The organism is Nocardia citri, from assembly GCF_054065835.1.
Map to the genome: position 1 here is coordinate 1 of NZ_JBSUQM010000005.1, position 230,686 is coordinate 230,686.

Sequence of the window (230,686 nt, forward strand, 5' to 3'; positions counted from 1 at the left end):
ATTCGCTGATGAAGGCGTGCTACGTACTGTTTCGTATCGCTGAAATGAGAGCGAAGAGACCGTGCGACTCGTCGGGTTGGACGAAGTTTCGGAGCAATCTCACGCTGAAATGAGAGCGAAGAGACCGTGCGACTCGTCGGGTTGGACGAAGTTTCGGAGCAATCTCACAGGGAACAGCCACCCTAAGCGGCGCTCCCGGCGTTCATCATGGAGAATGACTGCAAGTAGTAATCAGCGTCGGCATGCTCGATGGGAGCGGTCGATGCGCATGGAGGTGTTGATGGTCGCAGCGACGACAACCGCCGACCGCGCGCCGGTCGAACCTCTTAGGTCACTTCGCTCGCCCTGGTGGCGGCTGAGGCTCCCGGCGACGTTCGGATATCTCGCGGCTCTCGTCGCGGTTACGGCCATCTTCTCTGCGATGAGTGAGTCCGCACAGGCACGGGTGGTGCGGCACACGAGCACGAATCTGCACAATCTGCTGAATGGCCGGCTAGGCACCGTGCTCTCGAGTGCGCTGGTGATCGGCGATGTCAGTGCCGCGTGGGTGCTGATCCCGTTGCTCGGTTGTCTGCTCGCACTTGCCGAGTTGCGCTTCGGCGCGGTGCATATGGCGCGTGTATTCCTGGCCGGACATATCGGCGCCACCTTCCTTGTCGCGGCTGGCCTGTGGATCGCGATCGAGGCCGACTGGCTGCCCGCGAGCATCCGCTGGGCGCAGGACGTCGGCGTCAGCTACGGCGCCATGGCGTTGATCGGGGCGATTGTGGTCGCCATTCCGCATCGTTGGCGAATCGCCTGGGCGACGGCGTGGTTTATCGTCGCGTCCGAGGGCGTGTTGATCGAACAGACCTTCACCAATGTCGGTCACCTGCTGGCCTTCGGCATCGGAACCGCGGTCGGGTTCGGCATGCTGCGCGCACAAGCGGCGTCTACCCGCCGACTCACCCGAGTCGAATCCGCTCTGCTCGCCGTGAGCGCGTTCCTCGCGGCAATCTTGCTCATGGGCTGACAGTCGCGCGACCGGGGTGACGCCGAGCGGGACCGAGCATTCACCTACAGTGCTTGGGTGCGCCTAGTGATTGCTCGCTGTCAGGTCGACTACGTAGGGCGACTTACCGCCCATCTCGCGATGGCCCGCCGATTGCTGCTGATCAAAGCGGACGGTTCGGTCCTTGTGCACTCCGATGGCGGCTCGTATAAGCCGCTGAACTGGATGAGTCCGCCGTGCTGGCTAGAGGAGCGCGACGGTGAAGCGGTGCCCGAGGGGGCGAAGGCCTTCTGGGTGGTTATCAATAAAGCGGGCGAAGAACTGCGCATCACCATCGAGGACGTCGAGCACGACTCCTCGCATGAGCTCGGCGTGGACCCAGGTCTGGTGAAAGACGGTGTGGAAGCCCATCTTCAGGAGCTTCTTGCCGAACATGTGCAGACCCTCGGCCCCGGCTACACACTGATCCGCCGCGAGTACATGACGGCCATCGGCCCGGTGGATCTGCTCTGCCGCGACGCCGACGGGGCAACTGTGGCTGTCGAGATCAAGCGCCGCGGTGAAATCGACGGCGTCGAACAGCTCACCCGCTACCTCGAACTCCTGAACCGAGACCCGCTCCTCGCCCCCGTCGCCGGCGTCTTCGCCGCCCAACAGATCAAGCCCCAAGCCCGAACCCTCGCCGAAGACCGTGGCATCCGCTGCCTGACCCTCGATTACGACGCCTTACGCGGCACCGAAAGCAACGAATTCCGCCTCTTCTAGCAATCATTCCCCTTACCTGCGGCCCCCGACTTCGCCCGCAGCGCGTGAGTCCCTTGAATGCGAATGCCTTACCTGTTGCTTCCGGGTTCGCGCGCTGAGCATCACTTGCCCGCTGCGGATGACATGTGTTGCGCTCGGGCTTGCGGGCCGCGCATGTGCTCGCGCGTGGATGGGGGTCGGTGTGCCGCACACGACTTGCCGCTACCGATGAGTTCGCCGGTCGTGTATGGGTTCGCGCGTCGCGCGTGATTTCGTGGTGGCGCGTTGGTTTGCCTGCTGGGCAGGGATTCGTACGCTGGGCAGGGATTCGCGTGCCCTGCAAGGGTGCGCCTGTTGCGCACGAGTTGGTGTGCCCGGGCGTGGGAGCGGGGTCGGGTATGCGTCGCGCATGAGTTCGTCGGCGGTGCGTTGGTTTGCCCGCTGGGTATGGGTTCGTACGCTGAGCGCCGTTCGTCGGTTGCGCTTGGGCCTGGTGCGGCGCATAGGGTCGTTGGGTAATGACGTGCGCGGGCGGAACGAGCGGACGGCGCTCGCAGTGTGTGCTGGGGCACGACCTACGCTTGTGGCATGCCTCGACGGAAGCCTCAGACGGAACGGCAGGTGGGCCGCTCGCAGGAGGGCGTTCCGGCGATCGGCGATATCTTCGGTCGGCGGGAGGCCGGACCGGACAGCGATGATATGTACATCGTGCGAACCATTCCGGGTAGCCGGGCGATCAAAACTTATCGCTGCCCTGGGTGCGATCACGAAATCCCACCCGGCGTAGCCCATATTGTCGCCTGGTCGGTCGACGATGGCGAAGACGACCGCAGACATTGGCACCGCGGGTGCTGGAACGGCCGCCGCACCCGGCGAATCACCCGCCGCTGGTCCTGAATCCCATACGCCCCCAAATCATCCCCGCACTGCGCACCCCGCAGAGAGGTTCGCTGCAGACGTGTGTGTATCCGGCAGGAGATGCCGAGGCGGTGCGCCTATGGGCAGAAGCGTACCTGCGGGTAGCGGCGGACCTGGCTGCGCCTACGGCGGCCGTATCTGCGCGTTGGACACACTCCCGCGGGTTCATGCAGGGACAGCCGCACTTGCCTTTGTACTGGAAGACGTGTCCGACGTCGGAGTGGGCGTGGCTGCGGCAAACGGGGTGCGCGCCTGCGGCCCGAATGTGCGCCCGCAGGGCAATACGCGACTGCGGGTAGCGGATCTACTGGCCTCCGCAATTGAGCAGCGGCGCTGCTGAAACTGGATGGGTGACCGGATGCGGCCGATATGTATGACTGGCGGTCTTCCTCAGCGTCGAGTTCGGCGAGTTCGAAGCAGATTGGGCCGGCGGAGCCGCGGATGCGCGGGGTCCAATTGGAAGTGTGGGAAGTGGACTCGGTTACGCGGCAGTCGAGAAGATACGCTGCGCCGTGGATTCCCTTGGAACTGAGGTTGCCTGGGGCAGAGGGAGAACGAATGCTGGCCGAAGGTTCGGGGCGCTGGGTGCCTCAACCGGAATGTTGTTGTGGCGGTGGATGTCCCGGATACGCGATCCGTATCCGGCTCGGGACGGCCCTGGGCGCACACTGCGATGCGATCTGGTCGCGACATTGGAAAGGCCGCCCTGGTGTGGGGCGGCCTGTGGTGTGGATTCGGTTGGGGTGTTGCGTTTGTCGCCGCTCAGCCCGCCGTCGTCAGTTGCTGATTTCGGCGTTCTCGCGCTCGTCGGCGTCGATGTCGTCTTCCTCGGCCGAGGCCTCGGGGATGGCCTTGGCGCGCGAACCGGTGACCGACTTGGTGCCGCCGCCGATGGACTTGCGCTGATCCGGAACACCGTCCAGCAGTTCGCTTTCTCGGTTGACCGCCGCGAGCATGGCGGGCACCGAGTCGAGCTGGCCGCGGATACCGAGCAGTTGGGCGAGCACGCGGCCACGCAGCACGCGCATCTCCTCCGCGAGTTCCTTGGCGTGTGCGATCTTGCGCTCGGAGGTCTGGGTGGCGGAGGTGATGAGGCGGTTGGACTCGTCGGTCGCGTCCTTGATCCGCTGAGCGGCCTCGGCGCGACTGGTGGCCTCGAGCTCCTCCATTGCCCGGGTGAGCTTCGTGCGACGCTCCGCCATGGTGGCCTCGAAGTCCTGCTGGGTTGCCTTGCGCTTGGCATCGGCTTCCTTGCCGAGGCGGTCGGCCTCGGCCTGAGCGGCCTCGATGATCTTGGCGGACTCGGTACGCGCATTCGCCAGGGTCTGCTCGAATTCGATCTCGAGCGCCTCGCGCTTCTCCTTGGTCTCGGCGAGCAGCGATTCGTACTTGCCACGCATCTCGGTGGCCTGCTGCTCCGCGATCGACACCATTTCCGCCGCTTCGGCCTGCGCGAGCGCGCGGACCTCGGACGCCTCGTCGGAGGCCAGCCGCAGCATCCGGGAGATACGGTCGGACATGCCTTCCGCGGTGGTCGGCGGAACCGAAAGGCGATCGACTTCCTTGCGGAGCTCATCGATCTCGTCCCGCGCGTCCTCCAGCTGGCTGGCGAGGTTACGGGCTTGCGCCGCAGCGGCGTCCCGATCTGTGGCGGTGACTCTCAGTTCGGCATCGAAACGGTCGAAGTAATTGCGTACCTCGTCTTGCGCATAACCCTTGCGCACAACGGTGAAGGGCAGTGCAACGAAGCGATTGCGATCGGACTCGGGTGACGACATGGGTCACAAACTACAGCCTGCTTGGACCTCGTGGTGACTCGACCGCGATTGTGACCGCGCCGAGATTTTCGGGCCCGATCTTGACGCTAGTGCGTAGCATTCGAGTTGGGCTCGACCAATTCGATCAGCACACCGCCAGCATCCTTCGGGTGGATGAAATTGATGCGGGAATCGGCGGTTCCGTGACGCGGGGCGTCGTAGAGCAACCGCAGACCTCGATCACGAAGATACACGGAGACGGCCTCGATGTCGGTAACCCGATAGGCGAGTTGCTGCAGGCCCGGACCGCTGCGGTCGATGAACTTGGCGATTGTGGAGTCCGCGTTGAGCGGAGCCAGCAACTGCAGGGCAGTCGCGCCGTCCGGTGCGCCGGGCAACGACAGCATCGCCTCGTGCACACCTTGGGTCTCATTGACCTCGCGGTGGGTCTCGATCATGCCGAGATTGTCGGCATACCAGGCAATTGCGGCATCCAGGTCGGGTACGGCGATGCCCACGTGGTCGACGGCGATGATGTAGTCGCCAGGGATCAGGTTCGACGAGTCGATAACGTTGCTCACCCCTCGAACGTAGCGCCTGATCCAGATCTGGCACAGCCGGCCGGGAGGCCGTGATCAGTCCCTTGGCGCTTGGCCGCGCATTGAGGACACCACATACCTGGCAGGGGCGGTTCGAGCAGGACAAGCTACCGTTGAGTACAGAGGTTGGCGTCGCGCGTGCTCGGTGCGCGACGCTGTTCCGATCAAAGAATGCGAGGCTCGTCGTGACCACAACCGTGATCGTCTCCGGTGCGCGTACCCCGGTCGGTCGGCTGCTCGGGGGGCTGAAGGACTTCAGCGGATCCGACCTGGGCGGCTTCGCCATCAAGGCGGCGCTGGAGAAGGGCGGCGTCGCGCCGGAACAGGTCGACTACGTGATCATGGGTCAGGTGCTCACCGCGGGCGCCGGGCAGATCCCGGCCCGGCAGGCGGCCGTGGCTGCGGGCATTCCGATGAATGTGCCCGCCTTGACGGTGAACAAGGTATGTCTGTCCGGTATCAACGCGATCGCGCTCGCCGATCAGCTGATCCGTGCGGGGGAGTACGAGATCGTGGTCGCCGGCGGTCAGGAATCCATGAGTCAGGCCCCGCATCTGCTCGAAAAGAGCAGGGAGGGTTACAAATACGGCGATGTGATGCTGCGTGACAGCATGGCCTACGACGGTCTGCACGACATCTTCACCGACCAGCCGATGGGTGCGCTGACCGAACAGCGCAACGACACCGAGCCGGTCAGCCGGGAGGATCAGGACGGGTTCGCGGCGGCCTCGCATCAGCGTGCGGCGGCGGCGTGGAAAAACGGCCTCTTCGATGACGAGGTGGTTCCGGTTTCGGTGCCGCAGCGCAAGGGTGATCCGATCGTGGTGAGCACCGACGAGGGCGTTCGCGCGGACACCACCGTCGAATCGCTGGCCAAGCTGCGTCCGGCCTTCCGTAAGGACGGCACCATCACTGCGGGCACCGCCTCGCAGATCTCCGACGGCGCGGCCGCGGTGGTCGTGATGAGCAAGGAGAAGGCGCAGTCGCTGGGCCTGAGCTGGATCGCCGAGATCGGCGCCGCGGGCGTGGTCGCGGGCCCGGATTCGACGCTGCAGGATCAGCCTGCCAATGCGATCGCCAAGGCCTGTGCACGCGAAGGCATTTCGCCCGCCGAGCTGGATCTCGTGGAGATCAACGAGGCATTCGCGGCGGTCGGTATCGCGTCGACCCGCAAGCTGGGCATCGATCCCGAGAAGGTGAACGTCAACGGTGGTGCGATCGCCATCGGTCACCCGCTCGGCATGTCGGGTGCGCGCATCCTGCTGCATCTGGCGCTGGAGCTGAAGCGGCGCGGGGGCGGCATCGGTGCGGCCGCGCTCTGCGGTGGCGGCGGTCAGGGTGACGCGCTGATCATCAAGGTGTAGTTCTTGTCTCCGTCGGCCCGGCGCAGACCGGGTCGGCGGGGCTCACGGGCCGAGGTGTGACCGGTTCAACTACGGTCCGTCGTAGCGGTCCGGCACAATGGTGGACATGGGCAATTTCTTCGAGTTGAGCACCGTGGCCAAGCGGTTCCGCTTCATCGCCGTGCTGGAGGCGATCTCCTGGGTCTTCCTCATCGTCGGCATGGTGTTCAAGCGCCTCCCCGAACCGGTCCTGTGGCCGGTCAAGGTGTTCGGGATGACACACGGCATCATCTTCATCTTGTTCGTCATCACCGCGATCCTCGCGGCCCGCGAGCTGGCCTGGAACACCAAGACCACCGTACTCGCCCTGCTGTCCAGCATTCCGCCGTTCTTCACCGTGCTCTTCGAGCTGTGGGCGGTGCGCGCGGGCAAGCTCGGTGAGCTGAGCGATGTCACTTCCGTCGAATCCGGAGCCCCGGCATCGGTCACGCCGTGACACACTGGAAACCGTGACTCGACCTGCCCGCCGTCCTTCGCCAGCCGTCGCCGCCGCCATGTCCGGTGCGGTGGATCTGTCCAGCCTCAAGCAGCCCCCGGCCGGTGCGTCGGGCGCGGGAGGCGGTGATTTCGCCGTCTCCGAGGCGGATTTCGAAACAAAGGTGCTGCGCCGGTCCACCCAGGTGCCGGTGGTCGTCGTGCTGTATTCGCAGCGCAGCCCGGGCAGCGTCGAGCTGGTTCGGACGTTGGAACGGCTCGTCCGAGAAGATGCGGGCGCATGGGATCTGGCGACGGTCGAGGCCGAGGCCAATATGCGGATCGCGCAGGCCTTCAGTGTGAAGGGCATTCCCACGGTGATCGCCGTGGCCGGTGGCCGGCCGCTCGCTGATTTCGAGGGCGCCCAGCCGGAGCCGCAGGTCCGGCAGTGGTTGAGTGCGGTGGTCGAGGCGGTCGGCGGTCAGCTCGAGGGCGGCGAACAGCCGCAGGCCGCGGAGGACCCGCGTTTCACCGCCGCGGAGGCCGCGCTGGAGCATGGTGACCTGGCCGGTGCCGAGGCGGCCTATGAGGCCATCATCGCTGCGGAGCCCGGCAATGAGGAGGCGAAGAGCGCGCTGCGGCAGCTGCGCTTCCTGTCGCGTGCCCAGGGCGTTTCGGATACCGCGATCGCCACCGCCGATGCCGATCCGGCCAACGTCGACGCGGCCTTGGACGCCGCCGATGTGGAGATGCTGAGCCAGCAGCCGGAGGCCTCGTTCGACCGGTTGATCGCCGTGATCAAGAAGACGGCGGGCGATGATCGCACCAAGGCGCGCACACGGTTGCTCGAACTCTTCGAATTGTTCGACCCGGCAGAGCCTTTCGTGGTCGCTGCCCGCCGCAAGCTCGCCGCCGCGCTGTACTGAACCGGCCGCCGGGGGCACCCGTGGTATCAGTGGATAGCCCCCGCCGCTCGTCGATCGCTACTCGCCTGCGACGTATGACTCCGGCGCAAGCCAGATCGCGGTATTCGGCGCCAGCGCCACGGTCGCCGAGGCCGGTCGGCCATGCCACGGCACCTCGGTCGCCTTGACGCCGCCGAGGTTGCCGATGCCGGAGCCGCCGTATTCGACGGCGTCGGTATTGAGGATTTCGCGCCAGACGCCCGCACTCGGCAGGCCGACGCGAAATTCTGCGTGCACCGAGCCGGAGAAGTTGAAGACGCAGGCGAGCACCGAACCGTCGGAGCCGTAGCGCAGGAAGGCGATCACATTGTTTTCGCGATCGTCGGCCTGGACCCAGGAGTAGCCGCCTGGGCTGGTGTCCTGACTCCACAGCGCTGGATGGGCGCGGTAGACCGTGTTCAGATCCCGGACCGCGACGGTAATGCCCTGGTGCAGTGGGTTTTCCAGTTCGTGCCAGTCCAGGCCGCGGTCGTGTGACCACTCCCGGAACTGGCCGAAATCCTGGCCCATGAACAGCAATTGCTTACCAGGATGCGACCACATGTAGGCCAGCAGTGCGCGCACGCTCGCCGCCTTGGCGAATTCGTCACCGGGCATTCTGGTCCACAGGGTGCCCTTGCCGTGCACGACCTCGTCGTGGCTGATGGGCAGCACGTAGTTCTCGCTCCACGCGTACACCAGTGAGAAGGTGATCTCGTTGTGATGCCAGGAGCGGTGGATCGGATCGCGCCCCAGGTAGCCGAGGGTGTCGTGCATCCAGCCCATATTCCACTTCATGGTGAAACCGAGACCGCCGACATCGGTGCCGCGGGTGACACCGGGCCAGGTGGTGGATTCCTCGGCGATGGTGACGACGCCGGGATGGTAGCGGTGCACGGTTTCGTTGAGATCCTGCAGGAAGTCGACGGCCTCCAAGTTCTCCCGGCCGCCGTGCACATTGGGTTCCCATTCGCCTTCGGTGCGGGAGTAATCCAGGTACAGCATGGAGGCGACCGCATCGACGCGCAGTCCGTCGATATGGAATTCCTCGATCCAGTAGCGCGCATTGGCGACCAGGAAGTTACGCACCTCGTTGCGGCCGAAGTCGAAAATATAGGTACCCCAGTCGAGTTGTTCGCCGCGGCGCGGATCGGCGTGCTCGTAGAGCGCCGTGCCGTCGAAGCGTGCCAACGCCCATTCGTCACGGGGGAAGTGTGCGGGCACCCAGTCGAGCAATACGCCGATGCCCGCGGCGTGCATGCGGTCGACGAAGGCGCGGAAATCGTCGGGTGCGCCGAAACGGGCGGTGGGTGCGTAGTACGACGTGACCTGGTAGCCCCAGGAACCGCCGAACGGATGCTCGGCGACCGGCAGCAACTCGATATGGGTGAATCCGGCCGAGCGCACGTAATCGGCGAGCTGATCGGCCAATTCGCGGTAGCAGAGCCCGGGCCGCCAGGAACCCAGGTGCACTTCGTAGACGCTCATCGGGGCGCGGGTCGGGTCGGTGCGTTCGCGGGTCGCGAGCCAATCGCTATCGGACCACACGTAATTGCTTTCGGTTACCACCGATGCCGTCGCCGGTGGCAGTTCCGTCGCGAAGGCCAGCGGATCCGCATGATCCACGGTGCGTCCGTCCGCGCCGTGCACGCGGAACTTGTACGTGGTGCCGACGCCGACCCCTGGTAAGAAGACCTCCCAAATTCCGGAGGATCCGAGCGAACGCATCGGTGCGGTATTGCCACTCCAGCCGTCGAAATCCCCGATCACGCTGACCCCCCGGGCATTCGGTGCCCAGACGGCGAACGAGGTGCCCGCCACCTCGCCGTCGAGGGTGTGGTAACGACGCGGGTGCGCGCCGAGCACCTCCCACAGGTGTTCATGGCGGCCCTCGCCGATGAGATGCAGGTCCAGCTCACCGACGGTCGGCAGGAAGCGGTAGCCGTCCGCGCTGATGATCGTCTGCCCGCCTTGGTAATTGGTGACGATGCGGTAATCCATCAGGTCCGGATGCGGTACTACACCGGCGAAAATACCGTGCCCCAACGACGTCAGCGGTTGGTCGACGCCGCCGACACGCGCGAACACTGTATCGGCATGCGGGCGCAACACCCGGACAATCGTGCCATCAGGATGCGGGTGTGCGCCGAGCACCGTATGCGGATCGGTGTGGGTGCCCGCCGCGAGCAACATCAAATCGCGGCGCTTCATCGAAACGTCCTCCGGAAGGCCAATTCCGCGCGCGCCTGTGGCGATACCGGGGGCAGCGCGAGAATGTGGGCGACCGCGTGGGCGGGATCCAGCCGCACGTAATTGGTCTGCGCCCAGTGGTATTCCTCGCCGCTGACCTCGTCGAACACCACCGGATGGTCGTGCCATTCGCGCCCGATGGCGGGTAGGTCGAGCGAGATCATGCCCCATTCGGCGCCATAGGGGTTGAGATTCACCACGACCAGTACCGCGTCACCGCTGACCGGATCGACCTTCGAATAGGCCAGCAGCGCGTCGTTGTCGACGTGATGGAAGTGGATGCAGCGCAACTGCTGCAGTGCCGGATGTGCGCGCCGGATCTCGTTGAGCCGGGTGATCCACGGCTCCAACGATTCTCCGCGTGCGAGCGCCTCGGCGAACGGACGCGGGCGCAGCTCGTACTTTTCCGAATCCAGGTACTCCTCGCTGCCCGGACGCACCGCCTGATGTTCGAAGAGTTCGAATCCGGAGTAGACACCCCAGGTCGGAGCCATGGTCGCGGCCAGCACCGCGCGGATGGCGAACATGCCCGGTCCGCCGTGCTGCAGGCTCTCGTGCAGGATGTCGGGAGTGTTGACGAACAGGTTCGGTCTGGCCTCGTCGGCCTTGGCGGCCAGTTCGTTGCCGAATTCGGTCAGCTCCCATTTGGCGACGCGCCAGGTGAAATACGTATAGGACTGACTGAATCCGCGACGGGCCAGACCGTAGAGCCGGGCCGGTCGGGTGAACGCCTCGGACAGGAAGATCACCTCGGGATCGGTGCGCCGCACGCTCGCGATCAGCCATTCCCAGAAGTCGGCGGGTTTGGTGTGCGGGTTGTCGACACGGAAGATCTTGACGCCCAAGCCGATCCAGTGCCGGACGACTCGCAGCACCTCCGCATACAGCCCGTCCGGATCGTTGTCGAAGTTGACCGGGTAGATGTCCTGATATTTCTTCGGTGGATTCTCGGCGTAGGCGATGGTGCCGTCCGGGAGCGTCGTGAACCATTCCGGGTGCGCGGCGACCCACGGATGATCCGGCGCGCACTGCAGCGCCAGGTCGAGGGCGACCTCGAGACCGAGTTCGGTGGCGGTGGCGACGAAATCGGCGAAGTCGGCGGTGGTACCGAGCTCGGGATGGATCGCGTCGTGCCCGCCTTCGTTCGATCCGATTGCCCACGGGGAGCCGACATCACCGGGTTCAGCGGCGAGTGAATTATTGCGGCCCTTGCGGTTGATCGCGCCGATCGGGTGGATCGGCGGCAGATAGACCACATCGAAGCCCATGCCCGCGATGCGCGGCAATTCCTTTGCGGCGGTGGCGAAATTGCCGTGGATCGGATTGCCCACGGCATCGCTGCCACCGGTCGAGCGCGGGAAGAATTCGTACCACGAGCCGTACAGTGCGCGTTGTCGTTCTACCAGCACCGAGTGCTGCGGGCCGCGAGTGACCATGTCCCGCAACGGCGTATCGCGCAGGATTTCGGTGACCTCGGCGCTGAAGGCGGGGGCGACTCGGGCAGGCAACTGTTCGTCGGCGCGCAATGCCATCGCGGCGGCGCGCAGGCGCTCGAACTGCTTCTTCGGCACCGCCTGCGCGGCCCGTTCGAACAGCCGGGCGCCGAGCTCGAGGTCGTTGGCGAGGTCGGTGGCGCTCTGCCCGACCGCCAGCTTGGCCTCCACCGCCGCCCGCCAAGTCGCGATCGGATCGCTCCAGCCCTCGACGCGGTAGGTCCACACGCCGGGCAGGTTGGGTACGAAGGTGGCGTTGAACACATCCGGCTCGTAGTCCGGTGTCATCCGAATGCGGGTGAGCCGCGACGAGCCTGGGCCGCGCACCGCGAGCGTGGCGGAGACGGCGTCGTGCCCCTCACGCCAAACCACCGTGCGCACCGGAAAGACCTCGCCGACCACGGCCTTGGCCGAGCGGCCGCCGGGGATCGAAGGGGCGGTGTCATCGATGGCGATGCGGCCGGTCACGTCGACCAACCTACCGGGTGCGGGTCGGTTGGACCGGATCAGCGTGCGTCGGCCGCCAAACCGAGACCCAGTGCGACCAAGATCGCGCCGAGTGCGCGCTCCACCCGCTGACGGATTCCGGTTCGCTGCAGCCAGGTCCCGGCGCGGTCCGCCACCAGCACGATGCCGATGCACCAAGCCGTATCGATGACCAGTTGGATACCCGCCAGGATCAGCACTGTTGGTAGCACCGGACCGTTCGACGGCAGGAACTGCGGCAGGATCGTCAGGCCGAAGACGGCCGCCTTCGGATTCGCCGCGATCGAGATCAGCGAGGCGCGGAAGGCCGAACCGGGGGTACGGCCGGTGGGCAGCAGCTTGGTCATCCTGTTGCCGAACTCGTCGTCACGGCCGGCGCCGCGCCAGGCCTGTACGCCGAGCCAGATCAACACCAACGCCCCGATGACGTGCACCGCGGTATTCATGAACCGGTTCGCGAGCAGCAGCACCGACAATCCGGCGCCGCCGGCGAGCGTCCACCCGAGCACCCCGATCTCGTTCCCGGCCACCGCCGCCAGCCCGGCCGCGCGACCGTCGCGTACCGCGCGCTGGAGGAACAGGGCCGTCGCCGGTCCGGGCAGTGCGGCCAGAATGAGGCAGGCCAGCAGGAACTGGGGGAGTACATCGGTCCAGTGCGGCATCAGCCGATGCTCTCACCTGCGAGAGTTGGCCACGAGCTGTTATCGCCGCGCGGACGTCATCGCGTGACCTGGGCCGCTTAGGCGACTTGGGTAGGTCGCATTCGGTAAGGTTCTGCAGGTGAAGGCACTTCGTCGTTTCACCGTCCGTGCCCATCTGCCCGAGCGTTTGGCGGCGCTGGGTGAACTTTCCACGAATCTGCGCTGGTCGTGGCATTGGGCCACCCAGGATTTGTTCGCGGAACTCGATCCCGAGCTGTGGCGCGAGCTCGGCCATGACCCGGTGCGGATACTGGGCGAGGTGCCCGCGACGCGGCTCGACGAGCTCGCCGCCGACGCGGACTACGTCGGGCGAGTGGATGCCGCCGCCGCGGATCTGCGCGACTATCTGACGCGCCCGGGCTGGTTCCAGCGGCAGAGCGATGAGCCGGTGCGCGGCATCGCCTACTTCTCGATGGAGTTCGGCGTCACCGAGGTACTGCCGAACTATTCGGGCGGCCTCGGGATTCTCGCCGGCGACCATCTGAAGTCCGCATCGGATCTGGGGCTGCCGCTGATCGGCGTCGGATTGCTCTACCGCTCCGGCTACTTCCGGCAATCGTTGACCGCGGACGGTTGGCAGTCCGAACACTATCCGGCGCTGGATCCGCAGGGGCTGCCGTTGCGGCTGCTGACCACCGAAGGTTCGCCGGTGCTGATCCATGTGGCCATGCCCGATGCGCGGGTGCTGCGGGCGCGGGTGTGGATCGCGCAGGTCGGGCGGGTGCCATTGCTGCTGCTGGATTCCGATATCGCCGAGAACGATCCGGAACTGCGTGCGGTCACCGACCGGCTCTACGGCGGTGATCAGGACCATCGGATCAAACAGGAGATCCTGGCCGGTATCGGTGGCGTGCGGGCGGTACGCGCCTATACGCGGGCCGCCGGATTGCCGGATCCCGATGTGTTCCATATGAACGAGGGGCACGCTGGATTCCTCGGCGTCGAGCGGATCCGTGAACTCGTCTCGACCGGACTGGATTTCGATAGCGCGCTCACCGCGGTGCGAGCCGCTACCGTGTTCACCACGCATACGCCGGTGCCCGCCGGCATCGACCGGTTCCCGATGCCGTTGGTGCGCCGGTATTTCGGCGGTGGGCACGGCGAATCCGAATCCGCCATGCTGCCGGGGCTTTCCGTCGACCGGATCGTCGCGCTCGGGCGTGAAGCCGATCCGTCGGTGTTCAATATGGCGCATATGGGTCTGCGACTCGCCCAGCGCGCCAACGGTGTTTCCCAACTGCACGGCGAGGTGAGCCGCGCCATGTTCGCGCCACTGTGGCCGGGGTTCGACGCGACGGAGGTGCCGATCGGTTCGGTCACCAATGGTGTGCACGCCCCTACCTGGGCCGCGCGCGAATGGTTCGACAAGGCACGCGAATACATCGGTCCGGAACTGGTCGAGGAGGCTCGGGGCTGGGAGAAGCTGCGCGATGTCGACCTGAGGGAATTGTGGTCGACCCGCAATGCCTTGCGCGCGATTCTCGTTGCCGAGGTGCGCCGCCGGGTGCGCGCGTCCTGGCTGGAGCGCGGCGCGGCCTCGGCCGAATTGGGTTGGGTCGATAGCGTTTTCGATCCGAATGTGCTGACCGTCGGTTTCGCGCGCCGGGTGCCGACCTACAAGCGGCTCACGCTGATGCTGCGCGATCCGCAGCGCTTGCGGGCGCTGCTGCTGGATCCCGATCGGCCGGTGCAGCTGGTCGTCGCGGGGAAGAGCCACCCGGCCGACGACGGAGGCAAGGCACTGATTCAGCAGGTCGTCCGGTTCGCCGATGATCCGGAAGTGCGTCATCGCATTGTCTTCCTGCCCGACTACGACATGTCGATGGCCCGCTACCTGTACTGGGGTTGCGATGTCTGGCTGAACAATCCGCTGCGTCCGCTGGAGGCCTGCGGCACCTCCGGTATGAAGTCCGCGCTCAACGGCGGGCTCAACCTCTCCATCCGCGACGGCTGGTGGGACGAGATGTACGACGGCGAAAACGGTTGGGCCATACCGACCGCCGACGGTGTCTCCGATGAACACCGCCGCGACGACCTCGAGGCCGCCGCGCTCTACGACCTGTTCGAACGCACCGTCGCACCGCGCTTCTACGACCGTGACGGCTCCGATATGCCGGTGCGCTGGGTCGAGATGGTGCGGCACACCCTGCAGACGCTCGGTCCGAAGGTGCTGGCCTCCCGCATGGTTCGTGACTACGCAGTCGAGTACTATGCCCCCGCCGCATCCGCCGGTCGACGTGTGAGCGCCGACGAATTCGCCGGTGCCCGTGCGGTTTCGGAGTACCGTCGCCGAGTCGAGGCGGCCTGGCCCTCGGTCAAGATCATCCAGGTCGACAGCGCGGGTCTGCCCGATACTCCGATCATCGGGGCCGAACTGTCTCTCGCCGCTCGCATCGACCTCGGCGGCCTCACCCCCGCCGACGTTACCGTGCAGGCGGTACTCGGCCGAGTCTCGCCGACCGACGACCTCTCCGACACCACCACCTTCCCTATGACCCACACCGGATCCGACTACGGCGTCGAACTCTTCACCGTCGAAACCCCGGTCCCGCTCTCCGGTGCGGTCGGTTACACAGTCCGCGTCCTGCCCCACAACGAACTACTCGCCTCCGACGCCGAACTCGGCCTGGTCATCGCCCCAAGCGTCTAGCGGGTGTCGCAGCTGTCAAAAGCGCCGGATGCGGCGCTCGCCGGTACCGGCATGTCGCGAACGGGCTGGTGATGGGCATACCGTGTTATCCGATCGTCATGGTTGCGAAGGCCGCGTCGGACAGGCGCATTCCGCGATGTGGGCGCTGATGGTGACGTTCCTCGGATATTTCTTCTTCCTCTCCGAATAGGCCCGGTTATCGCGCGGTCGCGCCGCGGTGTGCGATAATCGGACCGCAGTCCGATTCATTGCCGAGGCTAAACAGCCACTGTTCATAACCGATGCACGGATGAGGACCAGCACATGACCAACAACGGCGCACTCGAACGCCCCACCGATCCCAGTACCTCCACGCTCGACAACTCCGCCGCCGATATCGGCCTGCTGCTGCTGCGCGTCGTCTTCGGCGGCCTGCTGGCGGCGCACGGCTCCCAGAAACTGTTCGGCTGGTTCAATGGCGCGGGTTGGCGCGCCAACGCCGCGACCTTCGATTCCATGGGCTACAACCCTGGCAAACTGTTCGGCACACTCGCCGGACTCAGCGAATTCACCGGCGGTCTCCTGCTGGTGCTCGGCCTGCTGACGCCGCTGGCCTCGGCCATCGTGCTCGGCACCATGATCAATGCGGTCAATGCCACCTGGGGTGGCGGCCTGCTGAGCGGTAAGGGCTACGAAATGCCCTTGTTATTCGCCGCCGCCGGCGCGGTGGTCGCATTCACCGGCCCCGGCAAGTTCTCCCTCGACCACGGCCGTCCGTGGCAGCGGCAGGGCGTTGTCTGGGGCGTGGCCGCAATCGTGGTGGCCGTGATCGCGGCCATGGTCACGTTGATCCTCAAATGGACGCTCTGATCTGATTCGCGTTTCATCGGAAGTCGAGTGCGGGACCAGCACCGTGGTCGCGCCGCGGTGAAACTCGCTGCGCCACCTGGACGGTCGAGAATGTATCCACCGAGGTCGGCTTCGGTGAGTGCGCAGATCGCGCGGTATTCGGCCAGAGATCTTGCGCGGATAGGAATTCGCCGAGACGGTCTCACGGGTGGACCGGTAGTGACAGGGATTTGTGGTGTCCCCGCGCGCAGGGCTTGGCGCGGAGACCGCCGATACACCCGGTGTGGGAATTGGGGTTACACCGAGGTATCGGTTCTCAACTTACTTCCGTCTGGAAGTACTTGAGAATTCTGGTGAGTGATCTCGCGGATCGACCGGTTCAGGCGCTCGCTGCGGTGAGCCGACGCAGTGCCTTGGTGACGACGTCGGGATCCGAGGTCTCCCAGTACGGCGGCAGTGAAGCCCGCAGATAGCCACCGTAGCGTGCGGTCGCCAAACGTGAATCCAGAATCGCGACCACTCCGCGGTCGTCGACGCTGCGCAAGAGCCTGCCGGTGCCCTGGGCCAGCAGCAGCGCGGCGTGATTGGCCGCGACGGTCATGAAGCCGTTGCCCCCACGCGACTCGACGGCGCGCTGTCGCGCGGTCAGCAGCGGATCGTCGGGGCGTGGGAACGGGATACGATCCAGGATCACCAGGCTCAGCGACGGACCCGGCACATCGACGCCCTGCCATAGCGACAGTGTGCCGAACAGGGAGGTCTGCGGGTCGTCGGCGAACTTACGCACCAGCGCGCCGGTCGAGTCGTCGCCTTGACACAGCACGGGCGTATTCAGCCGCTCGCGCAGTGCGTCGGTGGCCGCACGGGCGGCGCGCATCGAGGAGAACAGCCCGAGTGTGCGTCCGCCCGCCGCGCTGATCAGCCGTTCGATTTCCGCGAGATAGGCCGGTGCCAGACCGTCCTGGCCAGGCGCGGGCAGGTGTTTGGCGACATACAGGATGCCGGATTTGGCGTGGTCGAACGGCGAGCCGACATCGAGCGAACTCCAGCGCACGCTATCCGCGTCCGAGGGTGCCTGCGCGCCGTTGGCGGCTGCGGTATCGCTGCGGTTGGCCGATTGTGCGGGCAGGCCCCAGGTGATGGCGAGCCCGTCGAAGGAGCCGCCGATCTGTAGGGTGGCCGAGGTCAGCACGACGGTGGCGGTGCCGAAAAGCCTGCTGCGCAGTAGCCCGCCCACCGACAGCGGCGCCATCCGCAGTGTCCGCCGGGTGACGCCGCGGATCTCGTCGGCGGCGAGCCAGATGACATCGTGACGCTTGGCCGGATCGGGTTCGTCGAAGGCGGTCAACGCGCGCACCGCGCTGTCGTGCACCTCATCGATGCCGGCCAGTGCCTGGGTGCGCGCGGCCGCGCTTTCCGGATCGCCCGGTGCGGTGGTGCCGCCGGGTGGCGCGAGTGCGGTCCGGGCGTTCCAGGCGGCGTCGCGGACCAGCGCGAGCACCGGGGCGGTGCCATCCGGCAGTGTGTCCCAGCGCGCGGCGGGCAGGTCATCGAGCACCGTGTGCCAGGCCTCGGCGGCCTGCTCCAGGCGGTCCACTTCCCGCTGGTCGATGAGTTTGGCGCAGCGCCGGGCCGCGGTGCTGATCGCCGACGGGGCCAATTCGGCGGTGGCGACGCCGGTGACCCGGTCGACGAGCTCATGCGCCTCGTCGATGACGACCACATCGTGTTCGGGCAGCACTTGGATGCCGCTGATCGCATCGATGGCGAGCAGGGCGTGATTGGTCACCACCACATCGGCCTGCGCCGATTCCGCCCTGGCTCGTTCTGCGAAACAGTCCTGGCCGAACGGGCAGCGCGACTTGCCGAGGCATTCCCGCGAGGACACGCTGACCTGCCGCCAGGCCCGATCGGTGACGCCGGGGGCGAGTTCGTCCCGATCGCCGGTTTCGGTATTCGAGGCCCATTCGTTGAGCCGCTGCACCTCCCGGCCCAGCCGCGAGATGGCGAACGCGTCGAAGAGCTCCGCTTCCGCGGGTTCGTCCGGAATCGCGCTATTGATCTTGTTCAGGCACAGATAGTTATTGCGCCCCTTGAGGATCGCGAATTTCGCCTCCCGCCCCAGCGGCTTGCTCAGCGCCTCGGCCAGTCGCGGCAGATCCCGGTCGACGAGCTGACGCTGCAGCGCGATCGTCGCGGTCGAGACCACCACGGTCCGGCCGGTGCGCACCGCGTGACGCAGACTCGGTACCAGATACGCCAGCGACTTTCCGGTCCCGGTGCCCGCCTGCACCGCGAGGTGCTCGTGGGTGTCGATGGCGTGATCCACCGCCGCCGCCATCGTCACCTGCCCGACGCGCTCCTTCCCGCCGAGCGCGCGCACAGCGGTGGCCAAAAGCTCGGGGACAGGCGGCAGTTCGGGCACCCGACGAGCCTACTGCTTCGGTCCGACACAGATCACCGCCCGATCGGATCATCGGCCTGCTCCGCATACCTGCCACACGCGAACCCGGCGTGTCCTGCGGCAGGTCGGTGTGTCGGTCCGCGCTAGCGAACGACCGAACCCTCGATATCGACTCCCGCCGCGCGCATGCGATCGAGTGCGGTGGTGGTCGTATCGGGGGCGACGCCCGCGGTGAAGTCCAGCAACACCCTGGTGTCGAAACCTTCGATGCGGGCGTCCAGTGCGGTCGCGCGCACACAGTGGTCGGTGGCGATGCCGACGATATCGAGTTCATCGATGGCACGCTCGCGCAGCCAGTCCGCGAGACTGGTGCCGTCTTCGGTGGCGCCTTCGAAACCTGAATAGGCGGCGCAGTATTGGCCCTTGGAGAAGATCTCCTGGATCTGCTCGGTGTTCAGGGCGGGGTGGAAATCCGCACCGGAGGTGCCGACCCGGCAGTGCGGCGGCCAGGTGTCCACGTAATCCGGATGTTCGGAGAAGTGCCCACCGGGATCGATGTGGTAGTCGCGGGTGGCGACGACCGCACTGTAACGTGCGGAGTTCAGGTAGCCGCTGATGCGCCGGGCGACGGTGGACCCGCCGGTGACGGCCAGGGATCCGCCCTCGCAGAAATCGTTCTGCACGTCGACGATGATCAACGCTCGGTTCATGTCGACCTCACTTTCCCAGGATCTCCAGCGCCGAGGTGTAAACACTCGGGCTGCTGTCTGTGGATTACATTGTGCCGCCAGATCGATCAGGCGGGCCAGGAACGCTCGGAGGTCCATGTGAGCAGCACCGTCAGAATTTCGATCGCACTCTTCGTCGGCTACACGGCCTACCTCGCCACCGCCTTTCTGCTCGGCGAGCGACCCGACGAGGTCGGTGACCGGGTGCGGCTGCTGAGCAAGGGGTTGCTGATCGTGCTGGTCGTGATCTGCTTCGTGGAATGGCTGGCCAAGCGCAATGCCGGAGCCATCCGCGCCCGCGTCAACTCACAAATGTCGTCGGAATCGCAGGCTCCCCAGCCGACAGCTTCAGGCCCTCCCACGGCAGGCTGACCAACCCCCGCGCCACCAATTTGCGACTGTCCGCGAGCGTGGGCAGCCCGGCAACCGGTTCGCCACCGCGCACCAGCGGTGTCAACAGCTCGTGAACCTCGAAACCGCTTGTAGCGGGCGGGGTTCCGGTGGCCGGGTAGACGATCTCCTCGACCACGGTGCCGGTCCGGCGGGACAGCCGAATCGCTTTCTTGGTACCGCCGCGTGACTCCTTGCGGCTGCTGCGCTTGGCGACCGGCAGCCCGTCCACCTCGACCAGCTTGTAGACCATTCCGGCGGTGGGTGCCCCGGACCCGGTGACCAGCGACGTCCCGACCCCATAGGCGTCCACCGGTTCGGCGCGCAGCGCGGCTATCGCGTACTCGTCCAGATCACCGGAGACCACGATGTGCGTCTTGGTCGCGCCGAGTCGGTCGAGTTGCTCGCGCACTTGTCTGGCCAGTACGCCGAGATCACCGGAATCGATACGGACGCCGCCCAATTCGGGTCCGGCGACCTCGATGGCGGTCGCCACCCCTTCGGTGATGTCGAAGGTGTCGACGAGCAGTATGGTGCCGATGCCCAGCGCCTCGATCTGACCGCGGAACGCGGCCGCCTCGTGCGCGCCGTCCGCGGTACTGTGCAGCAGGGTGAACGCATGCGCGCTCGTGCCTGCGCCGGGCACGCCGAAACGGCGCACGGCCTCCAGATTGGAGGTGGCGTCGAAACCGGCCAGATACGCGGCGCGCGAGCAGGACGGTGCGGCGAGTTCGTGGGCGCGGCGTGAGCCCATCTCGATCATCCGGCGGCCGGCGGCCGCGCTCACCATGCGGGCGGCGGCCGAGGCGATCGCGCTGTCGTGGTTGAGGATCGACAGCGCGAGAGTCTCCAAGAGGACGCATTCGGCGAAGCTGCCGCGCACCGAAAGAATCGGCGAACCCGGGAAGTACAGCTCGCCCTCGGGATAGCCGTCGATATCGCCGGTGAAGCGGTAGTCGCGCAGCCAATCGATGGTCTTCGAGTCCAGGAAAGCGGCCGCGATCTCGAGCTCGGCCTCCTCGAAGCGGAAATGCGCCAGCGCGTCGACCAGTCGGCCGGTGCCCGCGACGACGCCGTAGCGGCGACCATTCGGCAAGCGCCGTGCAAACACCTCGAAGGTGCAGCGGCGGTGCGCCGAGCCGTCGCCGAGGGCGGCCGCGAGCATGGTCAGTTCGTACTGATCGGTCAGCAGTGCGGTGCTGCGTATCTCCACCCAAGCCACTGTAGACAGCGGTAGCGGGCATGATAAGCCGGTGGCGTCGGGGTGTGTGCCGATTACCGGTGTGCGGGTGTTGTGTATCCGGAGTCGAGTCGTACCCTGAGTGTTATGGGCTTGTGCGAAGCGAACGCGACACTGTCGGCGGCACAGGCGACTCCGGAGGCGGTCGAATACACCGAGATCCTGGAGGCCGAGGACCGTCCGTGGGTGACGGTCGTCTGGGATGATCCGGTCAACCTCATGCACTATGTCACGTACATCTTCCAGAAGCTGTTCGGCTACAGCAAAGCGAAGGCGACCGAATTGATGCTCAAGGTGCACAACGAGGGCAAAGCAGTGGTGTCGTCGGGTTCGCGGGACAAGATGGAGCAGGACGTGAGACGACTGCACGCCGCCGGACTCTGGGCGACCATGCAACGGGACGACTGACCGGTACGACTACCCTGACGTCAGTGCGTAAGTGGAGCCGGAAGAACTCGCTGAGCGGCCTCAAACTGCGATCCGAAATGGACGCGCGTGAGGCGAGCGTGCTGCGGTCCCTGGTCGGTGCCGTTTCCGGCCTGCTGACCGAGCGGGCCCAGTCCGCACCCGACGATGAGCTGGCCGAGCTCACCGGGCTGCGCAGCGGCAATACCACCCCGCCCGACGATCCCCGGCTGCATCGGCTGCTGCCGGACTTCCACCGAAGTGAGCCGGGTTCGCCCGATGCCGATCGTGCCGATCTCAACAGCGCGCTGCGCGGCCTGCACGAGCCGGAGATCATCGACGCCAAGTTGGCGGCTGGTTCGGTGGTGCTGAATACGGTGCCGACCGATGGCGGGAAGATCGTGCTGACACCGGAGCAGGCCGACGCCTGGTTGACCGCGCTGACCGATGTGCGGCTGGCATTGGGCACGGTGCTCGGAATCGATGCCGAGACACCGGATCATCTCGAACCCGATGATCCGCGTGGGCCGCATCTGGATGTGTACCACTGGCTGACCTGGATGCAGGATTCGCTGTTGCAGGCCCTCGCGCCCTGACGGTCGGGATGTGTCACGGTCCGAGGCTTCGCAGGTCCGCATGGAGACGGTTGTGACGAGCGGTCAGGAGCACATGCTGTGAATGGGCAAGCGGGACTCCGGAATTCGCTTACCGATGTGCCCGGTGTGCTGGTCGGGCACCATCACGTGCTCGATCCGGACGCGAGGCTGGGCTCCGGTGCGGCGACCGGCTGTACCGTCGTGCGCGCGCCCGGCGGGGCGATCGCCGCCGTCGATGTGCGCGGCGGTGGGCCGGGGACCAGGGAAACCGATCTGCTCGACCCGGGTAACACTGTGCGCCAAGTGAATTCGATCCTGCTCACCGGCGGCAGCGCCTATGGACTCGCGGCTGCCGACGGCGTAATGCGTTGGCTGGAGGAACATCATGAGGGCATACCCATGGATCCGGCCGATCCGAGGCGGGTGGTGCCCATCGTCCCCGCCGCGGTGATCTTCGATCTTCCTGTGGGAGACTGGCGAATTCGACCGACTGCCGATTTCGGCTTCCTGGCCGCCGAGGCGGCGGCAATGGAGTTCGAGCGCGGGTGTGTGGGCGCGGGCGTCGGTGCGCGGGCCGGTTCGATCAAGGGCGGCGTAGGGACCGCGAGCGTCGTGCTCGGCGCGGGCGCCGCCGCGGGTAGCACTGTGGCGGCGCTGGTCGTCGCGAACCCCGTGGGCTCGGTTTTCGACCCCCGTAGCGGGTTGCCCTGGGGTACCGGCACCGAAGGCGCCGACGCATTCGGCCTGTATCCCGCCACACCCGAGCAACTGGCCGTCGCCAACGCTCTCCCGGTCAAAGGCACCGTCCTCAACACGACCATCGGCGTTGTCGCCACCGACGCACCCCTGGACCCGACCGGCTGTCAACGCTTGGCAACCACCGCCCACGATGGGCTCGCCCGTGCCATCCGTCCCGCCCACTCACCCCTCGACGGCGACGCCCTGTTCGCCCTGTCGACCGGTACCGCCGAAACCACCGCCGCCGTATTGCCGCCCGCCTTTCCGTCCGACCTGCTGGTCCTCGACGAGGTCTGCACCGCCGCCGCGGTCTGCGTCGAGCGCGCCATCGTCGACGCCATCCTCACCGCCCACTCCGTCGCCGGCATCCCGGCCTACTCCGACCTCTTCCCGCGCTCTTAGCCGGTCCGGCAAAGCTTCGGACGACCTCGCACATCGACTCGCCGCCCGACATGCCGGGCGGAATCCACAAAACGGTGCGGGAGCGCGGGAGGGGGACCGGGGGAGGGGGTGGGAATAGAACGAATATTCTGGGTCGTTGTCGGGTGCGGTATGTCGGCATTGGATGCCGAGTGCGGAAGGGTTTGAGCTCGTGCTGGTGATCAGGACCGACCTGGTGGAGGCGATGGTGGCGCATGCGCGCGCCGATCACCCGGACGAGGCCTGCGGTGTCATCGCCGGTCCGGAGGGATCGGATCGGCCGGAGCGGTTCATCGCCATGGTCAATGCCGAGCGCTCGCCGACCTTCTACCGGTTCGATTCCGGGGAGCAGTTGAAGGTGTGGCGGGCGATGGACGACGCCGACGAGACCCCGGTGGTGATCTACCACTCGCATACCGCCACCGAGGCCTATCCGAGCCGTACCGATATCTCCTATGCGTCCGAGCCGTTCGCGCATTACGTGTTGATCTCCACCCGCGATCCCGAGCAGCACGAGCTGCGCAGCTACCGGATCGTGGACGGAGAGGTCACCGAGGAGCCGGTCCGGATCGTCGATGCGTACGAGACCGTTTAGTACCCATGTTCGTCGAATTCGAGGAGTTCCCATGCCGGTAACCGTGTCCATCCCGACCATCATGCGTGGCCTCACCGGAGGCGAGAAGCGCGTCGACGCCCAGGGCTCCACCCTGTCCGCGCTGATCGATAACCTCGAGGCCAACCATCCGGGCCTCGCGGAGCGGCTGCTCAAGGACGGCAAGCTCAACCGCTACGTCAACATCTACGTCGACGACGAGGATGTGCGCTTCGCGGGCGGCCTCGAAGCCGAGGTACCCGAGGGTGCGAGCGTCACCATCCTGCCCGCCGTCGCCGGAGGCTGATCGACCCGTGGCGCGCTATGAATCGTTGATCGCGACCCTCGGCAACACCCCGCTGGTCGGGCTGCGCAACCTGTCCCCGCAGTGGCACGGTGACCATCCGGTGCGGCTGTGGGCCAAGCTCGAGGACCGCAACCCGACCGGTTCCATCAAGGACCGGCCCGCGTTGCGGATGATCGAACAGGCCGAGGCCGACGGACTGCTGACACCCGGCTGCACGATCCTGGAGCCGACCAGCGGAAATACCGGAATCTCGCTGGCCATGGCAGCCAAACTCAAGGGCTACCGGCTGGTCTGCGTGATGCCGGAGAACACCTCGGTCGAGCGCCGTCAGCTGCTGACCATGTTCGGCGCGCAGATCATCGATTCCCCGGCCGCGGGCGGTTCGAATCAGGCGGTCGCGCTGGCCAAGCAGATCGCCGCGGAGAATCCGGACTGGGTGATGCTGTACCAGTACGGCAATCCGGCCAATGCCCTGGCGCACTACGAGACCACTGGCCCGGAAATTCTCGCTGACCTGCCCGAGATCACCCATTTCGTCGCGGGTCTCGGCACCACGGGCACGCTGATGGGGACCGGCCGCTTTCTGCGCGAGAAGGTGCCCGGCATCGAAATCGTCGCGGCCGAACCGCGCTACGGCGAACTCGTGTACGGACTGCGCAATATCGATGAGGGTTTCATTCCCGAGCTCTACGACGAATCGGTGCTGACCACTCGCTTTTCGGTCGGTCCCTTCGATGCGGTGAAGCGCACGCGCGAACTGGTGTTGGAAGAGGGCATTTTCGCGGGCATTTCGACCGGCGCGATTCTGCATGCGGCACTCGGTGTCGCGCGCAAATGCGTGCGGGCGGGTACGCGGGCGGATATCGCATTCGTGGTTGCCGATGGCGGCTGGAAGTACCTGTCCACCGGCGCTTACGACGGGACTCTCGAAGAGGCCGAGGAGCGCCTCGACGGCCAGCTCTGGGCCTGAATTTCGACCGGATTCGTGGCCGCCGGGTCCTGATATGGCCCGGTACTCTCGAAAGAGCGGGTCCTCGCGTGCCGAGGACTCGCTCCACGAGGAGGTTGCGATGACCGGCGGTTCGGGAATCGGTTCGTCGTTCGATCCGGAGCGGATCGCCGCACTGCGTGCCCAACTGGGTCAGCCGATCGGTTCGATGCCGAACGTGCCGACGCCCGAGACGCCCGCCGAACCGAATAGTTTCGCGCCGATCAAACGGCTCTGGCTGCGCGCGGGCATCATCATCACCGCATTCGTCGCCCTGCTTTACGGGATCGAAGGTGTCGACAACCTCGACCACAACAAACTCGATGACAACGGCATCGAACCGCGCGAGGCGGACGGTCTGTGGGGCATTCTCTGGGCCCCGGTCCTGCACCACGGCTGGGACCACTTATTCGCCAATACGCTTCCGATCCTCGTCCTCGGCTTCATCACCCTGCTCGCGGGCATCGGACGCGGACTCGCCGCCACCGCGATCGTCTGGATCGTGGCCGGAGTCGGCGTCTGGCTCACCGGCGCCACCGGATCGGTGCATCTCGGCGCGTCCTCGTTGATCTTCGGCTGGTTGACCTTCCTGATCTCACGCGGTTGGTTCGCCCGCAATCTCGTGCAGATCGGCATCGGGCTGGTCGTACTGGCGATTTACGGGTCGGTGCTGTGGGGTGTGCTGCCCGGGCAGCCCGGAATCTCTTGGCAGGGGCATCTTTTCGGGGCAATGGGTGGAGTGCTGGCGGGCCGGGTACTCTCCGGTGATGAACGTCGACACCGTCGGGGGGATCGAGCCGGAGTCAGTGCGTAGCCGCGGTAATCGCACGGCGCGCAGCGGAATGCGGGGATCGGTGCTCGAGTGAGCGAACAGAGCACAGCCGAGCTCTCGCTCGTGACGGCGCCGAACGTTAGCGAGGCGCTCTCATGAACGAGAATTCGTCGTGGCAGCATGGGGGAATGCGCCTTACCGTCCTCGGGTGCTCGGGCAGTGTGTCCGGCCCGGACTCCCCAGCGTCGGGGTACCTACTGACCGGGCCGGATATGTTGCCGGTGGTCATCGACTTCGGACCCGGCGTGCTGGGCGCATTGCAGCGCTACGCTGATCCCGGCGAGGTCGATATCTTCCTCACACATCTGCACGCCGATCACTGCCTGGATCTGCCCGGCCTGCTGGTCTGGCGGCGCTACCACCCGACACCCGTGGTGGGGCAGGCGATCGTGCGCGGTCCATCGGATAGTGCGGTGCGCATCGGCAATGCCTCCGCCGAGGTCGGCGGTGCGTGCGACGACTGGTCCGATGTCGTCGATCATCAGCCGTGGGTCGACGGTGCGGCGGTCGAATTCGGTCCGGGCCACACGGTGCTCGCGCGCCGGGTGTATCACCCGCCGGAGTCGTACGGTCTGCGCATCGTGACCGCGGCCGGACGGACGTTCGTCTATACCGGCGACACCGCGATGTGTGATGCGGTACTCGAACTCGCGCAGGGCGCCGACATCCTCATGTCGGAGGCGTCGTGGACGCACGATCCGGCGAATCGGCCGCCCGGCATGCATCTTTCCGGCACCGAGGCGGGCATTATCGCCGAGCGTGCGGGCGTGAAAGAACTGCTGCTCACCCACATTCCGCCGTGGACGTCCCGCGAGGACGTGATCGCCGAGGCGAAGGCGCAGTTCTCCGGACCGGTGCACGCCGTCGCACCGGGGGAAACCTTCGACATCTGACCGGTTGGCGCGGGCGGTAAGCCATGTGACTAGGCTTGGCGCGTGTCGAGACGAGCCGATGGCAGGGCGGACGATGAGCTCCGCGAGGTACGGATCACCCGTGGCTTCACCACGCATCCAGCCGGTTCGGTGCTGGTGGAGTTCGGGCAGACCCGGGTGATGTGCACCGCGAGCGTCACCGAGGGCGTGCCGCCATGGCGGCGCGATTCCGGACTCGGCTGGCTCACCGCCGAATACGCGATGCTGCCCGCGGCCACGCATACCCGCAGCGGGCGGGAATCGGTGAAGGGCAAGGTCGGCGGTCGTACCCAGGAGATCAGCCGGTTGATCGGCCGGTCGCTGCGCGCCTGCATCGACCTGGCGGCCATCGGTGAGAACACCATTGCCATCGACTGCGATGTGTTGCAGGCCGACGGTGGCACGCGGACCGCGGCCATCACCGGCGCATATGTCGCGCTCTCGGACGCGGTCACCTACCTCGGTGCGGCGGGCGGATTAGCCGACCCGCAGCCGATCTCGTGTGCGATCGCCGCGGTGAGCGTCGGCGTCGTCGACGGTCGGGTGCGGTTGGACCTGCCGTACGAAGAGGATTCGCGCGCCGAGGTCGATATGAATGTGGTCGCCACCGATACCGGCACCTTGGTGGAGATCCAGGGCACCGGTGAGGGCGCCACCTTCCCGCGCTCCACCCTGGACAAGCTGCTCGATGCCGCACTCGCCGGATGTGAGCACCTGTTCACCGTCCAGAAAGAGGCGCTCGCACTGCCGTACCCGGGCGTGCTGCCGCAGCCTGCCGAGTCGAAGAAGAAGTGATGTCGCGCCGCGTCCTGGTCGCCAGTCGCAATGCCAAGAAGTTGAACGAACTGCGCCGGATCCTCGCCGACGCGGGTATCGCGGGCATCGAAATCGTCGGACTCGGCGATGTGCCCGCCTACGACGAGGCGCCCGAGACCGGCGCGACCTTCGAGGAGAACGCGCTGGCGAAGGCGTGCGATGGTGCGGCCGCCACCGGATTGCCCTGTGTGGCAGACGATTCCGGGATCGCGGTGGACGCGTTGAATGGGATGCCCGGCGTGCTGTCCGCGCGCTGGGCTGGGGTGCACGGCGACGATGCGGCCAATAACGCGCTGCTGCTCGCGCAACTCGGTGACGTACCGGACCAGCGGCGCGGCGCGCAGTTCGTCTCCACCTGCGCGCTGGTGGTGCCCGGTGGCCCCGAGATCGTGGTGCGCGGTGAATGGCCGGGCGCGATCGGCCGGAAGCCGGTGGGCGACGGCGGATTCGGCTATGATCCGCTGTTCATTCCGGAAGGTGGCGATCTCACGGCTGCCCAGCTGACTCCCGCCGAAAAGGATGCCGTTTCCCACCGCGGACGCGCGCTCACCCAACTTCTTCCCGCGCTCGCGGCGCTCGTGGAGTCCTGAGTCAGCCGCAACCCTCCAGACGATGCTCGTCGTCGTCCGGTTGGGCCTGACATTCCGGACGCGCTGGCATGGACATCCCGAGACGCGGAACTGTGCGGCAGCTGGTGGCGTTCTGGGTCGGCTGCGGTTGTGGGGTGCTGTGCGGTGCGGTGGCTCGCCGAATCCTGGATCAGCCGCACGCCTGTGACCCCACAGTTGTGCGGCTGCCGGGGATCAGAGGTTGAAGTCTTGTTTGACCTTGTTCGCGTTGACGTGTTCGACGAAGAAGGAAAGCAAGGGGATGGTGCCTGCGATCAGGGTGCCGACGGTGCGCGCGATCGGCCAGCGCACCTTGACCGCGAGGTCGGCGGTGACCAGCAGGTAGACGAAGTAGACCCAGCCGTGCACCACCGCGATCCAGTTCGGGGTGTGCACACCGAAGCCGTACTTGGCGATCATCTCGCCGGTGAGCAGCAGCAGCCACAGACCCGTCGTCCAGGCGAGCACGCGGTAGCGCAGCAGTGCTGGCTTGATCTTCGCGATATTGGTGGCCGTCGGCTCCGGTATGAGCGTCGCGGCGGATTCGGTCGAATTCTCGCTGGTGGTCAACCGGCGCTCCTCTGTGTGTCGTGGATGAGGCCCGCATCCCGGACGTGTTGGTCGATATCTCTGGCGTGCAGTTCGGCCAGATATTTGTTGTATTCGGCGAGTACCGGATCATCGTCGCGGGCCGCTTTGGGCCGCTCGGGCAGCAGTCCGGCCGGAATCTCGCGCGGTGCATAGGCTTTCGCGCGACGGCGCGCCTTCGCGGTTGCCGATTCGGCTTTCGGCTCCGTCGCGTCCCTATCCGCCTCGGATTCGGACTCCAGCCGTACGAACCGGAAGTACGCGAAGACCGCGAATCCGGCGAACAGCGGCCACTGCAACGCATAGCCGAGATTCTGGCCGGTGCCACTCGCGGACTCGAACCGCTCCCACTGCCACCAACCCAATGCCAGGCATGCGAGGGCGGCCACGATCACCAGCACGATGAGGGCCGGGCGATTGTGTGCCGAGCGGCGGGGTGGAGCGGACACGGATACCACGGTACCCGTCTACTACACGGTACGTAGGAGCAGGTCGAGTCCGCGGGCAGACTTCAGAATTTATAGGTGATCCCGGTCATACGCTCGGATTCCTCCCACAGGCGGCGCTGCAGTTCCGGGCTGTTCGACAATTTGCTCGACGGCGAGGGCTCGACCGGGCCTCGGCTCTGGAACAACCGGTTCGGCCCCCAGTAAATGGTGGGGTCGGCATCGGGCATGGTGGCCGCGAACAGGGTGGAGTGCGCGGCCTTGGCCGGAGGATGACCAATGATGCGGATGAAGGGCTTACTGATCCGGTCCACTGGGGTTTCGGTCCTGGTGAACAGGTCGGTCGCCGAGACGCCCGGGTGCACCGCGTAGGAGCTCTTGTCGGAGTCCGCCTCGGTCAGGCGCCGTTGCAGTTCACGGGCGAACATGAGGTTGGCCAGTTTTGACTGGGCGTAGGCGAGATTGCGCTGGTAGCGGCGGTTCTCGTAATTCAGGTCGTCGATCCACAGCTGCGGGGTCTGTTTGTGCGCGATACTGGCCAGGCTCACCACCCGGTCCCGGAGGCGATCGAGCAGCAGTCCGGTCAGCGCGAAATGGCCCAGGTGGTTGACGCCGAATTGGGTCTCGAACCCGTCCTTGGTGCGGGAGAACGGAACGTTCATCAGACCGGCATTATTGATGAGCACATCGAATTCGCCGGTCCTGTCGGCGAATTCGCGCACCGATGCCAGATCCGCCAGATCCAGTCGCTCGACTCGCACGTCGCCATCGATTCGGTCGGCGATCGGCCGCGTCTTCTCGACATTGCGGCAGGCCATGATCACCGTGCCGCCCTTGCTTGCCAGCACCGTGGTGGTCTCGACGCCGAGACCACCGTTGGCCCCGGTAACGATGAACGTGCGCCCATTCTGATCGGGTATTTCTTGCGGTTTCCACGCCATGTCCCGGACCTTACTCCGGAGTAAGGTCCAGGGAAAGGGTGACACGCTCTCTGGGCTTTTGATCACTATGCGCTGGTGGCCGCAAAAGCGAGGAGAGCGGACCGCTATGAATGCATTCTCGATGATTGCTGTCTTATCGCTGGGATGGTTGGAGCATGAGCGGTGCAGTGGCTTTACCGGGTAAAACGCGCCGCCGTTGAGCCAAGGGAGGCCAATATTGCGTTTGCCATGATTGTGCTCGGAATGTTGTTGGCAGTGTTGGATCAGACGATCGTGTCGACCATGCTGGCCGGCAAGGGCGCTGCTGAACATCGCCGCCGAGTTGCTCGACGAAGAGGTCGGGAACCGGTCTGCATCTAGTGCTTGTGCCCGAATGCTCGTAGACGTATATTCGTAGACGAGTAAGGAGTGTCCATGGCCACGAAGCGCAAGGTGAACAATCTGCTGGCGCTGGCGGTGCTCGCGACCGTCATCGAACGGCCGATGCACCGCTACGAAATCGCCTCGCAGATGCGTGAGCGCGGCAAGGACCGCGATATGGACATCAAATGGGGCTCGCTGTATACCGTCGTGCAGAACATGGAGAAGGCGGGCTTCCTCGAGGTTGTCGGCAGTGAGCGCGACGGTGCTCGGCCGGAACGCACCATTTACGCGATCACTGATGCCGGTCGCGCCGAAATGGCCGACTGGACCAGGGAGCTGATTGCCGAGCCGGCGCCGGAACACCGCCGGTTCACGGCCGGACTCTCCGTCTTAGCGGCACTGCCGCCGGATGAAGTCGTCGGGTTGCTCGGCCGGCGCATCGAGGTGCTGGGTCGCATCATCGAGGCTGCGCGCCGAGAACTCGATCAATTGGCAGCCGCCCATCTGCCCAGGCTGTTCGTCGTCGAAGCCGAATACGGTGTGGCGATGCTGGAAGCCGAGGTGACATGGGCCGCGTCGCTGCGCGACGAGATCGCCACGGGGACCTTTCCCGGCGTCGATCTCTGGCGGCATATGCATGCTGTCGGCATGTCGCCGGCCGAGGCCGCAGAGATGGTGGAAAGGGGGATGACGGAATAACGTTGCGCTCTCGACCCGGCGCGCACCGGGCGGAGTGCGTAGAGACCAGGCCCGGCGGGGTGCGGCAACACCGCCGCCGAGCCCGATGTAACCGTCTCGAACCGCGTCCGCATGCGCGCACCCGGCTACAAGGCTGGCAACCACAGGATAACTGGGTGTGCGATGGGGCGGTCGGTTCGGGCTTCGAAGAAACCCGTATCGCACAGAACTGGAGTACACCCATGTCCACAACAGAAACGGCCATCATTATCGGCGGCGGTATCGCCGGACCCGTCACCGCCACCGCATTGCGCAAGGCGGGCATTGCCGCTCGCGTCTATGAGGCCTATCCCGGTCCGACCTTCGGCATCGGCAGCGGGCTGGCATTGGCGCCGAATGGTGTGGCCGCCCTCGACATTGTCGGAGCCGGTGACCTCGTTCGCGAGATAGCGAGTCCGATATCGCATACGCAGATGTCGATCGGCGGCAAGGTGTTGCAGATGCCGGAAATGCCCGGCGTGCCATCGCTGCAGATGGTCGACCGCAACGAATTGCACCGGACACTGCACGATCACGCGATCGCTGCCGGCATTGTCTTCGAGTACAACAAGCGACTTGTGCGCGTCGAGGAGGATATGGACGGCGTCACTGCGCATTTCGCCGACGGCGGTAGTGCGACTGCCGATGTGCTGATCGGGGCGGATGGTATTCGCTCCACGGTGCGCGGGCTGATCGATCCGAATAATCCGGGTCCGGAGTACACCGGGATGATCGGATTCGGCGCGATGCTCGAAAATGATTTCGAAATCCCTTCGGAGACAATGATTTTCGCGTTCGGAAAGAAGGCCTACTACCTCTACGGAACGGCTGATGACAACAAGGTCATGTGGGGTGCGAATCTGCCGCACAAGGAGTATCTGTCGCTGACCGAGGCCCGCGCGATTCCGGCCGAGCACTGGTTGGCGATTCTGCGGGAGACCTATGCCGAAGACACCCCGGGCGGCGAATTCGCCCGTCGGACCACTGCCGAAAGTCTGGAAACGACTGGGGCACTGCACATTATGCCGTCGATACCGACATGGTATCGGGGGCGGATGGTGCTGGTCGGGGATTCGGTGCACGCGCCGTCGAATAGTTCGGGTCAGGGGGCGTCGCTGGCCATCGAGAGCGCGGTGCAGTTGGCGCGTTGTCTGCGGGACCTGCCGGATCACGCCTCGGCTTTCGCCGCGTATGAAGGGCTGCGACGGCCGCGGGTGGAGGGTGTCGCGGCTCGGGCGCGCAAGATCAACCACAGCAAGACGCCGGGGCCGGTGGCGCGCCGGATGATGTCCAGGCTGATGCCGCTGCTGATCAAGGGCATGAACCCGGAGAAGACCATGGGTGTCGAGCAGCGGTATCGGATCGACTGGGATGCGCCCGTCCAGCAGGAATTGGTGACCGCGACGGCGTAGCGATGGTGCTGCCTGCCTCTTCCCGGGGCAGGCAGCACTATTTAGAGCGATTTCAGGCCTCGAAGGGCACGATATTGCCTGCCGCATCACGGATTCCGACACTGGCTTCGATGGCGGCCACCAGTTCGTCGACGCTGGTCCAGGTGCGCGGCGGCTCCGACTCGAGATTGCCGATGGTGTACCAAGTCTTGGTCTCGCGATAGCGGACCAGCCCTTTCCCCGTCGCATCGATCGTCACATCGAGCTTGCCGGAGACCGTCCCTTCCTCTTCGGTCATGACGGCGGCCTTGGCGGAAATCTCTATGATGTCGCTTATTTGAACTCTCCTCGACGGATGCAGTCGTCGACCGCGGTGCGCAGTGCGGTGTGTTCGGCGGGATCAACGTTCAACGCGTATTTTACTTTGATCTTGACGTAGTGCTCGAGATAGCCACAGCGAAATTTTCCCGGCGGCAGATAGTTCGTGACGTCCTGATCGCCCTTGGACCTGTTGGCCGAGGGATCGGAGGCGATCAAATTGACCGCGTCATTGGCGATCCGGCGGCGGGTGTCTTCATCGCGCTTATTCGCACCCGAACGCCATGCCTCGGCCAGTGGCACGATGTGTTCGGCATCGACTCCGGCTGGATCGGTAATGAACTTGTACGGCTTGAGTTTTCCGGTCTTGGAATCCAGCACGCCGTATTGGTCCTGCCAGCCACCACCGCAGCCGACCGTGAGCTTACAGGTTTTCGGGTCGAGTTCGACCGGGCCCGTCGCGTCCCTGAGCATCATTACATCGCGGCTGGTGCACTTGCTGTACTGCGTGAAATCGGGACCGAAGCCGTGCTCGGGCTTATCGGTATCCCAGTGTGGGAACTTCTCCCGGCTGTAGCCGTCCATCGACTCTTCGGGCTTGTCGACGAGCTGACCCAGCAGGTCGGTGATGTCCTTGCCGGAGACCGTCGTGGCATTCGCCGGTCCGGATTCCTTGCCGGTCTTACCGGTCCACTCGTCGATCAAGGAATAGCCAACGGCGACAACGACGGCCAACACGATGGGTGCGCAAACAGCGAATACGCGACGCGCGGTGCGGGACGACAACCACTCCACAAAGATCGAACTTCCTAGCCTCGCACCGATGAATTTGTCGGGCGCCAAGCTACCTGCGGTCGATCATTCCGTATGTGATTGTCGCGTATGACGTTCGGCACATCTAGTGGAAGAACGCACTGCGCGGCAACGGGCTCGATGGCCGACGCGGAACCACCCCTGATTCGGCGTGCCGGCGCCGCTCCAGGGGTGGTCGTGTCACGAATGAGTTCGTGCCGAGGCCGAATGAACGGGCCGGTTGTCCAGGCCGGATGATCCGTTCACACGGCGCCACGAGGCTGATGAGTGGAAGTCTCGTCGAGCCGTGCCGTACTGCGGTAACTCCTCGTGACGGGCTGTGCGAACTTCGTTGTTCTTACGTAGATAGACAGTAGATTAATAAGGATTTCTTTGCAATCGCTTTACCTAATTCTGAGAACCTCCTGAATGCTGCTTCGAATGGTTGAAACATGTACGGCTCACATACGGAAGTAGTTTTACCTGCGGTTGTGTTGACATCGACCGCCCGCGCCGGCTCCGGGTAAGTGATGAGCATCACATCAGGTGGCGGTCACGGCGGAGTCGGAACGCGTGTCGAAACCGGGTGTAGGCAGCAGAAGCCGGATCCAGGAAGGGACCACATCATGGCCACCGTCGACGTTCTCGACTCATTCATCAACTACACCGACCTCGGTGCCGGTTCGGTACCGGTCGTGTTCCTGCACGGCAACCCGACCTCATCGCACCTGTGGCGCAATGTGATTCCGCATGTCGCCGACCTGACCCGAGTGCTCGCACCGGATCTGATCGGGATGGGTGCGTCCGGAAAGCCGGACAGTGCCTACCGTCTCGTCGACCACGCCCGCTATCTGGATGCCTGGTTCGACGCAGTGGGCCTCGACCAGGTCGTCATCGTCGGCCACGACTGGGGTGGCGCGCTCGGTATGCACTGGGCGGCACGGCATCCCGAACGTATCCGGGGCATCGCACTGATCGAGACTTTCCTGCGGCCGATGCGCTCGGAGGAGCTCCCGCCGCTCGGCGCCGAACTGTTCGGCAAATTCCGGACGGACGAGGGCGAGCGAATGGTGCTGGAGGAGAATATGTTCATCGAGTTCAATCTGCCGAACGGCATTCTCGATCTGAAGCCGGAAGATCACGATGTCTATCGTGCGCCCTTTCCGACGCCGGAATCGCGCAGGCCGATATTGGCCTGGACGCGCGAATTTCCGCTGGACGGCACACCCGCCGATGTGGTCGCACTGGTGGCGGACTACGCCCGGTGGGCGGCGGAATCGCCGCAGGTGCCCAAGCTCGTCATGGGACTCGACAATGGCGTCGGCCTCGGTTCGCCGGAGGTGGTCGGCTGGGCCGCCGAGACGTTCGCCAATGCCGAGGCCGTCTCGGTCGGTGCGGGGCGACATCACGCTCCGGAGGATCAGCCCGACGCCATCGGGACCGCGGTCGCGACGTGGTTGCGCGCCCACTCGTTGACGACGGCCACCGCGAGTGCGTGAGCCGGGTGCGCCGCGCGGGTGAGGTCACCGGTGCGGCGCACATCGGGTAGGGACCCGGACTTGCGCAAGGCCGGATACCGCCGAAGGATTGTGCGGTGGAACCCGAGCTATCGCACTCTGACGAGGCCGTCCCAGCGCAAGCGCCCACGGCTGATTTCGCCGAAGACATCGCTCGGGAGCGGGCGCTGGTCGATCGGGCCGTTGCCGGTGACGGAGCCGCCGTTTCGGATGTGGTGCGCCGACTTCAGGATCCGCTGTACCGGCTGGCGCTGCGCATGGTGTGGCGGCCCGTCGAGGCCGAGGATGCGACGCAGGAAATCCTGCTGCGCGTGGTCGGCAACATCGGGACGTGGCGCGGTGAAGCCAAGCTGCTGACCTGGGCCTATCGGATCGGCGTCAACTATCTGCTGAACCTGAAACGGCAGACGCCCCAGGAGGCCGCACAGCTCAGCCTCGATGCCTACCGTGAGGGTCTGGAGGACGGGCTCGCCGCCGACGACTATCGGGGACCCGAGGCCGAGCTGCTCTCCCATGAGGTGCGGCTGAGCTGCAGTCAGGCCATGCTGCAGTGCCTGGCCCGCGACGAGCGGATTGCCTTCGTACTCGGCGAAGTTTTCGAGCTCAGCTCCGCCGATGCGGCCTGGATTCTCGGTGTCACCGCCCCCGCATTCCGAAAGCGCTTGGAACGGGCCAAGAAACGTATCGGCACATTCCTGAACGCGGCCTGCGGAGTGGCCAATCCCGAGGCATTCTGTCGTTGCTCCCGTCGGGTGGACAAGGCATTGGCGCTCGGGCGGGTCGATCCGAAGCGACCGGTGTTCGCCGGACATGCGGTGAGTCCGGGCGGCCGCACGGCCACCGAGGCCGAACGGCAGATGATCCGGCTGCACGACGCTGCGGCGGTAATCCGGCTGCACCCCGATTACGCTGCGCCGCAGGCGAAGATGGACGCGATCGCCGGACTACTGAATTCCGGCAGGTTCCCGATCTTGGACTGAACTACGCATTGGCCGGAAAACGCACATCGGTCAAGTTCTTCGGATTTGGCCCACCATGCGGCGGCCAGATCGGCATTCGCGGCGGCCGCCGAGAGCCCGCGGAAGTTCCGTGGGCTGGAGAGTCATATCGTGGGCCGCGACCAACTGGTCGTCGTGGTCGCCCCGCAGCACCGCTGGGCCCGCAACGGCTCGGTCGACCCGGGGGAACTCGCCGCCACCGCAGTGATCCAGCGCGAAACCGGTTCGGGCACCCGGACCTGGTTCGAAAATGCTGTCGCGCGCGCCATTCCGGGCTGGGCACCAACGGTCGCGCTGGAACTTTCTTCCACCACCGCGATCAAGACCGGGGTCGCCTCCGGGGTCGGCCCCGCGGTAGTCAGCTCGCTGGCCGTGGCCGCCGAAATCGCCGCGGGCGCACTGGCTTCCCCGAGCGTCAACGGCTTGGATCTGGCCCGGACCCTGCGCGCGGTCTGGCCCGCGGGTCACCGCCTCACCGGTCCGGCCCGCGACCTCTACGCCATCGCCCGCCGTACCTGCTAAACCGCGTCGGAAGTTTGGGCCGTCGGCGGAATCCCGGTGTCCAGGAAGCGGATCAGGCGATCGATGCGGATGGTGTGGTCGATACAGCGTTCGAGGTCATTGCCCACCAGGGCGATATCAATGGCGGCTTCGGTGGCGGTGCGCTCGGTCAGGGCCGAGTGCAGTCGCTGGTGTAGTTGATCCATTTCGGGGGTACCGGATTCGGGGGTGACCGGTTGGCGCCCGGTGGCGACCGATTCGCCCGCGAGGGCGGTGTAGCGGGCGGCCAGGCGGCCCATCGCGGTGAGGATATCCATGAGGGGTTGGGGTGCAAGGGGTTCCGGATGGCATTTGTAGACCTGGTCGGCGACGCGGCTGATCAATATGCCGATCCTGGACAGTTCGCCGGCGATCTGGACGGCGGTGACCACATGCCGCAGGTCACGCGCGACCGGCGCCTGCAGGGCGAGCAGCACCACGGTTCGGGCCTCGCAGGAGGAGTACATCTTCTGTAGCTGTTCGTCGAGCGCGAAGGCCTCATAGGTGGCGGCGAGATCGGCGTCGCCGAGCGCGGCCGTGACACGCTCGGCGGCATCGTGGGCGAGCCGACACATGAGCGTCAAATCATTGGTCAACGCGATGAGCTCGCGAGTGAACTGGGTCCGCACTCCGCACATTGTCTCTTATCGCCGCGCCGTCCAGAAGACGAATCCCGACTGAATCATCGCATTGACCGGAACGCGCGGGGGCGTGGGCAATCCGCTGGTGCATTACCGACCCCATGGTTGGCGTCGAATGCGATCAGCCGGTGCTAGCGTCAGGATATGGCGAACTTGCGTGATATTCAGCACCGAGTCGTGACCACGGTTCAGCGGCGGGTGGGGAATCCGATTCTGCGTAGGTTGCCGACGCAGCAGTTGCTCGAGACCGTCGGACGGGTGAGTGGACAGCCGCGTATTACGCCGATCGGGGGTCGGCGGGTCGGCACGGAGTTCTGGCTCGTCTCCGAATTCGGTGACCGGTCGCAGTACATTCGAAATATCAAGGCCGACAATCGGGTTCGAGTGCGGCTGCATGGGCATTGGCATACCGGCACGGCGCATCTGCTGCCCGATGATGATCCGCGCGCCCGGCTGCAGTCGCTGCCCAAGGCCAATAGCGCTGCCGTTCGGTTGGTCGGCACGGACTTGCTGTCCGTCCGGATCGATCTCGACGACTGATGTAGCGCTCAGGGAAATTCCTGACGTGCGTGAAGCCGCATAACTCTGATCGCACGAGATCGAGCGTGGCCGATTTGCTGACACGATGGAAGTTATGCTTGGTGCGTTGACTTCCCGCTGGACCGTATTCGTTCCACTGCTGGCCGCGATCACCCTGGCCCTCACCTGGGGACGATCGCTGCCCGCAATCGGCGTGGATGTGGTGGTCGCCGCGCTCGTCGGTGCGGTGCTGGCGGCGGTGCATCATGCCGAGGTCATCGCCCATCGGGTCGGTGAGCCGCTCGGGGCGTTGGTGCTCGCGGTGGCGGTGACGGTGATCGAGGTCGGACTGATCGTGACGCTGATGGTCACGAGCGGGGAGAAGTCGGCGACGCTGGCCCGCGACACCGTCTTCGCGGCGGTCATGATCACCTGCAACGGCATTTTCGGTCTCGCACTGCTGGTCGGGGCGGTCCGCAGACGGGTAGCGGTATTCAATGCCGAGGGCACCGGCGCGGCACTCGGCACCGTGGCGACGCTGTCCACCCTCAGTCTGGTGCTGCCGACCTTCACCACCAGCAAGCCGGGGCCGGAATTCTCCCCAGCGCAGTTGGTCTTCGCGGCGGTGGCCTCGCTCGCGCTCTATATCCTGTTCGTGATGGTGCAGACGGTGCGGCATCGGGATGACTTTCTGCCCGTCGAGGAATCCGAGGGTGCCAGCGCCGACGCGCGCGACGAGCTGCCGACGGCGCGGGCGACGCTGCTCAGCCTGGCCATGTTGGCGCTCGCGTTGGTCGCGGTCGTCGGTCTGGCCAAGGTGGTGTCGCCGTCTGTCGAATCGGCAGTCGTGTCGGCGGGGCTGCCGCAGTCCGCGGTCGGCGTGGTCATCGCAATGCTCGTCCTGCTGCCGGAAACTCTCGCCGCGGTGCGTGCCGCGCGCCGCGATCAGGTGCAGATCAGCCTCAATCTCGCGCTCGGCTCGGCCATGGCGAGTATCGGCCTGACCATTCCGGCGATCGCCGTAGCAACTATCTGGCTGGATGGTCCGCTGGTGCTCGGGCTCGGCGCGACGCAGATGGTGCTGCTCGCTTTGACGGTCGTCGTCGGCGTGCTGACGGTGGTGCCGGGCCGGGCGACGCTGCTGCAGGGCGGTGTCCATGTGGCTCTGTTCTCCGCTTTTGTATTCCTCGCCGCTAGTCCGTAGCCGGTGTGACCGGATCCATGAATCACCGTGTTGAGCGGCCGGTAAGTGGCGAGCATCATGGCGTGTCGATCGAGTCGGCATTCAAATAAGGGATTACCTGCGCAAATACGTGTCGGAAAAGTTGATCTTTCGCAGCGCGTCTTCGGTAGCCTGCCTGAAGAGCTTTTCGTGAAGGTAGTCCCTACTCGGCACGAAGGCGGTGCGATGGTGGAACCCGACGATCGCGGACCCGAGAGTGGGCGCGCCATGACCATCGCGGCCGTTATCGCCGCTTCGTCAGCACTGGTCGTCGCGATCGTGCTGCTGCTGCGCGCGAACCACGATTCGAACCACGATGCACCGACATCGATCACGTTGCCCGCCAAATCAACCACCGGCCGCCCCGCCTCTGAGCCCTCGAATCGCCCGACGACCGCGCCGGCGCAACCGGCACGCAAGCGCGGCGACGACTGCTCGCACGAGGGGGTCGTCGCCCAATGGGATATGCGCAACGGCCTGTGGGTCTGTGCGCCGCGGGAGGAGGCGCGCAGTCAGCATCAGGTCGGCGATGATTGCTCACACGACGGGATCGTCGCGCAATGGGCCCGCTCTTCCGATGGCGGCTGGAGCTGCATACCGCAAGGTCAGGGTGTCGCGGAACCGCCGCCGGTGCCACAGAACCCGGTGCCACAGAACCCGGCGCCCCGCTCGGTTCCGGCCCCGGAGAACCTGAGCCCCAACCCGGCCCCGGAGAACCCGAACCCCAACTCGGTCCCGGAGAACCCGAACCCCAACCCGGTCCCGGACAACCCGAACCCCAACCCGGTCCCGCAGAATCCGATCGTCATCCCGGGCCTGCCGCCGCTGCCGCCGCTGCCGCCGCTGCCCGGACTGCCGTAGCGGACCGACGGCGTGGTGCGGTTGCTCGACAGCGACGCCGAGTACGGCCCACTCCCGCTGGAACAGCTCGATCCGACCCGTTCATTGGACTTCGAGCCCGTCGACGAGTGCGGATCATCTCCGTCCGGCTGCGTCGAATCGGCAATCTGACGACGAAAACCGCTGCTATCCATCGGGTTCGGCTCGCGGTACTCGGCGCCAGGCAGCCCTGAGGACTCAATGTGGATGCTGTGCCGCGTATGTCGCCCGCTCCAGCGCTCGTCGCCGTGCCCGCTCTGGATTCTGTAAATCCGCTGGCAGTCCATGTTTGGCCAGGCGGTGCGCGCGATTCATCGGCATGAACGCCGTTGTGTAGAACAGTGCGAGCAGTAGCGCCAATAGCACCATCGACCCGCGCAACCACAATTCGCCTGGGAACAGCAGGAATACGGCGAACAGCGGCGTGAACGGCATCAGCCCGCGCACGATATGACGTGGCGTCGCGTATTTGCCGGTGAGGTCATTGCGCACCCACTCGCGCATCGAATCCGGCAGGCGCCGCCCGAAGGCGTAGCCGATCCACTGGATTGGGTTGGGGCGGGTCATCCGTGCACTCCTCGTGACGTGGCTGGGTCGGCCGCTCGGCGGGCGGCCTCGTTGACCCGGGTCAGTACTTCGCGCAGTTCTTCCAGATCGGCCAATGTGACGCCGAGTCGTTCCACCACGGCGGGTGGAATCTGCTCGGCCTGCTTGCGTAGCGCCCGCCCGTCCGAGGTCAGATCCACCACGAGGCTGCGCTCGTCCCGACTATCGCGGCCCCTGGTGATCAACCCGGCCGATTCCAGCCGCTTGAGCAGCGGCGACAGCGTCGGCGAATCCAATTGAATCGCCTCGGCGATCGCCTTGACCGACATCGGCGCTTCACCCCACAGCGCCAACATCACCAGATACTGCGGATGCGTGAGGCCCAGCGGCTCCAGCAGCGGCCGATACACGCCGAGCACCGACCGATTGGCCACGGCCAACGCGAAACACACCTGCCGATCCAGCCGCAGCGGATCGTCGACTTCCATGGAACCTCCTGTATCTCTCCCAAGCTTATCGCATGAATAGTTAATGCACTAACTATTTGTGCCCGATTTCACCCGCAGGCGAAAGACCCGTTGTGGCGGGCGCGAGAGAATCTCGATGGGTTGGGCGCGTTCGCCGCGCGTGCCGGTCGTCGCGGCCTGGGCTGAGCTGCGGGCTAAATGTGCATGTCCCAGGCCGGGATCGGGCGTGACTGTCGATAGCGTAAAGGTATGGATCCCGTCGGTGCGTACCCGCGCATCCACGAGCTCGATGCCCTACGTGGTTTCGCGCTGTGCGGGTTTCTGGTAGTCGATATCTGGCAGCTCACCGACATGCGGGCGACTATCGGGCCGGGCACCGTGGATCCGATGCGACATCTGCTGTCCGTGGTGTTCGAGGGACGGTTCTTCCCGATCTTCTCGTTCCTGTTCGGGCTCAGCTTTTCGCTATTGCTCGACCGCGTCGCCGACGGCAGCGACCGTCCACGACTGGTGCTCGCGCGTCGGCTTGTCGCACTTGGTGCGTTCGGCCTGATCCACCATGTATTCCAGCCGGGTGAGGCACTGCTGCCGTACGCGATCGTCGGGTTGGTGGTGCTGCTACCCGCCGCTGGGCTACCGCGCTGGGTGATATTGCTCGCCGGGCTGATCGCCACGATCGGGGTTGCGTGCACACTCGGCGGCGGACTGGGCTTGGTGCCGGGCCTGTTCTTGCTCGGCCTGGCCGCCGACCGCTTCGGCCTTGCCGATAACCTGCGCGATCACGGCTGGCGGATCGCGGTGGTCTTCGTAGCTGCCGTGCCCGCGTCGGTGGCCGCCGCGGTATGGGAATACCGCACGCCGTACAACGATCTGTGGACCGGCAGCGCGGCCCCGGTGGCCGGATTGCTCGGCGCGCTCGCCTATCTCACCGGATTCCTGCTGCTCCTGCGCACCGAATCCGGTGAGGTGTTCGCGGAAATGCTCGAGCCCATGGGGCGGATGGCGCTCACCAATTACGTCTCGGCAACCGGACTGATCCTCGCCGCCGACCCTTGGCTCGGCCTATCCGATTCCAATCGCTACGACACACTGCTCTGCGTGGGCGCCGCGATCATCGCGGTGCAGGCGCTGTGGAGTTACTACTGGTTGCGTTGGTTTCGCTACGGCCCGTTCGAATGGGTGTGGCGCTGTGTGAGTTGGTGGCAGCTGGTGCCCAATCTCCGCGCGGGACAGGAACGCCGGAAACTCAGAGTGCCGCATGGGCGCGGTCGCTAGGGGAATTCCGCACGTCACCGCGGACCGGGCTTACGGCGTGGCGAGGCGTTTTCGGGGTCGGCGAACTGGTGTGTGCTGTGTCCGACCGATGCGGGCACCGATTCGGCGATCGCGACTGCCGCCCGGTCGGCGCTGCCTTCAGGGAGATCACCGAAATGCTGATCAGCGGTTTCGCTTTCGGGTTGATCGGTCTGGAACTGGGTGTCGTACTGGACGATACGGGCGACGGTCGGCCGCGACTGCCCGGCGTCGCGGGCGTCGTTATCGCCGCGGCGGTCGGACTACGACTGGTATCGATGCTGACCACCCTTTCCCTGCGCCGACGGCGGTGGCGCGACGAGGCGAAGGTATTGGTCATCACGACCTCCTGGTAGGTGGCTGTCCTTCGGTTCGGCAGCTAACCGAATCGGCGGTTTTCAAACGCCGCGCGCCGCTGGTTTGATTTCGAAATTACCGGGCACAGCCAAGAGGTAATATCAATCAGCGCAACGGGATTGTCATGATCATTATCATCGGGCTCGTCGTTCTCATCGGCGCGGTAATTATCGGCGTTGCCGGAGTGGCGGCCAATACGGGCGATGTTCGTACCTCACCCAGCGACTTCGGGGTATTCGACTATCACTTCACCGTCTCCGCGGGCGAACTTCTCCTTTACGGGATGGCGATCGGGGCGATCGGGATGCTCGGCCTGAGCCTGCTGCTCGCCGGCGTCTGGAGCAGTTCCCGTCGCAGCAGCGCCGCACGGCGCGATCTGCGGCAATCGCGCCGGGAGCTGGCGGCCCAGGAAAAGGCGGCCAAGCAGGCCACACCGCGCGGCAGTACCATGCCGCCCGCCGAGGCGCCACCCGCGACCGAACCTGCCGCGCAGGTCACCCCGCCGCAAGGCGGTAAGCCGGCGTGGAGCTGGAATCCGTTCATGCGTCAGCCCAGCGGGTCGGCGCCGGTCGAAACATCCGGCCACACAACGGTCAAGACGACCAAGTAAAGGAAAGAACGATGATCATTCTCGGCTTGATACTTCTCATTGTCGGGTATCTACTCGGCATCGGCCTGCTTACCACGGCCGGAATCATATTGCTGATCATCGGTGCGATACTCGCCCTCGTCGGGTCGGTGGGGCGGCACCCGGTCGGCGGTCGACGGCACTACTACTGACGTCGACGCGCTGGGCGCGGGCCGAGGGGTTTCCTTCGGCCCGTTCTCATAGCCCGGCAACACCCGCCAATTGACCGATGCCATAGGTGATCGCCATTGCCAGCGCACCTCCGATCACTACCCGCAATACCGCGCGCCCGCGATTACTACCGCCGAGCCGAGCGCTGACCGACCCGGTGATCGCCAGCGCGATCAGCACCGCCGCGAAGGTCACCGGAATGCGCTCCGTGGTCGGCGGCAGGATGATCGCCAATAGCGGCAACAGCGCGCCGAGGGTGAACGCGACCGCCGAGGAGACGGCCGCGGCCCACGGATTGGTCAACTCGTGCGGGTCCAGCCCCAGTTCGGCCTCGGCGTGGGCGCGGAAGGCGTCGTGCGCGGTCAACTCCTCGGCGACCTTGCGCGCCGTCGCCGGTGTCAGTCCCTTCGACTGATAGATATCGGCCAGTTCGGCCAGCTCGTAGTCCGGTTCTTCCTTGAGTTCCGTACGTTCCTTGGCCAGTAGTGCCCGCTCCGAATCCCGCTGTGTGCTCACCGATACGTATTCGCCTGCGGCCATGGAGATCGCGCCAGCGGTGATTCCGGCAATGCCCGCGGTGAAAATAGCTGAGGCGTTGGTCGTCGCCGCGGCGACTCCGACGACCAGACCCGCGGTCGAAACGATGCCGTCGTTCGCCCCGAGTACGCCCGCGCGCAACCAATTCAGCCTCGACGCCAGACCTTCACGATGTGGTTCGTGCGGGTGCGGCGAAGGCGTCCTGTCCATAGACCGCAGACTATGCGAAAGTCCGCAAAGTATCAGCTAGCCGAACTGTGCGATGCGGCGATCGGGCTGACATGATCATCGCCATGATCGAAATGCGTAACGCGCGGTGGGCAGTGGCAATGGCGGCGGGTGCGGTCCTCGTCGCGGGCTGTAGCAGCAAAGACGACTCGACGGATCGCTGGAATTCCGCGGCACCCACCACGCCTCGCGAACAGTTGGTGCTGACCCAGGAGGAATTCCCGGCGGGCACCAAGAAGCTCGATCTGCCACCGGAGCAGTTGCAGTCGACGGTCAGTGATCTCACCGCGACCCAGCAGAATGCCACCTTCACACCGGCGGAATGCGGTGCGACGCAGCAGGATCTCGCAGCGGTGACCAAGGAATTGCTCGGGCAATCGTCCATTTCCGCGGCGACCGGTAAGTCGGGCCAGATCTTTGTGGAATTCGTCTCCGGGCGGACCGGGGATCTGCAACGGATCGCCGACGGTAATAAGCGCTGCGGTTCGGTCGAGGTGGTCGCGACCTACGACGGCCATCAGGTCACTGCGTCGGAGCAGGTCACCAATCAGCCTGTGCCCCAGGAACTGAAGGGCGCGAACGCCATCGCCTTCCACGCGACCAGCACCGCGAAGACGGATGCCAGCGCCGCCCCGCTGACGCAGAATGCGTATCTGGGTTACGCCGAGGTTCGGGGCGTCACGGTCACGGTTCGCGTTGCCGCGCTGGATGATTCGCTCGACCAGGCGGCATTCGATCAGTTCTTCGTGGCGGCGGTGCAGAAGGTGGCGAAGGCGTCCTGACCTATTTGCGGACGATCAGTTCCAACGCGATATTGTCCGGATCCCGGAACTCGAGGATATAGCTGAACCCGATGTCCTTGATATCCTCCCGCGCGACCCCGCACGCGTCGAGATGTGCTGCGGCAGCTTCCAATTCGGCCAGCGACCCGAGGGGGAACGCGAGATGATCGAGCCCGACCCGGTTTTCGTCGAAGCTGTCGGTGCCGACCGGTCGCAACCCGATCATCCCGTGCTCCATCCGATAGATCACACCACCGAAGAGAAACCCGAGCCGCTCCCGCGTCGCCTCATCCGCATCGGCGGGCACCTCCAGCGCAACCGGCCATCCGAACACCTTTTCGTAGAACGCCCGCGACCGATCGATATCGCAAACCGTCAGTCGCACATGGGCAATGGCACTAGTGATAATCGGCATATGCTCATACTCGCACCCACACCGGATTACCCGCCGGTTATGCCCTCCTACCTGCGGTTTAGGTAAGCGCCCGTCCCATGCTGTAGCGTTATCTGCACCGACGCGGGGTGGAGCAGCTCGGTAGCTCGCTGGGCTCATAACCCAGAGGTCGCAGGTTCAAATCCTGTCCCCGCTACAAGCGGCCCGGGCCAGAGAGTTTCGATCTTTCTGGCCTGGGCTATTTTTCAGCCCGCTAGACCTCAGCGCTGGACAAGCTGACCGAGGTAGCTCAGGTAGGCAAGGATGAGCGCGCCGGGCGCCTGGACGTAGAGCGCAAGGTTCGGGAGCTGGCACCCCGCACTATCGCGGCAGAGGGGTTGGAGGCTCGGAGCACCGGCCCGCGTCCTCGCGCTCGATCCGCTCGCGGATTTCACTGACGGTGCGATCGTTCGGTATCCGCTCGGGCCACGCGATCACTCCGACCATCACCGCCAGCGGTAGCCCGATCGCGACAACCCAGCCGAGCGCGATCACCGCAGGTCTCGGGGCAGTCGCAGTACCTTGGTGCAAGTCTCGGCGTCGCCAGGTTCGACTGGGCCGACGCGGTGATTCACGACGGCAGCACCCGGAACCCGTTGCGGTAGAACATGATCGGATGAAGTGCGCAACTCCGAGTACACCCCCGGACTGTCGTCTCCGTCGCCGTAGTCGGCTATTTCGAGGACGCCACCCGGGAACTCGAAAAGCCTTGCACACCTGTTCATCTCGACTCCTTTGTTCCGGTGTTGGTAGGCACCCCGTGACCGGTTGGCGTCACATGTTACGGGGGCCGGATCTAACGTTATGGACAGGCCAGGGACACCTGAACTTCGTGAGGGACATTTCTCCGGACACTTCAAAGCACCTAAACGTCCCGGTATCGTTTCGGTATGAGTCACCGCCTCCAATCGGCGATGTTGCGAGCACAGATCGACTCCGCCGCACTCGCGAAGACGGTCGAGGTAGATGTGAAGACCGTGAACCGATGGCTAGCGGGTCGGGTGCCGCACAAACGAACTCGCGCCGCCGTGGCTAGTGCGCTCGGTGAATCGGAGTCGAGTCTTTGGCCTGCTACACGTCCGGACATCAGCGCGGGAGCTCCTGCGACAGCCGAAGTCATCGGTGCCTACGCGCACCGGGCCGACGTGCCAAACGAGGTTTGGACATCGTTGCTGCTGAGCGCTACTCAGCGAATAGACATCATCGGGTACGCCTACCCGTTCGTCCTCGAGCTGCTGCCCGACGCCGCAGATCTGATCGCGGACAAATGCCGCAACGGCGCGAGCGTCCGCCTGGCCTTCGCGGATCCGGAGTCCGCACATGTAGCCGAGCGTGACGCGCTCGAACAGATGCAATCGACATTGCCCGGACGGATACGAAACGCGCTGAGCATGATCGGCCCCCTTGCCGAGACTCCCGGGTGCCCAATCGGGCTACACACAACGCACCTGTACAACTCGGTGTTCAGGTTCGATGACCTGATGTTGGTGACCCCGTACCTGGTTCGAGCGAGGGGCTATCAGCACCCTGCGCTCTACCTCCGAAAGCTCTCCCCTTACGGGCTGTTCGCATCGTTCGAAGACCAATTCGAACAGATCTGGGGAACTGTAACCCCGTACCTGCAGGAGGTGAATTCCGATGGGCTCCCGGCGTGACTACTACCGAGATCCGAACGCACCCCGCCCGAACAGCTTGGTTCCCGGCGGTTCGGCACTGGTCGTTGACGGCCAGGGGGCCGTCCTCATGCAACGCCGAAGCGACTCCGGGAACTGGTCGTTCCCCGGAGGAATTATGGAGATCGGAGAAACGCTCGAACAGTGTGTGATCCGTGAAACCAAAGAGGAATCCGGACTGGATATCGAGATCACCGGGATACTCGGTATCTATACCGACCCTGAGCACGTGATCGAATACGCGGACGGCGAGATTCGCCAAGAATTCAACATCACGTTCTATGGCACGGTGATCGGTGGCCGTATCGAGGTGAGTTCCGAGTCATCGGAAGTGAGATTCCTTCGGCTCGACGAACTCGAGACACTGCCTGTGCACCAGACGGTTCGGCTCCGGTTGCGGCACCACGTCGAACAACGCTCGACGCCGTATCTGGGGTGACAGACACGCACCCCACTTTCACCGGGTTCATATCGCCGCACCGCATCGTCGAATCAATTGTCCACGCACCGGGAGCTCAGCGATCGGAACTCCCGTCGAACGCACCACCCGATTCACACTGCTGCTGCACCTTCCCCGCATGCGCGGACACGGCAACAAACCACGAATTAAGAACGGTGCCGACGCGGTGAACAAGGCCATCACCACGGCGTTCACCGCGCTGCCGCCCTCGCTGCGCCGATCCCTGACCTGGGATCAGGGTGCAGAAATGGCCCAGCACGCCGAACTGCGTGCGCGCATCGATCTGCCCGTGTTCTTCGCCAACCACCGTAGTCCCTGGCAGCGCGGCACCAACGAGAACACCAACGGCCTTCTGCGACAGTACTTCCCCATCTCGACAGTCGATGCGTCGCGGCGTCGGCGGTTGATCACCCGTGGTTTGGCAGGGGTGGGTGACCGGCACGGACGCGATCACGGGCACCGGCAAGATTCCGCAGAACGCGCTGCCTGGAGCGATATTTCGTCCGGCTGGGGCAGCTTTTGCTTGCTGAATTCTGTTCCGGCGCAGCTCCCGTGACATCGTCGACGGAGTACGACCGAGCCGGCGAACAATCTCGCGGACCCCTCATCGTGCGCACGCAACAACGTGATGTCCCCTCGTCGGACGACCGAGAGATATCGGCCCCGAAACAGTCTGGGGCAAACGAGGATTCACGCCGCCAGCATGTCGGAAGCAGCGGAACCCGAACGGCGAGGACATCTGCCCCCGAAACTCATGAGCTGCCAGCTGCCGCCTCCCGGCCAACACGCACCTCCGAAATCAAGGTGTTGCGACGACAAGTTCAATCCAGCCCTGCGCTCTGAGGGTGAGAGCGGACCTCCTGCCAGCATTCTCTCGCAACAGCTCTCGGTGGGTGGCGTACGCCGTTGCTGGCAAGACTCCACAACGACTTTCGGTCAGTTCTATGGCAGTGACTCTCCGGCCTGTCGCTGGCGCAGCAACTCGGCGGCGATCGAGTATGGCGGTGCTGCGGCCGGGGAGCCGGTGGCATGTTCGATGATCGCGTTCTGGATAAAGCGGTCTTCGGCAGGCCGGGGATATGTGGCGTAGATCGGCTGGAGCATCGCGGCGTCGAGGTCGGGGAAGTGGCCGGCGTCGGTGAAGATACCTTTGTGGGTCAGGTAGGTCAGCAGTCCGCGACGGCTGGCAATGCCCAGGGAGGAGTGCAGGGCAATCGCTTCCCACACCCGGTCCACGTCCGCCGCGGCGATGCCGTGTTCGGTCAGTACGGACGCTGCCAGATCGGCGCCTTCTACTTCGAACCGGGCCTGGCCGGCGGCGAGTGTGCCCAATCCCAGATCGTGCATCACACAGGCGGCGAAGAGCAGGTTCTCGTCGTACGCCGCGTCGTTCAGGCAGCCTTCTTGTGTGGCCAACAGACGGGCGAACAGGAAGCTGCGGATGCTGTGGTCGGCGATCGGCGTGCTCTCCGTCTTCTGTACGAGGGTAAGGCTCGCGTCGACCAGCGGCCCAGTAGGCAAGGCAAGTATGTCGTTCACGGCCCTGAACGTATGGCCAGGGAGAAAGAACGAGAAGAGGCCCGAGTGCCATGCATCGCTCGGTTCGGGTCATTACTTCCCCGAGTTGATCAAACTAGGTAGTCGCCCTCGTCCAGCCCGCCCGTGCCGGCGATTCTTACTGACGAGTGCGTGATCGCGCCCATGGAGCGCACCTCGCCTCGTCCTCGGTGGACGATGTCTCGCGGTTCGGCACCGCTTCTGCCCACATGCAGGCAGGATTACCTCTGGTGGCTTCAGCGTGCGATGCGGTACCGGTCACGGAAGGTTGCTGGCGTGGTGCCGGTGCGCTGGGTGAAGTACTTGGTGAAGTTGCTGGTGTCGAGAAAGCCGAGGCGGGACCCGATGCCGGCGACGGGTTCTTCGCTGTGGGCGAGGAGGCGTTTGGCCTCCAGCACGACGCGACGGTCGATGAACTCCTTGGCGCCGACGCCGGCGGCGGCGAGCGCAGCTCGGGTCAAGGTGCGCGGCGAGTATCCGAGGATGCGTGCGTAGTGTCTGACGTCATGGGCCCATGCAAAGTCGATTTCGACGGCGGTGCGGAAGCGCTGGAAGGTTTCCGCGTGCTCGGCGGGCAGGGGGGTTCCCGCGGGTGTGATCGCCTGGGTGAGGCGCAGCAGGAGGACTGCCAGCAGTCGCTGGAGGATGGCCGAGCGGGTGGGGGGCGGTATGTGCCTGGTGCCGTATTCGTGGGTGAGGTGGTCGAGGGCCCGGTGTAGGGCGGGGGCGTCCTCTCCGGTGATCTGCCACAGGGTCGGTCCGAAGGGGTCGTCAAGGCGGACGTCGGTGGTGGTGGCGGGATCGAGAAAGTCGGGCCGGAACAGTACTAGGGTGCCAGTCGCCGCGCTGAGGTCGCCGAAACGCTGTACCTGACTGGGGCGGACCCATAGCCAGGTGCTGTCGGTGACGGCGTAGTCGGCGAAGTCGATCATGTGCCATAGCAGCCCCTTTTCCACGGTGAGGAGTAGGTGGAAGTCCGGGCGCTGTGCGCGGCCTGCTCCCTCGGCGTCCCGGACTCCTTCCGCCCCGCGGCGACGCATGCGGCGACGCAGTTCGGCGATCGGCATCACTTCGATGCCGGCAGCGTCGGCCGCCGGTGGAGCGTACGGGATCTCGAGGATCACTTCGTGTCCGTTTTTCACCACGATGAGTCCTCACTGTACCTGGGCAGAACTTTTCCCGGATTCTAAGTTCGAAGTCAGTCGAGAGCATGTTCGGCGATAAGACCGTCGCAGCTCCCGGCCGATAGTGATGACTGACTTCTACCAAATACCGGGAGGCTCAGAATGACAGACCGTATCCGACTGACGTACGCGTTCGACGCCTACTGCGGCTGGTGCTACGGCTTCGGCCCAACGCTGCGGCAGTTCGCTGAGGGCAACGCGGACCGTATCGATTTGCGGGTGGTCTCCGGGGGCCTGTTCTCCGGCCCGCGCGCCCTGCCCGTGGCGGCGTACCCGCACATCCCGTCCGCCACCCAGCGCATCGCCGAAGCCACCGGGGTCACCTTCGGTGACGGCTATCAGCACGCCCTGGCCGAGGGGACCTTGGTGTTGGACTCCACCGACGCCGCCATCGGCCTTGTCGCGCTGAGCCGCCAGGCTCCTGGACGCATCCTGGAACTGACAAGCGCCCTTCAGCGCGCCTGGTGTGTCGACGGCTGCAGCCTCTCCGACCTCGACGTATACAGGTCCATCGCCTCCGCGCACGGCCTCGATGCAGACGCCGTCGTCGACGCGGTCCTCGACCCGGTAACCCGCACCGAAGCTGAAGGCGGCTTCCGGGAATTGCGCCAGCTCGGTGTAGACGCCTACCCGACTCTGCTCCTGCACACCCCCACCGGCACCCACCGTCTCGGCGGACCGCTGTCCAGTGCCCACCAGCTCACTGAGGCCCTCGACCGGCACCTGGCCCCTACCTCCGACTAACCGTTCACCGAAACACGACAGACCACGAAGGAAAGCACTGCCATGACGAACATCGCTGTCTTCGGAGCCAACGGCACCATCGGCTCAGCTATCGTCCGCGAGGCCATCGGCCGTAGCCATACCGTCACCGCCGTCGTCCGCGACTCCGCCAAAGTCACCGAACGCCACGCCAACCTGACCGTCACCACCGGTGATGTGCTCGATGCCGAGTCGGTCGCCGCCGCCGCTAAGGGCCACGACGTCGTCGTCAGCGCTGTTGGCGGTGGTGACGGTCCTGGCCACATCGCCACCATCAAGCCTGCCGCAGTCGCCCTCACCGAAGGACTGCGGGCTCTCGGCCGGCAGGCGCCCCGCCTACTCACCGTCGGCGGCGCCGGCTCTCTGCGCACCGGTGATGGTCAGCAGGTGTGGGATGCCCCAGGTCTGCCCGAGTTCTTGCTTCAGATCATGCACGCCCACGGCGATGCCCTCGACTACTACAGGACCGTCACCGACCTCGATTGGACCAACATCAGCCCTGCGGCAGTGATCGAGCCCGGCACCCGTACCGGCAGTTACCGCACCGCCCTCGACAACCTCATCACCGGCGCCGATGGCAACAGCACCATCACTGTGGAGGACTACGCGGTCGCCGTCCTCGACGAGATCGAGCGGCCCAGCCACCGCCGGCAGCGCTTCACCGTCGGCTACTGAACCACAGGTGCACAGGCATGAGTCACGCAGAGCTCTCCGATGCAGGCTGAGTGTTTGTCCGCAGGGACAAGAACCGGCACTCTGGGCTTCTCCGCCCAAGACGGACGTCCTCTCGTTGCCCCGGTTTTGGTTCGTCGTCGACAACGGCGATCTCGTTCTCAACACCGCCATATCCTCAGCGAAGGGCCTGGCACTGAGTGACGCGAGGGATTCTCGCCCACTCTCCTCGCGGGCCAGTAGCTGCGTCACACGCCATGAAGGTGATTCCAATCCACGTCCCGCTCGCGCGTCAGGTGGAAGGCGAGCGCGGACGGGAGGTGCGACGGTCACAGAGCGGGCTGGCATCGACTCTATGAAGGGGCTGGCCTTGGCAAAAGCGGCACAGACGCCGTACAGCGCTAAAATCGTGCCAATATGACAAGTAGACACCGCGTTGCAGTGGTCGTAGTGCCTGGTGTGCTCCCGCTCGAGTTCGGTACCGCGACGCAGATCTTCGCAATGGAACCTCACTATCAGCTGACCGTGTGCGGTGACACCGACACTGGTCTGGTGCACGGGTGTGGTTTCGCGATCAGCGTCGCGGGCGGCCTCGACGTGCTGGACGACGCCGGCACTGTGATCATTCCGGGTTACGACGACATCGACGCGACCCCGTCAGCGGAGCTTCTGACGGCGCTACGAGTGGCTCACGCTCGGGGGGCTCGACTCGTCTCCATTTGCACCGCGGCTTTCGCCCTTGCCGCGGCTGGGTTGCTCGACGGGCGCCGCGCGACCACTCATTGGCGGTGCGCCGAGCAATTGCGTCAGCGCTATCCAGCCGTCGATGTTCTTCCGAATCAGCTCTACGTCGATGACGGCGATATTCTCACCTCCGCTGGCGTAACCGCTGGGATCGATTTATGTCTTCACCTGATCCGCACCGACCTGGGCGCCGCGGCGGCGAATATGCACGCACGTTGTCTCGTCGCGCCGCCACGGCGACGGGGAGGCCAGGCACAGTTCGTCGACCAATTCCGCCCCGAGGCGAGTGGAGATGAGCTTGCACCCCTGCGGGAATGGATGCTCGAGAATCTTGCTGAGCCCTTGACCGTCGACGGCCTGGCCGAACGTGCTCATATGTCACGGCGGACATTGATCCGCCGCTTCCGCGAGGAGACCGGCACTCCGCCCATGGCCTGGCTGACCGACGCACGCATCGACCGGGCACGCGAACTGCTGGAGGCGACCACAGTGCCCATCGAGCAGGTCGGACGCCTGTCCGGTCTCGGCGCTCCCGCTTCCTTACGTGCCGTATTCCATCGGCACCTCGGTACCTCCCCACAGGAATACCGGATCCTGTTCCGCCACAAGGAGAGATGACGGACGCATGATCATCGAACGATTGCTGTGGCAGGTCGGTGGTCGATAAGAGCCCTACGGTGGGCGTGGCCGGGCGGAACGCGAACGTGATGACCTGCGGAAACTCAAAACCTCACCGCCCGAATCAATCTGACAACGCCGAGGAGTGGCCCGGCAGCAGAAACAGCCAGGCCCAGACACGCACCCCACTTTCACCGGGTTCATATCGCCGCACCGCATCGTCGAATCAATTGTCCACGCATTCGCGCCGCCTCACTGCACTGCATCCGATGCGAGCGAATCCACACTCGGCCAATGTGTTTCGGATTCTGAGGTGAACCTGCGCGGGAGTGCGAGCACTCCCGCGGCGATGGCGACCAGCATGCCGACGGCCCACCACAGGGTTTGGGCGAAGGTGTGAGACATGTTGTGCGCGTTGGCTTCTAGTCCCGCCTTTGTGAGCGCTTGCCGCAATGGTTCGGAGAACGGTTGTCCAGGTGCGGGCTGGCAGCTGGACGGTACGGCGGTGGGATCGGTTGCTGCGGAGCGATCGTGGACGCAGGCACGGAACTGGGTGAGTATCTGGTCCTGGGCGGTGGCCGGTATGTCCAGGTTGGTGAGTTGCTGGTGGAGGGCGGGGATGGCTGCGGTGGTGCCGTTGGTGGAGGTGTTCTCGAGTTGGGCGAAGAAGAACACCCCGGCCAGCGCGACACCGAGTGCCATGCCGACCTGTTGGATGGTCGACAATTGTCCGGATGCGGACCCGGCGTCGTGGGCGGGAACATCAGACAGGATCACGTCGACGGTGGGGGCGGCGAATAGTCCGAAGCCGAATCCGCTGATCGCGAGCGGTGCGAACATCTGCGCGGAAGTGATGTCCGGGCCATAGTGCGCGGCCAGATAGAGGTACAGACCGAATCCGGCGGCGCTGATCATCGCGCCCGCGAATAGCACCAGCCGTCCGAAGCGAGGCACGAACACCTCCACACTCGTTCCCGCCCCCGCGGCAGCGGCGATCGCGAATGGTGATGCGCTCAGCCCGGCTCGCAGCGGGGTCCAGCCGAGCCCCGCTTGCAGATACAGGGTCCAGACCAGGAAAAAGCCGCCGAGGGCGATCCAGAACAACAGCCACACAGCCATGCCGGCACTGAATGAGCGCTTCCGGAACAGATCCAGCACCACAAGCGGCGATCCGACCGTCGTGCTCCGGTGCCGCTCGTAGGCGACGAATACCGCGAGGACCAGCCCGGCGGCAGCCATCAGCGCGAATGTCCACACCGGCCAGCCGAGGGTGCGTCCCTCGGTCAGCGGATAGGCCAGCAGTAGTACCGCGCCGATCGCGAGGATGGTGCCGATCGGATCCAATCGATCCGCCGTGGCCGAGCGGGACTGCCGCACCAGCACCATGGCCGCGGGAATGGCCAGCATCCCGACGGGCACATTGACGAGGAAGATCGGCCGCCATGCCCAACCGAAAAGGTTGGCCTGCACCAGGATTCCGCCCACGATCAATCCGGCGACCGAAGCGGACCCGAGCACACCGCCCCAGATGCCGAGCACCTTTCCGCGCTCGTCGGTAGGGAACGATACGTGCATGATCGCCAGGATCTGCGGGATCATCAGCCCAGCCGTCGCGCCCTGGACTATTCGTGCGGCGATCAGCCACGCCGGGCCGGGGGCGATTCCACATGCCAGCGATGCGAGCGTGAACAGGGTGAGGCCGACGAGCAGGATGGTTTTGCGACCGAGCAGGTCGCCGAGTCGGCCGCCGGTGATCAGCATGGCCGCGAATCCGAGCAGATAACCCGATACCACCCACTCCAGATCAGCGTAGGGTGCGTTCAGGTCGCTTTGGATCGTCGGCAGCGCGACATTCACGATCGTCACATCGAGTAGGTCCATGAACCCGGCCACCAGCAATACCACCAGTGCGAGCCAGCGGTGCCGATCCGGCGTCGGCGGGATGGATGTCAGGCGCGGGTCGGATGTCTTGTGCATCGGGTCGCCCTTCTGTCCTGGGTGGATCCGCGGGCGTGTCATGTCGCCGCGGTTTCGGTCGTCATAGATATGACGGAGCAGGACCTGTCGCCATGACGGGTGGATCGGATGGGAAGGAGATCGCCGATGACCGAGGAGAGCCAGTGGCTCGCGCAGCACTTCGAAGACCACCGTGCCCACCTCAGCGCTGTGGCCTATCGCATGCTCGGGTCGGCGAGTGATGCCGACGATGCCGTCCAGCAGGCATGGCTGCGGCTCGACCGTGCCGACACCGCAGGCGTGCGTAACCTGCGCAATTGGCTGACCGCCGTTGTCGCCCACATCTGCCTGGATATGCTGCGCGCCCGCAAAGCCCGCCGCGAGGATCCGGTCGGCGCGCTACCGGCCGATTTGCCCGCGGTCGCCGCGGACACCATGGATCCCGAACAGGAGGCTGTCATGGCCGATTCGGTCGGGCTCGCACTGCTGGTCGTGCTCGACACCCTGACCCCCGCCGAGCGGCTGACTTTCGTCCTACACGACCTGTTCGATCTGCCTTATGCCGAACTCGCGTCCATCCTCGGCCGCACCCCCGCCGCGGCCGCGCAACTTGCCGCCCGCGCCCGCCGCCGCGTCCGTGGCGCATCCACGACCAGTCGCAGCGCCGATGAATCCATGGTCGTCGAGGCATTCCTGCGGGCCGCCCGCGCCGGTGACTTCGACGCGCTGATAGCCGTACTCGATCCGGACGTCGAACTGCACGCGGATGCCGTCGCCGCCCCGAGCGGACGCCCGATCCGTATGCGCGGTGCCCGCCCGGTTACCTCCAGCGCCTTGATGTTCTCCACCAGGGCCCGCTACACCTGTCCCGCCCTCATTGATGGCCACATGGGACTGGTCGTCGCACCCAACGGAAATCTGGAATGTCTGCTCGCCTTCACCATCACCGACCAGCGCATAACCACCATCGACATTATCGCCGACCCGAACCGCCTCGCTCAGATCTCCCTCGCCGCCCCCGACGAGACGCAGCCGCCGGGGCGCGAAGGCTAGGAACGGCTTTCGCGGACGACCCGTCGTCCGCGCCATCAATGTATTCTCGGCGAATACAGTTACGCGCGATCCACAGATCTGCGGGCATTTCACCAGCTACCCGCGTCCCGATCTCCGCCTTGATCACCCGTGCGACAGCAGCCGCCTCCCGAGCCCGCTGCGCCAGTTCCGCCACATGCTCGTCGAGCAAGCGCCGCGCCCGCGCCCCGTCCCCGTTCAAAATCTCCGAAACAACCCCCAATGGCACTTCCCGATGCTGCGCAGCCGCCGAATCATCACCCCGCGGTCGACCTGCGCCTCGCTGTAGTACCGGTATCCGGTCACCGCATCCACCCGGACCGGGACCAACAACCCGCAATCGTCGTAAAACCGCAATGCGCTGGCTGCGAGCCCACAGGCCCGCGCCAATCCGCCGATCGTGATCAAACCGCCGCCCGCCACCCGCTCATCATGGAGTCTCAGGTGACTCGAAGGTCAAACAGCGGTGGGCGGTCAGGACCGGTGCACCGGCCCATGCGCCTCCGTGCAGTGCGCGTCGTCGGCGGACAACTGCTGATCCGACGAGTGGTCGACCTGCAAAGTCGTATGTTCCAATGCGAATTCGTCGTGCAGCACCCCCTCGATCGTCGAGCGAATCGCATGGCAGTCGGCGGCGTCGTCGACGAGGATGTGCGCCGACAGCGACGGCTGTCCGGAGGTGATCTGCCAGACGTGCAGGTCGTGGACCTCGGTGACCTGCCTGATCGCGACGATGCGCGCGCCGATGGCATCGGGATTCAGATGGGCGGGTGCGGCCTCCAGGAAGATCCGCCCGGATTCGCGAACCAGGGACCAGCCCGCCTTGATCATCAATGCCGCGACGACCAGCGCCGCGATCGCATCGGCGCGGGCGAACCCGGTCAACCACACCACTGCGCCCGCGATGGCGGTCCCGATGAAAGCGTAGAGGTCGTTGAGGATGTGCTGGAACGCGCCCTCGACATTCAGGCTGGTCCGGTTGGCGCGGCTGATGCTCCACGCGGCGGCGATATTGACAGCGATCCCGACCAACGCCGTGATCAACACCAGCGGCCCTTCGACATCCGGCGGATTGATCAGCCGATTGATGCCCTCGTAGACGAACCACGCCGCGAGCAATAGCAGAGTAATCCCGTTGGCCTGCGCCGAAAGGATCTCGACCCGCTTGAACCCGTAGGTGTATCGCCCCTGCGCCGGCCGTCGAGCCAACCGGATCGCGATCATCGCGAGCACGATCGAGGCCGCATCGGTGAGCATATGCGCGGCATCGGAGATCAGCGCGAGCGAATTCGCCAGCAGACCGACGACCACCTCGACCAGCATGAATGTGACGATCAAACCGAGCGCGATAGCCAGCCAGCGCGGATTCGAATCCGCCGACACCCCGTGGTCGTGGCTGTGGCCGTGTTTGTTCGAATGGTCGGAGTGTGCGTGGCCATGCGAGTGGTCATGAGCTATGTCCTCGGCCTCGCCGACCACCGCCGCGGACCGCTTCGGCGACACGCACTGCTCGCCCATAGTCGAACGCCCCTTTCCGTTTGACAATGCTGCCGTCCGATAGCGTAGCGGATGTTGCACTCATGCGCATGTATGAATGTGGATTGGCGCTGGAAGACTCGACCAGCAGTCGCGACTTCGTGACTATTCGGACCGACCGGCCCCGACCGCTATGCGGACTGCACCTCTCGGTGTTCAACAACGCGCGGTATCCGGCGGTGCGGGCCTGAACGGGTCGGTCCGATGGTGATGGCGGCGCGCGCGACGCGGGAAGGTCGCGGTCGCACAGTGCGCCGCCGCCGGCGCCGAATGTCGTAGTCGCCAACGGGAGGTCACGATGTTCGCGATATCTCGGTGCGGATGAGGTCGAGCCGCGTCCGCACGAACCCCGGCATAGCGCGGAGCTCACCCGCATGAGGATCCCGGCCGCATCGGACGGCGCTCGCCAGGGGTGCGGTTCGGTCTTCGTTGATACGTCCCGCAATGGTCGACGTCGGTTCTGCTCGACGCGCTGTTCGAATCGGGTTCATGTGGCGCAACACCGGGGCGCGGACCGCTTAGGGATTGGTCAACCTCGAAGTCGTGATCAGTTGTCTGCGCAGCTCCTGGATCCGCGTTGAGGTGCTGTGGCCGGATTGTTATGGCGGACAACAAATATCTTTGCGAAACGACTGTGCTTCGGGTTGCAGTGGAATATGTTGCATCAAACAACATTCGCTGCCCGGCTTGGTTGGGCGGTGGTTCGACGAAAGGCTCGCCCTCATGCGTAAGGGGATCCTCGGCATTGCGGCCGTATCGGTTGCGCTTCTCACCTCGCTCACTGCCTGCGGGGACGACAACAAGGACTCCGGTGGTGGGGGTGCCAAGATCGGTGTGATCCTGCCGGACAGCAAGACATCCGCGCGGTGGGAGACGGCGGATCGGAAGTATCTGCAGGCAGCATTCGACGCGGCGGGGATCAAGGCGGATATCCAGAACGCGCAGGGGGATAAGAACGCCTTCCAGACCATCGCGGATCAGATGATCACCAATGGTGCCTCGGTGCTGATGATCACAAATCTCGACAGTGGTACCGGCAAGGCCGTGATCCAGAAGGCGAAGTCGCAGGGTGTGACCGTAATAGATTACGACAGACTGACTCTCGGCGGCGGGGCGCCATTCTACGTGTCGTTCGACAATGTGAAGGTCGGCCAACTGATGGGCGACGGGCTGGCCAAGTGCCTCACCGATAAGAAGGCGGTCAATCCGATCGTCGCCTACCTCAATGGCGGACCCACCGATAACAACGCGACGCTGTTCAAGAACGGTTACGACAGTGTGTTGAAGCCGAAGTTCGATTCCGGTGAGTATGTGAAGGGGCCGGATCAGGCGGTGCCGGAGTGGGATAACACGAAGGCGGGCACCATCTTCGAACAAATGCTCACCGGCACACCGAATCTCGGTGGCGTGGTCGCCGCAAATGATGGGCTCGGCAATGCCGCGATCGCGGTGCTGAAGAAGCAGAAGCTGAACGGCCAGATCCCGGTGACCGGCCAGGATGCCACGGTGCAAGGGCTCCAGAACGTGCTCGCCGGTGATCAGTGCATGACTGTGTACAAGACCATCAAGTCGGAGGCCGATGCGGGTGCGAAGTTGGCGATCGCGCTGGCACGGGGTGAGAAGGGCGAGGCGAACAGTACCGTCGACGATCCCGAGGCGAATGCGAAAGTGCCCGCGGTGCTGCTGGAACCGAAGGCGATTTTCAAGGACAACGTGAACGACGTCGTCGCGGACGGCTATGTCACCAAAGCCGAGCTGTGCACCGGCGAATTCGCCAAGCTCTGTGCGGATAACGGGGTCCGCTGATCGTGTTACCCGCCTCTTCCGCGATTCGATGAGGGGATCGCGGAAGGGGCGCCGCAACCTGAGGAGCTACACCCATGCCGGATACGCCGGTCATCGAATTACGAGGGATAGAAAAGAGTTTCGGTCCCGTCCAGGTCTTGCACGAGGTCGCTTTCTCCGCGTACTCGGGTGAGGTGACGGCGCTGGTCGGCGATAACGGCGCGGGCAAATCCACCCTGGTCAAATGCATCGGCGGCACCCATCCGATCGATTCGGGGGAATTCCTGTTCGAGGGCAAACCGGTGCGCGTACATAATCCGCGCGATGCCGCCGATCTCGGTATCGAGATCGTGTACCAGGATCTCGCACTCTGCGACAACCTCGACATCGTGCAGAACATGTTCCTCGGCCGGGAAAAGAAACACGGGCTGGTCCTCGACGAGTACGGGATGGAGGAATTGGCCGGAAAGACTTTGGCGGGCCTATCGGTTCGGACGGTGAAATCGGTGCGACAGCCGGTGGCGAGTTTGTCGGGCGGTCAGCGCCAGACGGTCGCGATCGCGAAGGCCGTGCTGTGGAACAGCAAAGTGGTGATTCTGGATGAGCCGACGGCCGCGCTGGGTGTCGCGCAAACTCAGCAGGTGCTCGAGTTGGTTCGCCGACTTGCCGACAAAGGCCTTGCGGTGGTGCTGATCTCGCACAATATGAACGACGTCTTCGCGGTCTCGGATCGAATCGCCGCGCTGTATCTCGGCCGGATGGCCGCCCAGGTGCGTACCGCCGACGTGACGCACGCGCAGGTCGTCGAACTGATCACCGCCGGTCGCAGCGGAAGTCTCGGCCTCGGAAATGGAGCAAGTGTATGAGCGCCGGGGTTACGGATAAGTTCGAGGCCACGTCCTCGCCAGTCACCGAGCTGGTCAACACCTATGTCGGGCGGGTGCGTAGCGGGAATATGGGTGCGCTGCCGTCGATTATCGCGCTGGCGGTGCTGTCGGTGGTGTTCTGGGTCGCGCGGCCGGTTTTCATGACGCAGGGCAATTTCGCGAATCTGTTGACCCAGGGCGCGGCCATCGCGGTGATCGCCATGGGACTGATCTTTGTGCTGCTGCTCGGCGAGATCGATCTGTCGGCCGGATTCGCCAGCGGTGTGTGTGCGGCGGTGCTCGCGGTATTGCTCACCGATAAGGGATGGCCTTGGTACGTGGCGGTTCTCGTCTCGCTGCTCACCGGTGTCGCGATCGGACTGACCATCGGCACTATCGTGGTGAAAATCGGAATCCCCTCGTTCGTAGTGACATTGGCGGCGTTCCTGGCCTTGCAGGGCATCGCGCTGAAGATCATGGACAACGGCCGCAATATCTCGATCCACGACGAGATGATTGTCGCGATTGCCAATAAGAATGTGCCGCCGTGGCTCGGCTGGATCATGTACGTGGTGCTGCTGGTGGGATTCGCGGTGATCCAATACCGAAAACTGCGGGCACGCACCAAACTCGGGCTCACCGGTGAAACCGCGCCGGTGATCGCATTGCGGATCGCGGCGCTCGCCGTGGTGGCGGGCGCGGCGGTACTGATCCTCAATGACGAACGCAGCCGCAATCCGGCGATCAACTCGCTCGCGGGCATGCCGATCGTGGTGCCACTGATCGTCGTGCTGCTGCTGCTCTGGACATTCGTGCTCAACCGCACCTCGTTCGGCAGACATATCTACGCGGTCGGCGGTAGTGCCGAAGCGGCTCGGCGCGCGGGCATTCCGGTCGATCGAATCAGAATCAGTGCCTTCGTACTGTGTTCGACAATGGCCGCGGTGGGTGGGCTGATCGCGGCATCGCGAGCCAATTCCGTCGATCCGAATACCGGCGGCAGTGATGTGTTGCTGACCGCTGTCGGAGCGGCCGTCATCGGCGGTACGAGTCTGTTCGGCGGGCGCGGTCGGATGCTCGACGCCATACTCGGCGCGGCGGTGGTAGCGGTGATCAATAACGGAATGGGCCTGATGGGCTACAGCGCGGGCACCAAATTCGTTGTGACAGGATTCGTGCTGCTGTTGGCGGCGGGAGTGGACGCGCTGTCGCGCAAGCGTGCGTTGCCAGGAAGTTGACCGGCTGACTATTCGAGCGACCCGCAAGGTGTCGCTGACGACCGGGAGGAGGTTCGCCCGAATGAGAGCTGCACCTTCCCCGGACGAGATCCGGCGGCAGAACCTCGCCGTGCTGCTGCGCCATGTCCACTCCAGCGGACCCATGTCACGGGCGGAACTCGCCGAGCGGATGGGGCTCAATCGCAGCACCATTCTGGCGCTGACCGCCGATCTCGCCGCGGCGGGTCTGGTCAGCGAGCAGCTGCCGGGTCAGACGGGGAAGGCAGGGCGACCGTCACTGGTGGTGCGGCCCGAATCGGAGCGGGTGTACGGGTTGGCGCTCGACGTCGGGGCGGACCGGCTCGCGGTGGCACGGGTCGGCTTGGGCGGAGTGATTCTCGATCAGCGGGAAACGCGACGTCCCAGTGGCACATTCGATCCGAATGATGTGATCGGTGCGTTGACTACCCTCGCCGAGGACATGATCCGCGAGTCGGGACCCGTGACCGTATGTGTGGGTGTCGGAGTCGCGTTCTGCGGGATGGTGCGCGAACAGGACGGTGTCGTTCGGTACGGGCCGAATATCGGGTGGGTCGATGTGCCGGTCGGGACCCGGCTTTCGGAGCGTCTCGGCTTGCCCGTCGCGGTCGGTAATAATGCCAACCTCGGTGCGCTCGCCGAACGGGAGCGCGGTGTCGGCATCGGTGTCGCGGACATGATCTATCTGCACGGTGAGGTCGGGATCGGCGGCGGAATCATCATGGGCGGCAAGCTGCTCGGTGGTGAGGGCGGCTATGGCGGTGAGGTCGGGCACATGATCGTCAATCCGGGTGGGCGGGCCTGCACCTGTGGGTCATATGGCTGCCTGGAGGCCGAGGCGGGTGAACTCGCGCTGATCGCGGCGGCCGGACGGACAGATCTGACCGGGCGGGCGGCGGTGGAGGCGATCATCGATGCCGCAGCCCGCGGTGACGCCACTGCCCGAGATGCGTTGCACCAGGTAGGGGATTGGCTCGGATACGGTGTCGCGAACCTGGTGAATATCTTCAACCCGACGATGGTCGTGTTCGGTGGTGTGCTCCGCGAGGTCTACCTGGCCTCCGCCGCGCAGGTCCGCAGCAGGCTCGCGGTGAACGGACTGCTCGCGGTGCGCGAACGGGTTCGCTTGCGCACTTCCGCACTCGCCGACGACGCCCCTCTCGTCGGCGCCGCCGAACTCGCCTTCGCCGACGTCCTCACCGACCCCCTGCAAACGCTGGCCCGCATCGCCAGCCGCTGACCAAGCTCAGGTGGAATCTGTGCAGGCGTCGGCCCGACCTTGATCGCGCGGCGGCGCGGTTGGCACCAGAGCGGTCGCTTGGGTGTTTACCCGCGGTGATATTCGTGTAATGCTGTCGCGGTCGGAGTTCGGGGGTAGTAGTTGGAACTCATTTGGGGGTGCTGCATGGAAAGACATCCGTCGGGGCTTTCGTATGCGCCGAGGACCGAGCCGCCGTTGTTGCCGTACCGCCCGGCGGGCAGCCGTGCGGAATTCGAGGATCCGCCCCGTGCGTCGCCGTGCCGCACGCCGTTACCGCGGAATGATCAGACCGGACGATCTGGCCCGCTCGGTGTGCGGCGAGCGCTCAGTGCTGGACATGCCGAGCCGCCGCCGGTCGTCGAATCGGATTCGACGGCACAGCAATTCGTCGAACGCGCGCTACGGCTGGCACTCGAGATACTCGACCACCGCCGCCCCGTCGCTCAACTCACCACCATGGCCACACCCGCGGTAGTCGCCGCAGTGCGGACCATAGTCCGAGCCGACCTCGCACCAGGCCGCAACCTCGGCGTTGCCATGCTCTACCGTGCGAGCCTCAGGATGGTCGACGTTTCGACCGCGGAAGTCTTCGCCAGCTATGACCGTGGCCGCCAACACTTCGCCATCGCCGCGCGCATCACCCGGACCCGTTCAACGGATTGGCGATTGACAGTTTTCCGGGTGCGGTGAATGCGTGACAGGAGTCGGGTGTTCAGTCCGCTGCGGCGTGGGTCGGACGGCTGAAAAGCTACCATGTGCGGTGAATCCGAAGTTGCCACGGTGCGGACCTCGGGCCGCGCCGTGTCCTGGCCCGGCTGTGCGGGCTTGCGCCGGTGCCGATTGGATGCTGGCTACGCGGTTCGCTTGGCACACAGCACATGTGGTGGAACCGACGAAACCTGTCGCGGCGTCGTACCGAGATAACCGGCGATGAGGTTCGGTGCGTCACGATCGTCTACCTGGTCGAATCCCGTATTCCGCAATATATTTGCGATCTCGTCGGCCGTGAAGAAGCTCAGCCAGGGCTCACCGATGGCTGCCACCCGATCGGCTCGCGCGGTGCGCTGATCCATTTCCTCGGAGGTGGAAGCCGAAGCGGGATAAAGATAATCGAACACCAACCGCACTGGTGTCGCCTGGCCTGCGACGAAACGCAGGGTGTCCAGAATCGTGTCCCGAGTCAGATACATGACGACACCGAGCCAGATGAATACGGCCGGACGACTTCGATCGAACCCGACTGCGGCCAATCCTGCCGCGAGCGTTTGGCTTTCGAAGTCGATCGGAGCGAAGGTCAGTGACGCCGGAATTACGATGCCCGCGGCGTCGAGCCGCTGCCGCTTCCACCTTTGGGTGTCCGGATGGTCGACCTCGAATACCCGTACTTCCGGATGTGGGTTGCGGTAGGCGAAGGTATCCAGTCCGGCACCGAGAATCACCACCTGTCGGGTGCCCGCGGCCACCGCGTCGGCAACGGTGTCCTCGGCGAAGCGCGCACGGGCGGCCAGGAACAGCCGCCGTCGGCGGCGCATGTCGGTGTCGTCTTCTTGAATCGTCGCCATCGCCAGCTCGGCCAGTTGCTCGGGTGTGACGCCGGCGATTCGAACGGCCAGCGGATCGGTGAAGATGCGCGGCTCACTCGCGATCTGGTGGTAGGCGCGAGCGTAGGCGGTGGCGAGGGCGGTGCGACTTGGTTGACCGAGTTGCATACGCCGAACGTACGTCGGCGCCGCCTGTCGCGCTATTCCTCGGTGCGGATCAGCAAGGTAGCGACGGGGGCGAGCACCTCGACTCGGTCACAGCAGCACGGTATCCGAGCGGCCCTGCGGACTACTCGGTGGGGGAGGTCGGCTCGGTCAGTCCAGGACGATAGTCCCGCCCAGCGCATCCTGTGCGCCGTAGAAGAGCAAGAAGACGTAGTAGAGAACCGTCGATATCGGTTCGTTGGGAACGTGCATTTTTCCTCGGAGCTTCCTAGCAAGCTACCCGGCGCCAACCGCCCGGCTCGGTGAAAACTATGGCACCCACGGCCGCTCGGCATATCGAGTCGGCAAATCGGGCCGATATCTGCCCGTGATCGGTGCCGCGCCACCGCGATATTGCGATGCACCTGTGCGGTGGCGAGCAGGACGTCGAGATCGTTCTGATCGCGCAGTGCGAGCACATTCGCCAGCAGCGTGTGCTTATTGGGGGAGTAGTGCAACACGCCCTGCTGGCTCAACCCGACCCGATCCGCGATGATCGCGATGGTCGCACCCTGGTAGCCGCGTTCTGCGAAAACCTCCAGGGCCGCCTCCAGGATTACCCGGCGTCGACCCTCGTGACCGGCCCGGCCCGGGGGCGCCGCATGCGGTGCGCTCTTCTACTGCGTCCATTGTTCGCAGACTAGCGAATCGCTATCGGCAGCGAGGGTTTCGGCGCGTCGACTATCTATCGACGCTAGCTCCAGCGTCGATAGATATCAGAGCAATAATAGGAGACCGCGCTATCGGCCCGCACGCTACGGATATCCGCGGCGGCGGGATCTCACCGCAGTGCGGCGACAACCTGCTGTGCGATGTTCTCTTCACCAAAGGTGTTGGGGTGCAGGGGAACGAAGGAGGGCGTCGACAACGAGGGCAGTAGCCCGTTGATCCACTGCTGGTCGGGGGTAGCGCACATATCGTGTCCGATGCTGGAGGTGGCGGTGTCGACGAAGATCGCGCCGTGTGCGGCGGAGACGTTGCGCAGCAGGGTATTGAGGTCGACCAGCACGCCCTGGAGGTAGTCGGCATCGCGCGGCCAGGCGGGCTGCTGTTCCGGGCAAGCGCCTGCGCGGGTGGCGGTCGGGTACCCGACGATAACGATCCTGGCTGCGGGTGCATGCGAGCGGATTTCATCGAGCGCACTGCCGTAGACGGGTGCCAGGGCCCTGATCCGTTCGCCGAAGATGTCGACGCCGTTCGCGGTGAAGGTGTCCTCGCATGACGTGCCGTAGGGCTCCGGCAGCAGATTGCCGCACCGCAGGGCCTGTGACGCCAGGCCGATATCGTTGCCGCCCATGGTCATTGTCACCAGCGTGGTGTCCGGTGTGAGCGCATCGAACTGTGGTGCGGCGGTACCGGAGACGACGCCGCGCTGCGGGCTGGTCAGGTCGTTCAGGCTGGCCCCGCCGCAGGTGACGTCCTTGAAGGTCGCGGCGCCGAGTTCCTTCGCGACCAGCGCCGGGTAGTTGACCGCGGAGCGTGAGCACGTGGCGAGTTCGGTTTGCGGAAATACGCCCGCGCCCGCGGCGAAGGAATCGCCGAGAGCTACATAGTGGATGTCAGTGGCCGGGTCGGCGCTCGCTTGCCCGGTGACTGCGGCGACCGCCGCGAGCGTCATCGCGACCGCGGCGACCGCCGCTGTCACCTTTCTGAGCGAGTGGTTCCAGCTGCCGAAGAACTGCATTGCGTCTCCTTATGAACCCATGACCGGACGAATTCTGCTCCGAAGTCCGAGGAGTAACTCGCGCAGGCGGGATCGAACCTTGCGGTCCGCAGGACTCAGCGTGTGCGCGCCAAAAGGCTCAGTGCAGTGCGCTGCCCTGGACCCACTCGTCCCACGGCACGCTCCAATCCCCGTTCTGCCAGACCTGCAACGGTGCGCCGCCGGTATTGCGGACCTCCACCACATCGCCCGGAATCGCGAAGTTGTAGAACCACTGGGCATTCGCGCCACTCAGGTTCAGGCAGCCGTGCGAAAGGTTCTGGCTGCCCTGCGCCCAGACCGTGGAATCGAGCTGGTGTAGATAGATGCCATCGGTGCTGATGCGGGTGGCCCAGCCGATGGCTTCCTTGTAGCCGAGCCGGGAATTGACCGGCAGACCGTAGGTGGAGGAGTCCATGATGACCGGATTGCCCTTGTCCATCACCGTGTAGATGCCCGGCTGGGTCCAGAAGGTGAGGGTCTTACCCGCGATGACCTCGCTGCCGCCCATCCCCATCGAGGTGGGCATGGTGCGGATCAGGTTGCCGTTCTCGAAGACCTGCACCTGTTTGGTGTTGTCATCAGCGATGGAGACGTGCGAGGGGCCGATGGTGAAGGTGGTCTTGCTGTCCTCCTGGCCGTAGAGCCCGCCGCCGAGGTCGGCGCCATAGATGTTCGCCGCGACCGTCACCTTGGTACCCGGTGCGAAGTACTGCTGCGGCCGCCAGTGCGCGTTGCGCTTGTCGAGCCAGTACCAGGAACCCTCGACCGGCGGATTGGTTGTCACCGATAGTCGCTTCTCCGCGACGGCCTTATCCGGAACGTCCTCATCGAAGTGCGCGACAACGACAGTGCCGACACCGAAGGTGCCGCCGTCGGCCAGTGGGGTGCCGCCGGTGGTGGTCAGATACACCTTGGTCTGGTTGTTCGGCGCCAGCGTGCTGAACGTCGAGGTGGTCGGCCCGACACGGCCGGTGATGGTGAGGCTTTCGGCGCTGATCGTGTAGGTGTGCCCGTAGCCGAGCGGTTCGGTGGGCTTCCACACCGTCTTGTCCGGGGTGTAGATGCCCTCGATCGAGCGGCCCGCCTCATTGGTCAGCGACACCGAGGTCAGCATGCCGTCGTTCGCGGTCACCTCGACCGGCGCGAGCGGATCGACATTATTGCCGCCGCCCGGTGTGATGACGATCGCGGGCGGCGGCGGTCCCGCCTTGGTAGTCGGAGCTTCCGATTTCGACGAACATCCGGCGACGAGCAGCGTCATCACCAATGCAAAACCCGCAGCTGCTCTCCAATGGAAGCGGCGACTCGACATGACTCTCCTGTGTTGCGCCGTGCTTTCCCTGCGGTGCACCTGCGACGTACTGGCCCGTGCCGTAGTTTACCGGCCATTTCGGACCCACTTTGCCGCTGCGGGTCTGACCTGGGTGGATACCGGCCTCAGTTGACGCAGGGCACGCTACTGCCGATCGTGGTCGCGACCGGCTTGCCCGCATCGGGTGCGGGATTCGCGGAGGTGGTGAGGGTTGCGCTGGTGGTCAGCACCAGTTCGGTGGGCATGGCGAAATCCGTGCCGACGACGACGGTGATGTGGCCGGCTTCGATATTCGGCGATACGGTCGGCGTGAGACCGAGGAGATCGCCCAGTCGTGTGGCATCGGTCTCGGCCCCGCTGCCATAGGTGAGCGTGGAGGTCGTGCCGTCGGCGCGGGTGCCATTGGCCACGGTGCCCGCCGGATAGCCGCGTTTGGTGAGTGCGGTGGACAGCTGCGCGGCCCGGCCGGTGTATCCGCTCGCATTGTGGACATCGACGATGCTGGTGGGGTTGCGCGTCGGAGTGGTCGGGGTGGTTTCGATGCCGAAGGCGGCGCGCACTTCCTTCTTGATGGCCGCCGGATCGACGATATTGACGTCCTGTCCGTCGATATTGTCGTAGCGCAATACCGGCAGCGTCCGGAATTCGACCGAAATCGAGCCCGCCGAGCCGAGGTCGCGGGCGAAGTCGAGCAGGTTCCAGCCGTCGGACAGCACGATATCGCGGTGCGCGATGTCCATGAGCCCGGAGAGCTTGCTGAAGTTGGTCAGCGTGCCGGTGTCCTTCAGCGATTTGGCGACCGAGGTGAGGAAGGCCTGCTGGCGGTGGGTGCGGTCGAGGTCGCCGTTCTCCAATCCGTGGCGTTGGCGCACGAAGGAGAGCGCGTTGGCGGCATCGAGGTGCTGCGGGCCCGCGGGGAAGACAGCACCGGAGTAGTAGCTGTCGTCGACTGCGTGGTTGAGGCAGACCTCGACGCCGCCGAGCTGATCGGCGAGGTCGTAGAAGCCGACGAGTGAGATTTCGGCGAACCGGTCGATGGGGACGCCGACCAGGTTGCGTACCGTCTGCACGATGGATGCCCGCCCTGCCTCGCGGCCCGCGCGCTCCAAGGCCACCTTGTCCTTCATGCCCGAGTTTTCCAGCTTGGTTTCGGTGGCGGCCTTCTTCAGCCCGTAGGCCTCCTTGATCTTGGCGTGGTCGTAGCCCGGAATGCCGGAGACCGCGACATAGTCGTCGCGCGGGATGGAGAAGGCCACGATCTTATGCATATCCGCAGGAATATGCAGCAGGATAAGCGAATTCGCGTTGTAGCCGCCGTTGTCGCTATCGCCGGCGTGCAACTGGTCCAGGATCTCCTTCGGTAAATCCTTGCCGTCGAGGTCCTTGCGGGTATCCAGGCCGATCAGCAGGATATTCAGGTCGCCGCCGAGTGAATGCGGCGCGTCCTTGCCGATCGCGTCGGTGTGGGTGAAGCCGTTATCGAATTCGGTCTTGGCCGACCAGGCGAATCCGGTCCCGGACAGGACTACGAGAGCGGCCATCGATGTCAGGACGCGCATTGCGATCTCGGCTGCTTTGCGGCCGCGGCGGGGTTTGGATGCCGCTCGTCGGTGTCTGGCGCGGCCTGTTTCGGTGATCTTGGGAATCTCGACGGTGTCGTCATCCATGGCGGCGGCCTGGGTCCCGGATCATTCTCGCCGCCTCAGCTTTCGTCTCGAGTCATTCAGCGCACGTCCGGGTCATACCCCGCTACCGTCTAGTGACTGCTCGCAGGTCACACGAAAGGGCCTGCTCAACCTTTCCAGTGTTACCGACTCCGTTCTGGGCAGGCAAGAATCGGACATTGTGATCTGCGCAGTTCGACGATCTAGTCTCGTATACATGGCTGCTCCCGTATTGCTCGTCCTCGGTGCCGGTCCCGGCATCGGATTGTCCGTCGGCCGCCTTTTCGCGCGCGACGGGTACATAGTGGTGCTGGCCTGTCGCTTCGATGCCGAAGCCGAGCCGTTGGCGAAGCAGTTGCTGGGCGAAGGTTTCGATACCGAAGGCGTCGGCGTGGATCTGGCCGACCCGGCCGATATCACTCGCATTGTGACCGAGGTCGGCGAGCGGCACGGGCGTATCGATGTGCTGCACTTCAACCCGAGCGTCTTCCGGGAGGCGGATCCATTGCGGTTGACAGTCGCGGAATTGATCGAGGACTTCACGATCGGCGCGGCGGCGCTGCTGCCCGCGGTGCAGGCCGCGCGTCCGTTCTTCGCCGACGGTGCCCGCGTGCTGGTCACCGGTAGCGCGGCGGCGGACACGCCGTGGAATCAGGCGGCATCACTCGGCGTGCAGAAGGCGGCAGTGCGCAATCTCGTCACCAGCTTGGACACCACTCTGGCCCCCGAGGGCTTCCGTGCCGTCGCGGTGCAGATCAACGGGGTGCTCGGGCAGGCACCGTTCACTCGGGAGCGGGTCGCCGCGGCATTGCACGCCGCCGCCGTCCGCCCCCTCGACGACTGGACACCGCATGTGTCCTACGGCGGCTGATCCGCCCGGACATATCGACCACCGACGCACCCGCGCCGGAGTTTGCTTCGAGCCGAATGGAACCCGTGAAGGTACGGCCGCCGGGGCCGTAGCCGAGGAGGGCGGATGTGGCGGTTGAAGGTAACGACAGCTTTGGTTGCCGCACTGATGATTTCGGTGCTGGCGGGGCTCCCAGCGCCCTCGGCCCAACCGGGCCCAGTGCGCCTCTATGCGCTGCAGGCCCGGCTGGATGATCTGGTCCGTTTGGCAGCCGTTCCGGGGGCGCAACTGATCGTCACCGCCGACGGCGACGCCACCCAGGTCAACAGCGGCGTCGGCGATATCGTGACCGGCAATCCGTTTCCGGATGACGCACAGGTCCGGATCGCCAGCAATACCAAGACCTACGTGGCGACCGTGGTGCTGCAATTGGCGGGGGAGGGGCGAATTCAGCTCGACGCTCCGATCGAGAATTATCTGCCGGATGTGGTGCGCGGCCCCGGTGGCGACGGAAACCTGATCACCGTCCGCCATCTTTTGCAGCACACCAGCGGTATTCCGGATTATCTCGTTCGCTTGAACCTGCGGACCCCCGAGGCATTACAGCAGTACCAAACCGCGGATCAGCTGATCCGACTCGGTCTGGATGCGCCCGCGCAGTTCCCGCCGGGTTCGCGGTTCGGCTACTCCAATACCGATTACCTGCTGGCCGGAAAACTGATCGAGCAGGTTACGGGACGGCAGGTAGGAGCCGAGGTGACCAGCCGGATCCTGATTCCGCTGGGACTCGGCGACACCTATTGGCCCGCATTCCCACTGGAGAACGTGATCCGCGGTCCACACCCGCGCGCATATCAGATCGTCAACGGCACTCGGGTCGACATCACCGATATCGACCCGGGCTGGGGGCTGGCCGATGGCGCGCTCGTGTCTTCCGGCGCCGATCTGAACCGCTTCTTCAGTGCGCTACTCGCCGGAAAGCTCCTTCGCCCAACGGAACTCGCCGAAATGGAGCACACCATCCCGACTATGGACCCAGCAGTACCTGGCGATGTCGGCCTCGGCGTCTTCCGCCGCACCAATGCCTGCGGTATCGATATCTGGAGCCATGGCGGCGCCATGGACGGCTTCTTCGTCTTCGGCGGCTACACGCCCGCTCGCACGATAACCATCAGCCTCAACCAGCTCCCGCCCTTATTCGGTTTCGGCTACAAGCCCATCATGGACGGCCTGGTAGACACCGCCTTCTGCGGATGAGGATGTCAATTCTTGCGGGTACGCCTCGGCCGAGGCATCCGCGCCGGTCAGGACGCCGTGGCGCGGCCCCGGCTCGGCGGAGCTACTTCGGCGTGGGCTGAGTCGTCGTCTTGTCCGCGAACCGGGTGGTGCCGTCCGGAGCCAACATCGTGTTGACGTAATCCACGCCGGAGGCGATCAGGACCGGCCCGCCCACGGCTATGGTGCCGATGATCCCGCCGAGGGTCGCACCGGTGGCCAAGCCGCCGATACATCCGGCGACAATGGTGGCGACACATCCGACGACTGCGCCGATGGCGGTCCCGACGAAGCCGCCGACCGCCGTGGCCAGACCGAACTGCGTGGCGAACTCATTACGGGCGCGCTGGTTTTCGTTCATCGATGCCACCGGTTTGACGGCCAGTGGCTGGGAGATGTCGAGCCCGGCGGGCTTCTGCGGCGCCAGCTCCAGTACCGTGCCGTCCTTATCGAGCACCGGCTTCACCGGTATCTCGGTATCGGCGACGCGGAACTGCAGCGGCAGCGTCAGCACGATATGCCCGGCGGCATCGGCCAGATCGACGACATCGACCACGTCCGCGATATCGGCGGCCTCGCCGTTTTTGTCGACCAGCGTGCCGTCCTTGTCGACCAGTCGCCCGTCGCCGCCCGCCGCGAGCTCGCTTTCGGCTGCCTTGGACAGGGAGAAGGTCCCGCCGCGCACACTGGCGACGACGGTCTTGTCGACCAGTTTGACCGAGTAGATGATGTCCTCTCGCGCGGGAACGGCGACCGGCTCGGCACGCGAGAGTCCGGCGCCCAAGGTCACCGCACCGATGACAAAGATCGCCGCCGCCGCAGTGCTATCGCAACGCTTCATTCGGTATTCCACTCCGTCACCAGATTATTCGCTTCTGCAAAACGCCCGCGCGGGCTCGACTCCCGCTCGAGATACCCCTGTGCAATGTACTCGTATGCGCGGCAAGGAGGTCGGGGGGAGCCTAGCCGAGCCTGCGGTGCGAGGCGAGCGGATTCAGAACGAAGATCTATGCCAGCTATGACGCGGTTATTTCCGCTGGCGTGTCGACCTGCGGGGCGGGTCGCGTGCGCAGCAGTACCACCCCGAGGAGAGCGGCGGCGATACTGAAACCCGCACTGATCCAGGCTCCGGTCGACATGGCGTCGGTGAACGCTGCCTTGGCCGGTTCGACATATCCGAGTTGGAATGCGGCGCCGATGGATTCACGCGCGGCGTCGGGTGCGTCCTCGGGCATACGCGCAGTGAACACACCGGCCAGTACGCTGCCGAGGATCGCGATGCTGATCGCCATGCCGACCTGCTGCAGTGTGTCGTTCATGGCCGAGCCGACGCCCGCGTACTCCAGCGGAATCGCGCTCATGATCGCGGCATATGCGGCCGGGCCCGCCAGACCACCACCGATGCCCATGACCAGCATGCTGGCCAGGACCGCGAGATATCCGGTACCGACGGCCAGGATGGCGAAGGCCCCGCCCATCACGAGCAAACCGGCGACGATGAGCGTCTTATTGCTGAGCTTGTTGCCCAGCGTCGCACCGAGACCGTTGCATACCGCCGCGGCCACCGCGTACGGCAGCAGCGCCAGCCCCGCTTTCATCGGCCCGTAGCCGAGTACGAACTGCAGGTACTGGGTGAGCATCAGCATGATCGCGCCCATGCCGAACACCATCAGCAGCAGCGTGCAGCAGGTGCCGGTGAAATCGCGGTTGCCGAACAGCCCGAGCGGGAGCATCGGATGTAGCGACCGGCTCTCCCAGACCACGAATGCCAGCCCCGTGACCACGGCGAGTCCGATCATCGGGATATTCCACTCGCGCTCGATGATCACGTAGACCGTCGAGCTGAGCGCGACGATGGACAGCAGCACGCCGACCAGGTCTACCGGCCGCTGTTCACCGGTGGATTCCGGCATCAGCACCAGCGCGGCGACAATCGCGACTACCGAGACCGGAATATTGAGCAGAAATACCGAGCCCCACCAAAAGTGCTGTAGTAGAAAACCGCCCAGCGTCGGTCCGAGGACGATGCCGACCATCGAGACGGTGGACCAGCCCGCCATCGCCTTGCGCCGTTCGTCCTCGGCGAAGGTGGTCATCAGAATGGACAGAGTCGACGGCATCAGCAGTGAACCGCCGACACCCATGAGGGCGCGGGCGCCGACCACCTGCCACGGCTCGGTCGCCAAGACGGCCGCGAGGGACGCCGCGCCGAACAGTGCCAGCCCGAGCATCAGCATGCGCCGTCGACCGAACCGGTCGGACAGGCTACCCGCGGTCAGCAATAGTCCCGCGAAGACGAGGACGTAGGCGTCGAGGATCCACTGCACATCCGACGGCGTCGCGTCGAGTTCCCGGATCAGAGACGGAATGGCGATATTGAGCACGGTGCCGTCGATCATCAGCACCAGCAGCGACAGACAGAGGACCCCCAGAATCCACCAACGGCGAGGATCTCGTACAATGTTCGATTCCACTCGAACACCGTACGATGGAATCGCACAATGTGCGAGAGAATTAAGCTGACCGCGTGACAAAGCAGCAGTTCTCCTCGGTGTGGACCCGCGAGCCGCGCCGGCCCAAGGCGGCCGGACTGCGGCGGGACCAGATCGTCGCCGCCGCACTCGACGTGCTCGACGCCGAGGGGCTCGGCGCGCTGAGCATGCGCAAGCTAGGCGCCAAGCTCGATGCGGGTGCGACCAGTCTCTATTGGCATGTCGCGAATAAGGACGAGTTGCTCGAACTCGTCCTCGACGAGATCTGGGGTCTGGTCCGCATTCCGGATCCGGACCAGACCTCGTGGCGGGAAGTCGCAACGACCTTTGCCTACAACCTCCGGCGCACCTTGCTCGACCACCCGTGGGTGGTCACCTTGATGGGCTCCCTGCCCAGTGTCGGCCCGAAGGCCTTCGAACTCGGTGATCGATTGCGGCGCACCTTCATCGGCGCCGGATTCAGTGGCGTCGACGTCTACCTCGCGAGCGGCACCGTAACGAGTTACATACTGGGACAGGTCATCCCGGAGATCACCTCGGCGAAGGCATTCGGCGGCAAGGGTGTCGACACGGAGATGGTGCTCGACGCCATGGATACCCTCCTCGCCGCCGACTATCCGGAGATGCTCGCGGACTACCGCAAGACGATCCCCACCGACCCGGGGATCGTGCGCGCGATGGCCTTCGACTTCGGACTGCTCTGCATGCTGGACGGCCTGGAGTCCCGCCTGAGCGGATAACCGGGTGGCGGCGGGGGTAGCAGCTCGGGAATAGATCACCGCACCGCCCTGTTGGTTGCCATATCCACCAAATAGCAGTCAGATTTTGCGAGAGGAGGCGACGTGCAGTTCGGAATTTTCACCGTGGGCGATGTCACGGTCGACCCCACGACTGGTCGGGGTCCGACCGAGCACGAGCGCATCAAGGCGATGGTGGCGATCGCGCGCAAGGCCGAAGAGGTCGGCCTGGACGTATTCGCCACCGGCGAGCACCACAACCCGCCCTTCGTGCCGTCGTCGCCGACCACGATGCTCGGCTATATCGCGGCGCAGACCGAGCGGTTGCAGTTGTCCACCGCGACAACCCTCATCACCACCAACGATCCGGTGAAGATCGCCGAGGACTTCGCCATGCTGCAGCATCTGGCCGACGGTCGCGTCGATCTGATGCTCGGCCGCGGTAATACCGGTCCGGTTTATCCCTGGTTCGGCAAGGACATTCGTGACGGCATCCCGCTGGCCATCGAGAACTACCATCTGCTGCACCGGCTCTGGCGTGAGGATGTGGTCGACTGGGAGGGCCGGTTCCGTACTCCGTTGCAGGCGTTCACCGCAACACCGCGACCGCTGGACGGGGTACCGCCATTCGTCTGGCACGGGTCGATCCGTAGTCCGGAAATCGCCGAGCAGGCCGCCTATTACGGTGACGGCTTCTTCGCGAACAATATCTTCTGGCCGAAGGAGCACTTCCAGCGGCTGATCGAGCTGTACCGGAGCCGCTACGAGCATTACGGACACGGCTCCGCCGACCAGGCCATAGTCGGCCTCGGCGGGCAGGTCTTCATGCGCAAGAACTCGCAGGACGCCGTGCGTGAATTCCGGCCCTACTTCGACAACGCGCCGGTCTACGGCCACGGCCCATCGCTCGAGGATTTCACCGAGCAGACGCCGCTGACCGTCGGCAGTCCGCAGCAGGTCATCGAAAAGACCATGACGTTCCGGGAAAGTTTCGGCGACTATCAGCGACAGCTGTTCCTGATGGACCACGCGGGTCTACCGTTGAAAACGGTGCTGGAGCAACTCGATCTGCTCGGTGCGGAAGTAGTTCCGCAGCTGCGCAAGGAGTTCGACGCATTGCGTCCGGCCCATGTCCCGGACGCGCCGACTCATGCGTCATTGGTAGCGGCTCGGGACGAGGCTGTGGAGGTGGTGCGGTGACCGTGCTCGGCCAGCCGTCGTCGAGCCGAATGACGCCGGAATCGATTGTGCGGCAGTGCAGTTGGCTACCGTGACCTGATCGCCGGTGCGACGGCGCACCGGTCCTGCAATGCCAGAACTGAATATTCGATCCGCGAACCGAGTAATTGAGATATCAACCACGTGAGGAGACCGACTATGTCCACTGCCGCCACCAAAGACCTGACCGCAGGCACCTGGGTCATCGATCCCACCCACTCCACTCTCGGCTTCACCGTGCGCCACCTGATGGTCAGCAAGGTCCGCGGTCGCTTCACCGACTTCTCCGGCAAGCTGGTCATCAATGAAGACGGCACCGCCGCGGCCGAGGCCGAGATCCTGGTCCAATCGGTGACCACCGATAACGAGCAGCGTGACGGACACCTGCGCACCGCGGACTTCTTCCACGCCGCCGATTTCCCGGTGGCCACCTTCAAATCGACCGGATTCCGCGTCAATGGCGAGGACTTCGTCGTCGACGGTGAGTTCACCATCCGCGGCACTACCCGTCCGGTCTCCCTCGATGTCGAATTCCTCGGCGTCAACCCGGGCATGGGCCAGGGCCCGGTCGCCGGATTCGAGGCCAAGACCGTCATCAACCGCCGCGACTTCGGCATCACCGTCGATATGCCGCTCCCCGACGGCGGCGCGGTGATCGGCGACAAGATCACCCTCACCCTCGAAATCGAGGTCGGTCTCCAGGCCTGATCAGCATCGATGCAGTGTCCGCGGCGCCGCCTGGCGTATCGACCGGGAGGCTGTGCTGACCCACCGCGCCCGCTGCCGTCCCCGCGCTTACGCTGAGTCCATGTCCGCGCTATCCGACGCATCCACTGTCGAGGGGTTGTGTGCGCTGCTCGCGGGGCGGCGGGTCGCGGTGCTGACGGGCGCCGGGGTGTCGACCGACAGTGGGATTCCGGATTATCGGGGGCCAGGGTCGCCGGTGCGGACGCCGATGACGTATCAGCAGTTCGTCGGGGATGCCGCGTTTCGGCAACGGTATTGGGCGCGCAACCACATCGGGTGGCGGGCTATGGACGGGTCACGGCCGAACGCCGCGCATCGGGCGTTGGCGCGCTTGGAACGGGCGGGCATTGTGTCCGGATTGATTACCCAGAATGTCGATCTGCTGCATACGAAGGCGGGGCATCGCCGGGTCATCGATCTCCACGGGACCTATGCGCGCGTGCGGTGTCTCGGCTGCGAGGCGCTGATTTCGCGGATGAGCTTGGCCGAGCTATTGGAGGCGGCGAATCCCGGATTCGCGGCGTCGGCTACCGCCACCGGGGTGGAGGTCGCACCCGATGCCGACGCTGTGGTCGCCGATACCGCGAGCTTTCGGATGGTGGACTGTGCGCGCTGCGGCGGCATGCTCAAACCGGACATCGTGTACTTCGGGGAGAACGTGCCCAAGCAGCGCGTGGCCGCCGCGTTCGAAATCGTAGAAGCGGCGGACGCGCTGTTGGTAGCGGGATCGTCGTTGACGGTCATGTCCGGGCTGCGGTTCGTGCGATATGCGGCGAAACAGGGCAAGCCGGTCGCCATCGTGAACCGCGGCCGGACCCGAGGTGACGAACTCGCGACCCTCACCGTGCATGGCGGATGTGCGCAGGCGCTGACCACGGTAGCCGATTCCTTGGCTCCGCGCGGGCCCGAGCACTCGACGCAACGGCGTAGCCCCTGCCGAACTCAGCCGTAGTGGCACACGTAGTGCACCGTCGAAAGCACCTCGATCTCGAATGAGCTACTGCCCGGTACCTCGAACGATTCGCCGCCGCGGTAGCTCACGGCTTCGGTTTCGCCCGCCCGGGTGACCTTGCACTCGCCCTGGATCAGCTCCATGACCTCCGGTTCGACCGTATTGAACGTCAGCGCTGATGGCAGGATCACGCCGACCGACTTCGCAGTGCCATCGGCCAGTTCGATGCTGTGGCTGATGCATTTGCCGTCGAAGTACACATTGGCCTTCTTGGCCACACTGACGTTCTCGAACCGCGTCATGATCTCTTTCCCGATGCCGAAGGTGGAGCCGTCAGCGTACGTGACCACCATCGACCGCCCGGACGGGTGGCCGGTAGGTGCGTTAGCGTCGCTGTCATGCGGCTTCACGTGGGATGTGCGATGTGGACGCACGCGGCATGGCAGGACCATCAACCGATACCGGCCGAGCGGTTGCGGCACTACGCCTCGTGGTGCACTGCGGTGGAAGGCAATACGACGTTCTACGCGACGCCGACGCGCAATACGGTGGCGTCGTGGGCGAAGCAGACCGATCCCGACTTCCGCTTCGTCGTCAAACTGCCCAAGCCGATCACCCATGAGCGCAGGCTGCACGGCGCGGAGGCCGAACTGCGCACCTTCCTGGATGCGATGGAGCCGCTCGGCCCGCGCATCCATGCGCTGTGGGTGCAGCTGCCGGGGTCATTCGGTCCGACCGAACTCGGGACGCTGGCCGGATTCCTGCGTACGCTACCGGACTCGTATCGCCGCGCCGTCGAGGTCCGGCATCCGGCATTCTTCGAAAATGACAGCGCCGCAAGGCAATTGGAGCAGGTGCTCGGGCGCTTCGGCGCCGAATGGGTGCCCTTCGACACCAGTGTGCTTTTCAGCGGACCCGCGGAGAGTGCCGCGGAGGCCGAGGCGCGGGCGAAGAAGCCGCGGGTGCCGCGTCGCACGCGAGCGCTCACGGAGTTCCCGATCGTGCGCTATCACGGTCGCGATTCGGCCGAGCGCACGGTTGCGGGCTGGCAGCCGTGGCTCGAGATCGTCACCGCGTGGCTGCGCGAGGGTCGCTCGCCAACGGTTTTCATCCACACCCCGGACAACGCTTCCGCCTTGCACCTCGCCCGCCGCTTCCATGACGAGGTCCGTGCGCGCCTGCCGGAACTCGAGCCGCTGCCGGAACCCATTCCGACCGAACCGATGACCTTGTTCTGAAATATCTCGAATAAATAACAATCCCGAATGCTGCTCGATTAGGATGGAGGGAGTTGCCGCACTAGTGCCGAGCGCACCGATGGAGGGAACCGATGGGCCACGCTACCGTGCAATCCACGTCCTTCATCCTACGCGGCGGGGCGGGCACATTGGCCGCCTGGGAATCCGTGCCCCCGCATGGCGTCGAGATTCGGGGGACGGTGCTATTGGTCCCCGGCTTCACCGGCTCCAAAGAGGACTTCGATGCCGTCCTGCCGCTGCTGTCCGAGGCCGGATTCCGTTGTGTCGCTTACGATCAGCGCGGGCAGTGGCAGTCCGACGGTCCAGATGACGTATCGGGGTACACGATGGCCGATTTTGCCGATGACCTGATCCTCGTCGTCGACCAGATCTCGGCCGCCACACCGATTCACCTCGTGGGCCACTCATTCGGCGGCTATGTCGCCCGCGCTGCCGTCGCCGCGCATCCGGACCGATTCCGCAGCCTCACCCTGCTCGCCTGCGGTCCGTCCGCGACCTCCGATATCAACTTCGCGCCACCGCAATTGGTCGCCCAACTCATCGACAGCGGCGGCCAGCAAGCACTGTGGGAGCAGTTGCGGCAGGCCGTGGCGGCACCGGTCCCACCCGCCACACTCGAATTCCTGCGCAAACGTCTGCTCAAGACCAAGAAGGCCAATCTGATCGGCATCATGCGGGTCATGGAAGGCTCGACCGGCTACACCACCGCCCTGCGCGCGGGCGGCCTTCCGATCCTGCTCGCCTACGGCAACTCCGGCGACCTCTGGCCACCGAGCGTTCACGAACGCTATGCCGAGGAACTGGGCGCGCGTACCGCGGTCTACAACGGTGTGGGCCACCTACCGAACGAGGAGCGCCCGGCCCGCGTGTGCGCCGACCTGGTCGCCTTCTGGACCGATACCGATCCGCGCTGAATGCTCGGCGCGATGTGAGCGACACCTGTCTGAGAAGGCGCCTGCTAGCGTGCAGGCATGCACGACAGCGTGACGGCTCGAATGTCCGCACCCGCCGACAAGATCTGGGGCCTGGTCAGCGATATCACGAATACCGGGAAATTCTCACCGGAGACCTTCGACGCCGAATGGCTGGGTGGGGCAACGGATCCCGCCGTCGGCGTCAAATTCCGCGGACACGTCAACCGCAATGGCTGGGGGCTGAAGTATTGGACGGTCTGCCGGATCATCGCCTGTGAGCCCGGACGTGAGTTCGCATTCACTGTGCTCGGGCCGCGCGGAATGGCGGTCAATACCTGGCGCTATCAGTTCGAGCCCGTAGCCGACGGCACCGACGTCACCGAATCGTTCCAACTGAACGAAAAGAGCCTCACCCTCCGCCTCTACTGGCTTATAGCCGGCCGCGCCCGCGGCAAAACAAACCGTGACAGCATGCGCGAAACCCTCGAACACATCAGGGCCCACGTCGAGCAGTAATCAAGATCAGGTGGCATCCAGGGCGGTATCGGCCCGAGAAGCCACCGCCACCAGTTCCACCTGATCTTGATCTCGCGCGTTAGGCGGGTGCACCCCGGGCGGGGTCAGTGGCCGCGTGCGATCCAATCGGCGAGTGCGGGCTTTTCCGAGCCGATGGTGGTGCCGTCGCCATGGCCGGTGTGGACCGTGGTCTCCTCGGGGAGGGTCAGCAGTCGGTCTCGGATGGAATCGATGATGGTGCCGAAGTCGGAGAACGAGCGGCCGGTGGCGCCCGGACCGCCGTTGAACAGGGTATCGCCGGTGAACAGGGCGGTGGCCTCGGGCAGGTGCAGGGAGACCGAGCCGGGGGAGTGGCCGGGGGTGTGCAGGATTTCGATATCGGTGCCCGCCACGGCGATTCGCTGAGTGTCGGCCAGTGACGCGTAGTCGACGTCGGGGTGGGTCATGCGCCAGAGCGGATCATCGCCGGGGTGCAGCAGGATCGGGGCATCGAGGCGTTTCGCGAGTTCCGGTGCGACGGTGACATGGTCGTTGTGACCGTGGGTGCACAGGACCGCGCGAACATTGCGGTCGCCGACCGCATCGATGATCGCGTCCGCGTCATGCGCCGCGTCGATGACGACCACCTCGGCATCGTCGCCGATCAACCACACATTGTTGTCGACATCCCACGTGCCGCCGTCGAGTGAGAAGGTGCCGGAGGTGATGACCCGGTCGATGCGCAGGTTCACCAGACCACCACCGAACGCAGCACCTCACCCGCGTGCATTGCGGAGAACGCCTTCTCGACCTGGTCCAGGGCGATGCGTTCGGTGACGAAGCGCTCCAACGGCAGTCGGCCCTGCAGATACAGATCGACCAGCATCGGGAAATCGCGTTCGGGCAGGCTGTCGCCGTACCAGGAGGATTTCAGCGCGCCGCCACGGGAGAACAGGTCGATCAGCGGCATCTCGATGGTCATATCCGGGTTCGGGACACCGACCAGCACGACGGTGCCCGCCAAGTCGCGGCCGTAGAAGGCCTGCTTCCAGGTTTCCGGGCGGCCGACCGCGTCGATGACCACATCCGCGCCGAAACCGTCGGTGTATTCCTGGATGCGCTCGACGACATCGGCTTGGGTCGCATCGATGGTGTGGGTGGCGCCGAATTCCGTCGCCCAGCTGAGCTTCTGGGGATCGCGGTCGATCGCGATAATGGTCCGGGCACCGGCCAGTCGCGCACCCGCGATGGCAGCGTCGCCGACACCGCCGCAGCCGATGACCGCGACCGTATCGCCGCGCGACACATTGCCGGTATTCATCGCCGCACCGATACCCGCCATGACGCCGCAGCCGAGCAGACCGGCGACGGCCGGATCGGCATCCGGGGCGACCTTGGTGCACTGACCCTCATGTACCAGCGTCTTATCGGCGAATGCGCCGATGCCGAGGGCTGGGCTGAGTTCGGTGCCGTCGGTGAGGGTCATTTTCTTGCTGGCATTGTGGCTGGCGAAGCAGTACCACGGGCGCCCGCGCTTGCACGCGCGGCATTCACCGCACACCGCACGCCAGTTCAGGACGACGAAATCGCCCGCGACGACATGGGTCACCGCATCCCCGACGGTCTCCACGATCCCGGCGGCCTCGTGCCCGAGCAGGAACGGGAATTCGTCGTTGATACCGCCCTCGCGGTAGTGCAGATCGGTGTGGCACACCCCGCAGGACTGGATGCGCACCACCACATCGTGCGGCCCGGGATCCGGGATCACGATATCGACGAGTTCGACCGGTACGCCCTTGCTACGGGCGACCACGCCACGCACGGTTTCGGTCACGAATCCTCCTAGGTGATAGATATGCCGCCGAGTGCCATATGGGTATTGCGCCACATATGCCGGATCCACTCGTGCCGAAGTCTAGGAGAGTGACCGTGGACTATTTCGACCCGGGGAAAAATTCACGTCCCGTGACGGCGACGGCGACTGCGCAGCTGTGGTTCGATCGCGCTTTGACCTGGATGTATGCCTCCAATCACGAGGAGGCCGTCCGGTGTTTCGCGCGGATCGTGGATGAGGATCTGGGTTGCGCGATGGCATCGTGGGGTGTCGCCTATGCGCTGGGGCCCGGATGCAGTCGACGTGGCTCGCGTACGGTGCGCTACTCCTCGAACACGGCCTTGTCGCCGAGGCCGAGGCCGTCTACCACGCCGATCTCGGCCTCGGCACCGTCAGCGGTCTCCCGCAACCGCATGCTCCCGCTCTCGTGCCGGCCCGTGCCACCTCAGCCCGCAGCAGGCCGGGCACTCGGCGGTAGTTCGCCGCACCGGTGATCCCATCGAAAAACCGCTCGATCGGCGCCGCGATAGTGCGCGGCACGGTCGCTGTCCGCCTGGCCGACTGCTACAGACCGGAGAAATCACGCAGTACAACGTGGTTGCGGTCGGCGCAGCTGCCGAGGGCGTGATCCGGATGCATCCCGAGGTATTGGCGGCGGGTGCGGGTGCTCCAGCGGCGGGCCGACTCGGTGCGGGTCTTGTAGAAGTTGACCGTGTAGCCGCCCTCGTAGACGCGCAGCAGGATGTAGCCGCCCGGATATTCCTTGGTGGCGGCGACTTCCAGGAACTCCACATCCACACCGGAGTCCGGGCGGTTGCGCCGGTTGCGGTGCGTGTGGCCGCAGTGGTGCAAGAAGACGCCGGGGGCGTCGCGATAAAGTGCGTGCAGCGCGGCGGCATTCGTGCGATCGAGCACGAAACCCGGTCCGCCCGGATTGCTGACGGCCGCATGGGAAGTCACGGGATGATGGCCGAAAACCAGGGTGGGCCGCTCCGGATCGGCCGCCAGGAGTTCGCGCAGGTGCGCCAATTGCGGTGCGACGATGGTGCCGCCGGATCCGCGCAGCCGGGTGGTGTCCAGGCCGATCATGCGCAGTTCCCCGGCGCGATATTCGACGAGGCGTTGGCGGGCGTGAAAAGTCGTGCCCCAGTGGTCGATTCGGTGTTCGTTGGGCTTGTCGTGGTTACCGCGACAGACGAAATAGTCGCGGCCGAGCACACCCCACTCGTCCAGCAGCGCCCGCACGCCGAGACATTGGTCGAGGGTGCCGTTATCGGTGAGATCGCCCGCGAGGATCAGTTGATCGGCCGCGCGATCCGGTCGGCGCAAATCATCGAGCAATGCGGTCAGCATGAACTCCGGATAGTGCTCGGATTCGTGGCGCAGGCCGGTGGGGAGTCCGGCCACGATCAGGCCACTGCTGTGCTCGCCGAAGTGCACGTCGTTGGCGAGTGCGATGGTGTGCAGCAGTCGACCCGGCGGCGGATCGGCGGTAGTGAATGTGCCGGTGGATTCCGGTGTTCCGCAGCGGCGGGTCACCAGGGTGCGGGCCGGGACGGCGCGGTGGCCGTCCGAATAGGCCTCGAATCGGTAGGTTCGGCCGGGTTCGAGGTCATCGACCTCGGCATAGTGGTAGGCGGTCGGCCGGGAGTCGAGATAGCGTGGTCGCGCCGCCGACCGGCCGTCGACCGGCGCGATACGGACCTCGGTATCGGCCTGGACCGGACGGGTGCGGCCATAGCGATCGCGGGTGCAAGTGGTCCAGGTCAGGATTGCCGAGCGGTCGGTCACGGTGACCACCTCGAGGTCTGTGGCCAGCATCGAATCCCGTTGCACCCGAACCGAAGGGGTGGTTTTGGGGCGGGCATGGAGTGGCGTTCGCAGGGTCACCGCGGCCGCGCCGACGGCCACATTCGCCAGCCAAAGGGTTCGAAGTCGCGGTTCGAGCATGGGGATCTCCGTTCACCTCTGCCTCGAACGGTACGGTTGCTGGTTGAACGCTCGGGTCCCAGCACATGACGCGTCGGCTTCCGGTGTCGAACATTCGTATCGCCGGGTCCGGGGATTCGACTCCGGAGTGGATCCGGGTCGGGAGTTCGCGAATGGATGCCATGCCTTAGGTGTCCCGTGCGATGTCACCGGTGCGCTGGAGGACCTCACCGGCACTCAGCGAGCCGGACGGCGGGTCGTCGGCCTCGCCATGATCGGCTCGGCCGCCGGCGTTCTCGCACTGCGATCCCGCATCCGGGTTTCGCGCGAGATCGATGTCATGTCGCGGCGCGGCGGATCCGAAATCGCCTGACCCATTGACCAGTTGGGGTTGACACGCCTGAATGCGTGGACGCTCCTCGAGCGCACCGACCGGTTGGCTATTTGCTGGTGGCAAGCGGTCGCATCGCAGCGAACCCGAGCCGGTGAACCGTATATTCATTGCGTTGCGAGCGGCGTTCGTGAGGACTGAATCGTCGTTGAATCGAAACTTCGGATGCGTGTGTCGCGCGCGGCACGCCGTAAGACGACCCCCCGGCGGGATTGACAGTTTCGCTGGCAACGGTGAATCGACTATGAATGTCTGGTGCCGTTCCCACGCGTGATCAGTTGTCTGCCGTCGAATCTCTCCCGCGGGGAGTCGAATTGACCATCGAGCATCATCCTGTCGAGGACGAGGTCGGACAGCTCGCGCGAAGGGTCGAGCGGGCTCGGGGCCGACTGGCCTATCAGTTCGACCCCGCGCTGACCGAGGCGCTCTCCGAGGACGAACTGGTCGCCGAGCGTGAGCTCGCGGAGAAGATTCGTGGCGAGGATCGCGCACAGCGATGGAAGCAGGTTCAGGCTGCGGCCGCCGCGGCCGACCGCGCCCGGCAGACCACCGAAGCAATCGAGAAGGCCGACATCAGAGATCTATTGGTAGCCCGCAAGGCAATTGCGGCACAGCGGCGGGAGTCCAGCCCGCACGCCAAATTGGCGTCGCTGTACCGGCACCGAGGATGGTCACTGCGCGCGCTCGCGGGCGTCGTGGCGGCGGGCATGCTGTGGTCTGCGGTCAACGTGCAGCACAACATAGCACCGGGCGGGCCGTCCGATCCGCTGTACTGGTTCAGCTACCTCATCGAGGCGATGATCAGTGTCTGCTTGATCATCATCATGGTCGGCACCAATAAGGTCGCCGAATGGGGCGTGATCGATAACCGCCGACAGGTCGCCGCGGCCGAAATCGCCCTGCTGACACTGACGGTCACCCTCAACACCTACCCGTACCTGCGCGCCGGGGAGTGGTATGAGACCGGTGTGCACGCGGTCGCACCGGTGATGATCGGTGTCGCCCTGCTCATCCACGACGCGGCGAGCGCGCGCTACGGCCTGGCCATCTACCGAGCCACCGAGCAGGTCCGCGAGCTGCCCGATCCGGCCGAACAGCTCAAGCGCACGGTGCCGTCGATCGCGTCTTATCGCGCCAATACCCAGGCGGCCCTGGTGGCGCCAGGTGCCGAGCGGCAGTCCACCGGACCCGAGGAGGCAGCGGCGACCGCCGAAGGTGTGCAACAGGACGCCGAACTGGAAGTCGACGCGATCGTGGAGGCCGAAGAGGTCGCGGTCGAGGAGTCGGCAGACGGGGACAGCGCGGCCGCACCGGAAGTCTCGGACGCACCCGAGCAGCCTCGCGCGCCGGCAGACGCCCAGGTGCCGGACCATGCGGAGCCCGAGGCGTCCGAGCAACGGCCCGCTTCCGCGAAGTCCGAGAACCGTCCCGCGGTTGTCAAGGAGCCGACCGCGCCCGTGGTCGCGAAGAACAACCCCTTCGCACCGTCCCAGGAGCCGAGCACCACGACCGAAACCACACCTGTCGCGAAGATCCAGACCCCACCGTCCCCGGCCAAGGCGCCCGCCCGCAAACCGGCCGTGGCCAGCCCGGAGAAAGCGGCCACGGACAGCAAGCCGTCGGTCGTGTCGGCACTGCGCAGGGGCAATAGCTCGGCCGCGGCGACGGCGCGCAAGCCCGCTTCACTCGAGGGCAGGAAGGACAGCCGGACGATAGAGAACGCGAACGCCCGCGCCAAGACCAACGCAACGCCGGAACCGGATTCGCACCTGCAGGTGGTCCGCACGCCTGATATCCACGACACCGGGCAGTTCCGCATCGCCGAGATGCTCGAACAAGAACTTGCCGAGCTACAGGCGGAGCGTAGGCGAGCCAGGGCCAGCAGGCAACGATGATCCCGTCGCTTGCTTGCCCCGGCACTTCGGGGCATGATGCAAGCTCGGGTCATCAGGCATGTTAGAGGCCGGCTATAGCCGTAGTACAGCCGGTGCGGGATGAAGGGATGGATCGGTCCGTGATGAGGTCTTACCACCCGGCGAGATCCTGTACCACGAATCCTGTGACGGTGTTGCCTCGGTCGTAGCGGATCGGTGCGAGACACCCGGAAGCTGGAGTTTCCGCGTACGGGACCAGCGATATACCTGCTCGCCGGGAGCGCCCTGCTGTCGGTCATCCTGCTCTTCGCCACCATCGATCCCTTCCTGGACAAGGGCGGGTTCCTGATCGGTGGTCTCGATGTGCATATCTATCGAGACGGTGCGTGGCGCATCGTGCACGATCTGCCGCTGTACACCGAGCCGACCATGCGCGGTCTGCTGTACACCTACACACCGTTCTCGACCATCGCGTTCGTGCCGATCTACCTGGTGCCGTGGGGGTATGTGACGAACACCTGGCTGGTGTTCAATCTGTCCATACTCATCGCCTGTGTGCTGCTGAGCTGGCGGCTGCTGGGCTATCGGATCACGACTCGGCTGGTGGTGGTCAGCGTGCTGATCGCGGCCACCTTGGTATTCATCGAGCCGGTTCGCCAAACGCTCTACTTCGGTCAGATCAACCTGGTCTTGATGCTGCTGGTGCTGGTGGACGCGCTGCGTGCGGACCGAAGTAAGCTGGGCGGCCTCGGCGTCGGTCTGGCGGCGGGTATCAAACTCACCCCGATGTACTTCGTCGCCTACTTGGCCGCTCTGCGGCAGTGGCGCTCGGCGGCCATCGCATTCGCCGCCTTCGCCGCCTCGGTCGCCTTCGCCTGGGTGATTCTGCCTGCCGATTCCCGGCAGTACTGGACCTCGACGTTCTTCCAGTCCAACCGGATCGCGGTGGACAACCACCCGGCCAACCAGTCCATCCGCGGCGTCATCGCGCATCTGCTCAATGGGCCCGCGCCGGTGTGGTTGTGGTTGCTGATCGCGGGATCGGTCTCGATCGCCAGCCTGATGGTGACCACGGCGCTGTATCAACGCGGCGAGCGGCTGCTCTCGATCACCTTGGCCGGTCTCACTGCGTGCGCGGTGTCGCCGTTCTCCTGGGGACACCACTGGGTATGGTTCGTGCCGCTGTTCGTCTTCCTCGTGCACAAGGGACTGAACAACTGGCGCTGGTGGGTGGCGGCGGCCATGCTGTTCACCGCGACCGCTTCGTGGACCTATCACTGGAGCAAGACCTGGGTGTCGATCGGGGTATTCCTGCTGCCGCCATGGTGGCCGATCACCAAAGTCTTGATCAACGGCTACGTTATCGAATTCCTTATCGTCCTGATCGCGGCATGGATACAGCTGCGCGGGGACGGCTGGCCGGCCCTCAGCGAGCGCTGGGCCGAACGCTCGATCCGTATCCCACTTCCACGCCGCCGCAATCCGGAATCCCCTTCGTGCCCAACTCCTTCCCCCTGACCGACACCGGAACCCGGTGGCGGACACGGTAGCTCGCGAGAGCGCGACCGGCGAGTCGATGCCGGTGCGTTGATCTGGAACGGAACTCTTCCCGACGATGGGCCGAGGAGGGCCTGCCGTGGATCCGTTCGCACAGGATTACCGTGTTGCTGTGGCCACGGATCAGACCGGCATTCAGCGTAGCGGCATGGGCAGTTGCCGCGCCGGATCGGCAATAGCCCCAGAGCCTTTGTGATCTCTTTACCTGCGGATTTCCTGCGGTTTCCGCCCGGAATCGGCCTCTTGCCGGGCAGATCAACCGGAGTTACGGTTGCTTCCTGCGTCGCGAAGCGATCGGTTACCACCGGGTTGCTGAACCTGCCGTTCGACGGGAGGTGCTACTTCGATGTCGCACGAACATATCGCTCGAACGGGCCGGAGGTTTCCCGCTATGACGAAGAAGAAGGCTCAGCCCAATCCGATGTTCGCGGTGACCATGGTCAATGCCATCCATAAGGATATCGATGGTTACGGGGACAGATGGGTGGCCACCGTCGACCACGGGAATATGCGCGCCGACTGGATTGCCGAGGCCGTGGCCAAAGATGCGCGCACCGTTCGGATCTGGTGCGACGACTGCGGGAACAGTGTCCACCTGTGCGCGGAAATCCGGGACTACCTGCCTGCCGACATACGCAAGGCACTGGCCGACGCCTGGGAGCACTACCACCCGACGCACCACGCCTCGTAGTAAGGGGCTCAGGCGAATTCGAGGACCTGACCCAACAGACGGCGCAGCGACCCCGTCGTCGGAGCCCCCGCGTACGAGCCGGAACACCAGCACCTCGGCCTGGTCGGCATCGGTGTCGAACACCCGCCGATAGCGTATGCGCAGCTGCCGGAGTTCGGCCTGCTCATGCATGCCGAGTCCATGATCGGCGTGGTCCGCTGGTCCATCCCGGCTCCCGCGGCCACCTCGAAGGCGCATTCGGGGCCTGAACCCGCCGGGTGAGAATGTCTCGCATTGATTCGTGCCGTGCGCGACATCAGGGGCAGGTGCCAAATTTTTGCAGGGCGTGGGTAACGATCGCGTCCAGGCGCGCGTGATGTGCGCCCTTCCAGTAGGTTCGGCCACAGTCGATGCACTGGGCGAAGGCGTCGTAGGTGCGTTCGGTTTCGTCCGGGACTCGGCCGCGCAGGGTCTGCTTATCGGTCACGCGCAGGGAGCCGTTGCAGGCCGTGCAGCGGGTCCACGGTGCCAGTGGTGGTGCGAAGCGCGATAGCACATCGTCGAGTTGCTCGGTGGGGCGGTGGCTGTAAATGTATGCGCCCGCAAAGATTTCGCGGCGACGCAGGAGTCCGCGATCGCGGGAGAGCAGGATGCGATGTTCGGTTGCCGAACGGGTGGCCAGTGCGGCGTCGCCGATATCCGGCTTCTCGTAGGCGGTGTCGATGCCGAGTAGACGCAGCCGCCGCGCGAGTGTGCCGAGATGGATATCCAGCAGGAAGCGTAGCGGCTCCGCGAATCGCTGCGGGCGCACCACGGCGCGCACCGATACCGCCTCGCCGTCGGCGGGCAGATGCGCCGGGCTCATCGGCTGACCGTCGACTACCAGCTCGCCGACCTCGGTGAGTGGTACGCCGAGCGATTCCACGATATGTCCGAGTGTCGACACGCTATCGATCGGCACGGCCGAGCGACCGTCGCGCTGTGCGGCCACGACGAACAGCCGTAATTCGGGCGCGAAATCTATGGTGATCTGCGCGGTGGTCACGCGGCCAGCATGCCAGGGCATGCGGTCCCGCGACTACCCGGTTTACAGCGACCAGGGCTGGGCGCGGCGTCGGACCGGCGGCTCCGCGTTGGCCATGGCCTCGAGGTCCTCGAGGAATCTGTCGATGCTGTCGGCCGCCACGTGGGTGGCGCTGATCTCGTAGCGGACCTTGTCCTCGGTGCTGTCCATGACCGTGGTGATGAGCTCTTCCTTCAGATCGCGGATGAGCTGGGTGCGCATCTGCGCGATCTGGTCACGGCCCTGGCTGCGGACCCGGGCGACCTCGGCATCGGCGAATTCGTGCATCTTGGCGATGATGCGTTCGGCATCGGCGCGCGCATCCTCGCGGATGTGCTCGAGTTCGGCCTGGGCGTCGGTGACCGCATTGTCGTAGGCCCGTTTGGCCTCGACGAGGCGGTCCGCCGCCTGCTGGTTCTCCTCGATCTGTTTTTGAATATTGTTCTGCGCCTTGGCCATCAGTCGTTTCACCGGCGGTGCCACGTATTTGACGATGACGAAGATGATGACCGCGAAACCGAAGAGCTGGCTGAAGAAGATCGGCCAGTCGAAGGTGATGTGGAAAATGCCCGAGTCCTCGGACCCGGCTGCCCGGATGGCCCCTTCGGCAAGGATGCCGCTGTTGAGGTTCATTGGCTACGCTCGTCCTGAATGATGGCCGGCGCGGGAGCCGGCATGCCGATCCTTGATGCCGAGCACGCGATCGGCCAATGTCTCGGCGAGCGGTTCGACAGCCTCACGCAGCTCAGCGGCCACTTGGTCCGCTTGGGCCCGCAGTTCCGTCGCGGATTCCGCGACGATCCTGTCGGCCTCGTCCTGCGCCTCACTTCGCAACTGCTCGAGGATAATTCGGCCCTCGTGCCTTGCCTGGTTCCTGATCTCGACCGCTTCACTGCGCGCCTGCGCGACGGCCGCCTGATATTTCGCTTCGGCGTCGGCGAACAAGGCTTTGGCCTCCTTGTTGTCGACCGCGGTCTCGGCAACTCTCGCCTCGCGTTCCGCCAATACCTTGCGTATCGGCGGAACGACGAACAGCCACATGACCCCGAGCACGATCAGGAAGATCAACAGCTCGGCGAAGAATGTGCCGTTGGGAATGAGGAAGTTCCCCTCGGCAACAACATCCGTTCGCGGAGTCATACTGAATTACTTACCTGGAGTAGCGAATACGAATAGCGCCATGAACGCTAGATTGATGAAGTACGCCGCCTCGACCAGACCGACGGTCAGGAAGAAGTTACCGCGGAGGCGACCCTCGGCTTCCGGCTGACGGGCAACGCCGTTGATCAACGCGGCACCGGCGAGTCCGTCACCGATACCCGCGCCGATGGCGCCACCGCCCATAATAATGCCGCCGCCGATGAGCGCGCCCTGGACGATGGCCGCAGTGGTTGCGTCTGCCATTTTTCACTTCCTGTTCTTTACTGAGCTCGACCGGCGGCGCCGATCTGTTGTTGTTTCGAGCGAATCGAAAGCGGTCGCCGGGGCTAGTGTTCGTGCTCCAGTGACATGGACTGGCTGAAGTAGAGGACGGTCAACAGCGAGAAGATGAATGCCTGGATGGCTCCGACGAAGAGATCGAAGAGTTTCCAGATGGCATTCGGCCCCCAACTGATCCAGAACGGGAACAGCGCGATCACCGAGACCATTACTCCGCCCGCGAACATGTTGCCGAACAATCGCAGTGACAGCGAGAGTGGTTTGGCGATTTCCTCGATGACATTGATGAATACCATCGGACCCCAGCCGGTATGGCCCTTCAGCAACTGCTTGGCATGCCCACCGGGACCGCGCCGATATATGCCCGCACCCTGATACATGATGAAGACGAACAGGGCCAGCGCATAGACGAAATTGACATCCGATGCGGGTGGTGCGATCAATTCTCCGTGTCCGTACTGCACCGGCAGCACGGACAACCAGTTCGACAACAGGATGTAGATGAACAGCGTGACGGCCAATGGCAGCGCGAACGGTGCGACCTTCATGCCGATGGCGCTTTCCACCTGGTTGCGCATCTGGACCGTGACGGTCTCGAAGAACAGTTGCACGCCGTTGGGTACGCCCGAAGTCAGCTTCGCGCGCAGGTAGAACGCCAGACCGAGCACGATCGCGGCCGCCAGGGCGGTCGAAATGATCGTGTCGACATTGAAGTCCATACCCCACAGATGCGCGACCGCGTGTTCGCCGACCTTGATTTTCGGCTCTTCGGCGGGCGCCTCCTCGGCGAGGACCGGGAGCGCCGCTCGGGCGATGAAGGCGAGTTGATTCGTCATGATTGCTGGCGAAGCTCCTTCACTTCAGGCAGGACGGTGACCAACACCAGAATCACTTGAAAGGCGGCCAAACCGAAGAAGATTCCGATGCCGTACGGCCTTGCCAGGAAACCCACGGCGAGCGAACCGCCGGTTATCGCGATCAGTCGTGTCGCCGAGGAGAGGTACAAGCCCTGTTTCCGGGGTTTCTCGGCGTCGGCGACTCGGTTGACCGTCAATCGAGTCAGTTGTGCATTCACCCAACCGAGTCCGAGTCCGATGCAGAGGAACAGCCCGAGCAGCAGTCCGTCGAGCGCTCCGGCCGCCGCCAGGGTCAGTACCCCGACGCCTAATGCGAAGACAGTCGCACGGCGCATTCGGAGTGCATTGATATCCACTTCGACACCGTCCTCGGTCATCAGCCCACCTCGTAGTGGGGTCGTGATTGATCGATAGCATACACATCAACAACCCCTTTGCTGGGCAACGTTTTTGATCTTTCTTCGGCGGATTTCCGAACCATGTCCGAGTGGTGCCAGTGTCCATACCGGGTCATCAAGATCAACTGAATACCTTTGATGGACAAGATCAACTGGACCCCGTGCCCGCCAATTTACTATTCGCTAATTCGCGACAAATTTCGCAAATAGGACATAGCGGGCAGAAAAGGCCAGGATCTGGCTCAGGCCGGCGCACCGACCCAGATGGTGAGCGCCTCGGGCAATCCCGCGGCGTCGGGCTCCGCGCTCGCCCAGGCGACGTGGCCGTCCGGTCGCGGCAGGACGGCCGAGGGGGTCGCGATCTCGCCGACGCCGGGGATGGGTCCAGTGCTCATGGCGGCGACGATTTCGATCCGCTCGTGCCATTCGGACCCCGCGGGAAGATCCCCGCCCAGGAAGATGCGGCCCACCCGGTGCCGGTCGGCCTGACGGGCGGCGCCGCCGCAGTGCGAGATCCAGCGCGGGGCGCGGAGTACGCCGACGGCAATCCCTACGATCCGGCGCGACTCGAGCAAGCCGTCGACCCGAACGTTATCCGCGGACCTTCCGCATGGTGGCCGATCTCTTCGAGGCCGATACGGATGTGGAATTCGAGCGTGGCCTGCGGGTCATCCTGGCCGGAGTCCTCGCCACCCCAACGGTGTCGTCGTAATCGCTCAGCGGCCGAAGCCCACCAGGCCGTCGGCGAGGGTGCTGATATTCAGCGCGTCGAGCACCTGTTGCCGGACATCCGGGCATTCCGTGGTGGTGATGCGATCGACGATGGCGCGGTCCTTCAGAACAGTGTCGTTGAGGCCGCCGTTGCGGGCCGCCCAATCGTGCACGGTGCCGTTGAAGCCGAGCCTGCCGAGCTGCGCGCCCTCGGTGCGCCACCGGTCGGCCTCGGGTTTCAGCATGTCGCACAGCTGTTTCGCCGCCGTCGAGGTGATCTCGTCCGGATTGGGCACCTGGGCGGAGCTGCCCGGGGACGAGAAGGTGATGGTGATGTTGGGATGTGAGGTGGGAGTGGCGGGCTGCGGGTCGAGGACGCCATTGTCGCCGCAGCCGGCGAGCAAGGCCGCCGCCATGGTCGCCGCGGCCAGCGTAGCGATGGATCCGATCGAGGGCATCGGTACTCCTTATTATTTTTTTGTTTCCGGCGTCAGCTCGTAGACGACGTAGGCGGTGCGCACCACCGGTTGGGCCACATTGCGCACTCGGATGCCGCCCGGTGTGGTGCCGCGTTCGGTGCCGGCATGGGCGTGTCCGTGGATCGCGAGGTCGGCGTGCTGGTCATCGATGGTTTCGCCCAGTAGATACGAACCGAGGAACGGGTAGATCTCGCGCGGCTCACCGTGCAGGGTGTCGCTGATGGGGGAGTAATGGGTCAGCGCGACGGTGATATCGGTGTGCAGGCCCGCCAGCGCCTCACGCAGCATCTGCGCGAGGTCCACCGTGTGTGCGGCGAATTCACGCATGACGCGCTCGCCGAAGATGCTGGCGCATTTGCCCGCGAAGCCACCGCCGAAGCCCTTCGTGCCCGCGATACCGAGCGTATGTCCGTCGACGGCGAATTCCGTTGCGGTCCCTTCCAATACGGTAATGCCGCGCTCGGTGAGCTCGGCGGTGATCGCGTCCTGCGCGTCGCTGTGATGGTCGTGATTACCGAGCACCGCGACGACCGGGACGCCCAGATCGGTGAACTCCGCCGCGACGACGCGACCTTCCTCGACCGTGCCGTGCCTGGTGAGGTCACCGGCGAGCAGCAGTACATCGGCGCGGTCGGGCAGTTGCGCGAGTGCCGGTCGGAGTTCGCCGCCCGACTCGGTACCGAGATGGACGTCACCGATTGCCGCGATCCGCATGTGCCCCCTCCTTTCCGGGCTCAGTCCGCAAGCGCCTCGGCGGCCCCCGGCGCACAGGGCGGCGTGACGTGCACGTCGTTGTGGATGCGGGCGCGCGGAAGCTGTTCGCGCACCACCTTTTCCATTTGCAGCTTGCGTTCGATACTGCTCACCTCGCCGCCCAGGACCACGACATCGCCGCGGATCGTCACCTGCACACCGAGTTCCGCGGTGCGCGGATCCTCGGCCAGCGCTCGGCGCAAGTGCGCGACCGTATATTGCGGTCGATCCATCTACACCACCCCCTTCGGCTCGATTACTCGGAGATCGTCCAGCAGTCCGAGAAAGGCCCGGGCATAGGGCGAGATATCGGTCTCCTTGCGCACCCGCTCCCAATCCACTTGTTCGCGTAGATCGCGCGCGATCGTCAGCAGCGGACTCAGATCCAGTCGGTGCGCGTCGAAGACCAGTAATTTGTCGATCATGAGGTCGGTCGCGCTGATCACCGGTGCTACCGTCGGGCCGACGCGCATCAGGTCGGCACGGTCGAGTAATTCGTCGGTGACGGGATGGTTGTTCGGCCGGTAGATCAGGTCGATGAGGACGCCGTCGTCATAGACCTTGGTCAGCCAGTCCTCGGGCGGATCGGCGATCCGCAATCCGCCGCGAGCCAGCGCACTGCGGGCCTGCGGCAGGTCACCGGGTTTGATGAGGATATCGACATCGTGCTCCGAGGCGGGGCCGCCGCGCGCGTACACCGCGCAGCCACCCGCGACCGCGAAGCGGATACCGGCGTCGGCGAGGGTATTCACCGCGCGGGTGAGCGCGTGGAGTAATTGGTCGATCGTCGGGACCATATTTGCGCCATACCCGCGCTTCGGTCGGCTAATCGCCGCCGCGGTGGCTCGTCAGGGTTTACCGGCTATGGCGTCGATCACGCGTTCGATGACGGTCGGTTTCTCGCGCACGATGCGGCTCGGGCGCCGTTGGGGCAGGTAAACCAGGCCGGGGTCGACCAGCTCGAGGTCCCGTATCCGGTCGTGGGTGCGGAAGTGGCCGGTGCCGAGGAAGTGCGTCGAGGTGTCGCTAGTGCCTGCGCAACCCACTGGCCAATGTCTCGAGCCCGCGGCTCAACCATGCCTGCGTACTGCGCCGATGCGCACGGTCGTCGAACTCGCCATGTGCGCCGAAGTCGCGTCCACCGGACCGATCGACCGGCTCCCAGAGATTGTCGGCCCGCGGTTCGGCGTCGGCATCGGTCTGCTGCGAGTCGTAGCCGGTGCGAGCGAGATAGCGGTCCAGCAGGCTCGGCGCGATTCGTTGTGCGAGCAGCGTCCCCGTCGTACTCGCGCCGACCCAGTACTCCTTGCGCTCAGGATGTTTCGCGGCGAACACGATCGAGCGCGCGATGATCTCGGGTTGGTAGATCGGCGGCACCGGCTGTGGCCGTTTCGGCAATCGCGAAAGCACCCAGGAGAATTGCGGCGTATTCACCGCGGGTGCCTGCACCAGGGTGATGCGCACATTGCTGCCCTCGTGCATCAGCTCGACCCGGACCGACTCGGTGAATCCGTTGATCGCGTGTTTGGCGGCGCAGTACGCCGACTGAAGTGGAATCGACCGGGCGCCGAGCGCCGAGCCGACCTGTACGACAGCGCCGCGATCCCGTGCCCGCATACGCGAGAGCGCGGCCATGGTGCCGTGCACGGTGCCCAGATAGGTGACCTCCGTGACCCGCCGGAACTCTGCCGCCGCGATCTGCTCGAACGGCGCGAATACCGAGGTGAAGGCCGAGTTCACCCAGATATCGATGGGTCCGAACGCCTCCTCGGCGCGCGTCGCCGCGGTCTCGACCGCCGCGTAGTCCGCGACATCGATCGGAATCGTCAGCGGCTGACCACCCGCCGCTCGCACATCATCGGCAGCGGCCGCGAGTCCGGCGTCGCCGCGCGCGAGCAGCGCGACTTTGCACCCGTTCGAGGCGAATTCGCGCGCGGCCGCGCGACCGATCCCCGCACTTGCCCCGGTGATCACCACTACTCGCGGTTCGAAAGCCATGACAATTCCTTAATCCTGGTCGTCGCCGAATCGAGTGAGCCGGACCGAGGATTCGAACAGCATCGCGTGCACAAAGGCCTGCGGCATATTGCCGCGCAGCTGGCGCTGCCGGACATCGAATTCCTCGGCGAACAATCCGGGCGTACCGCACGCCGCGCGATTGCGCTCGAAGTAGCGTGCCGCCGAAACCCGGTGTCCGAGTTGGGCGGCCGCGATCGCCATGATGAATCCGCAGAACAAGAATGCGCCCTCGTTCGTCTCCAGCGGCTGCTCGTCGTGGCGGTAGCGATAAACGTAGTAGTCCGTGCACAATTCACGCTCGACGGCCCGATAGGTGGCGAGGCTGCGCGGATCGTCGGCGGGTACGCCGCCACGAATGGCAGCCAGCAGCAGCGCCGCGTCGACACCCGCCGCATCCGGCGCCTGCTGCCACGCGCCGCTGGGATGCACACTGGTGCGGGCGGTTTCGGCCATGATGGTGTCGGCCAGCGCCGTACACAACACCGGGTCGGCTTCCGTGGCCGCGACGGCGGCCACCGCGCGCAGACCACTGACACAGGTCAGCCGGGAGTGCGTCCAGTGCCGGTCTTCGATCTCCCAGATGCCCGCATCCGGTCGACGCCAGCGTTCGGCAATCGCGCCGACCGCCACCGAAACCGCCCTGCGGCTGTCCTCGGTGAGCCGGTCGTGCCGCGCGCCCGCGGCGAACAACAGCAGTGCCTCGCCGAATACATCGAGCTGGGACTGGTCGCGCACCCGATTGCCGACCACGGTACGTCCGCCCGGATAGCCGGGTAGGTCCAGGTTGCTCGGGTCCGGGATGGGTTGGCCGGTGACCGTGCACGCAGGCAGCACAGCCGGCCCATCGGTCAACAGTCGCTCGCCCACGAACCGTATCGCGTTGTCCAACAGAGGATGTGGACCGTCGGCGGCCACTGCCTGACCGGCGAAACACTGGTCGCGGATCCATACGTAGCGGTAGTCGTAGTTCTCACCGCGGTCCGCGCGTTCGGGCAGGCTGGTGGTGGCCGCGGCGACCATACCGTTGGTGGTACTGGTCATACCGCGCATCACCGCGTAGGCCTGAGCGGTATCACGGGGTGCCGCGCAGGGGCCCAGCTTCGGAACCCCACGCTGCCAAGCGGATTCGGTCTGCGCCCATGCCGTATTAGGATCGGGAGGTTCGTCGGGCAGCGCGGTATCGGACAATTCGAGCACGAGATCATGAACCTCGCCATGTCGCAGCGTTATCCGAGCGGCCCAGCCGCGGTCGTCACAGACCGACGCCGATGCGCCACCAGTCCACCGGAGTGCGAGGTCGCCGACCCGTGCGAGCCACCACCCATCGGCGGTGCGGTGCAGGTCTCGTGCCTTCGTCTCGCCGAATTGCCCGGCGGGCCGCAGCGCCACATCGACCTCGGCATCGCCCTGCACCGCGACGATCCGGCGTAGCACAACAGCCCGATGCGGATCCCCCGGAAAGGCCAGTGCCTCTCGGCATTCGACCACCGACGAGCCGACCAGCCAGTGCGAATTCCATATCAACGTGCCCGTCTGGTAATACCCGCCCCACACGTATCGCCTGGACGGTGTCACCGAATACACGCCGTCCCCGCCGACCAGTGCGGCGAATACCGCGTCGCTGTGCCACCGCGGTGCGCACATCCAGGCGAAATCTCCGTGCGGACCGACCAGCACACCGCGCTCGCCGTCCGCGAGGAATGCGTATTCGCGCAGGACATGCGGCCGGGTGATCTCTTCGGCCGTCACCTCGGTTGGATACCACCGCACACCGTTCGCAACCTTTTCACATCCGTGACGAATCCGGCGTAGGCCTCGTCACGACCGGGAGCGCGCAATACCGACGACGGGTGCACGGTCGCGATGACCGCATAATCCGGCGTCGATACGAGTTCCCCGCGCCGCTCGCAGACACGTATTCCGCGGCGCCCGGCACGACCATATCCGCCTCAGTCCCTACCCAGCGCCCGCTCGAGCTGCCCCTTGTTCATCTTCGAGCGGCCCTTGATATTGCGCTGCTTGGCTTCGTTGTACAGCTGGTCGCGAGTGGGGCCCTTGGGACCGCTGCGGCCCGACCGCTGCCCACCGCGCTGCTGTGGCGACTTGTCCCGTACCGAGGAGCGGCTGGCGGTCTTCGACTGCCCGGATTGGGCGCGATTCTTGTTCACCGTGCGCGCGGCGATTTCCTTCGCCCGCTTTTGGCTCTCGCCGCGAGCCTGTGCTGAATCCTTGATGTGCTCGTACTGCCGTTCCTGCTTATTGCTCCATTCCATCGGCATGTCACACCTCCTGCTCGCCGAGTACCCCGGCTCGCATCGCCAAACCAGCCAGGAGCGTTGGGGGCGATCGGGGGACAGCAGCGTGGATATGCTGGCTGGGTGAAGGTGATACCTGGCACGCTGGTGACCGTCGCCGATGATCTGGACGCGGTGACGACGGTCGGTCACGAGGACGATCCGGCGGCGGCCGGGGTGAAGACCGGGGACGTCGCGGCGCTGTGGGCGTCGGTGCAGGCGTGGTACCGGATGGGAACGACGCCCGCGATTCAAATCTGTCTGCGGCGCCATGGGCACATCGTGCTGAACCGGGCGATCGGGCACGGCTGGGGGAATGCGCCGAGCGACGGTCCGAATGCCGAGCGGGTGCTCGCGACGCCGGAGACGTTGTTCTGCGGATTCTCCACAGCCAAGGGCGTCTCCGCGACGCTGATGTTCATGCTGATCGAACAGCGGGCATTCCAGTTGGATGATCCGGTGTGCAAATACATTCCGGAGTTCGCGGCGCACGGCAAGGACACCATCACCATCGGCGATGTGCTGTCGCATTCGGCGGGTGTGCCGTTCATTACGCCGCCGTACCAGGGCGTCGATTTGGTGCTCGACGAGGAATTGGCCGTGCAGGGGTTGGCCGATCTGGTGCCGAGTTGGCGGCCCGGTCGCTTCCGGGTATATCACGCGTTGACCAGCGGTTTGATCCAACGGCTGCTGGTGCGGCGGGCCACCGGGAAGCGGATGCGCGAGCATCTGGCCGAACAGGTACTCGAACCATTGGGTTTCCGCTGGAACAACTTCGGGATCCGGCCGGAGGATGTCGACAAGGTCGTGCCGAGCGTGAAGACCGGTCCGCCACCGTCGCGGATGTCGATGCTGCTGACGCGCAAGGCGCTCGGCGGCCGGATAGACGGGGCGACCGCCAGAGCCGCGAATCGGGATTTCCTGACCGCCGAATTGCCGTCGGGCAATATCGTCACCACCGCGCACGAACTGTCTCGCTTCTACGAAATCCTCACCCGCGGTGGCGAACTCGACGGCGTCCGGATCATCGAGCCGGACACCCTCCGCGAGGCGATCCGTCCTGCGCCCCGTATTCCCGGCCTGGCCGGACGCGTGAGCCGCGCGGGCTTCGAACTCGGCGCTCGGCGCTCGAAGTTCGGGCGAAACACCCAGTCCCACTTCGGCCGCAGCGGCCTGACAACCCAATACGGCTGGGCCGACCCCACCCGCGGTCTCTCCGGCGCGATCCTGACCAGTGGTAAGGCCACCACCGATGCCGATCGCCCCTGGGCACTTGTCGCTCAGATCTCCAACACCATCGCCCAACTCACGCCCGTCGATCGACTGTTCGACACCGACTGAATCAGCTGCCGCTGCGGATCGCCTCGGCGAGGACTTGTGCCGCATGCCGGGCTCGGGTTGGCGGATCCAAATGTTCGATTTGCGTGCGACAGCTGAAACCGTCTGCAAGGACCAGGGTTTCGGGCTCTCGGTTGCGGATCGCCGGCATCAGTTTATCTTCGGCGCAGGCCACCGAGACGTCGTAGTGGCCGCGTTCGAAGCCGAAATTACCTGCCAGGCCGCAGCATCCGGCGTCGAGTACCTCGACATCGAGTCCGGTCGCGCCCAACAGCCTTTGGTCCGCCTCGTAGTGCAAGATGGCGTGCTGGTGGCAGTGCGGTTGGACCACGGCGTGCCCGACGATGCGCGGCGGTTCCCAGTCGTCGGCCCGCTCGGTGAGGAATTCACCGAGGGTGCGGACCTGATTCGCCAGGCGGCGGGCGTCTTCGTCACCGGGGAGCAGTTCGGGCAGATCGGAGCGGAAGACGGCGGCGCAACTGGGTTCGAGTACGACGATGGGGGTGCTCGAGCGCAATTGGGGTTCGAGCTGACGCAGGGTGCGGCGCAATACGCGTTTCGCGGTGGCCAGTTGGCCGGTGGAGATCCAGGTCAGTCCGCAACAGACTGTGCGCCTCGGTATTTCGATCTCGAATCCGGCGGCTTCCAGCACGGTCACCGCGGCTTCGGCTATTTCCGGGGCGAGGTTGTTGGTGAAGGTGTCGGGCCACAGCAGCACTCGGCCGCGATGCCCGCGCGCGTCCGGTGTGCGGCGGGCGAACTTTTCGGTGAAGCGCTCGCGGGCGAATCGCGGTAGGTCGCGACGCGGGTCGACGCCACCGAGACGTTTGAGCAGCCGACCCGTGCCCCGGCCCTGCGCCAGTGCATTGGCCGGCGCGGACACGGCGGTGGCGAGCCGGGCCCACAGCGGGATCCAGCCCATCGAATAATGCGCCATCGGCCGGATCCGGTATTCGTAGTGGTGAGCTAGGAATTCGGCCTTGTAGGTGGCCATATCGACATCGACCGGACAGTCACTGCGACAGCCTTTGCAGGCCAGACACAGATCGAGGGCATCGCGCACCTCGGTGGAGCGCCAGCCATCGGTGATCACCTCGCCCTGCAGCATTTCGAACAGGAGCCGGGCGCGGCCGCGGGTGGAGTGTTCCTCCTCTCCGGTCGCCCGGTAGCTCGGGCACATCACACCGCTCTCGTGACCGCGACACTTGGCGACGCCGACACAGCGGGCGGCGGCCACGCTGAACCGATGGTCGTCCTCCGGGAAGGCGAAGTGGGTCACCGGTTCCCACGGCCGATAGCCCGCTCCTTGGCGCAGATCCTGATCCAGTGGTCGCGGGTGGACGACCTTGCCGGGATTCATCCGGTTGCGCGGATCGAAGAGATGTTTGACCGCACCGAATGCCTCGACGACCCGCTCGCCGAACATGACCGGCAGCAGTTCGCCGCGCGACTGGCCGTCGCCGTGCTCACCGGACAGCGATCCGCCGTATCGGGTAACCAGCTGGGCGCTCTGCTCGGCGAAGCCGCGGTACTTCGAAATGCCTTCCGCGCTGCGAAGATCGAACGGTATGCGGGTGTGTACGCAGCCGTGCCCGAAATGCCCGTACAGCGCGGACGACTGGTAGCCGAAATCGCCGAGCAGACTTTCGAAATCGCGCAGGTAGTCACCGAGCCGGTCCGGCGGCACCGCGGCATCCTCCCAACCCTCGTGGGTTTGCGGACTGCCGGGCGGAAACGCGGTGGCGCCCAGGCCCGCTTCCCTGGCCGTCCAGATCTCTGCCTCCCGGGCGGGATCATCGATCGTCGTCGAGGTCGCACCGGTTTGCCTGGTTACTTCCTCGACCATCGCCTGTGCCCGACGGTCGGCTTCGTCCTGGTCGGCACCCTCGAATTGGGCCATCAGCCAACCGTTTCCGTCTGGCAGCTGTGCGATGGCACCGCCGGCCAAATGTTCGAGATGTTCCAGCTCGACCAGCCGCTGGTCCACGCCTTCCAGCGCTATCGGGTTGTGCTGCAATACGATCGGCACCGCATCGGCGGCATCGTAGATATCGGGATAGCCGAGTACTGTCAGCGCCACCGCTTTCGGGCGTTGCACCAGCTCGATTTCGGCGCGCAGCACCGTCACCAGTGTGCTCTCGCTGCCGACGAGTAGTTTCGCGAGATCGAAGCCGTGTTCTGGCAGCAGGGAATCAAGGTTGTAGCCCGATACCCGGCGCGGAATATCAGGATAGTGCGCGCGGATATCGGTCGCGTACTGATCGCGGATCCGCCGCAGGCCCTCCATCAGATCCGTGAACCCGTCCGAGGAATCCGCTCCGACCCAACCCCGCAGTCCGTCGTAGGTCAGGATTTCCAGCCGCCGTACCGAATCGACCATCTTCCCGTACGCCTGCGCCGTGGAGCCGCAGGAGTTGTTGCCGATCATCCCGCCGATCGTGCAGCTGACATGGGTCGCGGGTTTCGGGCCGACCATCAAGTCGTACTGCGCCAGCTGCGCGTTCAGCGGATCCAGTGCGATGCCCGGCTCCACAATCGCGGTGCGTGCCGCCGTATCGACCGAGATCAGCCGATCGCAGTACTTGGTCCAATCCAGCACCACGGCCGCATTGCAGCATTGGCCGGCCAGGCTGGTGCCGCCGCCGCGCGAGAGCACCGGCATATCGTGCTCGCGGCACACCGCGATGGCCGCGGCCGCGTCCTCGGGTGTGCGCGGCAGCACCACACCGAGCGGCACCGCGCGGTAGTTCGAGGCGTCGGTGGAGTATGTGGCCCGGGATCCCGGATCGAACCGCACTTCCCCGTCGACCTGCCGGGTGAGTTCGTCCGCGAGTCGTGTCAGCGGGAGATCAATCATTTCTGCATCCCTCCTGTCTCGGCACAGTGCGGCTACCCGCTCCGGGGCGCGGCACACCCCTGATTGCCCACCGATTCGCTGGGTATCACCGGTCTGACCAACCCGGATATCAACAGGAGATCCTCATGAAACAACAGGTTGGTGATTACGTCCTACAGCGACTACGGGAGTGGGGCGTAAACCAAGTCTTCGGATACCCCGGCGACGGCATCAACGGACTGGTCGCCGCCTTCGGTCGTGCCGATAACAAACCGCGATTCGTACAGGCCAGGCACGAGGAAATGGCGGCCTTCGAAGCCACGGGATTCGCCAAATTCAGCGGTAAGGTCGGCGTCTGCACCGCCACCTCGGGACCCGGTGCGATCCATCTGCTCAACGGTCTCTACGACGCCAAACTCGACCATGTTCCGGTCGTCGCGATCGTCGGTCAGACCGCGCGCAGCGCCATGGGTGGCAGCTATCAGCAGGAAGTCGATCTGCAGAGTCTGTTCAAAGATGTCGCCAGCGACTATCTGGTCGAGGTCAATGTCTCGAGCCAGTTGCCCAATGCGCTGGACCGAGCGTTCCGTGCGGCGATGACCCGGCATGCGCCCACCGCGGTGATCATTCCCGCCGATCTGCAGGAAGAGCCCTATGAGCCACCCGAACACGAGTTCAAGCAGGTTCCGTCCAGCCCACCGCATCCGGTGACGGCGACGGTGATCGCGCCATACACCGAGATCGAATGCGCCGCCGAGATCATCGACGCCGGATCGAAGGTCGCGGTGCTCGTCGGTCAAGGCGCCCGCTCGGCCGCACGCGAGGTGGTGGAACTCGCCGAAATCACCGGTGCGGGCGTGGCGAAGGCACTGCTCGGCAAGGATGTGCTGCCCGACGATCTGCCCTTCGTCACCGGGCCGATCGGGTTGCTCGGCAGCAGAGCGAGCTATGACATGATGCGCGACTGCGACACGCTGGTCATCGTCGGTTCGAATTTTCCGTACACCCAGTTCATGCCCGAGTTCGGTCAGGCACGCGCGGTGCAGATAGATATCGACGGCACCATGATCGGCATGCGCTATCCGACCGAGGTGAATCTGGTTGGTGACGCGAAAGCCACACTGGCCGAACTCATTCCGCTGCTACACCGTAAGACGGATCGATCCTGGCGGGACACGATCGAGCAGAATGTGCTCCGCTGGTGGGAGACCGTCGAGCGGCAAGCGATGCTGCAGGCCAAGCCGGTCAACCCGATGCGCGTGGTTTGGGAGCTGTCGAAACAGCTGCCGGATAATGCGATCGTCACCGCGGACTCCGGCTCATCCACCAACTGGTATGCCCGCTGCCTGCGATTCCGCATCGGTACGCGCGGCTCGCTGTCGGGCACGCTGGCAACGATGGGACCCGGTGTGCCCTATGCCATCGGCGCCAAATTCGCGCATCCGGAGCGACCGGCGATCGCATTGGTCGGCGATGGTGCCATGCAGATGAACGGACTCGCCGAACTGCTCACCATCGCACGCTATTACCGGCAGTGGAGTGATCCACGGCTGGTCGTCTGCGTCTTCCACAACAACGATCTCAACCAGGTCACCTGGGAGTTGCGTGCCATGGGTGGCGCACCGAAATTCGAAGAGTCGCAGATACTTCCGGAGACCTCCTACGCTGATCTCGCGCGCTGCATGGGTCTGCCCTCGCTCGCGATCGACGATCCGGAGCACCTCGCCGACGCATGGCACCAGGCACTGAACGCGGATCGCCCGGTACTGCTCGATGTGCGCTGCGATCCGGAGGTACCACCGATTCCGCCGCACGCCACTTTCGAACAGATGAAGGACACCGCGGAGGCGATCATGCGCGGCGATCCGGACGGCTGGCATCTGATGCTGCAGGGCGCCAAGACCAAGGCGCAGGAATTCGTGCCGCATCGGGGGTCGCCATGACCACCGCATCGACCGAGGATGTCGTCGATCTGCTGATGGCCCAGCATGAGCAGATCAAAAGCCTGTTCGCCCAGCTGAAATCCGGCCAGGGCGATAAGTCGGAGCTGTTCAAGGAATTGGTCCGGTTGCTCGCGGTGCACGAGAGCGCCGAGGAGGAGGCCGTACATCCCGTGGCCGCCCGAGCCCGCTTCGGGGTGGACCAGATGGTCGGCCAGCGCCGCGCGGAGGAAAACCACGCGAAGCACGCGCTCGCCGAACTCTACGATCTCGGCGTAACTCATCCGGACTTCGACACCAAGCTGGCCGAATTCGCCGATGCGGTGATCGACCATGCCGCGCACGAGGAGAACGAGGAATTCCCCCTGCTGCGCCAGCAGTTTTCGGTGCAGCAATTGGAGCGTATGGCGGGTTCGGTGCGGGCCGCCGAAGCGGTAGCACCGACCCGGCCGCATCCGAAGGCGGGGGAATCCGCGCTGGCGAACCTGCTGGCCGGGCCGCCGCTGGCGATATTCGACCGGATGCGTGACGCGGTGCGGGACTGGCGTCGAGAAGACGGCGGATGAGTGGGCGGGCCCGCACCGGCGCGGCCGCGGAGGTTCTAGCCTGGTGGGCGGTGCTGGTTCTGTTGTGGCTGGCGACGCTGACCACGTTCAGCGTCCAGGAGTTGATCGCGGCGGCCGTGCTCGCATGGCCCGCTGCCTGTGCGGCGCGGGTGGGACGTATCGCGGTGCAAGGCAATTGGCGACGGCCCGATAGGATTGCGCAGGCAATGGCCGCACTACCCGGCGCGATAGTGCGCGACAGCTGGGCCGCGCTGATGATCGCCGCGCGCGGCAGGCCGGTCGGGCGGTTCGAGGAGGACGAGCTCGACGCGGAGGCCGACGCGCGGCGGCGTGCGGGGCGCGCGGTATTGATCACCGCTGCGCTCTCGGCGCCGCCCGGTTCGCTGGTCATCGATGCCGATGCCGACCGTCTGCTGCTGCACGTCCTCGCGACGCCCCCGACCCGGCTGCGGCGCATATTCGGGGACTGATCGAAATGTCCACCGCGCCTTGGCTGCTCGCATCTGGTGTGCTGCTGGTCGGTGCGGTCGGACCGGCGCTACTCCTATCCAGCCGGGGCACGGCGGCGCATCGGCTCGTCGGGCTGCAACTGCTCGGCTCGTTGTTGATCGTGGTCTCGATATTGTTGAGTCTGGGACTGGGCAGGCCGGACTATCTGATCGTGCCGCTGGTACTCGTGCTGCTGTCCTTCGCGGGCACACTGGTTTTCACGCGCCTGTTGGGGGTACGCGATGACTAGCTTGTTCGTCGAAACGCTGCTCGTGATCGGCACGGTGGTCGCGGTGGCCGCGTCGACGGCCGCACTCCGGCCGCGTTCGGTCTATGCGCGACTGCACTATTCGTCGATCGTCAGCTCGGTCACCGGACCGGTCATCGCACTCGCGGTGCTGATCGCCGAGGGGCCGGGCCTGACCACGGCGACCGTCGCGGTGACCCTTCTACTGCTCGCGCTCACCGCCCCAGTACTGGGCGCCGCCATCGGCAGGCTCAATGCCCGCACCGACGGCCGGATCGAGAGCCCGCGATGAGCGCACTGATCGTGATCACCCTCGGACTGGTCGCGGTGGCGGGCACGGTCGTGGTATTCACCGCCCGGCCGCAGCGGCAAGCGGTATCACTGGCGGTATTCGGCGCGCTGCTGGTACCGGCCTTTCTCGTGCTCGGTGCGCCGGATGTGGCGTTATCTCAGGTCGCGGTGGGTACCGCGGTAGTGCCGCTGATGGTTTTGCTCGCCGTGCGTGCGGTCGAGCGGAGGCGACGGTCGTGAAGCACGGTGCTCGGCTGGTGGTCTTCCTCGTCGGCGGGGTAGGGCTTGTCGTAGTGCTCGGACTCGCGTTGCTGCGGATGCCCGGGTTCGGCGGTACCGACCACCCGTATCGGGATGCCGCGGTCCACGCGTCGCTGAACCAGCGCAGCCCGAATGCGGTCTCCTCGGTCAATTTCGATCAGCGCGGCCTCGATACCTTCGGCGAAGAGGCCATTCTGGTGGCGGCGGTACTCGGCGCGGCGACCCTGCTGCGTCCGGAACAGCAACGGCACCACCGACGGTCCGAAGATGTCGGTCGCATCATGCACGCGACCCGATTTCTGGGCTATGCCCTGCTACCGGTGACCCTGATGATCGGCGCGGATGTGGTAGTGCACGGACATCTGACGCCGGGTGGTGGCTTCCAGGGTGGTGTGGTGCTGGCCACCGGTCTGCATTTGCTGTATGTGGCGGGCGATTATCGTGCGCTGCGGCGGGTGCGTCCGCTGGTCTGGTACGAGTTCGGCGAAGCCGTGGGCATGGGCACCGTGGTCGCCCTGGGCCTGGCCGGAATCCTCAGTGGCGCGGGATATCTGGCGAACATTCTGCCGCTCGGGCAATTCGGCCGCCTGCTGTCGGCCGGTACGCTGCCGCTGTTCAGTGTGGCAGTCGGGCTCGCGGTCGGCAGTGGTGTCGTCGTATTGCTCGCGCAGTTCCTCGACGAGTATCTGACTACGGAGAGGCGAGCGTCGCGATGACCGTATTTCCCTATGTGATCGCCGGCTGGCTCCTGCTGATCGGCATCTACGGTGTGGTACGCAGCACGCATCTGGTGCACACGGTGGTGTGCGTATCCATCGGACAATCGGGTACCTATGTCCTGCTCTTGGCCATCGGCTACCAAAAGGGCGCGTCCGCACCGATTTTCGGCTCGGTCAACCCGCCCGGTTCGCCCGTGGTCGATCCGGTGGTCCAAGCCATGGCGCTGACCGACGTCGTCGTTTCCGCAACGGTGACCGCGTTGCTGCTGGCGCTGGTCGTGCAGATAGCGAAGCGACACGGCACGGTCGAACCCGACGAACTGCACGCGTTGCGTGGCTGATGGCCCCCCTCGATCAGGCACTGCCGGCACTGCTGATCGCGCTGCCGGTCGGCGGTTCTTGTCTGCTGCTCGCCGTCGGCCGCATAGTGCCCAGGCTGCTGATCGATGTGGTAGGCACCGGAACCGCGCTCGCGGAGACGGTCCTGGCGGGATGGCTGCTGTACGAGACCGGTGCGGGCACGGTGGCATCCTGGTCCGGGGGATGGCAGCCGCGACCGGGACTGACCGTCGGAATCGTACTGGTCGCCGATCGGCTCGGTGCCGCGATGGCTTTGCTGATCGCATTGCTCACCACCACCGCGCTGCTGTTCGGCTGGCACTACTTCGACAATCTGCATGCGCACTATCCGGCGCTGGTCCTGCTCTTCGCCACCGGTATGACCGGATTCGCGCTGACCGGTGACCTTTTCGACATGTTCGTCTTCTTCGAGTTGATGGGTGTGGCGGCCTACGCGCTCACCGGACTGAAGATCGAGGAACCCGAATCCGTACAGGCCGGACTGAATTTCGGGGTGATCAACTCACTCGGCGCATACCTCTGTCTGTTCGGAATCGGACTGCTGTACGCGCGGACCGGGCAACTCGGCCTGGCGCAGTCGGGAATCGCGGTCCGAGCGCGAGCCGGTGATGCTTTGATCTTGGCCGCATTTGTGCTGGTCGCCACCGGCTGGTTGGTCAAGGCGGCGGCCGTGCCATTCCATTTCTGGCTGGCCGATGCGCACGCCGTGGCGCCGTCGCCGGTCTGTGTGCTGTTCTCGGGCGTGATGGCACCGCTCGGTGTATACGGGCTGGCACGGGTGTACTGGACGGTGTTCGATGGTGTGCTTCCGGCTTCGGGTGTGCGCCGAATGCTGTTGGTGCTCGGCATCTTTACCGCCGTGCTCGGTGCGGTGATGTGTGTGCTGCAACGGCATATCAAGCGGCTGCTCGCGTATTCGACGATCGCGCACATCGGTCTGTTCATGCTCGGTCTCGCCGCACTGTCGCCGCTCGGTATCGCCGCATCGGCGCTGTATCTCGGTGGACATGCCGCGGTGAAGGGTGCGCTGTTCTTGCTGACCGGTGTGTTGCTGTCCAGATATCGCAGTGTGGACGAGTTCAGCTTGCACGGCCGGGCACGTGGTCAGCGGACCATCGGTGTGCTGTTTGTGCTGTCGGCGTTGATATTGGCCGGGCTGCCGCCATTCGGTGTCGGGCTCGGCAAGGCATTGCTCGAGGAATCCGGCGCGTCCATTTTCCTGGTAGCGCTGGTGATCATCGTATCGGCGTTGACCGGCGGCGCGGCATTGCGCGCGGGACTGCGCGTGTGTTTCGGTGTCGGCGCGGTGCCCGACCACAAGCTCGATCCCGAGGAGACCACGGGCGAACACGAGGTGCCCGACGTCGCCGCGCCCGGTAACCGGACACCGATCACGATGTTGGGTGCGGTGCTGGCCTTGTTGCTGGTGTCGCTGTTGCTGGGGCTACCAACCGGGTTGGCCGGTGCCATCGGTCCTGCCGCCGTGACGTTCGTCGACCCGCAGGCCTACCGGGCGGCGGCGCTGATCGGTATCACGACCGGCCACGCCGGTGCGGCCCCGCGTATCGAGTGGACCGTGGCAGGGGTGGCGCTCGGTCTGCTGTCGACAGTCTTGGCCGTGCTCATGGCCTTCGCCACGCTGCACTTCGGCACATTGCGCGCCCGCGGAAGACCCCCGACGCGCCCGATTACCGTGGCGGTGAGCGCATTACATCGACTGCACAGCGGACATGTGGGCGACTATGCCGCCTGGCTGGTCTTCGGCGCGGCAGCCGTTGCCGGACTGGTTGCCACCGGCTGGCTGTAGTGAGCCAGTGGCCCTGCGGAAGGTCAGTTTTCGGGCGCGCCGGGCATGAGCCGCGGCAGGACGGTCGAGCCCGCGGTGGCCGCGGCGGCGGATGTGGTGGCGATGGTCCAGCCGACGGGACCCAATGGTGTGCAACCGAAATAGGCGGATAGTCCCGGAACCATGACCACCGCACCGAGCACCAGACCGCTGGCCGCCGTCGTCACCCAGACCAGGGGACTGCGGTGGCCGGAGACGAGTGTCTGTCCGAGCTGGGTACCGATGAGCGCGACCAATCCGATGGTGGCCGCGCGCCGCTGGGTTCCGGTGTAACGGCCGAGCGTCCACGCCGTGCACGCACCCGCCGCCGTGGCGATGCCGCGCACCGCGATCGTGCGGGTGAGATCGGGACCCAGCCGGGCAGGCGGAATTTCGGCCAATTGTCGCGCGCGCTGCTCAGCACCGTGCTCCGCATCGTGCGGGGCCGGGCTGTCGCGATCCGGTGCCAGGGCCAGCGCCAGTGCGGGAAACATATCGGTGAGCATGTTCACCAACAGGAATTGCCTGGTGCCCAGGGGTGCTTGTCCGCCGACCACGGTTCCGTAGATGGTGAATGCGATCTCCCCGGCATTCCCGCCGACCAGCACGCCCACCGCATCGGTGATGCGTTGCCACATGCCACGCCCCTCCACCAGCGCGTGCAGCAGTGCCAGCGGATCCGGATCAGTGAGCACCAGATCCGCCGCATTGCGGGCGGCCGCGGATCCGCGTGCGGCCAAACCGATTCCGATATCCGCGCTGCGGATGGCGGCGGCGTCATTGCTGCCGTCACCGGTCATACCGACCACATGTCCGTTGCGGCGCAGCGCGGCCACGATCCGCACCTTCTGTTCCGGATCGACCCTGGCGAAGACGGTGCTGCGCTCGATGAGCTTCGCCTGCGCGGCATCGTCGAGTCGATCCAGATCGGCACCGGTGGTGACGGTATCCACGGCGATGCCGAGTTGGCGGGCCACCGCCGCCGCCGTGACCGGATGGTCGCCGGTGATCATGCGTACGCCGATATCGTTGTCCTGCAAGGCCGTTACCAGCGGCAGTGTCTGTGGTCGCGGGGTATCGGCGATGCCGAGGAAGCCGAGCAGCGTGAGTTCGTCGACGGCGCCTTCGACATCATCGGGCTCGTCGCGGAGTTCGCGGTGGGCCACGACGAGTACGCGCAGGCCCTGTTCGGCGAGGTCATCGATGACCTCCTGCGCATGCTTGCGCACGTCTTTCGAGAACTGCTTCGCGGTAGGCGCTTTGGTACAACGGGGGAGCACCACCTCTGGTGCACCCTTGACGATCAGGCGCAGTTTGTGTGCTGTCTGGCCGAGCACCGCGGCATAGCTCCGATTGGATTCGAACGGGACCTCGTCGATCGGATCCCATCGGTGCGCATCGTCGCCGAGGATTTCCGCGGCGTCCAGCACCGCGCGGTCGGTGGCGTGCAGTACCGGTCCGCCGTTCGGATCCGGGCAGGCGCGTGCGGCGGCGCGCAGCAGCCGGCGCGCATCGTCGGAGTCGTCATCGGGTGACCACTGATGGTCCAGGTCGGCCAGCATCGTCAGCCGCAGCCGTCCCTCGGTGAGGGTGCCGGTCTTGTCGAAGCACAGGGTGTCGACGCGGCCGAGCGCCTCGACGGTGCGGCTGGCGCGGACCAGCACACCGTAGCGCGACAGTCGCCGTGCGGCCGCCAGCTGCGCCACCGTGGCGACCAGGGGCAATCCCTCCGGAACCGCGGCCACCGCGACCGCGACGCCGTCGGCGATCGCGGCGCGCAGCATCCGGCCGCGCAGTCCGCCCAGTACGGTGACCAGGCCACCACCCGACAAGGTGAGCGGCAGGGCGCGATCGGTGAGCTGCCGCAGTTGGGCCTGCACGCCGCCCTTATCCGGCGGCACCGCGCCCGCGGTCGCGCGACCGGCCTGGGTGTCGGGACCCACCGCGACCACGACGGCCAGACCCGCCCCGTTCACCACGGTGCTGCCCGCGAAGATCATGCAGGTGCGTTCGCCGAGTGCCGCGCCGGGTGTGGCGGCGAGATTCTTCTCGACCGTCACCGATTCGCCGGTCAGACCGGACTCGTCCATTTCCAGTTCGTCCACGCGCAGCAGTCGCGCATCGGCGGGAACCACGTCACCCGCGCCGACGGCCAGGACGTCACCGATGGCGAGAGCGTACGCCGGCACGGACTTTTCGGCCGGGTCGGATTCGCTGATCGCATCGCGGTCGACCAGGCGGCCCGCGAGTTGTTCGCCTTCGAGCAGGTCTTGCAATTCGCTCTCGGCGCGCTGGCGCTGAGCGGCCGATATCACCGCGTTCACCGCGAGCACGGAGGCGAGAAGTATCGCATCGGAGGGCTCGCCGAGTATGGCGGTGGCGACGGCACCGACGCTGAGGATCGGGGTCAGCGGATCATCCAGCTCACGCCGTAGATGGCGGGCGAACGACGTCATCGGTGCGAGAGTTCTGGTGATCACGCTCTGTTCGGCTCGGTCCGGGATCGCGCGCTCGTCGAGCGACGGGGGTCGCGGTAGGCGGCTGAGTACCTCGTCGGATTCCAGTGCATGCCAAGGCAATAGGGGTGCGACAGTAGCGGGCGGTGCGGATGTCGCGGCTCGAATGCCGTTGCGCGCCCCGGATATCAGCGCGGTCAACTGGGCGGCGACCATCGGTGTGATTCGGGCTTTGCTGCTCGGGGTGACCGCGAGCAGCAGCCCGCCGAGCGCACACGCCGAAAGAGCCAGCGTGCGGCCGCGTTCGCTGACCTGTCGCGCGGGCGCGACGGTCGCGAGGACGCGTTGCACCTGCCCCAGCTCGCGACAAATGGCGTCGGCGGCCCACGGCGGTTCGCAGTGCTCGGCACTGAACAATCCGAGCGCCACATCGGCCCGGGCCAACGCATTATGGGCACAGGGGCTCAGTACGGCGACAACCTGGCCGCCCTGCTGCAGGCGCTCGACCAGGGTGCTCATCGATGTCGTCGCGGCGACGAAATCATCAGCGAGCGAACGCAATTCGTACGCATCCTCATGTGCGACGAGAACCACTCGTAGCCCGGCGCGTCGCGCTGCGGTCATCACATCGTGCGCACTCGCATCGAGCTCGCGCCCGAGCAACACACGCCCGACCGTGCGGTCACCGTCGCGCAGTTCGCGCCAGACCGGACGAACGGTGGCACCGCGATCAGGAGTCGCGGTCTTCGGATGCACCAGCCGCAGTGACTCGGTGCCGTCCGCCTCGTCCCCCTCAGCCGCGGCTTTCCGGTCCGTAGTCTCCTCGTCGGACTCCGACGACCACAGCAATCGTTGCGCGGTACTCCAGACCTTCCCCGCCGACCATTCGTCATCGGCCGACTCCACGTCGAGCACCAGCCGACGTGAGGTAAGCAGCGCTTCGCCGTCGATCACCAGGGTGGTCAACCGGTCCAAGCGGCGCCACGCACCCCGATGCAAGGTCAGCACCCCCGCCCGCGCGAGGACCGCGTTGACGGTGGCGGCATAGGCCTCGCGGCAGGCCCGCGCGGCCTTCGGCGCGCCGAGTCCAAGGGTATCGGCGGCATTGCCCAAGCGGCCGAGTCCGAGGAATGCCGCGGTGCCGACCAGCGATCCGGCCGCCAATTCGTCGGCGACGCGCTCGATCGGGCCGCGGGGCAGGTCGGTGGGGCGGGTGTAGGGCGGCAGGGGTTCGGTCACGTCGGGCTGTTCGCGGCACACCAAGTCCGACTCCCAGCTGCGCCACTCCCAGCGCTGGGCGATGGCCTCGCCGAGGAGAAAGGTGCGCTGCGCCATATCGGCCAGCAGAGTCGTAATTCCGTCGGTGGCGTCCTCGCCGAATGCCGTCCCCATCGCCATGACGACTGTGAGGGCCATATCGGCGCGGGACCGTCCCAACCGCGATTCGAGCATCGCGCGCAGTCGCGGTTGGGTATCGACGAAGCCGGCCGCCGCCCGCACCGCGCGCACCGGCCCGCCGAACGGCAGCCGCGCGCCGACCGTGGCCACCGCGATGGCGAATACCTCACTCGCCACCTGAATTCCCGCCGCCAGCAACGGTTCCCGGTCCTCGGGATATTCGACGGTGCGGCTCCAGTCCACTTCTGCGACATTGTTGTCGGCCTCGATTCCCTCGATGGCCTCGAGCAGTTCCGGCAGTCCGTCCGCGCCATCGCGCAGCATGGCGACCACCCGACCGGTCACCGCATTGACCCGCGACCACCGCACCCCGCGCAACGTGTCGAGCCGCTCGTCCAATGTCCGCGCCAGGGCCGCGCCGCGCTCGGAGCTCAGTGCGCGCACCTCGATCGTCGCCTTGCCGTCGCGCAGCGCTACCCGACGGTTGGCTCTACGCTCATGCGGATCGACCAGGTCGAGCAGTTCCTCACCCAGCGGGCTCTCCGGTAAGGGCGCGAATTCGTCGACCCCGGCCGCGGCGGTATCGACCACCGACGTGGCGGCATCGGCCACGGCATGCGCCGCGCGCAGCGGCGCTTCGACGAGCTGTGCGCCCAATCCGAGTGCCGTCGTTACCCCGGTGCGCACCACACCGGTCAGCGCCGCTGTCGGTGCCTCGACCCACCATGGTGCCAATCGCTCACGTCCGACCATATTCGGCAACTACCCGGCATCGCTGGCCGCAAACGGCACCGAAAGTGCGCGGTGGCTGGGGATTCGGGCGCTGGTTCGCCTGGTCGGCTCTGTTCTACGCGGTCCGCCGCCGGCCTGACGGGTGACCTCTCAAAACCCGAGCCGACCCGAGATAACCTCGGCTTATGTGCCGAAATATCACCGCTCTGCGTGGGCTCGAGCCCACGGCCACCCCGGAAGAAGTGCACGCGGCGGCGTTGCAGTACGTCCGCAAGGTCGGCGGGTTGTCCAGCATTTCCGCGGCCACGCGCCCCGCGGTCGACGCCGCTGTCGCCGATATCGCGGCCGCGACCATGCGGTTGCTCGAACAACTGCCGGAGCGGAAGGTGCCGCCGAAGAGCGTGCCGCCGCTGCGGCGTCCCGAAGTGCAGGCGCGCATCCACGCGCATTCGCACGACTGACAACGCTGCTGTGAGCAGATCTGCTGAGGGCAGCGTGGCGAGATTTTTCCGGTAGGTGCCGGGCACGGTGGAGTCATGGCTCACGATGACAAGACACCGTTGTTCAGTTGGCGCGCCAGGGAGCAGCTGCTCAGCAGGCGGATTCTGGTGCTGGACGGTCCACTCGACGACGATAACGGCACGCTGCTGATGACCCAGCTGCTCACTTTGGCGGCCGAGGATGCCGATGCCGGAATCTCATTGTGGATCCACTCCCCGGGCGGTTCGGTTCCGGCCATGCTCGCTATTCGCGATGTGATGCGGCTGGTGCCCTGTGAGGTGTCCACCCTGGCGCTCGGATTGGCTTGCAGCGCAGGGCAATTCCTGCTGTCGGCGGGTACGAAGGGAAGGCGTTTCGCCTTGCCCCACGCCAGGGTGCTGATGCATCAGGGCTCCGCCGGCATCGGCGGCAGTGCCGTCGATATCGAGGTGCAGGCCGATGACCTGCGCTACACCGTGGAGACAGTGCTCGGCATTATCGCGGGCGATACCGGCCAGCCGTACGACCGCATCTACGAGGACTCACTGCACGACCGATGGTTCAGTGCGACGCAGGCCGAGGAGTACGGCTTCATCGACCACATCGTCGAGGCGTTCGGGCAGATCGTGCCCCAGCGCCAGCGGATCGGGATTTCGGCATGACCTACACCATTCCCACTGTGATCGCTCAGCATGCGCGAGGCGGCGAGCGGATCACTGATATCTACTCGCACCTACTCGCCGAGCGGATCGTCTACCTCGGCACTGCGATCGATTCCGGCGTCGCCAATGCGCTCATCGCACAGCTGTTGCACCTGGAGTCGGAGAGTCCGGAGCAGGAGATCAGCCTGTACATCAACTGCGAGGGCGGCGATCTTTCCGCCATGCTCGCGGTGTACGACACCATGCAATTCATCAAGGCGCCGGTGGCGACGACCTGTGTCGGCCAGGCCATCGCGGTCGGCGCGGTGCTGCTGGCCGGTGGCGAGCCCGGTCGCCGCTCGCTACTGCCGCACGCCAGGGTGGTCCTGCATCAGCCTGCCGCTCGCGGTCAGGGTGCGATTCCCGATCTGATCCTGCAGGCCGACGAATTGGTGCGAATGCGCGCCGAAATCGAGTCGATCCTGTCGCGGCACACCGGGCAACCGGCTGAACGGCTGCGCCACGACACCGACCGCGATCGCGTCTTCACGGCACCGGCGGCTGTCGACTACGGACTGGTCGACAACGTGCTGGGTGCCCGCGCGGTCTGATCAGGCCGCGCGCGCCATGAGGTTGGGCGGGGCACTCGCCCGCGGCGCGGACTGCCGGGCGAAGGTGCGCCGACGATGGGCGCGCAATTCGTCGGCTACCTGCTCGGCGAGACCGAACAGGGTGGTGCCGAGCGCACCGGCCAGTGCCGCGATCATCTCGCTCGACGGTTCTTTGCGACCGCGCTCCACCTCGGACAGATACTGCGGCGAAATACCCGCTCGACCGGCGGTTTCGACGAGCGTCTCACGGTGCTCCCGCCGCAGCGCGCGTAACCGTTCACCGAGTACCTCACGCCACAGCGGTTCCTCGGTGTGCCGAGGTCGGTCGTCGCGTCCGCCCTGGATCGAGTGCAGCTCGGTCATAGGCGGAGGCTACGGCTGCGGCCACCGATCCGGCCGGGCATTACGCTATGGGCGGACAAACGACGAGGCACCATGTCCCAACGGACACCGGGCCTTTCGCATCGAGTCGAGATCACGGGAGCGGAATCCACTGGCCGAAGAAAATGCGGTGGCCTACCAGCGTGATGATCGCCGAGCGGCTCGCCGCGGCCGCGCAGGAACGCGGCCGCGATTCGAATCAGCTGGAAAAACCGGCTTTGCCGGCCATTCGCAGCGTCTTCGGGGCACCGCATCCGATCCTGGCCCGGACCCGCACCGGCGCACATCCCGGTGGCGATGCCGTCGCCGACCCGCATGACCAGATCACGCAAATCGTCGCCGGATTCTTCGCCGCCCCGACGACACCGATGACATCGCGGGCGGACTGTGCACCGCGAAGAAGGAGATTGCAATGACCATCCGCAAGGTGACCGTTCTCGGAACCGGGGTACTGGGATCGCAGATCGCATTCCAGACCGCATTCCACGGATTCGATGTCACCGCATACGACATCAGCGACCTGGCCATCGCCGGTGCCCGCGACCGTTTGGCCAAGCTCGCGACAACCTTTCGCAACGAAGTTCCGGGCGCTGGTGACGGCAAGGCGGAACAGACCGAGGCGGGCATCGTCCTGACCTGCGATCTGGCCGCGGCCGTGCAGGATGCCGACCTCGTGATCGAGGCGGTACCGGAGGTACGCACCATCAAGGAGCAGACCTACCGACAGCTCGGCGAACTCGCACCGGAGAAGACGATCTTCGCCACCAATTCGTCCACTCTGCTGCCCAGCGATATGAAGGACTACACCGGCCGCCCCGACAAATTCCTCGCGCTGCACTTCGCCAATCTGGTGTGGCGGTACAACACCGCCGAGGTGATGGGCACACCCGAGACCGATCCACAGGTGTTCCAGGCGATCGTCGAATTCGCCGCCGCAATCGGTATGGAACCGATCGAACTGCACAAGGAGAAGGCGGGCTACGTCCTCAATTCGCTTCTCGTGCCACTGCTCAATGCGGCCATGACGCTCGGCGCGGGCGGATTCGCCGAACCCGAGGCAGTCGACAAGACCTGGCGGATCGGCACGGGCGCACCGGTCGGCCCATTCCAGATGCTCGACATCATCGGCCTGACCACCCCCTACAACATCCTGGTCAACAGCGGCGATGAAGACGGACAGCGGCTCGCCGCCTGGCTCCGGACCAACTACATCGACAAGGGCAAACTCGGCATCGCCACCGGAGAAGGCTTCTATAAGTACTCCGCGTAGCTGACATCCCGGCCTGCTTGTCGAGGCGGTCGTGATCTGGCATCGCCGTTCGAGCACCGTGACGTGCATGAGCGCCGAGGCGTGCGTGGGCGCGGAGCATCGTGGCCGCGGATCAGGCTAGGGCAGTGGTGCGGACCAGCGCAGCACCGTACCGCCGTCCGGACCCTTCACCACGCGGAAACTGCCGCCCGCCTGTTCGGCGCGCGTCGCAAGGTTCGCGAGTCCGCTCAGTCGCGCGACATCGTCGGGCAGGCCGACGCCGTCGTCGGTCACCTCGATCATGACGTCGTCGCGCACCCGGAGATGGACCGATACCGTCGTCGCCGACGCGTGCCGTACCGCATTGCTCACCGCCTCGCGCAGCACGGCCTCGACATCCTCCGACAGCGGCGGCGCCAGCACCGTGAGCGGTCCGGCCAGCCGAATCGTGGTGCGCAGCCCGCTTTCTCCGACCATATCCGCGACGATGCCGTGCAGCCGCTTGCGCAGCGTCGGGGCGTCCGCGGTGGTGGGGCTGTGCAGATCGAAGATCGAATGCCGGATTTCCTGCACGATCGACTGGATGTCGTGAATGGTCTCGGTGAGCCGGGCTTTCAGCTCGGGGGCGCGGGCCCGCTGGGCGGTGCCCTGCAGGGAGAGACCGACCGCGAATAAGCGCTGGATCACATGGTCGTGCAGGTCACGCGCGATCCGGTCGCGGTCGGAGAGCACGTCGAGTTCCCGCATCCGCCGCTGGGTGGTCGCCTGCTGCAAGGCCAGCGCGGCCTGATCGGAGAAGGCGGCCATCATCGACTGCCCGGCCTCGTCCAACGGCTGCGCACCGGCCGGCTGGACGGTGGCGAGCATGCCGATGACCGAATCCTCGGCCCGCAGCGGCAGGATCAGCGCCGGACCGAATTTCGACGGGACGTCGAAGCTCGGCGTGAAGTTCAATTCGTCGACCGTGTCGACCCGGCCGTACCGGAACGCTTCGCCGGTATGCGCTGCGCTCATCGGAATGCGCTCGCCGATGAGCTTCTCGGCCCCGATGCCCGCAGCGGCGACCACCACCAGCTCGGTGACATCCTCGGTCGGGGTATCCGGGTCCTCGGGCAGTGCCAGGAAGGTGCACGCCGAGTGCGTGAGCGTCAACGCCCGGTCGGCGACCAGTTCGAGTGCGGTGCCCGGTTCGCCGCCTGCGAGCAGTTCGGTGGCCACATCGCGATTGGCTTCCAGCCATTGCTGGCGGATCCGGGACTGCTCGTAGAGGCGGGCATTGGCGATGGCGATACCGGCCGCGGCGGCCAGCGCCTGTACCACGACCTCGTCGTCCTCGGTGAATTCCTGACCACCGGCCTTCTCGGTCAGGTACAGGTTGCCGAAGATCTCGTCGCGCACCTTCACCGGTACGCCGAGGAAGGTGTGCATCGGCGGGTGGTGGGCGGGGAAGCCGACCGATGAGGGATGATTCGAAAGGTCCGCCAGCCTGAGCGGTTTCGGCTGTTCGAAGAGCAGGCCGAGTACACCGTGACCGCGCGGCAGATCGCCTATCATGACCCGGGTCCGGTCGTCGATGCCCTCGTAGACGAATTCGGCGAGCTGGATGCTCAACTTGTCGGTTTCGCGCACGCCGAGCGCACCGTATTCGGCGTCGACCAACTCGATGGCGGTGTGCACGATCGAGCGCAGTGTGTTGTCCAGGTCCAGTCCGGCGGTGACGACCAGCATCGCCTCGATCAGGCGGTCCATCTGGTCCCGGACCCCGGCGATCTGGGTGATCCGGTCTTGGACTTCGCCCAGCAACTCACGAAGCCGCAGTTGAGACAATGTTTCCGTGACCTGGGACTGGCCGGGTCCGGTGGACTTGCCTTCCATCACCGTATCTTCGCACGCCCGGGTCTGCCATTGGGCGCTGCTGGGTACCCCTTATTCCGGTTTTGTCGGCGCCTCGAGTTTCGAAGCCAGTACCGCGGCCTGGGTGCGGCGTTCGACCCCGAGTTTGGTCAGCAGTCGGGACACATAGTTCTTCACGGTTTTCTCGGCAAGGTACATCCGGCCGGCGATCTGCCGGTTCGTCAACCCTTCACCGAGCAGGCCGAGCAGGGTCCGTTCCTGTTCGCTCAGGGTGGCCAGCGGCCCCGTTGTCGTCTCGGCCTCCTCGCGCAATTTCGTCATGAGAGCCGCGGCCGCGCGATTGTCGAGCAGCGACTTGCCCGCGCCGACTTCGCGAATGGCCTCGACCAGCTCGATGGTGTCGATGTCCTTGACCACATAGCCGCTGGCCCCGGCCAGGATGGCATCGAGCATGGCCTGCTCATCGGTGAACGAGGTGAGTATCAGACACCGCAGCCCGGGATGCTGATCCAGCAGTTCACGGCACAGCTCGATGCCATTTCCGTCGGGCAGTCGCACATCGAGGACCGCGACGTCCGGGCGCAGCGCGGGAATGCGCGCCAAGGCCTGCGACACCGTACCCGCCTCACCGACGACCTCGAGATCGGACTCGGTATCGATCAGATCCTTCACACCGCGACGCACGATCTGATGGTCATCGACCAGGAAAACGCTCGTCATCGCACATACCTCCCAGGTCACTTCAGCCTAGCCCTGCCCGTAGGCACATTTGGACGGTTGATCGCCATGCGTTGGTGGTGGTAACCGTGGGGTGTCGAAGGTCGGGTGGGGCAGTGACTTTCGGCCCTCCCGTCGCCTATATCGAGGATGTTGCCATCGACTCCAGTGGGTCGGAATTCAGCAAAATCGAATAGCGAGGTCGTCATGAGTGCGTCAGGGAACTGGTCGACACCGGCCTTCCCCGACATTGTCGTATTTCCGCGCGGACCGATCGCGGAGTTGGAACTCGAGCGCGTGGCCGGGGCGGTCGGGCGATTGCTCACCCGAACCGGGATCGACGGTGGTGCCCGGGTGCGGGTCGTCCGCGCGAATTGTCGCGGCGACAAACAGTTGGTACAGGTAAACCTGTGCGTGAACGGTATTGCGGCGCGCGTGCAGACGATTACTCCGGGTCCGCGCATGGTGCTGCCGGTCGTGCAGCGGCTGGATCGGCTGATCAAGCGATTGACGACCAAGGAACGGGTGGTGCCCGAGCGGGAACCGATGCGGCGACTGCTCGAGGCATCCGGCGGCGGCACGATCACCCGCCGCAAGAATTGCTCGCTGCTCGTCGGCCCACCCCATGCGGCGGCCGCGGTACTGGACGCGATGGATTATGACGCGCACCTGTTCATCGACGCCGAAACCGGCGCCGACGCGATCGTTTACCGTGGCGGTCCCGCCGGTATCGGGCTGCTCCGATCACCGAGCGCCGCATGGACTGAATCGAAGCCGGTCGCGGAGTTGTCCGAGGCCGCGGCAGTGGACCGGCTGTGCAGCCTGGGCCTGCCATATCTGTTCTTCATCGATTCCGCCAGCCGCCGCGGGCACCTGCTGTACCGCCGCTACGACGCCGACCTCGGGCTGATCACGCCCCGGAATAGTGCCCGGCCTGCCCGTTGATATCGGTGCTCGACAGCGACGACCCCAGGACCGATGTCCTGGATCCACGGCATCCCCGCGCTGTCGATGACCATGCCGGACCCGGCAGACTCACCGGTGCCTACGGGCAGCGGACCGGTCGTCTGTGGCGATCGATGACCACGCCGACCGACGAATTCGGCCGTCACCGCCGAAAGCTACTCGCCCGCTGTCGTTTTGGCCGGTTCGTGTGCCCAGCGATTACTGCACCCGAAGCACCATGATGCCCGGCGTGGTGCGCACGTAGTCGGCGAAGAGGGAGTCGACCACCTTGTTGTCGGCGGCGAGTGAGGACGCGTTGCGAAAGACCGCGCCGCTCGGTGTCAGAGTGCGAAAAGGTCCTGGCGGCTTCATGATCCGGCGGGGCTGCCATCGCGAACCCTGCGTTGCGAGTCGAACGGTTTGGACACGGGACGACCACGATGTCGCTGTTTCATCATGTAAAACGGGCTCGGATCGACGGGTACTGCCTGGTCGAGCGCGATTCAGCCGGGCTTACAGATGCAAGCGCGCGGCGACGCCCCGCAGCTGCCGCACTCGACGCGACGATTCCCGGCAAGTGTGGCAGGCTCACTATCGAGGCCGGGGTGCAGAGGTTTCGACTCGCACAACGGTCGGCGTAACCACGGGAGACCCCAGCTACGGCTGGGGTCTCCGTGTGCGCCGAGAAACGACCGACGCGTCAGGCCGGATGTCGGAATATATGGCTGTCGGGGCAGGAAGCCGCGCCACCCGAAAGGTCGCTGTGGCCTGCGCGGACGCGTGCACTGGCCGTGCGGCGGCTGGCTATCCTGCACTGCATACATACCCCAAGGGGTATACTTGTTTGTTCGGTCGAGGCAAGTCGAGGAGAAGGTCTCATGGTTGGTGACGAGGAGAGCATCGCCCAGGTGCTCAACCGCCTGCGCCGCGCGCACGGACAGCTCGCGGGCGTGATCTCGATGATCGAACAGGGCCGCGACTGCAAGGACGTCGTCACCCAACTCGCCGCGGTATCGCGCGCGCTGGACCGCGCGGGCTTCAAGATCGTCGCCAGCGGGCTGCGCGACTGCCTGACTCGGGAAACGGCCGACGGTTCGGAACCGATGACCGTCGACGAACTCGAGAAGCTCTTTCTCACGCTGGCCTGACCGCTGTTGGCGCGTGACCACGAATCCGGGAAACCGGCGCCATTCCATTGCGTCGCGCCATTGATTAATGTGTCGTTATATAGCGGTACATTAATTGAGGGGAAGATAATCTCATGGAGATCGCGACGAAGTTCTGGACCCTGCGTCGTATGGTGGTCGCGACGCTGTTCGCCATCGCGCTGGTGATGCTGACGATCGCCGCACCGCACCTGTTCGCGGCTTCGGCCGAGCCTCGGGATTCACACAGCTCCGGGGCCGGTCACGGCTACGGAGCGGGAACGCGCCCCAACAGCAACGACCACAGCCAGCGCAATACTGGTTACGGTTACGGACTGCGCTCCAACAGCGACGGCCACGATCAGTACCAGGGCCGCACCGAGAACCCCTGCCAGTACACCCCCACGGGGACGTGCGGGGCACGCTGAGGTCGACGGGCAACTCGTCGCAGCGGCCGGATAACCCCCGGCAGGCGGGCATCGAGGTCAGATCGGTGTGATTCGTTCGTGCACGGTCAGCAGTAGGTGGTCGAGTTGGGTGCGTCGGTGTGGCGGGGCTGCACCGAGGGCGGGTAGTTCGGCGATCAGCTGTGTGGCGAGCTCGCGGAGTTTTGTGTTGGTTTCCTGGGATCGCCAGCGCAGTACTCGGAAGGCTTGTTCGGCGGTGATGGCGTAGGCGAACATCAACGCGCCCTTGGCCTGTTCGATGACCGCGCGTGTTTCGAGCAGGTCGGGCAGGGTTTCATCGAGAGCGGTCTGGCGCTGTTCGGCCAGGGTTTCGGTGAGGTCGATGTAGTAACCGTCGGTGCCGACGACGGATCCGGAGTCGTCGAGCAGGCGATCGCCGACGACGATGACCTCGTGGATTCGGCCCGCGGTATCGATGATGCGGTGTCTGCTCGAGAACGGCTCACCGGTCTGTACGGCCAGGGTGATGGACTCGGCCACTTGGTCACGGTCGTCGGGGTGTTTGTGCGCTAGCACCGTTCGTGTCGTCGGCGCGATGGTGCCGGGGGCGTAGCCGTGCATCGCGGCGACCTCGTCGGACCATTCCCAGCGTTGGTCGGCGAACCAGAATCGGAAACTGCCGATGGTCAGGGGAGCACCGCCGAAGGCCTTGTCGACGGCGTCGGTCGCGTCTTTCCGACCGGCTACGATCTTATTCACCGTCTAATTATCGGCTCGATCCACCCCTCGACAGCAACACCGAGCATGGATGCCGAGCCGGGCCACATTCGTCGTACGAGCCCGGGCACGTCATCGGCCGCTCCGGCACCGAGGGTGCTTCGAGTTCGCTCGGCGCTGGCTGTCGTCATGCATTGGTATCGCGACGTCTTGTGCCGCTTACGGACAGCGCGGATGAAGCCGGCGGACAGCGGCCACACCTTGGTACCGAGTACGCGGCCCGCGAAGTCGCTTCGACTGGGGCGGACCGATGCGGTGCGGCGATATCGGATTGGTTCCGGGTACCTCGGGTAGGGCCACAACGACAGGCCTGATCGTGCCGCCGCACGTGGCGACGTCGGGCGTTCGCGAACGCGACAGCGGAAGGAGCGATCTGTCATGACCGATCCGAACAGCTCATGGGATCCGCCGCAGGACACCGGCGCGCCGGACAGCGTCGAATCCGATGGCGCGGCATTGAGTAGCGCCGAGGACCTGGACGAGGACCGCTTGCACACGGACCCACTCGAGGCGGGCATGGATCCTCCCGATCACTGGACCGGGGCCACCGCGTACGGCATGACCGAGTGGGAACAGGCCCACACTCGCGGTCTGGATGAACGCCTGGCCGAGGAGGCACCCGATATAGAGCCCGTGCCGCCGCCCGCCGAGCGACCCGCGGAAGAAGAGGCGGTCCGAACCGATGAGCCATCGGCACGATCGCTCGACTATGACCGCGATCTGGGCATCTCAGCAGACGGAGTACTTCCCGAGTAACCCCTGACCGCGGGTGCCGGATCACGTCCCGGCACCGAGCGGTGCCCGCCGCACTGGTTCGGCCGCCCGCGTGCGGGTATCCGCAAGACGAAAGCGCCTGAGAGGACGATCGATCATGGGATTTCCCGAACAGCGGCAGAAACCGCCTGGGCGCCAGGACCAGATATCGCCAGTGCCCGATCGGGCTGAGCACAGCTACCGCGGCTCCGGTCGACTGCCCGGTAAGGCAGTGGTGATCACCGGAGGCAGTCCGATTCTCTGAGAGGAACCATGCGAAGTCCGATCGCGCGCACCCGCCGACCGCTGCCGCGACCCTGCGGAGAGCTGTCGGCGGCGGTGGTCGATGCCCTGCACAGTCCCGCAGGGTCGCCGGTCCCCGGCGTGCGTGCGTGCGGTCCGTACGATCGAGACCTGCACTCGGCGCTGCACACCTGCTACGCGCTGCACTATGAGGGCTTCGACGGTGTGGATGCCGAATGGGAATGGGATCCCGGGCTGCTGGGCCTGCGCGCCGAGTTGGAGCGCCGGTTCCTGGCCGCACTGCATGCCGACACGGCCGGTGGTGACGATCTCGACGCCGAACTCGATGAATTGCTCGCCGTCCCCGCCGAAGAAGCCGGTCTCAGCGCTTTCCTGCGTGACGAAGGACAGCTGTGGCAGCTACGCGAGTACTTCATCCATCGCTCGATCCTGCACCACCAGGAAGCCGACCCGTATGCATGGCTGATTCCGCGGTTGCGCGGGCAAGCCAAGGCCGCGCTGGTCGCCGTCGAATTCGACGAATTCGGTGGCGGGCGCGGGGACCGCATCCACCAGCGGCTCTACGCGGATCTGCTGGAAGGCGCGGGATTGAGTCCCGACTATCTGCACTACTTGGACGTTGTACCAGCGCCGATGTTGGCCCTGGTGAATATGATGTCGCTATTCGGTCTGCATCGTGTGTTGCGCGGCGCGGGGGTGGGGCATTTCGCCGCCGTAGAGATCACCTCATCCCCTGGCTCACGACGCCTTGTGGATGCCCTGACCAGGCTTGATGCGGATCCGGCCGGTGTGCTGTTCTACCGCGAACATGTGGAGGCCGACGCTGTGCACGAACAGCTCATGCGCCGCGGCGTGATCAGCGATCTGGTGGCGCGCGAACCCGAACTGCGCGCGTCCATGGTCTTCGGCATACAAGCGACCACCATGCTCGAACAGCGTTTCACCGATCACGTGCTGGGCTGTTGGCATGCGGGCCGGACCTCGCTGCTTGCGGAGGTGGCCGAAGTGTCCCGAGCTACGACCGTCGTACCGGGCGCGGATTGATCTGCGAATTCATGACGTCGATCTGCCCGCCCGGTGGGGTGCCGGCCACCGGCCGATACCCGGCTGCTGATGCACGCGCTGCACGAGGCCGGGATACCGCGCGGCACCAGTCGGCTGCTGGATGTGTGCACCGGTAGCGGATGGTAGCTACCCGGCGGATCGGCCGCGTGCACCCGTTCACATATTTACGCAGTTCCGGGGTAGTCGAGTGGCGTTAGGAAAAGGGGGGTGAGTGCGAGGAGTCGAAAGATGAGCACCACCGTTGTGATCGTGATCATTGTTGTCGTCGTTGTGGTTATTTTGCTTCTGGCCGGCGCATGGGGGTCGATGCGCAGACGGCGCGAACATCAGCGAGTCGAAGCCAAGAGCATCCGTGACCGCGCGGCGGAACGGGAATTCGAGGTCGGTCAGCGGGAAGCGCGGGCGCAGGAGACCGCCGCCAGGAGCCGGGCGGCAAAGGCAGAAGGAGAGATCAAAGCGGCGCAGGCCGAGCAACTTTCCCAGCAGGCGCATGTGCATCGCAGCGAGGCGGCGGATTCGCGAACCGAGTTGGACAAGGAGTGGGAGCGCGCGGATAAGGTCGATCCGGACTCGAAGCCAAGTCAGAAGAAGCCGGGGGCTGATCCCGCAGAGTCGTCCGACAACGCCTGATTCGATGCTGGACAGCTGAGTGCGGGTCGTCGCTGCGGTCGTCGACAACAACCCTGCACAAATCCAGGGCAGCGTTGTTTGGTTGTTTGGCTGTCCGAATGCGGGTTACCGCCAGAAGACCGGCTGGAGCCAGTAGGCCGGGCACCTTCGAACAATGGGGCCGTAATCATGGGCACTGTAGACAAGGCAAAGAATAAGGCCGAGCGACTTTCCGGTAAGGCCAAGGAGAAGTACGGCGCGGCGACCGACGACGAGGCCAGGAAGCAAGAGGGCAAGGCCGATCAGACCAAGTCCCACCTGAAGGATGCGGGTGAGAAGGTCAAGGACGCCTTTCGTCACTGACTCGACGCTCGCCGGCGTCCATCACGGGCGGGTGGCCGGCACGGCCATCCGCCCGTAGCAGGGCGATGCGAACGGTCCGCCGCCCCCTCGTTCACTAGCGCTCGTCCAGCGACGGCAACACCGTCTCACTGATGATCAGCAGCACCGCAGCGGCGACCGGGATCGCGAGCAGGGCACCGACGATCCCGAGCAATGCACCACCGAGCAACACTGACACCACCGTCACGATCGCCGGTACGCGCACCGTTCTGCCGATGATTCTGGGCACCAGTACGTAGTCCTCGAATAACCGCAGGACGATGAAGAAGACGATGGTGGCCACCGTGACAGGCAGGGACACGGTGAGTGCGACCAGGGCCACGATGATTCCGGCCAGGGTGGAGCCCACCACCGGGATCAAATCCAGGACGGCGACGAGGACGGCCAGCAACAGCGGATAGGGCACGTCGAAGATCAGCAGCCAGATGAATGTCAATGCCGCGGTTATCAGTGAAATGACCAAATTGCCCAGGATGTAGCCGCCGACCTTCACGAAGATCTCGTCGCCGATCAGGATCGCTCGAGGTCGGCGCGAGTGCGGAAACAGCCGGTAGATCGAAGTTCGAACCTCTGCGAAATTGGCCATGAAGTAGCCGGTCAGCACCGCGACGACTACCGTGCCGCTGACGATGCTGAATACGAGGCGGCCCGCGCCCAGGACACCGCCGGCCAGCTTCGAGGGATCGGACCCGAGCGCTTGCTGGAGTCGGTCCTGTAGATGGAAACGAGTGTTGAGCGCCTCGATGAGTGGATATCGGTGCGCGAGATGGTCGACGTAATCCGGAGCGTTGTGAACCAGCGCGCTGCCTTGAGTCACCAGCGGCGGTATCGCGGCCGCAAGGAACCCGGCCAGCAAGCCGATCGCGACCAGGAATACGGCGGTCACGGCGGCCCATCGTGGAAACCACGGCCGAACCAACCACGACACGACCGGTTCCAACCCTATTGCCAGGAACAACGCGACGGTGATCAAGACCAGCACTTGACTCACGGCGATCAGTGCTTGGATCGCGCCGTAAGTCACCGCCACTCCCGCCGCGCCGGCCATGCCGATCATGAACGGCGATCGCGGATCGAATCGTCGCCCGGGCTTGCCCAGCGGATTCTGCGCTGTACTGGCCCGCGCCGCCGCCGCTTCCGCGGTAATGATCGGTCCGCCTTCGTCGCGGGTGTGGGGTTGTGCGACCAAGTCCCTGTGGCCCTGCTCCGTCTCGTCAGGGGTTTGGCGCTCCTCGGGTTTTGGGTCGGTGTCTTCATTCATGGTGTCGGTCCACGCGGTTGCGTCATCGTCGCTCAGCCGCTGTGTCCATATCCGCTCACACGCGGCCGAGCGCTTGCGCCAGCTGGCCCTTTGTCATCTTCGAGCGCCCCTCGATGTTGCGCTTTTTCGCCTCGTTGTACAGCTGATCGCGGGTTGGTCCCTTCGGTCGATCGGTGCCGGACCGGAGACCACCACGCCGCTGTGGCGACATGTCGCGCACCGACGACCGGCTGGCGGTTTCGGCTTCCCCGGACTGAGCACGGTTCTTGTTCACCGTGCGCGCCGCGATCTCCTCCGCCCGCCGGGTGGACGCACCCTGCTCTTTCTCCGAATCCTTGATGTGCTCGAACTGCCGCTCCCGCTTGTCCGACCATGCCTTGGGCATGTCCATCACCTCCTGTGCCGCGAATACCCCAACCCAGCGGCCGAAACATCGGGTACGCCGCGCGCTGGCCGCGGCTTCGATAAACGGGGGGTGTACATCCCCGATCCTGAGGCGTCTACTTGAATATGCAGCACATCGGGTCGATCACCGTGGCCGTGTTCTTCCCGTGGCCGTGGTCGGGGTGTGCGTAGTGACGCGTGCTGGCATTGCGCGCATGACCGATACCAGCACCGGAGGGTTTCTCGGGCCCTCCGAATACCGCAGCGAATACAGGTAGCCGGCCATGATCATTCTCGGAGTCATCCTTCTTATCGTCGGGTTCATATTCGGCATCCCGATCCTCTGGACCATCGGGATCGTGGTCCTCGTCATCGGGCTCGTGCTATTGCTGTTGGGGTCGATGGGCCGTGCGGTCGGTGGCCGACGGCATTACTACTGACCCCTGGAGCGCGTTTGCGCTCGATCGCATGACCGAACGTCCGTCGACGGCGCCTCGGCCGCCGAGGCTCGCGCTGATCACTGGCACATGACACCTTGGTCGGCTCGGTATTTTCGATGACGTGATGATCATCGAAGTAGAGTGGGTCGAGTGGCCGCACTGCTGACGCAGGGACAGACCGGTGTAGTCGGCGCCGACGACATCAACGTGTCGGTGCATCACACCGCCCGCATCGATGTGGCCGCGCTGCTACTGGACATCCAGGGCCGGGTGCACGCCGACAGCGACCTGGTCTTCTACAACCAGCCCACCGCCCCCGGTGTGCAGTTGGTTCCTGGACAAGCCGCACTGGCCATCCACCTGCGCGCGGTCCCGCCGGATGTCGTCCACATCCGCATCGTCATCACCCTCGATGACCAAACCACCCGCTTCGACCGGCATCCATCCCCACACGTCACCGTCACCGACTCCGACGCATACCCGTTGTGCGAGTACACGATCGAAGGGTTGACCACCGAAACGACAGCGATCGCCCTGGACGTGGACCGCGCGGCGGCGGGTTGGCAAGTCCGCGCCGTCGGCCACGGCTATGGGAGTGGGTTCGCCGCACTGTTGTCCGCCCACGGCGTGACCGTCGGCACCAGCCCCCAGCAGCAGCCCCCATCCCCAGTGCCGATGGGACCAGTGCTGGCAGACGGTCAGGATGTGGCGCTGGTCAAACACGGCGGCACCGAACTGACGTACGTGAAGATGGCACTGGGGTGGGACCCCGTCCGGGTCCACGGCCGATGGGGCAGCCGTGTCATCGAGATCGACCTCGACGCCTCGGCACTGGTATTCGCCGACCGGGACCTCGTCGACGCCTCCTACCACGGTCAGCTCAGCACCCGGGACGGCGCCATCCGCCACTCCGGTGACAATTTGACCGGTGAAGGTGATGGCGACGATGAGACCATCGCCGTCGACCTGACTCGCCTGCCCGTCCATGTGACCGCAGTGGTCTTCGTCATCACCTCCTACGCCGGGCATACCTTCGAACGGGTTCGCAACGCCTTCTGGCGCCTTGTCGACGGCACCACCAACGCCGAACTCACCCGCGCAAACCTGCGTAGCGGCGGCCCGCACACCGGCATGCTCGTCGCCAAACTCCACCGCGAACACGGCAACTGGAAACTGCAAGCCCTCGGCCGACCCATCCAAGCCGGCCACCCCCTCGAGGCCGTCGACCAAATCGGCCCTTATCTCTAACTGTTCCAGGCCTTGATCGGCGTTTCTCATTCGGATTGTGTCAGGGATGGCTCGATGTCGTTGCTTCAGTCGCCTTCGTGCCCATCCGAGAAGTAACTGGGGACACACGCGCGGTCCAGCCGGGCGGGATAGGGGTCGCCCAAGCGGACCGGTAGGTGACCCTTTCGGTATGCGCGGTCGACATGGATATGCGATAACGGTTGGGACCCGAAGGCCCGGAACTCCCACCGCGCTCCCGTGGAATCCGGTTGCCATCCTTCCGGGTCGAGCCCGTATATCCGCTCGACCAGTCGGTCGACGACAACTATGGCGTATTGGGCGTTGCGTCTCGCGGCGCTGCTCACCCGCCACCACCGCCGATCTTGCTCGTAGAGTGTGCCAGGGGACCGGGGGGCAGACGGGCCGCCATCCGGCCACGGCTGCGAGATGATGAGCGCGATACGTTCACCGACCGCGGTAAGGGCGCCCCAGCGCTGATAGGCATGCGCTCGGTCCAGGCCCGTGACAGAGGCGACGTCCCCCAGCCCGGCAGTGTGGTCGAGGGCTGCTGCAGCGGCTTCCGACATCCCGGCGTCGATCTCGTTCGCGAGCACACTGTGTACTCGCAGCAGGGCTAGTTGGAACTCACGCGCCTCCACGAATTCCAACTCACCGTCTTCATAGCGAGTCCACGCCTGGGGTCCGAGTCCGCTCAGTTGGCCGGCGAGTCCGACGAGGATGGTCCGCACGGATCGTGACAGCCACAACCTCTCAGTTGCCCACATATCGCGCGCAAAGGCATAACCGCCTTCGCTCACCTCTACATCAGTCATAGCCGGTGACTCTATATGTGAGGTACATCCAGTTCGCAGATTTACCGGATCGATCTTAATTAAATATTTTCCTCAGATGGCCGAATGTTAGCTATATGCCCAGGGGTTGGTTCGTAGCTATCCTTTGCTCGATTTCGTGGACCGCACCCGAAACGGTCTTCCGGTCCATGACATCGCCTTGAACAAAACCTGGACCCCGGATAGCAGACCTCGGCAAGTCGAATGCCTGATGCTTCCCCAACCGATCGGCCTGCGTAACGATATGGCATCCCACCGCCGACGTCTGGGCATATGTGCGTTCCGCGAACACTCCGTCCGCAACATCAATGCGTCAGCGGCATCGGGTGAGTCACGGTTGCGCCGGGTCGGGGTCGCGATCCAGGCTCGGGCACACTGGGGCACGTGTCTCCGGTCGATACCCCGCTCACTCTCGCCGCGGCTGTCACGTCGTGGCGACTCGATGTCGTCACGATCGCGATCGTCGGCGCGTGCGCCTACGGCTACCTACGCGGGCATCGGCAGGCGGTGCGCGACGGTGTGGCGGTGGAGTCGAGTCGGCGAATAGTCGGCCTGGCCGCCGTGGTGCTGTGGTTCCTCGCGACCGGCAGCTTTGTCGGGGTCTACGCCGACACGTTGTTTTGGGTCCGGGCATTACAGGTGGTATTGCTGCTGTTCGTTGTCCCGTTCGGTTTGGCATCGGGCCGACCGGTCACGGTGGCGCGTGCGGCGCTCGGAGATATCGGCCGAGCCCGCATCGACCGTGTACTGGCCAGCCGGTCCGCGCGGGTGCTGACCCACCCAGCCGTCACCTCGGTGCTCATGTTGGCCACGCCGTGGCTGCTGTATCTGACCGCGTGGTATCCCGCCGTGCTGCAGCACCCAGCGGTCGATCAGATCACTCAGTTGGTGCTGGTGGGGGTGGGCTTGCTCTACTTCTACTCGCGACTGCAGGCCGACCCGGTGCCGCGCAGGTACCCGCAGATGATCTCGATGGTGATCAGCGTCGCCGAGACGTTGGGCGACGGGTTGCTCGGGATCGTGCTCTGGCTGGGCCCGGCGATCGCCGCGGAGTACTACACCGATCTAGGGCGGGTATGGGGTCCGAGCCGGGCTACCGATCAGATCATCGGCGCGGGCATCCTCTGGGTGCTCGGCGACATCCTCGGTGTGCCGTTCTTGTTGGCGGTCATGCGCGCCTTCGCCATCGACGAACAGGCTGCGGCCGTGGAGGTCGATCTCGTCCTCGATGCCGCCGAAGCGCCTGGTCAGGTCACTTCTACTGCCGACGACGAGCCCGGCCTGCCGAGGCTGTGGTGGCAGGACGATCCCCAGCTGCGCGATCGTTTCCGCAGCGGCTGAACTTCGCGGTTCGACCTGTCGCGCCGTGCGGGTGTGGCGGGTGTGGATGTGCTTGGTTGGCAGACGTCGTGCAGGATGTCTTGAACCTGGTGGAGTGTATCGGCGGTTTCCGCGCGGCACGGTGATGTGAGGCTTGACGGCGAATGAGTGACGAAACCGAACCGATTCCGGTCGTGGTTCCCCGGTCTGGCGGTCGTCATGCTCGGCCGGAAACGCCTGGCGAAGGGGTTCGCGAGGTGTCCGCCCGCGCTACGAGTGCCCGGCGCTCACACCGGGCGGGAGACGGAGGTGAGTCGCGTGCCGAGCAGGGCAGATCGGGCGCGGGCAGCTCGCGCGCAGGGCGTGAGAGCTCGGTAACGGCGACTCGCGGTGCCGGTACGCGGCCGGTGAGCTCGGGTGGTACTCGGATCCGGCGTGTGGCGGCGACCGACACTGCCGAGGGTCCGACGGAGCGGTATGTGCCGGTGCGGCCCAACCGCCGCACCCGGTCCGCACCGTCGTCGTGGCAGGTCAGGGTCGCACGGACCGCCGTCCGCCTAGCGGTGGCCGCGACCGCTGTGGTCGTCGTCTCGGGCACCGGATTCGCCTACTACACCGAGCGCGCCGTCGATGACGGGTTCGCCCGGTCCGGGGCCATCAGTTCCGAAGACGCCGCCGCGCTCGACGGCGATATGAACATCCTGCTCATCGGACTGGACACACGTAAAGACCGCAACGGCAACGACCTACCCAAAGACGTCATGGACCAATTGCACGCCGGTGACGGCAGCGAGGGCGGCTACAACGCCAATTCGCTGATCCTGGTGCACATTCCGAAAGATCTGAAGAAGATCACCGCCTTCTCCATCCCCCGCGACGACTACGTCGCGGTCACCGGCATTCCTGGCTACGACCACGCCAAGATCAAGGAGGCCTACGGGCTGAAGAAGGTGACGGTCGAGCAGAAGCTCGCCAACCAGGGCGTCAAAGACAAGGTCGAACTGGAACGTCAGGGCCGCGAGGCCGGCCGCGAATCCATCGTGCAGACCGTGAAGGCACTGACCGGAGTACCGATCAACCGGTTCGCCGAGGTGTCCCTCGTAGGCTTCTACGACCTGGCCAGCATCCTCGGCGGTGTCGATGTCTGTCTCAACCACGCCGTCAACGACGAGTACTACTCCGGCGCGGTGTTCCCGGCCGGACCCCAGCACCTCGATGCCGCCAACGCGCTGTCGTTCGTACGGCAACGCCACGAACTCGACAACGGCGACCTCGACCGCACCCACCGCCAGCAGGCGTTTCTCACCTCGGTCGCCAAACAACTGAAGGAGTCCGGCACACTCACCAACATCGGCAAGATGCAGCAACTGATCAACGCCGCGCAGAACGATGTGGTGCTCTCCCAAGGTTGGAACGTGCTCGACTTCGCGCAGACCATGGGAAAGGCCGGTTCGATTCCAATCGAATTCCAGACCCTGCCGGTGCAGGGATACCAGACCATCGACGGCCAAGACGTCAACGTCATCGACCCGGCAGCCATCAAAAAAACGGTGCGCACGGCCTTCGGTGTGCAGGCCGCTGCGCCGAGCGCGCCCAAGACCGTACCCACCAGCATTGTCGACGTCGTCAACGCGGGCGGCGCGACGGGTATGGCCGCCAAAGTATCGACAGCCTTGGCCGACCAGGGATTCCAGAAAGGCACCATCGGCAACGCCGCCTACACCGATGGTTCCAGCTCGGTCGTCTACTACGGCACCGGTGCCGATACCGACGCCACCCAGGCCGCGGACTTCCTCGGCGGGCTACCGACAGCCGCCTCCAAAAATCTCGACCCCGGCCACATCAAGATCGTGATCGGCGGCGACTTCACCATGCCCGACGAATTGGGTTCCGGCACATCATCATCGAGCGCCACCACCCCGACCTCCACCACCTCGTCCACCGGTGCCACCACCTCCACACCGGCCGACGGGATACCCGACTCCGGCAAACCCGTCACCACCAGCATCGGATCCAACATCCCCTGCGTGGACTGACCAGCCAGGCATTCACGCCCCGACCCTCGACAGGAAAGCGCATGGCCATCACGTATCTGGAATCGATCGTCGTCGGAGCACTGCAAGGGGTGAGCGAACTCTTCCCGGTGTCCAGTCTCGGGCACAGCATTTTATTGCCGGCCTGGATCGGTGGGCAGTGGGGCAAGGATCTCGACATGTCCGCCAAGGACTCCCCATACCTGGCGCTGCTGGTCGCCATGCACGTAGCCACCGCGCTGGCGCTGGTCATCTTCTTCTGGCGGGACTGGGTGCGCATCCTCACCGGCCTGTGGGATGTGGTGCGGACGCGCGAAATCCGCACGCCCGAAGCCAGATTGGGTGTGCTGCTGATTATTGCCACGATCCCGGTCGGCCTGGCCGGACTACTACTAGAGAAGGCTGTACGCAACTATCTCGGCACTCCGATACCGACCTCGCTGTTCCTGGCGATCAACGGATTCGTGCTGCTGTCGGCCGAACTGCTGCGCACTCGCGCGAAGAGTGAGCCGATGCTGACCCCGGCCGGCCGGCCGGCCGACCTCTCCATGCAGGACACTGTCGTGCTGCCCATCACCGATCCGGACCGCGCTTCCGATGTGCGGCTGTCCCGACTCGGCGTTACCGACGCGCTGCTCATCGGAGCCGCTCAGATCGCAGCGCTTTTCCCGGGCATCAGCCGCTCCGGCAGCACCATAGTGGCGGGCCTGTTCAAGGGATTGCGGCACGAGGACGCCGCCCGCTTCGCCTTCCTGCTGGCCACCCCGGTCATCCTCGCCGCCGGTGTGCTCAAGACGCCCGAACTGTTCAAGCCCGCCAACCATGACATTCTCGGTCCCGCGCTGGCGGGCTCGGTGGTCGCGGGCGTGCTGTCCTATGTCTCGGTCATGTTCCTCACCTCGTACTTCGAGACCAAGAAGCTGACCCCGTTCGCTGTCTACTGCCTGGTCGCGGGCATCGGCAGCGCGGCGTTTTTCACTGTGCGCGGCTGATACCCCGCGGTCGGCTCCAGTGCCTTGCTGCCCGCAGATTATGGGTGCAGCTCGTTGTGACCGCGCAGGTGCGCATCTCAGGTGGCAGGGCGCAGCTGGACGCAGCATTCGCCGGCTTTCGGGGCGAGTTCCGCAGCGACGGTGTCGGCGCGCAGTCCGGTGAGCAGACCCGCGAGGTAGGCGTGGTTGAGTCCGCACACCAGCTCCGGCGCGCGGGCGGCCAAGGGGTGGAATGGACAGTTGCGCAGGCGAATGCAGTCCGATGCGGTGCGGGCCGGTTCGAATCCGTGCTCGGCGAGCAGCGTGTGCAGTAGGGCGAGAGCGCGTTCGGTGCCGAGCCGTCCCGGCCGAACCTGATCCCGCATGACCTGCCCGATAGCCTCGCCGCGTTCGGCCGCAACCCGTTCGGCGGCTTCGCGAGCCGTCTCGCCGGAGCCCTCGGTGAGCACCGCGTCCATCAGGATGTCGGCGAGCACCTCGTGGCGGCGTTCGGGGATGTTCACGCGCACTTCGGTGTCGGTGGGCTCGTACACCTTCGGTGCCCGTCCCACCCGGCGGATCCCACCGACCTGTTCGTAGCGGGCGCGCAACAGACCCGCGCCGACAAGTTTGTCCAGGTGGAACGCGGCCAGTTTCCGTGAGATCGCCACCTGCTCGGCTGCCTCGTCACGGGTGACCGGGCGCCCGGCGCGCCGGATGAACCAGTACATGCCGCGCCGCAACTCGTCGTCGAGCGCGGCCACCGCAGTGATCGCCGATTCACTGGTCACCCGACCACAATATCGCCGTTTGCATTGGTTGAAACCAACTGGGTACCCGCCCGATGAGGGCACCTTGACCAATGGCGCGAATAACACCAATAATCTTTGGTGTAAATAGGAGGAGGCTGTGGTGACCGCTGATATGCAGCAGGCCAAACACCCGGTCAGTGCCGCACTGGCCGGGCCGTACGGGCATCCGTTTCACCCGATCCTGGTCACCGTGCCTATCGGCGCCTGGGTGGCGAGCGTGGTATTCGACATCGCCTCACATGTCGTCGACGATCCGGACTTCCTCTCCCGCGGCGCGCGGTGGCTGATAGCCGTCGGCGTCCTCGGGGCGCTGGCCGCCGCCGTGGTCGGATTCCTGGACCTGTTCGCAATCCCGGCCGGCACCCCCGCGTTCCGAACCGGGCTGGTGCACATGAGCCTGAATCTGGCCATCACCGTCGCCTACGCGCTCGGCTTCTGGTGGCGCAGCACCGGCGGCGGCCCGCACGGCGCCGTCCCGGCCGGGCCGCTGGCCCTGTCGATCATCGCGCTGGCCGTGCTGACTGTCTCGGGCTACCTCGGCGGCAAGCTCGCCTACCACTACGGCGTCCGCGTCGCCGACGAAGCAACCCAGGCGACCGGCTACCGGCGCTGAAACATAACCACCCCTACTCACCTGTCAGGAGACATCATGGGCATCGCGGCACTGATCGTCTGGCTGCTCACCGCCGTCGGCGGATTCGTCCTGCTCGGTACCTGGATCGCCAAAGGCGGCGCCCGCCAACCGAGCTCCAGTCATCTCCCGCCACCGGTCGTATTCGGTCACTTCCTGCTCGCGGTGGCCGGACTGATCGTGTGGATCGTCTACCTCGCCGTCGACAACGACGCTCTCGCCTGGATCGCCTTCGCGCTGCTGATCCCGGTGGCTCTGCTCGGGCTCGCCATGCTGCTGCGCTGGCTGCCCGTCTACCGGGCGCGCACCGCCACCGACGTCGCGACGGCCGGAGCAGCGGAACCGGCCGAGAAACACTTCCCGATCGCGATCGTCGGCGGACACGGTGTTCTGGCCGTCACCACCGTGGTGCTCGTGCTGCTCACCGCACTCGGCGTCGGCGGGAGCTAGTCATCGTGTCGAACCCCGCCCTACGGGTCCTTCACGACCCCGCCACCATCGACCTCGCCGCCGCCGAGCGCGCCGCCCGGGACTTCCTGACCGCGCTCGGTGTCGGCACCGACGAACACCTGCACGCGACCCCGGGCCGGATGGCCCGAGCCTATGCCGAACTATTCACTCCCCGGCCCTTCGACCTGACCACCTTTCCCAACGATGAAGGTTACGACGAACTCGTCCTGGCTCGGCGAATCCCATTGCGGTCGGTGTGTGAGCACCACCTGCTGCCGTTCGTCGGCATTGCGCACGTCGGCTACCTGCCCGGCGACCGCATCCTCGGACTGTCCAAACTCGCCCGTATCGTCGAGCATTTCTCCCGTCGGCCTCAGGTCCAGGAACGGATCACCAAGCAGATCGCCGACTGGCTCGCCGAAAACCTCGAGCCCAGGGGAGTCGGTGTCGTCATCGAGGCCGAACACACCTGCATGACCCTGCGCGGCGTCCAGGCGGCCGGCACCACCACCGTCACCTCCACCCTGCTCGGCGGCCTCCGCGAAGACCCTCGTTCCCGCCAGGAATTCTTCTCCCTCACCGGCATCGCTGCGTGACACCGGCTCGCACCCCGCATCCGGCAGCCGACCCAGCTATTGATTCAGGATGCGACGGCGGGCCTCGCCTGTCCTGAGTCCCGCCGCGGACGCGTGATGAAACTCCAGGCCTGGCAACCGATCTGCTGCTGTGGGCCCCTTCGGGCGTCGTGGAAGTGTGATTCTTACCGCATCCTCGATAGAAGAGCATTCGGTCCCTGGATCACAGGGCCCTTCGGCTCTGGGCGGTGGCGTAGCGCGGTGATGGCATGGGAGCCGACGGATTCGGGCCGAAGAGGGTAAGTGAGTCGGCTTTCGGTCGAATCATGTTCAGCAGTAGCGCATTGCCGGCCGGTCGCCCGCTCGATCATCTGACCGTGAACGACCGATCGCGGACGAATTGTCGAATCCGAGTGGCTCGGATCGACGACGTGACCGACACCGTGATCGAGATCGAGATCGAGATCGAGATGAGCATCGTCACCGGAATGGAACTCGTCGAAACCCGAAAGGTAGGCAACACCATTGACGCGTGAGCTGACTCAGCGCGAAATCCTCGCCGAGTTGGAGCCGATGGCCGAGGACTGCGTGCATCGGCATCTGTCGATGGCCAAGGATTGGCATCCGCACGATTATGTGCCATGCCCTGCTGCTCTTGCGGACCGGTGCTCCGGCCGCCCGCACACTTCGCGGGCGGCCGATTGCAGGCCGGATCAGTAGGTGTAGAAACCGCGGCCGGTCTTGCGGCCCAGATATCCGGCGTCGACCATGCGGCGCAGCAGCACCGGCGGTGCGTACTGGGGTTCGCCGAACTCGGCGTAGAGGGACTCGGCGACGGCGAGCGTGACATCCAGGCCGACAGTATCGGTCAGGCGCAGCGGACCCATCGGGTGGGCGCAGCCGCTGACCATACCCTCGTCGATGTCCTCGGCGCTGGCGAAACCGGTCTCGAACATGCGGATCGCGCTGCACAAGTAGGGGATCAGCAGGGCATTGACGATGAAGCCGGCCTGATCCTTGGATTCGATGGTGCGCTTACCCAGCACGTCGCGGGCGTAGGTGGTCACCTTGTCGACGACCGCACGCTCGGTCTTGAGCGTCACGACAATCTCGACCAGCGGCAGCACCGGGACCGGGTTGAAGAAGTGCACACCCACTACCCGGCCCGGGTCGGCGGTGGCATTGGCCAGCCGGATGACCGGGATCGACGAGGTATTGGTGGCCAGGATGGTCTCGGGAGAGACGATGGCATCCAGCTTGGTGAAGAAGTCGGCCTTGAGCGATTCGATCTCCGGCGCGGCCTCGATGACCAGCTCGCGGTCGGCGAAATCGTCGATCGACGTGGTGACAGTGATGCGGGCGCGGGCCGCGTCCGCCTCGGACTGTTCGAGGCGGCCGGATTTCACCGCGCGGGCCAGGGACGTCCCGATTCGCCCGACGGCGGCGTCGGCCGTCTCGGTGTCGCGTTCGAGAACCAGGACCGACCCGCCCGCGCGGGCGGCTACCTCGGCGATTCCGGCACCCATAGTGCCGCCGCCGATCACACCGATGTATTCCACTTTCGATTTCTCCTTGTACTCGGGTTAGTCACAGACATCCTGCTGGACCGGGCACACCCACTGTCAGTGGGGCGGGCACTTGGGGTCTGATCAGCCGCCCAGCGAGCGCTACCGGTCGGCGACATCGCCGCGAAGTAGTCGATGGTGGACGCTGATCGGCATTCCGGCAGTTCTGCTGGTAATCGGGTGGCAGCCGATCGCGCGGCTCGGCGTAACCTGGGCCGATGTGGCGGCACCCGAGAACTCTGGGACCGCGGTGAGCTCATCGGAACTGGCCGCGGCAGTCAGGACCGAGATTCCCGAACTGACCCGGCGGCTGATGGCCGCCATCTTCACCGATATCCCGGAGTGGACCGACTACTCCGCAGTGACACACGCGGATCTGCGCGATGGATGTCAGCGGTTCCTCACCCGGATTCTGGACCTGCTGGATGAGCCGGCCGCGCGCGCCGAGCAGGATGATGTCGCCGCGTCGATCGGTGAATTGCGTGCGGAGCAGGGGGTGCCGCTCGAGGCCATGCAGCGGACCTTCCGGCTCGGTGGGCGGATTGTGTGGGAGGCACTGCTCGACAAGGCCGGGGATATGGCGCCCACGCAGTTCCGGGATACGGGGACAGCCATGTGGGCGGTGATCGACGGGATGTCGTCGGCGCTGGTGACTTCTTATCGCAATACCGAGCTGGATCGGGTGCGGCGGGATGAGCGGCGCCGGCACGGGCTGATCGAGGATGTGCTCGCGGGGCGGGCGCGCGATGCGTTGTTCGCGGCGCGGGCGGCTCGGGAGCTGAATCTGCCGGTGCACGGGAACTATGTCGTCGTGGTGGCCCGCGGTAAGGCGCATCCGCTGCACCCTGGCACGGAAACGGCGCTGGCTTGTATGGGAATTCGCTCGGTGTGGCACGAACGCGCCGATTCGACGGTCGGGCTGGTCGCATTGGACCATCGAGCCGTCGAATCCGCGGTGCAATTGGTTCGGCCACAGGTGCGTGGGCGGGCGGCGGTCTCGGCGGCGGTAGCTGGGCTGGCCGAGATCGATACTGCGCATACGCTGGCTCTCCTCGCGCTCGACACCGTACCGGATGATGCGATGGGGGTGCTGGTTTCGCTGGACGAGCGCTATCCCGAGGCGCTGTTGGTGCGCTCATCCGACCTGACCGAGCTCTTTGTCACGCGCACCCTCGGACCGGTGCTCGAACTGCCGGTCAAAGAGCGGGAGATCCTGCTGCGCACCCTGGCCGTCTGGCTGGCCGAGAACCGCTCTGCGGCGCATGCCGCGCCGCAGCTGCACTGCCATCGGAATACGGTGATCAACCGGATGGAGCGCATCGCCACACTGCTGGGTCGCCCGCTGGACGGACAGCGTTGCTTCCTGGAGCTTTCCCTTGCGCTGGCCGCCCTGGACCTCGGCGGGCCGACCCGCGATTAGGTCGACGCGTCCCCGCTGATAGGTACCGGATTGGGCGCAGCGCCCAGTTCGGGCCCTGGATTTCTGGACTTCGAGGTCATTGTTTGTGCATCCGGTGACCACAACACTCGGATGAACGACCACGCCGCAACCACGGTAGGTCGATTCCATTCGAGGATGAGGAGCACCACGAGTGCCGGATTTCGATCTACTGGTGGTCGGCGGCGGGCCCGGGGGATATGTCGCGGCCATACGCGCGGCGCAACGCGGCGTGCGGGTCGCGCTGGTGGAAAAGGAGCGCCCGGGAGGGGTCTGCCTGAACTGGGGTTGCATCCCCACCAAGGCGATGCTGCGGTCCGCCGAGGTCTTTCAGACCATCAAGGACGCAGCGGATTTCGGCGTCCACGCCGATAATGTCCGCTTCGATTTCGCCGCCGTGCGCCAGCGCAAGGACGGCATCGTCAAGGAACTCACCGACGGTGTGACGGGCCTGCTGAAGGCCAACGGCGTCACCGTTATCGAGGGGCATGCGCGGTTCACCGGACCGACCACGGTCGAGGTGTTCGAGGCGGGCCAGTCGCCGATCTTCCCGGGCGGCCCACGCTACGCGGCCGCACCCACCGCCACCGCGACCCGCACGGTAAGTGCCACCGACGTGATCATCGCGACCGGCTCGGTCCCGGCACAGTTGCCGATTCCGGGCGCGGAACTGCCCGGGGTGATCACTTCCGACGGTGCGTTCGGGTTGACCGAGGTGCCCGAGCGTCTTGTGGTGATCGGCGGCAGCGCGGTGGGTGCGGAATGGGCCAGCCTATTCGCCACCTTCGGCAGTGATGTCACCGTTGTGGAAATGCAGGATCGCCTGGTTCCTTTGGAGGACAAGGAGATCGGTGCCGCACTGGGCCGCTCGTTCGGCAAGCGGGGGATAACAGTGCTGACCGGATCGACCGTCACCGCCATCGCGCGAGCAGGTGCTGCGCTGCGCGTGAGCGTCGGCGGCCCGCACGCGCGCGAACTCGACGCCGATGTGGTGCTGGTCGGCGTGGGTCGCCGCCCGAACACGGCCGATCTCGATCTCGATGTCGCCGGAATCGACACGGACGCAAGGGGTTTCATCTCAGTCGATGACCAGTTGCGCACTCGCGTCGAGCACGTCTACGCCATCGGTGATGTCACCGGCAAGGCGCTGCTCGCGCACGTGGCCTCGCATCAAGGCCTGACCGCGGCCGATGTCATCGCCGGGCACGACGCCCACATCGACTACGCCGTGATCCCGGCCGCGACCTTCACCCACCCGGAGATCGCCGGCGTCGGCCTCACCGAGGACGCCGCCCGCGCCGCCGGGCACGAGGTGATCACCGCCAAGTTCCCGTTCGCGGCGCTCGGCCGGGCCAAGTCCTTCGGCGATACCGAGGGCTTCCTGAAGATCGTCGCGGGTGCGCGGCATCAGGAAGTGCTCGGCGTGCACATCATCGGACCGTCCGCCAGCGACCTGATCACCGAAGGCGCACTGGCGATTTCACTCGAGGCGACCCTCGAGGAACTCGCCGACACCATCCATGCCCACCCCACCCTCGGCGAGATCGGTATGGAGGCCGCCCTGACCGGGCTCGGCCTGCCGGTACACATCGCGCCGCCCCGCAAGCGTTGAGGAGACCCCTCATGACCACGAGCACCGCAGCCCGCAAGCCGTCCCGCAAGACGACGCGCCCCACCCCCGACCAGCCGGCCACCACAGCCGGGGCCGCCGCCGATTCGGTCACCGCCACCGTGATCGGTCCGGTCGAATCCCGCATCGCCGCAGCAGATCCCGATACCCTGCGTGGCCTGTACCGCGACATGCTGTTCGTGCGCCGCTTCGAAGAGCGCACCGCCCAGAGCTACCAGCAGGCCCGGATCGGCGGCTACTGCCATCTCAACTTGGGTGAGGAAGCTACCGTCGTCGGTATCGGCGCGGCCATGCGGCCTACCGATTACCTGTTCACCAACTACCGCGAGCACGGGTACGCGCTGGCCAAGGGCATCGAGCCCGGTCGGGTCATGGCCGAACTGTACGGCCGCTCCACCGGCACGTCCAAGGGCTGGGGCGGGTCGATGCACATGTACGACACCGCGACTCGCCTGCTGGGTGGGTACGCCATCGTCGGCGGCCAGGTTCCGCTGGCGGTCGGCGCGGCGCTGGCCATCGACTATCGCGGCGGTGACGATGTGGTGGTGTGCCAGATGGGGGAGGGCACCACGAATATCGGCGCGTTCCACGAGTCGCTGAACATAGCGGCGCTGTGGCACCTGCCGATCGTGTTCCTGGTGATCAACAACCAGACCGGCATGGGCACCACCGTCGAAAAGTCTTCCGCCGAACCGGATCTGTGGAAGCGCGCTGGCGCATACCGCATGCGCGGTGAGCGCGTGGACGGCACCGATGTGCTGGCCGTGCGCGACGCGGCGAGCGAGCTCATCGAAACCGCGCGGCGTCAGGGCAAGCCCGCACTGCTGGAGGCGGTGAGCTACCGACTCAAGGGCCACTCCGTCGTCGACCCGGCCAAATACCGCACGAACGAGGCGGTTTCGGTGGCCCGCGAGAACGATCCGATCGTGCGCTGGCACGCGGCTCTACTCGAAGCGGGTGTGCTGACCGGGGAATCGGCGGCCTCGATCGAGAATGCGGTGACCGCGGAGGTTGCCGCCGCCGTCGAATTCGCCGACAACAGTCCACATCCTGAGCCGTCGAGCCTGTTCGACTACAACTACGCGACGCCAGTAGCCGGTGACTCGCGCCGCCTGCCCGCCGATCCGCTGTTCACTCACTAAGGAATTCACCGTGGCTGTCATGACCTATCGTGAAGCGCTGCGCGAAACCCTGCGCGAGGAGATGCGCCGCAATGACGACGTCTTCCTCATCGGGGAAGAGATCGGCGTCTTCGAAGGCTCCTACAAGATCACCGCCGGTCTGCTGAACGAATTCGGCGAGAAGCGGGTGCGCGACACCCCGATCGCTGAAGAAGGTTTCGTCGGAGCGGCCATCGGCGCGGCCATGCTCGGCCTGCGTCCGGTGGTCGAGATCATGACGATCAATTTCTCACTGCTGGCGCTGGACCAAATCGTCAATCACGCCGCCAAGATCTACGGCATGTTCGGCGGGCAGACCAGCGTGCCGATGGTCATTCGCACCCCGGGTGGCGGCGGGCAGCAACTGGGTGCGACGCATTCGCAGAACATCGAGCTGTACTACGCGTTCGTGCCCGGCCTGAAGGTGGTCGCGCCGAGCACACCGGCCGATGCGCGGGCGCTGCTCAAGGCCGCCATCGAGGACGACGATCCGGTGCTGTTTCTGGAGAATCTGTCGCTCTACAACACCAAGGGCGAGGTGCCCGAGAATCTCGCGGCCGCCGAGATCGGTAAGGCCGCGGTCACCCGCGAGGGCACCGACATCACCCTGATCGGCTACTCACGCATGGCGACGGTCTGCACCCAGGTGGCCGAAAAGCTTGCCGCCGAGGGAATTTCGGCCGAGGTCATCGACCTGCGCAGCTTGCGTCCACTGGATCGCGGCACCCTGGTGAAGTCGGTCGAGAAGACCGGTTGCGCCGTCATCGGGGAGGACGACTGGCTCACCTACGGCATCGGCGCGGAGGTAGCGGCGTCCATCTCCGACGGCGCCTTCGACTACCTGGACGCGCCCGTGCGCCGCGTCGCCATGGCCGAGGTGCCACTGCCGTACGCCAAGCCGCTCGAGCGGCTGGCCCTGCCGTCCGCCGATTCGCTGTATACGGCCGCCGTGGAAACGCTCGCGGCCGTGGGCAAGCGGCGCTGAGACCGGAAACCCGAGGACAGAACTATGCCTGAAATCACCATGCCACGCCTGTCCGACACCATGGAGGACGGTGTCGTCTCGAGCTGGCTCAAACAGGTCGGCGACAAGGTCACCCGCGGTGAGGTGCTCGCGGAGATCGAGACCGACAAAGCCCTCATGGAGCTCGAAGCCTACGAGGACGGCGTGCTCGAGCAGATCATCGCCGCCGAAGGCACCCGCGTGCCCATCGGCGAGCCGATCGCCATCGTCGGCGACGGCAGCGGCGCGCCCGCGGCCGGGGGACGGTCCGGCACTTCGCCGGTGCCATCCGCAATTGGCGGGGCGACGGCTGGAGGCGAATCCGCACCTTCGGCGGGCGCCTCCACCGAGAATTCTGTCGCGCCCATGGCGCTTGCTCCGGCCGACGTCCCCACCGCCGCACCCGGTGAACGGAAGAAGTCGTCGCCGCTGGCGCGCAAGATCGCCCAGGAACTGGGCGTCGATATCGCCGCCGTAGTCGGCACCGGCCCCAGCGGCCGTGTGACGAAGCGAGATGTCGAATCCACGCATGCGGCAACCGATCTGGTGTCGGCGGGCCCCGGGGTCGCTGCCGCGACTGCGGCCGGATCCGTCCCTGCCGCACCTGTTTCCGGTGACTACGATGAGATCGCGCTGACCACCATTCAGCGCGTCTCGGCCACGCGGCTCACCGAGAGCAAGCAGCAGGCCCCGCACATCTACCTGACCAGCGCCATCGACGTGACCGACCTGTTCGTGTTCCGTGCACAGGTGAACGCGACCCTGGCGGATTCCGGGGCGGGCAAGGTCAGCATCAACGATCTGCTGGTCAAGGCCGTTGCCGTGACGCTGCGGGCCAACCCGACGGTCAATGTCTCCTTCGCCGGAGATAAACTACTGCAGCACAAGGGAATTCACCTCGGCATCGCGGTGGCGACCCCAGCCGGTCTGCTCGTTCCGGTGATCCGGGATGCCGATCGTAAAAGCGTCTCCCAGATCGCCGCCGAGAGCAGCGAGAAGGCCGCTCGCGCCCGCGACCGCAAGTTGCGCGCCGATGAGATGGGTGCAGGCACCTTTACCATCTCCAATCTGGGCATGTTCGGTATCGAGCACTTCACAGCCGTGATCAACCCACCCGAGGCCGCCATCCTCGCCGTCGGCGCGGCCGGCGACGAACTGCGACTGCAGGACGGTCAGGTGGTGAGCCGAAAGATCCTGCGCGTCACCATGTCCGCCGATCACCGTGCCATCGACGGGGCTGTCGCGGCTCAGTTCCTCGCACAACTGAAAGAACTGCTGGAACATCCCTTGCGGATAGTCACATAGGAAGGTGAGGTCGGTGCCTCGCGCCGGATCCGCACCGGTGGTTCAGCGGACTGGGCGGGCCGAGATCGACACTGCCTCGACCGCCGACATGCCGTAGGTCGGCGACCAGGCATCGTCGCATGCGGTCGGGTGGTGGCACCCGACGCCGACGATCTGGCTGCCGCCGCTGTGGCCATCGCGGCCGCCGCCACCACGGAGACGGTGGCCGCGGCGATCCGGCACAACCACACCATCGGCGCGCCGGTCATCCGGTCACGATCACTGATCGAGCTTCGGACTTACTCGTCCAGAAGACCAATGGCCCTGGCGCGGCGCACGGCCCAAGGGCACGCTGACTGTGTACGAGGTGCTAGCCGCGGTGGAACGAGGGACCGCATGGATACGGTGACCGGGAGCGCGGATGTCTCGGCGGCGCAGGTCCCCACCTCACCCTTGCTGGAGCGAGTTCGGCAAGGGGTCATCGGTGAAGGTGAGGTCTTGGACGGACCCTATGGCCGGCGCCGGATCATCTACGCCGACTACACCGCAGCAGGGCGGTCGTTGGATTTTCTCGAGGACTTCATCCGACGGCAGGTGTTACCGCGATACGCCAATACCCACACCGAAAGCTCGGGCACCGGATTGCAGACCTCACTGCTGCGGCACGACGCACGCCAGATCATCCACGACGCGGTCGGCGGCACCGAGCATGACCTGGTGATCTTTTGCGGGTCCGGGGCAACGGCGGCGGTCAACAAATTGGTTGGCATTCTCGAACTCCGCATCCCGTCCGGGCTGGTCGCGCGCTACCAGTGGGGTGGGCGGGTCCCCGATTCGCAGCGGCCGGTGGTGTTCATCGGCCCCTACGAACACCACTCCAACGAGTTGCCGTGGCGGGAGTCCATCGCCGACGTGGTGGTGATCGACGAAGACGCCGGCGGTCACATCGACCTGGGACAACTCGCACACCGGCTGATCCGATACGCGGACCGACCTCTGCGTATCGGTAGCTTCTCTGCCGCCTCCAACGTCACCGGCGTCTTATCGGACACCGATCGGATCGCCACCCTGCTTCATGAGCACGGCGCGTTGTCCTTCTGGGACTTCGCTGCTGCCGGTCCCTATGTTCCGATCCGCGTGCGGGAGAGCGCTCCTGGTCGTGGCGACCATAAGGATGCGATCTTTCTCTCTCCGCACAAATTCGTCGGCGGCCCCCAGACGCCCGGTGTCCTCGTGGTCCGGCGGGAGTTGGTACGCAACACCGTGCCCACCATGCCGGGCGGGGGCACGGTGGCGTTCGTGGACCCAATCGGTCACCGATACCTCGATGATCCTGTGGCCAGGGAAGAGGGCGGAACCCCGGCGATCATCGAGTCGATCCGGGCCGGGCTGGTCTTCGCGCTCAAGGACGCCGTCGGTACCGACCTCATCGAGCAACGGGAACAGCGGCTGTGGCGTCATGCCTTCGCCCGGTGGCGCGATCACCCGAACATCGAAATCCTGGGCCACCCGCATGCGCGACGACTGTCCATCGTGTCCTTCCGAGTCCGGTCAGGCGTGGATCGCTACCTGCACCACAACTATGTCGTAGCCCTGCTCAACGACTTGTTCGGGATTCAAGCCCGCGGCGGCTGCTCCTGTGCAGGCCCGTACGGGCATCGGCTCCTGGCCATTGATCCGCAGAATTCGCGTGCCTACCGAGACGAAATCGCTTTGGGTTGCGAGGGCATCAAACCCGGCTGGACACGGATCAACTTCAACTATTTCATTTCCGACACCGTGCGCGACTATCTGATCGAGGCCGTGGAGCTACTGGCCTCATTCGGCCCCCGTCTCCTCACCGACTACATCTTCAATCCGGACACCGGCCTGTGGCGCCACCGTGGGGGGACTCACCAGCCCCCGTTGCGCCTGACAGATCTCTTCTACGATAGTGCTGGCACCCTGCACTATTCGACAGACCACGAGACCCTCGACGAGGCCGCGTTGGCCGAACACTTATCCGAGGCCCGCACCCTGCTCGAGGCCCGCCCCGAGAAGATCCCCGATGGTCCCACCGGCCTCCCATCGCATTTCGAAGCGCTGCGCTGGTTTCCGCTACCCCCGCAATGCCTGACGCTGCGTCCTCGATGAGTTGGCGCGGCCACTGGTCGAGGACCTGGCCGCGGACCGGATTCCCGTCGCGGTGACCTGTCGGGTGCTGTCGGTGTTGTGGCGGCGGGTGGGGCGTGCGGTATCACGCAGGCGTCGATGCCCGCCGGTGCTCTACGACGGTCAATTCCCCTTGCCAGGGTCGTCGTCTGCGTGGTGCTCGAGGATTGGCGGGCAAGCCCCGAAGGGGCGCGGCAGTTCCTCGAAAAGCCGGCGTAGATCGCTTCAGCGGGATCGGTCGAATGTGCCGAACTGGGCCGGTGACTGTAGAGCCGACAATGCATCCCACGGCGCTAGGGCGCCGTATGTGCCTCGTATGCACTGGTTTCGGCGAGTAGCGAGTCGGCTGCATGACGGTGATGCGGATAGCGGTCCAGACCGGGGGAAACCTGAACCGGAGAAACTGGATGAAACCGGACGAAAGCGGATCGGGGATTCGTTGCCGAAGTGCCTTCACTGGAGGGTTAATGGATATAGCGGTGTCGCGGCATGGTCAACACCGTTGCAGTACAACCCTTTTCGCTTTCTCCGTTTGGAGGGGATACCAATGGCGCCTGTTCTCACTTCGCTCACACCCAGTTTCGGCCCGGAAGCCGGTTTCAACTCTGTGGTGATCGCCGGCTCCGGGTTCAGCGGTGTCGGTCCGTTGACTGTGCGGTTCGGTACGACGGCAACCACATTCACCATCGACTCCAATACCCAGATCACGGCCGTCGCTCCGCCTGGGACGGGCACGGTGAACGTCACCGTCACCGCGAATCTGGACGGCACGAGCAATCCGCTGCCATACACCTATGGGCCCGGCGTTGTCTATGCCAGCGATGGTGCGGTCGTCGGCACGGTGTATTCGATGCCGGCATCCGGTGGCACGGCTACTCCGGTGGTGACCGGCTTGAATCAGCCGTTTGGGCTGGCCCGTGTCGGCAACACTCTGTACATCGCCGAATTCGGGGCCAACAGGGTGGTTTCGGTGCCCGCAACCGGCGGTGCGGTGACCCCCTTGGTGACGACCGGTCTGTCGGGCCCGGTCGATGTCGCCGTTTCCGGTGGCCTGCTGTTCATCACCGACAGCGGCAACCTGAGGGTGGTGTCGGCACCGATCGGCGGTGGTAGCCCCACGTTGGTCGCCAGCGTCCCCACCGGCGTATTCGGTGTCACAGTTTGACCTTCGGGAGAACTGCTGAATGACTCGCGTGTTGTCCCCGGCCAGGGTGGTGGCTGGCCGGGGACAATCGTGTGACGAGGACCGTCGGCCGCGTGTGCGGCCGGACAGGTGATCCGCATATTCTGAAGGCCCGCCACCTACACGGTAGGTCTCGACATCCCACTCCGCTGGCCAAGCCTGTGATATTCGTTGCGCCCATAGGGGCGCGACGATTCGACGATGGAGGGGCTCGATGAAACCGCATTACGCGTATCGGTGGGGCAACAATCACGGGTTGATCCGCCTGTTCAAGAAGATACTGCTCCGTCGGGGTGATCCATTCGCTCAGTTGATCGGCGGCGCGGAGGGAATCGAGAATCCCTACGCGCTGATCGAGGAGATGCGCGGGGCGGGTGGGTTGCATCGCGCCCTTCCAGTATGGATCACCTTCGATCACGATATGGTCCGGGAGATACTGCGCGACAACCGTTTCGGTGTCGGTATACCGACTGTGCTCGGTGTACCGCGGCCCGTGCTGCGAGCGCTGGAGCGTCGGCCCCTCCCGCCGACCCCGGTCGATCCGCCGTCGATGCTGGTGATCGACCGGCCCGAGCACGCCCGGATGCGCAAACCGGTCAGCGCGGCCTTCAACCCGCGTGCCGTCGCCCGGCTGCGCGACAGGATCGAGACGGTCACCGAGGAACTGCTCGCGACGCTCCCCGACGACGGGCCCGCTGATCTCGTGGCGCGGTACGCGGCGCAGGTGCCCATCGCCATCATCTCCGAGATGCTCGGCTTCCCGGACTCTGACCGTGAGATGTTTCTGCGCTGGGGCGATGACATCAGTCCGTTGCTCGACCTCGGGATCTCCTGGCGCACACACCAGCGGGCTATGGAATCGTCGGAGCGGGTGCACCACGGTATCTCGTCGAGCACGTCGAGCGTCTCCGCGCCGAACCCGGCGACGATATCCTCAGCAGCCTGGTCACCGCGGGCGATCTGTCCACCTATGAACTGTGCGCGTCGGCGACCCTGCTGATGGCCGCGGGCTTCGAGACCACGGTCAACCTGATCGGCAATGGCATCATGTGGCTGCTCCGCCACCCCGATCAGATGGATCGGTTGCGCGCTGAGCCGGAACTGTGGCCCAATGCGGTAGAGGAGATCCTCCGGATCGATCCGCCGGTGCAGACCACCGCTCGCACCACTCGAACAGTGGTGGAGATGGGCGGTATTCGGTTGCGCGCGGGTTCGACTGTGGTGCTGTCGCTGGCCGGGGCGAACCGCGACCCTGCTGTGTTCACCGACCCGGCACGTTTCGACATCACCCGGGACAACGCCAAGAATCATCTGTCCTTCAGCAGCGGCGCCCATGTGTGCCTGGGGGCCGGTCTGGCGCGTATGGAAGCTGCGCATGCCCTGCGCGCACTGTTCGAGGCGTTTCCGGACCTGCGATTGACCGATCCGCCCACCCGGCGTCCGCTGTTCACCTTGCACGGTTACGAACACCTTCCCGCACACACCGGTCCGCGCGCCCGCAGCTACCAGCCCATCAGCTGATCCGCACCGACGGCGCGTGTTCGCGGGGCCGGCGAAGTGGTTCGCCGCGCCCGACGATCTGATCGCCGATTCGACCCAGCTGTCGAGCGCCGAACCGACCTCATGGGTTCCTGAGTGCGCGGGATCAACCAACTGCACGCCATGCTCGCCGCGATCTTCCCGTACTCGCGGCCGCGTTCGACCATGCCGCGCGCTTGCCGCTGATCCTGGTCACCCGATTCCCCACGACGACGGAATAGGCGGTGTTACAACACATATCACCGACCGCGGGACATCGTGCAAAGGCATCGACGTGATGACCGCGCAGGCGGTGGCTCGCGGGATGATCCCGTGGTTGGTCGCGCAGCGGCTCTTCTGTCAGAAATGAGTTGTGCAGCAAGGACTTTCGTCGAACATGTCGATGCGCTCACGGTGCGGTGGTCGCGGCGGACGAATCGGCAGATCTCCGTACTGACCGCGATCGGGGTGGCCTTGGCCGTCCGGGCCGGTGCGCGGGCGGCCGTACCGGATCCGCAGGTTGGCCGTACAGGTGCCGGGTGTCAATGCTTGCTGAATCGCCGGGCAGGCGACAACCACACTCCGATCATCGAACCAGCCGCCCCGCTCCGCACAGCCCTGCTGAACGCAACCGCTTGCGGGACAGGCTATTAGCTTCTGGTGTGCGCGCCAGGCAATGAGGGTCCGTACTGCTTTGCCTTTGCCCCGTAAGAGAACTTCACGTATCGCCGCCTCCGGCTCAGAGCCGAGCCGGCCCGGTACTGTGATGACCGCGCTCGACTTGTGGTGACATGGATCGAATTCCACTGAGTATCACTGTATCTGGCATCGAACTCCGGTGTCGGCGTATGTGCGGTCGCCGATCCATCGGGGGGATGCCATGCAGGAAAGCGGGCCGAAAAACCACCTCCGATATAGGCCATGGCTATGAAGCCGCTAGACTGCTCGAGAAAGCTGTCAGATAGCTGTCACATGTGAGCCTGCGTTGCTTTGCCAGATGTTCGAAGTGTCCGACTTTTCGGATCTCGAGATGCTGGGAGATGTAGACAAATGGGAGTTTTGGGGTTTCCTCGCACTAGAACGTCGGCGCCCGACGTGATTCCGGGCGCGGACAAGGTGAGCCGCACGCTGTGCTGACCGGTGCGTTCCAGATCAGAGATATGGGCGCTGCTTCGACGTAGACGAAGTGCATGTACAGGCAATTTCGGGCACGGGTAGGGGTGTCGTCCGCCGTGTTCGGAGTGCCTCCGAGTCTGAGTGAGGGGATTAGATGGATCTGAAGTCAGCCGAAACTGCCGACCGTCAGCTGGATTCGAGGTCAGCTGAAATTTCCGATCGTCAGCTGGATCTGATTCCGCTGTCGAGGGCGCAGTACGGCATGTGGCTCGCGGACAACCTGTCGGGTGGGCCGACGGTGAACATCGCGCACTATATCGAGATCGAGGGGCAGATCGATGTCGACGCATTCACCAAGGCGGTGAACGAGGCCAGTCGCGAAACCGAATCTCTCGGCGTCCGGGTGGTCGAGTTGGACGGTGTCCCATATCAATTCGTCGACCGCAGCATCATCTACGACGAGTCTGTGCTCGACCTCAGCGGCGAGGACGATCCGTTCGCAGCGGCAATGGAATGGATGCGGCGCGATTACAACACCAAGGCTGTCGATTTGAGCCGCGACCGGCTCACCGCGATGCGACTGATCCAGCTCGGTAAAGATCGGTACCTGTGGTACGCGCGTGCCCATCACCTCGTCGTCGATGGCTACGCCGCGTTCAACGTCGTGACCCGGATAGCCGAGCATTACAACGCCTTGCTCGAGGGCCGGTTGCCCGTGCGGTTGGAGGCCGCCGGATTGCGCGACATCGTCGAGGCGGAGCGCGCCTATCGAGCCAGCTCGCGGTTCGACACCGACAAGGCGTATTGGCTCGACAAGGTTGCGGATCTGCCGACGCCGACAAGTCTGTCCGGTCGCACCTCCCGGCGGAGCAAGGTCGATAATGTTGCGAGCCTGCAGCTTCCGTCGCAGTTGTCCGACATGCTCGACCGTTTTTGCGGCGACCTGCACGCATCGCCCGCGCAAGTGGTCATCGCAGCCTTCGCTGCGTTCCTCGCCCGGATGACCGGGACCGAGGATGTGGTGTTGTCGATGCCGGTAAGCGCTCGTGTCACCAAACGCCTGCGCAATGCTGCCGCGATGTTGGCGAACATGGTGCCGATTCGGTTCACCATCGACGCGACGACCACGGTGGAGCAGGTGGTCCGCGCATCGGTATCCGAGCTCGTCTCCGCGATGCGGCATCAGCTCTATCGGTTCGAAGATCTGCGTCGCGATTCGAATGCGTTGGATGCGTCGGCGAACTCGTTCGGTCCGATTGTCAATATCCTCTTCTTCGACTCGGAGATTCGCCTCGGGTCGGCCTTCGGCCGCTATCGCGCACTGACCTCGGGCGCACTGGATGATCTGCAGCTGAATCTGTACCGTTCCGGAGCCGATGCGCCGCTGCTGATCGAGCTGCACGGGAATGCGAATCTGTACAGCCAGGATGAAGTCGATGCGCATGTAGGTCGATTCCTCGCTTTTCTGCGGCGATTGATGGATTCGCCCATCGCGACCCCTCTGGTCGAGATTCCGCTCGTGGATCCTGCCGAACAGGCGCGCATCGTCGGGCAGCTCGCCGGGCGTGACGGCGCGACGGGCACCGCGACGCTCGTAGATTTGCTGACGCGGCAGGCGGCCGCGACACCATCGGCGGTCGCCGCGACTTCGGGTGAGACCGCCCTGACCTATCGCGAGCTGGACGAGCGATCCAACCGATTCGCTCGCACGCTCATCGCTCTCGGAGCAGGGCCGGAATCATTGGTAGCCATCGCGATGCCGCGCGACGTCGATCTCATCGTCGTCGCGCTGGCCGTCCTGAAGTCGGGCGCGGGGTACTTGCCGCTGGACATCGCGCATCCGGCCGACCGGCTCGAGTATGTACTGAACGATGCTGATCCGATCGCCGTCGTGACGACTCACAGTATGCGCGAACACCTGCCGGGCGATCCCGGCCGTGTGGTGTTATTCGACGGCGCGGTCGGTGCGGAGTCGGCGGCGCCGATCACGGATGCCGATCGGCGCAGCCCACTGTGCCTCGACAACATCGCCTATGTCATCTACACCTCCGGATCGACAGGCCGGCCCAAGGGCGTGGCGATCACCCATCGCGCCGTCGCGACGTACCTGGTGAACGCGTGCGCTGAGATCGGTGTCGGGACCGAAGATGTGTGGACGTTGTTCCATTCGTTTGCGTTCGACTACTCGGTGTGGGAGATCTTCGGCGCACTGGTCAGTGGTGGCCGGGTGGTTGTGGTGGACAGCCTCACCGCCCGCTCGCCCGACGATGTCGTGCGCTTGGCGGCACTCGAGAAGGTGACCATCTTCAACCAGACACCATCGGCGTTCCACCAATTCGCTGTGGCGCGGCAGCGTTACGCGGACGCCGGTGAGCCCGACGGTGAGCTTTCGACGCGACTGGTCATTCTCTCGGGCGAACGTCTCGACCCGGCGGGGCTGGCGGACTGGTACGGCCACAACCCGAAGCTGCCTGTGCTGGCCAACAGCTACGGCATCACCGAAACCACGGTCTTCGTCACCTATCTCGGCCTGACACCGCAGATCGCGATGCCGGGTGCGCCGAGCACGATCGGCCCGGCGCTGCCGGGGCTGCGCACATATGTCCTGGACGAACGATTGCGCCCGGCGCCACTGGGAGCCTGGGGTGAGATCTACGTCGCCGGAACGCAACTCGCTCGCGGCTATCTCAATCGGCCTTCACTTACCGCCGGACGTTTCGTGGCCAACCCGTTCGGCGAGCCCGGCGAGCGACTCTATCGCAGTGGCGATATCGCACGGTGGAATCACCAGGGTGAGCTGGAATACCGTGGCCGTGGCGATCAGCAAGTGCAGCTGCGCGGGTTCCGCATCGAGCTCGACGAGATCCGTAACGCACTGCTGACCCACAGCGCGGTCTCAGCGGCAGTCGTCGTCGTGCATCTGCCCGGCACGGAGGCGGCCCGGCTCGCCGCCTATGTCGTACTCACCGGCGAAATTGCCGGTGGGGCCGACTCCCTGCGCACGCATGTCGCGGCGATGCTGCCGGAATACATGGTCCCAGCCGTCGTGGTGGTGTTGTCCGAGTTGCCGCTCACCGTCAACGGCAAGGTCGACTATCGGGCGCTGCCCGAGCCGGTTTTCGATTCGGCCGCGGCCTACGTTGCGCCGAGCACTGCGATGGAGGAGACGATCGCCGATGTCTTCGCCGAGGTGCTGGGTTTGGAGCGGGTAGGCGTGCTGGACAGTTTCTTCGAATTGGGTGGCAACTCGCTCACCGCGACCAGCGCTGCCGTCCGGATCGCCGAGCTGACCCGATCCGATGTGTCGGTCCGGGATCTGTTCGGCAAACCGACCGTCATCGAACTCGCCGCGCACGTCGACGCCGAGCACCGCCCCGGCCGGCTCGCGTTGCGCGCGCAGCCACGCGTCGAGCCGATTCCGTTGTCGCCGGCGCAGAACCGAATGTGGCTGATCAATCAGGTCGATCCCGCCTCCGCGGCCTACAACATTCCGCTGGTGGTACAGCTGAGCGGCCGTCTCGACGTCGCCGCGCTGCATGCGGCCCTGAAGGATGTGCTCGATCGGCACGAATCCCTGCGCACCGTCTATCCCATCGTGAACGGCGAAGGGACACAGCTCGTTCTGCCGGCTGAGCAGGTTGTCGCCGGTCTCGATCTGTCGCCGGAACCGATCGACCTCGCCGACCTCGCGCATCGGCTCCATGACCTGGCGTCGATCGGAGCCGACGTGCGTACGAGTCCGCCCATCCGGGTCACGCTGCTCGCGTCCACGGACCGGCGTCGGCATGTGCTGGTTATCGTCTTGCACCATATCTGCTGCGACGGATCGTCGCTTCGACCGCTCGCCGCCGATGTCGCCACCGCCTATGAAGCGAGGTCGGAAGGAAAGACGCCGGACTGGCAGCCGCTGACGGTGCAATATGCCGACTACAGCATCTGGCACCGCAGCTTGCTCGGTGACGAGAACGATCCGGAGTCTTTGGCGGCACGCCAGTTGCGTTTCTGGGCAGCCCAATTGGCGGGGATGCCGCCGTTGCTGGAGCTGCCCGCCGACCGTCCGCGCCCTGCGCACCAGTCCATGCGCGGTGACGCTGCCGACACCGTGATACCGGCCGAAACCTTCGCTGGGATCGAGCGGTTGGCTCGCACCGCCAACGTCACTACTTTCATGGTCGTCCATGCTGCCTTGGCGGTTGTGCTGGCCCGGCTGTCGGGCTCGCAGGACATCACCATCGGGACCCCGGTCGCGGGCCGTGGCGAGCGTGCGCTGGAACCACTCATCGGTATGTTCGTGAACACGGTCCCGCTGCGCACCCAGGTGCGTTCCGGCGAATCGTTCACCGCGTTTCTGGCACGGGTCAAAGAGATCGATGTCGATGCCTTTGCCAACAGCGACCTGCCCTACGAACGCGTTGTGGATGAAATCGATGTCCAGCGGTCGACCGCGCACGCACCGCTGTGCCAGGTGTACCTCGCCTTCGAGAACATGGAGCGCCCGAGTCTGGAATTATCCGACCTCGCAGTCGAGATCCTCGATCCTGGGCCGCAACCGGCGAAGGTGGACATCATCGTCACCGTCGCCGAAAGTACCGCCGCGGGCGGCGATGTCGCCCTGCGGATCAATTACGCCACAGATCTGTTCGACCGGGCGACGGTCGAGGAGCTGGCCGCGCGGCTGAATCGGATTCTTGATTCGGTCGTGTCCGACCCGCAGGTCCGGGTGGGTGCTGTGGATGTGCTGTCGGGGAGCGAGCGGGCTGGGTTGCTGCCCGCCTCGGGTGGCCCTGCCGAGACGGCGCGGGTGTTGGCGGAGGTGTTGTCGGTGCGGGATCCGGGCGCGGCGGCGGTGGTTTTCGGCGAGCGCACGATGTCGTACGGGGAGTTGGATGCTTGGTCGAACCGTCTTGCGCGGCAACTGATCCGGTGGGGTGTAGGTCGGGGGGATCAGGTCGCGTTGGCGATGGCGCGGTCGGTGGAGTTCGTGGTAGGGGTATGGGCGGTGGCCAAGGCGGGCGCGGCGTTCGTGCCGGTGGATCCGCGAAATCCGGCCGATCGGGTGGCGCTCATGGTGGCCGATGCCGATGTGTGGGTGGGGATCACCGTCGCGGCCGCTCGAGACCTGCTTCCGGACTCGGTGCGGCGGTTGGTGCTCGACGATCCGGACACTGCGGTTGGTATCGCGTCGCAGTCCTCGGCGGCGGTGACCGATGTGGACCGGATTCGGCCCTGCCATATCTCGGACACGGCGTACGTGCTGTACACCTCGGGGTCGACTGGTACGCCGAAGGGTGTCGCAGTCACCCACCAGGGATTGGCGAATTTCGCGGCCGAGCAGCGGGAGCGCTACCGGGTCGACAGTTCCTCGCGGGTGTTGCAGTTGGCGGCACCGGGTTTCGACGCGGTTGTGCTGGAGTTGCTGATGGCTCATGCGAACGGCGCGACGTTGGTGGTATCGCCGCCGGAAGTCTTCGCAGGGTGGGACTTGGCGGAATTGATTCGGGCGCAGCGGGTTTCGCACGCGTTCGTGACGCCGAGTGTGCTGGCGACGATGTCGCCGGCCGGTTTGGATTCGCTGCTGGTCCTGGTGGCCGGTGGCGAGGCGGTGTCGGCGGAGACGGTCGCGGTATGGGCACCTGGTCGGCAGCTGTTCAATGGGTACGGGCCGACCGAGACCACGATCATGGTCGCGATCAGCGATCCATTGTGTGTCGGGGACCGTGTCACCATCGGCGGCCCCATTCGTGGTGTCGAGGCCGTGGTACTGGATGCCGACCTGCAGCCGGTGCCGGTCGGAGTGACGGGGCAGTTGTATGTGTCCGGAGTGCAGCTGGCCCGCGGCTATCTCAACCGGCCGACCGCTACGGCCACCGCGTTCGTGGCCAATCCGTACGGCCCCCCCGGTAGCCGTATGTACCGGACCGGCGACTTGGTTCGCTGGACACCGGAGGAAACTCTGGAATATCTCGGTCGCACCGACTTCCAGGTCAAGATCCGGGGTCAGCGTATCGAGCTCGGCGAAATCGAGGCCGTCCTCGCCGCGCACCCCGACGTGGCGGTAGCGGTGACGGTGGGCGTCGCGACCGACGGTGGATCGAGACTGGCCGCCTACGTGGTACCGATCGACACCGTCGATACCACGGAGCTGCTGCGCTACGCTGCCCAACGCCTGCCCTCACACATGGTCCCGGACGCGGTGATGGTGCTCGACACGCTGCCGCTGTCGTCGGTGGGCAAGATCGACCGTGCGGCCTTGCCCGAGCCGATATTCGCTTCCACCGCAATCGAATTCGTCGCACCGCGCGACGCTGCCGAGCAGCTCGTCGCCGACGTGTGTGCCGCGGTACTGGGGATCGAGCACGTGGGCATCTGCGACAGCTTCTTCGATCTGGGCGGTAACTCGTTGTCGGCCACTCGGGTAGCGGCGCAACTGAGCGCTGCGTTCGGTGTCGATGTTTCGTTGCGCGCGATCTTCGATGCGCCGACCATCGCCGCGTTGGCGGAGAATCTTCGGACCAGCGATGCGGCGGGGCGCGAACCCCTTGCGCCACAAGAGCGCCCCAGCCGAATCCCGCTTTCGCCCGCGCAGGCGCGCATGTGGTTCCTCAATCAGTTCGACACGAACTCTCCGCTGTACAACATTCCCATGGTCGTCCACATGTCGGGGGACCTCGACGTGGCCGCCATGCACGCGGCGATCGCGGATGTGCTCGACCGGCACGAATCCCTGCGAACCGTCTACCCGGACAGCGACAGCGGACCGCACCAGGTGGTCGTGCCGGTGGAGACGGCACTGCCCCGGTTGGCGCCGTTGCCGGTCGCGGCCGGCGGGGTCGAGGCGCGCATCGCAGCCGAGGTGACCGCCGGGTTCGATGTCACGGCCGAGGTTCCGTTGCGGATCACCTTGCTGCGCAGCGCGCCCGACGACCACACCCTGGTGCTCGTCGTCCATCACATCAGCTTCGACGGGTCATCGCTCGCGCCGCTTGCCGCGGATCTGATGACCGCATACAAAGCCCGCGTCCGGCAACAGGTACCGCTGTGGGCGCCGTTACCTGTGCAATACGCGGATTACGCGCTGTGGCAACGGAAAATGCTCGGCACCGAGAGCGATCCGCACAGCCAGACCGTCGCCCAAATCAACTATTGGCGCGCGGCTCTCGCCGATTTGCCCGAGGTGCTCGACCTGCCCACCGATCGCTCGCGTCCGGCGAAACAGTCTTTCCGTGGTGCGACGGTGTCGATGATGGTGCCCGCAGATCTCCATCGTGAGGTAATCGCGTTGGCCCGCCGCCACGATGCGACGGTCTTCATGGTGATGCACGCGGCTTACGCCGCGCTGCTGGCGCGGCTGTCGGGAACCGGTGATATCGCGGTCGGCACACCGATCGCCGGCCGCGGCGAGCCTGGACTCGACGCTCTGGTCGGAATGTTCGTCAATACGCTGGTATTGCGGACACGCGTCGAGCCTGCCGCGTCGTTCCTGCGGATACTCGATCAAGTGCGGGCGACCGATCTGGCCGCCTTCGAGAATGCCGACATCCCGTTCGAGCGGCTCGTCGAGGTGCTGAATCCGCCGCGCACGACAGCACATGCGCCGTTGACCCAAGTCGGATTCTCGTTCCAGAACATCGAGATCCCGACCGTGAGGTTCGAGGGCTTGACGGTTTCGACCCGGATGGTCGATCCGAGCGTAGCCAAGTACGACCTGCATCTGAATCTCGTCGACGCGCTGGGGTCGGATGGGGAACCGGGCGATATGGCGGTCGAATTCGGTTATGCGACAGATCTGTTCGATGAGGCGACGATCATCTCGATCTTCGACCGTTACCTGCATCTGCTGCAGGCGATCGTCGCCGATCCCGCCCGCGTTGTCGGTGATATCGATCTACTGACCGCGAAAGAGGCGTGCGAGCTGACCGCGCGGTCGACCGGGGAGACGACGCGTCCTTTGTCCGCGACGATCGCACACCTGTTCACCGCGCAGGCGGCGGCGACCCCGGAGAGCACCGCGGTGGTTGCTGCCGAGGGTGGCGACCGGCTCAGTTATCACGAATTCGCGGCGAGGGTGAACTCGCTGGCACGCGCGCTGATCGGACAGGGCGTTGGCCCGGGAACCGTTGTTGCCGTCGCGATGCGTCGCTCCGTTGATCTGCTGACCACGCTGTACGCGATCCATGCGGCGGGCGGGGCCTATCTGCCGCTGGATCCGGATCACCCGGTCGAGCGGGTGCTCGCGGTCCTCGCCGACGCGAGACCGAGTGCTGTGCTGACCCGGCCGGTCGACGAGGCGAATTTGCCCGATGACGTGCCGGTGTGGACGTTGGAGCAGTTCGGTACCGAGCGCGTGGATACCTCGAATGTGACAGACGCCGATCGGACCCGGGCTTTGCGCCCGGATGACCTGGCGTATGTCATCTACACCTCGGGTTCGACGGGCGTGCCGAAGGGGGTGGCGGTAACGCATGCCGCGGTGGTGAATCAATTGCGGTGGCTGCGGGATCAGTATGGGCTCGGCGGTGACGATGTCATGCTGTTGCGTACTCCGTTTACCTTCGACCTGTCGGTCTGGGAGCTGTTTTCCGCATTGACCTGTGGCGCGGCGTTGGTTGTCGCGGGTCCCGACGCGCACGGCGACCCGGGCGCCGTGGCCCGGCTCATCGCCGACTATCGCGTCACGACCGTGGATTTCGTGCCGTCGTTGTTCTCCGCATTTCTCGAGCAGGCTGCCGTGCACGAGTTCCCGGACCTGCGGCGGGTACTGTGCATCGGCGAGGCGCTGCCGGCCGACACCGTTCGCCGCTTCCGAGATCTCAGCGCGGCGCGCATCGACAATCTGTACGGGCCGACGGAGGCCGCGGTCAGCGTCACCTACCACCGCATCGACGCGCTTGACGGCGTCGCCGTGCCGATTGGCGTCCCTGAGGCGAATGTTGTTGTGCGCGTTCTGGATTCACGGTTGCATCCAGTTCCGGTCGGGGTTACCGGTGAGCTGTACCTGGGTGGCGTCCAGCTGGCACGCGGTTACCACGAACGTCCCGGTCTCACGGCAGCGACGTTCGTCGCCGACCCCTGCTCCGGTGCGCGCGGTTCTCGGCTGTACCGCACCGGCGACCTGGTCCGCTGGGACACCGATGGCAACCTGCGCTATGTCGGCCGGGCCGACACCCAGGTCAAGGTTCGCGGGCTGCGGATCGAACTCGGCGACATCGAAGCCGCGCTGATCGCCCATGAGCAGGTGAACGCGACCGTCGTGCAGGTGCGCAACGATCGCGGCGAGCAGCGCTTGGTGGCCTACGTGGTGGCCGCAGCGGCGTTGGATGTCAAGCAGGTCCGAAGCTATCTGCTCGATCGGCTGCCGGCGTATATGGTGCCGACCTCGTTGATCCGGATCGACGCGATCCCGCTCACGGCCAACGGCAAGGTCGACTACCGAGCGCTGCCGGTGCCGGATCCGAGAAACCCCGAAGCCGGGTACCGCGCGCCGCAGGGACTCGTCGAGCAGACGGTCGCCGGGATCTTCGCCGAACTGCTCGATCGCCCGGAGATCGGCGCGGACGACAACTTCTTCGACCTGGGCGGAAATTCGCTCATCGCGACGCGCGCGCTGAGCCGGATAAGCGACGTTGTCGGCGTGGCCGTACCGGTGCGGGTGATATTCGAGGCGCCCACCGTTGCCGACTTGGCCGAACGTATCTCGCGGCTGCGTGCGGTACCGAACCTGCCCGATCCGGTTGCGAAGCCGCGTCCGGACCGCCTCCCGCTGTCGCAGGCACAGACACGGATGTGGTTCCTCAACCAGTTCGATCCGGAATCACCCGGATACGTTGTGCCGCTGGCGATCCGGCTCGACGGAGTGCTCGACATCGATGCGCTCGCGGCGGCCGTCGGTGATGTCATCGAGCGGCATGAGAGCCTGCGCACCAGGTATCCGGCTGTTGACGGCACGCCCACGCAGGTTGTGCTCGATGCGGCCGACGTTGTCGGGACCTGGGACCTCACGCCGCAGCCGGTCGGCGAGCGCGCACTGTCGGACCGGTTGGCTGAGTTCTCGGGTGCCGGATTCGACGTGTCGAAGGGCGCTCCCGTGCGCATTGCGTTGTATCAGCTGTCCGACCAGTCATGGGTGGTTGCGTTGGCCATCCACCACATCAGTTGCGACGGCTTTTCGGTAGCGCCGCTGGCTGCCGATATCGTGACGGCCTACCGTGCGCGGTCCAGCGGTAACCCGCCGGATTGGGCTCCGCTGGCCGTGCAGTTCGCCGATTACGCCCTGTGGCAACGCGAGGTGCTCGGCTCGGCGGACGACCCGGACTCGTATGTGGCCCGCGACATCGTCTATTGGCGAACTCAACTCGCGGGCATCCCCGATGTGATCGAATTGCCGACCGATCGGCCGCGGCCGATTGTGCAGACGCAGCGTGGCGCGGTCGAGCACGTCACGATCCCAGGTGAGCTGCAGGGCCGGTTGGAGGCGCTGGCGCGGCGAGCTGAGGCGACGACGTTCATGGTCGTGCGCACGGCGCTGGCGGTGTTGCTGTCGAGGCTTTCGGGCAGCGACGACATCACCATCGGTGTGCCGTATGCGGGTCGCGGTCACCGATCACTCGACAACCTGGTCGGGATGTTCGTCAACACCTTGGTGATGCGTACCCGGGTCGCGGTGGATCAATCGTTCTCCGGCCTGCTGAACCAGGTGCGGCGCACAGATATCGAGGCTTTCGACCACGCCACCGTCCCGTTCGAGCAGTTGGTCGAGGCCGTCAATCCCGCGCGGTCGACGGCCCATACGCCGTTGTTCCAGGTCATGCTCGCCTATCAGAATATGGTGCAGGCGCGTGTCGAACTTCCGGGTCTCACCGTCGAGAACGTGGATCCAGGCGACAGTGCCGCGATCTATGACCTGCTGCTGATGATGAGCGAAGGGCACGGCCCCCACAACGAGCCGACCGGCATGACGCTGCGCCTGACTTATGCCACGGACCTGTTCGACGCGGACTCCGTACGGCGCTTCGCCGAACAATTCGTGCGGGTACTCGACGCCGCCGCGACCGATCCCGATGCGGCGGTCGGCGGGATAGAGTTGCTCGATGCCGCGCAGCGGCACCTGGTGCTGCGGCAATGGAACGACACCGCGGTACCCGCCGCGGCAGGCCCGACACTGGTCGACGCCTTCGACCAACAGGTCATCCGCACCCCGGACGCTGCGGCTATCCGTGTTCCCGACGGCGCCGTGTTGACCTACCGGGACTTCGACACCCGAGTCAACCGGGTCGCCCGATGGCTCATCGCGCGCGGGGCGGGCCCGGAAACTGTGGTGGCGGTGTGTATCCGGCGATCGATCGAGCAGATCACGACGCTGTACGCGGTGGTGAAGGCGGGCGCGGCGTTCCTGCCGATAGATCCGGATCATCCACGTGCGCGAATCGCCGACGTGCTGAACGCGGCGCGCCCGCTGATGGTGCTCACCACATCCGCGGACGGCGAGGAACTTCCCGATGGATTCGCGACCGCGCGGATCGATCGAGTGGACGTGGCCGGTCTTCCCGATGCCCCGATCACCGATTCGGAGCGCCGCGCGCCGCTGCGGTCGGCGAATATGGCCTACGTCCTGTTCACCTCCGGCTCCACCGGCGTGCCCAAGGGCGTCGCGCTGACCCACGCCGCGACCGTGAGCCAGCTGGCGTGGGCACAGCAGCAGTGGCCACACGATGCCTCCGACACGGTCCTGTACAAGACCCCGATCACCTTCGACATCGCGGTCTGGGAGCTGTTCTGGCCGTTGCAGACTGGCGCGCAGATCGTGGTCGCCGAATACGACGGCCACCGGGACCCGGCGTATCTCGCCGGTGTCCTCGCGCGACACCAGGTCACTACCGTGCACTTCGTACCCTCGATGCTCGATGTTCTGCTGGAAACCACCGCGGTCACGGAGCTGCCGTCGATCCGGCGAGTACTCGTTGCCGGTGAGGCGCTCGCGCAGCGCACCGTCGACGCCGCGACGCGCGTATTCACGAAGGCCGAGGTGGTGAACTGGTACGGCCCGGCCGAGGCGGAAGTCGTCACGGCCGCACGCTGCTTGCCTGGTGTGACGACCCGTGCGATGGTCCCGATCGGTACTCCGGTATCGGGCATGCGGGTCTACGTCCTGGACTCGCGGCTGCGGCCGGTGCCGGTGGGTGTAGTCGGCGACCTGTATATCTCGGGTGTCCAACTGGCGCGCGGTTATCACGCTCGCGCCGACCTCACCTGCGGCGTCTTTGTGGCGAACCCGTTCGGTGCGGCAGGTGAGCGGCTCTATCGCACCGGTGACCTCGTCCGGTGGACGAAAGCCGGCGAGCTGGAGTACCTGGGCCGCAGTGATTTCCAGGTCAAGGTCCGTGGTCAGCGCGTGGAACCAGGTGATATCGAAGCGGCGCTGTCCGCGCTGCCGGATGTCGCACGTGCCGTCGCTGTCGCCACGGCCGAACACATCGTCGGATACGTGACGCTCGTATCCGGTGCGGTGACCGATGGGCGCGCGATTCGCGACCAGCTCACCCGCGCACTGCCGTCGTATTTGGTTCCGGCCGCTGTCCAGGTGCTCGACGCGATGCCGCTGACACCGAACGGCAAGCTCGATCGAGCTGCCTTGCCGCAGCCGTTGTTCGACGACGGCGAGGAATTCGTGCCGCCCCGCACCGAATATGAAGTGGCTTTGGCGGAAATCGTCGCCGAGCTTACCGAGATCGACCGAGTGAGCGTGACCGCGAACGTCTTCGAGATCGGGGTCAACTCGCTGACTGCCGCGCGCATCGCGGCGCGAGCTGTCGCGGCGCTCGGTATCGATGTCGGCATCCGCGACATCTTCGACGAGCCGACGATCGCCGGATTGGCCACATATCTCGGCGAGCGAACCGGTTCCACGGTGGTTCCGCTCGCAGCCCGGACACGCCCGGCTGCGGTCCCGTTGGCCGCGGCGCAACGGCGGATGTGGTTCCTCAACCAGTTCGACACCGCCTCGGCGGCATACAACATCTGTTTCGCGGCCCGGTTGACCGGCCGGCTGAATGTCGATGCGTTGCGCGCGGCATTACTCGATGTGGTGTCCCGGCACGAGCCACTGCGCACGCTGTGTCCCGCTGTCGAGGGCGAACCGTGCCAGGTCGTCCAGGAGGTTGCGGCAGTGGCCAGGGACCTGGTGTTGGAGCCGGAGTCGGTCGCGGACGAGGCGGAGTTGGCCGACCGGATCCGGCAGGCCGTCGGGACGGGTTTCGATGTCGCGGAATCGGCGCCCGTGCGGGCACGGCTGTATCGCACCGGCGCCGACGAGCATGTGGTCGTGGTCGTGGTCCATCACATCGCCGCGGACGGCTCATCGATGGCCCCGCTGGCCCGCGATGTCTTCGCCGCCTACCAAGCGCGTGTGAATAGCCAAGCGCCGCAATGGGAACCACTGGAAGTCCAGTACGCCGACTACGCGATGTGGCAGCGCGAGATGCTCGGCGACGAGGACGATCCGGCGTCGCTGATCGGGCGCCAGCTCGCCTATTGGACCGAGGTTCTCGGTGATGCCCCGGAACTGCTCGACCTGCCGACCGATCGGCCACGGCCCGCGACCATGTCGATGGCCGGCGGCAGCGTTGGCTTCGCGACCTCGGCGCGGCTGCATGAGGACATCGTGCGGCTGGCACACCGTGAGGGCGTCACCGTGTTCGTCGTGCTGCACACAGCATTGGCGATCCTGTTGGCGCGCACCGCGCACAGCGAGGACATCACGGTCGGCACCCCCGTCGCCGGTCGAGGCAACCAGGCGCTCGACGATCTGGTCGGCATGTTCGTCAACACCGTGGTGCTGCGCACGCGGATCCGCGAGAACCTGTCGTTCCGGGAACTTCTGGCCCAGGTGCGCGAGGTGGACCTCGGCGCGCTCGCGCACGCCGATGTGCCGTATGAACGGCTGGTCGATGTCCTCGACCGTCCCCGGTCGACGGCATATACACCGCTGTATCAGGTGATGTTCGGATTGCAGAACATGCGCGCTGCCCGGTTCGAGCTGCCCGGTATCGATGTCGAATTGCTCGACCCCGGCTCGGCACAGGCCAAAACCGACCTCACCGTGCTGGTGACCGAACGCCTCGACGGCGAGCGGCCGGCCGGCATCGATGGCGAGATCACCTATGCGACGGACCTGTTCGTCGCATCGACCGCGGAATCGTTCGCCGAGAGGTTCGTCCGGGTCCTCGAAGCGGTCGCCGCCGATCCGGCGCGCGCGGTGGGCGACATCGATCTGCTCGGTGCGGTGGAGGTCGAACGGCTGGTCCCGGCGCGTGGTGGTGCGACCACCTCCCCATGCCTACTGCCTGAACTGCTGGCCGAGGCCGTGGCATCCGATCCGGCGGCGATCGCCCTGATCGGGGAGACCGAGACCCTCACCTACCTCGAGCTCGATCGCCGATCCAACCAGCTCGCCGCGCACCTGCTCGCCCGCGGGGTCGGCCCGGGGGTGTTCACGGCGCTGGCCGTGCCCAGGTCGGTCGACTACCACGTCGCCATGTGGGCGATAGCGAAGAGCGGTGCCACGTTCGTCCCCGTGGATCTGCGATATCCCGTGGAGCGGATTTCGCACATGGTGAACGATTCCGGGGTCACCGTGGGAATCACGGTCGCGGCCGCGCGCTCCGCGCTTCCGGGAGATGTCGGATGGGTGGTGCTCGACGACCCGGATGCGGCCGTCGAGATCGCCGCGCAGCCGGGTCGGGCCGTCACGGATGCGGATCGCGCCCGGGCACTGCACATTCGGGACGCGGCGTATGTGATCTACACCTCCGGTTCGACCGGGACACCGAAAGGTGTCGTGGTGACGCATGCGGGATTGGCCGGATTCGCGGCCGAGCAGCGGGCACGTTATCGCGTGGACGCCACCTCGCGGGTACTGCACGTGGCGGCGCCCGCCTTCGACGCGGTGCTGCTCGAAGCGTTGATGGCGTGTGCGGCCAACGCTTGCCTGGTCATATCACCGCCGGAGGTGTTCGGCGGCCCGGATCTGGCCGCGCTGGTCCGCGCACATCGGGTGACGCACGCGTTCCTGACACCCAGCGTGCTGGCGACGATGACACCTGCGGACTTCGCGTCTGTGCGGGTGCTGGCGGTCGGCGGCGAGATGGTGTCGGCGGACCTGATCGCGGCTTGGGCGCCGGGGCGGCAATTGCACAACATCTACGGCCCGACCGAGACGACGATCGTGGTCACGATCAGCGATCCGGTACAGCCGTCCGATGTGATCACCATCGGTGGTCCGATACGTGGTGTCGAGGCTGTGGTGTTGGACGCGCGGTTGCGTCCGGTGCCGGTCGGGGTCACCGGGGAGCTGTACCTTTCCGGTGCCGCAGTGGCGCGGGGCTACCTGAATCGCCCGGCCGCGACAGCGGGCGCGTTCGTGGCGGATCCGTATGGTGAGCCGGGGTCGCGGATGTATCGCACCGGCGATATCGTGCGATGGACGGCGCAGGGTGCGCTGGAATACATCGGCCGCATCGACTTCCAAGTCAAGATTCGTGGCCAGCGCATCGAACTCGGTGAGATCGACGCCGCGCTGCTCTCGCATCCGAAGGTGGCTGCTGCTGTCACTGTGAGCCGTACCGGATCCGGTGGGCAACCGACGCTCGCCGCTTACATCGTGGCCGAACCCGCGGCCGTCGTCGAGCCGACTGCGGTGTCCGATCACATCGGCGCGGTATTGCCTGCCTACATGGTGCCGTCGACGATCACCGTGCTCGATCACATGCCCCTCGCCTCGACCGGCAAGGTGGATCGAAAAGCGCTGCCGGAACCCGTTTTCGAGGTCGATGACGACGATGCCGTCGCCGTGGCGACCGACCTGGAACGCACCATCGCCGCCGCCTTCGCGGACGTGCTCGGCATCGAGTCGGTGGGCGCGACGACGTCGTTCTTCGCGGTGGGCGGTGATTCCATCATGTCGATCCAGTTGGCATCGCGGCTGAAGACAGCGGGTGTCGTCGTGACGGCTCGCGATATTTTCGAGCGCAAGTCCGTTAGGGGACTCGCACAGGTCGCCCAGGCCGCCCAACGAGTGTCGCTGGCGGAGCTGCCCGGCGGTGGCGTGGGCGAAATCCCCTTCACGCCGATCGTGTCGTGGTTCGTCGAGCGGCCCGGAGCGGCCGATCGGTTCGCGCAGTCGATGCTGGTGCGCTTGCCGCGCGACGCACAGGTCGATGACGTGACCGCGACCGTGCAGGCGGTGCTCGACCAGCACGACATGCTGCGCTCGCGGCTGCGCGAACGATGCCTGGAGGCGCTTGCGGTGGGCGCCGCCGATGCCGCTGGCTCGGTGTTCGTCCGAACCTTCCGGGCGTATGAGGCGCCGGGCAGCGACGGCTTCACCGCTGTCGTGGAAGCGGCGCTGGCCGAGGCGTCCGACCGACTCGATCCTGCTGGGGGCCGGATGCTGCAGGTCGCGTGCCTGCTTCCGGAATCGGGCGTCGAAGCCGATGCCCGCGCCCTCATCGTGATTCATCACCTGGCTGTCGACGGGGTGTCGTGGCGGATCCTGCTGCCCGACTTCGTCACCGCCTGGCAGCAGATCAGTCAGGGACGCGCGGTCGAGTTGCCGGCACAGGGCACATCCATGCGGCGGTGGGCACACGCGTTGAGCGCCGCCGCGACCGCCCGCCGCAGCGAGTTCGAGCTGTGGCAGCGAATGAGTGCGGCGACCGATCCGCTGCTGGGGAGTGCGGAATTGGACCCGGCCGTCGACACCCAGGCGACGGTGCGGCATCTGACGGTGTCCATCCCGGCCGCAGTGACCTCGGCGTTGCTGGACGCGGTACCGCGAGCCGTGCGCGGCAGCGTCGATGACGCGCTGCTGGCCGCTCTGGCGGTAGCGCTGACCGGTTGGCGCCGCCACCGCGGCATCACGCACCCGGGCTTGAAAGTCCTCTTGGAAGGACACGGCCGCGAAGAGCAGATCGCCGCGGGCGCAGATATCTCACGCACTGTGGGCTGGTTCACCAACGCGTATCCGGTCGCGCTCGACCTGAGTGGCATCGACTACGCGGACCTGCGCGTGGCAGTGAAGTCGGTCAAAGACCAGCTGCGCGAGATCCCCGACAAGGGCATCGGTTATGGCCTGCTGCGCTATCTGAACACCGAAACGGCCGACCGGCTCGCGTCGACGTCCCCGCCGCAGATCAGTTTCAACAATCTCGGCCGCGCCGGCGTCGATCTCACATCGCTGTCGGATCTCGCGTGGGTACCGACCGACGAGCAGTTCGATCGGCGGGCCGCCTTCGATCCGGATATGCCTGCCGCAGCGGTGGTCACTATCGATGTCAACATTGTGGACACCGAAACCGGACCTGAGTTGTCGGCACATGTCGGCTACGCCTCGCGGTTACTCGAACACGACGATGTGGCCGAGCTTGTCGACGGGTGGGTCGATGCCGTGACCGAGATCGCCGGCCTGGCTGGTGCAGACGACGAATGGGGAATGTCGCGGGCAGATGTTGCGCTGGTCGACGTCACTCAGCGCGATTTGGACCTGTTCGCCGACCGGTACGGTCGGCTGAGCGAGGTATGGTCGCTGGCGCCGTTGCAGGAGGGTTTGCTGTTCCACGCCGAATTCGCGGCGGGCGAACTCGACGTCTACACGGCGCAATCGGTACTCACTCTCACCGGTGCGGTCGACGCGAGTCGGCTCGAGCGTGCCGCGCAAGCCTTGCTGGTGCGGCATCCCAACCTGCGGGCAGCGTTCACGCGAACGGCCGATGGTGTTGCGGTGCAGGTTATTCCGGCTGCCACCACGGTGAGCTGGCGCAGCGTCGATCACTGTGGCGACACAAGGGAATTGGATGAGCTGATCGAAGCCGAGCGGGCGGTCGTATTCGATCCCGCCGACCCGCCGTTGCTGCGGTTGCTGCTTGTTGCCGTCGGGCCGCACGAGTTCCGGCTGGTGTTGACGGCGCACCATCTTTTGCTGGATGGCTGGTCGTTGCCGCTGCTGTGGCGTGAATTGATCAGTTTGTATGCCGTTGCCGCACAGTCGGAGCTGCTTGCCCCGGCGACCTCGTACCGCGACTACTTGGAATGGCTGGCCCGGCGCGATCGTGCCACCAGCGTCGAGGTGTGGCGGGACGCGCTGCGGGATCTGCGCGAGCCCACGCTGGTCGCTGATCCACACGCGGCGACGACCGCGGATATCCCGATCGATCTGCCGGTCGTGCTCGATCGTGCCGCGACGGCAGAGTTGGTGAAATTCGCGCGCGAACGAGCGGTGACAATGGCGACGATCGTGCAGTTCGCCTGGGCCGTGGTGTTGGGCAATCTGCTCGGTGTCGAACGGGTGGCCTTCGGCAGCACGGTATCCGGCCGTCCGGCCGAACTGCCGGGTGTCGAGTCGACGATCGGTCTGTTCATCAACACGATTCCGGTCGCCGCCGATGTGCGGCAGGATCTCTCGATCGAGGACGCGCTGCGCCTGCTGCAGGCGAATAACACCCGCCTGCTCGACCACCACTACCTCGAACTGTCACAGATCATGGTGGCCGCGGGCAGCACCCAACTGTTCGACACTCTGGTCGTGTTCGAGTCGTATCCGGTCGACAGCAGCGGCCTGGGCGATGCCGACATCGACGGTATGCGGGTGGTCGCCGCGGATGGCCGCGACGCAGCGCATTACCCGATCACCGTGCAGGCGCACCACACCGACGAGTTGCACGTCCGAGTCCGCTACCAGCGGGCCCGCGTCGACGAGGTGACCGCGGCTGGTCTGGCGACCCGTTTCGAAACGGTGCTACGTTCGGTGACGACCGATCCGGCGAGGCGACTCGGCGCGATCGATCTGTTGTCCGCGGACGAGCGGCGCGCGCTTGTGCCTGGTTCCGGTGGCAGCGCAGTGGCACCGTGCGTCATGGCAGAGCTGCTGTCCGCGGGCGCGGCGGTCGATCCCGATGCGGCTGCCGTTGTTTGCGGTGGCCGTACCGTGTCCTACGCGGAATTGGATGCCTGGTCCAACCAAGTGGCTCGGCAGTTGATCGCGTGGGGCGTCGGCCCGGGGGATCAGGTCGCGCTGGCGATGCCGCGGTCGGTGGAATTCGTAGTCGGCTGGTGGGCGGTGACCAAAGCGGGCGCGGCGTTGATGCCCGTCGATTCGCGGAATCCGGCCGAGCGCGTCGCGCACATGGTGGCTGATGCCGAGGTGCGGGTGGCGGTCACGGTCGAGGCATTACGGGAGCTGCTGCCGGGCACCGTGCGCCCGCTGGTCCTCGATGACCCGGACACCGCGAAGTCGATCGCGCTGCGATCGGCGACCGTCGTGACCGACGGTGAACGGGTGCGCACGCCGCACGTCCGAGATGTGGCATACGTGATCTACACCTCCGGCTCGACCGGAACGCCGAAGGGGGTCGCGGTGACCCACGAGGGGCTGGCGAATTTCGCAGCCGCACAGCGAGACCGGTTCGGTGTGGACACGGGTTCGCGAGTGTTGCAGGCCGCTGCGCCAGGCTTCGATGTGATGGTCCTCGAGATGCTGCTGGCCCACACCGCCGGTGCCGTGCTCGTGGTGCCGCCACCATCGGTCTTCGGGGGCGACGAGATGGCCGCACTGATTCGCGCACAGCGGATTTCGCACGCGTTCAGCACGCCGAGTGTGCTGGCGACGATGTCGCCGACCGGTATGGAGTCGCTGCGGGTACTGATGGCCGGTGGCGAGGCGGTGACACCGGAAACGGTCGCGACGTGGGCGCCGGGCCGGACCCTGTTGAACGGGTACGGTCCGACCGAAACCACGGTGCTCGCGGGTATCAGTGCTGCGCTGCGCCCGGGTGGTGCGGTGACCATCGGCGGGCCGATCCCCGGGGTCGAGGCTGTCGTGTTGGATGCGTGGTTGCGGCCGGTGCCGGTCGGGGTGGTGGGCGAGCTGTACCTCGCGGGTGTGCAGTTGGCGCGGGGATATATGAACCGGGCCGCTGTTACGGCCGGTGCGTTCGTGGCGAATCCGTTCGGTGCGGCTGGTTCGCGCATGTACCGCACCGGTGACCTGGTCCGCTGGACACCGGAGCACACCCTGGAATACCTCGGCCGGCGCGATTTCCAAGTGAAGATCCGCGGTCAGCGCATCGAACTCGGTGAGATCGAAGCTGTGCTGGCCGAACATCCCGGAATCGAACACGCGGTCGTCTTGCTGCGCAAGGACCAGCGCGGCATAGATCGCCTCGTCGGCTACCTCGTTGCCGGCGAGGACGTGGATCCGGACGAGGTTCGGGCCACCGCACGGTTGCGACTGCCCGCGCACATGGTGCCCGACGTGTTCACGGTGCTTGCCGAGTTTCCTCTCAATACGAGCGGCAAACTCGACCGCCTGGCGCTTCCCATCCCGGAATTCGCGGCCGGCCGCGAATGGGTCGCGCCGCACACCGACGCCGAGCGGCGCATCGCGGACACGTTCGCGAGCGTCTTGGGCGTCGACAAGGTAGGGGCGACGGACAGTTTCTTCGACCTCGGTGGCGATTCGCTGTCGGCGACACGGGTGACTGCGCAATTGGGCACGGCGCTGGGAGTGCGTATCAGGGTCCGAGACTTGTTCGAGGCGCCTGTAGTCGCCGAACTCGCCTCCCGCCTGGATACTTTCGACCGCGACTCGCGAATGCCGCTGACGCCGAGACTGCGGCCCCCGCTCGTCCCGCTGTCACCGGCGCAGCAGCGGATGTGGTTCCTCAATCAGTTCGACACCACGGTCGGTGCGTACAACATCCCGCTGGTGATCCGGCTGCGGGGCGAACTCGATATAGATGCGCTGCGGCACGCGTGTGAACTGGTCATCGACCGGCACGAGTCGCTGCGGACCAAGTTCCCGATGATCGACGGTCAGCCGTATCAGGTCGCGGTCGCCATCGACGAGCTCGCATTCGTACCGGCTCCCGTCCGGGTCGACGAAAAGCGTTTGCTGGAACGGGCGATCGCCGTAGTCTCGACGGGTTTCGATGTGCGACAGGCACCCCCGTTGCGTATCGCATTGTTTGCGGTCGATGACCGGGACCATGTGCTGGTCATCTGCGTGCACCACATCTGCGCCGACGGCCAGTCGATGATGCCGCTCGCGCGGGATGTAGCACTGGCGTACGAGGCGAGTAGGCAAGGGACAGAACCGATGTGGCCGGTCCTTCCGGTCCAGTACGCCGATTACGCGCTGTGGCAGCGGGAGGTGCTCGGCTCGGCCGATGACCCGGACTCGGTCATGTCCCGGCAGCTGCGATTCTGGAAAGACACCCTCAACGGGTCGCCCGAGCTGCTCGAATTGCCGACCGACCTGCCGCGGCCACCGGTAGCGTCCATGCGCGGCGACGCCATCGATTTCGAGCTTCCCGCTGAACTGCACGAACGGATTATTGCTCTCGCGCGCGCCGCGAACGCCACAGTTTTCATGGTCCTGCACGCCGCGTTGACCGTCCTGCTGTCCAAGTTGGCCGGCGTCGACGACATCGCGATCGGCACTCCGGTGGCCGGCCGTGGCGAGCGTGAGCTCGATGACCTGATCGGCATGTTCGTCAATACGCTGGTGTTGCGGTCACGAGTGCGGGGTAGCCAGCCGTTCACCGAATTGCTCGCTATGACCCGTGACACGGACCTGGCGGCGTTCGCGCATGCGGATGTTCCCTTCGAGCAAGTCGTGGAAGCGATCAATCCGCCCCGGTCGACTGCGCATCTTCCGCTGTATCAGGTGATGCTCGACGTCCAGAATCTGAGCAAGGCCGCGTTGGAGTTGCCGGGGCTCAGCATCGAGCCCATGGAAAACGGCTTCGAGCAGGCACAGGCGGACTTGAGCGTGAAGCTGGTCGAGCGGTTCGTCGAACACGGCCGTCCGGATGGCATGGCGGGTCGGCTCACGTTCGCTACCGATCTGTTCGTCGAAGAGACGATGACTCGGGTCGCGCACGCGTATATCCGAATTCTGGAGGCGGTAACCACGAATCCGCCGGGTGCGGTCGGCGCTATCGACATCGTTGATCCGATGCAGCGCCGCGAATTGCTCGACTCGGCGGGGGAAGACGGCGTCGTGGTCGCCGATGCGACGCTGGTGGACCTGTTCGCTGCCCGAGTCCTGGCCCAGCCGAATGCGGTCGCGGTATCCGACGGGATGTCGCAGTTGACCTATGCGGAGCTGGATCGGCAGGCCACCCGGGTCGCGGCTCGGCTGATCGAGCAGGGAGTCGGGCCGGAGTCACTGGTGGCCGTGGCGTTGCCGCGCTCGATCGAATTGGTCGTGGGCTTGCTCGCGGTGGTGCGAGCGGGCGCCGGGTATCTGCCACTGGACGCGGCGTATCCGCCGGACCGATTGCGGTTCATGCTCGACGACGCACGTCCGGCCGCGGTGTTGACATCGGCCGAGATGGTGTCGGCGGTGCTGGAGTACGCCGCGCCGGTGGTGCTCGTCGAGGATAGTGCGGACGCGACAGCGGGCGGCTGCGATCCGGTGACGCCGAACCTGCGGCTGGACAACGTGGCCTATGTGATCTACACGTCGGGATCGACGGGCCGCCCCAAGGGAGTGACGGTCAGCCATCGCGAAGTGGTCACGTTGTTCGCCAACGCGGCCGAACGCTTCGACTTCGGCCCGGACGACGTGTGGACGATGTTCCATTCGTACGCCTTCGATTTCGCGGTGTGGGAAATGTGGGGAGCACTGCTGTCCGGTGGCAGGCTCGTCGTCGTCGACTACCCCACGTCCAGGTCGCCGGAGGCGTTCGTGGATCTCGTAGCCCGAGAGCGCGTGACAGTGTTGAGTCAGACCCCGTCGGCGTTCTACGGGTTCGCCGCGGCAGAGCGCGAGTACCGCGAATCCGGTTGCAGCGCTGGCGAACTCACTGTGCGTTACATCGTATTCGGCGGTGAGGCGCTGGATGCGTCCCGGTTGACCGAATGGTTTGCGGTGCACGAGCCGGGATCGCCGCGACTGATCAACATGTACGGGATCACCGAGACGACGGTACATGTCACGTTCACCGAGATCGGTGGGCCGGACGTGGCCGGAATCGGATCGCCGCTTCCGGGGTTGCGGGTATACGTGCTCGACGACCGGCTGCGGCCAGTGCCGATCGGCGTCGCCGGGGAGATCTATGTGGCCGGTGCGCAATTATCGCGAGGCTACCTGGGAGCCCCGGCTTTGACGGCGGGACGATTCGTGGCGAATCCCTTCGATCCGCATGGTGGCCGGTTGTATCGGACCGGCGATGTCGGCCGGTGGAGCAAGACCGCCACCGGGCTCGAGCTGAACTACGCTGGCCGGGCCGACGCACAGGTGCAGTTGCGTGGCTACCGCATCGAGTTGGGTGAGGTGGAGTCGGCGCTGCTGCGGCACCCGCACGTGACGCGGGCTGCCGTGGCGGTGCACGGCCACGCCTCGGGCGTCGATCAGTTGATCGGATACGTCGTGGGCATCGACGGCCAACACATCGACCCGGGCCAGGTCCGGGAGGTCGCCGCCCAGATGCTGACGAGCTACATGGTGCCCTCGACAGTAATGGTGTTGCCCGATCTGCCGCTGACCGTCAACGGCAAACTCGATCGAAAGGCATTGCCTGCTCCCGATTTCGATGGATCGGTGGACGAGTTCGTCGCGCCGCGAACCCACACCGAGAAAGTGATCAGCGACGTTTACCGGCAGGTCTTGCGCGTCCAGCGCGTCGGGATATCGGATGGGTTCTTCGACCTGGGCGGCAATTCGTTGCTGGCCACGATGGTGATCACCGAACTACGCGCTCGCGGTGTGACGATCGCGTTGCCATGGATGTTCGATGATGCGACACCGAAGGCCCTGGCGCGCAGGGTCGATGAGGCTAAGGGCGGTTCCGGTCTGGAGGTACTGCTTCCACTGCGTGCCAGCGGCTCGAAGCCTGCCATATTCGGTGTGCACCCCGCCGGGGGATTGGCGTGGTTCTACGGCGGCGCGGTCGAACATTTGGACAAGGATCGACCGGTATACGGCTTGCAGGATCCGCACGTCGTGGCTGGCGAACCACGCGCGGATTCCGTCAATGAATTGGCCGAGCGGTATGTGGCCGAGATTCGCCGAGTACAGCCGAGCGGACCGTACCACTTGCTCGGCTGGTCGTTGGGCGGGCAGATCGCGCATGCGATGGCGGTAAAGCTCCAATGCGGTGGTGAACTCGTCGGAACGCTGGCCATGCTGGATACCTCCGTCGACGCAGCGGATCTGTCGGCGGTTTCGACGATCGCCACCGTGGATGAGCCCGCTCCGAAACAGCTGATGGCGGACCTGCTCGGCGGTTGGCGGGAGTTGTTCGACCTCGGCGACGGGGTGAAGGTGGACACCCATGAACAAGCCTGGGCAGTCATCCGTGATCAAGTGGTCGGCACCGGGCTGTTCACCGCCGATCAGACGGACCGAGTGATGGAGAGTTTCGAGACCGCCAGCAAAATCGCGGCCGAGCACCGGCCCGAAGTTTTCGAAGGCGACTTGGTCTTCTTCACCGCGGGCAAAGACCGCATGGACCACGACGCTCTCGTGCAGGCGTGGCGCCCGTACGTGACAGGCAACGTTCACAACACGGTCGTCGACGCACGCCACCTCGAGCTCAGCCATCCGCATGCTATGGCCGTCGTCGGGCCGATCCTGGAAAGGTTCATGAACGAATGCTGATCACTGTCCGGCTGGTTCCGACTCCACGTCGACGGGTCGGTCGTCTCGACGAGCCGGCCGTGGCCCGGATGCGCTGGGCCAGACGATGTCAGCGTATGGGCCTGTACGGCACGGTCTGTCGGTTCGACTCTCAGGTATCGCTGTGAGTCCGGTGTCGGGCTGTCTCTAGCTGTGTGGCAGTGGTTATGGCGACATATCTCGACAGGAGAGCGCTGGCGTCCATGCTGATGGGCGCCAGCGCGCTGGGGCTTTGACCAATAGACCTCTTGGGTTGCGCTGCGGCCGAGACCGACTGGTAGAGAACGAGTTCGCCCGGCTGGAATAATTGTCAGCTCGGCGGCGATGGTCTCGGCCTTCGCCCGTAATCGGCTACGTATCGCCACAACTGGCAGCAATCGAGGCAAGCGAACTTGCGATGCGGTAGACGCACTTCTGTGTCGCCTCAGGCGGAGATCCGGTGGACCTCGACAGTCAGTGGAAGGCCATCGAACTCAAATCCAGCGACGGGCCATCTGTGGGCTCGGCTGTCGCCGACCCCCAGCGCTGCGAGGCAAGTAATGGATACAAGCGTCAGGGCTCGTAACAACCGCGACCGCGCGCGCATCTCGGTCATTAATGGACGAATTCTCCAACGGAATTCAACACGTGCGGAAGCGAATCGGTCCGCAACCGGTGGATCTGCGCTCGAGAGCCTGTGCAGCAGTCAACCCGCGTGTTCCGATGCAGCAGGGGCGGCGCAATCGCCGCCCCTGGAAACCCTTCACATTCAGGGGACTAGCAATGTATTCAGGATGTTGACCAAGCCAGCTACCAACGTGTCGACAAGATGCGGCAACATTCGATCTCCTTGCATTTTCGATGGATTTATCATGCTGGTCGATCAGCGGGCAGCAACCGTCCAGGAAACCGAGGTGTCCGGTCGCGAAATTGCTTGCCGCACAGGACTTCTGCCTGTCGGCGCTTCTACCCGCAGGACCTCACCATGCATAGTTCGAAGCTGCGGTAGCCATGGATTGGGCGATTCTCTCGACGCCTCGGTAGTCGCGGTGCATGCACATCGTGGGCGAGTATCGAATTTTGTCCGATTTATGCAGAATGGTTTCCGGTGACACGCATGACGAGCGCGTACTCCGTGACGTCCGAGGCTGCGGTGGATGGATTTCGGACCTGGGCTCCCATCCGTGCGCCGCGCTGTCTCGAATACCATGCGGCTCATGGGATTCATCTGCGGGAAATATCGCTCCCAACGAAAGGAGAATCTGAGGGTGTGCACCTGGACGGTCAACGGGTCGGAGGCCGCGCAGATGTGCTCGTGAACCTGCTCGGGGTGTGATTCCGGGGGCTTGTCGCCCTGATTGTCTCGTTGTTCCGATACCGGTATTTTCGATCGAGGGGGCCTATCTTCTGAAGGGCTACGCTGCACGGCTTCTCGATGACCTGGGCGGCTGCGCGAAACAATCGAGGCCGCATTTGTTTGACCATCGGAAAATCGAGTGACCTTGTCCGAATATTCACAGCGCGGAGCAGGATTTATGCGTCCGTGCAATGTCAGCTTCCAGTGAGGTGAAATGAGCACCAATCCCTTCGACGACGAAGACGGCCGGTTCTTCGTTCTGAGCAACGACGAGGAGCAGTATTGTCTTTGGCTGAGCTTCGCCGAGATCCCAATCGGCTGGTACGTCGTGTTCGGTGAGGACAGTCGGAGCGCCTGCATCGAATACGTCGAGAAGAACTGGACTGATATGCGTCCGAAAAGCCTGCGCGACGCAATAGCCGCCGGAGCCGCGGCCGGCCAGGCGAACGAGTCCTGATCCGAGGCATCGAGGGGGTGCGCATGAGCATTCGGCCCGACTGCGGCATCTATGATGCCGTCGGTTGTCACGACCGATTGCAACCGTCTGCTCGTGTCGCGGACCGCATGGACATTTTCCACGTCCCATCGGGTTGAGACGGGCCAGCATCGCAGCCGAGCACCACCGAGCAACTCGCGGCGCAACGATTCGCCGCCGAAGCGGCGTTGATCAGATGCGCGTCGTCCCGATCACGCTGCGAGACAGGATCTTTGCGCCATGGATGGGACGTCTGCTTCGTGAAGCCGAGAACCCGGCAGGTCACCGCGACGAGGACGCTGTCGCCGGCAAGATCGAGGACCAGCGGGTAGGTCTGTAATGGTCTTGGCCGGCCCGAGATCGGCTGGCAGGCCGACGCTTCGGCTCACCGCGCCGCGAAACATGGCGCACCCTGGTGAATATGGGCCATGGCCTGATTACAGACCGAGTCCGTGGGCCAACACCGGCCACGATGCCTTCAGTTCATCGTCCCAATAACCCCAGGAGTGAGTGCCGTAGGGGCGGCGTTCCACCGTAGCGGGTATCCCTAGGTCCGCGAGGCGGGCAGCCAAGTTCTGGGTGCACTGATCGACCGCTAGTTCGATGACGCCGCCGACCAGGATCTGGTTCACCAAGGCGATTTCCCCACCACCGCCTACCAGGTGGCGATCGCCGACGTGGTCGTAGGGGCCAGGTGCTCCGTTGCCGCTCGAGAGATAAATGTCCATGCCCCGCAGGCCGGCCGCATTGACATAGGGATCGTTGGCGATCCACATCGGATCATCGGGCAGGCCGTACATGTTCGCCACGTTGCCGCCGCTGTAGGCCGAGGTGAGACGGACATAGGCCTGGCCTAGCGGGTCGGAGATCGCCGCGCAGCCACTGTAGGAGGCGACCGCCTTGTACAAGCCGGGCTTGGCGATGGGCAATTGCAGGACCGAGGTACCCGACATCGACACTCCGGCAATGGCATTCACCCCGGTGGTGCCGAGTTCACTGTCGATAAGCGGGGGCAACTCCTCGGTCAGATACGTCCTCCACTTCTGCACTCCGAGATGTGGATCCGGCATGCGCCAGTCCGTGTAGTAAGAGCCCGCGCCGCCCAGCGGCTGTACCACATTGACATTTCTCGCGGTCAGGAACTCGGTTGCACCGGTCTCGCGGTCCCACGACGCCTGACCGATTCCTCCACTTCCGCCGCTCAGCAGATACAGCACGGGGCGCGGCACCGAGGTGTCGGCTGCACGATCGACCTTGACCTGATATTCGCTGTTCATCGCCGAGGAGTAAACGGTGAGCAACAGTTGCCGGTCGTTGACGACGTGAACTTCGGTGATGCGAGAACCATCCGGCGCCATCTTCGACGTAGCGGGTGCACCTGGCAGTCCGATCCCCGGCTCGGCCTTGGCGGTCGGCACGATCGACGTTGCCGCCAATACGGTCAAAACTGCAATACCGGCAGCCTTGACCAAACCTGCACGGGTGATGAGCGAGAGGTCTTGCAACTTCCAGTCCTGTTTCTTCTACGCCGCAGTCAGATTCAGAGCCGCAACTGCTTCACATATGTTCGAATGCGCCCGAGGTCTGCCAACAAGCTTTGAAGGACGGCAGATTCTTCGAGCGGGCGATTTTCTCGCACTGGTCTGTCGTGACCTTGAACGACACCTTGCCGCAGTGACGCATGTGTGCGAACAACTCGGTTGCGGTCTTGACAACCGTCGCCAGCCCGGCAGACGCGACAGCAGCCTCGCCGACAGCACCGCGGTTGACTCACGCACTTGCGTTCTACTTGCCCTGTTCGCGGCCTTATTCTCGTCCGCTCGCCCTGTACCGGCCCGGCGACGGGACAGTATCGCGCTGTGTGCGGACGCAGCAACAGCGTGTCCAGTTCCGGATTGTTGCCTGTGGTCGCGGCGACATGCACGGTCCGCGCGAGGAGGTCTGCGGGCGGTCCCATGGGAGTTCAGTTACCGGTGTCAAGCCTCGCCAGGTGGTGTTGACGACACCGGCGTTGGCCATGCAGCAGGATGACGGTGAGGTGCTGATCCGAGAGGGTGAACCCAGCAACGACTTCTTCGTCATCCTCTCGGGCAAGGTCGCGATCATCGACGAGGGCGACGGAGACGGCGAACGCCGGATACTGCGCGTGCACGGTCCGGGCCGATTCCTGGGCGAGCTCGGGTTGCTGGAAGGCCAGGTGGCGTTCTTCACCGCCGAGGCGATCGAGGGCGGCGAGATGCTCGTCGTCCCGGTCGAGCGAGTGCGGGAGCTGATTTCCCACGATCCAGTGCTCAGCGATCTGATCCTGCGCGCCTACCTGGTGCGGCGGCACCTGCTGATCGGGCTCGGTTCGGGGTTCCGGATCATCGGCTCCTGCTATTCACCGGATACGTTGCGGCTTCGGCAGTTCGCCATGCGAAACCGATTGCCCCACAGGTGGATCGATGTGGAGCGGGACGAAAGGGCGGAGCAGCTGCTGCGCAGTCTGGATGTCGCGCCCGAGGACACTCCCGTCGTGATCTGGCACGGCGAGAAGGTGCTGCACAATCCGACGAATGCGGAACTCGCCCGCATCGTCGGGCTTCCGGTCCCGGACTCGGTCCGGGACGCAGCCCAGGACGTGTGCGACCTCGTCGTGGTGGGTGCGGGACCGGCCGGTCTGGCCGCGTCGGTGTACGGCGCCTCGGACGGGTTGAACACGGTGACACTGGAGTCGTTCGCCGCAGGCGGCCAGGCCAGTACCTCCTCTCGGATCGAGAACTACCTCGGCTTCCCGGCAGGGATCTCCGGCGCCGAATTGGCGGAGCGGGCCGTGATCCAGGCCGGGAAGTTCGGCGCCCGCATCCTGGTGTCGGCGGAGGTGACCGGTGTGGGGTCCGAGGACGGGCACCATGTGCTCCGGCTGGCCGACGGCGGCACGGTTCGTGGCCGGGCCGTCGTGCTCGCCACCGGGGCGCGATACCGCAAATTGGCGGTTCCGGGGATCGAGGTACTGGAGGGGACGAGCGTGTACTACGCCGCAACCCATCAGGAAGCGCGGATGTGCGGCACCGACCCTGTGGCCATCGTCGGCGGCGGTAACTCCGCCGGACAGGCCACTGTTTTTCTCGTGGACCGTGTTTCCCACGTTCACCTGCTGATCCGCGGCGGTGACCTCGGAAAGAGCATGTCCCGGTACCTCGTCGACCAGATCGAGCGCCATCCGCGCGTGACCGTCCACCGGAACACCGAGATTCGCGAGGTCCACTGTGAGAAGTACCTCGACGAGATCGTGGTCGAGAACAATCACACGGGCGAACAGCACACCCTCCGGGTACATGCCCTGTTCGTCTTCATCGGGGCGGTGCCGCACACCGGGTGGCTGGCCGACACGATCGCACTCGACGACCACGGCTTCGTCCTCACCGGCGACGCGGTCCACACCCGTGAGGACGGCAACCGGCGGATCGGTGACCGGCCATCGAGGACGCTCGAAACCAGCCTGCCCGGCCTGTTCGCTGCGGGCGATGTCCGCAACGGCTCTGTGAAACGGGTCGCATCCGCTGTCGGTGAGGGAGCGATGGCGGTTCGCCAAATCCATGAATACTTCGACAGGAGCTGACGAGATGCCAGTGATGGGTACCGTGAAATTCCAGCAATTCTTCCGGTCAGCGGCCGGCCTGCAAGTCGACCGGAACGATCTCAAGCGCTATACGGATTTCGTCGACGACAAGATCTACGATCTGATCCTCATCGGCAAGGCCTCGGCAAAGGCAAATCTGAGGGACGTGATCGAACCGTGGGACCTGCCGATCACCAAGGGGCTGCAGGAGAGCATCCACCGGTTCGAGAAACTGGACCAGGAGATCGAACTACAGTCTGTGCTCGATCAACTGACGGCCCGGCCGCCGTTGGACGTGACCCTCTCCGAGGCGACCGAGCAGCGACTGCCGCTGATTGCCGGGGGCTTGAGCGTGGCGCTGGCGCACACATTCGTCACGATCGAACCGGACCGTAAGAACCCCGGGACCGCCGAATGGAACGTCGCCTTCGATATCTTCCATCTCCTGCTCTGACCACCGCCCGCGCCCGGCGAACCAGTTGACCGCCGCTGGCCGGCGACGGCACTTGCACTGCGGAACAGCTTGCGCGGCAATGTATCCAGCTTGCAACGTCCGCCAGCAAGACCGGTTGACCCTCGCCACCTCGGATCCCACGTCGAACCCGCCACCCTCGGCCTGACGCGGCTCCCTGCGCCGCCGAGCCAGGAGTTCCGGTAAGGGTCGTGTCACCGCCCGCAAGTCGGGGCGAAGGCCGCGTACGTCGGCGGTAAGGATCGTGTTACCTGGTGACAGGGCCTCGTGACCGGCATGTCATGCCGGTCACGAGCAGTGGCGGTGGTGGCCGCGGAGCTGGTCGCGTTCGGCGGTGAGCGCGGCGTTGGTGTCGCGCAGCGCGGTGTTGGCGTCTTCGAGGTCGAGGATCCGCGCGATCGCGACCAGGTTGATCCCCTGCCCGGCCAGGGCGGCGATACGCGCCAGCCGCGCCAGGTCGTCGTCGCTGTAGCGGCGGGTGCCACCCGAGCTGCGGGCCGGGGTGAGAAGCCCGTGCTGCTCGTACAGGCGCAGCGAATGCGCTCCCATCCCGGCCAGCTCGGCGGCCACCGAGATCCCGTACACCGCCTGCCCCGGGCCGGGACGGTGACCGGGCGGGTGATGGTCGTGTCGATCCGGCAGCATCGGGCTCCTCTCTCGTGCTCTCCAGATTACCTCACCATCGCGCTTGCACTCTCCTCTGTAGAGCGCTAAAACAAATCTAAGCCAGATGACACAAGTTATCTGAGTTCCTTCGATAGAGAATGGAGTGAATGGGAGGTGGCGACCATGCTGATGCGTACCGATCCCTTTCGTGACTTGGATCGCCTGACGCAGGCGGTATTCGGCACGCCGGCGCGGCCGGCGGTGATGCCGATGGACGCTTGGCGCGACGGCGACGAGTTCTTGGTCGAATTCGACCTGCCCGGTATCGACCCGGCTCTCTCGACCTGGATGTCGAGCGCAATGTGGTCACCGTGAAGGCCTCACGCCCGGAGCTGGATCCGGGGCGGTCGATGATCGCCGCGGAACGCACCCGCGGTGTGTTCTCCCGCCAGTTGTTCCTGGGTGACAACCTCGACACCGACGCGATCCGCGCCGACTATCGCGACGGCGTGCTGCGGTTGTCGATCCCGGTCGCGGAGAAGGCCAAGCCCCGCAAGATCGAGATCACCCGCGCCGAGCCCGACCGTCAGGCCATCAACGCCTGACCCCGGGTCTCCCACGGCGACGATCGGGTCCGGTGATGAGCAACATCGACCAGTACCAGCGCCCCGGAAACCTCGTGGCCCGATGCGTGGCTGCTCGCGTTGGATCCCGACCTGGAGCAGTTGTTCGCCGAGGTCGAGGAGATTCTGAGTGCCGCCGCGCCCCGCGCCCGGGACCGAACCCGAACCCGAACCCGGCGCCGCGGTCTCACCGGTCCGGGCGGGCGCGCACGGGGCGGCCCGCCCGCCTGCACGGCCGCAGCCCGGGCCCGGTCTCACCGGCTCCGCGCGGTCCCCCGGGTCCGGGCGCGGTGCCGTCCAGAATCCGAGATCGTGAGCGTTCGAGGAGGTGATGCCTGTTCCCCAACAGCACAACCGATCCGCGTGGGAGGCGGGAGCGCGTCGACCCCTGAGCCTGCACCCCGGCACCAGTCCCCTGTCCGAGACACTCGAGACGGGCGTGCACAGCCAATCGAGGTGGCATCGCAGGCCGGCGCGTCGTTCCCGTCCCCGCGCGCGATCCTTCACAACACTGCGTCAGATTCCTTCCGTCGACGGGTGAGCCCGGTCAGCTCGAGGCTTCCGGGCTCACCCGGCCCTTTCGCCGAATCGACTCCCACGATGACATCCGAGGAGGGGACCGCCATGACCAACACCACGACCTTCGTCCCGGCAGGCAGCGACTTCGACCGCGCCGAACAGAACGCTCTTGTCGGTGACAGCGACCGCGACGGCGGCCTGGACACCACCGCGCTACACCCACTGGCCGAACGGGTGCGCGCCGTTTTCGACGCCGCCGCGATCGCCGACCGTTTCGACCAAGCCTGGATCACCCCACTCGACTGCGATGACGACTATGACCACGACTACGGCAACACCGACTGACCACACCCCCACCGCCGCGGCCGATACCACCCGGTGCGACCCACACGCCGACGGCAGGGGGGAACTACCACACTGGCAGCACGGCCAGGTGGCCTGGTTCAACACCGCGTGCCCTACAGCCGCGCACCCACCACCGCACCCATCCCGTCACACCGCCCGCACCGTGCGCGACAACGCCGGCCGCGCTGCCGCTACCACATGCCGTGACCCGGGTCCCGCGGCCACAACCCGACAGGCTCGTGCTACCTGGCCCCCGGCACGGTGAGCAACGCGCGCCGACCAGTACATCAGCACAAGGATTAACATCAGCACAAGGATTATCATGACCCCTCGATCACATCCGCATGCCGCAGACGATCATTGCCTCGACTCGGGCCACACGCTCACCGCCGCAAGCGATTCCGGCGACTCACCGGTGGTGCACTGGCCCGAACCCAGCCCCCCGCGGTCCTGGTGGAACACCATCATGGCCCCCGCCCAGCCGCCGGATGCGACACCGAGGCCATGACCGAGGACGACCGCGGCACCGGTGAGGTGTCGGCCTCGGTGGAGAAGGTGGTCGGTGCCGGCAACGCGCTGCACGCGGGCTGGTTCCGGTTCCGGTTCGCCGACCAACGCTGGGAATGGTCCGACGAGGTGGCCCGCATGCACGGCTACACGCCCGGCGAAGTGACCCCGACCACCGAACTGCTGCTGTCGCACAAACATCCCGATGACCGCGACCGAGTGGAAGCGGCACTGGTCACCTCGGTGCGCGACCACGCCCCGTTCTCCAGCCGCCACCGCATCATCGACACCCACGGCACCGAGCACCACGTCGCGGTGGTGTCGGACTCGATCATCGACGACACCGGCGCCGTGGTCGGCACCGAGGGCTACTACATCGACCTGACCGACCGCGACGCCGCACAGACCCACGAAATTCTCGACGACCTGCTACCACAGATACTCCAACATCGGGTGCTGATCGAGCAGGCCAAAGGAACGCTGATGCTCGTCTACGGCATCAGCGCCGAGCAAGCGTTCCACGTACTGGTGTGGCGGTCGCAGGAAACCAACATCCGCCTGCGTGATCTGGCGGCTCACCTGATCGACGAAATCGCCACCATCCAGATATCACCGGCGACGCGCTCGCAATTCGATCACCTGCTGCTGACCCTGCACCAGCACGCTCGTCGCCAGCCCGTCGAACCCTGAACCTTCAGCCCGCATGGCGATGTCCAGTGAGCCGAACGCTTCCCGGAACACCACGACCGACATGGGAAATTCACTCGATGGGGTCGTCGACGCCGTCCAGCAAACATTCCGTGTGGCTCAACTTCGCAATGTCCGTGTGCCAGCGGGGTGTGCGAGGGATCGCTCATGCGCGCGTCCGTCTCAGTTGTGCCGCTGCCGTGTGTCAGAGAGGCGAGCGAACCTCTACTCGCGCACGCCGGGGGCATCGGTGGCGGAAAGGTGTGCAGTAAGGGGCTTCGCTGTCCCATCTGGGCCACGTCTGACGGCTAGAGCGAGGGGAAAACGTGCGCGAGAAGGTGATCGAGCACGTACTTGCATCAAATTTGATGCAAATACGTGCTCGAGTAGTGCGCGAGAGGGGACTTGAACCCCTACGTCCGTGGACACCAGAACCTAAATCTGGCGCGTCTGCCAATTTCGCCACTCGCGCTTGATGGTACGACCGTCCAAACTCTACCGGGCCTTACCGGCATCGCGAAGCGCACCCCGGGTATGTCGTACTCGCCGGTAACCCCACCTGGGATTATAACAATTATATAACGGTCAATGTGAGGAGTGCTCATGTTTCGTACGCGTTAGTAACTGGGTGGACCAGCGCGTTTAAACATGAGGGAGAGTCATGTTTCTCAACATTCTGGTACGAATGTACGGAAATACTCGGCAGTAGGCCGGATGTGAGACGTAAACGTGAGGATTTCCTCATGATTCTCTGGGATCCTTACGGTCATCAGGGCTCATTGGTGAGGAACACCTGCGCACCGGAGGGAGCGGCGTGTCTCGACGGCATGTCGCCAGGAGAAGGAAGTCGAAGCGTCTTGACGATCAATGAGAGCACTGCGGCCGGTACCGGACAGAGCCCAAGAATGGATGGGGCGCCACAGCAGGGGGGTTCGAGGGCCCCGCTGGTGGATCGACTGCTGGGCGGAACGCCCTATGCGCTGGCCTTTGGGGGGCAGGGTGCGCGTTGGCTCGGTGAGTTGGAGGAGATCGGGCGCGATGCCGCACTGGAGCCCGAGCTGACCGCATTGGTCAACGAAGCGGCGGAACTGCTGGAACCTGTTGCGGCACAACTACTTGTCGTGCGACCGGTCGGCTTCGACCCGATCGGCTGGATGCTCGAGAACGAGCTCGCCGACGGTGATGAGGCAGAGGTTTCCGGTGCGCCTTCGGAGCAGATGCTCCGGTCGGCCGCGGTTTCCATGCCCGGTGTATTCCTGACGCAGGTGGCCGCCGTGCGCGCACTGCGGCTGCAGGGGCTGGATGCGAATGAGCAGGCGCCGGTCGCGGTCGTAGGCCATTCGCAGGGCCGCCTCGCCGCGACCTCGGTGCAGGCCGGTGGGCAGCGCGACGCCGAACTGCTCGCCATCGCCCAAATGATCGGTGCCGCAGCGGTTTTGGTTGCCCGCCGACGTGGCCTGATGCCGGTGGGCGAGCGTTCGTCGATGGTCGCGGTGTCGAACGTCGATCCCGAGCGGTTGCGCGCAGTGGTGGCCGAGGTGTCCGCAGGCGTGGATCCCGCTGCGGCAGCAGTGGTTTCGATCCGCAACGGTCGTCGGCGCGTGGTGCTTTCCGGTACGCCGAACCAGCTGGAACGGGTGCGCCAGCGTTGCACCCAAATCCACGACGCGCAGACCCGCGAGCGCGATGCGAAGTCGCGCGGTGGCGCGGTGTTCGCGCCGGTCTTCGAGGATCTGGCCGTCGATGTGGCCTTCCATCACCCCGCGCTCGCCGACACGGTCGACATCGTGAGCGGGTGGGCGTCGCAGTGCGGTCTGGATGCCGAGCTCGCGGGTTCGCTGGCGAAGGAGATCCTCGTCGACCCGATCGACTGGGTCGAGGAGGTCGACGGCGTTGTCGCCGCCGGCGCGCAGTGGATTCTCGACCTGGGTCCCGGCGATCTGCTCAGCCGGCTCACCAGCGGCTCGATCAAGGGCACGGGCGTCGGCATCGTCGCGGCCGCGACCCGCGCCGGCCAGCGCAGTCTGCTGACTCCCGGTGCTACGCCCGAGGTCGCTCAGCCCTGGTCGGCCTTCGCGCCGCGCCCGGTGCGCCTGCCCAGCGGACGCATCGTGGTCGAGACCTCGTTCACCAAGCTGACGGGTCGCTCCCCGATCCTGCTCGCGGGCATGACCCCGACCACGGTCGACGCGAAGATCGTCGCGGCGGCCGCGAACGCGGGCCACTGGGCGGAGCTGGCCGGTGGCGGTCAGGTCACCGAGCAGATCTTCGCCGACCGGGTGGCCGAGCTGAAGACGCTGCTGCACCCGGGCCGTGCGGTGCAGTTCAACTCGCTGTTCCTCGACCCGTACCTGTGGAAGCTGCAGCTCGGCGGTAAGCGCCTGGTGCAGAAGGCTCGTACGGCGGGTGCGCCGTTCGACGGTGTCATCGTCACGGCGGGCATTCCGGAGCTGGAAGAGGCCGTTGCGCTGATCGCCGAGCTGACCGAGGTCGGCATCACGCACGTGGCGTTCAAGCCGGGTACCGTCGCCCAGATCCGCGCGGTGCTACGCATCGCCGACGAGGTGCCGAACTACCCGGTGATCATGCACATCGAGGGCGGCCGGGCCGGTGGACACCATTCCTGGGAGGACCTGGACGATCTGCTGCTCGATACCTACGCCGAGCTGCGCAACCGCGACAATGTGGTGGTCTGCGTCGGCGGCGGCATCGGTACTCCGGAGCGCGCCACCGAATACCTCACCGGTGAATGGGCTGTGCCGCACGGTTATCCGGTGATGCCGCTCGATGGCGTACTGGTCGGCACCGCCGCCATGGCGACGCTCGAGGCCACCACCGCCCCCGAGGTCAAGCAGTTGCTCGTCGACACCCCCGGCACCCCGGACTGGGTCGGCGCGGGCACCGCGACCGGCGGAATGGCTTCCGGCCGTAGCCAATTGGGCGCCGATATCCACGAGATCGACAATGCCGCCTCGCGCACCGGCCGGCTGCTCGACGAGGTCGCCGGTGACGCCGACGCGGTCGCCGAGCGTCGCGATGAGATCATCGCCGCGCTGAATGCCACGGCCAAGCCGTATTTCGGCGATATCGCCACCATGACCTACCTCGAGTGGCTGGAACGCTACGTCGAGCTGGCCGTCGGCCTGGACCGCCGCAAGGACTTCGACTGCGGCAGCGACCTCGGTGAGGCCATCCTGGATGCCACCCGTTCGGTCTGGCTCGATATCACCTGGCGTGACCGGTTCGCGGAGATGATGCGCCGCACCGAATCCCGGCTGCATCCGGCCGACCGCGGCGAGATCCCGACGCTGTTCGAATCCGACGAGGCCTTCGAAAACCCGGTCGAGGCGCTGTGCACGCTGCGGCAGCAGTATCCGTCGGCCCAGCAGACCCTGCTGCACCCGGCGGATGTGCCGTTCTTCGTCAGCCTGTGCAAGATCCCCGGTAAGCCGGTGAACTTCGTGCCCGTGGTGGACGGCGATGTGCGCCGCTGGTGGCGTTCGGATTCACTGTGGCAGGCCCATGATCCGCGCTACACGGCCGATCAGGTCTGTGTCATTCCGGGCACGGTCGCGGTTGCCGGTATCACCCGCGTCGACGAGCCGGTCGGCGAATTGCTCGATCGCTTCGAACAGGACACGGCCTACGCGCTGGTCCGCGCCGGCGTGGCGCCGGTCGCGGTCGACGCGCGCCGCCGCGCCGGTGTCATCGAGGGACCGATCGACGCGGTGCTGGCCGCGCCGGATGTCGAATGGTCCGGACGCACCACGGTCAACCCGATCCACCGCCTCGGCGATATCGCCGAATGGACCGTCGACGATAAGGGCGCGGTACATACACCGACCGGTGCGACGATCACCGAAACCACCGGCCCGGAGGCCGATCACGCCTACGTCGAGCTCACGGTGCCGCTGTTCGGCGGTGACGCCGCGCGCATCCGCCTGCGCATCACCGTGCCGACTTCCCTGCACAACGGTGGCGCGCCGGTCATCACCGAAAGCGATGCCGATACCGCCATGTCCGCACTGCTGGCGGTCGCCGCGGGCCAGGCGCTGCCGGAGGTGAAGGGCACCGTCGCACACCTCAACGTCGCCTGGACTCCGGACCTGATCGCCGATCATGCGGGCGTTACCGGTTCGGGCCTGCCCGGCGCGCTCAGCACGCTCGGACGCAGCGTGCCCGATGTGCTCGTCGGCGCGTGCTGGCCCGCCGTCTTCGCGGTGCTCGGCGCCGCGCGCAGCACCGGCGGCGACAGTGTCATCGAGGGCATGCTGGATCTGGTTCACCTCGATCACCAGATCGCGCTGGAACGCGATCTGCCGCAGGACACCAGCATTCTCGTTGTCCGCGCCGAATCAGGTGAGGTTGTCGACACCGACCTCGGACGCGTCGTAGAGGTACGGGTGTCCGTCGGCGAGATGCGGGATCAAGGGCTCGACGTGGTCCCGTTGGCGACGCTGACCGAACGCTTCGCCATCCGCGGCCGCAACGGCGCGGGCGAGCTCTCCGATCCGCCGCGCGCGGCCGGTGCGGTCTCCGCCGCGGCCACCGATACGCCGCGTCGGCGCCGCCGCGATGTCACCGTCCTGGCACCGCGCACCATGCGAGCCTTTGCCGCGGTCTCCGGTGACTACAACCCCATCCACACCAGCGATTCGGCCGCCAAACTGGCCGGACTCGGCAGCCCGATTGTGCACGGCATGTGGCTTTCGGCCGCCGCGCAGCACGCGGTATCCGCGGTGGATCCCGAAAGCTCTACTCCGGCACGGACTTTGACCGCCTGGACCAGTCGCTTCCTCGGCATGGTCCGCCCGGGCGCGCAGATCGACGTGCGCGTCGAGCGGATCGCGGTCGACGCGGGCAGCGAGATCGTGGAGGTCTCCTGCCGTGCCGACGGCGATCTGGTGATGACCGCGACCGGTCGCACCGCCGCCCCGAAGACCGTCTACGCCTTCCCCGGCCAGGGCATTCAGCGCAAGGGTATGGGTCTGGATGCCCGGGCCCGCTCGAAGGCCGCCAAGGAGATCTGGGAGCGCGCCGATAAGCACACCCGTGCGGCACTGGGCTTTTCGATTCTGGCCGTGGTTCGGGACAATCCGACCTACCTCAAGGCGCGCGGTGTCGAACACCGGCACCCGGACGGCGTGCTGCACTTGACCCAGTTCACCCAGGTCGCCATGGCGGTGCTCGGTGTGGCCCAGGTCGCGGAGTTGCGCGAGGCCGGCGCGTACGTCGAGGGCGCGATGCTGGCCGGACATTCGGTCGGTGAATACAACGCGCTCGCGGCCGTCGCCGGTGTGCTGCCGCTGGAGGCGGTGCTGGAGGTCGTCTTCCAGCGCGGCTCGGCCATGCACCAGCTGGTGCCCCGGGACGCCCAGGGCCGCAGCGACTATCGGATGGCCGCCATCCGGCCGTCGCAGATCGGGCTGCCCGATGACGAAGTCGTCGACTTCGTCTCCGGTATCGGCGCGAGCGTCGGGGAATTCCTCGAGGTCGTCAACCTGAACCTGCGCGGTTCGCAGTACGCGATCGCGGGGACGGTCAAGGGCCTCGAGGCGCTCGAGACCGAAATCGAACGCCGCCGTGCCGAATTCGGCGGCAAGCGGGCGTTCATCGTGGTCCCCGGTATCGATGTGCCGTTCCACTCCACGGTGCTGCGCGCGGGTGTGCCGGAGTTCCGACAGAAGCTCGAGCAGCTGCTGCCCACGGATCTGCACTCGGAAATCCTGATCGGACGCTACGTTCCGAACCTGGTGCCCAAGCCGTTCTCACTGGAGCGCGCATTCATCCAGGAGATCGCCGATCTGGTGCCCTCGGAGCCGCTGGCCGCCGTGCTCGCCGACTTCGACAACTGGGCCGCACGCCCGACCGAATTGTGCCGTGTCGTGCTGATCGAGCTGCTGGCCTGGCAGTTTGCCAGCCCGGTGCGCTGGATCGAGACCCAGGATCTGCTGTTCACCGATGCCGCCGATGGTGGGCTCGGGGTGGAGCGCTTCATCGAAATCGGTTTGGGCGCAACGCCGACCGTGGCGAACCTGGCCAGCCAGACGTTGAAGCTGCCCGCCTTCGGCACGGTCACCGTCGAGGTGCTGAATATCGAGCGCGAGGCCGCGATCGTCTACGCGACCGACACCGATCCCGCGCCGGTCGACGAGCCCGCCGACGAGCCGATCGAAACCGCGTCGGCCGCAACGCCGGTCGCCGCGGCCCCCGTTGCCGCCCCGGTCGCGAGCTCGGGTGGCCCGCGTCCGGATGACATCGCGTTCACCGCCGCCGACGCCACCCGCGTGCTCATCGCGCTGTGGACCAAGCTGCGGCTGGATCAGATCGGCCCGGTCGACACCATCGAGGGTCTGTGCGACGGTGTCTCGTCGCGACGCAATCAGCTGCTCGTCGACCTCGGCTCCGAGCTGTCACTCGGCGCAATCGACGGTGCCGCCGATGCCGATATGGGCGCGCTCTCGGCCACGGTCGAGCGGCTTGCCCGCACCTACAAGCCTTTCGGTTCGGTACTTTCCGATGCCATCGGCGACCACCTGCGCAAGATCTTCGGTCCCTCCGGGAAGCGGCCCGCCGCGATCGCCGAGCGGGTCAAGAAGGTCTGGGAGCTGGGCGACGGCTGGGCCAACCATGTCACCGCCGAGGTTTCGCTCGGCACCCGTGAGGGTGTCAGCGTGCGCGGCGGCGATCTCGGCGGGCTGGTCGCGGGTGTGAGCGATGCGGCCTCGGTCGACGCGGCCATCGACGCCGCCGTGCAGGCCGTCGCGGCCCGGCGCGGTATCGCGGTATCGCTGCCGAGCGCGGGCGGCGGTGGCGGCGCCACCGTGGACGCCGCGGCGCTGGGCGAGTTCACCGAACAGATCACCGGTCGTGACGGCGTGTTGGCCACGGCCGCTCGGGTCGTGCTCGAACAGCTCGGTCTGACCGAGCAGGCCTCCGCGCCGGAGGCCACCGAGGACACTCTGGTCGAGCTGGTCTCGGCAGAATTGGGTTCGGACTGGCCGCGTTTGGTCACGCCTGCCTTCGATGCCCGCAAGGCCGTGCTGATCGACGACCGCTGGGCGACCGCACGCGAGGATCTGGCCAAGCTCTGGCTGCTCGACGACATCGGCTCGGTCGAGGACTGGGTGGACGGCTTCCGGGGTGCCGGTGCCGCCGTCGCGGCACAGGCGAACTGGTGGCGTGCGAAGGCCAAGCAGGAGGCCCGCTCGGTGCTGGCCGGACTGTACGAGCGCATCGCGGAGGCGGCGCTCGACACCGAAGAGTCCGGCCTGTGGTCCTCGGATATCGCCGTGATCACCGGTGCCAGTAAGGGTTCCATCGCGGCGGCGGCCACCGGCCGGCTGCTCGGTGGCGGTGCCACCGTGGTGGTCACCACCTCGAGCCTCAACGACGAGCGGCTCGGCTTCTACCGCAAGCTCTACCGTGAAAACGCGCGGCACGGCGCCGCGCTCTGGGTCGTGCCCGCGAATATGGCGTCCTACCAGGATGTCGACGCGCTGATCGACTGGGTCGGCAGCGAGCAGGTCGACAATGCGGGCGGTGCGAAGGTCAAGATCAAGGACGCGATGACCCCGACCCTGTTGCTGCCGTTCGCGGCGCCGCGGGTCGCCGGTGATCTGGCCGATGCCGGTGCCCGCGCCGAAATGGAGATGCGGGTGCTGCTCTGGTCGGTCGAGCGGCTCATCGGTGGGCTGTCCAGGATCGGCGCCGACCACGATGTCGACGCGAAACTGCATGTGGTGCTTCCGGGTTCGCCCAACCGCGGCATGTTCGGCGGCGACGGCGCCTACGGTGAGTCCAAGGCCGCACTCGACGCGGTGGTCGCCAAGTGGCGGGCCGAGAAGTCGTGGTCGAGCCGAGTCACCCTGGTACACGCCCTGATCGGCTGGGTGCGCGGCACCGGGCTGATGGGCCACAACGATCCGATGGTGACCGCGGTCGAAAAGGCCGGTGTGCGTACCTGGTCCACCGTCGAGATGGCCGACGAACTGCTCGAGTGGTGCACATCGCATGCCCGTCAGGTGACTGCCACCGGACCGCAGCAGATCGACCTCACCGGCGGCCTGGCCAGGGTCGAGCTCGATCTGCCCGCACTGGCCAAGCAGGCCCAGGAGGACGCCCCGGCCGCGACCGAGGAAGCCGCTGCCGCGGCGACGATTTCGGCGCTGCCCACACCGCCGACCATGACTTCGGCGCTGCCGGTGCCCGAATGGGGTTCGGTCACCGCCGATCTCGCCGATATGGTCGTCATCGTCGGTGCCGGTGAGCTCGGTCCGTACGGTTCGGCGCGCACCCGGTTCGAGATGGAGGTCTCCGCCGAGCTGTCGGCCGCCGGCGTACTCGAACTCGCCTGGACCACCGGCATGGTCGCTTGGGAGAACGATCCCAAGCCCGGCTGGTACGACACCGAATCCGGTGACTACGTCGCCGAGCACGAGCTGGCCGAGAAGTACCACGACGCGGTCGTCGCGCGCTGCGGTGTGCGCCGCTACGAGGACGACGGCGCCATGATCGACAATGCCGCACCGCTGATGACCTCGGTCTTCCTGGACCAGGATCTGACCTTCACGGTCGGCGGCGAGGCCGAGGCGCGCGCCTTCCACGCCGCGGATCCGGAACACACCGTGATCACACCGGTCGCCGATTCCGGTGACTGGCAGGTGATCCGCCAGGCGGGCACCGAGATCCGGGTGCCGCGCAAGGCCAAGCTGTCGCGTACTGTCGGCGGTCAGATCCCGACCGGCTGGGATCCCACCATCTGGGGCATTTCCGCGGATATGGCGGCCTCGGTGGACCGGGTCGCACTGTGGAACATCGTCTGCACCGTCGACGCGTTCATCAGCTCCGGGTTCAGCCCGGCCGAGCTGATGAACTGGGTGCACCCGAGCCTGGTCGCCAACACCCAGGGCACCGGTATGGGCGGCATGTCCTCGATGCGCTCGCTCTACATCGACAACCTGCTCGGTGAGTCGCGCCCGAACGACATCCTGCAGGAGGCGCTGCCGAACGTCGCGCTCGCGCATGTGGTGCAGTCCTACGTCGGCAGCTACGGCGCGATGGTGCATCCGGTGGCGGCCTGTGCGACCGCTGCGGTGTCGGTCGAGGAGGGCGTCGACAAGATCCGTTTGGGCAAGGCCGAATTGGTGGTCGCCGGTGGTTTCGACGATCTCGGTATCGAGGGCATCGTCGGCTTCGGTGATATGTCGGCCACCGCGGATTCGGCGGCCATGAGCGCCAAGGGCATCAGCGATCGGTACTTCTCCCGCGCCAACGACCGCCGCCGCGGCGGCTTCGTGGAATCGCAGGGTGGCGGTACCGTGCTGCTCGCCCGCGGTGATGTGGCGGTGGAGATGGGCCTGCCGGTGCTCGGTGTGGTCGCCTTCGCGCAGTCCTTCGCCGACGGTGTGCACACCTCGATCCCGGCGCCCGGACTCGGCGCGCTCGGTGCGGGGCGTGGCGGCCGCGAATCCAAGTTCGTCGCCGAACTGCGCAAACTCGGTGTGGCGCCGGACGATATCGCGGTCATCTCCAAGCACGACACCTCGACCGCGGCCAACGACCCGAACGAGTCCGAACTGCATGAGCGGTTGGCCACGGCCATCGGACGTTCCGAAGGCGCGCCGCTGTTCGTGGTTTCGCAGAAGAGCCTGACCGGACACGCCAAGGGTGGCGCGGCCGCCTTCCAGCTCATCGGCCTGTGCCAGGTGTTGGAAAACGGTGTGGTGCCGCCGAATCGGAGCCTGGACTGTGTCGATGACAAGATGCAGGCCTACCCGCATCTGGTCTGGGCACGCGAACCGCTGCGCTTCGGTGAGCGGTTCCCGCTCAAGGCCGGTCTGTTGACCTCGCTCGGCTTCGGCCACGTCTCGGGGCTGCTCGCGGTGGTGCATCCGCAGGCGTTCATCCAGGCGATCGAGCCGGGGCGGCGCGAGGAATACCAGCGCCGGGCGCAGGAGCGCCAGCTCGCCGGGCGGCAGCGGTTCACCGAGGCCATGTGCGGCGGTGCTCCACTGTACGAGCGGCCCGCCGATCGGCGCCTCGGTGCCGATGGCACCCCGTCGGAGCGGAAGCGGCAGCTGGAGGCCGATGTGCTGCTCTCGCCGGAGGCGCGCCTGTCGGGCGACGGCATTTACCGGGCCGACGGCGCGGGCTGCGGCACCGGGGCAGTGATCCTCGGGCAACTCGATGCGGGTAGCTCTATGGCATAGCGGCTTCGGCCATTACCGTGCAGAGTGCGGTCGCTACGGCGGCCGCACTCTCACTTTTGTTTGGGAGTTTCATTGGGCTCGAAGGCTGAGGAGCGGCGACGCATTGACCATCCTGGGTATCGGCTTGGACTTGGTGACCATCTCCGAGTTCGCCGAACAGTTGCAAAGGTCCGGAACCACCATGCTCCGGGAGAGTTTCACTGCCGGTGAGCGGCGCTACTGCCAGAGCAAGGGCACCGACCCGGCACGCAGTTACGCGGCGCGCTGGGCGGCCAAAGAGGCAGTGCTGAAGGCGTGGGCGTCGTCGCGTTTCGCGCGCCGCCCGCAGATCGGCGACAACCCGTACCCCCTCATCGAGGTGGTCAACGACGCCTGGGGCCGCCCGAGTATCAAATTGCACGGCCTCGCGGCCGAATTCCTGCCCCGCGTAAGGGTTCACCTGTCCCTGACCCACGACGGCGACACCGCCGCCGCCATGGTCGTCCTCGAAGACCCGGGCGAACTCGCCGATCTGATCGAAGGTCGAGAAGCGCAGTAGCCGAACCGGGCACGCTATATTCGAGCCGGGCACCCCGCGCACAGGGGGCTCGGCTCGAACGCTGATTGCCGAGAGTTAGCGCTGGCTGGCGGTTCGAGATTCTTTTTCCGCCACCATGAGGTAGGCGACCATGAGGCGTTTGAGTTCGGAGACCGCTTCGGTATTGCTCTGGTCGTCTTGGACGGAGAAATTCAGCATCGAATAGACGACGTGCACCAGGACTTCGGCCATCATGGTGCGGCGGGCGCGGGGGGTGCGGGGAGTTAGCGGGCGCAGCATTTGCGAGACGACCTCGGCGAATTCCTTTTCGTGGATCGCGCCGGTAGCTCGGGTGGACGGGGTCGACTGCATCGCCAGCCACACTTCGCGCCGGGACGGGTCGGTCATCCACAGATTCGCCAGGTGATCGACGAACTGGTTCATATGCCGCAACCAGTCCAAGGACGGGATTTCACCGTGGAAATCGGCGAGCTCTTGGGAAACCGCAACCAGGTCTTGGCGATTCAGCTCGCAGACGATGACATATTTATTGGCGAAGAACTGATACAGCGTGCCGATCGGCACCTCGGCCCGTGCCGCCACCTCTTCGCAGGTGAACGATTCGAACCCGACCTCGACGAGCAATTCGCGGGAAGCCTGCAAGAGGGCATCGAACTTGCGTTTACTGCGTTCCTGAGTCGGCCTGCGCCGCGGCATGAGCTCCTGCGGGTCGTCCTGAAGGTCCAACGCAGGGTCCGGTCGTCGCCTCGACCTGGCCTCCGTGCGTACATCCACGTCTCAAGGCTAGCGGCATCGACACACCAGCGATACGCGCACCGCATCTGCGTGTTAAGGACTGTCACATTTCATCACCCATCCAAGTCGGAAATAGCTCCGAACATATAACCGAGCGTGCGTGCATCCGGACGCTCGTTTCGGGCCGGGGAATCCATGGGGCTCAGGGGTTTCGGCAAGCTCGTGAGCTCGGCAATTGCACGGGGAAGGCGTGATCAGTGGGAGCTCGATCTGTGGTAACACTAGGCGTGTCCACCGAACGCGGCGCCGTTCACGCGGTAGCCCTCGCCGATGGCGAGAAGCTACCCGAGCGGGTGCTGCTGCAGCGGGTGGTGAAAACTCGTGGCGACTCGAAGGCGGATCTGGCGGTCGCGGTCCAGACGGCGATGGACACACTAGCCGCGGAGCTGGAGTCGGAGCGGGAGATCGTGGGCGCGGCGGTCACCTACCGCGATGCCGCTGAGCGGCGCGCCATCGTCACCAAATTGGCGTCCGGCCGGTGGCATACCGCCTCGCTGGTATCGACCAAGGCGGCGCATCTGAGTGTGGCCGGGATCATGACCTGGCTCGATGAATTCGATGATCTGCTCATCTGCGAGGTGGTCGCCGGACATCAGGCGTTCACGCTGGTCGACCGGAAGCGCAGCCGGGTGCTGGCCGCGACCAGCCAGACCGGCGGCGCGAGCGCCGAGGCACTCGACGAGGCAGTGTCGAATGCCTGGGATCAATTCGAGGCGGCCATGGTCCGGCCGGATGCGGTGGTGCTGATCGGTTCGGCCGTGGACAGCGCGGTGGTGGAGACGGCGATCGACGGCTTCGGTGCGCCGGTATTGCCGTGCAAGATCGCGACGTTCGCCTCGGCGGTAGGTGCGGCGCTGTTTGCGATGAGTGATGCGACGGGTGTGAGTGAGCCGGACGAGACGGACGAGCCGGTGCGGAGTGCGCGCGGCCACACGGCGCTGTTCGCTGCGGCCAGTGTATTAGCGGGCGGTCTGCTCGCGGGTGGCATGTACGCGACGGTGCGGAGTACGGGCGCGGTCGTCGCTGACGCGCGGGTCACCGCGGATGCCCGGGTGGTCGACGGTAAGACCGGATCGGTGAGTGGCTCCACTGCGGGTTCTTCGGTGCAGCCGGATATCAACCCGTTCGATCGTCCGGAGGTCCGGCAGCCGACCTCAGCCGGATCCACCGTCGACTCGACGTTGGCCGGCCTCGAACTGGACAACCTGCCGCAATACAACGAACGGTGGGGCGCTCTGCCACCCGTATTGATGTCTCCGGATGCACACGAGTTCGGAAACGAGGCCGCTGGATCGCCTCAGCAACTCCCGGGCACCGGAATCCCAGGTCCGACCACCAAGATCGGTGCGCCGAACGAAGCCATGCTCTTCCCGGGTGAGGCTCCGCCGCCCGCTGCCTTCACCCCTGAGTTCTACCGCTGGTGGGACAACCACGTCCGCTTGCTCATGCAATGGGTGGCCCAGCAATTGCAGCCCACCTAGCAGAAACCTTCGAGAGGTCCGGTGCCCCAGCGGCTCCGGACCTTTCGTTCACGCGGGTTCGACCTGGACGCCAAGCCGATCTGCGGGTCAGTGTGGGTCGGCTGCTGGACGGCGACGAACCGGGCAGCGGTTCTACACCGACAGGTCGCGACGAAGTTTCGCCACGTGGCCGGTGGCACGGACGTTGTACTGTGCCACTTCGATTTTGCCTTCTTCATCGACCAGGAATGTGGAGCGGATGACGCCGGTGACGGTCTTGCCGTACATGGTCTTCTCACCGAACGCACCCCATGCGGTGAGGACGGATCTGTCGGGATCCGAGAGCAGCGGGAAGGTGAGCTCTTCGTTGTCGCGGAACTTGGCCAATTTGGCGGGTTTATCGGGCGAGATGCCGACGACCTCGATGCCCGCACCCTCGAGGTCGGCGAGGTTGTCGCGGAAATCGCAGGCCTGTTTGGTGCAGCCGGGGGTGCTCGCGGCGGGGTAGAAGTACACGATCACCTTGCGGCCGCGATAATCGGACAGTGACACATCCTTGCCATCGGCGTCGGGCAGGGTGAAATCGGGGGCGGAATCGCCGGGGGAGAGTCGTCGGTTGTCGGTCATCTTTTGCACGGTAATCGAATGACCCGACAACGTATCCGCCTCGCCGCGACTCGGCTGGCTAGACTCGTCGGCGAGCGCGGTTCGCGGCACATTGAATACAGGAGGATATACGTGGCTAGGGATACCGAGCGGATCGAGCGAGAGATCGAGGCCGCGCGGACACGGCTCGCGAGCACGCTCGACGAAATCGCGGTACGGGCCGATCCACAGCGCATTGCCGATGACACCAAGCACATGGTGCTGGCGAAGCTGAGCGAGCCGAAGGTGAAGTACAGCCTGATCGGCGCGGCCGTCGTGGTCGTCGGGTTGGTGCTGGTCAAGATCTTCCGCTGAGCCGAAACGTAAAACACCCAGTGTGGCCACGGCCACACCGGGTGTTTTACGTTTCAGGGCTATCAGACAGTCGGGCAGGCGAAGCCGTCGCCGTCCGGATCGAGGGAGGGCTGATAGCCCGGTTCCCCGCGGAACAGCGGCGCCCGGCCGGCCGCGCGGGCTTCATCACAATTGGCGAATGCGCCACCGGCCGAGCCGGTCTGGGACAAGCCCGCCGAACCGGTCGCGGCCGATCCGGTATCGACGGCGGATGAGCCCGTGCCGGCGGAACCGGTGGGGACGTCGGCCAGGGCTGCCGGTGCCGCTAGGAAGGCGAGTCCTGCGGCGGCAATGCTGACGGTAAGCCGGCGAACGTTCATATATTCCTCTGTTTGTGTGCTGCGGTGGAGTAGCGTCCAGGGGGGAGACGCCGCATCCACTGTTGTGACGGGCCGCGTACTTGTCAACCGCGCAGCAAAACAATTAGGGGCATTAGGGGACAATGCCCCTTCATCCGTTATTCGCCCAACCGCCTACCCGTCAGATGTTCGGCAGGAATATTACCCATGCGTCCGGCCTGGTAATCCTCCATTGCTTGGATGATTTCGGCGCGGGTGTTCATGACGAACGGACCGTATTGCACCACAGGCTCTTTGATCGGCAGGCCACCGAGCAGCAGGACCTCCAGGTCGCCGGTGCGGTTGTGTTGCAACGCATCCGCGGCGACGGTGATCGAGTCGCCGGGACCGAATACCGCGAGTTGTCCGTCACTGATCGGTCGGCGCTCGGCGCCCACGGTTCCGCTGCCGGACAGTACGTATGCCATTGCGGTAAACCGTTGCGGCCAAGGGGTTTCCAGTTCACCGCCCGGGGTGATGGAGGCGTGTGCGTAGGCAATCGGGGTGTAGGTCGAACCCGGACCCGCGAAGCCGCCGATCTCGCCGGCGATAATGCGCACCAGTGCGCCACCGTCGTCTGAACTGACCAGCGTCAATTCACTGCCGCGCAAATCCTGATAGCGCGGTGCGGCCATCTTCTGCGCGCGCGGCAGATTGACCCACAGTTGGATGCCGTGGAACCAGCCGCCCGCGATGACCAAATTCTCGGCGGGCAGTTCATCGTGCAGGATGCCGGAACCGGCAGTCATCCATTGGGTGTCGCCCTCGCTGATGACGCCACCGCCGCCGTTGGAATCGTGGTGCACCATGGTGCCGTCCATGACGTAGGTGACGGTCTCGAAGCCGCGATGCGGATGCCACGGCGCGCCTTTGGCCTCGTACGGCTCATAGGCGATCGGACCCATCTGGTCGAGCAGGATGAACGGATCGGCCGAGCGCAGATCCATGCTCGGGAATGGCCTGCGTACTTCGAAGCCTGCGCCTTCGCGCTGCTGGTGTGCGGTGCTGATGCCGCGCACCTGCCGTTCCCGCGTCGAATCCGTGGGGCGGGGCAGTCGCGGCAACACCATGATGTCGGGAACGGTGATGGCCGGCATGGGCACCTCCTGAGTAGTTGGTGTCCATGTCAACCAAACGCTGGCTAGGATAATTCCCGTGGTGCGTTGGTTGAGCGATGACGAGCAGCAGACCTGGCAGGCCTTCATCCGGCTGCGCCAGCGACTGGACGCGGCGCTGTCGGCCGGGCTGGCGCAGGACGGCCTGTCCGCCGCCGACTACGAACTCCTGGTGCCGTTATCGGCTGCGCCCGGTGGCTGTCTGCGCGCCAAGGAATTGGCCGCGGAAGTCTGCTGGGAGAAGAGCAGACTCTCGAAACACTTGGCGCGCATGGCTGCTCGCGGACTCGTCGACCGGCGCCCGGCCGAGGACGACGCCAGAGGGATTCTGGTCGAACTCACCGCGCAGGGGCGCAAGGTGCTCGCAAAGGCGGCGCCGAACCATGTCGAACTGGTGCGCCGGATTTTCGTCGATCAAATGACGCCCGCGGAGGCGCGTGCGTTGCAATCGCTGGCCGACAAGGTGGCCGTCGAGGCCGAACTCGGTTGCTGAATCACCACGGGGTGATCGGCGGCTTCACCCACAGCAGCTTTTCGTCGCTGTTATTGCGTTGTGCCGCAGGATGATTCGGATGCCGAGCAGCCCAGGCGGCCTTCTCGTCGAGCAATTTCGCCACCGTTGTCCACGTCTCGTCGGTGCTCGGTGGATTCGTCTCGGCCGTGCGCGCCAGTTTCCGGCGGATCGCCGCCGGCATCTGTAGCAGTTCCGTTCCGGTGATGCCGCGATCCCAGATATAGGTGGCGAGGCGGCGCGCCTTCTCGGCGCGGCTTTTCGACGCGTGGTCGGAGTGGGCGTAATCGGTCATGGCGCAATCCACATCGAGGGTGGTCTGTCCTGGTCGACCCTACGACAATGCCTCCCCACCGGTAGGCGGGGAGGCATTGTCGAGCAGCTGCGGATCAGTACGCCGAGTTGACGTTGTCCATCGAGCCGTAGCGGTGAGCCGCGTAGTTGCAGGCTGCGGTGATGTTGGCGACCGGATCCCAGATGTCCCAGGCGGTGCCGTCGACGTGGTAGGCGTTGAAGGTCGGGTCGATCACCTGGAGCAGGCCCTTGGACGGGATGCCGGCGGCGGCGTTGGAGTCCCAGAGGTTGATGGCCTGGGGGTTGCCGCCGGATTCACGCATGATGTTGCGGTAGATGCCGTTGTAGCTGCCCGGGATGCCCTGCGCGGCCATGATGTCGAGGGCGTGGTGGATCCAGCCGTCGAGGTTGTCCTCGTAGACCGGGGCCGGAGGCGGCGGCGGGGTCAGGCTGGGGATCGGTGGCAGCGCGGGCAGGGTGGGAATGATCGGGGCGTCGACCGGCGTGGCCGCGGCCACGGGCTCGACCGCAGGTGCGGCCGCGGGAGCAGCCGTGGGAGCGGCCGCGGGGGCGGGCTGCTGCTCGGAGACCATGGCGATGCGCGACGGAACGCTGTCGTCGGCCAGCGCGACTACGGAGGATGTGCCGACGGCGATGACACCGGCTGCGGCGACCATGAAGGTGACACCGTCACGCAGCGAAGGGCGGCGGAAAGAGGGGAGGCGTTTGTCGAGCATTTCGAAATCAGTTCCTTGATCGTGTCCAGAGAGGCGATCCGGCCCGGTTGAGGCAGCGCGGATCTCCGACGGGGCACCCGGTGGGAAGGCCCGCCTGAATCGGTTCGTATGCTGTTTTCGGGTTTTGTTGTGAAGGCCAGGCGAGCCCTGGCGCACGACGCGGTGAAAGCCACCCGGGGTCGGTTCCCGGCGGGTGCCGCTGTCGAGCGGAGGAGAATGCGGTCACGGGCTGTGGTGCCGCTGGCATCTCCGGCGACCGCGGTGGGTGAAACCCATCTGCTGTTGCGGTCGCTTTCCGACTGTGTGTGGATTGCTCCTGGTGTAACCAAACTGCAGGTCTGTTTCGGACCTGGTCTCAGCTTGGTCACAGTCGGTTAACGCAGCGTGAACGAATAGTGAATGGCGGGGGTTGCCGATCTTGGAAAGCCCAGGTCGCGTTCCTTGAAACCCCATCTATGCTGGGAGTTTGCTGTTAAACGTGATGTGACACAGGTCACGGAAATTTCCGGGTAATGCAGGCCACTTTGTCTCGATTTGGTCACCAAGAGGCTGGGCGGACCCTTCCGGTTGCCCACCACGCGGGTCAAAACGTTACGCAATTCGGCCACCGTGGAATCGCCCAAAACCGATGCCCACTGGTCGGCGAATTCGGCCGCGGCGGCATCGGCCGCGCGCGTGCAGGCCGACCCCTTCGCGGTCAGCGTGATCAACCTGGCGCGCGCATCGTCGGGGTGCGCGTTGCGTTCGGCGTAACCCTTGCGCACGAGTTCGTCCACCAGTTGGCTGGCCGCCTGAACTGCTCGACGGAACCGTCATCAGTCCGCCATGGGCCAGATAGTGATGATCAACAACGCGCCCGGCGTTATCGCTTCGATGGCCGCGCGTAACCGGATTGATGAAGTGAAAAATCCCCCGTGGGCGGCCCTGCCGCTCACGGGGGATTTTGCTGTGGTGCGCCATCAGGGACTCGAACCCCGAACCCGCTGATTAAGAGTCAGCTGCTCTGCCAATTGAGCTAATGGCGCGGATCTTGCTGTGCTCCGTGTTCCGGTGCGGGACAAACATTAACAGGCCGAACACCCATAAGTGAAATCGGTTTCTGACCGGGGGCGATAAGGGAGCTCGAGAGGGGTGTTAACACCCGGTGGGGTGTGGGTGATCTTACCGGTGGAACTCGCCTGCGGCGGAGTGATTTCACAGTGGATCGGACCCGTTTCAGCTGTCAGAATGTCTGGAGCGTGATCCGAACCGAACTCCGTCGGCGTTGCGGGAGGAGCGTGGTCGGGTTGGATCCGAGCCGTCGGTGCCCTGGTGCATCGGGACTTGAAACGGGGTTTGGTTATGAGCGTTGGTCGGCGTCGACATCGGTTGATGAGAAAGATCACAGGACCGATAATCGTAGGAGCGGTGTTGACGCTGGCCTTGACGGCGTGTTCGTCGTCCAACGCCACCGACGCCTCGACGGTCGTCATCGACCGTAATCCGATCACCGAGCTGATGAAGCCCAAGCTGCTTTCCCCGGTCAAGGACGGTGACATCGGGATTTCGCCGGGCGTGCCGCTGACCTTCAAGGTCGACGATGGCAAGTTCACCAACGTGACATTGGCCAATCCGCAGGGTGCTCCGGTCGCAGGCAAGCTGGCCGCGGACGGGCGGACCTGGGAGACCACCGAGGTCCTCGGTTACGGCAAGACCTACAAGTTGACGGCCGATGCGATCGGCCTCGGCGGTGCGAATTCCAGTGTGTTGAGCTTCACCACCAGCTCCCCGGACAGCCAGACCAAGCCGTTTTTGTTGCCCGGCGAGGGCGAAGTGGTCGGCATCGGCCAGCCGGTGGCCGTGCAGTTCGACGAGAACATCCCGGACCGCAAGGCCGCGCAGAACGCGATCAAGATCACCACCGAGCCGCCGGTCGAGGGTGCGTTCTATTGGGTGAACAAGCGCGAGGTCCGGTGGCGGCCGGAGCATTTCTGGGCGCCGGGCACCAAGATCACCATCGATGTGAACGTCTACGGGCGGGATCTCGGCAACGGACTGTACGGCCAGGACAATATCCACTCGTTCTTCACCATCGGCGATCCGACGATCTTCACCGCCGATGACAACACCAAGCAGGTGACGGTGGAGATGAACGGTCAGGTGGTGCGGACCATGCCCACCTCGATGGGCAAGGACAGCACCCCGACCGACAACGGCATCTACATCGTCGGCGACCGCTTCGACCGCATCATCATGGACTCATCGACCTACGGCGTCGCGGTGAGCTCGCCGAACGGCTACAAGACGCCGGTCGACTACGCGACCCGACTTTCCTACTCCGGCATCTTCTTTCACTCCGCGCCGTGGTCGGTCGGAGCGCAGGGCTATTCGAACACCAGCCACGGCTGCCTGAACCTGAGCCCGGCGAACGCGCTGTGGGTGCTGCAGAACGCCAAGCGCGGCGACATCACCATCGTCAAGAACACCGTGGGCGGCACGCTTTCGGGTGTGGACGGACTCGGTGACTGGAATATTCCATGGCCGGAGTGGAAGGCGGGCAACGCCGACAACCGCTAGGAAGCGCCCTACGCGCAACTGAGCGTCGCCGCGAGAGCGCTGCCGAACGCGGCGCGCAGCAGCGGCCCGCGAACAACCGGTTCTCGAGGCGACGATCTACGACAGTGCTCGTGTGACAACCGATCAAGTGCTCGCGGACGAGGAACGGGCCGCATCGCCGCACGCGATGCGGCCCGCCTGCTGCGTGTCCGGAGGCGTGTCGCCGACCGGGAATTGTTGCGCGCGAACTACTTTGGTCTGCTACCGGCGATCACCCGTGCGAGAGTGCGGTAGCACTTATTGCTCGCGGGTCTTGATGACCTTCTCGAAGTAGGGAGCTTCGGCGACTGTCACCCGGATCGTGCGCAGTTCGTGCGCATCGACGACAGGGCGCTTGGAGTCGGACTCTCCCCACAGCAGAGTGAGCTCTCTCCCGGGCACGGCATCCTCGATCGCCAAGAGCGCGGAGGAGATCACGTGTTGTGCGTTGGAAGTGTAGGAGGCCCACTGCGATGTGCCGACCAGGCGATCGCCATCGAGCACCGAGTCGTATTCCCATACCGCATACAAGAGATTGGGAAGCGCCATGAATCGCGCTCCGGTTCCCTCCTTGGCGAACAACGACGACGTGATGGCATCGGCGACATCGGAGTTGTGCCACTCCAGCGCTACCTTCTTGCGCTTGGGATTCGCCTTCTTTGCTTCGAGCGCTTCGCGACCGATGAAGTCACGGTTCCAGTCGATGACAAGACCGTACCCGAGCTCGAGTGGGTCAACGTAGTAGTCCTCGATGCGATCCGAGGAAAAGCTGCCGCCCAGTGATGCGTTTGCTTCGAAGGAGTTCGAGTCCAGCCACTGACGGAACTCGGCGAAGTAATCGCCGGAGTAGATCGGCGGCATGGTCTGAGGGAGCCACCCCGACTCTTGGGCAGTGACTCGGTAGGCGAGGTCGCCCACCTTTCGCAGGCCGTACTTCTCGCCGGCAACGGCAAGCGCTTCACGCACCGCCCACTGCGAATCCCACGGGCCATACAACTCGAAACCTGCCGTGCCGGCCATGCCGTGCCGTAGCGCGCGAATCCGTTGGCCGGCGACTGTGACCTCACCGACTCCGAAGAACGCAACATTTGGCAGCGGCTCGTCTGCGACCTCGGTCATCAAAGGCAGCGCGTTGGGTCCCTGAATCTGGATGCGGAAGACGTCACGCGGGATCACTCCGCGCTCTTTCTTCACAGCCTTGATGTTCCAGTCGCCGCGCTCGAGGTTGAACATCAACCAGTCGTCGCCGGCCTGGGGTAGGCCGACAATGCGAAAGAAATCCTCCTCCTCGCGAACGAAGATCGCATCAGCGATGAGATTGCCGTCAGGTGCGGCGAAAACGATCTGCTTCGCCCTGCGCACGGGGAACGTGTCGAGTTTGTTGACCGAGAAGGCTTTGAGGAACGGCAGGACGTCGGGCCCACTCAGATGGATCTCGGTCATGTGATGTGACAGTTCGAGAAGCGCCACACCGTCCTTCCATGCCCGAATTTCATCGCGCCAGTTCGAGAACTCGGGCGGGACGTTGGGAAAAGGGAAGGGGCCGATTGTGGAACTGCGCAGCAGCTGCGTGGCTCCCCCGGCTTGTTCAATAGCGGTTTCGAGACTAACAACGCGAGCAGTCATCATGCTCCTCCGAAACTGTATCCAGTATACTACATCCTAATTATGTGACGTCGATCACGCACTGGGAGGTGAATTGACGTACACCGCACCCGCGAAGTGAGCGATAACCACCCCCGGACCGGTGGCATGCGGCAGCCAGCAGCTCACCGGGCGAGCAACAGAAGGTCGTGACGTGAACACATACGAAGAGAACGACGCACGAGTCGGATTCCTGACACGCCGTTTCAGTACTGCGCTCAATGCAGGTGACGCGGCAGCGCTGCAAGAAGCGTTCGATCCGCAATCCATCGTCGTCACCGAGCCGGGCACCACGATGAAGCCATACGAGCAGGAGCATGGGGGCACCGGATTCGAATCGCTCGAAGCCAACCTCGGGGGCGTGCTCGTCGCCGAAGATGTGGCGATCCTCCTGGTCGAATGGACAATCCTCACCCGCGACGCAACCTCCGGGGCACTGCACCGCGCGTCAGGCCGCGCCTGTGACCTGGGTAGGCGCGACGCTGACGGCGTCTGGCGGTGCCTCATCGATAACGGATCCGGAAGCGGCCCCGCTGACGCGCCGCGCGTCCTCGGGGCTCCCGACGAAGCGCTCGACGGTCTGGTCGGCAATCTCGTCCAAAAGTTTCGGGACGCGGCCAACGCCGGCGACGGCGACCGTTGGAGTTCCCTGTTCGAGTCCACCGCTGTCTTCGCAGTCGAGCCCGGTGTGGAGTCGACTATCGACGCACGCGACGCCGCGGTGGAAGCCTGGCTCAATGGTGCCCGACTCGAGTCGACCGTTCGACACGCTTATGTCGCAGACAATGTCGCCATGACCGTCGTCGACTGGGAGTTGCGTCACCGCGACGGTATTGCCGACTCCGGCACCTCTGTCGACGTTATGCGCAGAGATGACGACGGGGCCTGGCGCTACGCGATTTTCAACCGGTTCGGTAGCGCTCCTTACCGCGATTCATTCGAAGTCCTCGCCGCGGGAAAGTAACGACGTCGCGCGGCGGCGCCGGCGGCTTATCCACCGGTGCGACGATCGCGTGTTCTGCGGTTTCGTGGGCATCCGGAGATATCAGATGCAGGCGGCTGAGCCGGACGTCTTCGATCTCCCCGAGCGCGGATACGGACCTGCGGGTTGCGTGGAATCGGCGCGACGCGATGAGTCGGATCTCAGCGTATGACACTATCGATGGCAAAGAATCCGCTGGTCAGAATGCGTGAACCGCCTCGGAGGGACGGCTCACGCACTCTGGCGTTGGGGTGAGTGACGGGACTCGAACCCGCGACAGCCAGGATCACAACCTGGTGCTCTACCAACTGAACTACACTCACCATCGCCGGTGAATTACCAGCGCGGTAGATATTAGCGTGTCAACCCCTCGAGTCCCTAATCGGTTTCTGACGTGGCGTTTTGCTGGGGCGTATCGGCTGCCCCGGCGCCACCGCTCAGTTCGTTCGCGATGGCGGTGATCTCCGCGGTCGACGGACCGGGTGCGGCGACGAAGGCCGTACGCCGGTAGTACTCCAGTTCGCGGATGGATTCCTTGATATCGGCCAGCGCGCGGTGGGTCAGGCCCTTCTCCGGCTGGCCGAAGTAGATGCGCGGGTACCAGCGGCGGCACAGCTCCTTGATGGAGCTCACATCGATCATCCGGTAGTGCAGATGCGCGTCGAGTGCGGGCATATCGCGGGCGATGAAGCCGCGGTCGGTCGCGATGGAATTGCCGGCCAGTGGGACCGTGCCCGCGGTCGGGGCGTATTCGCGGATGTAGTCGAGTACCTGCTGCTCGGCGTCGGCGAGGGTGACCGCGGAGCGGCGCACTTCCTCGGTCAGGCCCGAACGTGCGTGCATATCGGCGACCACCTGCGGCATAGCGGCCAGCGCCGCGTCATCGGCGTGAATGACGATATCCACGCCGTCACCGAGGATATTGAGGTCGCTGTCGGTCACGAGGGCGGCCACCTCGATCAGCTTGTCGCTGTCGAGGCGCAGGCCGGTCATCTCACAATCCATCCACACCACGTACTTGTCGCTCACTGGACACACAGTAGCCGTGGTCGTGACCGACCGGGCTCACCTTGCCGCGTTGCCGCAGCGCATTCGTGTATCAACAAGCGTCGAATTCGACACCGCATATTTCTCGGGCACTCCGGCAACATCAGCCGTATTGATCGGCGATGCCTCCCGCATCGCGTGTTCGTGGCCCGGATGTCGCGCATCGGACCAGCCGAGACCCGCGACTGCGTCGCATGGGGTATGGCCACGCGGATGCGCGACGGGCCGCGCACAGCGCATACTCTCGCTCTCGCTTCGCTCGAAACCGGCGGTTGCGGCCGATGCTGTTTGCGTAAAAGTGCATGTCACCAGTGGGTTGAGCCGTCTTGGGGGAGCAGCGGCGATAGAGTTTGCGGGGGATCGGCGGATGCGTTTTCGGCACGACAGCTAACACTGTGGAAGCAGTCAGGGGCAGACCAGACGGAGGACGCGCGATGACTACCCCTCAGGAGAAGGCGGCCGCACTGCGGAAAGCGGCCGAGGAGGCAGCGCGCGTGGCTGCGGCGGCGGTTGCCGCAGCCGAGGCCGCCGAACGCGAATTGGCCGAGCAGGCAGCGACCGCCGCGACCGCGGATCCGAATGCGGTGGCACAGGCCGAGGCCGCGCAATCGAAGGTCGCCGCTACGGCGCAGACCGCGGCTGCCAGCGCGGACGCGGCGGAATCCGCGCGGTTGGCGGCGAATAACATCGCGAAGGCCGCGGGACAGTCGGTGGCGCAGCAGATCGCGGCGGGGTACGCGTTCGACGGCGCGGCACTGGAATTGGGCACTGTTGTCGTGGACGGCGTCGCGGATCAGACTGCGCGCGTGCGGATTCCGATGCGCACCATGAACCGGCACGGGCTGGTCGCCGGTGCGACCGGTACCGGTAAGACGAAAACGCTCCAGGGCATCGCCGAACAACTGTCGCGGGCCGGGGTTCCGGTGGTGCTCGCCGATATCAAGGGCGACCTGTCGGGGCTCGCACAGCAGGGGCAGGCGAATGCGAAGATCACCGCCAGGGCGGCAGAGACCGGTGCGCCGGACTGGGCCCCAGCCGGCTATCCGACCGAATTCGTCTCGCTCGGCACCGGTGGTGTCGGCGTGCCGATCCGCGCGACGATCACCGCATTCGGGCCGGTGCTGCTCAGTAAGATATTGGGGCTCAACGAAACTCAGGAGTCCACGCTCGGGCTGATTTTCCACTGGGCGGATACGGCGGGCCTGGGTCTGCTGGATCTGAAGGATCTGCGCGCGGTCATCACCCACCTCACCAGTCCGGAGGGCAAGCAAGATCTCGAGGGCATCGGTGGGGTGTCGACGGCGACCGCGGGGGTGATCCTGCGTGCGCTGGTGAATCTCGAGGCCGACGGCGGTGACACCTTCTTCGGTGAACCCGAACTGGATCCGGCCGATCTGGTGCGCACCGCGGGCGGTCAGGGCGTGATCACGCTGTTCGAACTCGGTGCGCAGGCGGCGCGGCCGGTGATGTTCTCGACCTTCCTGATGTGGGTGCTTGCCGATCTGTTCCAGACGCTGCCCGAGGTCGGCGATATCGAAAAGCCCAAGCTGGTCTTCATTTTCGACGAGGCGCATCTGCTGTTCGTGGATGCCTCGAGGGCCTTCCTGGAGCAGGTGGAGCAGACGGTCAAGCTGATCCGGTCCAAGGGCGTCGGCGTCTTCTTCTGCACCCAGCTGCCCACCGATATTCCGAATTCGGTGCTTTCCCAACTGGGTGCGCGCATCCAGCATGCGCTGCGCGCCTTCACTCCCGACGATCAGAAGGCGCTGTCCAAGACCGTGCGCACCTACCCGAAGACCGATGTCTACGACCTCGAGCAGGCGCTCACCTCGTTGGGTACCGGTGAGGCGATCGTGACGGTGCTCGCCGAGCGGGGCGCCCCGACCCCTGTGGCGTGGACCAGGATTCAGCCACCGCGCTCGCTGATGGACACCATCGGCGCCGAGCAGATCAAGTCGCGGAGCCTGTCCAGCGCGCTGGCCGCGAAGTACGGCCAGACCGTCGATCGCGAATCGGCCTACGAGATCTTGGCCGCGAAGCTCGCCGCGGCACAGCGGAATGTGGAGGCGGCGCCGGCTCCGGGGCGGTCGAAGGCAACTGCCGCGGAGGAATCCGTGGCCGAGCGCATTATGAGAAATCCCGCGGTGAAGAGCTTCCTGCGTTCGGCCGCGACCGCCGCGGGGCGGGAGATCAGCCGCAGCCTTTTCGGTACCCGCAAGCGCTGAGCGTGCGTGGAAGTCCGGACCCGCCGACGCCGCGGTCGGTGCGTCCGCCAGTTTTCGAGTACTCGATACATCAGCCCAAGTCAGCGCTATTTTTCGGCGATGCTCGGGCGGTCGCGGATAAGGCGTTCTCCTGCCTACCGCAAATTTCGGGACCAAGAGCGATCCCGGTTTCCATCTGGAACAAAGCCCGGACTTGATCGCGGTCCGAACCCAGGATCGACGCCCGCTGCCTCGCCCCATTCGGGTCGGTCCGCACCCGCTCAGCGGTGAGCTGGAGGATGCGGTGTTCGTGGTGTCCGATCCGGAGCCGGGTCAGCGGCCGATATCGCGGACGAGGAGATCGTCGGTGGTTTCGCGGCGGATCAGTTGGCGGGCGCGTCCGTCGCGAACCGCGATGACCGGTGGTCGGCCGACGCTGTTGTAGGACGAGGCGAGGCTGTGGTGGTAGGCGCCCGTGCACGGTACGGCAAGCACCTCGCCGGGGCGCAGGTCGGCCGGGAGTCGGACATCAGTGGCCAGCACATCGCCCGCCTCGCAGTAGCGACCCGCCACGGTCGCGATCATCTGTGGGCCGCAGGGATGCCGATTGGCAACGACCACTTCGTAATTCGCGCCATACAGTGCGACACGGGCGTTATCGCCCATACCGCCGTCGACGGTGACGTAGGTCCGGCCGCCGGCGATGTGCTTGATCGACAGCACGCGATACAGCGTCACGCCGGCGCGTGCGACGATGGCGCGACCCGGTTCCATAGCGATATTCGGGCGCGGGAAGTGATAGCGCGCGCAAGCCGCGTCCAGGGCGTCGTCGATGATGTCGGCGAGTTCGGTCAGATTCATTTCGGCGTCGCCGCTGCGGTAGGCGACCGCATGTCCGCCGCCGAGGTCCAGATCGGTCAGGATGCGGCCGTAATCGGCACGGACCCTTGCTAGTTCGCCGATCATCCGGCGCACTGCCTCGCCGTAGTGGTCCGGATCGTAGATTTGCGAACCGAGATGGCAGTGCAAGCCGATCAACTCGAGGTTCGGCTGGCGCATAATGCGCTCAACCGCCTCGGCGGCCATATCGCTGCCGAGCGGAAAACCGAATTTCTGGTCCAGCACACCGGTTTTCGTGGCCTGATGCCCATGCACGTCGATGTCAGGGGATAGTCGCAGCAGGATCTGCAGTGTTCGGGTGGCCAGTGCGGAGAGCAGGGTGATCTCGGCCATCGAATCGACCACGATCCGGCCGACGCCGACACGCACGGCGGTTTCGAGTTCGTCGAAGGATTTGCCATTGCCGTGCAATACGATCCGCTTCGGATCGACACCGGCCGCCATGGCGATGGCCAGTTCACCCGCGGAGCATACGTCGACCGAAAGTCCTTCCTGGGTAACCCACTCCGCGACCGCGCGGACCATCAGCGCCTTGCCCGCATAGATGATCTCGGCCTCCGGGAAGGTCTTCTTGTAGGCGCGGCAGCGGGTGCGGACCTCATGCTCATCGAGCACGTAGGTTGCGGTGCCGTACTGGTCGGCGATATCGGCGAGGGCGACCCCGCCGAGGGTGATCCTGCCGTCGCCGTCGTAATGGGTGTCCCGCGGCCAAACCGCGGAGTCGAGGCGCGAAGGCATTCCCGATCGTAGCGACGGGAAGATTTCGAGCAGCGTCACGTGATTCTCCTGGATGTGCCCCCGCTTTCTCTGGCATGCGGGGCCGATACCAGGACTACGCCGGCTCCTATTGATCATGGGTGACGCTGACGGATCCTTGACGCACCCGAAACGTTTCCTGACGGGTTGCTGATCAGCGCTGTGACGCGGCGCTGACCGCCGCTGAAACCGACTGGTCCGGCGACGGCAGTTCGCCCCACCTGCCGCCCGCCCGCCGCTGTTGGATGTGTGCGATGCGCGGAATTGATCGCGCTACCGGCCGCGGTGGCGCTGACCGCAATATCGGCGCGCTGCTCGTCAGCCGCCGAGCTTCCTATAGAACGCACCTGCGACCGGGGCGGTGAGGGCGCGGGGGGCGTATTGGCCTGCGACGCTCATGCCCTTGCTGATCAGGCCCGGGACCACGCGCATTTTGTTGCGGGCCAGGGCATCGATGGAGAGTTTGGCCGTGTATTCGGAGGTGACCCACATGAAATCGGGCACCATTCGGTCGACGATGGAGGCGTTGGCCGGATCCGGGGTTTCGGTACGGACCGGACCTGGGGCGAGCAAGGTGACGTGCACGCCGGAGCCCTTCAGTTCACCGCGCAGCGATTCGGAGAAGGTATTGGCGAAGGCCTTGCTCGCCGCATAGGTGGCGTTGTTCGGAATCGGCATATTGCCCGCCGCCGAACCGCTGATCAGGATGCCCCCGGCACGCTGTGCGATCATGCCGGGCAGGATAGCCAAGGTGAGGTCGTGCACCGCGACGGCATTGAGCTCCATCTGGTCCCGCTCATACGCCGGATCCAATTCGGCGACCGCACCGAAGGTCGCGATACCGGCGTTATTGCACAGGATCGAAATATCGCGCGTCGCCAACTCCTCCACCAGCGTCCCTCGTGCCGTCCGATCGGCCAGATCGACCGCCCGCACCTCCGCGGTAATCCCATGCGCCAACGTCAGCCGCTGCGCGAGTTCGGTCAACACCTCACCGCGCCGCGCAACCAGGATCAACGAATACCCGCGAGCAGCCAGCTCGGCGGCCAGCGCGGTGCCGATGCCGGACGAGGCACCGGTGACAACCGCACGATTTTCAGAGGTAGGAGAGGGCAAGCTCACGCCAGAAGCCTAGGGGATCCGAGTACCAGGTGGCCGCACCACCCATTCGCCACGATTCGACGGGGTCCGCGAGATTTCGCTGAGAACGGGTGTCCAGCCCATGCCCCTTTCGACGTTTGCCTACACCAATGCATGGTGGTCAAAGGTCCAGGACCACAGGGTGCGGCGGAGTACGCCCCTCCCACGCACGCGATCGCGGGGGCGAAATCCCGCGCGTGGACCTCATGGGCGTCGCTACAGGCGGGCCGCGAGTCGCGTGCCCTGATCGATGGCGCGCTTGGCGTCGAGTTCGGCCGCCAAGTCGGCGCCGCCGATCAGGTGGATATCGGCGCCTGCCGCGCGCAGGGGCTCTTCGAGGTCGCGTACGGATTCCTGGCCTGCGCAGATGATGACATTGTCGACCGGGATCAGTTGGGGGCGTTGGCGTTTCTCGCCGAAGCTGATGTGCAGGCCGTGGTCGTCGATGCGTTCGTAGTTGACACCGCCGACGTGCTCGACACCTTTCGCCTTCAGTGCTGCCCGGTGCACCCAGCCGGAGGTCTTGCCGAGATCCTTGCCGAAGGGGGTCGACTTGCGTTGCAGCAGTACGACTTCGCGGGCGGCGGGGGCCGGCTTGGGCTCGGTGAGCTGGCCGCGGGCCTGGTCATCGGCGGAGTCGATGCCCCACTCTTGCTTCCACTCGTCGAGCTCGAGGGCGGGATGTCCTTCGACGGTGAGGAATTCGCTCACGTCGTAGCCGATGCCACCCGCTCCGATGACGGCGACGCGCTTGCCGACCGGCCGCTCCTCGCGCACCAGTTCGGCATAGGACAGCACCATCGGATGGTCGATGCCGGGGATATCCGGAATGCGCGGGCGCACGCCGGTGGCCAGCACGATCTCGTCGTAGCGCGCCTCGAGCAACTCCGCCGCGGTGACCCGCTTGTTCAGGTGCAGGGTCACACCGGTGACCTCCAGCATCCTGGTGTAGTAGCGGATCGACTCGTTGAACTCCTCCTTGCCCGGAATGCGCCGGGCGATATCGAACTGCCCGCCGACCTTGTCATCGGCCTCGAAAAGATCGACCCGGTGGCCCCGTTCGGCGAGATTCACCGCCGCCGAAAGTCCGGCCGGTCCCGCGCCGACGACCGCGACACGTTTGGTGCGCCGGGTCGGCAGGAGCTTCAGTTCGGTTTCGTGACCCGCGCGCGGATTCAATAGGCACGAGACCGTCTTGTGCTGGAAGGCGTGGTCCAGGCATGCCTGATTGCATGCGATGCAGGTATTGATCTCGTCGACCCGGTTCGCCCGCGCCTTGTTCACCCATTCCGGATCGGTGAGTAACGGCCGCGCCAGCGAAACCAATTGCGCGTCACCGCGAGCGAGGATCTCCTCGGCGATCTCGGGCATATTGATCCGGTTGGACGCACAGACCGGAATGCTCACCTGCTCGCTGATCTTCGCGGTGAATTCGACGAAGGCCGCGCGCGGCACCGAGGTGACGATGGTCGGCACCCGCGCCTCGTGCCAGCCGATATCGGTATTCAGGATGCTGGCGCCAGCCGTCTCGAGTTCCTTTGCCAACGTGACGATTTCGTAGAAAGTCTGCCCATTCTCGATGAATTCGGCCATGGACAAACGGAATACGATGATGAAGTCGGGCCCTACCGCCGCGCGGGTGCGGCGCACGATCTCCACCGCGAGGCGGCGCCGGTTCTCCGGTGAGCCACCCCACTTGTCGGTGCGTTTATTCGTGCGCGGCGCGAGGAACTGGTTGATGAAATAGCCTTCACCGCCCATGATTTCGCAGCCGTCGTAGCCCGCGAACTGGGCCAGCTTCGCACAGCGCGCGTAGTCGTCGATGGTCCGCTCGACCCCGCGCGCGGAGAGCTTGCGCGGCCGGAACGGATTGATCGGAGCCTTGATCGAGGATGCCGAAACACTGCCCGGCATATAGGAATAACGGCCCGCGTGCAGGATCTGGACGGCGATCTTGCCGCCCTCTTCGTGTACGGCCCTGGTGATCACCCGGTGCCGGTAGGCCTCGGACTTATTGGTGAGTTTCGCGCCGAACGGCAGCAGCCAGCCGGTGCGATTCGGAGCGTAGCCGCCGGTGATGATGAGACCGACACCGCCGCGGGCCCGTTCCGCGAAATAGGCGGCGAGCCGGTTGGTATCCCACGCGCGATCCTCCAGGCCGGTATGCATCGACCCCATGATCACGCGATTGCGCAGCGTGGTGAAGCCGAGATCGAGGGGCTCGAAAAGATGGCGGAACGAACTCATTGCTGAGTCTCATCTTTCTCCGGATCCGCGTGCGGGGCTGTTGTACCAGGTTGCAGGGCGTGCAGTACTTCGTCACACCATTCGACGAATCCGGACTCCACGCGGATGCCCGCGCGCAGCACGAGGTACTGATGCAAGGGGGTATCGGAGAGCTGATCCGGTGCCGGAAAGTCGCGCTTTTCTATCAGCCGAAACAGTTCGAGGCGCTGATTGTGCTGCTCGCGATGCCGGGCGACCTCATCGCAGAGCGCGCCGATATCGCCGTGTGCGGCCGCGCGGATCTTCACGCCGAGCTCATTGCGCGGCATCGACGTGTCGGTCGGTGCGGCGATCCAGCGCGCCAGTTCGGCGCGGCCCGCCTCGTCCACCGTGTAGACCTTCTTATCGGGCCTGCCCGCCTGGACCACTGTCTCGCTGCTGAGCCAGCCGGATTCCTCCATGCGCTTGAGCACGCGATAGATCTGCTGATGGGTGGCACACCAGAAGAAGCCGATGGACTTGTCGAAGCGGCGCGCCAGCTCATAACCCGAACCGGCGCGCTCGGTCAGCGATACCAGCAGCGCATGTTCGAGTGCCACGACGTCAGGTTATCGTTACACCCAGTAATATGCAACTGAGTGCATAGTAAATGTGGTATCGAGACTTGACCCGCCCGCTGGGGAAATCCGCACTAGGCTGCGCCCATGAGCGCCGCATCGCGCAGCGATTCGATGAGGGTGGTGGCCGGGTGACGGATGTGCCGGAGGTTGACGCGCGGGCGATCGTCGGGCAGGCCGCCGGGCGCGCGCAGGTCGTGTCGTGGGGGCTGTGGGACTGGGGGGCTTCGGCATTCAATGCTGTGATCCTGACCTTCGTCTTCTCGGTGTACCTCACCGATAAGGTCGGCGACGATCTGCCGGGCGGTGTATCGCCGAGCGCGTGGCTCGGCTGGGCCCTCGGTATCGCGGGTTTCGCGGTCGCGCTCACCGCGCCGGTCAGCGGTCAGCGTTTCGACGCGAGTGCGAAACGCAAACGCTCACTCGGCGTGCTGACCGCGCTGACCGTCCTGACGATGGCGCTGATGTTCTTCGTCCACGACGACTATCGCGACTTCTGGTTCGGCCTCGTCCTGCTCGGCTTCGGCTCCGCGTTCTTCGAATTGGCCGGCGTGCCCTACAACGCCATGCTGCGCCAGGTATCCACCCCGGCAGATGTCGGTCGGGTCTCCGGATTCGGTTGGGCCATGGGCTATTTCGGCGGTATCTTCATCCTGTTGATCAGCTACTTCGGCTTCATCTCCGGTCACGGCGACAACCGCGGTCTGCTCGGCGTGCCCAGCGATGACGGTACGAATATTCGATTGGTGGCGATGCTGGCCGCGGTCTGGTTCGCCGCATTCGCCCTGCCGGTGCTGTTCGCCGTGCCCGAATTACCGCAAACCAACGCTGATCCCGGTGCGGCGAAGGCCGGATTCTTCGGCTCGTACCGGGTACTCGGGCGGGATCTGCGCGAGCTGTGGGCGGTGGATCGACGCACTGTCGGTTTCCTGATCGCCAGCGCGATCTTCCGCGACGGCCTGGCGGGGGTGTTCACCTTCGGTGCGATCCTGGCCGTGCGGGTCTACGGCATCGCCGACTCCGATGTCCTGCTGTTCGGTATCGCCGCGAACGTCGTCGCGGCATTCGGTGCGGTCACTGCGGGCCGGTTCGACGATCGCGTCGGTCCGAAGATCGTGATCGTGATATCGCTGGTCGCCATGGTGCTCTGCGGCATCGCGCTGTTGCTCGTGTCCGGTCCGGTCATGTTCTGGGTCTTCGGCCTGCTGCTCACCATCTTCGTCGGCCCCGCCCAATCCGCTGCCCGCTCGTTCCTCACCCGGCTGGCCCCGCCCGGTCGCGAGGGCCAGATGTTCGGCCTCTACACAACCACCGGACGCGCCGTATCCTTCCTCGCCCCAGCCCTTTTCGGCTTCTTCGTCTGGGCCTTCGACGCCGACCGCGCGGGCATTGTCGGCATTCTGATGGTTCTCGCCGTCGGTTTGGTCGCATTACTCCCGGTCCGCAAGCCGGACGGGGCAGTCTCGTCGATCACGTAGGTCCGAGCCACGAGTCGGGGTGGCCAGGAGCGGTGCCGGCTAGCGCTCCTTGGCGGGCACCCAGGCGGCCATGCCGAGTGCGATGAGACGGACCTGGCTGATGGTGCGATCGATGATCGCGGGTTGGTCGCGTGGGGCCGCGGCGACGTAGTCGGCAATGCAGTCGGCGACCGTGGAGACGATCAGGTCGGCGGCCAATTCGAGGTCGTCGGGGGACCAGGAATCCAGGGCCGGAATGCGGGACATATCGACGACCAGTTCGCGCACGATCAATTGCAGTTCGAGCGCGATGGCGTGCTGCAAGGCCGCCGAGCCGCCGCGGCGTTCGCGGGTGATGAAGCCGAAGAGTTCGCGTTTGGTGGCGACCTGAACGAAGACGAAGCGCACGGTCTCCGAGAGCCGGGCGTCGGGTGTGCGGCGCAGTTGCCGCAGGGCCAGACGCAGCGCCCGGATGCCCTCATCGACCAGCGCCGCGCCGAGATCGTCGAGTGCGGCGAAATGTCGGTAGAACGCGGTCGGCACAATGCCCGCGGACCGGGCGATCTCACGTAGGCTCAGCGCACCGAAGCCACGCTGGGCGGCCAATGCGAGCGTGCCGTCGAGCAGAGCCTGCCTGGTGCGCTCCTTGCGCTCGCCCCGGGTAGCTGCGGTTTCGGTCATCACCGTGAGCATACAGCCGTTCACCGTTCGTCCATTCCGATGATGTATTTCGGGTCACACGATTTTTGCTCGGCTCGGCCAACATCACCGGCGGCAGGCTGTTCCCCATCATGTCCGGCAATTTGTCGCACCCGATCGAGCACCACTTGTTCCCGGATCTGCCCGCGAACCGTTATCCGCATATCGTGCCGAAAGTTCGGGAACTGCGCGAGAAGTATGGATTGCCCTACAACACCGGCTCGCTCGGTAAGCAAGTCGGATCGGTCTGGCCGAAGATTTTCAAGCTGGCACCGCCGCCGTTTTTGATCGGGAGGAGTCCACGCGCGGTGTTATCGTGATGCGACAGCGGAACGCAACCGAAGTGGGCGTGTGAATGATCGGGAAATTCGAAAGTAACAAGGATCTAATTCAAGAATTGACTTCCTCTGGTGCGCGACATGTCGGAAATATCGCGAGCATCATCGCCGGCACCGTCGCGGAGGTCACCCGGGAGATCGGTGAGTGGATCACCGACGCGATCGAGATGAACGAGGCCGCGGCCGCCGCGCGCAAGGACGCCGCGGCACAGCGTGTGAACGAGTTCGTCGACGATGAGGCCGATGTGTCCTATGACGCGGAGGTCGAGCCGAGTGCATCGTTCGTTGAGGCGGAAGTGGTCGAGTCGGAGCCGGAAAACCCCCGATGATCACCACATCGGCAGCCTGCGCCGGTGTTCGATCACATCGGTGACCAGGTCCTTGTACCCGTCGGCCAGTTCGGCCAACCGGCTCCACTGCAGTTGGGCGTCATCGTCCAACTGCAGTGGATGCGGCGGCTCGACCAGTGCCGACATTCCCAAGGCATCCTGTGCCGCAACCCATTTCGACGCCATTCGATCGATGACCGCGCCCAAGGTCTCGGTGTGCAGCGAGGCGCCGGTGCGGTGCTGCACATTGTTGGCGACCCAATTGTCGATATGGCAGACCAGTTCGGTCCGATGCGCGTCGAGGTCGTCGACGAGTTGCAGGCACTGTGCGACGCATCCGCTCGACGCGCCCGGCGCATGCGCCGCCTGCAGGGCATTGCGCCGGCGTTCATGACATATGACCAGTGCACGTCCCGCGGCCAGGACACAGTGCCGGTGTCGATTCGGATCGTGAGGTTCGCGAAATGCGCGCAGTAGCGCCGATGGCGATGGCAGTTCGTCGGCTCCGATACGACCCGCTGCGTATTGGGTAGGCATGATGCACGCCCCTGCGGTGACGATAGGTGTGTATTTGGATGCGCCAGGACCGAGGAGGATTTCGGGGAGGGGCACCCCTCGGCTCCGGCGCAGCCCCGCACCCGGATCGTCTCCACACAGTCCACCAGCACGGCAAAGAAACCGGGAAATCCGCGACGATGCGATGAGGAAGACGGCCCGAGAAGATCGGGACCTTTTCAGGAAAGCGCGATAGTCGAATCGGCGCAACAGTATGATGTGAAAACAGATGAGCTGCCGGGAAATCGTTATGTTCCGTTACGGATCGGTCACATAACTGACCACTTTCCTACCCGCATGAAATCGCGGAGCGCATGGGCAGCAACCATTTCCGGCGAGGTGCGGCGCGATGTCGTTCGATCGACTAGCCTCGGTGTTTGTGCCCGCCTATGTGTCTTCGCCCGAGTTGACGTTCGGGTTCATGTTCGCGCTGGAAGATCCGGAGCGAATCGCCGAGGTCGTGCGCACGCTCATACTCCGCAAGACAGTGTCGGTGTTTCGGCTCGCGCGCCTGTCCGACGACGACGGACCGCCAGAGCGCTATGTCGTGAACTGGGCAGTGATTCCGCAGATCTCGATCACCACCAGCGCCCCCGATCCGGATGAGCTGGAGGCCGGGCAGATCATGCTGGTGAACGCCTTCCTCGGTGAGGAGGGCGAGGTCAGTCTGTACTCGGCCCAGGGCCCGGCGCCGAGCTGAGGCATGCGGCAGCGTCGTTGCGGCACCGCGTGATTCGGCGCGACAGCCACCTTTTCGTTGGCGTGTCGGTATCGGAACGTGGTGTGACCAGACGTTCGGTACGGGACAATCAGGACATTCCGCCCGTTGTCGAGGCATCGAAGCACCTGGAAGGAGCATCGATCATGGAGCCCGAGAACACCGTCGCCGCCGGCCCGGCCAATCCGGTTCGTGTCCGAGGAGATCTCGATCCCGCGCTATCGCGATGGATGTGGTTGGTCAAATGGATCCTGGCCATTCCGCACGCCATCATTCTGATTTTCCTGTACATCGCGTACGTGATCGTCTCGGTGGTCGCATTCTTCGCGATTCTGATCACCGGTAAGTATCCGCGCGCACTATTCGACTTCAATGTCGGCGTCATGCGGTGGGGATGGCGGGTAGGTTTCTACGCCTACTCGGTGCTCGGCACCGACAGGTATCCGCCGTTCAGCCTGCAGTCGGATCCCGATTATCCGGCGGACCTGGAGATCGACTATCCCGAGCAGCTGAATCGTGGTCTAGTGCTGGTGAAATGGTGGCTGCTGGCCATTCCGCACTACCTGATACTCGGTGCGATTTTCAGTGCCGGTATGGGTGGCGGCGAGAACAGCTGGGGCGGATTGACGCTGGCCAAAGCGCTGCTTCTGGTCGCGGTGGTGGCACTGCTGTTCACGGCGGCGTATCCGAAGGGGCTGTTCGATTTCCTGCTCGGTCTGCACCGGTGGGCTATCCGAGTCGGTGCCTACGCCTCGCTGATGCGTGACGAATACCCGCCGTTCCGACTCGACCAGGGCGCTCGGGAACCCGAAAACAACTGAATATCAACTGAATCGAGAGCCGGACATCGGCGTCGGTCACCAGGCGGATTCATAGATCCGCCGGACGACGTCCTCGATGTCCGGCTCCTCTATGGACAGGTCGCGAACCTCGGCGCGATCGGAGACGGCGGCGAGAACCTGTGCGGCGGTGGTCGATTCGGCATCGAAGGCCAATCGCTGGCGCATGCCCCCGCCCTCGCTGGTCAACAACTCGGCACTCGGCAGATCGTCGAGATTGCTGGTCGGTTCGGCCAGATCGACGACCAGCACCCGCCGCGCGCCCACCCGCACCGCGAGTCCGGTCAGTGAACCGTCGTACACCAGAGTGCCGCGGTCGACGACGAACACGCGATCACAGAGCCGCTCGATATCGCCCATATCGTGAGTGGTGAGCAACAGTGTGGTGCCGCGCTCGGTGCGTTCGGCGCGTAGGAACTCACGTAGTCGCTGTTTCGACAGCACATCGAGGCCGATGGTCGGCTCGTCGAGAATGACCAGTTCGGGGGAGTGCAGCAGCGCCGCGGCGACCTCCGCCCGCATGCGCTGCCCGAGCGAGAGCTGGCGCACGGGCGTGTCCAGCGTCTCGGCCATCTCCAGTTGTTCGACCAACTCGTAGGTACGTTTCCGCGCGACATCGGATTCCAGCCGGTGGATCGCGGCTAGAATCGAAAACGATTCGCGCAGTGGTAGATCCCACCACAGCTGGGAGCGTTGCCCGAACACCACCCCGATCCGGGCGGCGAGTTCGCGCCGCTGTCGCACCGGATCCAGGCCACAGGTGCGCACGGTGCCCGCGGTGGGGACCAGGATCCCGGTCAGCATTTTGATCGTGGTCGACTTGCCCGCCCCGTTCGCGCCGATATAGCCGACCGCCGAACCGCGTTCGATGCGAAACGTCATCCGGTCCACTGCGGTGAGGGTTTCGCGGCTGCGTCGCCAGCGCTTCCCGTTCCTCCGATACAGAATGAATTGCCTTGTCAGATTCTCGATCTCGATGATCGAGTCCGATAGCTCGGTATCCGCCACGCTTATCCGCCGCCTCCCTGATAGTGCCGAGTACCTAGTTGCCACACACCCAACGCGAGCAGCCACACCCACAGCGCCGCCAATGGTGCGCACCAGGCCAGCCAGGGCGGCAACAGCGGCGGGCCGGGCAGGTGCAGAAGTGCGATGGTCGGCACGTACGCCGTGAATGCGACCGGAATGGCGAAGCCGAATACCAGCTTCAGCGATGTCGGAAATACCGAAGCCGGTTGCATGGCGGCGAAGGAGCCGCCATAGGTGAAGCTGTTGGTCAGTTCCGCACCGTCGATCAGGTAGAACTGCGCGCCGGCGGCGCAGACGAACAGGCCGCCGAAGAGGGCAATGCCGCTGAGCAGGGTAGTTGTCAGCAGTGCGAGAGTTTGCGGACCCCACACGAGATCGTTGCGAACGAGACCGAGTCCGAGCACGATGATCGCCACCGAGGCACGGGCGAATCGGCGCAGCGAGATATCACTGGTGATGAGTTGCAGCAGGAGTGGCTGGGGCCGTAGGTGATAGGCGTCGAGCACGCCGAGCCGGATGAGGGTCGGTAATGTATCCAGGTGGCCGAACAGGACTTGGGCCAGTGCGAATCCGGTGTTGCTCAGGCCGAAAAGCAGGAGTGCGCCGTCCAGATCGAGCCCGCCGAGCACCTGGACATTGTCGTAAATAACCCACACCTCGGCGAATTCGACGATGCCGATCAGGAAGGCGCTGAATACCTCACTGGCGAAGGATAATCGGTACGCGCGTTGGGCTCGCATCCTCGACCGCAACACTGCCGCATACGGGGAAAACCAGGTTCCGGCCGGTACAGGGATATGCGGGGGCTCAGCCACCCTGCACCTCCAGCCTGCGGCGCCCGGCCACCAGCAGCGCCCGGCCCACCGCGCCGACCGCTAGTACCCAGAAAACCTGTACGGCAACGGCCGTCACGGCATCCATCCCAGCGACCCGGCCCGACAGGATGTCGATCGGCGACTGCAGAATCGACGGAAACGGGGTGGCATTCGCGACGGTGCGCAGCCATGCCGGGAACATGTGGACCGGCACGAGCAACCCGGCCAGAAACGTGCCACAAATCTGGTACAGCACTCGGAGCCCGCGGGTTTCCACCACCCAGAATCCGATCAAGCCGACGGCGAAAAGGCATAGAAATGACAATGTGACGGCCATTACCACGCTGATCAGCCCGAGCACATAGGGTCCGGGCGTCCCGGGCATGACGAGCCCGAAGGTGAACACGCCGACCAGTACACTCGGTACGCCGCGCGGCAGGATCGTGCAGGACGCGCGGCCGAGATCGATGGCTAGATAACTGAATTGGACATCGACCGGGCGTAAGAAGTCGATCGCGATATCGCCGTTCTTGACCCGATCCACCAATTCCAGTGGCGGTCCCATGAATTGGGTCGCGCCGAGCAGTCCCTGCGACAGCCAGACGTAGGCGCCGATCGATCCCGCGTCGTAACCGCCGAAGCCGCCGGACGCGCGCACCGCCGACATCATCACCGCCGCGCGCACGAAGCCGAAGACGCAGTTGGTGAACAGGCCGGCGAACATCGCGAGTTTGTACTGGGATTGGCGCCGGAAACCGGCTCGGATGAGGTACAGGTACAGCCGCGCGGTGCGGAGTGCGTGCAGTGCGGCGAGCTGTGATCTGTTGCCCTCCAGTCTGCCGCGCACAAGCGGTTAACTCTACGGTGCATGGGCGGACGCGCGGTAGTTGAGCGCGCGATCTTTGGAAAAGTGCGACAAACCCGCTGCACCAATGTTAGTAACCGTGACTATGACCACCAAAAGGTGACCGTCCGGAGGCGGTGCTGGGGGACTAACGCTGATCGTATTCGCGACACGATTCCGGTGACCTGCTGGTCCTTGCCTTCGCCGCGAATGGCCCTCAGTCACGCCGCTTTCGACGATCTACCCTGTAACCGGAACGTCAACGTACAGTCATCCGCGCAGTGCGGCGCGGAATTCCCACGGGTCGTGTGCGCAGAACACCCGGACACCTGATGCCGCTATGGAACTGAGCTGCGCCACCTTGGCCGGCCGTCGGTCTCGGTGGACGGTTTGACCAGTCGCGGCCGAGCGCTGATGCCGGTGCTCGAAGGGATCTGGGTCTGGGGTGTACTGCAGCGCAGTGAGTCCGTGCGGACCCGCCATCTGCCGGAATCGCCAGCGAGGAGTCCAGCGCTCACCGCGAACGAATGTGCGTCGACGATCTGACACATTCGTGGCAACGCGGTTCGCCATGTATCTGACACCGCAGTCCAGAAATCCGCAACCGCGTCATGTCATCTGGCGGTGAACAGTCCGCATCGGCTTCGCCGGACATCGGGGGGAAATACCTGGCGCTGTGGTTGTACGGCCTGGTCGCCTGACCAGCACAGCGCTGCGTACTTCGTTGCGGTGAATACCGCGGACAACTCGCGGCACTTCGTCCTCGGCAGTCGGCATGACTGCGGTCTGGGCGCTGCTCGGGGTAACCGAGGCGTAATCGGGGCGCCGCGTCCGTCGATTCAATAGGTACGCGCCGACAAACTCCGCTCGAACGTGTGCTGCGCGGATTTGCCCATGTTCCGGGTCTGCGCCGGTGCATCAACTGGCGACTCGAGGGAATGCCCGGGGTAAGAGTCGCGGTTGGGTGCGGGCCGTGGCTCCGGCGTAGGAGGTGGTGAAGGTGTCGCAATCGCCGACGTGGCCGGTGCGGATCTGGCGGATGCAGCCCTGGAGTACCAGTCCGTTGATGCGGGGCTCCGATCGGTTGGAGGGGTTCGTCCGCATCCTGGCCGTCCTGGTGCTGCTGATCGCCGTACCGACCGCCGCGGCGGCCGGCACCGTGGCCTATAGCTCGGCGTCCGAGCGGATCCGCACCGAAAACGCGTCGAAAGTCGTTGTGACAGGAACGATTATCGGCACCCCGGCCCGGGTCGCCGCCCCCGTCGCGGACCGCAACGCAACGGTGCGCGACCAGTTCGAGGCGCAGGTGTCCTGGACCCACGACGGCAAGTCCGGCACCACGACCGTCGTGGTTCCCGATGGGGCGCAACGCGGCCAGCCCGCCCCCGTCTGGTTCGGCCCGGGCGGACAACCGTCGACTCCGCCCCAACGATCCGGTGCCGCCGCCGTGCACGGCATCGGCGTCGGCGTGGCCGTTCTTCTCGAAATCTGGTGCGGCGCGGCAGCGGTCGTCTGGTGCACCGCTCAGGGCCTGAACCACCGCCGCCACCTCCGCCTGGATCAGGAGTGGCGTCAGTTCAGCCACCCGACCGGACAGGGCAGCAGCTGAGGTGGCCGAACGGCCCGGCTTCCGGGCCCGTTGTGCTCACTTGCCCAAAGCCTTGCCGCCGTTCGGAGCCACCGCGAACCATATGCCGCCGACACCTTGGCCGGGCAAATCACCCGGCTCGGTGTCCTGCACCGAAGAAGTCTGGTTCACCCCGTTTAAGGGATGCTCTGGTGTGGTACCTATCCCACGGCGGGCCGTGATCTCCGCATACTTCGGGCTATTCGGATGAGAAATCGGTCACAGAAGTGACAACTGAATCGGTGAGTTCTTTGGTGTGACTCGGGGACGGATCCTCGAACGTGGATCCGGGCACGGTCGACAGCGGGGAGACGACGTGCGCGGTGCCCGTCTGCCCGCATAAATGCGAACGGACGGGCTGGGCGGCGCCCCCGGCAGGAATCGAACCTGCGACCTAGGGATTAGAAGGCCCTTGCTCTATCCAACTGAGCTACGGAGGCAGTGGGTTCCACCATGGCCGACATTGGCCGTGCTGTCCAGCGCGCCAAGTATAGCGACCGTCCAGATCGCTAGGTTCTTAGCCTCAGCAACATTTCAGCCACCTTGGTGTGTGGGCCACGCGAGTCGCGGCATGTCGACATCGCACCGGGCGATCCGCTAGCCACCATATCCGCCCAAACCCCGCCGGGCCACGCATTAAGGGCCGACTACGCTCAGTGCCATGTCGTCACCGCAGGACCAGTCCGTCGCCGCTGAGCTGGAAGCGGGTAAGCCGGGCTCCGGGTCGACCTTCGCGACCCTGACGGTACTGGCCGGCGCGATCGCGGCGGTGGTCGCCGCGATGATCGTCGGACTGTCGGCGGCGCAGGCACTGAGTCTGCTCGGCATTCCGGATCCGGGACCGCTGACCACCTATGGCCTGCCCGCAGTGCGCGCGCTCGCCGATCTGTCCGCGGCGCTGACCGTCGGCTCGCTGCTGCTCGCCGCGTTCCTGGTGCCCCCGCAGGCCAATGGACTGCTCGATGTCGGCGGATATCGCGCGGTGCGGCGCGCCTCGAACTTCGCATTGACCTGGGCGTGTTGTGCGGCGCTGCTCATACCGCTGACGGTGTCGGACACCACCGGACAGCCGGTGCGACAGATCTGGCGGCCCGAGCAGTTGTGGCACGCGATCGGTCAAGTGGAGCTGGCTCAGACCTGGCGTACGACGGCGGTATTCGCGCTGATCGTCGCGGTGGGTTGCCGACTCGCACTGCGTTGGGGATGGGCCCCGGTGCTGTTCGGCGGCGCGATCGTGACCATGATGCCGCTGGCGCTGACCGGGCATTCGTCCGCGGGCGGCGCGCACGACCTGGCCACCAACAGTCTGATCCTGCACCTGGTTTCGGCCGCGGTATGGGTTGGCGGGTTGTTCGCGGTACTCGCGCACGCGTTGCGCGGCGGCGAGCACACCGATATCGCGTCTCGGCGGTTCTCGCTGACCGCCACCATCGCCTTCGTCGTGATCGGTGTCAGCGGTGTGATCAATTCCTGGGTGCGGGTGCCGTGGAGCGATCTGTTCACCTCCACCTACGGCCGACTCGTCATCGCCAAGGCCGGGGCACTCGTAGTGCTCGGCGTATTCGGATATCTGCAGCGCCGCGCCAGCCTCCCCGCACTCGCCGCGAATCCGCGCGACCGTGCCGCGCTCATCCGATTCGGTGGGCTGGAGGTGTTGATCTTCGCGGCGACCATGGGTCTGGCCGTCGGGTTGGGGCGCACACCGCCACCGCCGCCGACCAGTGTGCCGACACCCGCCGAGGTGGAACTCGGCTACAACCTCGACGGCCCGCCGACTGCCTCGCGAATACTGTTCGACTGCCGCTTCGACTTGATCTTCGGCACGCTGGCCATCGTGCTTGCCGTGGTGTACCTGCTGGGGGTGCGGCGGCTGCGCGCGCGGGGTGATGCCTGGCCGATCGGCCGGACCATCGCTTGGCTGTCGGCCTGCGCGATCCTGCTTTTCGCCACCTCGTCCGGGGTGGGACGGTATTCGCCCGCGGTCTTCAGCGTGCACATGGGACAGCACATGGCGTTATCGATGCTCGCGCCGATTCTGTTCGCGCTCGGCGGTGCGGTCACCCTGGCGCTGCGGGCATTGCCCGCGGCCGGGCGCGGCGGTGTTACGGGGCCGCGGGAGTGGATTCTGGCCGCGGTGCACAATCCGGTCTCGCGTCTTCTCACCCATCCGATCGTCGCGGCGGTGATCTTCGTCGGCGGGTTCTACGCCCTGTACATGGGCGGCATCTACGACTCGTTCGTCGATTCCCATGCGGCGCATCTGCTGATGAATTTGCATTTCCTGCTCAGCGGCTATCTGTTCTATTGGGTGGTCATCGGCATCGACCCCAAGCCGCGTCAGGTGCAGCACCTGACCAAGCTGGGCATGGTGTTCGGTTCCCTGCCCTTCCACGCCTTCTTCGGTATCGCGCTGATGAGTATGACCACCGTCATGGGCGGCTGGTTTTTCCGCGGTCTTGCCCTCGGCTGGAACAACGACCTGCTCGGTGATCAGCGCACGGGCGGCGGCCTGGCGTGGGCCAGCGGTGAGGTGCCGTTGGTTGTGGTGATGTTGGCACTGCTCATCCAGTGGTCGCGCAGCGATGCGAAACTCGCGAAGCGGACCGACCGGGCCGCCGACCGTGACCACGACGCCGAGTTGACCGCGCACAATGCCATGTTCGCCGAACTGGCCAAACGTGATCGAGGAACACGTCCTCGAGCTCCCATCGAGGTGCAGCGTGAGTGAGCGGATGACCACAGTGGTGGAGCACAGGCCCACCCGGCGGGTATAGCGATCCGATGTGCGCGCGGCCCGCGAACGGCCGGCCGGCCAGGTGCGCAAGACGCCGGTTTTCCACACCTCGATCATCGGACCGAACGGACCTGTTTCGGTCACGCTGAAACTCGAGTACCTACAGCACGATGCACATTCAAGGTGCGCGGCAGCTTCGATGCCGCGGTGCAGAGCGGCGCGTATGTGCCTGCAGAGGGGGAGCAGCCGGTGATCGTGCGGTGTGGTGGCAATACCGATCTGTCGGTCCCTAACGCACTATCCGCCGCCGACTGTGTGAAGCGTTGATTGTCCACATATGGCGAAGTTGTCCACATTCGGGGATCGGGGCGGACGGAGGGGTTCGGAGCCGTCAGGCTGAAAGGGAAGAAATACCCGCGAGCCTGACGGGCCGAAATGTTAAGGGGCGGAACGATGTATGAGGCTATGGCGACCGTGATCGGGACTGTGGTGACCCATCCGGTCAAGCGCGAGCTGACCAACGGCGAGCAGGTGGTGACCTTCCGGATGGCCAGCAATTCGCGGCGGTTCAATCCGGAGAGCAGCGAGTGGGTCGACGGCGGGACCCTTTATCTCACCGTCAGCTGCTGGCGTCGGCTGGTTGTCGGTGTCGACGCCGCACTGCGCCGTGGCGATCCGATCATCGCCTACGGGCAACTGCGCACCCACGAGTACCGGGCCAAGGATGGCGTGGAGCGGCGAGATGTCGAGATGCGCGCCACCTCGATCGGTCCGGACCTGTCCCGCTGTGCCGCGCAGGTGGTCCGGCGTGCGGTTTCGGGTGCTGCGTCTGGACCCAGTACCCTGGCACGGAATAGTTGTGACCGATCCAGCGCTGATGACCGTGTACGTGTCGATGGGGAGGGACCGGGGGAGGACGCGATGTCCCTGACTTCCGCACCGCCCCGGCTCGCGGATACCGAGCCTGTCGACGCTTGACCGCAGGCCCGATACCCCCCGGCGACAGTGGTGGCTCTGCTGCATTCCCCTGATACCCACACCGATAGGCTTTCCCGTATGGCTGAGTTCATCTACCAAATGAAGAAGGTTCGTAAGGCGCACGGCGACAAGGTCGTGCTCGACGATGTCACCTTGAACTTCCTTCCCGGCGCGAAGATCGGCGTCGTCGGCCCCAATGGCGCGGGTAAATCGAGCGTGCTGAAGATCATGGCCGGACTGGACCAGCCGAACAACGGAGACGCCTTCATCGCGCCGGGTGCCACGGTAGGCATCCTGCAACAGGAGCCGCCGCTGAACGAGGAGAAGACGGTTCGCGGCAATGTCGAGGAGGGCCTGGGCGAGGTCAAGGTGAAGCTGGATCGCTTCAACGAGATCGCCGAACTCATGGCCACCGACTACTCCGACGAGCTCATGGACGAAATGGGCAAGTTGCAGGAGTACCTCGATCACGCCGATGCCTGGGATGTCGACTCCCAGCTCGAGCAGGCCATGGACGCGCTGCGCTGCCCGCCGCCGGACGAGCCGGTCACCAACCTCTCCGGTGGTGAGCGCCGCCGCGTCGCATTGTGCAAGCTGCTGCTGAGCAAGCCCGACCTGCTGCTGCTCGACGAGCCGACCAACCACCTCGACGCCGAGAGCGTGCTGTGGCTCGAGCAGCACCTGGCCTCCTACCAGGGCGCCGTCCTCGCCGTCACACACGACCGGTACTTCCTCGACAATGTCGCCGAGTGGATCCTCGAACTCGACCGCGGCCGCACCTACCCCTACGAGGGCAACTACTCCACCTATCTGGAGAAGAAGGCCCAACGTCTCGAGGTGCAGGGCAAGAAGGATCAGAAGCTGCAGAAGCGGCTCAAGGACGAACTGGCCTGGGTGCGTTCCGGCGCCAAGGCTCGTCAGGCCAAGAACAAGGCCCGCCTCGGCCGATACGAGGAAATGGCGGCCGAGGCCGAGAAGCACAGGAAGTTGGACTTCGAGGAGATCCAGATCCCGGCGGGTCCGCGCCTGGGCAATGTGGTCGTCGAGGTCGAGCATCTGGACAAGGGCTTCGGTGATCGTCAGCTCATCAAGGATCTGTCATTCACCTTGCCGCGTAACGGCATTGTCGGTGTCATCGGTCCGAACGGTGTCGGTAAGACCACGCTGTTCAAGACGATTGTCGGGCTCGAGTCGCCCGATAGTGGTGAGGTGAAGGTCGGTGAAACGGTCAGGCTGAGCTACGTCGACCAGAACCGCGCGGGTATCGACCCGAACAAGAATGTCTGGCAGGTCGTTTCCGACGGCCTCGACTTCATCGAGGTCGGCAACCAGGAGATGCCATCGCGTGCCTACGTCAGTGCCTTCGGCTTCAAGGGTCCGGACCAGCAGAAGCCGGCCGGGGTGCTCTCCGGTGGTGAGCGCAACCGCCTGAACCTCGCGCTTACTCTCAAGCAGGGCGGCAATCTGATCCTGCTCGACGAGCCGACCAACGACCTCGATGTGGAAACGCTGAGCTCGCTGGAGAACGC

The 230,686-nt window shown here is 65.4% G+C and carries 195 protein-coding genes, 5 tRNA genes and 10 pseudogenes (1 of these 210 cut by a window edge); 123 read left to right on the forward strand and 87 right to left on the reverse strand.

Annotated features, from left to right (window positions below):
- The first annotated feature begins 280 nt into the window (after nucleotides 1-280).
- The 3 genes from ACW2Q0_RS09535 to ACW2Q0_RS09545 all read left to right on the forward strand — a co-directional run bounded on the left by ACW2Q0_RS09535 (nucleotide 281) and on the right by ACW2Q0_RS09545 (nucleotide 2,632).
- Nucleotides 281-1,012, forward strand: a complete 732-nt coding sequence (locus tag ACW2Q0_RS09535) for a rhomboid-like protein (RefSeq protein ID WP_457188838.1) — start codon at nucleotides 281-283, stop codon at nucleotides 1,010-1,012.
- A gap of 57 nt (nucleotides 1,013-1,069) precedes the next feature.
- On the forward strand, nucleotides 1,070-1,756 hold the full coding sequence (nucS, locus tag ACW2Q0_RS09540; RefSeq protein WP_457188334.1) for an endonuclease NucS: 687 nt from the start codon (nucleotides 1,070-1,072) through the stop codon (nucleotides 1,754-1,756).
- A 567-nt stretch (nucleotides 1,757-2,323) separates the two neighbouring features.
- Nucleotides 2,324-2,632, forward strand: coding sequence for an ATP/GTP-binding protein (locus tag ACW2Q0_RS09545; RefSeq protein WP_457188336.1), 309 nt, complete (start codon nucleotides 2,324-2,326; stop codon nucleotides 2,630-2,632).
- Nucleotides 2,633-3,429: 797 nt separating this feature from the next.
- Here ACW2Q0_RS09545 and ACW2Q0_RS09550 read toward each other — a convergent pair.
- Both ACW2Q0_RS09550 and mce read right to left on the reverse strand, forming a co-directional pair.
- On the reverse strand, nucleotides 3,430-4,431 hold the full coding sequence (locus ACW2Q0_RS09550) for a hypothetical protein (RefSeq protein WP_457188338.1): 1,002 nt from the start codon (nucleotides 4,429-4,431) through the stop codon (nucleotides 3,430-3,432).
- A gap of 86 nt (nucleotides 4,432-4,517) precedes the next feature.
- The gene (mce, locus tag ACW2Q0_RS09555; protein ID WP_457188340.1) at nucleotides 4,518-4,991 is read right to left on the reverse strand and encodes a methylmalonyl-CoA epimerase; all 474 of its coding nucleotides are present in this window, start codon (nucleotides 4,989-4,991) and stop codon (nucleotides 4,518-4,520) included.
- A 203-nt stretch (nucleotides 4,992-5,194) separates the two neighbouring features.
- On the opposite strand from mce, the gene ACW2Q0_RS09560 reads away from it, so the two are divergent.
- The 3 genes from ACW2Q0_RS09560 (at nucleotide 5,195) to ACW2Q0_RS09570 (ending at nucleotide 7,752) form a co-directional block, all read left to right on the forward strand.
- On the forward strand, nucleotides 5,195-6,373 hold the full coding sequence (locus ACW2Q0_RS09560) for an acetyl-CoA C-acetyltransferase (RefSeq protein ID WP_457188342.1): 1,179 nt from the start codon (nucleotides 5,195-5,197) through the stop codon (nucleotides 6,371-6,373).
- 106 nt (nucleotides 6,374-6,479) lie between these two features.
- Nucleotides 6,480-6,848 (forward strand): DUF3817 domain-containing protein, encoded by a 369-nt coding sequence (locus tag ACW2Q0_RS09565; RefSeq protein WP_457188344.1) that lies wholly within the window; start codon nucleotides 6,480-6,482, stop codon nucleotides 6,846-6,848.
- 58 nt (nucleotides 6,849-6,906) lie between these two features.
- Nucleotides 6,907-7,752, forward strand: coding sequence for a tetratricopeptide repeat protein (locus ACW2Q0_RS09570; protein ID WP_457188840.1), 846 nt, complete (start codon nucleotides 6,907-6,909; stop codon nucleotides 7,750-7,752).
- 57 nt (nucleotides 7,753-7,809) lie between these two features.
- Here the strand turns inward: ACW2Q0_RS09570 and glgB are convergent, their stop codons facing one another.
- The 3 genes from glgB to ACW2Q0_RS09585 are packed head-to-tail and all read right to left on the reverse strand — an operon-like array spanning nucleotide 7,810 to nucleotide 12,661.
- On the reverse strand, nucleotides 7,810-9,981 hold the full coding sequence (gene glgB / locus ACW2Q0_RS09575; protein WP_457188346.1) for a 1,4-alpha-glucan branching protein GlgB: 2,172 nt from the start codon (nucleotides 9,979-9,981) through the stop codon (nucleotides 7,810-7,812).
- Nucleotides 9,978-11,981 (reverse strand): maltotransferase domain-containing protein, encoded by a 2,004-nt coding sequence (locus ACW2Q0_RS09580; protein WP_457188348.1) that lies wholly within the window; start codon nucleotides 11,979-11,981, stop codon nucleotides 9,978-9,980. Before ACW2Q0_RS09580 ends, glgB begins: the two co-directional genes overlap by 4 nt.
- Nucleotides 11,982-12,019: 38 nt before the next feature.
- Entirely contained in the window at nucleotides 12,020-12,661 is a 642-nt protein-coding gene (locus ACW2Q0_RS09585; RefSeq protein ID WP_457188350.1) for a LysE family translocator, read from the reverse strand.
- Nucleotides 12,662-12,779: 118 nt separating this feature from the next.
- Here ACW2Q0_RS09585 and glgP point away from each other — a divergent pair, with 118 nt between their 5' ends.
- Both glgP and ACW2Q0_RS09595 read left to right on the forward strand, forming a co-directional pair.
- Nucleotides 12,780-15,350 (forward strand): alpha-glucan family phosphorylase, encoded by a 2,571-nt coding sequence (gene glgP / locus ACW2Q0_RS09590; protein ID WP_457188352.1) that lies wholly within the window; start codon nucleotides 12,780-12,782, stop codon nucleotides 15,348-15,350.
- Between the two features lie 303 nt (nucleotides 15,351-15,653).
- The gene (locus ACW2Q0_RS09595; RefSeq protein WP_457188354.1) at nucleotides 15,654-16,199 is read left to right on the forward strand and encodes a DoxX family protein; all 546 of its coding nucleotides are present in this window, start codon (nucleotides 15,654-15,656) and stop codon (nucleotides 16,197-16,199) included.
- Nucleotides 16,200-16,557: 358 nt separating this feature from the next.
- Here the strand turns inward: ACW2Q0_RS09595 and ACW2Q0_RS09600 are convergent, their stop codons facing one another.
- Together ACW2Q0_RS09600 and ACW2Q0_RS09605 are read right to left on the reverse strand one after the other, a co-directional pair.
- Complete coding sequence (locus ACW2Q0_RS09600) at nucleotides 16,558-18,603, reverse strand: ATP-dependent DNA helicase (RefSeq protein WP_457188356.1); 2,046 nt, start codon at nucleotides 18,601-18,603, stop codon at nucleotides 16,558-16,560.
- A gap of 122 nt (nucleotides 18,604-18,725) precedes the next feature.
- On the reverse strand, nucleotides 18,726-19,292 hold the full coding sequence (locus ACW2Q0_RS09605) for a nicotinamidase (protein WP_457188358.1): 567 nt from the start codon (nucleotides 19,290-19,292) through the stop codon (nucleotides 18,726-18,728).
- A gap of 117 nt (nucleotides 19,293-19,409) precedes the next feature.
- Here ACW2Q0_RS09605 and ACW2Q0_RS09610 point away from each other — a divergent pair, with 117 nt between their 5' ends.
- Nucleotides 19,410-19,682: a hypothetical protein gene (locus ACW2Q0_RS09610; RefSeq protein WP_457188360.1), complete on the forward strand. Its 273-nt coding sequence runs from the start codon at nucleotides 19,410-19,412 to the stop codon at nucleotides 19,680-19,682.
- Here the strand turns inward: ACW2Q0_RS09610 and ACW2Q0_RS09615 are convergent.
- Nucleotides 19,612-20,865 carry a nicotinate phosphoribosyltransferase gene (locus tag ACW2Q0_RS09615; RefSeq protein ID WP_457188842.1) on the reverse strand — a complete coding sequence of 418 codons (1,254 nt, stop codon included), beginning with the start codon at nucleotides 20,863-20,865 and terminating at the stop codon, nucleotides 19,612-19,614. The genes ACW2Q0_RS09610 and ACW2Q0_RS09615 overlap by 71 nt on opposite strands.
- 162 nt (nucleotides 20,866-21,027) lie before the next feature.
- On the opposite strand from ACW2Q0_RS09615, the gene clpS reads away from it, so the two are divergent.
- From clpS to rdgB, 10 genes are all read left to right on the forward strand, one after another.
- On the forward strand, nucleotides 21,028-21,348 hold the full coding sequence (gene clpS, locus ACW2Q0_RS09620; RefSeq protein ID WP_457188362.1) for an ATP-dependent Clp protease adapter ClpS: 321 nt from the start codon (nucleotides 21,028-21,030) through the stop codon (nucleotides 21,346-21,348).
- Between the two features lie 23 nt (nucleotides 21,349-21,371).
- Nucleotides 21,372-21,941: an oxidative stress transcriptional regulator AosR gene (gene aosR, locus ACW2Q0_RS09625; protein WP_457188364.1), complete on the forward strand. Its 570-nt coding sequence runs from the start codon at nucleotides 21,372-21,374 to the stop codon at nucleotides 21,939-21,941.
- Nucleotides 21,942-22,019: 78 nt separating this feature from the next.
- Nucleotides 22,020-23,081 carry a P1 family peptidase gene (locus ACW2Q0_RS09630; protein ID WP_457188366.1) on the forward strand — a complete coding sequence of 354 codons (1,062 nt, stop codon included), beginning with the start codon at nucleotides 22,020-22,022 and terminating at the stop codon, nucleotides 23,079-23,081.
- Nucleotides 23,082-23,271: 190 nt separating this feature from the next.
- Entirely contained in the window at nucleotides 23,272-23,694 is a 423-nt protein-coding gene (locus ACW2Q0_RS09635; RefSeq protein WP_040687189.1) for a Mov34/MPN/PAD-1 family protein, read from the forward strand.
- A gap of 31 nt (nucleotides 23,695-23,725) precedes the next feature.
- The gene (locus ACW2Q0_RS09640) at nucleotides 23,726-23,998 is read left to right on the forward strand and encodes a MoaD/ThiS family protein (protein ID WP_063044714.1); all 273 of its coding nucleotides are present in this window, start codon (nucleotides 23,726-23,728) and stop codon (nucleotides 23,996-23,998) included.
- A 7-nt stretch (nucleotides 23,999-24,005) separates the two neighbouring features.
- Nucleotides 24,006-24,968, forward strand: a complete 963-nt coding sequence (locus ACW2Q0_RS09645; RefSeq protein WP_457188369.1) for a PLP-dependent cysteine synthase family protein — start codon at nucleotides 24,006-24,008, stop codon at nucleotides 24,966-24,968.
- 187 nt (nucleotides 24,969-25,155) lie between these two features.
- Nucleotides 25,156-25,800, forward strand: coding sequence for a rhomboid family intramembrane serine protease (locus tag ACW2Q0_RS09650; protein WP_457188844.1), 645 nt, complete (start codon nucleotides 25,156-25,158; stop codon nucleotides 25,798-25,800).
- Nucleotides 25,801-25,946: 146 nt separating this feature from the next.
- A complete protein-coding gene (locus ACW2Q0_RS09655; RefSeq protein ID WP_457188846.1) occupies nucleotides 25,947-26,711 on the forward strand; it encodes a cyclic nucleotide-degrading phosphodiesterase in 765 nt (254 codons plus the stop codon).
- Between the two features lie 42 nt (nucleotides 26,712-26,753).
- On the forward strand, nucleotides 26,754-27,524 hold the full coding sequence (rph, locus tag ACW2Q0_RS09660) for a ribonuclease PH (protein WP_457188371.1): 771 nt from the start codon (nucleotides 26,754-26,756) through the stop codon (nucleotides 27,522-27,524).
- Nucleotides 27,524-28,135, forward strand: a complete 612-nt coding sequence (gene rdgB / locus ACW2Q0_RS09665) for an RdgB/HAM1 family non-canonical purine NTP pyrophosphatase (protein ID WP_457188373.1) — start codon at nucleotides 27,524-27,526, stop codon at nucleotides 28,133-28,135. The genes rph and rdgB overlap by 1 nt, the downstream gene beginning before the upstream one ends.
- A 213-nt stretch (nucleotides 28,136-28,348) precedes the next feature.
- On the opposite strand, the gene ACW2Q0_RS09670 is transcribed toward rdgB, so the two are convergent.
- From ACW2Q0_RS09670 to ACW2Q0_RS09680, 3 genes are all read right to left on the reverse strand, one after another.
- Entirely contained in the window at nucleotides 28,349-28,681 is a 333-nt protein-coding gene (locus ACW2Q0_RS09670) for a DUF3817 domain-containing protein (protein WP_457188848.1), read from the reverse strand.
- 38 nt (nucleotides 28,682-28,719) lie between these two features.
- On the reverse strand, nucleotides 28,720-29,190 hold the full coding sequence (locus ACW2Q0_RS09675) for a transcriptional regulator (RefSeq protein ID WP_457188375.1): 471 nt from the start codon (nucleotides 29,188-29,190) through the stop codon (nucleotides 28,720-28,722).
- A gap of 62 nt (nucleotides 29,191-29,252) precedes the next feature.
- Complete coding sequence (locus tag ACW2Q0_RS09680) at nucleotides 29,253-30,128, reverse strand: oxidoreductase (protein ID WP_457188850.1); 876 nt, start codon at nucleotides 30,126-30,128, stop codon at nucleotides 29,253-29,255.
- Nucleotides 30,129-30,542: 414 nt separating this feature from the next.
- Between ACW2Q0_RS09680 and ACW2Q0_RS09685 the strand changes: the two genes are divergently transcribed.
- Nucleotides 30,543-31,190, forward strand: coding sequence for a PadR family transcriptional regulator (locus ACW2Q0_RS09685; protein WP_457188377.1), 648 nt, complete (start codon nucleotides 30,543-30,545; stop codon nucleotides 31,188-31,190).
- A gap of 221 nt (nucleotides 31,191-31,411) precedes the next feature.
- On the forward strand, nucleotides 31,412-32,620 hold the full coding sequence (locus ACW2Q0_RS09690; RefSeq protein ID WP_457188379.1) for an FAD-dependent oxidoreductase: 1,209 nt from the start codon (nucleotides 31,412-31,414) through the stop codon (nucleotides 32,618-32,620).
- Between the two features lie 52 nt (nucleotides 32,621-32,672).
- Here the strand turns inward: ACW2Q0_RS09690 and ACW2Q0_RS09695 are convergent, their stop codons facing one another.
- Together ACW2Q0_RS09695 and ACW2Q0_RS09700 are read right to left on the reverse strand one after the other, a co-directional pair.
- Nucleotides 32,673-32,897, reverse strand: coding sequence for a hypothetical protein (locus ACW2Q0_RS09695; protein WP_457188381.1), 225 nt, complete (start codon nucleotides 32,895-32,897; stop codon nucleotides 32,673-32,675).
- A 35-nt stretch (nucleotides 32,898-32,932) separates the two neighbouring features.
- Entirely contained in the window at nucleotides 32,933-33,712 is a 780-nt protein-coding gene (locus tag ACW2Q0_RS09700; protein WP_457188383.1) for an HNH endonuclease family protein, read from the reverse strand.
- A 623-nt stretch (nucleotides 33,713-34,335) separates the two neighbouring features.
- Here ACW2Q0_RS09700 and ACW2Q0_RS09705 point away from each other — a divergent pair.
- From ACW2Q0_RS09705 to ACW2Q0_RS09715, 3 genes are all read left to right on the forward strand, one after another.
- A complete protein-coding gene (locus ACW2Q0_RS09705; protein ID WP_457188385.1) occupies nucleotides 34,336-35,208 on the forward strand; it encodes a haloalkane dehalogenase in 873 nt (290 codons plus the stop codon).
- Between the two features lie 95 nt (nucleotides 35,209-35,303).
- The gene (locus ACW2Q0_RS09710; protein ID WP_457188387.1) at nucleotides 35,304-36,206 is read left to right on the forward strand and encodes an RNA polymerase sigma factor; all 903 of its coding nucleotides are present in this window, start codon (nucleotides 35,304-35,306) and stop codon (nucleotides 36,204-36,206) included.
- Nucleotides 36,207-36,251: 45 nt separating this feature from the next.
- Entirely contained in the window at nucleotides 36,252-36,746 is a 495-nt protein-coding gene (locus ACW2Q0_RS09715) for a LysR substrate-binding domain-containing protein (RefSeq protein ID WP_457188389.1), read from the forward strand.
- On the opposite strand, the gene ACW2Q0_RS09720 is transcribed toward ACW2Q0_RS09715, so the two are convergent.
- Complete coding sequence (locus ACW2Q0_RS09720; protein ID WP_457188391.1) at nucleotides 36,743-37,393, reverse strand: phosphate signaling complex PhoU family protein; 651 nt, start codon at nucleotides 37,391-37,393, stop codon at nucleotides 36,743-36,745. The two genes, ACW2Q0_RS09715 and ACW2Q0_RS09720, sit on opposite strands and share 4 nt — an antisense overlap.
- Before the next feature lie 156 nt (nucleotides 37,394-37,549).
- Here ACW2Q0_RS09720 and ACW2Q0_RS09725 point away from each other — a divergent pair, with 156 nt between their 5' ends.
- The 3 genes from ACW2Q0_RS09725 to ACW2Q0_RS09735 all read left to right on the forward strand — a co-directional run bounded on the left by ACW2Q0_RS09725 (nucleotide 37,550) and on the right by ACW2Q0_RS09735 (nucleotide 40,007).
- Nucleotides 37,550-37,945 (forward strand): nitroreductase/quinone reductase family protein, encoded by a 396-nt coding sequence (locus ACW2Q0_RS09725; protein ID WP_457188393.1) that lies wholly within the window; start codon nucleotides 37,550-37,552, stop codon nucleotides 37,943-37,945.
- A 94-nt stretch (nucleotides 37,946-38,039) separates the two neighbouring features.
- Nucleotides 38,040-39,128, forward strand: coding sequence for a calcium:proton antiporter (locus tag ACW2Q0_RS09730; protein WP_457188852.1), 1,089 nt, complete (start codon nucleotides 38,040-38,042; stop codon nucleotides 39,126-39,128).
- Between the two features lie 168 nt (nucleotides 39,129-39,296).
- Nucleotides 39,297-40,007: a hypothetical protein gene (locus ACW2Q0_RS09735; protein WP_457188395.1), complete on the forward strand. Its 711-nt coding sequence runs from the start codon at nucleotides 39,297-39,299 to the stop codon at nucleotides 40,005-40,007.
- A gap of 216 nt (nucleotides 40,008-40,223) precedes the next feature.
- Here the strand turns inward: ACW2Q0_RS09735 and ACW2Q0_RS09740 are convergent, their stop codons facing one another.
- Nucleotides 40,224-40,592: a DUF5313 family protein gene (locus ACW2Q0_RS09740; protein ID WP_457188397.1), complete on the reverse strand. Its 369-nt coding sequence runs from the start codon at nucleotides 40,590-40,592 to the stop codon at nucleotides 40,224-40,226.
- Nucleotides 40,589-41,059 (reverse strand): MarR family winged helix-turn-helix transcriptional regulator, encoded by a 471-nt coding sequence (locus ACW2Q0_RS09745; protein ID WP_457188399.1) that lies wholly within the window; start codon nucleotides 41,057-41,059, stop codon nucleotides 40,589-40,591. The genes ACW2Q0_RS09740 and ACW2Q0_RS09745 overlap by 4 nt, the downstream gene beginning before the upstream one ends.
- A gap of 228 nt (nucleotides 41,060-41,287) precedes the next feature.
- On the opposite strand from ACW2Q0_RS09745, the gene ACW2Q0_RS09750 reads away from it, so the two are divergent.
- The 4 genes from ACW2Q0_RS09750 to ACW2Q0_RS09765 all read left to right on the forward strand — a co-directional run bounded on the left by ACW2Q0_RS09750 (nucleotide 41,288) and on the right by ACW2Q0_RS09765 (nucleotide 43,468).
- Nucleotides 41,288-42,313: a DUF418 domain-containing protein gene (locus tag ACW2Q0_RS09750; RefSeq protein ID WP_457188401.1), complete on the forward strand. Its 1,026-nt coding sequence runs from the start codon at nucleotides 41,288-41,290 to the stop codon at nucleotides 42,311-42,313.
- A gap of 155 nt (nucleotides 42,314-42,468) precedes the next feature.
- A complete protein-coding gene (locus ACW2Q0_RS09755) occupies nucleotides 42,469-42,687 on the forward strand; it encodes a hypothetical protein (protein WP_457188403.1) in 219 nt (72 codons plus the stop codon).
- Between the two features lie 125 nt (nucleotides 42,688-42,812).
- On the forward strand, nucleotides 42,813-43,298 hold the full coding sequence (locus ACW2Q0_RS09760; RefSeq protein WP_457188405.1) for a hypothetical protein: 486 nt from the start codon (nucleotides 42,813-42,815) through the stop codon (nucleotides 43,296-43,298).
- An 11-nt stretch (nucleotides 43,299-43,309) separates the two neighbouring features.
- Entirely contained in the window at nucleotides 43,310-43,468 is a 159-nt protein-coding gene (locus ACW2Q0_RS09765) for a hypothetical protein (protein ID WP_457188407.1), read from the forward strand.
- A 46-nt stretch (nucleotides 43,469-43,514) separates the two neighbouring features.
- On the opposite strand, the gene ACW2Q0_RS09770 is transcribed toward ACW2Q0_RS09765, so the two are convergent.
- On the reverse strand, nucleotides 43,515-44,234 hold the full coding sequence (locus tag ACW2Q0_RS09770) for a VIT1/CCC1 transporter family protein (protein ID WP_457188409.1): 720 nt from the start codon (nucleotides 44,232-44,234) through the stop codon (nucleotides 43,515-43,517).
- Between the two features lie 83 nt (nucleotides 44,235-44,317).
- On the opposite strand from ACW2Q0_RS09770, the gene ACW2Q0_RS09775 reads away from it, so the two are divergent.
- Nucleotides 44,318-45,034 (forward strand): hypothetical protein, encoded by a 717-nt coding sequence (locus tag ACW2Q0_RS09775; protein WP_457188411.1) that lies wholly within the window; start codon nucleotides 44,318-44,320, stop codon nucleotides 45,032-45,034.
- A gap of 1 nt (nucleotide 45,035) precedes the next feature.
- Here ACW2Q0_RS09775 and ACW2Q0_RS09780 read toward each other — a convergent pair whose 3' ends face one another.
- Complete coding sequence (locus ACW2Q0_RS09780; RefSeq protein ID WP_457188413.1) at nucleotides 45,036-45,449, reverse strand: VOC family protein; 414 nt, start codon at nucleotides 45,447-45,449, stop codon at nucleotides 45,036-45,038.
- Nucleotides 45,450-45,550: 101 nt separating this feature from the next.
- Here ACW2Q0_RS09780 and ACW2Q0_RS09785 point away from each other — a divergent pair.
- The 4 genes and pseudogenes from ACW2Q0_RS09785 to ACW2Q0_RS09800 all read left to right on the forward strand — a co-directional run.
- Nucleotides 45,551-45,624: transfer RNA gene (locus ACW2Q0_RS09785), tRNA-Met, on the forward strand.
- Nucleotides 45,625-46,612: 988 nt separating this feature from the next.
- On the forward strand, nucleotides 46,613-47,122 hold the full coding sequence (locus ACW2Q0_RS09790; protein ID WP_457188415.1) for a hypothetical protein: 510 nt from the start codon (nucleotides 46,613-46,615) through the stop codon (nucleotides 47,120-47,122).
- A complete protein-coding gene (locus ACW2Q0_RS09795; RefSeq protein ID WP_457188417.1) occupies nucleotides 47,106-47,579 on the forward strand; it encodes an NUDIX hydrolase in 474 nt (157 codons plus the stop codon). Before ACW2Q0_RS09790 ends, ACW2Q0_RS09795 begins: the two co-directional genes overlap by 17 nt.
- Before the next feature lie 73 nt (nucleotides 47,580-47,652).
- Nucleotides 47,653-47,979: pseudogene (locus ACW2Q0_RS09800) on the forward strand (IS30 family transposase); the annotation flags it as partial.
- A 156-nt stretch (nucleotides 47,980-48,135) separates the two neighbouring features.
- Here ACW2Q0_RS09800 and ACW2Q0_RS09805 read toward each other — a convergent pair.
- The 3 genes and pseudogenes from ACW2Q0_RS09805 to ACW2Q0_RS09815 form a co-directional block, all read right to left on the reverse strand.
- Nucleotides 48,136-48,339, reverse strand: a pseudogene (locus ACW2Q0_RS09805) (helix-turn-helix domain-containing protein); the annotation flags it as partial.
- Nucleotides 48,340-48,542: 203 nt separating this feature from the next.
- On the reverse strand, nucleotides 48,543-49,139 hold the full coding sequence (locus tag ACW2Q0_RS09810; protein WP_457188419.1) for an HD domain-containing protein: 597 nt from the start codon (nucleotides 49,137-49,139) through the stop codon (nucleotides 48,543-48,545).
- A gap of 254 nt (nucleotides 49,140-49,393) precedes the next feature.
- A complete protein-coding gene (locus ACW2Q0_RS09815) occupies nucleotides 49,394-50,281 on the reverse strand; it encodes a helix-turn-helix domain-containing protein (protein WP_457188421.1) in 888 nt (295 codons plus the stop codon).
- A 162-nt stretch (nucleotides 50,282-50,443) separates the two neighbouring features.
- On the opposite strand from ACW2Q0_RS09815, the gene ACW2Q0_RS09820 reads away from it, so the two are divergent.
- The 4 genes and pseudogenes from ACW2Q0_RS09820 (at nucleotide 50,444) to ACW2Q0_RS09835 (ending at nucleotide 53,137) form a co-directional block, all read left to right on the forward strand.
- Nucleotides 50,444-51,085 (forward strand): DsbA family protein, encoded by a 642-nt coding sequence (locus ACW2Q0_RS09820; protein WP_457188423.1) that lies wholly within the window; start codon nucleotides 50,444-50,446, stop codon nucleotides 51,083-51,085.
- A gap of 42 nt (nucleotides 51,086-51,127) precedes the next feature.
- Nucleotides 51,128-51,778, forward strand: a complete 651-nt coding sequence (locus ACW2Q0_RS09825) for an NAD(P)-dependent oxidoreductase (RefSeq protein ID WP_457188425.1) — start codon at nucleotides 51,128-51,130, stop codon at nucleotides 51,776-51,778.
- A gap of 39 nt (nucleotides 51,779-51,817) precedes the next feature.
- Nucleotides 51,818-51,995: pseudogene (locus ACW2Q0_RS09830) on the forward strand (PPOX class F420-dependent oxidoreductase); the annotation flags it as partial.
- Nucleotides 51,996-52,192: 197 nt separating this feature from the next.
- Nucleotides 52,193-53,137 carry a helix-turn-helix domain-containing protein gene (locus ACW2Q0_RS09835; RefSeq protein WP_457188427.1) on the forward strand — a complete coding sequence of 315 codons (945 nt, stop codon included), beginning with the start codon at nucleotides 52,193-52,195 and terminating at the stop codon, nucleotides 53,135-53,137.
- Between the two features lie 252 nt (nucleotides 53,138-53,389).
- Here the strand turns inward: ACW2Q0_RS09835 and ACW2Q0_RS09840 are convergent, their stop codons facing one another.
- Nucleotides 53,390-55,114 carry an MFS transporter gene (locus tag ACW2Q0_RS09840; protein ID WP_457188428.1) on the reverse strand — a complete coding sequence of 575 codons (1,725 nt, stop codon included), beginning with the start codon at nucleotides 55,112-55,114 and terminating at the stop codon, nucleotides 53,390-53,392.
- Nucleotides 55,115-55,240: 126 nt separating this feature from the next.
- Here ACW2Q0_RS09840 and ACW2Q0_RS09845 point away from each other — a divergent pair, with 126 nt between their 5' ends.
- A complete protein-coding gene (locus ACW2Q0_RS09845; RefSeq protein ID WP_457188430.1) occupies nucleotides 55,241-56,146 on the forward strand; it encodes a sigma-70 family RNA polymerase sigma factor in 906 nt (301 codons plus the stop codon).
- Between the two features lie 216 nt (nucleotides 56,147-56,362).
- Here the strand turns inward: ACW2Q0_RS09845 and ACW2Q0_RS09850 are convergent, their stop codons facing one another.
- Complete coding sequence (locus ACW2Q0_RS09850) at nucleotides 56,363-56,587, reverse strand: MerR family transcriptional regulator (RefSeq protein WP_457188432.1); 225 nt, start codon at nucleotides 56,585-56,587, stop codon at nucleotides 56,363-56,365.
- A gap of 51 nt (nucleotides 56,588-56,638) precedes the next feature.
- Nucleotides 56,639-57,547, reverse strand: a complete 909-nt coding sequence (locus ACW2Q0_RS09855; RefSeq protein ID WP_457188854.1) for a cation diffusion facilitator family transporter — start codon at nucleotides 57,545-57,547, stop codon at nucleotides 56,639-56,641.
- A 527-nt stretch (nucleotides 57,548-58,074) separates the two neighbouring features.
- Between ACW2Q0_RS09855 and ACW2Q0_RS09860 the strand changes: the two genes are divergently transcribed.
- The 6 genes from ACW2Q0_RS09860 (at nucleotide 58,075) to ACW2Q0_RS09885 (ending at nucleotide 63,558) form a co-directional block, all read left to right on the forward strand.
- Nucleotides 58,075-58,281 carry a CGNR zinc finger domain-containing protein gene (locus tag ACW2Q0_RS09860; RefSeq protein ID WP_457188435.1) on the forward strand — a complete coding sequence of 69 codons (207 nt, stop codon included), beginning with the start codon at nucleotides 58,075-58,077 and terminating at the stop codon, nucleotides 58,279-58,281.
- 142 nt (nucleotides 58,282-58,423) lie between these two features.
- The gene (locus ACW2Q0_RS09865; RefSeq protein ID WP_457188436.1) at nucleotides 58,424-59,506 is read left to right on the forward strand and encodes a sugar ABC transporter substrate-binding protein; all 1,083 of its coding nucleotides are present in this window, start codon (nucleotides 58,424-58,426) and stop codon (nucleotides 59,504-59,506) included.
- A 74-nt stretch (nucleotides 59,507-59,580) separates the two neighbouring features.
- Nucleotides 59,581-60,351, forward strand: a complete 771-nt coding sequence (locus tag ACW2Q0_RS09870; RefSeq protein WP_457188438.1) for an ATP-binding cassette domain-containing protein — start codon at nucleotides 59,581-59,583, stop codon at nucleotides 60,349-60,351.
- Nucleotides 60,348-61,589 (forward strand): sugar ABC transporter permease, encoded by a 1,242-nt coding sequence (locus tag ACW2Q0_RS09875; RefSeq protein WP_457188440.1) that lies wholly within the window; start codon nucleotides 60,348-60,350, stop codon nucleotides 61,587-61,589. The genes ACW2Q0_RS09870 and ACW2Q0_RS09875 overlap by 4 nt, the downstream gene beginning before the upstream one ends.
- A gap of 61 nt (nucleotides 61,590-61,650) precedes the next feature.
- The gene (locus ACW2Q0_RS09880; RefSeq protein ID WP_457188442.1) at nucleotides 61,651-62,847 is read left to right on the forward strand and encodes an ROK family protein; all 1,197 of its coding nucleotides are present in this window, start codon (nucleotides 61,651-61,653) and stop codon (nucleotides 62,845-62,847) included.
- A gap of 165 nt (nucleotides 62,848-63,012) precedes the next feature.
- Entirely contained in the window at nucleotides 63,013-63,558 is a 546-nt protein-coding gene (locus tag ACW2Q0_RS09885; protein ID WP_457188444.1) for an Rv3235 family protein, read from the forward strand.
- Between the two features lie 161 nt (nucleotides 63,559-63,719).
- Here the strand turns inward: ACW2Q0_RS09885 and ACW2Q0_RS09890 are convergent, their stop codons facing one another.
- From ACW2Q0_RS09890 to ACW2Q0_RS09910, 5 genes and pseudogenes are all read right to left on the reverse strand, one after another.
- The gene (locus ACW2Q0_RS09890; protein WP_457188446.1) at nucleotides 63,720-64,577 is read right to left on the reverse strand and encodes a class I SAM-dependent methyltransferase; all 858 of its coding nucleotides are present in this window, start codon (nucleotides 64,575-64,577) and stop codon (nucleotides 63,720-63,722) included.
- A gap of 470 nt (nucleotides 64,578-65,047) precedes the next feature.
- Nucleotides 65,048-65,170, reverse strand: a pseudogene (locus ACW2Q0_RS09895) (TetR family transcriptional regulator); the annotation flags it as partial.
- Between the two features lie 224 nt (nucleotides 65,171-65,394).
- Complete coding sequence (locus tag ACW2Q0_RS09900; protein ID WP_457188448.1) at nucleotides 65,395-66,297, reverse strand: SGNH/GDSL hydrolase family protein; 903 nt, start codon at nucleotides 66,295-66,297, stop codon at nucleotides 65,395-65,397.
- A gap of 118 nt (nucleotides 66,298-66,415) precedes the next feature.
- Nucleotides 66,416-67,630: a L,D-transpeptidase gene (locus ACW2Q0_RS09905; RefSeq protein WP_457188451.1), complete on the reverse strand. Its 1,215-nt coding sequence runs from the start codon at nucleotides 67,628-67,630 to the stop codon at nucleotides 66,416-66,418.
- A 125-nt stretch (nucleotides 67,631-67,755) separates the two neighbouring features.
- Nucleotides 67,756-69,297 carry an LCP family protein gene (locus tag ACW2Q0_RS09910; RefSeq protein WP_457188452.1) on the reverse strand — a complete coding sequence of 514 codons (1,542 nt, stop codon included), beginning with the start codon at nucleotides 69,295-69,297 and terminating at the stop codon, nucleotides 67,756-67,758.
- 214 nt (nucleotides 69,298-69,511) lie between these two features.
- Between ACW2Q0_RS09910 and ACW2Q0_RS09915 the strand changes: the two genes are divergently transcribed.
- Both ACW2Q0_RS09915 and ACW2Q0_RS09920 read left to right on the forward strand, forming a co-directional pair.
- On the forward strand, nucleotides 69,512-70,165 hold the full coding sequence (locus tag ACW2Q0_RS09915) for an SDR family NAD(P)-dependent oxidoreductase (RefSeq protein ID WP_457188454.1): 654 nt from the start codon (nucleotides 69,512-69,514) through the stop codon (nucleotides 70,163-70,165).
- A 105-nt stretch (nucleotides 70,166-70,270) separates the two neighbouring features.
- Nucleotides 70,271-71,401, forward strand: coding sequence for a serine hydrolase domain-containing protein (locus tag ACW2Q0_RS09920; RefSeq protein WP_457188456.1), 1,131 nt, complete (start codon nucleotides 70,271-70,273; stop codon nucleotides 71,399-71,401).
- Between the two features lie 82 nt (nucleotides 71,402-71,483).
- Here the strand turns inward: ACW2Q0_RS09920 and ACW2Q0_RS09925 are convergent, their stop codons facing one another.
- Together ACW2Q0_RS09925 and ACW2Q0_RS09930 are read right to left on the reverse strand one after the other, a co-directional pair.
- Nucleotides 71,484-72,260: a hypothetical protein gene (locus ACW2Q0_RS09925; RefSeq protein WP_457188458.1), complete on the reverse strand. Its 777-nt coding sequence runs from the start codon at nucleotides 72,258-72,260 to the stop codon at nucleotides 71,484-71,486.
- Between the two features lie 175 nt (nucleotides 72,261-72,435).
- Nucleotides 72,436-73,893, reverse strand: coding sequence for an MFS transporter (locus ACW2Q0_RS09930; protein WP_457188460.1), 1,458 nt, complete (start codon nucleotides 73,891-73,893; stop codon nucleotides 72,436-72,438).
- Between the two features lie 53 nt (nucleotides 73,894-73,946).
- On the opposite strand from ACW2Q0_RS09930, the gene ACW2Q0_RS09935 reads away from it, so the two are divergent.
- The 4 genes from ACW2Q0_RS09935 to ACW2Q0_RS09950 all read left to right on the forward strand — a co-directional run bounded on the left by ACW2Q0_RS09935 (nucleotide 73,947) and on the right by ACW2Q0_RS09950 (nucleotide 77,565).
- Complete coding sequence (locus ACW2Q0_RS09935) at nucleotides 73,947-74,651, forward strand: TetR/AcrR family transcriptional regulator (protein WP_457188462.1); 705 nt, start codon at nucleotides 73,947-73,949, stop codon at nucleotides 74,649-74,651.
- A 102-nt stretch (nucleotides 74,652-74,753) separates the two neighbouring features.
- Nucleotides 74,754-75,848 (forward strand): LLM class flavin-dependent oxidoreductase, encoded by a 1,095-nt coding sequence (locus ACW2Q0_RS09940; protein ID WP_457188464.1) that lies wholly within the window; start codon nucleotides 74,754-74,756, stop codon nucleotides 75,846-75,848.
- 177 nt (nucleotides 75,849-76,025) lie between these two features.
- Nucleotides 76,026-76,574 (forward strand): YceI family protein, encoded by a 549-nt coding sequence (locus tag ACW2Q0_RS09945; protein ID WP_457188466.1) that lies wholly within the window; start codon nucleotides 76,026-76,028, stop codon nucleotides 76,572-76,574.
- Nucleotides 76,575-76,674: 100 nt separating this feature from the next.
- A complete protein-coding gene (locus ACW2Q0_RS09950) occupies nucleotides 76,675-77,565 on the forward strand; it encodes an NAD-dependent protein deacetylase (RefSeq protein WP_457188468.1) in 891 nt (296 codons plus the stop codon).
- Here ACW2Q0_RS09950 and ppnP read toward each other — a convergent pair.
- Complete coding sequence (gene ppnP, locus ACW2Q0_RS09955; RefSeq protein WP_457188856.1) at nucleotides 77,556-77,867, reverse strand: pyrimidine/purine nucleoside phosphorylase; 312 nt, start codon at nucleotides 77,865-77,867, stop codon at nucleotides 77,556-77,558. The genes ACW2Q0_RS09950 and ppnP overlap by 10 nt on opposite strands.
- 96 nt (nucleotides 77,868-77,963) lie before the next feature.
- On the opposite strand from ppnP, the gene ACW2Q0_RS09960 reads away from it, so the two are divergent.
- From ACW2Q0_RS09960 to ACW2Q0_RS09970, 3 genes are all read left to right on the forward strand, one after another.
- Nucleotides 77,964-78,803 carry a DUF72 domain-containing protein gene (locus ACW2Q0_RS09960; RefSeq protein WP_457188470.1) on the forward strand — a complete coding sequence of 280 codons (840 nt, stop codon included), beginning with the start codon at nucleotides 77,964-77,966 and terminating at the stop codon, nucleotides 78,801-78,803.
- Nucleotides 78,804-78,895: 92 nt separating this feature from the next.
- The gene (locus tag ACW2Q0_RS09965; RefSeq protein ID WP_457188472.1) at nucleotides 78,896-79,738 is read left to right on the forward strand and encodes an alpha/beta fold hydrolase; all 843 of its coding nucleotides are present in this window, start codon (nucleotides 78,896-78,898) and stop codon (nucleotides 79,736-79,738) included.
- 57 nt (nucleotides 79,739-79,795) lie between these two features.
- Complete coding sequence (locus ACW2Q0_RS09970) at nucleotides 79,796-80,254, forward strand: SRPBCC family protein (protein WP_457188474.1); 459 nt, start codon at nucleotides 79,796-79,798, stop codon at nucleotides 80,252-80,254.
- A 104-nt stretch (nucleotides 80,255-80,358) separates the two neighbouring features.
- Here the strand turns inward: ACW2Q0_RS09970 and ACW2Q0_RS09975 are convergent, their stop codons facing one another.
- The 3 genes from ACW2Q0_RS09975 to ACW2Q0_RS09985 form a co-directional block, all read right to left on the reverse strand.
- Nucleotides 80,359-80,985 carry an MBL fold metallo-hydrolase gene (locus ACW2Q0_RS09975; RefSeq protein ID WP_457188476.1) on the reverse strand — a complete coding sequence of 209 codons (627 nt, stop codon included), beginning with the start codon at nucleotides 80,983-80,985 and terminating at the stop codon, nucleotides 80,359-80,361.
- The gene (locus ACW2Q0_RS09980) at nucleotides 80,982-82,067 is read right to left on the reverse strand and encodes an S-(hydroxymethyl)mycothiol dehydrogenase (protein ID WP_457188478.1); all 1,086 of its coding nucleotides are present in this window, start codon (nucleotides 82,065-82,067) and stop codon (nucleotides 80,982-80,984) included. The genes ACW2Q0_RS09975 and ACW2Q0_RS09980 overlap by 4 nt, the downstream gene beginning before the upstream one ends.
- 564 nt (nucleotides 82,068-82,631) lie before the next feature.
- Nucleotides 82,632-84,017 (reverse strand): metallophosphoesterase, encoded by a 1,386-nt coding sequence (locus ACW2Q0_RS09985; protein WP_457188480.1) that lies wholly within the window; start codon nucleotides 84,015-84,017, stop codon nucleotides 82,632-82,634.
- Nucleotides 84,018-84,060: 43 nt separating this feature from the next.
- On the opposite strand from ACW2Q0_RS09985, the gene ACW2Q0_RS09990 reads away from it, so the two are divergent.
- The 4 genes from ACW2Q0_RS09990 (at nucleotide 84,061) to ACW2Q0_RS10005 (ending at nucleotide 88,509) form a co-directional block, all read left to right on the forward strand.
- Nucleotides 84,061-84,369 carry a hypothetical protein gene (locus tag ACW2Q0_RS09990; RefSeq protein WP_457188482.1) on the forward strand — a complete coding sequence of 103 codons (309 nt, stop codon included), beginning with the start codon at nucleotides 84,061-84,063 and terminating at the stop codon, nucleotides 84,367-84,369.
- A gap of 332 nt (nucleotides 84,370-84,701) precedes the next feature.
- On the forward strand, nucleotides 84,702-86,282 hold the full coding sequence (locus ACW2Q0_RS09995) for a hypothetical protein (RefSeq protein ID WP_457188484.1): 1,581 nt from the start codon (nucleotides 84,702-84,704) through the stop codon (nucleotides 86,280-86,282).
- A 195-nt stretch (nucleotides 86,283-86,477) separates the two neighbouring features.
- Nucleotides 86,478-87,779, forward strand: coding sequence for a glycosyltransferase 87 family protein (locus ACW2Q0_RS10000; protein WP_457188486.1), 1,302 nt, complete (start codon nucleotides 86,478-86,480; stop codon nucleotides 87,777-87,779).
- 430 nt (nucleotides 87,780-88,209) lie between these two features.
- Nucleotides 88,210-88,509, forward strand: a complete 300-nt coding sequence (locus ACW2Q0_RS10005) for a hypothetical protein (protein WP_457188488.1) — start codon at nucleotides 88,210-88,212, stop codon at nucleotides 88,507-88,509.
- A 295-nt stretch (nucleotides 88,510-88,804) separates the two neighbouring features.
- On the opposite strand, the gene ACW2Q0_RS10010 is transcribed toward ACW2Q0_RS10005, so the two are convergent.
- From ACW2Q0_RS10010 to ACW2Q0_RS10080, 15 genes are all read right to left on the reverse strand, one after another.
- Nucleotides 88,805-89,533, reverse strand: a complete 729-nt coding sequence (locus tag ACW2Q0_RS10010) for a Mut7-C RNAse domain-containing protein (RefSeq protein ID WP_457188490.1) — start codon at nucleotides 89,531-89,533, stop codon at nucleotides 88,805-88,807.
- Between the two features lie 42 nt (nucleotides 89,534-89,575).
- On the reverse strand, nucleotides 89,576-90,184 hold the full coding sequence (locus ACW2Q0_RS10015) for a F0F1 ATP synthase subunit B family protein (protein WP_457188492.1): 609 nt from the start codon (nucleotides 90,182-90,184) through the stop codon (nucleotides 89,576-89,578).
- A 3-nt stretch (nucleotides 90,185-90,187) separates the two neighbouring features.
- On the reverse strand, nucleotides 90,188-90,691 hold the full coding sequence (locus ACW2Q0_RS10020) for a F0F1 ATP synthase subunit B (RefSeq protein ID WP_457188494.1): 504 nt from the start codon (nucleotides 90,689-90,691) through the stop codon (nucleotides 90,188-90,190).
- A gap of 6 nt (nucleotides 90,692-90,697) precedes the next feature.
- Nucleotides 90,698-90,955: a F0F1 ATP synthase subunit C gene (locus ACW2Q0_RS10025; protein ID WP_040687366.1), complete on the reverse strand. Its 258-nt coding sequence runs from the start codon at nucleotides 90,953-90,955 to the stop codon at nucleotides 90,698-90,700.
- A gap of 83 nt (nucleotides 90,956-91,038) precedes the next feature.
- Nucleotides 91,039-91,710, reverse strand: coding sequence for a F0F1 ATP synthase subunit A (gene atpB, locus ACW2Q0_RS10030; protein ID WP_457188858.1), 672 nt, complete (start codon nucleotides 91,708-91,710; stop codon nucleotides 91,039-91,041).
- A gap of 113 nt (nucleotides 91,711-91,823) precedes the next feature.
- On the reverse strand, nucleotides 91,824-92,225 hold the full coding sequence (locus ACW2Q0_RS10035; protein ID WP_457188497.1) for a hypothetical protein: 402 nt from the start codon (nucleotides 92,223-92,225) through the stop codon (nucleotides 91,824-91,826).
- A 263-nt stretch (nucleotides 92,226-92,488) separates the two neighbouring features.
- Nucleotides 92,489-92,821, reverse strand: a complete 333-nt coding sequence (locus tag ACW2Q0_RS10040) for an aromatic-ring hydroxylase C-terminal domain-containing protein (RefSeq protein ID WP_457188499.1) — start codon at nucleotides 92,819-92,821, stop codon at nucleotides 92,489-92,491.
- Nucleotides 92,822-92,962: 141 nt separating this feature from the next.
- Nucleotides 92,963-93,415 carry a hypothetical protein gene (locus ACW2Q0_RS10045; RefSeq protein ID WP_457188501.1) on the reverse strand — a complete coding sequence of 151 codons (453 nt, stop codon included), beginning with the start codon at nucleotides 93,413-93,415 and terminating at the stop codon, nucleotides 92,963-92,965.
- 12 nt (nucleotides 93,416-93,427) lie between these two features.
- Nucleotides 93,428-94,150 (reverse strand): metallophosphoesterase family protein, encoded by a 723-nt coding sequence (locus ACW2Q0_RS10050; RefSeq protein WP_457188502.1) that lies wholly within the window; start codon nucleotides 94,148-94,150, stop codon nucleotides 93,428-93,430.
- A gap of 20 nt (nucleotides 94,151-94,170) precedes the next feature.
- Complete coding sequence (locus ACW2Q0_RS10055; protein ID WP_457188504.1) at nucleotides 94,171-94,422, reverse strand: BON domain-containing protein; 252 nt, start codon at nucleotides 94,420-94,422, stop codon at nucleotides 94,171-94,173.
- Nucleotides 94,423-94,986, reverse strand: coding sequence for a nucleotidyltransferase family protein (locus tag ACW2Q0_RS10060; protein WP_457188506.1), 564 nt, complete (start codon nucleotides 94,984-94,986; stop codon nucleotides 94,423-94,425).
- A 51-nt stretch (nucleotides 94,987-95,037) separates the two neighbouring features.
- Complete coding sequence (locus ACW2Q0_RS10065; protein ID WP_457188508.1) at nucleotides 95,038-95,235, reverse strand: hypothetical protein; 198 nt, start codon at nucleotides 95,233-95,235, stop codon at nucleotides 95,038-95,040.
- Complete coding sequence (locus ACW2Q0_RS10070) at nucleotides 95,216-96,187, reverse strand: SDR family oxidoreductase (protein WP_457188510.1); 972 nt, start codon at nucleotides 96,185-96,187, stop codon at nucleotides 95,216-95,218. The genes ACW2Q0_RS10065 and ACW2Q0_RS10070 overlap by 20 nt, the downstream gene beginning before the upstream one ends.
- A gap of 9 nt (nucleotides 96,188-96,196) precedes the next feature.
- Complete coding sequence (locus tag ACW2Q0_RS10075) at nucleotides 96,197-97,978, reverse strand: glycoside hydrolase family 15 protein (protein WP_457188512.1); 1,782 nt, start codon at nucleotides 97,976-97,978, stop codon at nucleotides 96,197-96,199.
- Nucleotides 97,979-98,157: 179 nt separating this feature from the next.
- The gene (locus tag ACW2Q0_RS10080) at nucleotides 98,158-98,487 is read right to left on the reverse strand and encodes a plasmid stabilization protein (RefSeq protein ID WP_457188514.1); all 330 of its coding nucleotides are present in this window, start codon (nucleotides 98,485-98,487) and stop codon (nucleotides 98,158-98,160) included.
- A 99-nt stretch (nucleotides 98,488-98,586) separates the two neighbouring features.
- Between ACW2Q0_RS10080 and ACW2Q0_RS10085 the strand changes: the two genes are divergently transcribed.
- A complete protein-coding gene (locus tag ACW2Q0_RS10085) occupies nucleotides 98,587-99,843 on the forward strand; it encodes a serine hydrolase domain-containing protein (protein ID WP_457188516.1) in 1,257 nt (418 codons plus the stop codon).
- A gap of 1 nt (nucleotide 99,844) precedes the next feature.
- Here the strand turns inward: ACW2Q0_RS10085 and ACW2Q0_RS10090 are convergent, their stop codons facing one another.
- Nucleotides 99,845-102,697 (reverse strand): FAD-binding and (Fe-S)-binding domain-containing protein, encoded by a 2,853-nt coding sequence (locus tag ACW2Q0_RS10090; RefSeq protein ID WP_457188518.1) that lies wholly within the window; start codon nucleotides 102,695-102,697, stop codon nucleotides 99,845-99,847.
- A 125-nt stretch (nucleotides 102,698-102,822) separates the two neighbouring features.
- Between ACW2Q0_RS10090 and ACW2Q0_RS10095 the strand changes: the two genes are divergently transcribed.
- Genes ACW2Q0_RS10095 through ACW2Q0_RS10135 form a run of 9 tightly spaced genes read left to right on the forward strand, consistent with a single transcriptional unit; the run spans nucleotide 102,823 to nucleotide 109,356 of the window.
- Nucleotides 102,823-104,619: a thiamine pyrophosphate-requiring protein gene (locus tag ACW2Q0_RS10095; RefSeq protein WP_457188520.1), complete on the forward strand. Its 1,797-nt coding sequence runs from the start codon at nucleotides 102,823-102,825 to the stop codon at nucleotides 104,617-104,619.
- Nucleotides 104,616-105,182, forward strand: a complete 567-nt coding sequence (locus ACW2Q0_RS10100) for a hemerythrin domain-containing protein (protein ID WP_457188522.1) — start codon at nucleotides 104,616-104,618, stop codon at nucleotides 105,180-105,182. Before ACW2Q0_RS10095 ends, ACW2Q0_RS10100 begins: the two co-directional genes overlap by 4 nt.
- Nucleotides 105,179-105,652 (forward strand): Na+/H+ antiporter subunit E, encoded by a 474-nt coding sequence (locus tag ACW2Q0_RS10105; protein WP_457188524.1) that lies wholly within the window; start codon nucleotides 105,179-105,181, stop codon nucleotides 105,650-105,652. Before ACW2Q0_RS10100 ends, ACW2Q0_RS10105 begins: the two co-directional genes overlap by 4 nt.
- A gap of 5 nt (nucleotides 105,653-105,657) precedes the next feature.
- Nucleotides 105,658-105,921: a monovalent cation/H+ antiporter complex subunit F gene (locus ACW2Q0_RS10110; RefSeq protein WP_457188526.1), complete on the forward strand. Its 264-nt coding sequence runs from the start codon at nucleotides 105,658-105,660 to the stop codon at nucleotides 105,919-105,921.
- On the forward strand, nucleotides 105,914-106,210 hold the full coding sequence (locus ACW2Q0_RS10115) for a monovalent cation/H(+) antiporter subunit G (RefSeq protein ID WP_457188528.1): 297 nt from the start codon (nucleotides 105,914-105,916) through the stop codon (nucleotides 106,208-106,210). The genes ACW2Q0_RS10110 and ACW2Q0_RS10115 overlap by 8 nt, the downstream gene beginning before the upstream one ends.
- Entirely contained in the window at nucleotides 106,207-106,449 is a 243-nt protein-coding gene (locus ACW2Q0_RS10120; protein WP_457188530.1) for a hydrogenase subunit MbhD domain-containing protein, read from the forward strand. The genes ACW2Q0_RS10115 and ACW2Q0_RS10120 overlap by 4 nt, the downstream gene beginning before the upstream one ends.
- A complete protein-coding gene (locus ACW2Q0_RS10125; protein ID WP_457188532.1) occupies nucleotides 106,446-107,186 on the forward strand; it encodes an MnhB domain-containing protein in 741 nt (246 codons plus the stop codon). The genes ACW2Q0_RS10120 and ACW2Q0_RS10125 overlap by 4 nt, the downstream gene beginning before the upstream one ends.
- Entirely contained in the window at nucleotides 107,183-107,530 is a 348-nt protein-coding gene (locus ACW2Q0_RS10130) for a sodium:proton antiporter (RefSeq protein WP_457188534.1), read from the forward strand. Before ACW2Q0_RS10125 ends, ACW2Q0_RS10130 begins: the two co-directional genes overlap by 4 nt.
- Nucleotides 107,530-109,356 carry a complex I subunit 5 family protein gene (locus tag ACW2Q0_RS10135; RefSeq protein ID WP_457188536.1) on the forward strand — a complete coding sequence of 609 codons (1,827 nt, stop codon included), beginning with the start codon at nucleotides 107,530-107,532 and terminating at the stop codon, nucleotides 109,354-109,356. The genes ACW2Q0_RS10130 and ACW2Q0_RS10135 overlap by 1 nt, the downstream gene beginning before the upstream one ends.
- Nucleotides 109,357-109,379: 23 nt before the next feature.
- Here the strand turns inward: ACW2Q0_RS10135 and ACW2Q0_RS10140 are convergent, their stop codons facing one another.
- Nucleotides 109,380-113,981, reverse strand: coding sequence for an HAD-IC family P-type ATPase (locus ACW2Q0_RS10140; protein ID WP_457188538.1), 4,602 nt, complete (start codon nucleotides 113,979-113,981; stop codon nucleotides 109,380-109,382).
- Between the two features lie 164 nt (nucleotides 113,982-114,145).
- On the opposite strand from ACW2Q0_RS10140, the gene ACW2Q0_RS10145 reads away from it, so the two are divergent.
- The 3 genes from ACW2Q0_RS10145 to ACW2Q0_RS10155 all read left to right on the forward strand — a co-directional run bounded on the left by ACW2Q0_RS10145 (nucleotide 114,146) and on the right by ACW2Q0_RS10155 (nucleotide 115,692).
- Entirely contained in the window at nucleotides 114,146-114,421 is a 276-nt protein-coding gene (locus ACW2Q0_RS10145) for a DUF2277 domain-containing protein (protein WP_457188540.1), read from the forward strand.
- A gap of 75 nt (nucleotides 114,422-114,496) precedes the next feature.
- Nucleotides 114,497-115,102, forward strand: a complete 606-nt coding sequence (locus ACW2Q0_RS10150; RefSeq protein ID WP_457188542.1) for a ClpP family protease — start codon at nucleotides 114,497-114,499, stop codon at nucleotides 115,100-115,102.
- Nucleotides 115,099-115,692, forward strand: a complete 594-nt coding sequence (locus ACW2Q0_RS10155; protein WP_457188544.1) for a ClpP family protease — start codon at nucleotides 115,099-115,101, stop codon at nucleotides 115,690-115,692. The genes ACW2Q0_RS10150 and ACW2Q0_RS10155 overlap by 4 nt, the downstream gene beginning before the upstream one ends.
- On the opposite strand, the gene ACW2Q0_RS10160 is transcribed toward ACW2Q0_RS10155, so the two are convergent.
- Nucleotides 115,693-116,055: a helix-turn-helix domain-containing protein gene (locus tag ACW2Q0_RS10160; RefSeq protein WP_457188546.1), complete on the reverse strand. Its 363-nt coding sequence runs from the start codon at nucleotides 116,053-116,055 to the stop codon at nucleotides 115,693-115,695.
- Nucleotides 116,056-116,198: 143 nt separating this feature from the next.
- Here ACW2Q0_RS10160 and ACW2Q0_RS10165 point away from each other — a divergent pair, with 143 nt between their 5' ends.
- On the forward strand, nucleotides 116,199-116,489 hold the full coding sequence (locus ACW2Q0_RS10165) for a hypothetical protein (RefSeq protein ID WP_457188548.1): 291 nt from the start codon (nucleotides 116,199-116,201) through the stop codon (nucleotides 116,487-116,489).
- A complete protein-coding gene (locus ACW2Q0_RS10170; protein WP_457188550.1) occupies nucleotides 116,486-117,343 on the forward strand; it encodes a 3-hydroxyacyl-CoA dehydrogenase in 858 nt (285 codons plus the stop codon). Before ACW2Q0_RS10165 ends, ACW2Q0_RS10170 begins: the two co-directional genes overlap by 4 nt.
- 117 nt (nucleotides 117,344-117,460) lie before the next feature.
- Here ACW2Q0_RS10170 and ACW2Q0_RS10175 read toward each other — a convergent pair whose 3' ends face one another.
- Nucleotides 117,461-119,197: a GAF domain-containing protein gene (locus ACW2Q0_RS10175; RefSeq protein ID WP_457188552.1), complete on the reverse strand. Its 1,737-nt coding sequence runs from the start codon at nucleotides 119,195-119,197 to the stop codon at nucleotides 117,461-117,463.
- A 51-nt stretch (nucleotides 119,198-119,248) separates the two neighbouring features.
- Nucleotides 119,249-119,896, reverse strand: coding sequence for a response regulator transcription factor (locus ACW2Q0_RS10180; protein WP_457188554.1), 648 nt, complete (start codon nucleotides 119,894-119,896; stop codon nucleotides 119,249-119,251).
- Between the two features lie 204 nt (nucleotides 119,897-120,100).
- Between ACW2Q0_RS10180 and ACW2Q0_RS10185 the strand changes: the two genes are divergently transcribed.
- The gene (locus tag ACW2Q0_RS10185) at nucleotides 120,101-120,838 is read left to right on the forward strand and encodes a sigma 54 modulation/S30EA ribosomal C-terminal domain-containing protein (RefSeq protein ID WP_457188556.1); all 738 of its coding nucleotides are present in this window, start codon (nucleotides 120,101-120,103) and stop codon (nucleotides 120,836-120,838) included.
- 219 nt (nucleotides 120,839-121,057) lie between these two features.
- Here ACW2Q0_RS10185 and ACW2Q0_RS10190 read toward each other — a convergent pair whose 3' ends face one another.
- Nucleotides 121,058-121,210: an N-acetylmuramoyl-L-alanine amidase-like domain-containing protein gene (locus tag ACW2Q0_RS10190; RefSeq protein WP_457188558.1), complete on the reverse strand. Its 153-nt coding sequence runs from the start codon at nucleotides 121,208-121,210 to the stop codon at nucleotides 121,058-121,060.
- A 506-nt stretch (nucleotides 121,211-121,716) separates the two neighbouring features.
- On the opposite strand from ACW2Q0_RS10190, the gene ACW2Q0_RS10195 reads away from it, so the two are divergent.
- Together ACW2Q0_RS10195 and ACW2Q0_RS10200 are read left to right on the forward strand one after the other, a co-directional pair.
- Nucleotides 121,717-121,986 (forward strand): metal-sensitive transcriptional regulator, encoded by a 270-nt coding sequence (locus ACW2Q0_RS10195; RefSeq protein WP_457188560.1) that lies wholly within the window; start codon nucleotides 121,717-121,719, stop codon nucleotides 121,984-121,986.
- Between the two features lie 113 nt (nucleotides 121,987-122,099).
- Nucleotides 122,100-122,411: a hypothetical protein gene (locus ACW2Q0_RS10200; RefSeq protein WP_457188561.1), complete on the forward strand. Its 312-nt coding sequence runs from the start codon at nucleotides 122,100-122,102 to the stop codon at nucleotides 122,409-122,411.
- Nucleotides 122,412-122,468: 57 nt separating this feature from the next.
- Here ACW2Q0_RS10200 and ACW2Q0_RS10205 read toward each other — a convergent pair whose 3' ends face one another.
- On the reverse strand, nucleotides 122,469-123,080 hold the full coding sequence (locus ACW2Q0_RS10205; RefSeq protein WP_457188860.1) for a PAS and ANTAR domain-containing protein: 612 nt from the start codon (nucleotides 123,078-123,080) through the stop codon (nucleotides 122,469-122,471).
- A 465-nt stretch (nucleotides 123,081-123,545) separates the two neighbouring features.
- Between ACW2Q0_RS10205 and ACW2Q0_RS10210 the strand changes: the two genes are divergently transcribed.
- From ACW2Q0_RS10210 to ACW2Q0_RS10225, 4 genes are all read left to right on the forward strand, one after another.
- Entirely contained in the window at nucleotides 123,546-123,923 is a 378-nt protein-coding gene (locus tag ACW2Q0_RS10210; protein ID WP_457188563.1) for a hypothetical protein, read from the forward strand.
- Between the two features lie 270 nt (nucleotides 123,924-124,193).
- Entirely contained in the window at nucleotides 124,194-125,228 is a 1,035-nt protein-coding gene (locus tag ACW2Q0_RS10215; protein ID WP_457188565.1) for an iron-containing redox enzyme family protein, read from the forward strand.
- 249 nt (nucleotides 125,229-125,477) lie between these two features.
- Nucleotides 125,478-125,879 carry a hypothetical protein gene (locus tag ACW2Q0_RS10220; protein WP_457188567.1) on the forward strand — a complete coding sequence of 134 codons (402 nt, stop codon included), beginning with the start codon at nucleotides 125,478-125,480 and terminating at the stop codon, nucleotides 125,877-125,879.
- 168 nt (nucleotides 125,880-126,047) lie between these two features.
- Entirely contained in the window at nucleotides 126,048-126,221 is a 174-nt protein-coding gene (locus tag ACW2Q0_RS10225) for a CsbD family protein (protein ID WP_457188569.1), read from the forward strand.
- 94 nt (nucleotides 126,222-126,315) lie between these two features.
- Here ACW2Q0_RS10225 and ACW2Q0_RS10230 read toward each other — a convergent pair whose 3' ends face one another.
- Together ACW2Q0_RS10230 and ACW2Q0_RS10235 are read right to left on the reverse strand one after the other, a co-directional pair.
- Nucleotides 126,316-127,521: an AI-2E family transporter gene (locus tag ACW2Q0_RS10230; RefSeq protein ID WP_457188571.1), complete on the reverse strand. Its 1,206-nt coding sequence runs from the start codon at nucleotides 127,519-127,521 to the stop codon at nucleotides 126,316-126,318.
- Nucleotides 127,522-127,576: 55 nt separating this feature from the next.
- Nucleotides 127,577-127,906 carry a plasmid stabilization protein gene (locus ACW2Q0_RS10235; RefSeq protein WP_457188573.1) on the reverse strand — a complete coding sequence of 110 codons (330 nt, stop codon included), beginning with the start codon at nucleotides 127,904-127,906 and terminating at the stop codon, nucleotides 127,577-127,579.
- A 283-nt stretch (nucleotides 127,907-128,189) separates the two neighbouring features.
- Between ACW2Q0_RS10235 and ACW2Q0_RS10240 the strand changes: the two genes are divergently transcribed.
- Together ACW2Q0_RS10240 and ACW2Q0_RS10245 are read left to right on the forward strand one after the other, a co-directional pair.
- Nucleotides 128,190-128,345: a DUF6131 family protein gene (locus ACW2Q0_RS10240; protein ID WP_457188575.1), complete on the forward strand. Its 156-nt coding sequence runs from the start codon at nucleotides 128,190-128,192 to the stop codon at nucleotides 128,343-128,345.
- Between the two features lie 150 nt (nucleotides 128,346-128,495).
- Entirely contained in the window at nucleotides 128,496-129,593 is a 1,098-nt protein-coding gene (locus tag ACW2Q0_RS10245) for a TerD family protein (protein WP_457188576.1), read from the forward strand.
- 65 nt (nucleotides 129,594-129,658) lie between these two features.
- On the opposite strand, the gene ACW2Q0_RS10250 is transcribed toward ACW2Q0_RS10245, so the two are convergent.
- Entirely contained in the window at nucleotides 129,659-130,405 is a 747-nt protein-coding gene (locus ACW2Q0_RS10250; protein WP_457188578.1) for a hypothetical protein, read from the reverse strand.
- Nucleotides 130,406-130,807: 402 nt separating this feature from the next.
- Here ACW2Q0_RS10250 and ACW2Q0_RS10255 point away from each other — a divergent pair, with 402 nt between their 5' ends.
- The 3 genes from ACW2Q0_RS10255 (at nucleotide 130,808) to ACW2Q0_RS10265 (ending at nucleotide 134,768) form a co-directional block, all read left to right on the forward strand.
- Nucleotides 130,808-131,764: a cytochrome c oxidase assembly protein gene (locus ACW2Q0_RS10255; protein ID WP_457188580.1), complete on the forward strand. Its 957-nt coding sequence runs from the start codon at nucleotides 130,808-130,810 to the stop codon at nucleotides 131,762-131,764.
- A 143-nt stretch (nucleotides 131,765-131,907) separates the two neighbouring features.
- Complete coding sequence (locus ACW2Q0_RS10260) at nucleotides 131,908-133,779, forward strand: LCP family protein (protein WP_457188582.1); 1,872 nt, start codon at nucleotides 131,908-131,910, stop codon at nucleotides 133,777-133,779.
- A gap of 41 nt (nucleotides 133,780-133,820) precedes the next feature.
- Nucleotides 133,821-134,768, forward strand: a complete 948-nt coding sequence (locus ACW2Q0_RS10265) for an undecaprenyl-diphosphate phosphatase (RefSeq protein WP_457188584.1) — start codon at nucleotides 133,821-133,823, stop codon at nucleotides 134,766-134,768.
- 77 nt (nucleotides 134,769-134,845) lie between these two features.
- Here ACW2Q0_RS10265 and ACW2Q0_RS10270 read toward each other — a convergent pair whose 3' ends face one another.
- Complete coding sequence (locus ACW2Q0_RS10270; RefSeq protein WP_457188586.1) at nucleotides 134,846-135,538, reverse strand: helix-turn-helix transcriptional regulator; 693 nt, start codon at nucleotides 135,536-135,538, stop codon at nucleotides 134,846-134,848.
- Nucleotides 135,539-135,659: 121 nt separating this feature from the next.
- On the opposite strand from ACW2Q0_RS10270, the gene ACW2Q0_RS10275 reads away from it, so the two are divergent.
- From ACW2Q0_RS10275 to ACW2Q0_RS10290, 4 genes and pseudogenes are all read left to right on the forward strand, one after another.
- Complete coding sequence (locus ACW2Q0_RS10275; RefSeq protein WP_457188589.1) at nucleotides 135,660-136,172, forward strand: DUF2231 domain-containing protein; 513 nt, start codon at nucleotides 135,660-135,662, stop codon at nucleotides 136,170-136,172.
- A gap of 36 nt (nucleotides 136,173-136,208) precedes the next feature.
- Nucleotides 136,209-136,640 carry a hypothetical protein gene (locus tag ACW2Q0_RS10280; RefSeq protein WP_457188591.1) on the forward strand — a complete coding sequence of 144 codons (432 nt, stop codon included), beginning with the start codon at nucleotides 136,209-136,211 and terminating at the stop codon, nucleotides 136,638-136,640.
- A 5-nt stretch (nucleotides 136,641-136,645) separates the two neighbouring features.
- The gene (gene folE / locus ACW2Q0_RS10285) at nucleotides 136,646-137,236 is read left to right on the forward strand and encodes a GTP cyclohydrolase I FolE (RefSeq protein WP_457188593.1); all 591 of its coding nucleotides are present in this window, start codon (nucleotides 136,646-136,648) and stop codon (nucleotides 137,234-137,236) included.
- 504 nt (nucleotides 137,237-137,740) lie between these two features.
- A pseudogene (locus ACW2Q0_RS10290) lies at nucleotides 137,741-137,857 on the forward strand (acyl-ACP desaturase); the annotation flags it as partial.
- A gap of 71 nt (nucleotides 137,858-137,928) precedes the next feature.
- Here ACW2Q0_RS10290 and ACW2Q0_RS10295 read toward each other — a convergent pair.
- Nucleotides 137,929-138,774 carry a 3-hydroxybutyryl-CoA dehydrogenase gene (locus tag ACW2Q0_RS10295; protein ID WP_457188595.1) on the reverse strand — a complete coding sequence of 282 codons (846 nt, stop codon included), beginning with the start codon at nucleotides 138,772-138,774 and terminating at the stop codon, nucleotides 137,929-137,931.
- Between the two features lie 79 nt (nucleotides 138,775-138,853).
- On the opposite strand from ACW2Q0_RS10295, the gene ACW2Q0_RS10300 reads away from it, so the two are divergent.
- From ACW2Q0_RS10300 to ACW2Q0_RS10345, 10 genes and pseudogenes are all read left to right on the forward strand, one after another.
- Nucleotides 138,854-140,200 (forward strand): PucR family transcriptional regulator, encoded by a 1,347-nt coding sequence (locus tag ACW2Q0_RS10300; RefSeq protein WP_457188597.1) that lies wholly within the window; start codon nucleotides 138,854-138,856, stop codon nucleotides 140,198-140,200.
- 172 nt (nucleotides 140,201-140,372) lie between these two features.
- The gene (lpdA, locus tag ACW2Q0_RS10305; RefSeq protein WP_457188599.1) at nucleotides 140,373-141,830 is read left to right on the forward strand and encodes a dihydrolipoyl dehydrogenase; all 1,458 of its coding nucleotides are present in this window, start codon (nucleotides 140,373-140,375) and stop codon (nucleotides 141,828-141,830) included.
- Between the two features lie 11 nt (nucleotides 141,831-141,841).
- Nucleotides 141,842-142,990, forward strand: coding sequence for a pyruvate dehydrogenase (acetyl-transferring) E1 component subunit alpha (gene pdhA, locus ACW2Q0_RS10310; protein ID WP_457188601.1), 1,149 nt, complete (start codon nucleotides 141,842-141,844; stop codon nucleotides 142,988-142,990).
- A 19-nt stretch (nucleotides 142,991-143,009) separates the two neighbouring features.
- The gene (locus ACW2Q0_RS10315; protein ID WP_457188862.1) at nucleotides 143,010-143,993 is read left to right on the forward strand and encodes an alpha-ketoacid dehydrogenase subunit beta; all 984 of its coding nucleotides are present in this window, start codon (nucleotides 143,010-143,012) and stop codon (nucleotides 143,991-143,993) included.
- 24 nt (nucleotides 143,994-144,017) lie between these two features.
- Entirely contained in the window at nucleotides 144,018-145,316 is a 1,299-nt protein-coding gene (locus ACW2Q0_RS10320; protein ID WP_457188603.1) for a dihydrolipoamide acetyltransferase family protein, read from the forward strand.
- A 375-nt stretch (nucleotides 145,317-145,691) separates the two neighbouring features.
- Nucleotides 145,692-147,428, forward strand: coding sequence for an aminotransferase class V-fold PLP-dependent enzyme (locus tag ACW2Q0_RS10325; protein WP_457188605.1), 1,737 nt, complete (start codon nucleotides 145,692-145,694; stop codon nucleotides 147,426-147,428).
- A 565-nt stretch (nucleotides 147,429-147,993) separates the two neighbouring features.
- Nucleotides 147,994-148,611: an IPT/TIG domain-containing protein gene (locus ACW2Q0_RS10330; RefSeq protein ID WP_457188607.1), complete on the forward strand. Its 618-nt coding sequence runs from the start codon at nucleotides 147,994-147,996 to the stop codon at nucleotides 148,609-148,611.
- Nucleotides 148,612-148,843: 232 nt separating this feature from the next.
- Nucleotides 148,844-150,150 (forward strand): annotated as a pseudogene (locus tag ACW2Q0_RS10335) (cytochrome P450).
- 1,267 nt (nucleotides 150,151-151,417) lie between these two features.
- Nucleotides 151,418-175,918: a non-ribosomal peptide synthase/polyketide synthase gene (locus ACW2Q0_RS10340; RefSeq protein WP_457188609.1), complete on the forward strand. Its 24,501-nt coding sequence runs from the start codon at nucleotides 151,418-151,420 to the stop codon at nucleotides 175,916-175,918.
- 1,568 nt (nucleotides 175,919-177,486) lie between these two features.
- Nucleotides 177,487-177,729, forward strand: a complete 243-nt coding sequence (locus ACW2Q0_RS10345) for an MbtH family protein (protein WP_457188611.1) — start codon at nucleotides 177,487-177,489, stop codon at nucleotides 177,727-177,729.
- Nucleotides 177,730-177,928: 199 nt separating this feature from the next.
- Here the strand turns inward: ACW2Q0_RS10345 and ACW2Q0_RS10350 are convergent.
- Both ACW2Q0_RS10350 and ACW2Q0_RS10355 read right to left on the reverse strand, forming a co-directional pair.
- Nucleotides 177,929-178,084, reverse strand: a pseudogene (locus ACW2Q0_RS10350) (IS3 family transposase); the annotation flags it as partial.
- A gap of 100 nt (nucleotides 178,085-178,184) precedes the next feature.
- Nucleotides 178,185-179,252, reverse strand: a complete 1,068-nt coding sequence (locus ACW2Q0_RS10355) for an alpha/beta hydrolase (RefSeq protein WP_457188613.1) — start codon at nucleotides 179,250-179,252, stop codon at nucleotides 178,185-178,187.
- A gap of 512 nt (nucleotides 179,253-179,764) precedes the next feature.
- Here ACW2Q0_RS10355 and ACW2Q0_RS10360 point away from each other — a divergent pair.
- Both ACW2Q0_RS10360 and ACW2Q0_RS10365 read left to right on the forward strand, forming a co-directional pair.
- Complete coding sequence (locus ACW2Q0_RS10360; protein ID WP_457188864.1) at nucleotides 179,765-181,348, forward strand: FAD-dependent oxidoreductase; 1,584 nt, start codon at nucleotides 179,765-179,767, stop codon at nucleotides 181,346-181,348.
- 13 nt (nucleotides 181,349-181,361) lie between these two features.
- Nucleotides 181,362-181,802: a DUF1931 family protein gene (locus ACW2Q0_RS10365; protein WP_457188866.1), complete on the forward strand. Its 441-nt coding sequence runs from the start codon at nucleotides 181,362-181,364 to the stop codon at nucleotides 181,800-181,802.
- 306 nt (nucleotides 181,803-182,108) lie between these two features.
- On the opposite strand, the gene ACW2Q0_RS10370 is transcribed toward ACW2Q0_RS10365, so the two are convergent.
- Nucleotides 182,109-182,465 carry a MerR family transcriptional regulator gene (locus tag ACW2Q0_RS10370; RefSeq protein WP_457188615.1) on the reverse strand — a complete coding sequence of 119 codons (357 nt, stop codon included), beginning with the start codon at nucleotides 182,463-182,465 and terminating at the stop codon, nucleotides 182,109-182,111.
- Between the two features lie 144 nt (nucleotides 182,466-182,609).
- Between ACW2Q0_RS10370 and ACW2Q0_RS10375 the strand changes: the two are divergent.
- From ACW2Q0_RS10375 to ACW2Q0_RS10385, 3 genes and pseudogenes are all read left to right on the forward strand, one after another.
- A pseudogene (locus ACW2Q0_RS10375) lies at nucleotides 182,610-183,031 on the forward strand (Hsp20/alpha crystallin family protein).
- A 642-nt stretch (nucleotides 183,032-183,673) separates the two neighbouring features.
- Entirely contained in the window at nucleotides 183,674-183,913 is a 240-nt protein-coding gene (locus ACW2Q0_RS10380; protein ID WP_457188617.1) for a hypothetical protein, read from the forward strand.
- A 504-nt stretch (nucleotides 183,914-184,417) separates the two neighbouring features.
- Nucleotides 184,418-185,110, forward strand: a complete 693-nt coding sequence (locus ACW2Q0_RS10385; protein ID WP_457188619.1) for a PAS and ANTAR domain-containing protein — start codon at nucleotides 184,418-184,420, stop codon at nucleotides 185,108-185,110.
- Nucleotides 185,111-185,497: 387 nt separating this feature from the next.
- Here the strand turns inward: ACW2Q0_RS10385 and ACW2Q0_RS10390 are convergent.
- Nucleotides 185,498-185,579: transfer RNA gene (locus ACW2Q0_RS10390), tRNA-Leu, on the reverse strand.
- A gap of 385 nt (nucleotides 185,580-185,964) precedes the next feature.
- Here ACW2Q0_RS10390 and ACW2Q0_RS10395 point away from each other — a divergent pair.
- Together ACW2Q0_RS10395 and acpS are read left to right on the forward strand one after the other, a co-directional pair.
- On the forward strand, nucleotides 185,965-195,318 hold the full coding sequence (locus tag ACW2Q0_RS10395) for a fatty acid synthase subunit beta domain-containing protein (protein WP_457188621.1): 9,354 nt from the start codon (nucleotides 185,965-185,967) through the stop codon (nucleotides 195,316-195,318).
- A 103-nt stretch (nucleotides 195,319-195,421) separates the two neighbouring features.
- Nucleotides 195,422-195,856, forward strand: coding sequence for a holo-ACP synthase AcpS (gene acpS, locus ACW2Q0_RS10400; protein WP_364794574.1), 435 nt, complete (start codon nucleotides 195,422-195,424; stop codon nucleotides 195,854-195,856).
- Between the two features lie 75 nt (nucleotides 195,857-195,931).
- Here the strand turns inward: acpS and ACW2Q0_RS10405 are convergent, their stop codons facing one another.
- On the reverse strand, nucleotides 195,932-196,552 hold the full coding sequence (locus ACW2Q0_RS10405) for a TetR family transcriptional regulator (RefSeq protein WP_457188868.1): 621 nt from the start codon (nucleotides 196,550-196,552) through the stop codon (nucleotides 195,932-195,934).
- Nucleotides 196,553-196,878: 326 nt separating this feature from the next.
- Between ACW2Q0_RS10405 and ACW2Q0_RS10410 the strand changes: the two genes are divergently transcribed.
- Nucleotides 196,879-198,132, forward strand: a complete 1,254-nt coding sequence (locus ACW2Q0_RS10410) for a hypothetical protein (RefSeq protein ID WP_457188623.1) — start codon at nucleotides 196,879-196,881, stop codon at nucleotides 198,130-198,132.
- A 132-nt stretch (nucleotides 198,133-198,264) separates the two neighbouring features.
- Here the strand turns inward: ACW2Q0_RS10410 and bcp are convergent, their stop codons facing one another.
- Nucleotides 198,265-198,738, reverse strand: coding sequence for a thioredoxin-dependent thiol peroxidase (gene bcp / locus ACW2Q0_RS10415; RefSeq protein WP_457188625.1), 474 nt, complete (start codon nucleotides 198,736-198,738; stop codon nucleotides 198,265-198,267).
- Nucleotides 198,739-198,849: 111 nt separating this feature from the next.
- Between bcp and ACW2Q0_RS10420 the strand changes: the two genes are divergently transcribed.
- Complete coding sequence (locus tag ACW2Q0_RS10420; protein WP_457188627.1) at nucleotides 198,850-199,071, forward strand: DUF3618 domain-containing protein; 222 nt, start codon at nucleotides 198,850-198,852, stop codon at nucleotides 199,069-199,071.
- A 62-nt stretch (nucleotides 199,072-199,133) separates the two neighbouring features.
- Here the strand turns inward: ACW2Q0_RS10420 and ACW2Q0_RS10425 are convergent, their stop codons facing one another.
- Together ACW2Q0_RS10425 and ACW2Q0_RS10430 are read right to left on the reverse strand one after the other, a co-directional pair.
- A complete protein-coding gene (locus tag ACW2Q0_RS10425; RefSeq protein WP_457188629.1) occupies nucleotides 199,134-199,430 on the reverse strand; it encodes an excalibur calcium-binding domain-containing protein in 297 nt (98 codons plus the stop codon).
- A 137-nt stretch (nucleotides 199,431-199,567) separates the two neighbouring features.
- Nucleotides 199,568-200,545, reverse strand: a complete 978-nt coding sequence (locus tag ACW2Q0_RS10430; protein WP_457188631.1) for a pirin family protein — start codon at nucleotides 200,543-200,545, stop codon at nucleotides 199,568-199,570.
- Between the two features lie 58 nt (nucleotides 200,546-200,603).
- On the opposite strand from ACW2Q0_RS10430, the gene ACW2Q0_RS10435 reads away from it, so the two are divergent.
- A complete protein-coding gene (locus tag ACW2Q0_RS10435; protein ID WP_457188634.1) occupies nucleotides 200,604-201,056 on the forward strand; it encodes a MarR family winged helix-turn-helix transcriptional regulator in 453 nt (150 codons plus the stop codon).
- A 1-nt stretch (nucleotide 201,057) separates the two neighbouring features.
- Here the strand turns inward: ACW2Q0_RS10435 and ACW2Q0_RS10440 are convergent, their stop codons facing one another.
- From ACW2Q0_RS10440 to ACW2Q0_RS10455, 4 genes are all read right to left on the reverse strand, one after another.
- Entirely contained in the window at nucleotides 201,058-201,369 is a 312-nt protein-coding gene (locus ACW2Q0_RS10440; protein WP_457188636.1) for a hypothetical protein, read from the reverse strand.
- A gap of 94 nt (nucleotides 201,370-201,463) precedes the next feature.
- The gene (locus ACW2Q0_RS10445; RefSeq protein WP_457188638.1) at nucleotides 201,464-202,105 is read right to left on the reverse strand and encodes a transglycosylase SLT domain-containing protein; all 642 of its coding nucleotides are present in this window, start codon (nucleotides 202,103-202,105) and stop codon (nucleotides 201,464-201,466) included.
- Between the two features lie 374 nt (nucleotides 202,106-202,479).
- A complete protein-coding gene (locus ACW2Q0_RS10450; RefSeq protein WP_457188640.1) occupies nucleotides 202,480-202,881 on the reverse strand; it encodes a MarR family winged helix-turn-helix transcriptional regulator in 402 nt (133 codons plus the stop codon).
- A gap of 173 nt (nucleotides 202,882-203,054) precedes the next feature.
- Nucleotides 203,055-203,130: transfer RNA gene (locus tag ACW2Q0_RS10455), tRNA-Lys, on the reverse strand.
- Between the two features lie 316 nt (nucleotides 203,131-203,446).
- On the opposite strand from ACW2Q0_RS10455, the gene ACW2Q0_RS10460 reads away from it, so the two are divergent.
- Nucleotides 203,447-204,661, forward strand: a complete 1,215-nt coding sequence (locus ACW2Q0_RS10460) for a L,D-transpeptidase (RefSeq protein ID WP_457188642.1) — start codon at nucleotides 203,447-203,449, stop codon at nucleotides 204,659-204,661.
- Nucleotides 204,662-204,937: 276 nt separating this feature from the next.
- On the opposite strand, the gene ACW2Q0_RS10465 is transcribed toward ACW2Q0_RS10460, so the two are convergent.
- On the reverse strand, nucleotides 204,938-206,305 hold the full coding sequence (locus ACW2Q0_RS10465; protein ID WP_457188644.1) for a hypothetical protein: 1,368 nt from the start codon (nucleotides 206,303-206,305) through the stop codon (nucleotides 204,938-204,940).
- A 172-nt stretch (nucleotides 206,306-206,477) separates the two neighbouring features.
- Here ACW2Q0_RS10465 and ACW2Q0_RS10470 point away from each other — a divergent pair, with 172 nt between their 5' ends.
- Nucleotides 206,478-207,287, forward strand: coding sequence for a YybH family protein (locus ACW2Q0_RS10470; RefSeq protein WP_457188646.1), 810 nt, complete (start codon nucleotides 206,478-206,480; stop codon nucleotides 207,285-207,287).
- Nucleotides 207,288-207,552: 265 nt separating this feature from the next.
- Here ACW2Q0_RS10470 and ACW2Q0_RS10475 read toward each other — a convergent pair.
- A tRNA-His gene (locus ACW2Q0_RS10475) sits at nucleotides 207,553-207,628 on the reverse strand.
- 55 nt (nucleotides 207,629-207,683) lie between these two features.
- Complete coding sequence (orn, locus tag ACW2Q0_RS10480; RefSeq protein ID WP_457188648.1) at nucleotides 207,684-208,334, reverse strand: oligoribonuclease; 651 nt, start codon at nucleotides 208,332-208,334, stop codon at nucleotides 207,684-207,686.
- 452 nt (nucleotides 208,335-208,786) lie between these two features.
- Here orn and ACW2Q0_RS10485 point away from each other — a divergent pair, with 452 nt between their 5' ends.
- Nucleotides 208,787-210,577, forward strand: coding sequence for a helicase HerA-like domain-containing protein (locus ACW2Q0_RS10485; RefSeq protein WP_457188650.1), 1,791 nt, complete (start codon nucleotides 208,787-208,789; stop codon nucleotides 210,575-210,577).
- A 312-nt stretch (nucleotides 210,578-210,889) separates the two neighbouring features.
- On the opposite strand, the gene lysA is transcribed toward ACW2Q0_RS10485, so the two are convergent.
- The 4 genes from lysA to ACW2Q0_RS10505 all read right to left on the reverse strand — a co-directional run bounded on the left by lysA (nucleotide 210,890) and on the right by ACW2Q0_RS10505 (nucleotide 216,177).
- Complete coding sequence (lysA, locus tag ACW2Q0_RS10490; RefSeq protein ID WP_457188652.1) at nucleotides 210,890-212,233, reverse strand: diaminopimelate decarboxylase; 1,344 nt, start codon at nucleotides 212,231-212,233, stop codon at nucleotides 210,890-210,892.
- A 297-nt stretch (nucleotides 212,234-212,530) separates the two neighbouring features.
- Complete coding sequence (cmrA, locus tag ACW2Q0_RS10495) at nucleotides 212,531-213,334, reverse strand: mycolate reductase (RefSeq protein ID WP_457188654.1); 804 nt, start codon at nucleotides 213,332-213,334, stop codon at nucleotides 212,531-212,533.
- 234 nt (nucleotides 213,335-213,568) lie between these two features.
- Nucleotides 213,569-215,599 (reverse strand): FAD-dependent oxidoreductase, encoded by a 2,031-nt coding sequence (locus ACW2Q0_RS10500; protein WP_457188656.1) that lies wholly within the window; start codon nucleotides 215,597-215,599, stop codon nucleotides 213,569-213,571.
- Nucleotides 215,596-216,177 (reverse strand): PadR family transcriptional regulator, encoded by a 582-nt coding sequence (locus tag ACW2Q0_RS10505; RefSeq protein WP_457188658.1) that lies wholly within the window; start codon nucleotides 216,175-216,177, stop codon nucleotides 215,596-215,598. Before ACW2Q0_RS10505 ends, ACW2Q0_RS10500 begins: the two co-directional genes overlap by 4 nt.
- 158 nt (nucleotides 216,178-216,335) lie before the next feature.
- Here ACW2Q0_RS10505 and ACW2Q0_RS10510 point away from each other — a divergent pair, with 158 nt between their 5' ends.
- Complete coding sequence (locus tag ACW2Q0_RS10510; RefSeq protein ID WP_457188870.1) at nucleotides 216,336-217,673, forward strand: MFS transporter; 1,338 nt, start codon at nucleotides 216,336-216,338, stop codon at nucleotides 217,671-217,673.
- Nucleotides 217,674-217,712: 39 nt separating this feature from the next.
- Here the strand turns inward: ACW2Q0_RS10510 and ACW2Q0_RS10515 are convergent, their stop codons facing one another.
- Nucleotides 217,713-218,333, reverse strand: a complete 621-nt coding sequence (locus tag ACW2Q0_RS10515; RefSeq protein ID WP_457188660.1) for a TetR family transcriptional regulator — start codon at nucleotides 218,331-218,333, stop codon at nucleotides 217,713-217,715.
- 59 nt (nucleotides 218,334-218,392) lie between these two features.
- Between ACW2Q0_RS10515 and ACW2Q0_RS10520 the strand changes: the two are divergent.
- Nucleotides 218,393-218,706: pseudogene (locus ACW2Q0_RS10520) on the forward strand (fatty acid desaturase family protein); the annotation flags it as partial.
- A pseudogene (locus tag ACW2Q0_RS10525) lies at nucleotides 218,707-218,889 on the forward strand (hypothetical protein); the annotation flags it as partial.
- 129 nt (nucleotides 218,890-219,018) lie between these two features.
- Here ACW2Q0_RS10525 and ACW2Q0_RS10530 read toward each other — a convergent pair.
- Complete coding sequence (locus ACW2Q0_RS10530; protein ID WP_457188662.1) at nucleotides 219,019-219,555, reverse strand: DUF4254 domain-containing protein; 537 nt, start codon at nucleotides 219,553-219,555, stop codon at nucleotides 219,019-219,021.
- Nucleotides 219,556-219,922: 367 nt separating this feature from the next.
- Here ACW2Q0_RS10530 and ACW2Q0_RS10535 point away from each other — a divergent pair, with 367 nt between their 5' ends.
- Both ACW2Q0_RS10535 and ACW2Q0_RS10540 read left to right on the forward strand, forming a co-directional pair.
- Complete coding sequence (locus ACW2Q0_RS10535) at nucleotides 219,923-220,273, forward strand: hypothetical protein (protein WP_457188664.1); 351 nt, start codon at nucleotides 219,923-219,925, stop codon at nucleotides 220,271-220,273.
- 164 nt (nucleotides 220,274-220,437) lie between these two features.
- A complete protein-coding gene (locus ACW2Q0_RS10540) occupies nucleotides 220,438-221,112 on the forward strand; it encodes a DUF4389 domain-containing protein (protein WP_457188873.1) in 675 nt (224 codons plus the stop codon).
- A gap of 36 nt (nucleotides 221,113-221,148) precedes the next feature.
- Here ACW2Q0_RS10540 and ACW2Q0_RS10545 read toward each other — a convergent pair whose 3' ends face one another.
- From ACW2Q0_RS10545 to ACW2Q0_RS10555, 3 genes are all read right to left on the reverse strand, one after another.
- Nucleotides 221,149-222,012, reverse strand: a complete 864-nt coding sequence (locus tag ACW2Q0_RS10545) for an ABC transporter ATP-binding protein (protein ID WP_457188875.1) — start codon at nucleotides 222,010-222,012, stop codon at nucleotides 221,149-221,151.
- 128 nt (nucleotides 222,013-222,140) lie between these two features.
- Nucleotides 222,141-222,899, reverse strand: a complete 759-nt coding sequence (locus tag ACW2Q0_RS10550; protein WP_457188666.1) for an ABC-2 family transporter protein — start codon at nucleotides 222,897-222,899, stop codon at nucleotides 222,141-222,143.
- Between the two features lie 67 nt (nucleotides 222,900-222,966).
- Nucleotides 222,967-223,821, reverse strand: coding sequence for an ABC transporter permease (locus ACW2Q0_RS10555; RefSeq protein ID WP_457188668.1), 855 nt, complete (start codon nucleotides 223,819-223,821; stop codon nucleotides 222,967-222,969).
- A gap of 997 nt (nucleotides 223,822-224,818) precedes the next feature.
- On the opposite strand from ACW2Q0_RS10555, the gene ACW2Q0_RS10560 reads away from it, so the two are divergent.
- Nucleotides 224,819-225,427: an Rv1733c family protein gene (locus ACW2Q0_RS10560; RefSeq protein ID WP_457188670.1), complete on the forward strand. Its 609-nt coding sequence runs from the start codon at nucleotides 224,819-224,821 to the stop codon at nucleotides 225,425-225,427.
- Nucleotides 225,428-225,811: 384 nt separating this feature from the next.
- Here the strand turns inward: ACW2Q0_RS10560 and ACW2Q0_RS10565 are convergent.
- Nucleotides 225,812-225,885: transfer RNA gene (locus tag ACW2Q0_RS10565), tRNA-Arg, on the reverse strand.
- 221 nt (nucleotides 225,886-226,106) lie between these two features.
- Here ACW2Q0_RS10565 and ACW2Q0_RS10570 point away from each other — a divergent pair.
- The 3 genes from ACW2Q0_RS10570 to ettA form a co-directional block, all read left to right on the forward strand.
- Nucleotides 226,107-228,173 (forward strand): cytochrome c oxidase assembly protein, encoded by a 2,067-nt coding sequence (locus ACW2Q0_RS10570; protein WP_457188672.1) that lies wholly within the window; start codon nucleotides 226,107-226,109, stop codon nucleotides 228,171-228,173.
- 459 nt (nucleotides 228,174-228,632) lie between these two features.
- A complete protein-coding gene (locus ACW2Q0_RS10575; protein WP_457188674.1) occupies nucleotides 228,633-229,157 on the forward strand; it encodes a single-stranded DNA-binding protein in 525 nt (174 codons plus the stop codon).
- Nucleotides 229,158-229,235: 78 nt separating this feature from the next.
- A protein-coding gene (gene ettA / locus ACW2Q0_RS10580) for an energy-dependent translational throttle protein EttA (protein WP_457188676.1) crosses the window boundary here: on the forward strand, nucleotides 229,236-230,686 show its 5' portion. 226 nt of this gene lie beyond the right edge of the window; the window shows 1,451 of its 1,677 coding nt (coding positions 1-1,451); it begins with the start codon at nucleotides 229,236-229,238; its stop codon lies off the right edge, out of view.

Excerpts from the sequence above, each read along its gene's own strand:
- ACW2Q0_RS10280 (WP_457188591.1), top strand. The coding sequence starts at position 136,209 with ATGGGCATCGCGGCACTGATCGTCTGGCTGCTCACCGCCGTCGGCGGA.
- ACW2Q0_RS09585 (WP_457188350.1), bottom strand. The coding sequence starts at position 12,661 with ATGCCGCACTGGACCGATGTACTCCCCCAGTTCCTGCTGGCCTGCCTC.
- ACW2Q0_RS09570 (WP_457188840.1), top strand. The coding sequence starts at position 6,907 with ATGTCCGGTGCGGTGGATCTGTCCAGCCTCAAGCAGCCCCCGGCCGGT.
- glgB (WP_457188346.1), bottom strand. The coding sequence starts at position 9,981 with ATGAAGCGCCGCGATTTGATGTTGCTCGCGGCGGGCACCCACACCGAT.
- ACW2Q0_RS09695 (WP_457188381.1), bottom strand. The coding sequence starts at position 32,897 with ATGACCGAAGAGGAAGGGACGGTCTCCGGCAAGCTCGATGTGACGATC.
- ACW2Q0_RS09985 (WP_457188480.1), bottom strand. The coding sequence starts at position 84,017 with ATGCTCGAACCGCGACTTCGAACCCTTTGGCTGGCGAATGTGGCCGTC.
- ACW2Q0_RS10005 (WP_457188488.1), top strand. The coding sequence starts at position 88,210 with ATGACGAAGAAGAAGGCTCAGCCCAATCCGATGTTCGCGGTGACCATG.
- ACW2Q0_RS09655 (WP_457188846.1), top strand. The coding sequence starts at position 25,947 with ATGCGCCTTACCGTCCTCGGGTGCTCGGGCAGTGTGTCCGGCCCGGAC.
- ACW2Q0_RS09860 (WP_457188435.1), top strand. The coding sequence starts at position 58,075 with ATGAGGATCCCGGCCGCATCGGACGGCGCTCGCCAGGGGTGCGGTTCG.
- ACW2Q0_RS10120 (WP_457188530.1), top strand. The coding sequence starts at position 106,207 with ATGAGCGCACTGATCGTGATCACCCTCGGACTGGTCGCGGTGGCGGGC.
- ACW2Q0_RS10050 (WP_457188502.1), bottom strand. The coding sequence starts at position 94,150 with ATGCGGATCGCGGCAATCGGTGACGTCCATCTCGGTACCGAGTCGGGC.
- ACW2Q0_RS10385 (WP_457188619.1), top strand. The coding sequence starts at position 184,418 with ATGACCGAGGACGACCGCGGCACCGGTGAGGTGTCGGCCTCGGTGGAG.
- ACW2Q0_RS10345 (WP_457188611.1), top strand. The coding sequence starts at position 177,487 with ATGAGCACCAATCCCTTCGACGACGAAGACGGCCGGTTCTTCGTTCTG.
- ACW2Q0_RS09760 (WP_457188405.1), top strand. The coding sequence starts at position 42,813 with ATGATCATTATCATCGGGCTCGTCGTTCTCATCGGCGCGGTAATTATC.
- ACW2Q0_RS10190 (WP_457188558.1), bottom strand. The coding sequence starts at position 121,210 with ATGAAGCCGCCAGGACCTTTTCGCACTCTGACACCGAGCGGCGCGGTC.
- ACW2Q0_RS09870 (WP_457188438.1), top strand. The coding sequence starts at position 59,581 with ATGCCGGATACGCCGGTCATCGAATTACGAGGGATAGAAAAGAGTTTC.
- ACW2Q0_RS10315 (WP_457188862.1), top strand. The coding sequence starts at position 143,010 with ATGACCTATCGTGAAGCGCTGCGCGAAACCCTGCGCGAGGAGATGCGC.
- ACW2Q0_RS09535 (WP_457188838.1), top strand. The coding sequence starts at position 281 with ATGGTCGCAGCGACGACAACCGCCGACCGCGCGCCGGTCGAACCTCTT.
- ACW2Q0_RS10080 (WP_457188514.1), bottom strand. The coding sequence starts at position 98,487 with ATGCCGATGGAATGGAGCAATAAGCAGGAACGGCAGTACGAGCACATC.
- ACW2Q0_RS09820 (WP_457188423.1), top strand. The coding sequence starts at position 50,444 with ATGACAGACCGTATCCGACTGACGTACGCGTTCGACGCCTACTGCGGC.
- ACW2Q0_RS10060 (WP_457188506.1), bottom strand. The coding sequence starts at position 94,986 with ATGGTCCCGACGATCGACCAATTACTCCACGCGCTCACCCGCGCGGTG.
- ACW2Q0_RS09840 (WP_457188428.1), bottom strand. The coding sequence starts at position 55,114 with ATGCACAAGACATCCGACCCGCGCCTGACATCCATCCCGCCGACGCCG.
- ACW2Q0_RS09565 (WP_457188344.1), top strand. The coding sequence starts at position 6,480 with ATGGGCAATTTCTTCGAGTTGAGCACCGTGGCCAAGCGGTTCCGCTTC.
- ACW2Q0_RS09945 (WP_457188466.1), top strand. The coding sequence starts at position 76,026 with ATGTCCACTGCCGCCACCAAAGACCTGACCGCAGGCACCTGGGTCATC.
- ACW2Q0_RS10210 (WP_457188563.1), top strand. The coding sequence starts at position 123,546 with ATGACCGATCCGAACAGCTCATGGGATCCGCCGCAGGACACCGGCGCG.
- clpS (WP_457188362.1), top strand. The coding sequence starts at position 21,028 with ATGGGCTTGTGCGAAGCGAACGCGACACTGTCGGCGGCACAGGCGACT.
- ACW2Q0_RS09765 (WP_457188407.1), top strand. The coding sequence starts at position 43,310 with ATGATCATTCTCGGCTTGATACTTCTCATTGTCGGGTATCTACTCGGC.
- ACW2Q0_RS10500 (WP_457188656.1), bottom strand. The coding sequence starts at position 215,599 with ATGAGTTCGTTCCGCCATCTTTTCGAGCCCCTCGATCTCGGCTTCACC.
- ACW2Q0_RS09595 (WP_457188354.1), top strand. The coding sequence starts at position 15,654 with ATGACCAACAACGGCGCACTCGAACGCCCCACCGATCCCAGTACCTCC.
- ACW2Q0_RS10145 (WP_457188540.1), top strand. The coding sequence starts at position 114,146 with ATGTGCCGAAATATCACCGCTCTGCGTGGGCTCGAGCCCACGGCCACC.
- ACW2Q0_RS10365 (WP_457188866.1), top strand. The coding sequence starts at position 181,362 with ATGGGTACCGTGAAATTCCAGCAATTCTTCCGGTCAGCGGCCGGCCTG.
- rdgB (WP_457188373.1), top strand. The coding sequence starts at position 27,524 with ATGTCGCGCCGCGTCCTGGTCGCCAGTCGCAATGCCAAGAAGTTGAAC.
- ACW2Q0_RS10195 (WP_457188560.1), top strand. The coding sequence starts at position 121,717 with ATGGTTGGTGACGAGGAGAGCATCGCCCAGGTGCTCAACCGCCTGCGC.
- ACW2Q0_RS10250 (WP_457188578.1), bottom strand. The coding sequence starts at position 130,405 with ATGACTGATGTAGAGGTGAGCGAAGGCGGTTATGCCTTTGCGCGCGAT.
- ACW2Q0_RS10515 (WP_457188660.1), bottom strand. The coding sequence starts at position 218,333 with ATGACCGAAACCGCAGCTACCCGGGGCGAGCGCAAGGAGCGCACCAGG.
- ACW2Q0_RS10260 (WP_457188582.1), top strand. The coding sequence starts at position 131,908 with ATGAGTGACGAAACCGAACCGATTCCGGTCGTGGTTCCCCGGTCTGGC.
- ACW2Q0_RS10235 (WP_457188573.1), bottom strand. The coding sequence starts at position 127,906 with ATGCCCAAGGCATGGTCGGACAAGCGGGAGCGGCAGTTCGAGCACATC.
- ACW2Q0_RS09900 (WP_457188448.1), bottom strand. The coding sequence starts at position 66,297 with ATGCAGTTCTTCGGCAGCTGGAACCACTCGCTCAGAAAGGTGACAGCG.
- ACW2Q0_RS09640 (WP_063044714.1), top strand. The coding sequence starts at position 23,726 with ATGCCGGTAACCGTGTCCATCCCGACCATCATGCGTGGCCTCACCGGA.
- ACW2Q0_RS10445 (WP_457188638.1), bottom strand. The coding sequence starts at position 202,105 with ATGCTCGACAAACGCCTCCCCTCTTTCCGCCGCCCTTCGCTGCGTGAC.
- ACW2Q0_RS10460 (WP_457188642.1), top strand. The coding sequence starts at position 203,447 with ATGAGCGTTGGTCGGCGTCGACATCGGTTGATGAGAAAGATCACAGGA.
- ACW2Q0_RS10320 (WP_457188603.1), top strand. The coding sequence starts at position 144,018 with ATGCCTGAAATCACCATGCCACGCCTGTCCGACACCATGGAGGACGGT.
- ACW2Q0_RS09680 (WP_457188850.1), bottom strand. The coding sequence starts at position 30,128 with ATGGCGTGGAAACCGCAAGAAATACCCGATCAGAATGGGCGCACGTTC.
- ACW2Q0_RS09825 (WP_457188425.1), top strand. The coding sequence starts at position 51,128 with ATGACGAACATCGCTGTCTTCGGAGCCAACGGCACCATCGGCTCAGCT.
- ACW2Q0_RS10105 (WP_457188524.1), top strand. The coding sequence starts at position 105,179 with ATGAGTGGGCGGGCCCGCACCGGCGCGGCCGCGGAGGTTCTAGCCTGG.
- ACW2Q0_RS09650 (WP_457188844.1), top strand. The coding sequence starts at position 25,156 with ATGCCGAACGTGCCGACGCCCGAGACGCCCGCCGAACCGAATAGTTTC.
- ACW2Q0_RS09750 (WP_457188401.1), top strand. The coding sequence starts at position 41,288 with ATGGATCCCGTCGGTGCGTACCCGCGCATCCACGAGCTCGATGCCCTA.
- ACW2Q0_RS10225 (WP_457188569.1), top strand. The coding sequence starts at position 126,048 with ATGGGCACTGTAGACAAGGCAAAGAATAAGGCCGAGCGACTTTCCGGT.
- ACW2Q0_RS10055 (WP_457188504.1), bottom strand. The coding sequence starts at position 94,422 with ATGGATCGACCGCAATATACGGTCGCGCACTTGCGCCGAGCGCTGGCC.
- ACW2Q0_RS09890 (WP_457188446.1), bottom strand. The coding sequence starts at position 64,577 with ATGCAACTCGGTCAACCAAGTCGCACCGCCCTCGCCACCGCCTACGCT.
- ACW2Q0_RS10095 (WP_457188520.1), top strand. The coding sequence starts at position 102,823 with ATGAAACAACAGGTTGGTGATTACGTCCTACAGCGACTACGGGAGTGG.
- ACW2Q0_RS09950 (WP_457188468.1), top strand. The coding sequence starts at position 76,675 with ATGTCCGCGCTATCCGACGCATCCACTGTCGAGGGGTTGTGTGCGCTG.
- ACW2Q0_RS10115 (WP_457188528.1), top strand. The coding sequence starts at position 105,914 with ATGACTAGCTTGTTCGTCGAAACGCTGCTCGTGATCGGCACGGTGGTC.
- ACW2Q0_RS10035 (WP_457188497.1), bottom strand. The coding sequence starts at position 92,225 with ATGACCGAGGACGGTGTCGAAGTGGATATCAATGCACTCCGAATGCGC.
- ACW2Q0_RS10330 (WP_457188607.1), top strand. The coding sequence starts at position 147,994 with ATGGCGCCTGTTCTCACTTCGCTCACACCCAGTTTCGGCCCGGAAGCC.
- ACW2Q0_RS09725 (WP_457188393.1), top strand. The coding sequence starts at position 37,550 with ATGGCGAACTTGCGTGATATTCAGCACCGAGTCGTGACCACGGTTCAG.
- ACW2Q0_RS10175 (WP_457188552.1), bottom strand. The coding sequence starts at position 119,197 with ATGGAAGGCAAGTCCACCGGACCCGGCCAGTCCCAGGTCACGGAAACA.
- ACW2Q0_RS10550 (WP_457188666.1), bottom strand. The coding sequence starts at position 222,899 with ATGCGAGCCCAACGCGCGTACCGATTATCCTTCGCCAGTGAGGTATTC.
- ACW2Q0_RS09835 (WP_457188427.1), top strand. The coding sequence starts at position 52,193 with ATGACAAGTAGACACCGCGTTGCAGTGGTCGTAGTGCCTGGTGTGCTC.
- ACW2Q0_RS09775 (WP_457188411.1), top strand. The coding sequence starts at position 44,318 with ATGATCGAAATGCGTAACGCGCGGTGGGCAGTGGCAATGGCGGCGGGT.
- ACW2Q0_RS09915 (WP_457188454.1), top strand. The coding sequence starts at position 69,512 with ATGGCTGCTCCCGTATTGCTCGTCCTCGGTGCCGGTCCCGGCATCGGA.
- ACW2Q0_RS09605 (WP_457188358.1), bottom strand. The coding sequence starts at position 19,292 with ATGAACCGAGCGTTGATCATCGTCGACGTGCAGAACGATTTCTGCGAG.
- ACW2Q0_RS09745 (WP_457188399.1), bottom strand. The coding sequence starts at position 41,059 with ATGGAAGTCGACGATCCGCTGCGGCTGGATCGGCAGGTGTGTTTCGCG.
- ACW2Q0_RS10540 (WP_457188873.1), top strand. The coding sequence starts at position 220,438 with ATGGAGCCCGAGAACACCGTCGCCGCCGGCCCGGCCAATCCGGTTCGT.
- ACW2Q0_RS10570 (WP_457188672.1), top strand. The coding sequence starts at position 226,107 with ATGTCGTCACCGCAGGACCAGTCCGTCGCCGCTGAGCTGGAAGCGGGT.
- ACW2Q0_RS10405 (WP_457188868.1), bottom strand. The coding sequence starts at position 196,552 with ATGCCGCGGCGCAGGCCGACTCAGGAACGCAGTAAACGCAAGTTCGAT.
- ACW2Q0_RS09550 (WP_457188338.1), bottom strand. The coding sequence starts at position 4,431 with ATGTCGTCACCCGAGTCCGATCGCAATCGCTTCGTTGCACTGCCCTTC.
- ACW2Q0_RS09755 (WP_457188403.1), top strand. The coding sequence starts at position 42,469 with ATGCTGATCAGCGGTTTCGCTTTCGGGTTGATCGGTCTGGAACTGGGT.
- ACW2Q0_RS10180 (WP_457188554.1), bottom strand. The coding sequence starts at position 119,896 with ATGACGAGCGTTTTCCTGGTCGATGACCATCAGATCGTGCGTCGCGGT.
- ACW2Q0_RS09885 (WP_457188444.1), top strand. The coding sequence starts at position 63,013 with ATGGAAAGACATCCGTCGGGGCTTTCGTATGCGCCGAGGACCGAGCCG.
- ACW2Q0_RS10140 (WP_457188538.1), bottom strand. The coding sequence starts at position 113,981 with ATGGTCGGACGTGAGCGATTGGCACCATGGTGGGTCGAGGCACCGACA.
- ACW2Q0_RS10240 (WP_457188575.1), top strand. The coding sequence starts at position 128,190 with ATGATCATTCTCGGAGTCATCCTTCTTATCGTCGGGTTCATATTCGGC.
- ACW2Q0_RS09910 (WP_457188452.1), bottom strand. The coding sequence starts at position 69,297 with ATGGATGACGACACCGTCGAGATTCCCAAGATCACCGAAACAGGCCGC.
- ACW2Q0_RS09925 (WP_457188458.1), bottom strand. The coding sequence starts at position 72,260 with ATGAAGCGTTGCGATAGCACTGCGGCGGCGGCGATCTTTGTCATCGGT.
- ACW2Q0_RS10135 (WP_457188536.1), top strand. The coding sequence starts at position 107,530 with ATGGCCCCCCTCGATCAGGCACTGCCGGCACTGCTGATCGCGCTGCCG.
- ACW2Q0_RS10265 (WP_457188584.1), top strand. The coding sequence starts at position 133,821 with ATGGCCATCACGTATCTGGAATCGATCGTCGTCGGAGCACTGCAAGGG.
- ACW2Q0_RS10025 (WP_040687366.1), bottom strand. The coding sequence starts at position 90,955 with ATGGCAGACGCAACCACTGCGGCCATCGTCCAGGGCGCGCTCATCGGC.
- ACW2Q0_RS10535 (WP_457188664.1), top strand. The coding sequence starts at position 219,923 with ATGTCGTTCGATCGACTAGCCTCGGTGTTTGTGCCCGCCTATGTGTCT.
- ACW2Q0_RS10215 (WP_457188565.1), top strand. The coding sequence starts at position 124,194 with ATGCGAAGTCCGATCGCGCGCACCCGCCGACCGCTGCCGCGACCCTGC.
- ACW2Q0_RS09970 (WP_457188474.1), top strand. The coding sequence starts at position 79,796 with ATGCACGACAGCGTGACGGCTCGAATGTCCGCACCCGCCGACAAGATC.
- ACW2Q0_RS09875 (WP_457188440.1), top strand. The coding sequence starts at position 60,348 with ATGAGCGCCGGGGTTACGGATAAGTTCGAGGCCACGTCCTCGCCAGTC.
- ACW2Q0_RS10045 (WP_457188501.1), bottom strand. The coding sequence starts at position 93,415 with ATGCCCTCGATCGGATCCATCGCTACGCTGGCCGCGGCGACCATGGCG.
- ACW2Q0_RS09770 (WP_457188409.1), bottom strand. The coding sequence starts at position 44,234 with ATGGACAGGACGCCTTCGCCGCACCCGCACGAACCACATCGTGAAGGT.
- ACW2Q0_RS09960 (WP_457188470.1), top strand. The coding sequence starts at position 77,964 with ATGCGGCTTCACGTGGGATGTGCGATGTGGACGCACGCGGCATGGCAG.
- ACW2Q0_RS10130 (WP_457188534.1), top strand. The coding sequence starts at position 107,183 with ATGACCGTATTTCCCTATGTGATCGCCGGCTGGCTCCTGCTGATCGGC.
- ACW2Q0_RS10340 (WP_457188609.1), top strand. The coding sequence starts at position 151,418 with ATGGATCTGAAGTCAGCCGAAACTGCCGACCGTCAGCTGGATTCGAGG.
- ACW2Q0_RS10100 (WP_457188522.1), top strand. The coding sequence starts at position 104,616 with ATGACCACCGCATCGACCGAGGATGTCGTCGATCTGCTGATGGCCCAG.
- ACW2Q0_RS09905 (WP_457188451.1), bottom strand. The coding sequence starts at position 67,630 with ATGTCGAGTCGCCGCTTCCATTGGAGAGCAGCTGCGGGTTTTGCATTG.
- ppnP (WP_457188856.1), bottom strand. The coding sequence starts at position 77,867 with ATGACGCGGTTCGAGAACGTCAGTGTGGCCAAGAAGGCCAATGTGTAC.
- ACW2Q0_RS10020 (WP_457188494.1), bottom strand. The coding sequence starts at position 90,691 with ATGACTCCGCGAACGGATGTTGTTGCCGAGGGGAACTTCCTCATTCCC.
- ACW2Q0_RS10015 (WP_457188492.1), bottom strand. The coding sequence starts at position 90,184 with ATGAACCTCAACAGCGGCATCCTTGCCGAAGGGGCCATCCGGGCAGCC.
- ACW2Q0_RS09615 (WP_457188842.1), bottom strand. The coding sequence starts at position 20,865 with ATGCTCGCGGCCGCCCTCGGCGACGGCTCGGCGCACCGCCGCTGCACC.
- ACW2Q0_RS10545 (WP_457188875.1), bottom strand. The coding sequence starts at position 222,012 with ATGACGTTTCGCATCGAACGCGGTTCGGCGGTCGGCTATATCGGCGCG.
- ACW2Q0_RS09920 (WP_457188456.1), top strand. The coding sequence starts at position 70,271 with ATGTGGCGGTTGAAGGTAACGACAGCTTTGGTTGCCGCACTGATGATT.
- ACW2Q0_RS10165 (WP_457188548.1), top strand. The coding sequence starts at position 116,199 with ATGCGGTGGCCTACCAGCGTGATGATCGCCGAGCGGCTCGCCGCGGCC.
- pdhA (WP_457188601.1), top strand. The coding sequence starts at position 141,842 with ATGACCACGAGCACCGCAGCCCGCAAGCCGTCCCGCAAGACGACGCGC.
- ACW2Q0_RS10220 (WP_457188567.1), top strand. The coding sequence starts at position 125,478 with ATGAGCACCACCGTTGTGATCGTGATCATTGTTGTCGTCGTTGTGGTT.
- ACW2Q0_RS09545 (WP_457188336.1), top strand. The coding sequence starts at position 2,324 with ATGCCTCGACGGAAGCCTCAGACGGAACGGCAGGTGGGCCGCTCGCAG.
- ACW2Q0_RS10465 (WP_457188644.1), bottom strand. The coding sequence starts at position 206,305 with ATGACTGCTCGCGTTGTTAGTCTCGAAACCGCTATTGAACAAGCCGGG.
- ACW2Q0_RS10070 (WP_457188510.1), bottom strand. The coding sequence starts at position 96,187 with ATGGCTTTCGAACCGCGAGTAGTGGTGATCACCGGGGCAAGTGCGGGG.
- ACW2Q0_RS10170 (WP_457188550.1), top strand. The coding sequence starts at position 116,486 with ATGACCATCCGCAAGGTGACCGTTCTCGGAACCGGGGTACTGGGATCG.
- ACW2Q0_RS09685 (WP_457188377.1), top strand. The coding sequence starts at position 30,543 with ATGGCCACGAAGCGCAAGGTGAACAATCTGCTGGCGCTGGCGGTGCTC.
- ACW2Q0_RS10575 (WP_457188674.1), top strand. The coding sequence starts at position 228,633 with ATGTATGAGGCTATGGCGACCGTGATCGGGACTGTGGTGACCCATCCG.
- ACW2Q0_RS09965 (WP_457188472.1), top strand. The coding sequence starts at position 78,896 with ATGGGCCACGCTACCGTGCAATCCACGTCCTTCATCCTACGCGGCGGG.
- ACW2Q0_RS09795 (WP_457188417.1), top strand. The coding sequence starts at position 47,106 with ATGGGCTCCCGGCGTGACTACTACCGAGATCCGAACGCACCCCGCCCG.
- ACW2Q0_RS10380 (WP_457188617.1), top strand. The coding sequence starts at position 183,674 with ATGACCAACACCACGACCTTCGTCCCGGCAGGCAGCGACTTCGACCGC.
- ACW2Q0_RS10360 (WP_457188864.1), top strand. The coding sequence starts at position 179,765 with ATGCAGCAGGATGACGGTGAGGTGCTGATCCGAGAGGGTGAACCCAGC.
- ACW2Q0_RS09730 (WP_457188852.1), top strand. The coding sequence starts at position 38,040 with ATGCTTGGTGCGTTGACTTCCCGCTGGACCGTATTCGTTCCACTGCTG.
- ACW2Q0_RS09865 (WP_457188436.1), top strand. The coding sequence starts at position 58,424 with ATGCGTAAGGGGATCCTCGGCATTGCGGCCGTATCGGTTGCGCTTCTC.
- ACW2Q0_RS09690 (WP_457188379.1), top strand. The coding sequence starts at position 31,412 with ATGTCCACAACAGAAACGGCCATCATTATCGGCGGCGGTATCGCCGGA.
- ACW2Q0_RS10325 (WP_457188605.1), top strand. The coding sequence starts at position 145,692 with ATGGATACGGTGACCGGGAGCGCGGATGTCTCGGCGGCGCAGGTCCCC.
- ACW2Q0_RS09845 (WP_457188430.1), top strand. The coding sequence starts at position 55,241 with ATGACCGAGGAGAGCCAGTGGCTCGCGCAGCACTTCGAAGACCACCGT.
- ACW2Q0_RS10155 (WP_457188544.1), top strand. The coding sequence starts at position 115,099 with ATGACCTACACCATTCCCACTGTGATCGCTCAGCATGCGCGAGGCGGC.
- ACW2Q0_RS09740 (WP_457188397.1), bottom strand. The coding sequence starts at position 40,592 with ATGACCCGCCCCAACCCAATCCAGTGGATCGGCTACGCCTTCGGGCGG.
- bcp (WP_457188625.1), bottom strand. The coding sequence starts at position 198,738 with ATGACCGACAACCGACGACTCTCCCCCGGCGATTCCGCCCCCGATTTC.
- ACW2Q0_RS10090 (WP_457188518.1), bottom strand. The coding sequence starts at position 102,697 with ATGATTGATCTCCCGCTGACACGACTCGCGGACGAACTCACCCGGCAG.
- atpB (WP_457188858.1), bottom strand. The coding sequence starts at position 91,710 with ATGGACTTCAATGTCGACACGATCATTTCGACCGCCCTGGCGGCCGCG.
- ACW2Q0_RS10440 (WP_457188636.1), bottom strand. The coding sequence starts at position 201,369 with ATGACCGATTACGCCCACTCCGACCACGCGTCGAAAAGCCGCGCCGAG.
- ACW2Q0_RS10110 (WP_457188526.1), top strand. The coding sequence starts at position 105,658 with ATGTCCACCGCGCCTTGGCTGCTCGCATCTGGTGTGCTGCTGGTCGGT.
- ACW2Q0_RS10185 (WP_457188556.1), top strand. The coding sequence starts at position 120,101 with ATGAGTGCGTCAGGGAACTGGTCGACACCGGCCTTCCCCGACATTGTC.
- ACW2Q0_RS10430 (WP_457188631.1), bottom strand. The coding sequence starts at position 200,545 with ATGCCGGCCATCACCGTTCCCGACATCATGGTGTTGCCGCGACTGCCC.
- ACW2Q0_RS10230 (WP_457188571.1), bottom strand. The coding sequence starts at position 127,521 with ATGAATGAAGACACCGACCCAAAACCCGAGGAGCGCCAAACCCCTGAC.
- ACW2Q0_RS09780 (WP_457188413.1), bottom strand. The coding sequence starts at position 45,449 with ATGCCGATTATCACTAGTGCCATTGCCCATGTGCGACTGACGGTTTGC.
- ACW2Q0_RS10200 (WP_457188561.1), top strand. The coding sequence starts at position 122,100 with ATGGAGATCGCGACGAAGTTCTGGACCCTGCGTCGTATGGTGGTCGCG.
- ACW2Q0_RS10150 (WP_457188542.1), top strand. The coding sequence starts at position 114,497 with ATGGCTCACGATGACAAGACACCGTTGTTCAGTTGGCGCGCCAGGGAG.
- ACW2Q0_RS10530 (WP_457188662.1), bottom strand. The coding sequence starts at position 219,555 with ATGCCTACCCAATACGCAGCGGGTCGTATCGGAGCCGACGAACTGCCA.
- ACW2Q0_RS10485 (WP_457188650.1), top strand. The coding sequence starts at position 208,787 with ATGACTACCCCTCAGGAGAAGGCGGCCGCACTGCGGAAAGCGGCCGAG.
- ACW2Q0_RS09880 (WP_457188442.1), top strand. The coding sequence starts at position 61,651 with ATGAGAGCTGCACCTTCCCCGGACGAGATCCGGCGGCAGAACCTCGCC.
- ACW2Q0_RS10160 (WP_457188546.1), bottom strand. The coding sequence starts at position 116,055 with ATGACCGAGCTGCACTCGATCCAGGGCGGACGCGACGACCGACCTCGG.
- ACW2Q0_RS09705 (WP_457188385.1), top strand. The coding sequence starts at position 34,336 with ATGGCCACCGTCGACGTTCTCGACTCATTCATCAACTACACCGACCTC.
- ACW2Q0_RS10425 (WP_457188629.1), bottom strand. The coding sequence starts at position 199,430 with ATGAACGTTCGCCGGCTTACCGTCAGCATTGCCGCCGCAGGACTCGCC.
- ACW2Q0_RS10370 (WP_457188615.1), bottom strand. The coding sequence starts at position 182,465 with ATGCTGCCGGATCGACACGACCATCACCCGCCCGGTCACCGTCCCGGC.